Origin of the sequence: Clostridium amylolyticum (genome assembly GCF_900142075.1) — a bacterium.
GTDB lineage: Bacteria > Bacillota > Clostridia > Clostridiales > Clostridiaceae > Clostridium_AA > Clostridium_AA amylolyticum.
In genome coordinates, this window is sequence record NZ_FQZO01000001.1 from 403,700 (window position 1) to 634,385 (window position 230,686).

A 230,686-nucleotide genomic window follows, 5' to 3' on the forward strand; every position below is an offset into this window, starting at 1 on the left:
TTGAGCATAGACCGGTGCTTATGTACACTTATGGAGTAATGGGGGGAAGGATAACTAGTGAGCAAATGTGTGCATTGCTTAGCGAAAATGTGGCGAAGCTCTTTTCCATGTATCCTAAGAAAGGAGCCCTTGAGGTAGGCAGCGATGCAGATATAGTTATATGGGATCCAAAGGCTAATGGGATAATATCTAAGGAAAATCAAAGACAGAATGTAGATTATACCCCTTTTGAAGGCTTTGAAACCTTAGGAAAAGCTAAGGAAGTATTTCTAAGAGGAATCCATGTGGTAAAGGATGGAGAGCTTATTAAGAATAATTGTGGTAAGTTTGTGAAAAGAGGGGGCCATCATGTTTAATTTTGTGGTAAATGGGGAAAAAGTTCAATGTAGAGAGGATAAAAAGCTCATTACTTTTTTAAGAGAAGATTTGAATTTAACGTCCGTTAAAAATGGCTGCAGCGAAGGTGCTTGCGGAACTTGTATGGTTCTAGTGGATGGGGTGGCAAAAAAAGCTTGTGTGCTTAAGACTGGCAAATTAGAAAATAAAAATATCATCACTGTAGAGGGGCTTTCGGAGAGAGAAAAACAGGTATATGCTCATGCTTTTATGGAAGCAGGAGCTGTACAGTGCGGTTTTTGCACACCGGGTATGGTGATAAGCGCCAAGGGACTACTGGATAAAATAGAAAATCCTACAGAAGAAGAAATAAAAAATGCCTTAAAAAACAATATCTGTAGATGCACTGGATATGTAAAGATAATTGAAGGGGTGAAATTAGCCAGTAAGCTTTTAAGAGAAGGTCTACCCATAGCTAAAGAAGCGGGTGAAGCCTTAGTGGGGGAAAATTTTAATAGAATAGATGCGGTAGATAAGGTGATAGGAAGGGCAGAGTATGTAGATGACATACGTATAGAGGAGATGATTTATGGAGGGGCAGTGAGGAGTAAATATCCCAGGGCATTAATAAAAGATATAGATATAAGAGATGCAAAGGAGCTACCAGGGGTTTATGCAGTTATTACAGCAGAAGAGCTGCCAGGAAGCAAGAAGGTAGGACATATCATAAAGGATTGGGATGTGTTAATTGGAAAAGGGGAGATAACCCACTGCATAGGAGATGCCATAGTTTTAATAGCAGCGGAGTCTAAAGAATTACTGGAGAAGGCTAAGGATTTAATAAAAATAAATTTTGAAGAACTACCTCCTTTAACATGCCCTGATGAGGCACTAAAAGATAATGCACCTTATATTCATGGAAATACCAATGTGCTCACAGAGCAATATCTATCCTTTGGTAATGCTGAGGAGGCTATAAAAAACTCGAAATATGTAGTAACCAATAAGTACAGTACTCCTTTTACAGAACATGCTTTTTTAGAAACAGAAACGGCAGTGGCTATGCCTGATGGTAAGGGTGGAATAATTATATACTGTGCAGATCAAGGTATATATCAAACTCAAAAGGAATGCGCAGAAGCCTTAGGATTACCCCAAAGTAAGGTAAGAGTAATAAGCAAAATGGTAGGGGGAGGCTTTGGAGGAAAAGAGGATATGACTGTACAACATCATGCAGCCATATTAGCTTTTACCTGTAACAAACCTGTGAAGTTTGCCTTAAGCCGTAGTGAAAGCATTAGGTTACATCCTAAACGCCATGCCATGGAAATAGAGATCACCACTGCCTGTGATGAAAATGGATATTTAACCGGTATGAAAGCTAGCATAATAGCAGATACAGGAGCTTATGCGTCCTTAGGAGGTCCGGTGCTTCAAAGAGCCTGTACCCATGCAGCAGGACCCTATCACTATAATAATATTAATATTCTAGGAAAAGCGGTATATACCAATAACCCTCCAGCAGGGGCCTTTAGAGGTTTTGGGGTAACCCAAAGCTGCTTTGCCACAGAATGTAATATAAATCAATTGGCAAAAATGGTGGGCATAAACCTCTGGGAAATTAGATATAGAAATGCCATTAGGCCAGGGCAGATATTACCCAATGGTCAAATTGCCGATGACTCCACCTCTCTTGTAGAAACTTTGGAGGCAGTAAAAGAAATATGTGAAGAAAATCCTAAAGCTGGTATAGCTTGTGCCATGAAAAATAGTGGAATAGGGGTTGGACTACCTGACATTGGAAGATGCAAGTTGATGGTAAATAATGGTAAAATATATATTCATAGCAGTGCAGCTTGTATTGGACAAGGACTTGGAACTATATTAACTCAAATAGTTTGTGAAACTCTAAATATAGAATCCGGTAAGGTGATATATGCAGCACCAGACACAGAAAATTGCCCGGATTCAGGGAATACCACCGCTTCCCGTCAAACCTTATTTACCGGAGAAGCAGCCAAAAGAGCATCCTTAAAGCTGTTGGAGGCTTTGCAGCATGAAAGTCTAGAAACCTTGGAAGGAAAGGAGTTTTATGGAGAGTTCCAAGGCATAACCGATAAGATGAATTCACCTAAAGAAAATCCTGTAAGCCATGTAGCCTATGGATATGCTACTCAAGTGGTTATTTTAAATGAAGAGGGAAGGCTTCAAAGGGTTATAGCTGCTCATGATGTGGGGACTGCTGTGAATCCTAAAAATATTCAAGGGCAAATTGAAGGGGGAGTAGTTATGAGCCTTGGCTATGCTCTTACAGAGGATTTTCCTCTAAATTCTGGTGTGCCCAAGGTAAAGTTTGGAACCTTAGGGCTTTTTAAAGCTACAGAAATACCTGAAATAGAATGTTTTATCCTAGGGAAAGGCAATGAAGAACTAGCTTATGGTGCAAAGGGAATAGGAGAGATATGTTCTATACCTACTGCTCCTGCTGTCACTGGAGCATATTATAACTATGACGGTATATTTAGAAACAAGCTTCCTTTAGTGGATACTCCTTACAGCAAGAAAAAATCAAATAAGTAGGTGATTTTACGAAGCTTAAAAGCTATCTAGGGTTAAAGAAAAAAGATGTTGTTTCTTTTGTAGGTGCAGGGGGGAAAACCTCCATGATGTTTAAGCTAGCTGAAGAGCTTAGAGATAGTTATAAAGTATTAGTAACCACCTCAACCAAGATATATACTCCCTTAAAGGAGAAATATGACTTCATTTGTACTGATGAAAGCATGTTCTCAACATATATTTCCATGAAGGAAAAGGGAGTGTATATTTTAGGCTTAGGTGTGAATGAGGAAAATAAGATATTGGGATTAAGTGAAAAACATTTAGCATCTTTAGAGCCTCATTTTGACTATATGCTAATAGAAGCAGACGGAGCAAAGGCAAAAGCACTGAAAGGATGGAATGAATTTGAGCCAGTTATATACAGTAAAACCACAAAGACTGTAGGAATTATAGACATACAGTCCTGGGGGATACCCATTTGTGAGGATAAGGTTCTTAGAAGTGATATATTCTGCGAAATAGCTGGTGCACAACAGGGAGAAACTGTGGAGATTAAGCACCTATGTAAGGTAATTCTCCATCCTGAAGGGCTTTTTAAGGGAGCACAAGGGGAAAAGATATTGTTCATTAATAAAGCAGAAGAACCTAAGGAAGTGATATTAGCTAAGCTTTTAGCTAGACAAGTAACTTTCATGGACAATGTTTTTTTAAATAGGTTAATACTAGGAAGTATAAAAACAAACATTTACATTTAATAAGCAGGTGATGTGATAATGATAAGTGCCATAATATTAGCATCAGGCTATTCTAGGAGAATGGGGAGAAATAAGCTTCTTCTAAAATATAGAGGCAAATCATTAGTTGAGCATACTATTGATACTATTTTACAGTGTAGTTTTTTAGAAGCTATTCTTGTAGCAAGAGAAGAAGAAATAATAAATATAGGTAATAGAAATTCTATAAAGGTTATTAAAAATGAAAATGCTTTTAAAGGAATAAGTGAATCTATTAAACTTGGGGTTAGTGAGTCAGGTGAAACAGAAGGATATATGTTTTTTACAGGGGATCAGCCTTTTCTAGATATGGATACAGTAAAAAAATTAGCTTATACCTTTAAAGAAGATTCAGATTGCATAATAATCCCCAGGTTTAAAGGTAAAAGAGGAAGTCCTGTAATATTTCCCTGGATCTTTAAAGAAGACTTTTTGAATTTAGAGGGAGATGTGGGAGGGAAAATAGTAATAAACAAAAATTTAGATAGAGTTAAATATGTAGAAGTGCAGGATGATATGAGGTTATTTGATGTGGATACTAATGAAAGTTATGAGTATATCCTACAACTAGAGGAGAAGAGTGAATATGTTTAATGATATTGTCATTATACGCGGTGGAGGAGACTTAGCCTCTGGTACGATACAAAAGTTACATAGAAGTGGCTTTAGGGTATTAGTTTTAGAGGTACCAAAGCCTACTTCTATTAGACGGAGTGTTTCCTTTAGCGAAGCCATATATGAAAAACAAATGGAGATAGAAGGAATTACTGCTGTACATGTATGCTCTTTAAGTGAAATAGAAAAGGCATGGAGTAATAAAAAAGTTCCGGTGATTATTGATGAAGAAGGTGAATACATTAAAAAAATAGCACCTAGAATTGTAGTGGATGCTATTATTGCTAAGAAAAATCTAGGGACAACCAGGGATATGGCTGAGATAACCATAGCTCTTGGACCAGGATTTACAGCAGCAAAAGATGTAGACGTTGTCATAGAAACTAGCAGAGGGCATAATCTTGGCAGGTTGATATTTAGTGGACAAGCAATGAAAAATACTGGTACACCAGGAAGCATAATGGGGATTTCTAAAGAAAGAGTTATATATTCACCCTGTGCAGGAGTAATGAAGAATATATTAAATATCGGTGATGTGGTGAAGAAAGATGAAGTTATTGCCTATGTAGGAGAGGAACCTATAAAAGCAACCATAACAGGATTGTTAAGAGGGATTTTACGCAGTGGAAGCTCTGTAACCAAAGGATTTAAGCTTGCAGATATTGATCCTAGGGTGTCAGAAAAAGAAAACTGCTTTACAATTTCAGATAAAGCTAGAAGTATAGCCGGAGGGGTATTAGAAGCGGTGCTTTACCTTAGTGACATTGAAAAAAAGGAAGGTTAATGATATGGAAGAGAAGATTTTAAAATCCATCTGTGAAAGCTTAGGAAAAGGGAAGAAGGTGGCTTTGGTAACCATTACTAATATGCTAGGATCCACTCCGAGGAAAAAAGGCTCCCTCATGGCGGTATGGGAAGATGGAAGCATTGAAGGAAGTGTAGGGGGAGGTAATATAGAATATGCTGTTATAGAAAAAGCTATACAGTGTATTAAAGAAGGGGAAGATAAGGAACTACAATTTCAGTTAAATGATGAAGGTGATTTGCATATGCAGTGCGGAGGAAAAGCTACTTTATACGTTAAAGTATTTAAGCCTAGTACAAAATTGCTTATTATAGGTGCAGGTCATGTGGGAGTGGAGCTTTTTAAACAAGCTAAACTATTAGATTTTTATACTGTAGTATTTGATGACCGTGAGGATTTTGCCAATGATAGAAGATTTCCAGAAGCAGAGGAAATATTGGTGGGAAATATGGGGGAGATGCTTTCAAAGTACCCTATAGATAATAATACCTATATAGTGATAGTAACTAGAGGTCATAAATGTGATGCAGAGGCTCTCAAGGCTGTGGTGCAAAGTGAAGCTGCATATATTGGCATGATTGGAAGCAGAAAAAAAACAGAATTTGTTATGAAAGGTCTCTTAAGTGATGGCATAGATAGGGAGCTTCTTAAAAAGGTATATGCCCCCATAGGAATAAATATAGCTTCGGAGCAGCCCAATGAAATTGCTTTGGGTATTATGAGTGAAGTATTATTGGTTAAGAATAAAGGCACATTAGAGAGTTTAAGGGATATAAAAAAAGTGAGTTTTTAAAATATCCTATGAATAGGGTTTGAATTTTTTATGCTTAGGAGTAGTGAAATGGATGTATGTTGGAGAATTTACTTAAAAGAAGAAGATATAAAAGTATTTGGTAAGGGACCTAAAATGCTGCTTTTAAAGATTGATGAGCTAGGATCCATTAGAAAAGCAGCAGAGTCAATGAATCTTTCCTATACAAAAGCTTGGAATATGATATTAAATTTAGAAAAGGGTTTGGGGATAAAGGTGCTGGAAAAACAAATTGGAGGAAAGCATGGAGGAGGTTCCATACTTACCTCTGAAATCAAAGAGTTTATGGAAAAGTATGCAAAGTTTGAGGCAGAAGTATCCCAATTTGTTACAGAGCTATTTAATAAAAAGTTTAAATAAGCAATGGACATAAAAAATAATCCCTCCTATTGATAAAATTTCCAATAAAAGGTATTATTGTATTAAGCGTTATTCATTTAAAAGTATAACCCCTTGATGGTGAGAAAAATTTTCACTAAGTTCCACAGTTGTGCTTATAGGCAATTAATTACCTTTAGAAAGGAGAGTGGACTTGGTCTGTAAAAATATTTTTTTAACAGGAAAAATTAATGTGGGAAAATCTACTGCTATATCTAAATTTCTTGAAGGATATCTCCATGAATCCGGTATTATAACTGGATTCAAAACGAAACCTTTTTATGAAAGTGGAGCATTGAAAGGATATTATATAGAAAGTCAAATACCTGGCGACAATACCACTATATTAGAAAATGTGGTGGGTATTAATGGCGATTTTGGTAAAGGGCAATGCTGCTATGGCATTCCTGAGGTATTTGAAAAAAGGGGAGTGGAAATATTACGTCATTCTTTAGAAATACCTAATTCCATTATATTGATGGACGAACTTGGTTTTTTTGAGAAGGACACTATAAAGTTTAAGGAGCAGGTGCACAAAGCTCTTTACAGTGATCATAGGATATTAGGGGTACTAAAGGAAAAGAGGAACCCTTTTCTAGATTCCATTGCCACTAGAGCGGATGTAAAGGTTATCGTTGTGACTTTAGAAAATAGAGATAGCATAGTGGATGAGATTAATAAATATTGGGAGTGATTTATTATGAAGATATTTAAAAAAGGTTTAATTCTGTTTGTAGCGTTAATGTTTTTCTTTACTGGGTGCGCTGCAGCAGTAAAAAGTGAAAATAAACAGGAAAATTCTAATATTAAGGTTGTTACTACCTATAAACCAGCTACGGATATTGTACTTGCATTAGGGGGTAAGGATAAATTAGTGGGAGTGAGTGATGGAGGTAAAAAAGATCCTGTGATGGTAAAGCTTGATGAAAGTTGGGCAAGCAAATTAGCAGAGGTTGGTTCCAAAAAAAATGGCGTAAATATCGAACAAATAGTGGCTTTAAAACCAGATGTGGTTATTTTATATCCCACTAAAGAATCCGATGACACAGTGAAAAAATTAGCAGAACATAAAATAAAGGTTATCAGCATTAACCCTGAGAGCATATCTTTGCTGAAGGATGACATTATTAAAGTAGGGGAAGCTATAGGGGAAAGTGAAAATGCAAAAAAGTTAGTGGATTACTATAAAGAAAAAACTGAATATGTGGCAAAAAAACTTCAGGGGGTAAGGGATAAAAAAACCGTGTATTTAGCTGGTGCTAATGGTATTCTTTCCACTACTTCGGGAGATTTTTATCAGCATGAAATGATAGAAGCTGCTGGGGGCATTAATGTTTCTGCCAAATTAAAAGGTGGATGGAATGATGTTTCTGTGGAGCAGTTAATTGCATGGAACCCTGAGGTGATAACTTCAGTTATGTATTGTAAAGACGGAAGTCCAGCTCAGATTATGGAAAAGAAAGAGCTTCAAAGCATAAGGGCTATAAAAGATAAGAAAGTTTATCAAGTACCTTCGAATATTACTCCTTGGGACATGCCTCAGCCTAGCAGCATATTAGCTATATTGTGGATGAGCAAAACTTTATACCCAGAAGATTTTAAGGATTTGGATATGCAACAGGGTGCCAATGATTTTTATAAGAAATTTTATGGCAAGTCCTTTGAGGAGTTAGGAGGAACTTTGGTTGGAGAAAATAATACCAGAAAATAAATTGCTCCATAAGACTCTAAATAATAAATGCCTTATATTTTTTATGATTTTTATTTTAGTGTTTATTTGGTCCATATTTTTAGGTAGATATAAACTTAGCATAGTTGATTATAAAAGTGTACTTGTAAACTTACCTATGCTGATTTTAGGGGGAGAAGTTTCTGATCCAAGCATATTAATAATATGTAAAGTGAGGCTGCCTCGAGTTTTACTGGCATCTTTTGTAGGAGCGGGATTAGCTCTTTCAGGACTGGTTTTTCAACAGGTATTTAAAAATCCTATTGCCTCCCCTGATATACTAGGAGTTACTTCAGGTGCAAGCTTTGGTGCTGCTTTGGGGATCATATTACCTTGGCAATTTCCAGGATTAATTCAAATAAGTGCATTTGTCTTTGGAATACTTGCAGTAAGCATGGCTTATGGATTAAAGAAGGCTTCAAAGGATGATAATATATTGTATTTAGTATTATCAGGAATTATTGTTTCTGCTTTCTTTTCAGCCCTGCTTTCTATGGTAAAGTATTTAGCAGACCCATATCAGCAGCTGCCTTCCATAGTTTTTTGGACAATGGGTGGATTGCACAGAGCAAATTGGGTAAATTCCATTGGTTGTGGCCTCATTGTAATTCCTAGTATTTTTATTATAAATAGCCTAAGGTTTAAATTAAAAATTCTTTTACTTAACGATGATATGGCAAAAACCCTGGGGATGGATGTTTCAAAATTTAGAAATGTTATGCTATGCTTAGTTTCTTTTGTAGTTTGTTATTGTGTCAGCATAGCTGGCACCATTGGATGGATCGCCCTGATAGTACCCCATATTACCAGAATAATACTGGGATATAAGAATAAAAACATTTACTTCATCACCAGCATTATAGGTGCCACAACTTTAGTTTTATTTGATGATATAGCTAGGTGTATAAGTACTACAGAAATCCCAGTAGGAATACTCACCGCTGCTATAGGGGCTCCTATTTTAGGCTATCTACTAATATTTAAGAAAACGGTATAATTAGGAGTTTGTATGGATATAAACATAGAAAATCTATATTTTAGCTATAATGACAAGTATATTTTAAAAGATATTAATTTGCAATTTAAAAGAGGAAATATTTATGCATTGCTGGGTAGAAATGGTTCTGGGAAAACTACCTTAATAAAGTTAATTTTAGGTTTGATTAACTATAATCATGGAATAATTACCATTGAAGGTAAAAGCACTAAAGAAATTCTCCCTAAGGAGTTGTCTAAAGCAATTTCCTATGTTCCACAATATGAGGAAGCCATCTATGGCATAAAAGTCATTGAACTTGTGGTTATGGGGAGAAATCCTTATTTGAATTTATTTGATAAACCTTCTTACAAAGAGTATGAATTAGCAGAGAAAGCTCTTGAAAATCTTGGCGTAGGTCACTTAATGCAAAAGAGCTATTCACAAATTAGCGGAGGTGAAAGGCAGCTGGTTCTAATTGCAAGAGCTCTTGTGCAAAATACAAAATTTATCTTAATGGATGAGCCTATTTCTAATTTAGATATTAAAAATCAACATGAAGTATTAAAAAAAATAAAAAGTATAGCAGAGGGTTTTAACATAGGAGTTGTGATCTCCCTTCATGACCCTAATCTGGCCATGAGATATTGTCATGAAGGAATTTTGCTTAAAGAAGGTAAAGTTGTAAATTTTGGAGAAATACAAGAAGTCTTGAGCCCAAACACCTTGGCGGCCATATACGATATGAACTTCGAAGTTTTAAGTACAAAAAAAGGCATTAAGTTTATTACTTCATAAAATAATAGAGACATAGGGTTAAGGATATGTAGGTTTTAAAAGCATCTTTATTTAGATGCTTTTTTAATGATGTAAATTAGAATGTTAAGAATAGGTAGAAAATTGTCGAAATAAGGAATATAATATAAAAAATATCGTTATATAAAACTGTAAAATATGTGAATGCACTAGAAGAATAAATAAATGGAGGATACAACATATGAAGGATAATTTTTATAAGCAGTTAGTAGAAAAGCTGCCAACTGGATATGCATATCACAGAATTATATGTGATAAAAACAATATTCCTTATGATTATGTATTTCTTGAAACTAACGCTGCTTTTGAAAAGTTCACAGGTTTAAAGGCAGCACAGGTTATTGGTAAAAGAATATCTGAAATATTGCCTAATACTAATATAAAAGAATTTAATTGGATAAAAGTATATGGAGAAATCGCACTTACTGGTAGGGAAAAACAATTTGAACAGTACTCGCAAGAATTAAAACGTTGGTATAGAGTTAAGGTGTATTCTCCTGAAAAAAATTATTTTGTAACAATTTTTATTGATATAACCAAAGAAATGAGGAGCTTAGAAGAAAAGACTACTATTCTCACTACATTGAACGATATAGTATTTGAAATAGATAAAGATTATAGGTTTATAAATATAATTTCTTCTGATGATAATTATTTATTTATAGCTAGAGAAGATATTATTGGCAAGAGTATTAAGGAGCTGTTTTCTAAAGATTTATCAGAGATATTCATTTCCTCTTTTCAGAAGGCATTAGCTTCAGGAAAAAAAGAATCTATTATTTATAAATCTCCATTAAGGAATGATAATAATTGGTATAATGCGGATATTAAGTATGCACAAATTAGTAATAAAAAAAAGTATATTGTGAGTGTAAGTGATATTAGTGAACAAAAGAAACTAGAGTATGAATTATTTAAGAAAACACAGGAATTAGAAAAATACCACCTAATCTTTGAACACTCTCCTCTCGGTATTTACCATTTTGATAGCCAAGGGATTATTACAGATTGTAATGATAGCTTTGTTAAAATTATTGGATCCTCTCGTGATGAGCTTATTGGATTGGATACACTTAAGTTATCAGATAAAAAGGTAGTAAAAGCTATACAAGGTGTCCTTAAAAGTCAGCAAACATCGTATGAGGGAGATTACAAGTCAATTACGGGTCATAAGGTAACATCTGTGAAAGTAATGTTTGCTCCAATACTATCACTGGATAAGGAGATAGAGGGAGGTATTGGTATAGTAGAGGACATTACTCAGCGTAAGCACATGGAGAAGATAATCTTTGAAGAAAAAGAAAGGCTAAAAACCACCTTGTTGTCTATCGGTGATGGGGTCATTTCTACAGATAACCATGGAAACGTGCTTTTCTTAAACAAAGTAGCAGAACAACTTACTGGATGGGCTCAAGAGGAAGCCTTTGGAAGATCCTTGGAAGAAGTATTCCATACTATTAGTGAGTTCACAAGAGAAAAATGTGAGAACCCGGTATTTAATGTGTTAGAAACCGGAAATATTATTGAACTTGCTAATGATACTATTCTAATATCCAAAGATAGAACACAACGTCATATCGAGGATAGTGCAGCGCCCATTATGGATAAGAATAGCAACATAAATGGTGTAGTATTAGTATTTAGAGATGTTACTGAAGAGAAAGAAAGACAAGCGAAAATACAGTATTTGAGTTTTCATGATCAACTAACTGGGCTAAATAACCGTAGATTTTTTGAGGATGAGCTAAGAAGAATAGATACCACAAGCAACCTTCCTATAACTCTTGTAATGATTGATGTAAATGGTTTAAAGTTAACCAATGATGCCTTTGGCCATTTATTGGGAGATAAACTTTTGCAAAGGGTTGCGGAGATTTTAAGAAAAGAGTGTAGAAATGAGGATATTATTGCTAGAATTGGTGGGGATGAGTTTGTAATTTTATTACCTAAAACCAGCTCTGAAGAGGCAGAAAGGTTTTTGAACAGAATAAATGCTGTTATTACCCAGGAAAAGATTAACTCCATGAGTGTATCCGTATCATATGGCTGGGAAACCAAGAGAGAAACTGAGGAAGATTTATCTTCAATATTTAAAAAAGCTGAAGACTATATGTATAGGCGAAAATTATCGGAAAGTACTAGCATGAGATATAAAACTATAGAAGTAATAATAAAAACCTTATATGAAAAAAATGAAAGGGAAGAAAAACACTCTATACGAGTTAGTGAATTGTGCACTCAAATAGCCTTAGCGCTAGATTTAAATACTATTAATATCAATGAACTTAGAACAGTGGGATTAATGCATGATATAGGGAAAATAGCAATTGATGATAAGATATTAGATAAATCGGGTACTCTTAGTGATTCAGAATGGTTGGAAGTTAAGAGGCATCCGGAAATAGGCTACAGGATCTTGAGTTCATTAAATGAATACGCACCCCTAGCGGAATATGTTCTAGCTCATCATGAAAGATGGGATGGAAAAGGCTACCCAAAAGGCTTAAAAGGAGAAGATATACCTTGGCAGTCAAGAATTATTGCGGTTGCTGATGCCTATGATGCTATGACCAGCCATAGGCCATATAGACAAGCGTTAAGCAGGGGGACTGCTATTGAGATAATAAAAACAAATGCTGGAACTTATTTTGACCCTAAAATAACAAAGGTATTTGTTGAAAAAGTTTTGGAAGAAAAATGGTAGTAGGATAACTTACATGTTAGATTACAGGTATGCTCCTAGAGTGTGTTATATGGAATTTGTAATGTTATATAAAATGGATATTGTTTTATCAAAAGTGATAAGACAATATCCATTTTAATTATTTACTTTACAAGGTAAAATATTTATAAAGACTGTAACGAATATCTATACATTTACGACTAATATAATGAAGGGGGTGGGGATTCTTGGAGGTTATGGAAGAGTTATATCATATGTATGGTAAAGAAGTTTTTAAATATTTATGCTGGCTGACGAATGATCCCCACCGTGCTGAAGATATTCTACAAGAGACTTTTATGCGTGCTATCACTGGAATATTGCGGTTTGAAGGCAAGTCCAGTATAAGAACTTGGCTTTTTTCCATTGCAAGGAATTGTTATATTGACGATCTAAGAAAGCATAAGGAAATAAGGTCACTGGAGGATATACCAGAGCTTGTTTCAGTAATACAGTTAGAGGATGAAATTCTTGGACGTGAAGTGAGAGAGAAAATAAAATCAACTTTAGAAACTTTGGATGAGCGCTCACAGAAGGTTATTGCACTGAGAAACCAAGGCTTTAGCTTTTTAGAAATAGGAAAGATTATGGGAATATCTGAAGGTTCAGCTCGGGTTATTAATCACAGAGCTATAAAGAGGCTCAAAGAAATATTAGAAAAGGAGGAGATTATATGAATTTGCCTTGTGAGGTTATTATGGATCTAATACCCCTTTGTAAGGATGGTGTGGCAAGTGCAGAAAGCTGCCGTTTAGTGGAGGAACACATTGCTACCTGCAAATCATGTCTTAAGGAATATGATTCCATAGAAGTCTTGCCTGCTTTAGACACAAATATTCTAGAAGAAAAACAATTTTTAAAGAAACTGCGTAGAAATACCTTTAAGTTACTAGCAGTTCTTCTAATGGGCGGTGCAATTCTAGGTGTTTCCATGACTTTCAGCAGCAATGTATTTTATAATTTTCTTCTTATGCCCATAGTGGGTTTATTAGCATATTTTGTATTTGGGAAAGAATTTTATATCGCTCCATCTATTGTGTTTGTTCTCTCCATAATAAGTAATGTAATTTATGGAGTCTTAGAAGAAAGGCTAGGGCTAACTGCTTTGGTAGCTGCCTTTACATCAATGATAGTATATTCCTTTATTTATGCTTTTTTGGTGTTGCTAGGCTATTGCATAGCGTGGCTTATGCACTATGCTTTTGGAAAGCAAGACAAACAGATAGATTATAAAATAAAGTCTAGAAGTAAATATATCTGGATTACCATTGGATTGTTCATGCTTATTGCATTAGTGGCACTATTTATTAAAAGTTTTATAATTATGTGAGGAGGAATGAGCTGTGAGAAAGAAAAGACCAGTGTATTTGAGGGTTATGGCAGGAATAACAGCAATAATTATAATTGGAGTGATAGCTTTCATAACCAATGCCTTTACAGGAAATCCTATATCTGCACATTTTGCTAAAAAGCACATGATAAGTTATGCTACGAAAAAATACCCTGATATGGATTTAAGCTTTTCAAAGACAGAATATAACTTTAAGACCGGAGGATATACCATAAAAGCTAGTAATGCTAATTCCATAGATACACATTTTATGGTGAACCGTAGAAGCGATGGATATATTTATGATGGCTATGAGAATTATGTTTTGGGTGGATTTAATACACTAGATCGCCTTGGGAAAGAAATGACAAAGGATATGGAACCTTTGCTTAAAGAGCTATTTAAAAATGAGCTTTCAGGACGTTTATTTGCAGATTGTATAGGGGACAAAAAGAATTTAGAAAAAGGAGCACCTCCGTTAAACACTCCCTATAACAGAGTTATGAAGCTGAATGCTACTATATATATGGATTTTGATTTAAAGAACCCAACCATTGAAGAAATATCTGATAGGATTCAAAAGGCAGATAAACTATTAAAGAAAGAAGGCTTTTCTGTGGGAGGTTATGTAGTTGAAGCTCTTAATCGTGATACAAAAAAGGGGTATATGGTAACAGTGTATGCAGACATAATCAATGAAAAATTCCCTGAAGTTATGAAAAATGCTTTTGATAATAACAATAATAGTGAAGGTGTATCAATTACCGCTGTAGGTAAGTAGTAACACTAACAATATAATTCATATTATTATTAATGATGTTATGCAGGAAACTTTATATTTGTAACTTGTCACATGTCTGGCATCTAAAAAATCTGTTTGGCAACCTTCAATAATCTATGATGTATTTACTATGAAAACCAAATAATGAAGGTTTCTACAAGTAAATTAAATATAATTAGTAAAATATTGAATAATGAGACTCATGAAGGGGCTAAGTTTAAAACTTACCTTTATGGGTCATTTTATTTTTTAAAGGAGTGAATCATATGGTATAATTTTCTTAGATTAATATAATGACAATGAAAGGGGTGATATGGCTATGAAAAATAGTGACTTATATTTCCATGTGGGCAGTGAAATTAAAGTGGAGGGAAATCCTTTTGTTGTAGAGGGTTACATTGTTTTTAAACAATATGATGGTTCAAGCTGGACGGAATATATGATTAGATCTAAGGGGAATTATGAGGTTAAATGGCTAAGTGTGGATATTGAATATGACGAATATGCTATTTATACTAAATGTGGTTATGGGGAGGATTTTTCAGCTAAAAGTATTATAGATAATGGGTATAAAAAGGTAGATGATGAGATAGCCAAAGTATTAGATTATAAGGGCCAGGTGGATGTAGAGCTAGGAGAACAAGTATCCTATAGAGATTATGAAGACAATACAGAAGAACTGTTAATATCCATAGAGGAATGGGATGGGGAAAAGGAGTATTCAAGGGGATACTATATAGATAAAGAAGATATAGAGAAGATAAATATTCCAAATAATGCTTTACATATTGGAGCGGAGGATTATTCCTCGGCAGCTAATATTAGAAAAATAATTATAGCATTTATTTTCATAGTTTTAATTGTAATTGTAATTTTAAAAATGGGTTTGCTTAATTTTAGTAAAAAAGAAATTTTATCTAAATATATAAATTCTAATAGTAGTTTTGAATATGTTACTTCAATAACTTCTGATTTAGATGAGAACAAAAAAGCTAATGTATATTCAACTAATAAAACTGTTGAAGATACAGCAAAGCTATTAATTGATGGAGTACAGGGAAATATTGATGATGTTCAAGAAAGTCAACAAGATGGTACAGTGGTAATAACTACCAAGGACGAATTAGCTTTAATATATATAAGCGAAGATGCTGAAACCTTGGTTCAAGTAAGTTTAAGAGAATATGTTTATTCTAGCAGACATATGCCTTATAGAGGTAGTAATATAACAGACGGGTATTATAGAAGATATTATTATACTACTGTTTATCAGAAAGATAAAACTAAGTTCAAGAAATTACCCAATGCTTATAGGGACTATAATGGTGGACAAATTATACCAGATGATAATAATAAATATAGAATATATTCTAGTAGTGTAAGACAAAGCAGCGTAAATTCTAGAACATCTTCTGGTGGTGGGACAAGTTTTGGAAAATAAAAAAAGGGGGTTTTATAAATGCAAGATATAATAAATATCATAATATATTGTGGTGTGGGAATAGTTCTAATGATTTTGGGAGCGTATTTGGTAGACCTAGTAATACCATGCAAGTTTTCTACAGAAATAAAAAATAGAAATTTAGCTGTAGGGTATATAATAGCAGGAATATATATTGGAGTAGGTATAATTTTAAGAAGTGCCATAATGTCACCAGTAATATCAGAGACTGCTGTTACCTTGTTGCAAGGAATAGGCAGTACAGTACTATATTTTTTCTTAGGAATTGTTATATGCATCATAGGATATTTAATAACAAAAGCAGTAAATAAAAAATATAACTTAAACAAGGAAATTGAACAAGGAAACCCTGCAGCGGGATTGATGGTCATGGGCTTATTTATAGGTTTATCTATAGTAATAAGTGGAGTTATCTACTAGATATGAGGGATATAAATGAATGAAAAGAGAAGTTTTAATTATAACTTATTAATGGTAACTACCTTAATAATTTCAGGGTGTTCAATAATCTATGAAGTATTAATCAGTTCTGTAAGCTCATTTTTAGTAGGAGATAGTATAAAGCAATTTTCCATAACTATAGGATTATATATGAGCGCTATGGGCTTGGGTTCTTACTTGTCTAAATATATTAAAACTCAGCTTTTTGACTGGTTTGTGGTAGTAGAAATAGGAGTAGGAGTCTTAGGAGGAATAAGTACTTTGATACTATTCCTCTCAAACATTTATATTGAAAGTTATGAATTAATAATGTATATACAAATAATACTTATAGGGACATTAGTAGGATTAGAGATTCCTTTATTAACAAGAATTATAGAATCCAATACAAAGGATTTAAGAATAACTTTATCTAGGATATTTAGTTTTGATTATATAGGAGGATTAATAGGATCTATAGCTTTCCCATTGATTTTACTCCCTAAGTTCGGATACTTTACTATTGCCTTTTTAGTGGGGAGCTTAAATATAATAGTTTCTATTATAATAATTCATACATACAAAAATTATATAAAAAATGTGTATTTTTTTAAATTATCATCCATAGCATTATTAATATTAATGCTAATGGGAGCAGTTTTCGGAGATAATATAGCAAATTTAATGGAAGGAAAACTTTATAGAGATAAAATAGTTTTATCCAAACAAACACCTTATCAAAATATTGTGGTTACTAAACATAAGGATGATTTGAGATTGTTTATAAATGGTAATATTCAATTTTCTTCTAGTGATGAGTATAGGTATCATGAAGCCTTAGTACACGTACCTATGAATGCATCTAAAAATAGGAAAAGGGTTCTTATATTGGGAGGGGGGGATGGATTAGCTGTTAGGGAAGTGCTTAAATATCTAGATGTACTAAAGATTACATTGGTAGATTTAGATGAAGACATGGTTAAATTAAGCAAAACAAATAGTAATATAGTAAATTTAAATAAAAATTCTCTAAATAATTCTAAATTAGAGATTATATATAATGATGCTTTTAAATTTCTTGAAGAAAGTAATGAAGTTTATGATGTAATAATAGTAGATTTGCCGGATCCTAACAATGAAAGCTTAAATAAATTGTATACCAATGTGTTTTACAGGTTATGCGGAAAAAATTTATCCCATTCAGGTGCCATGTCAGTACAATCTACAAGTCCATATTATGCAAAGGAAGCTTATTGGTGCATAAATAAAACTATAGAGTCAGAAGGACTTAATGTTGTGCCTTATCATGTAGAAGTTCCTACTTTTGGAGATTGGGGATTTCAGCTTGTGACTAAAACACCAATGGATACTAAAGATATTAAAGTAAATGTAGACACAAGATTTTTGAATAAAGAAACCTTGCAAAAGCTTTTTATATTTAGTAAGGATGAATTAATAAATAATAAAGAATCAATAAAATCAAATACATTAACCCATCCAATGTTATTATCATACTATTTAAAAGCAGTGAATAATTGGAGGTAAATTTATTTAAAATACTGTGTTGAAAATTAATTCTAAAATTATATAAAAAATGAAAAAAGCTCATCAAAATGTTTGACAATCTTTAGTAAGCTATGATATATTTACTATGAAAACGAAATCATGAAGATTTCTGCAATAGTTTTTAATGTGTTTAATAGAATAGTAAATAATGAGACCCATGAAGGGGCTAAGTTTAAAACTTCCCTTTATGGGTCATTTTATTTTTTAAAGGAGTGAATATTATGCACATGGTTGATGCATTGATTTCACCCATGGTGGGTGGAACCATGCTAGCTACTACTGCGGGAATTGCAACTTATTCAATTAGAAGGATTCAAAATGATATGGATGAAAAGAAGGTTCCCTTAATGGGGGTTATGGGGGCATTTATTTTTGCTGCCCAGATGATTAACTTTTCCATACCTGGGACAGGTTCTAGTGGACATATTGGAGGAGGATTGCTTTTGGCAATATTACTAGGGCCTTATGCGGGATTCTTAACCATGGCTTCAGTTTTACTAATACAAGCTTTATTCTTTGGAGATGGAGGATTGCTTGCTTATGGCTGCAATGTGTTTAATCTTGGCTTTTACACTTGTTTTATAGCATATCCATTTATTTATAAACGTATTACTCGCAAGAGGCTTAATTCAAAGAGAATCTTTGCAGCATCCATGATCGCCGCTTTAGTGGGACTGCAACTGGGAGCCTTTAGTGTTGTACTTGAGACTTTATTATCTGGAAAGACTGAATTACCTTTTGGAACATTTGTATTGCTTATGCAGCCCATACATCTAGCTATAGGAGTGGGTGAGGGTCTGATAACAGCTGCAGTGGTTACTTTTGTTTGGAGAGCTAGACCAGAAATTTTAGAAAAGGCAGCTACTGGTGAAGCTCTTGGGAATATATCCATGAGAAAAGTATTAACAAGCCTTCTAATAGCAGTATTATTAGTGGGTGGAGGGCTTTCTTGGTTTGCCTCTGCAAATCCTGATGGACTAGAATGGTCCATGGAGAAAACTGCTGGTACAGCTGAATTAGAATCCCCTGATGGAATTCATAAAACTTTATCTAAAATACAAGGTAGTATTGCGTTTTTACCAGATTATAGCTTTAGGGTAAGAGAGGAACAAAGTAAGTCAGAACAAGATGGAGAAGCTGAAGAAAAATGGCCTTCCGTTAGTGCAGAAACTAGTGTTTCAGGTATAGTGGGTGGAATCTTAACCCTGGGTTTGGCTGGGATAACAGGATTGATTATCAGTGTAGCTAAAAAGAAAAAGAAAAAAGTTATCGCTTAAATTATCCTAGGCAAGGAGGTGAACCTTGCCATTACTTTATTAATGAGGATTTGATTTTGTATGTCCAATATAATAAATTCATTATATAATATTAGGTTCTTGGATGACCTTTCAGTAAAAGAAACTCCTATACACAGGCTGCATCCTGTAATAAAGCTTCTAACTACAGTGGTTTATCTAACTGTAGTGATATCCTTTGAAAGATATGAAATAATTGGTCTCTTACCTTTTGTTTTTTATCCTGTACTGACTTTTGTCTTGGCAGAATTACCCTTTACTCCAGTTCTGAAAAGGATTTTGCTTGTGCAGCCTTTTATTATAGGAATTGGAATATTAAATCCATTATTTGATAATAATACTGTAATCCTTGGTGGAATTGCTATGTCAAGGGGATGGATTACGTTTCTTTCAATTTTTATAAAATGTGGTTTAACAGTAACAGCTAGTATTCTACTCATTGCAACTACAGGAATGGATAAATTGGCCGTGGCTTTGCGTAGGCTGAAAGTACCTAAGATATTTGTTTTACAATTATTATTAACCTACAGATATATATCTGTGCTTATTGAGGAGGTTTCTAGGATGATGACAGCCTATTCCTTGAGAGCGCCAGGACAGAAAGGAATACATAGAAGTGTTTGGGGGTCTTTTCTTGGACAATTAATGTTAAGAACCCTAGATAGAGCTGAATCTGTGTATAATTCTATGAGTTTAAGAGGTTTTACAGGCGAGTTTAATATTGGAGATATGGAAAAATTAAAGTTCAAAGACTTTGGGTATCTAATTACTTGGAGCATGGTTTTTATTATGGCCAGGATTTACAATATACCTACGCTTATAGGTTCATTGGTTATAGGGGTGATTAAATAGATGGATAATCATAAACTTGAGGTAAAAAATCTAAAGTTTTCATATCCTGGGGATTATGAAGCAGTAAAGAATATATCATTTACTATAAATGCAGGAGAATCCGTAGGGATTATTGGAGCAAATGGTGCCGGTAAGTCCACACTTCTAATGCTAATAATGGGAATAATCTTTCCAGAAGCAGGTGAAATATTGGTAGGTGATGTTAAAGTAACTAAAAAGACATTGCCAGAGATACGAAAGAGGTTAGGAATGGTACTTCAAAACCCTGATGATCAGTTGTTCATGACCACGGTTTATGATGATGTTGCCTTTGGGCCGAGAAACTACAAGTTGGATGAAAAAGAAGTAAAACACAGAGTAGAAAATTCACTGGAATTGGTGGGCATATCTCATTTGAAAAACAGGGCTCCTTTTAAACTATCCGGGGGAGAAAAGCGTAATGCTGCCATTGCATCTGTTCTATCTATGCAACCGGATATATTGATAATGGACGAGCCAACCTCAGCTCTAGATCCTAAATCAAGGCGAAGAGTTATTAATTTGTTAAATAGCTTTAAGCAAACTAAAATAATTACCAGTCACGATTTGGATATGATATTTGAAACCTGTAATAGAGTTATTGTCATTAAAGAAGGTGAAGTTCCCTGGGACGGACCTTTAGAAGAAATTTTATCCAATGGGGATTTACTGGATAGCTGTGGTTTAGAAATACCTCTTTCACTACAAAATTGCCCTATTTGTGGAACTCCCAAAAGATAATTTGAATACAAAGAAAAACAAAAGGATTTTGCCTATTTTTTGGTATAATATATTTGGTATAATATATTTGTAAGTTTTGATTGGGGGATTAAAATGAGAATTGCGGTTATAGACGGGCAAGGTGGAGGAATAGGTAAAGCCATAGTGGAAAAAGTTAGACAGTGTTTTGGAGGAGAAATTGAGATTATTGCACTGGGAACAAACTCTTTAGCAACCTCCTTAATGTTAAAAGCAGGTGCTAATGAAGGTGCTACAGGTGAAAATGCCATTGTTTATAATGCTTCTAAGGTTGATATGATCTTGGGTTCCATAGGGATAATATGTGCCAATTCATTGCTGGGTGAACTAACACCCCTTATGGCAAGAGCTGTAGCGGAAAGTCCTGCAAAAAAGGTATTAATTCCATTGAATAGATGTAATATAATGATTGCTGGTGTTGAAAATAAGCCACTGCCACATTACATCGATGATGTTATTGAAATATTGAAATCTCAGAGAGGTGAATGATATGTGTGAGGCTAATGTTTATTGTATTGATAAAGAAGGAAATGAGAAACTTATTTTAGAAGCCGTAGACAAGGTAATTCCTATGGAAGAGGGTTTTCTACTTGAAAATATATTTAGTGAGAGAAAAATTATAAAGGCAAAAATAAAGGAAATGGCTCTTGTGGAGCATCGTATTGTTCTCCAAGAAGAATAGATATTTCATTATATGACATTTAGGATTAATTGGGTATTACCCCCAAGGGATTGTATTTAAAAAGAGTATATCTTTGTATATTTTGGTGGGAAAATAGCTCTATAATGTTAAAAAATAGTGACAATTTCTTATCAAAAAATGTTTGACAATAGATTAATGTCAGAATATAATTAGGTTGTAGCGTGTTACTGGTTTGGCAGGCATTAGCTCATTAGATATCGCAATGGCGATATCTAATGAGCTTTTTTTGTTACTTAGGAGGAAAATGATATGTTTAATTTTTTAAAAAGAAAGAATAATAAAACTGAGGTCTTTGCACCAGCAAATGGAACATTAAAACCATTATGTGAGGTGAAAGATGAAGTGTTTTCTAAAGGGCTAGTAGGTAAGGGGTTTGCTATTATGCCTAATGATTCCATGGTTTATTCCCCTGTAGAAGGTGAAGTTGCCATGATATTTCCAACAAAACATGCCATTGGCATAAAAACAAAAGATGGCTTAGAATTTATACTTCATATTGGAGTGGATACCGTTTTATTAAAAGGCGAAGGGTTTGAAGTTTTAGTAAAAGAACAGGATGTGGTAAAACCTGGTACACCACTTTTGAAGGTAGACTATGAATACATAAAAAGTCAAGGATTAGAACAAGATGTAATTTGTGTAGTATCCAATGCTACAAACTTTGATTTAATTGCTGATAATTATAAATTAATTGAAAGTGAAAGGCGGGTTGCTTATTGTGAAATCTAGCACTGAAAAAAAGTATGTGATAAATAGAGTATTAAATCACAATGTAGTACTTTGCTATGATTCCATTCTAAAAAAAGAGTTTATTCTTATTGGGAAAGCTATTGGATTTCAGAAGAAAGCTGGAGATTTAGTAGACCTTAATTTAGTAACTAAAATATATGAAATTAAAGATCCTTCAAATCTATCTGTGTATGAAACATTAATGAGCAATTGTGATGAAGATATCATTAGCGTTTCAGAAGAGATCATATCAAGATTAGAAGTGCGTTTCGGGAAAAACTACAACGAAAATCTTCATGTGTCTTTATTAGATCATTTAAAATTTTCTATCTATAGATATAAGAATAATATTCCAGTACAAAACATATTTATGGAAGAAATAAGCTCTATGTACAGTGAAGAATATGAATTTGCCAGAGAAATGGTTCGATTTGCCAATGAAGCATTAAATATTAACTTACCAGAAGCGGAAGTAGCTTTTATATGTTTGCATGTACATTCTGCATTACATAATGATACACCTAGTAATTCTGCTTTATATGCAAATATGATAGCAAAATGTATAGTTTACATTGAGAATAAAACAAAGGTGAAGCTAGCACCTAAAAGCGTGGAAAGACAAAGGCTGATAACCCACATGAAGTTTGCATTTAAACGTGCCAAGGAACATGTTTTCATTAATAATCCTATAGCGAAATCTATTAAAGAATCATACCCAGAAACCTATAGGGTAGCATCCTCATTGGGAAAAATGTTAAGTGAAGAGTTTGGGATAGAGCTTCCAGAGGGTGAAATAGGATATTTGGCACTACATATACAAAACATTCTTATGTCAGGTCAGCAATAAAGGAGGAAGACATATGTTAAATAAAATTAAAGGAAAATTAATAGTTTCCTGTCAAGCATTAGAAGACGAACCACTGCATAGTAGCTTCATTATGGGAAGAATGGCCTTAGCTGCAAAAGAGGGAGGAGCCTGTGGTATCCGTGCACAAAGCAAAGAAGATATTGTAGAGATAAAAAGAGTAGTGGAACTTCCTATTATTGGAATTGTAAAACGTAATTATGAGGATAGCGATATATACATTACTCCAACTAAAAAGGAAGTAGATGAATTACTAGAAACTAAATGTGAAATGATCGCTTTAGATGCCACTAATAGAAAAAGACCTAATAATGAAAAGTTAGAAGATCTAGTCTCTTATATTCATGAGCATAATATCCTTGCTATGGCGGATTGCTCTACCTACGAAGAGTGCGTTAAAGCTAAAGAACTGGGATTTGATTGTGTATCTACAACATTATGTGGATATACCCCATATTCAAAATCTATAGATGGCCCTAACTTGAAACTAATTGAAAAATTAGTACAAGATTTAAATATACCAGTTATTGCGGAAGGAAAAATTAACACACCGGAAGATTTAAAGTTAGTTTTTGATAAGGGCGCATATTCTGCAGTAGTTGGTGGAGCAATTACAAGGCCACAAAATATTACTGAAAGATTCACTTCTGTATTAAAAGAAAAATAAAGGGGGAAAAGCCATGTTTAAACAACTACAAAAAATTGGTAAGGCATTTATGCTTCCAATTGCTATTTTGCCAGCAGCTGGTTTATTGCTTGGAATAGGTGGAGCATTATCCAATCCAACCACCGTTGCAACTTATCCTGTTTTAAATGTACCATTTTTACAAGGTGTTTTCAGCATTATGAGTGCCGCTGGAAGCGTTATATTTGGGAACTTATCTTTATTATTATGTATTGGTCTATGTATTGGTCTTGCTAAAAAAGACAAAGGTACAGCTGCTTTAGCTGGTGTTGTTGGATACCTTGTTATGAATGCATCTATTCAAGCTATGTTAAAGGTATTCAATCCAGATGGAAAAGCCATTGACACAGGGGTTATCGGTGCATTAGTTATGGGATCTATAGCTGTTTATCTCCATAACAAATACAAGAATATTGAACTTCCTCAGGTACTAGGATTCTTTGGTGGTTCTAGATTCGTTCCTATCGTAACTTCTTTAAGTGCTATTTTTGTGGGAGCTGTATTCTTTATCATATGGCCTCCATTCCAAAACATGTTAATTGCTAGTGGAACTGCAATTTCAAAAGCTGGTCCTATCGGAACTTTCTTCTATGGCTTCTTAATGCGTCTTTGCGGTGCTGTAGGTCTTCATCACATGATTTATCCAATGTTCTGGTATACAGAATTAGGTGGAGTACAAGAAGTTGCTGGTAAAATGGTTTCAGGTGCACAGAACATTTTCTTTGCACAATTAGCAGATCCAAATCATACAGGATTATTTACAGAAGGAACAAGATTCTTTGCAGGACGTTTCTCCACTATGATGTTTGGTCTTCCAGCAGCATGTCTTGCTATGTATCACTGCGTACCTAAAAATAAGAGAAAAGCCTTTGGTGGACTATTCTTAGGAGTAGCATTAACTTCCTTCATTACAGGTATTACTGAACCTATTGAATTTATGTTCTTATTCGTTTCTCCATTATTATATGTATTCCATGCATTTTTAGATGGATTATCCTTCTTAATTGCGGATATATTAAAGATTTCCATAGGTAATACCTTCTCTGGTGGAATTATTGACTTTACACTATTTGGAATATTACAAGGAAATGCAAAAACAAATTGGATTTTAGAAATTCCATTTGGATTAGCTTGGGCTTGTTTATATTATTTCTCTTTCAGATTCTTTATTACAAAATTCAATATTATGACTCCAGGTAGAGGAGAAGAAGAAGTGGATGCGCAAGGAGATGCAACAGCAAGTGTAACTACTAAATCCTCTTTGAAAAACGATGCAATAGAAATAATAAAAGCATTAGGTGGAAAAGAAAACATTGAAGATGTAGATGCTTGTATTACTCGTTTACGTGTATCTGTAAAAGATGTTTCGAAAATTGATAAGGCTACACTAAAGAAAATTGGAGCTACAGATGTGTTAGAAGTAGGTGGCGGTATACAAGCTATCTATGGAGGAAAAGCCATCCTTTACAAAAACCATATCAATGATATATTAGATTTAGACGATTAATAAAATAAATTTCCGGTGTGTAATTTAAATAATTACTTCTTAGATTAAAAAAAGAATATTTTAAGTTATTAATATTAGAAAACTATAAAACAGTCAATGCTTTTTTATAAAAAGTGTTGGCTGTTTTTATTAAATTTGCTATATGCGAATTAATAGTGTAATAAAAAATGCTATAATAAATGTATGAAAAAAGTAATTCACTTAAAGGAAATAATTTAAAAGACAGCATGAGAGGTTGGTACTAATGAATTCAAGTAATATAAAAATATATTTTAAAAACACCTTTGCTTCCCTTACTCATAGGGATTTCCGTATATTTTGGTGGACTCAATGTATTTCTCTTATGGGAACTTTTATGCAAAGAGCTGCTCAGGTATGGCTTATTTATACTATAACAAAGTCACCTTTTAAAGTGGGGATTCTTGGTGTATGTCAATTTGCCCCTTTCCTATTTTTATCCTTATTTGCTGGAGTTATTGTGGACAGGTTTCCTAAAAGAAAAATTATACTTGTTACTCAGATTATATTCATGGTTCAAGCTATAGTTTTATCAATCTTAGTTTTTTATGGCACAGCAAAATATTGGCAAATACTTGCACTTTCTGCATTGTTTGGGGTAGCACAAACTTTTGACATGCCTGCGAGACAATCCTATTTTATAGAACTAGTAGGAAAAGAGCACATAATGAATGCTATATCTCTTAATTCTACCATAGTTAACCTTGCAAAAATTATAGGGCCAGCTATAGCTGGAGTGGCTATGGTAAAACTTGGACCTGGATTTTGTTTCCTAGTAAATGGAATATCATATATTGTAGTAATTATAGGACTATCATTTATCAATACACCGGATAAGGTAATTATAAAGAATTCAAAAAATATAGTATATGAGATAAAACATGGACTTAAGTACGTTGCAAATATTGAAAATTTAAAAACTACTTTAATAATAATGGGAATTGTTTGTACTTTTGCAATGAATGTAGATGTTATAATAACAGTGTTCGTACCAGAAGTACTTCATAAAGGAGCACAAGAATATAGTTTTATGCTATCGGCAATGGGACTGGGATCTTTTATAGGAGCTGTGTTTATGGCTGGTAGAAGCAAAAGAGGAACTAAAAAATATGTGCTTTTTGTGAATGCCATATTGGTATCACTGTTACAAATATTTGCATACTTTTTTGATAATTATTATATAGTACTTATATTAGTATTAGGTATGGGATTTTTAAATTTAACTTTCTTAAATATGGCAAATTCACTGTTACAATTAAATTCTTCCGATGAATATAGAGGAAGAGTAATGAGCCTATATTCTCTTTTAAATGCAGGTAGTACCCCTATTGGAAATTTTTATGCAGGCACTGTAATGGAAAAAATGGGAGCAGCAGCAGGGTTTCTTATGTGTGGAGGAATAACTTTAGTATTGAGTCTTGCCTCTAAATATAGGATGAGATCGAAAAAGTAGGAAGAAGTAAAATGGAGGTAGGAGAATTGGAACCTTTATCTATTGGAGAAATGGCGGAATTAAATCATGTTTCAGTTCAGACTTTAAGGCATTATGATAAGATTGATTTGTTAAAGCCTATATATGTTAATGAAGAGACAAATTATAGATATTATGATATTAAACAAAGTGCAGTACTGGATATGATTCAGTATATGAAGTCCTTAGGGATGCCTTTAATGCAAATTAAGGATCAATTTGAAAAAGAAGATATAAATACCATACTGAATATACTTAAGAAACAAAGCATGAATATAGACAAAGAAATTCAGTTGCTCCATCACATGAAAAATGGTGTGGAAGCTTGTATAAATAATTACAATAGGTATCTAAAAGTTCCAGAGGAAGGGTATATAGAGGTGGAATTTATACCAGAAAGAAAAATATTCTGCTATGATGGTAAGATAAATATCTATGACCATGAGCTGGAAACTTATGAATATATTTTAAGGGAATTAAAAAAGCAGGTTATATTACAGCATCTTCCTATGGTTTATTTTTGTAATGTAGGCTCTATAATGAGAAAAGAAAATTTAGATGCAGGAAATTTCATATCCTCAGAAATATTTGTATTTTTAGATAAAGATTTTAAAGAGCAGGAAGGGATAGAAATTATACCGGCGCATAATTATATTTGTATTTATTTTCACAGCTTTTGGAAGGAAAAGGAATATGCACAAAAGCTATTTAATTATATAAATGAAAAAGGTTATGAAATAGCAGGAGATTACATATGTGAGGTAGTGGCTGAATTACCCGTGTTACATAATAATGAAAGAAATATGTTTATTAAATTACAAATTCCTATAAAATCATAAAATAAATGTTGACTCTATACTTACAATAGACATTACACTTTAATTAAAGGTGAAAGAATTAACAAAGTTCTTTCCGAAAAGTATAAAGGAGGATAATGCTATGAGAGAAAAGATTAGAGTTATTCAGTATGGCTGCGGCAAAATGGGAATTTACTTTTTAAGGTACTTATATGAAAAGGGTGCTGAAATAGTTGGTGCCATAGACTTAAACCCTGCTTTAGAGGGAAAAGATGTGGGTGAAGTGGCCGGATTAGGCTTTAAAATTAATGTGCCTATAAGCTCAAACCCTGAAAAGGTTTTTAACGAATGTGATGCAGATGTGTGTATTATTGCCACTAGAAGCTTAGTTGAAGATGTATATGATGCTTTCGAACTTGCTGCAAAGCATGGTGTAAATGCTATTAGTACTTGTGAAGAGGCTTTTTATCCATGGAATACAGCACCAAGTCTTACAAATAAATTGGACAGACTAGCTAAGGAAAACAACTGTACTTTAGCTGGATCAGGTTATCAGGATGTATATTGGGGAAATCTAATTACCACTTTAGCAGGCTCCAGCCATAATATCCAAAGGATAGAAGGAGTATCTAGCTATAATGTGGAGGATTATGGTATTGCTTTAGCTGAAGTTCATGGAGCAGGACTTAGTATAGAAGAGTTTGAGAAAGAAATAGCTCAAAATGACTCTTTACCATCCTTTATGTGGAATGCTAATGAATGGTTATGCTCACAGTTTGGATGGACTATAAAATCTACTGAACAAAAATTAGTACCTACTACTCATGGTAAAGATATAAAGTCAGAAACATTAGGAAAGGTAATACCAGCTGGACATGCTACTGGAATGTCTGCTATAGTTACCACTATAACCAATCAAGGTCCTGTTATAGTTTCCGAATGCATAGGTAAAGTTTATGGAGAAGGTGAAATAGACAGAAATGACTGGAAAATATTAGGGGAACCTAATACTGAAGTGAAAATAGCACGTCCATCAACTGTGGAATTAACATGTGCTACTATTGTTAACAGGATACCTCAACTAATTGAGGCTCCAGCAGGCTTCTACACCACTGAAAAGATGCCTCCAGCAAGATATAGAACTTATCCACTACACTATTATGTAAGATAAAATTTAGAATTTAGAATTGAGAATGTAGAGAATTAAGGAGGAAACTCGGGGGAGTTCCTTTAAAATATATGGAAAAGAAGTTTCGGATGAAACTTCTTTTTTCTTTTTACTATTTTTCATAGATATTTCACTAACACATAACAATAATCTTAGATGGGGTGGTTTGTGCTGGTATACTCTTTGTGGTAGCGCCATATACAACAATTAGATTCCTGTTTGCAGGACTTTGATTAAATAGTTGATTATTTTCTAATACTATTTTAGTATTCGGGCCAATATTTAATCTTAGACTATTATCACTGCTTATAAGTTCATCATTAAAGAAGTCTACCTTAACATTTTCATATCTAGTATCTCTTGCCATAACAATTGCCCTAAATTGTGGTGGGAAAATCAAAGGAACAGGTGCATTTCCGTCGTAAAAGCCTGTTACCCTATCACCAATGTTAAGTGTTACATGGTCTACAAAGTAAGTATTTGGAGACACCACAAAATTTACTACTGCTCCGTATCCATTGTCTAGAGTTATTAGCTTATAGCATCCTACATTTCCCCCTTTTTCATCTATGAGAAAATCATCAATCATTATAACTACACCACGAAAAGCTTGAAAATTAGCCAATTTATTTCTCCATTCCTTTTTAAATTCTCTTAATTATAAGATATGTAAAATTCTATTTTTAGGTTACATTTACTAAAATATTTTGTATTCTTAAGGTAGTGACTTTTTGTATATTTCTTGTTGAAGTTTTCATGGATGTAAATGTATAATGGTTAAAAGTATAAATATAATATTACACTAAAATGTCACTTGAAGGGAGTATATATAATGAAAAAAACATACATTCTAAAGAAAACCGCAGTTTTCTTACTTTTAACTATGGGAATGCTTTTAGATGGGTGCACAATAAATGGTAAAACTGCTAAAGAAGGTAAGGATTCCAGTAGCAAGGCAGAAAACCAGAGTAAGGTTAAGTCCGAGAAGGGGGCTAAAGATAAAAATCCTGTAGTTACTATAGAAATGGAGGATGGTTCAAAGATAAAAGTTGAATTGTATCCAGAAATTGCTCCTAATACTGTAAGAAATTTTCTTTCTTTAGCTCAAAAGGGATTTTACGATGGGCTAATTTTCCATAGGGTAATACCAAATTTCATGATTCAAGGAGGAGATCCTAAAGGTACAGGTACCGGGGGACCAGATTATACTATTAAAGGAGAGTTTAAAGAAAATAATTTTGAAAATAATTTAAAGCACGAAAGAGGAGTAATATCCATGGCGAGAAGTAAGGATGTAAACTCCGCAGGGTCACAGTTTTTTATAATGGTTAAAGCAACCACTAGTTTAGATGGCAAATACGCAGCTTTTGGCAAGGTCATAGAAGGAATGGAAGTTGTAGATAAGATAGTTTCCACTAAAACCAATACTAGTGATAAGCCATTAATGGATCAAAGGATGAAAAAGGTAACGGTAGATACCTTTGGAGTTAAATATAATGAGGTAGAAAAAGTTAAATAAAAGAGGTGAAGTTTTATGAAAAATTTTGTTAGCCCAGAGTGGCTGTTTGAAAATCTTGATAATAAAGATATAGTACTTGTAGATTGTAGAGCTGACCTTTTTGATAGGGATTATGGCAGAAGAGTATACGAAAAATCTCATATTAAAGGAGCATTTTTTTTAGATGTAAAAAAAGACTTATCCGGTGAGGTCCAAGAACACGGAGGCAGAAGTCCTCTTCCAGATATGAATACCTTTAAAGGAAAACTTGAAGCTATAGGCATCACTAATGATAAAACTATAGTAGCTTACGACGAGGCGAAGCTTGCTGGTGCAGGAAGGCTTTGGTGGATGCTGAAGTATATAGGTATTGAAAGAGCATATATATTAAACGGAGGAATTAACGCCTGGAGTGAGAAGGGTTACCCCATGGATAATGAAGTCCCCAAGGCTGAAAAAGGTATTGTTAACATAAACATAAATGAAAATATTAAGACAGATATTTTTGATGTAAAATCAAAGCTTAATAATAAAGATTTTGTAATTGTAGATTCTAGAGCACCTGAAAGATATAGGGGTGAAATAGAACCTATTGATAAAAAAGCAGGACATATACCTGGAGCGAAAAACTATCATTCCAAGAATGTTTTTGATGAAAAAGGTAAATTAAAATCTATGGAAGAGTTAAAAAGAATATATGATGGTTTAGAAAGGTATAATGAAATTGTGCTGCAGTGTGGATCCGGAATAGATGCCTGTGGAAATTTTGTAGCTATGGATGAGATAGGACTTACACCTAAGCTTTATGTGGGAAGCTGGAGTGACTGGGTAAGCTATGAGGATAGTCCAATAATAGTAGAAAAATAAAATTAACGTGTCACTTGTTAAGTTATCTTTTAGAATATTTTAACATTGTATATAATTAAGCCATGCTAAACATTTAGCATGGCTTAATTAATGAATGAAAAAATTAGCTATATTTGAATCACTTGATTGAAGATATCTTACTTTTCATTTTTAAAGCCTTGACTTTTAAGGGTTGGATAAACTTTTGGATAATATACGTATTGATATATGTTCATAGTTTGATTGCTCCAATCCACCTCTTTTTCTCTACCTATTTCCTTTAGGTAAGCTTTCATATCTTCATCATATTTACTTATTATTTTTGGCAGCTTTTCTTTATTGTATACCTCATCATGCCTATAAGCTTCTTTTGGCATTCTAGGTTTTATCTTTGAATTATCAGCAGGATAGCCTAAGGCTAATCCAACTATTGGATAAGTATATTCAGGTAATTGTAGAAGTTCTATAACTTCATCAGGGCTTCTTCTAACACCGCCGATGGGTACGATACCAAGACCTAGGGATTCAGCTGCGGTGATAACATTTTGCATGGAAAGACCAGCATCCACTGAGGCTACCATAGTAGATTCTATACTATCTGTAATAACTAAGGGTTTATTAACTTTTTCAGAAGCTAACTTTGCTTTGTAATAATCTGCAATGAATACAAAAAATACAGGTGCTTCAGCTATCCAAGTTTGTCCTCCAGCCATTTCAGCTAACTTTGCCTTTTTATTCTTATCTCTAACTACTATGACACTAGTTTGCTGACCATTAATAGAACTTGGTGCAGCTTGTGCCACATTAATTAATTCATTTATTATATCCTCTGAAATCTCTTTATTTTTATAATTTCTTATGGATCTATGATTTTTCATTGTTTCTATCACTTTGTTCATATACATTTCTCCTTTTGTCTGTAAGGGTAATTTATGCTTATTAATAATTAGTTAATTAATAATGATTATCAACTAATTATTGTTAATTATACTACTTATTACTTTTTTGTCAATGAACTTTCAAATACTTATAATTAATAATTTATAAGTATTTTATAAAATAAAATGAATATATTTAGTTTTGAAACAATACTGTATTTATGTTTCAACGTATATTATTATATAAAGTATATATAGCTTAAAGGAGGTTTTAATGTGAACATAACAAAATATATAAGTAACTTAGTAAAGTCAGTATACAAAAGTATTAAACGTTTTCCGGTAACTATTACTCTTTCAACTTTTTTTGTTATAATGATGATTATTATTTCGGAAATCCGTTTAACATCCTCTCTTAGCTTAATAAAAGATTTAAATAGAGCTGCCATGATATTAGCTCTAGGAATACCCATTTCTCTGTGCATAAAGCTATTCTATGAGAAAAAGAAAACTTATAAGCTCTGGCATCTTGTGTGTGCATTTATTGTGGAAGCTTTAATTCTTATATTTTATTATTTTTTTCTTTTAAAAGATTTACAAATGGTGTCAATAACAAGATATATAGGGGTAAATCTTACCTTCTATCTGGCGTTTTTTTATATACCTTATTTTAAAGATAAAGAGAACTTTGAACTTTATGTTATAAAGGTTTTTGGAAAGCTTTTTACTACAATAATCTATTCAATAGTTCTTTATTTAGGCGTTGCTGCAATTTTAGCTACTATAGACAAACTTCTTGGTGTAAAAATTCCTTCGAACTTTTACTATTATTCTTTCCTAATAGTAGCAGGAATATTTGCTCCCACATATTTTCTTGGAAGTCTTCCTATAATTACAGAAATATTTAATAAAGAAAGTTATCCTAATATATTTAAAATTTTGGTTATCTATATAATTATGCCTCTAATATCTGTATACACAACAATACTTTATATTTATTTTGCAAAAATAATTATCACGAGACAATGGCCTGTGGGACTTGTTTCCCACCTAGTATTGTGGTATTCCATAATAAGTGCTGCGGTACTATTCTTTATTTATCCAATATATAAAGATAAACTTTTTGCTAAAACTTTTATGACGTTTTTCCCTAAATTAATTTTACCTCTTATGATGCTAATGTTCTTTTCCATTGGAATTAGGGTTAATGCTTATGGAATAACTGAAAATAGATACTATGTTATACTTCTTAGCCTTTGGGTTTTTGGAGTTATGGTGTATTTTGCCTTTACAAAAAAATATAAAAACATATTTTTACCTATAACTCTCTCGGTTTTAGTAATTATTTCAGTGCTAGGAGGTCCACTATCTAGTTATTCAGTATCTAAATATAGCCAAAACAAGAGGCTTGAAAAAATACTTTTACGAAATAATATGCTTAAGGATAAGAATATTGAAAAAAATTCTTCCGTATCAGAAAAAGATAAAAATGAGATTAGTAGAATTGTAGAATATTTTAATTACAATCATAGTTTAAAGGATATAAAATATTTTCCTGAAGACTTTAAATTAGAAGATATGGATAAGCTATTGGGATTTAAATATTCAAATAATCTTTCACCTTTAGCACAAGAATATTTCTACTTTAATGTATCGCAAACAGGAGAGCCAATAGATATAAGCGCTTATAATTATATGGTTGACTCTAGATACCTTTATGGTGGAATGCAATCAAATGCACAATTTAAAATTAAATATGATTCCAACTCAAATATATTAAAAATATACCAAGATAAAGAAGTGCTTTACACAAAAGATATGAAGGAATTAGGGAAAAACCTAGTGAATAAGTATGGTATAAGAGATAAGGGTGAAGGCATAAACCCTAAGGAAATGTCCTCTGAAGATGAAAATTCAAAGGTAAAAGTACAAATTCAAATGATAAATATAGCAGGAAGCAAGGATTCATCCACAGGAGAAATAAAAATAAATGCCCTTGATTTTTATATCCTTGTAAAAGTTAAATAAAAAGTATTAGTTAAAGATGCAGCCTGTGATACACTGCATCTTTTCTATAGATTTATTTAAAAGCGTCTTCAACGATTTTTACTATATTAGGAACCACATCATCTACGATTATTTTTCCTCTTGCTGCTGAAGAGGATTTAGCTGATGCTAATATACCTGTTTTTGGAACAATGTCCTTTTCTATTGGATATCTATAATATGTTGCTGGAGTAGCATTTTCTGTATCTATTATCTTATCTTCTCTAACAAGTTCTGGGGCAAAATACATCATTAATGAAGTTTCTGTTACAGCGGCGTGTTCTAATGCCCAGCCTGGGAATGAAACTTCATCAAATACTTTGTCAATTACATCAGGGGACATAGGATTCCACCAGTTAGTAAGAAGTATTTTAACCTTATCTCCATATTTTGCAGAGCATAAATCCATAGCTTCCACTATAAATGCTTCATTTTCAAAATGTGCGCTTAAAATAAATATTTTTGTAAATCCGTCACGAACGAACTCATCTATTATATCCATTACTAAAGCTTGTAATGTAGCCCCATTTAAATCTATAGTTCCAGGAAATAATGGGCCACCACCGCTAAGAGGCTTTGATTTATATCCATAGGATAGTGTTGGAGCAACCACTCCGTTTATTTCATTAGCTACACGATAAGCAAACTCCCTAGCTAGTACAGCATCTACAGATAGAGGTAAATGTGGGCCATGCTGTTCTGTAGCACCTATAGGTAATATAATTACGTCATCTTTTTTCTTTGCAAATTCTTGCCATGTCATATTTTCCATTTTTAAATTTTCGTACATATTAGCAACTCCTTTTCTATTTTATAGAATTTTGAGTAACAACTTATTGCACATTGGTGATTATACTCTTAGCTTATATTACAAACAATGTACTAAAAATACAAATATATTCTTGAAAATATGTTATTTTTATTTAAAAAACAACCAGAAATTATCGATACAAGTCTTTCATTGTTAAAATAATAAAATAAATAATAGTAGGAGCTTCTAATGAAGCTTCTTTTTTTACATATAGTTTTATAAAATATAAGATAATGGCAAAAATGTAGAAAATATGGTAATATTTAATATAGAAATGGTTTACATTAAGAACATCAAATCGAAAAGTAATTTGAAAAATGGAAACTGTTTTCTGAATATTATATTTAGGGGAGGAGAAAATGAGAAGTAAAAAAAATCTAAAAAGCATTAGTCTAATGACAGCCATGGTTATGCTATTTTCTATCTTTTCAGGTTTTGTTAGGGTGGGAGCTAATGAAATCAACACAAATTTTGCTGAAGACTTAATAATCTCAGAGTATGTAGAAGGTAGTGGTAATAACAAAGCATTAGAGCTTTATAATGGAACAGGAAAAACTTTGGACTTAGCTGCTTATACTGTAGAAGTATATATGAATGGAGCTACAAGTAAGCCAAATATTATTAGGTTTCAAACTTCAACTTTATTGGAAGATGGAAAAACTTATGTCATTGCAAATAATCAAGCTAATGACATAGTAAAAGGCAAAGCGCAACAACTAGATGGTTATATTAATTTTAATGGTGATGACGTTGTAGTTCTTAAAAAAGGTGATAATGTTGTAGATTCTTTTGGTAAAGTAGGAAATCCAAAAGGAAGCAATTTTGCAGTGGATGTTACTTTAATAAGAAAGAAAAATATAACAAAAGGCGATACTAACCCCAATGATGAATTCGATGTTAGCATAGAGTGGGATAAGTATGATAAAGATTATTTTGATGATTTAGGTAAGCATATTATGGAATTTGCAGGAGAACCAACAGAAGAAATACCTGCTACAGCAATAGAAATAATTGAAGCACAGGATGTACAAGTAGGTAGTTCTGTAAATCTTAGTGCAAAAGTTATTCCACAAAATGCTACGAATAAAGAAATTTTATGGTCATCCAGTGATGAAAGCATAGCCGCCGTAGATAGTAATGGAAAAGTTACAGGCATTAGTGTTGGTACTGCTAATATTACAGCTACCTTAAATAAAAATAATAGTATTAAAGCTACCTGTAAAATGACTATAAAAGAAGCTCCAGCTAATAACGAAATTACTATATCTGAAGCACGAGGGAAGAATATAGGGGATTTAGCTAAGGTAAAAGGTGTTGTAACATTTAATGACAGAAACCAAACACTATATATTCAAGATAGTACAGGCGCCATAGCAATTTCAAATAATAAGAGTAAAATTGATTTATCCAGTGCGTTAAAAGGAAAGGAAATATCCGTTGAAGGTACAAAAGATATTTTTAGAAATTTAGTTCAATTGCAGGCTACAAAAATTGAAGTTTTAGGGGATAAAGCTATTCCAGAACCTAGGATTTTATCTATTAAAGAAGTAAATACAGGAAAGTATCAAAGTCAGATTATAAAGATAGAAAAAGCTATCTTAGATGTGGAGAATAAAACTCTTAAACAAGGTGAGGACACATTAAGTATATACTTTATACCTAGTGGTATAAATGTAAAAACTGCTGATGTTGTGGATACTATAGCTGTGGTTGGAGTGTTTGACAACACCATCCAAATATATGGTTCTTCTGCCACTTTTACTAAAATTGAAGAAGAGGATAATATAGCTCCAGTTATAGACCATAAAGCCATTAGCGAAGAAGGAAATGAAAGTAATTTAAAAGTAACTGCGAAAGTAACAGACAATAGAAAGATTGAAAAAGTAACTCTTTACTACAGGGTTAAGGGTGAAGAACAGTACAAAGTCATAGAAATGACTGAGATTAATGGAGAATATAATGCTGAAATAAGCTATACAGAATTAGATATTAAAGGTATGGAATATTATATTGAAGCTTTTGATGGTAAAAATAAAGCTACACACCCTGAAAATATACAAAAACCTTATTATATAATAATAAAGGATATAGATACTAAGGGGCCAGAAGTATTTAACTTACTTCCAGCAGACGGTTCAAGCGTAGGTATTAATAAGAAGCCAGAAATAAAGGCATATTACAGAGATAAGTCCTTAATTAACCCATTAAGCATAAAATTAACACTGGATGGGCAGGACGTTACAAACTTGTCTACAAAAGATGGACAATCAATTACTTATAAACCAGTGCAAGATTTAGAAGATGGAATTCATATTGCTAAACTAATTGTTGAAGATACAAAAGGTCATAAGACAGAAAAAGAATGGAGATTTTTTGTAGGAAAAGACTCCAACAATTTTTATTTTGGACAACTTCATGCTCATACCAATATATCTGATGGTAAGGGAACTTTAGATGAGGCTTATGAGTGGGCAAGGGATAAAGGAAAGGCCGACTTTATAGCTATTACAGACCATTCAAATTGGTTCGATAATGATAAATCTGCCAATATAAATGATGGTTCTATGAGTAAGAGTTGGGTTAATGCTCATGATATTGCAGATAAATACAATGAAGATGGAAAGTTTACGGCTATTTATGGCTATGAGATGACTTGGTCAGGCTCTACAGGTGGTTGGGGACATATAAATACATTTAACACAAAGGGATTCGAAACAAGAAGCAATAATAAAATGGACCTAAAAAATTATTATGACACTATAGCTAAACAGACTCAATCTATTTCACAATTAAATCACCCAGGTAAAACCTTTGGAGATTTTGGCGACTTTGGATTCTATAGTAAAGAAGCAGATAACGTAGTTAACATGATAGAAGTTGGGAATGGAGAGGGCCCTGTTAGAGGAAGTGGATATTTTCCAAGTTATGAGTATTATACAAGAGCTTTAGACAAAGGGTGGCACTTAGCACCAACTAATAATCAGGACAATCATAAAGGTAATTGGATAACCTCTAACACTGCTAGGACAGTTATATTAGCTAATGAAAAATCAAGAGATGGATTATATGAAGCCATGCGTGAAAAGAAGGTTTATGCAACAGAAGATGAAAACTTAAAGGTAAATTATACAGTTAATAATATGCCTATGGGATCTTTTTTAGGAAATGCAGAAAAACTTAATTTCACTGTAAATGTTAATGATCCAGATTCAACAGATGTAATTACGAAGATATCAATAATAGCTAATGGTGGTGTTGAAGTTCAATCAAAGCAATTTAATTCTAATGTGGCTAATTGGGATTTACAGTTAAACCCAGAATATAGTTATTACTACATTAAAGTGGAACAAAAAGATAAAGATATAGCAGTTACAGCACCAGTTTGGGTGGGAGAAAATGTAGCTGTTGGATTATCAAACGTTGAAACAGATAAAAGTCTAGCTATTTTAGGAGACGAGGTTACACTTACCACAGGAGTTTACAATAATGGGCAGGAAAGTTTGAAAAATGTGAAAGTTGAGTTTTTTGAAAATAAAATAGAAGATAAAGCAAAGATTGGTGAAAAAGTAGTAAATTTATTAGAAGCATCAAAGGCAGAAAGTGTAAGTATTACTTGGAAACCAAGTAAAACAGGTAACTTTACTGTATATGCAAGAACTATTATTAATTTAGGTGAAACTGAGAAAGTGTTTACTCAAAGAACTAAAGTGGAGATAGTAAACAAAGAAGAGGTAAGCAAAGTAGTAATAGATGGTGCTCATCAGAACCAATATGTTACAGGAAATTATGAAAAGAAAGTTGAAGCATTTAAAGAAATGCTAAAGAGCAATAAGAGTGTTGTAGAAATTAATGAAAAAGAAATAACAGATGAAGTATTAAAAGATGTTAAACTTCTTGTATTAACGGATCCTCAAAGTACAGAGGATAGCAAATATGGACTTAAGCCTTTTAAGTATAGTGACAATGAAATAGAGGCAATTAAGAGATTTGTACAAAATGGAGGAAATATTATACTTACCTCAAAGGCAGATTATAAAGATGGTAAAGGAGAGTATAGTAACGGAATCCAAGGAAATAAGGTTCTAGAAGCTATAGGAACAAATTTAAGGATAAACGATGACCAAGTTATTGACAATACTAAAAATGGAGGACAAGCATTTAGGTTAGCCTTTGACAAATTCCAATCACCACTGTATAACTTAACCCATGGAATACCTGAAGGACAGACTTATAGTTTTTATAGTGGATGTTCTGTTATATTAAAAGATGGTGGAAATGCACAGAAAGTAGATTTTCTTGTAAAAGGCCATGAAACTACAGAAAGTTCTGACGCAGATAATGATGGTGATAATATACCAGTTAAAAAAGGAGAACTTTATGTATTAGGAGCAGAAGAACTTTCCAATGGTGCTAAGGTAGTAGTTGGAGGAAGTACCTTCTTCTCAGATTTTGAACTTTCAGGTGATGACCTAAATGCTAATAAGAAAATAAGTGAAAATATACTGGCATGGATGGTTCCAGAAAAACAACCAGAGACTATTTCAATTAAGGAATTCAGAAAAGATGATAATAAGGATGGAATTCCTGATAATTTAGGAAAAAGATTCACCATAGAAGGGATAGTAACAGCTCAATCAGAAGCGGTACTGCCAAAGAATTCTTTCTTTGAAGTTGTATATATACAAGATGAAACAGGCGGTATAACCGTATTTGGTGTTTCTAAAACAGCTGTAAAAATTGGTCAAAAAATTAGAGTTACTGGAATAGTAGACCAGTATGATGGCGATACAGAGATTCAAATAAAAGATGAAACTAAGGACCTGCAAATATTAAATACAAATGTAAATCCTATAGAACCAAAGTTTATGTCCACTAAAGATAGTATGCTGGAAGAAAATGAGGGCTTCCTTGTAAAAATTCAAGGTAAAGTTATAAAGATGGATGAACAAAATCTATATATAGATGATGGAACAGGAATTTCAAGAGCGTATGTTGAGGGATATATTTGGGATGGAGTAGATGCATCTAAAAAAGGAAAGTGGGACTCAAGCATTGATGTAGGTGATATAGTTTCTATAGTAGGACTAGCTTCTGAGGATGCACAAGGCCATAGGTTAAGGGTTAGAAATACTTCTGAAATAGTTCTAGACATGAAGATAGTTCCTCTAGAAAGGGTAGAATTAAATGAAACAATGAAAGAATTATTTGAAGGTGAAAGCTTTAACCTTGAAGCTAAGATGCTTCCAACAAATGCAACAGTAGATAATATTAAGTGGAAGTCTAGTGACGAAAAAGTAGCTATGGTAGATGAAAATGGAAAGGTTACAGCAATTAAAGAAGGCAAAGCAATAATAACTGTAGAGGCTAATGGAAGAGAAATGGCTAATTGCCAAGTTACAGTTAAAAAGAAAGCTGATAATAATTCAGGAAATGACAACGGTAATACTAGTAACAATAACAGCAACAATAATAGTAAAAATGATAATAGCAATAGCAATAATGAAACTTTGGCTAAAACAGGAATTTCTAATGAATTTATGCTTCTTGTTGTTAGTGGGTTATTGTTAATGGCTTTAGGAACTTTAATGTTCTTAAAAAAGAGAAAAAATATTAATGGTTAAATAAGAAAACATAGGCTTAAGGAGTTAATACCTTAAGTCTAGATTTACATACTAATAAAGAAACTATAGATGATAAACTTCATTGAAGAGGGGAATTAAATAAATATGATAAATAAAAAAAAGGATATAATAAGTATTTTATTTGTAATAGTATGCAGTGTTTTAATTATATTCTCTTCTAGATTTATATATGATAAAGGATTTGTAAAGGACAGATTAAACAAAGGGCTAAATTACTATGAAGTTAAAATATTAGATGTGTCTAAGGAAATGCTTAAACAGGATACTTACATTGACAGTGTAGAATTAGGATATCAGGATGTGAAGGTTGAATTTTTAGAAGGACCTTATAAGGGAAAACAATTTAATATAAAAAACAACATAAGCAGGGTATATAACATTAAAGTAAAGAAAGATATGAAAGTAATAGCTGGAGTATACGAAAAAGATGGACAATTAAATGATATCTCTATTTATAGCTATAAGAGAGATAAGGTAATTTATATACTAACTGCAATATTCTTTTTGGTAATCATTTTAGTAGGAAAACTAAAAGGCCTGAAAGCTATAGTTTCACTGGTATTTACTTGTATATCAGTTTTATATCTTATGATACCTATGATGTTTAAAGGAGTTGAACCTATTGTTGCAGCTATTATTATAGCTATAATAACTACAACAGTTACCATGCTTTTAGTAAGTGGAAGAAATAAAAAAACTATTGCAGCTATTGTAGGAACAATCTTTGGAGTAACTGCAGCAGGTCTCATTGCTTTTTTGACAGGAAAATTTGCTCATCTTTCTGGTATAACTATGGACAATGCAGAAAATATAATGTATGTAGCAGAAAATTCCAAACTTAAGGTAAATGGAATAATGTTTGCTGCTATACTGGTAGCAGCTTTAGGTGCAGTTATGGATGTTGCTATGTCTATTTCTTCTGCGGTATTTGAAATCTATGGGGTTAATTCAAAGTTAAGCAAAAAGGATCTTTTTAATAATGGTATGAACATAGGTAAGGATATCATAGGTACCATGTCTAATACTTTAATATTAGCTTTTGCAGGAAGTTCATTAAATATATTAATATTACTCACAGCAGCTAATATGCCGTATATACAACTGATTAATTTAGATTTATTAGGTACGGAAATAATACAAGGGTTATCAGGCAGTATAGGAATAATACTTACAGTTCCAATAACGGCAATTCTATCAGCACATTTATGTAAAAAAATATTATAATTTAATTTTCAGAATACATTCATGAATTTCCTAGTATAAAAAATATGAAAAATAATTAATATTAAATAATGTAAGGGGGAGCAGTACTATATAGCACTCCCCCCCTTACATTATTTATGACTTACTTTAGTGCAGGCTATACTGATGAAGCCACTTATGATATGGAAGAATAACTGGGAGCATAATAACCCAGGAACCATTATGAAAGAATACAGTAAAGGGAAATGTACGCGCATCACAGATTGCTGAAAAGTTTAACATTCATAGGTCTGATGTATCTAGAGAATTAAAGTTGATTATACAGTTTATTTATATTTTACTTTACATTTATAATTTTTTCTTCCTGGGTGGTTTTATTTAATATTTTAAGTTTAAAATATTTACCTTCTATAGGTTTATAAGCAAAGGAACCTTCAACTAAAGAACCGTTGCTAGAAAAACCATAGGATTCATTATTATATTCCTTATCATCTATAAAAATTTTTATATCAAGAATATCTTTTATATTATAAATGTTTGATTGAAAATCTATTGAATAGGAATTTAGAGCCTTATTAAAGGTAAGGATTTTTATATAATTATCATTTTTGAAAGTTACTTTTTCATTCAGTGGTATAGACTCTGTGAGTTTATCTATGCCAGTAGTGTCTTTAATCTCAAAAGTTATATTGTTTCCACTAGAAAGATGAAAGGTTAAATACAGTGGATTTAAGTATTCCTTTGAATTAAAGGAAAAACCCAGTGAGTTATTATCTTTTATAAATCTTTTTCCTACCCAAAGACCCTCCATGGAACTTAGAGGCTTTTCATCCTGTAGATTTTTTTTAAGTTCTACTGCAATTACCTTATATTTACCAGAAACTGAGTAAGTAGCACTAATATTATTTAGATCTAATAAAGCTCGTTTTAATGTGATTTTTGTATCATCAGTAGTTTTTATTTCATTTAAATTCATAATATGATGTTTAAGAACTTTCTTAGGGGCATATCCGAAATTTGGTAGTGAGTTGCTTCCATAGATATTCATGGATAAGTTAAGCAGAAATATAATAGCTATGAAGGATAATAACATTATTGAGATCTTTTTCTTGTTAGTCCTGTTATTATTTATTACTTTAAATATAAAGAATAATGCTATAACCATAATTATAAGTAAAATAAGAGAATTCATAATATCACTCCTTTATGGGTTTTATATAAAAGGAAACATCCCATAATCCATAATTTTTAATTTCTATGGAATTAATTTTGTTTTCTTCATTGTTATAATATCCAAGGTTCATGGCGGTGACTTTTATATCAAGCTTATATGTCCAAGGCTTAAGTGGTGGTATTTCGAAAATGCACTTTGCTTCCCCGTCTTTATTCACACTTTTTACTGTGATACTACCACTATTTAATTGATATTTATAACCAAATTGATCTTCCACCGTAATTGCATTGTGACTAGTGGAGGGATGGGCAAAGTTTATGGAATGGTTTTGATTATCAAGTTTTGTTGTAAAAAGTATAAGAGTTTTATCCTTTTTTCTTATAATAGCATCTACAGTAAAAGTTATGTCTTTCATAGAGTCAGATTTACCAATTAATTGTCCTTTGCCTTCATTAAATTCTGTGACAATATTTTTATCTAAATCGAGATATTTACTTATAGCAGGGATTTGTATTAAATAACCCATGGCTGGAGTTGTAAACAATATAATAAATGCAATGCAAGCAGCGGTAGAAAACTTTACTAAACTAATATTAAATAAAGTATGTTTTCTATGGGGTTTACTACCTAAAACATTATTAATTTTGTTAATGGTATCCTGGGGTATGGAAATTGAATTTGCATAAGTGGTTATATCAGCTGGAAAGTCCATAAGTAAGCTTTTAAGTTCCAAATATTTTTCTCTACAATCTTGGCAGTTTTCTAGATGTTTAGCAATTTCCATTGAGTGATTATGGTCCAGCTCACCATAAATATATTCATATAAAGCGTCCTTTGCGTAAGTGCAGTTCATTGTTCCACCTCCTCTTGATTCACTATTTTTCTAAGAGAATTTAGTCCATAATTTAACCTTGATTTTACTGTACCTTCAGGTATATTAAGAATAATACTTATTTCCTTTATACTTAAGTCTCCAAAGTATTTAAGCTTAATAACTTCTTTGTATTTATCGCTTAGAGTATCTAGTAATGTGATGATAAACATATTGCTCTCTAGCACTTCATACTCATCTACAGGAAATGCTTTATCTAGTCCTTCAGAATACTCAGTAAAAATAATTTTTTTCTCACGTCTTAATATTTCCCTACATCTGTTTACCAGTATAGAGGTTATCCATGATTCAAAGCTTTGGACATCTTTTAAAGCATGAAAATTTTTAAAGGCGGATAGAGTAGAATCCTGCAGTGCATCACTGGCCTTATCTTTATCTTTTAAAAAGGAATAAGCAATTCGATATAGCTTATTAAGTATAGGATTTAAAAGTTTAGTAAATTCTTCTTTTCTTTTACCCATAAAGATTGACAATTTATAACTCACCGCCTCATTGCTTGTCTATATGTTAGATGCATAGATGTTAATATAAGTTCGAAAATGTTGTTAATTTATAGAAATTAAAAATATTATCTAAAAATATTATAGTATATTTATCCATTAGAATTACTTTATGAAATTATCTTTTATTGAAGTATACATAATTGACATAATATGTTATAAGCAATATAATAAATATATAAAATTTATTGTAAGAAATGTTTTTCTTTATGAAAGGAGATGTTTTTAATGAATGTAAAAGTAAAGGTGATGACAGTTTAAAACTAAATATGGGCAAAAATGTGACCTGAAGTTAGTACTTCATGTGAGGGTTGCCTTTTGCAATAATAGATAACCTTTCATAAAACACTAACTATTTAGGATAGTAACGCCACAGAAGGGTGGTGTTTTTTTGTACCCGTAGATAGTAGCCAAATTAAAAGGGTTACTTGTCTACGGTATTTTTATGCCCATTTTTAGTAATTGAAAAAATATTTTGAGAGGAGTGATGTAGTATGAAAAGTTTAAATAAATATTTAAAAAGCTTAAGAGGTAAATTAAAAAATTCTTGTGAAAGTATGGAGGAATTAGATGAATAATATAAAAATTAGAAATTACGGATACTCAGAGTTTTATGAAAGACAAATAGAAGCACTTAACTTAAGGGAGAAAGATTTGATACCAGGCAGAGTTGTGGAGGTGCACAAAGAGCAATATAAAATTGTAACAGAATTTGGAGAGAAGTCTGCTAAATTGAAAGGCTCTATCTTTTACAATGGTGATATTAATAATATTTATCCTGCGGTGGGGGATTTTGTTTTAGTAAAGAATAATCCTTATGGTGAAGATATAATTTATATAGTATTAGATAGGAAAAGTAAATTTTCTAGGATGGATTCATTTTATGGAACAGAACAAGTGGTAGCCACTAATTTTGATTATGTTTTTGTTATCACATCCCTTAATCATGATTTTAATATTAGAAGGATGGAGAGGTATATTACCTCCGCTTGGCAAAGTGGAGCTATTCCTGTAATTGTTCTAACCAAAGCGGATTTATGTGATGACTACAGTGAGTATGTAGAAAGTATTGAGAAAATAGCTTTAGGAATTAAAATAGTTGCTGTAAGCTCCGTTACTAGAGAAGGTATAGAAGATTTAAGTGAATATATAAAACCTAGTAAGACTATTGTATTTCTTGGTTCCTCTGGTGTAGGAAAGTCTTCCCTGGTAAATGCCATGGCTCTTGAGGATGTAATGAAAGTTAATAGCATAAGAGAGGATGATAGTAAAGGAAGACATACCACTACTCATAGACAGCTTATTATGCTTAAAAATGGAGCTATGATAATTGACACACCAGGAATGAGAGAGCTAGGCGTGTGGAATGTAGAGGAGGGGTTAGATGTTAGCTTTTCAGATATTGAGGAGTTTGAAAGCAGGTGTAAGTTCCGAGACTGTAACCACAAATCTGAACCGGGATGTGCAGTAAGAGAGGCCATAGAAAATGGAGAGCTTTCAAAGGAACGATGGGAAAGCTATGTAAAGCTTAAAAAAGAAGCTAAATTTGCAATGTGGAAAGAAAGTGAAAAAAATAGAATTGAGTTAAAAAAAGGATCAAAGAAGAAGTATAAAAAGGAAGAATTAAATGTATCATTAGATTTAGTTGAAAGTGGTTGGTCATACTCTGAGGTTTCAAAGGATACAAAATTAAATAAAAGTATCATTGCAAGAGAAATGAGAAAAAGGCTAAATTTAAAATCAAAAGATCAGATAAAATAAGAAAAAATATTAAGAATACCTGTTGACATTGACGTTACGTAAAGGTGTACAGTTATGTTGTAAGGAGAAATTAAGATATTCTTTAGTGTTTTAAAATCACTATACAAGGAGGGGATGGTATGGAATATACAGTTCAAAAATTAGCTAAAATAGCAGGCATAAGCTCTAGGACCCTTAGGTATTATGATGAGATAGAAATTCTAAAGCCGGCAAGGATTAACTCATCAGGATATAGAGTTTATGGTGAGGCAGAGGTTAATAGGTTACAGCAGATCCTCTTTTATAGAGAGCTAGGTGTAGGCTTAAGCGCTATAAAAGAAATAGTAACATCGTCTTCCTTTGATGGGTTAAAGGCGCTGAGAGAACATCGTGAAAAACTCCTGGAAAAAAGAATGCAAATAGAGTTGTTAATAGCTAATGTAGATAAGACCATAGCTTTAACAGAAGGGAGAATAGAAATGAGTGACAAAGAAAAGTTTGAAGGATTTAAAGAAAAACTTATAGAGGATAACGAGAAAAAGTATGGTGAAGAAATAAGATCAAAATATGGTGATGATGCAGTTAATGCATCAAATAAAAAAATTAAGGGTATGGCAGAAGAACACTATTCTCAGTGGAAGCTTCTTGAAGAGAGCGTGATTGAAGTTCTGAAAGAGGCATATGCTTCCGGTGATCCAGCAGGGGAACTTGGTCAAAAAGCTGCAGACTTGCATAGGCAATGGTTAAGCTATACTTGGAATAAATACTCTAAGGAAGCCCACGCTGGGATTGCTAATATGTATGTAGAGGACCAAAGATTTAAGGCATATTATGATAAGGAACAACCAGGCCTGGCTGAGTTTCTTAGAGATGCTATTTTAATTTATACTCATAAATAGGGTGCCAAGCACGTGACAAGCGACATAAGCGGCCATTCCAAATCTTCTATTTGGAATGGCCGCTTACTTTAGTAGGCAGATTTGTCACTTGTAATATTTAAATTAATTATTCCCAATAATAATGATTAGGTGGTATGATGATAAAGCTAGGCAAATATCTAGTCCTATTTGAAGAGACTATAAAATAAAGGTGGTATAATATGCGAAATATAAAGATGACAATACAATATGATGGAAGCAGATATAGAGGTTGGCAAAAACAAAAGGATTTAGAATTAACTATACAAAGTAAAATAGAAAATGTGTTATCTAAAATGACTGGGGAAGAGGTTCAAGTGGTAGGATGCGGAAGAACTGACTCTGGAGTGCACGCAGAAAATTACATAGCAAATTTCCATACTCATTCCATTATGAGTATAGAAGCAATGTTGGATTATTTATATGAATATTTACCTGAAGACATAGTAGTAAAATCCATGAAGGATACCGGTGAAAGATTCCACGCTAGATATAATGTGAAGTCAAAAACCTATATTTACAGAATAAATAACAATAGTTTTAGAGATGTATTTAACAGAAGATATGTTTATCATTTGAATGAAAAGCTAAACTTAGATGATATGATAAAGGCATCTGAAGTTTTAATTGGAACCCATGATTTTCAGAGCTTTACCAGCTTAAAATCTAATACAAAACCTACTGTTAGAACAATAAACTACATAAATATAACAGAAAATAATGGCATGATAGAAATAGAAGTGAATGGAAATAGCTTTTTATTAAATATGGTAAGGATAATTACAGGTACTCTATTAGAAGTAGGGAAAGGAAATCTTAAACCACTAGATGTAGAAAAGATATTAAATGAAAAGAAGAGATCAGAGGCAGGACCTATAGCACCTGCTAAAGGATTATGTTTGAAAATAGTTAATTATTAAGAGTTGCCAGCCACGTGACAAATCTACTTACGTCACTTGTCACGTGTCTGGCAATCCCTATATTCTGTAGGTGAAAAGCCTGTTTTGCTTTTAAAAATACGACTAAAATAATGCTGGCTGCTATAGCCTACTTTTCTTGCAACTTCATTAATAGAAAGATTAGGATCATTAGAATTTAGAAGTTCCATTGCAGCGGATAGTCTAACTTCTGTGAGATACTCTGAAAAGGACAATCCTAACTTTTGTTGAAGCGCCCTAGTTAAACAAGAGGGACTAACATAGCACTTATCAGCCATGAGCTGTAGATTAATGCCAGTCATATTATAATTTTCCTTTATATAATTTATGACCCAATTTATATTACTAGTAAGTTTACTTTTACAAGTATGCTTATTTAGTAATTTTTTATAGTCTTTATATAAGGAGAAAATACCGTTTTCTAAGACCATGTAGCTACATTCAAGTTCATTTCCGGTATCTCTTATCCAGTTTTTATTTAAGTGATTTAAAACATCCTCTATTTCTCTATTATTCAGCCTAAAGATTAATATTAGATAGGATTCTATATAAAAAGAGTAACCCGAAATATAATCGCTAAGATTATTTAATACTAAACACTCCTTTATTACTTTTGCTTTATCATTTATGATAAATAATGCTATTTTATCAGTACTTTGAAAGTTTAAAACTTTTAATTTATCTTCTATAAAAGAAGGCTCCATTTCATTTTCTAAACATGTTCTTAATATATTTTGCTGAATTAATATTTCATTTTCTTGTAGTTCTTTTTGAGAAAGTGTTATAATTTGCTTTTTGGAAATTATTTTATTATGTTCATGTGCTGCTTTTTCAATACATTGGTAAAGGTTTAATCGATTAATGGGTTTTAATAGATAATCAAAAGCTCCTAGCTGTAAAGCTCGTCTAGCAAATTCAAACTCATCATACCCGGAAATGATTATTGTGATGGTATCTGGTAGAAGATCTTTTACTATTTCTAAAAAATCCAGTCCATTTAAAAAGGGCATATTAATGTCTATAAGCATTATATCGGGTTTATGTTCTTTTATAATTGTTAAAGCCATTTCTCCATCTGAAGCTTCTCCTATAACTTCTAAGCCTAGATCGTAGGATAGGATCATGTTTTTTAAGCCTTTTCTTATGGTAGCTTCGTCATCCGCTATAAGTACTTTTATCATCTAATCCACCTCATTAACTATAGGTATTTTTATAATAACTTCAGTTCCATTACCAAAAATACTGGAGATTTTTACTCCATAACTTGTCCCATAGGCTAATTTAATTCTTTCATTTACATTAAAGAGACCAAAGCCTACATTATTATTTTCTTCTCTTATTTCGTGTAATTGGGAATTAATTATTTTTAATTCTTCTGCATTAATGCCTATACCATCATCTTTAACGGTAATACAAATATCATTATTCTCTTTAAATATACTAATTCCTATAAGTCCTTTTGATCTTTTATTTTTAATGCCATGATAAATAGAATTTTCTACTATGGGTTGGATTAGTAGTTTTAACACCTTACATTTCTTTAAACTTTCATCAAATAGAATAGTATATTCTAATATATCCTCATAACGTATCTTTTGAATTAACAAATAACTTTTTATATGCTCTATTTCTTCACCTAAGGTTATAATTTCTTTTCCTTTGCTAATGGATATCCTAAAGAGATTAGATAAAGCTGTAATCATGTCTGCAACCTCAAAGTCATTAACTTCTATAGCCTTCCATTGGATGGTGTCAAGAGTATTATATAGAAAGTGAGGCTTGATTTGAGACTGGAGGGCTTGAAATTCCGCTTTTCTTTTCTTATTTTGTTCTGTATATACCTTATTTATAAGATCGTTTATTTTAGTAAGCATATTATTAAAACTTTTCCCAAGTTCTGCTATTTCATCATTGCCAGTGATTTTGTAATAGCTGTTTAAGTTTCCATCTTCAACTTTTGCCATTAGTTTTTGAAGTACTCTAATGGGCTTCACCACTGAAGAAGAAAATAGTATAGAAATTAATATGGAGATTATAAGAAGTATAACTCCGAAGATAATAATTAGATGTATCAATCGGTTAGTGTCTTCATACATTCTATTTAAGGAAATAATAATTCCTAAAGACCATCCTTTGGCATAGGGAATGGAAGCGTACTTTAAAGCTGCTTTCCCACCATCAGGCTTTACTATGGTATGAGTCCCTGATTCACCTTTTAACATATTTTCTGAGGCTTCTTTAAAACCTTTATAGCCATAATAATCCATGTTTTTGATGTTAGTTTTGGCACCATTTTTAGAGGTGAAAATGTTTCCATCACCATCCATAATCCATGCTACTCCATCTTGTAAGGTTATACCTGAAGCAATTTCTGATAGCTTAGATAAATTTATTGCACCATCTATAAATCCTACTTTTTTACCTTGAACATTGTAAATTGGATAGGCTATAATCACAATGGGTTCTGAATCAGATTTAGATATTATTGGATTACTAATAATAAATTCTTTATCTGTGCTTAAGGCTTCCTGAAAATATTCTCTATTATTTATATCTATGGTAACATCATCATTAATCCACCCTTTGCCTTCTAGGCTAACAACTGCAAAGGTTTCATTTTCGTTTCCATATTTACTGTTTACTTTTTTATTTAAACTTCTTATATAAGGTCTTATCATATCCATATCCATGGTTTTGAACATTTCATTTTCACTAATAACTCTTAATTCACTGATTCTTTGATACAGCCATGTGCCAACTTCATTTGCTTTAGCATCAATAATTTGTTGGTTTAAGTCCTCGGTTAAAGGTATATTTATATTTTTAATCTGCAGGTTTACTAAGTATAAAAGAATTAAAAAAGTAGCTGTTATTGATAATATAAATCCAGTTAGTATTTTACTTCTAAGGGTTTTCAGAAAACTCACCTACTTCAACCATTACTACAGTTTAAATATTAATCTTTTTTAAAAAATATGTCAATTTATGATGAATTATGTATATACATTAAAATAGCTATCTTCGCCAATGAATATTAAATCAATAGCGAAGATAGCCTCTATAAATATAATTAATTTTTAATTATTTTCCTTTAGCCGCGTTAACACCTGCTATTCTACCAAAGACTGAAATATCTGCCATGGCATTGCTACCTAAACGGTTTGTACCATGTACACCTCCAGTTACTTCTCCTGCAGAGTATAGGCCTTCTATAACTTTTCCTTCTTTAGAAATTACATGAGTCTCATCATCGATTTTAATTCCGCCCATGGTATGATGTACTGCTGGAACTGCCTTCATTAAGTAATATGGACCAGCTCCGAACTCTGTTAACTTACCTCTTTTATTAAAATCGGTATCTTTTCCGCTTTTAGCAAAAGTATTATAACGATTTACTGTATTTTCTAGCTCTTTAGCATCTACACCGAAGAAATCAGCTACTTCTTTTATAGTGTTTGCTTTTACAAGCAATTTATTAGTTATTAAGTATTTCATTTCTTCTGGATGATTTTCAGCTATTTTACTTATTTTTGTAGTATTTTCATCCCAAAACTCATAGGTGCATTGTCCAGTTTGTTGAGTTATTGCATTAGAGATAACATCTCTTCTTTCTAGCTCTTCAACAAATCTTTTACCTTCTTTATTAACAAGTATTGTACCGCCTACAAGTCTTGCATCATCCATGTACAAAAGCATACCTGATAATGGATCGCAAATAGGGTATGTTTGTATATATTCCATTCCTACTAAATCTGCACCTATAGCTTCTGCCATAACTATACCATCACCGGTAGACCCAACACTGTTGGTAGAAAGTATCTTTTCATCAATTTTTGGGTTGTACTTCTTTCTCATTTCTATGTTTCTTCCGAAACCACCTGAAGCCATGACAACTCCATTTTTAGCATTAAACATTATTGTTTTACCGTTTTTCTCAGCTTTTACTCCTGTTACTCGTCCTTTATCATTAGTCACTAATTGTGAGGCTTTAGTGTTTAATTTTACTGGAATTTTAAGCTCATCTACTTTAGCTTTAAGCTTTTTAGTGATTTCTCCACCGGAAGCTCCTTTAGGGACTAAACTTCTTTTTACAGAATGTCCTCCAAAGAACATTAATTCATCTTCAAATTCCACTTTTATATAATCTTTAAGCCAAGTTGCTGCAGCTAGGGCATTGTCAGCAAGTTTTCTTACTAAAGTTTTATCATTTTTATTATCTCCGCCCTTTAAAGTATCATTATAATGAGTATCTGCACTATCTTTAATATTTTCTTTAGCTTGAAGCCAATTTTCTGAAGCAGCAAATTCTCCACCGGAAATCATTGTGTTTCCGCCTACAAAACTCATTTTTTCTAATATTACTACATTTGCACCAGCATTTTTAGCTTCAATGGCTGCTATCATACCAGCACCGCCTCCTCCTATGACTACTACATCATAGTTTTGCTCTGCTGCTTCTTCTTTCTCTTCAACTTTTTTTACTTTAGCCAGATTATTTGCATTGGCACCAGCTTTTGCTAAAGCTGAATTTATGGCTTCCATTAACCCTTTAGTAGTTATGGAAGCACCGCTTACCATATCTACATCTGGACTATTGTTTGCTATAACTTTATCAATCATTTCTTTTATAGCAGCTTCACTAAGACCTTCTGTATCGTGGCTTTCAATAACTTTAATCTCTTTGATTATAGAATCTTTGATAGTTATTTCAGTAACTATTTTACCGCCTTTTCCTTCACCTTCACCAGTGTACACACCATCTTTGATACCTTTTTTATCAGTACCTGCCTTGGTAGAACAACCACCCATTGTAAAGATCATCATTAATGTTAGTAATAATCCTACAACTTTTTTAAAGTTTTTCATGAGTTATACCCCCTTAGTCGTTTACATTGTCAAAATATTAACTATGTCATTATCAGTATAACTCCTATGAATTAATAAGTATTTAGACTATTTTTCAGGTTTTTGCACTTTTATGATATTTTGAAAAGAGGGAGGTGCCAGGCACGTGACAAGTGACATACTGTGAATTTCATAATTTGTCACTTGTCACGTACCTAGCACCTTTGATATTATAAACATATAATAAATAAGAAAAGGAATTGAAAAATGGATAAAAGCATAGAAATGATGAAAAAGCTAATTGAAGAAAAGAAACAAAAGGGATCTAATTCTAGAAATAGTAAGAAAGCTACTAAGAGTATTGGTAAGGGGTCAAAAGGTGCTAGGACTGGTAATGGGGGAGGACTATTTGATAAATAAAGCATAACACCTGAAAATTAGTATAACATAAGCATTTAAAGGAAACCTTTTTACAAAAACGATTTCTCAGTCTAAATAAAAGCTATCAGTATAATTTACTGATAGTTTTTATTTATCACTTGTCACATGCCTTACATCTTTTAAAGAATTATAAATATCTAATGAAAATAATTATTAATTGATAGAAAACTTAGTAAATCATATTGGCAAACCTATAAATTATTGTTAGAATTAAATTAAGAGCAGAGTAGAAATTTGTGCGTTAAGTGCTATGTGAACGGGGAGTTGTCACGTGGACGAAGAGGAAACTTGCGGTACAGATTTCGCATCCCGCTGCTACATATAGAAGATTACTTCTTTATGTAGCAACAAACATAAAGGAGGTAATTTTATGAAAAATTTAATTAATTCAATTAAGTCATCTGCAAAAGAATTAAGTAGTACAGTGACATTAACTGTTACAGCTATGCTGACAGCTTTAAATGTTATACTTCATTCAGTTACTACTATAGTAATTAATAACTTTTTGCAGATAAGATTTTCTTATTTGGCTGTGGCCTCTATTGGATTTTTATATGGACCAGTGGTAGGGGGGCTAGCAGGAGCTCTAGGAGATATAATAAAATATGTAGTTAGACCTACCGGAGCATTTTTTCCAGGGTTTACTCTAAACGAATTTATAGCAGGATTTTTATTTGGAGCAATATTGTACAAGAAACCCATTACCATAAAAAGAGCCTTTTTTGCAAAATTTTCTGTCATGGTAATTGTAAACTTGATACTAACACCACTTTGGCTTTCTATGATGTATGGAAAAGCTTTTATGGTGATTATGGCAGGGCGTATTATTAAAGAGCTCATTATGCTTCCAATAGAAACGGCTTTATTATATCTTTGTATTAAAGCTGTAACCAAAGCTAAACCAGTAAGGGTTAGTTAATATAATTTTAGGAGAGATAAAGGATATCTTACTCTGCCCTTAGAAATTCTAAGATTATATAATAAACTTAAATAGATGAGAATAAAATATTTAATATTATGGTTAGAGGGGTTATTATGAAAAAGTTACTGATTGTAGTGGATTATCAAATGGATTTCGTTAGTGGAAGTCTTGGTTTCCCTAAAGCAGCTAAATTAGAAGAAGGTATTTACCAAAAGATAAAAGATTATAAGGAAAATAACCAAGATGTGATATTTACTTTTGACACTCATGATATTCAATATCTTCAAAGTCAAGAGGGGAGAAAGTTGCCTTTGGAACATTGCATTAAAGGTAGCGAAGGATGGAAGCTATATGGTAAGGTAGCTGAGCTTTGTGATAAGAATACCTTAAGTTATGAGAAACCTACCTTTGGATCTTTAGAATTAGCAGAATACCTTAAAGATAAAGAATATGAGTCCATAGAAATTGTAGGGCTTGTTTCTAATATATGCGTTATTTCTAATGCTGTTTTAGCAAAAACTGCATTACCTGAAGCTGAAATTGTTATAGATGCTTCTTGTACTGCCAGCTTTGATGATTCATTAAATGAAAAAGCCTTAGATGTGATGGAAGGCTTACAGATGAAGGTAATAAACAGATAGTTTCTTTATAAAAAAGTATGATTATAAATACTAAACTTTAATAATAAGAAGTAAAATATTAAACTTATATAAAGCAAAGTAACTAGGGGAAACTCCTAATTACTTTGCTTTTAGTAATTATTAATATATAAAAGTGATTTGTCAGCTATCTATACTACTTATAGATCGGTAACATGTTTCCATGAGCTGCAATAAGGTCATCGCATAAGTTTTTAATATCATCTATAGATAATTCTGATGATGTATGAGGATCTAACATGGCAGCATGGTAAATAGCATCCTTTTTCTTTGTTATGGCTGCTTCAATGGTTAAAAGCTGTACATTTATATTGGTTTGATTTAGAGCTGCCAGTTGAGTAGGAAGTTCTCCTACAAAACAAGGAGTGATACCGCTCCTGTCCACAAGGCAAGGCACTTCTACGCAGGCTTTAGATGGCAGGTTTATAATAAGTCCTGTATTTAAAACGTTACCACCTATTTTATAAGGAATATCTGTTTCCATAGCTTCCATGATATATGAACCATATTCATGAGTACGGCTATGAGTTAGCTCTTTATTTTGTACAAGCTCATCACGCATCTTGTTCCAACTCTCTATTTGATTTATGCAACGCCTTGGATATTCATCAAGAGGGATGTTGAATTTTTTTATAAGTTCTGGATACTTGCCTTTTATAAAGTAAGGCATATATTCAGCATTATGTTCGCTAGATTCTGTAACATAATACCCAAACTGCTTCATAATTTCATATCTCACCATATCATTATGAGGACCTTCTTTTTCTAATGCACGTTTTTTTATTTCAGGATAAAGGTTCTTACCGTCTCTTGTAACTTCAAGGAGCCATGCCATATGGTTTATACCAGCGATTTTCCATTGAATATCCTTATACTCCATGCTTAAGTCTTCAAATAAATTAGGTACACAGGTTTGGACACTATGGCATAAGCCTACAGTTTTAATGGGTGTATATCTGAGCATTGCTCCAGTTAACATGGCCATAGGATTGGTATAGTTTAGGAAAAGAGCATCTGGACAAACCTCTTCCATATCTTTAGCGAAATCTAACATTACTGGTATTGTTCTTAAGGCCCTAAATATTCCACCTATTCCAAGAGTATCTCCTATAGTTTGTTTTAGACCATATTTTTTTGGAATTTCAAAATCTATTACTGTGCTGGGTTCATAACCACCAACTTGAATAGCATTAACTACATACTTAGCTCCACTTAAGGCAGCCTTCCTATCGGTATAGGAAACTATTTTAGCATGGCCGCCTAAATTTTTATTTATATTGTTAAGCATTAATTCAGATTCCTTAAGTCTTTCAAGATTAATGTCGTATAAAGCTATCTCTGATTCCTTGAGAGAGGGTGTAGTCATAACATCTCCCAATATATTTTTTGCAAATACTGTGCTTCCTGCCCCCATAAAAGTAATTTTAAGCATCTAATATTCCTCCTTACCATTTTTCTTAATTATAGTTTGTTTTTCTAGGCTTGCTAATGGTAAAATGTTATTTGTATATAGTAAAATGTTGTTTAATTATATAGGGAGAAAATAATTATGTTTAGTCAAGGTAATGATATTAAAAGGGATGAGGATATACAGATTTATCATTATGGTATGGAGAAATGTGATAAAGGTCATAGTTTTGGACCAGCAGTTAGAGATCATTTTTTAATTCATTTTATTTTAGAGGAAAGGGTGTTTACAAGACTAAAGATAAAACTTATAATTTAGAAAAGAATCAGGCATTTTTAATAGTACCTGAAGAAATAACTTATTATGAATCAGATTTAGAAGACCCTTGGAGTTACTGCTGGATAGGATTTAATGGATTAAAAGCTAACCATATATTAAAGCAAGGTAATCTTACTTCTAAAAATCCTATACTTACCTTTGGAGATATCTCTAATATACCAAAACTAATGGAAGAATTATTAAATGCTGATACAAAAGAAGTAGGTAGTAGCTTAAAATTAAAAGCAATGCTTTATTTGATACTAGCTGAAATACAAAGGGTTAATTATGCTTTTGATAATGAAAGAAATATGAATTGCTATACAGATGAATACATAGAAAAAGCAATAGATTATATTCATAAAAATTACTCTCGCAATATTAAAATAGCAGATGTAGCAAGATATATAGGTTTTAATAGGAGTTATTTTAGTAAGATATTTAAAGGAAATATGAACATTTCTCCTCAAACCTATCTTATACAATATAGAATGAAAAGAGCTGCAGACCTTCTTAACTCAACAAATCTATCGGTGGGCGACATTGCTCGTTCCACTGGATACGGCGATGCCCTTTGTTTTTCAAAGGTATTTAAATCTGTCATTGGAGTAAGCCCTTCCAAATATAGAGAAAAAACTATAAGGGAAAATAATAATATTGATGGATAAAAAAATAATGTGGGGAGAGTGAAGTAATGATGTGTATATTTTTTTATAAAACCGATATAGGAGAAATTGCAATACAGGAGAATGAAGGAAGTATATGTGCTATGTACTTTGAAGGAGAAACACTGCCGTCGGATTTGGACATAATTGAGACTCCAGTTTTAAAGGAAGCTGCCTATGAACTAAATAAATATCTTAAAGGTGAGCTTAAAGAGTTTTCATTGCCACTTAAACTGTTAACAGGTACAGATTTTATGAAAGAAATATGGCAAGTGCTTAAAGAGATACCTTATGGACAAACCTACACCTACAAGCAGGTGGCAGAAAAAATTAACAGGCCTAAAGCGGCTAGAGCTGTGGGCCTTGCTTGTAACCGAAATCCCATACCTATTTTCATTCCTTGTCATAGAGTAATAGGTAGCAATGGAAATCTTACAGGATATCTTGGAGGAGTGCATATTAAAGAAAAGTTATTATCACTAGAGAAGAGTAGCAAGATGCTATAATTAGTAATGAAGCTATGGTTATAATAAAATCATAGCTTCATCATTATTTTCCGTTTATTATTTAAGCTTTTTTTTAAAGAACTGCAAAACAAATAAAGCAATGACTGCTAAGCCTAAAATTACATAGATTACATTAGAATATATTTCCATAAACCTCAATATTTTTTCCCAAGACTCTCCTAGGGCTGCCCCTGCACTTACAAGGATGACATTCCATATTAATGTTCCTGCAGTAGTATACAACAAAAAAGTATTTAACTTCATGTTGGACATGCCAGCGGGAATAGATATAAGGCTACGGATGAGAGGAATCATGCGACAGAAAAAAACGGCTCTGTTACCATAGCGATGAAACCAAGTATCAGCCTTATGGATATCCTCAACTTTTAGGCGAAGTATATGTCCCCAGCGTTTTACTATATTTTCAAGTTTAGCTATGTTAATTATGCGCCCAACTTGATAGAGCATAAAGGCCCCTACTATTGATCCGGCGGTGGCCGATGATACTACACCTAAAATTGTCATATTCGTGTTGGTAGTCATAAAACCTCCAAAGGTGAGTATAACTTCTGAAGGAATAGGTGGAAAAATATTTTCAATAAGTATTAATAAAAAAGTGCCTAAATATCCGAAGTGTTCCATAAAGTTTGTAATCCAAATCTGCATAATATTTATACCTCTCCTAAATAGTAATATATAATTAATAATATGATTTTTTATCTTAAAAAGGAATCTATTATATAAAAATCATAACAGATATATATTAGCAATTAAAGATAGGTAAAGGTTTAGAATTCTTAAATATTCCTTACATTTAATAAAAACATAGATCTATAAATTTTTTAACAAATGAAGAATTGAGATATAAGTTATTAACTTGCCTATGGTTTTTACTTTTCTTTAATTATAGTCTATTTTTATAATCTTGCTAATGGTAAAATGTTAATTGAAGGGTAGTCATCACCTTTGTATTATGATTATTTTTTATTTGGTACGTATTAACAAATAACTAATATATTTACTAGTAGAAAAGCTGATGAATATAGATTATGATAGTTATTGGTGGACAAAACCAAATAGATATAGGATACAAGTAAGTAAGTGAAACTAGCAATATTAATAATATTAATAAGCAGAAATTAAGGTGGAATACATGAAGAATAATAGAAAATATGAATATGGAAATTATGTAGATAAATATAAAGATAAATATGAAAAATTAATATTTATGGATTTGGAAATGAATTATTCTAAAGAGGTTCCACATGGAGAAGTAATAAGTATTGGTGCTTTAAAAACTGATAATCATGGGAAGGTTATAGATACCTTTTATAGCCTTATAAGACCTCAATCCAATACTTCTTTAAGTGAAAGGTGTATGGAAATTACAAAATTGGAACAGAGGGATTTAGATAACTCTAAAGACTTTAATGAGGTTTTTAAGGAGTTTAACCATTGGTGCGGGCAGGGTAAGGGGTTATTTATAACTTGGAGCACTGCAGATGCAAGGGTATTAAAATTTAACGATAAAATGGGCGGCTATAGACTAGAAATTATAAATCAGATTAGAAAAAACTATTGGGATTTTCAAAAAACCTTTTCTTATGAATATATTAAAAGGAATAATGTAATATCCTTAGACAAAGCATTAAAGATGTTTAATATAGGCTTTATTGGAAAAAGGCATAATGCTTTAGATGATGCAGCAAATTTATATAAGGTATTTTGTATGTGGGAGAAAAGTATTGATGCTAAAATGAATGAACAGGTATCCAACTTAAAAGAACGCTTTTTATAGGTTTTAATTCGCATAATTAAATAATATGCAATGTGTAAAAGCATACACAAATTTAATTTAGTTAAATTTGTGTATGTTTTTTAGATTTGTACAAAAAATTCGGGATTTGTGCAAATACAAATGAATGGAACTTTATTAAAATAAAGTTGTTAAAAAATTAACTTACTGAACGGGGGGGATTCATTTTGAAGAAATTTAAAAAGATAATTGCAACATTATTATTAATGACTTTAGTATTTGCTATGTCGGGTTGTGGTGCAGGAAAAAAAGCTAAGGCTTTAACAAATGGAACCTATACTGGTGAAGCAGAAGGAAAAGGCGGTTTAATAAAGGTAGAGCTTGCCGTAGCAGATGGAAAAATATCAAAGATTGATGTTAAGGAACATCATGAAACTGCTGGAATTGGTGATCTTGCCATGAAGGAGATCTCTAAAGCTATTATAGAGAACCAAAGTGTTAATGTAGATACTATTAGTGGAGCGACTATAGCTTGTGAAGGCTTTTTAAAAGCTACAAAAGGAGCTTTAAAGGAAGCGGGAGCTAAGGATGAAGACTTCAACAATCAAAAAAAAGTAAATCTTATTCAACCAGAAAAAGAAACAGAACAAACTTATGATGTGGTTATAATAGGAGCAGGTGGAGCTGGGCTTGCAGCTGCTGTGGAAGCAAAGGAAAGTGGAGCAAAAGTAGCTATAATAGAAAAAATGCCTTTAGTAGGGGGAAATACTTTAGTTTCAGGAGGAGGATTAAATGTTCCAAATAGTCCTCAGCAAAAAGCAAAAAATATTCAAGATAGTGTACAATCCTTCTATGAAGATACATTAAAAGGTGGAGATAACAAGGCTAATCCTAGTCTTGTAAAGATATTAGCGGAGAATGCACTTGATGCATCAAAATGGTTAGTGGACTATGTTAAGGTTGAGTTTATGCCAGACAGGCTTCAACAGTTCGGCGGACATTCTGTTCCAAGAGCTCTAATATCAAAAGGAAATCATGGTACAGAACTTATAGAAAAGCTTACAATTAAGGCAAAAGAGCTTGGTGTAGATTTTAAGATGAATACCACAGCTAAGGAATTAATAGTGGATGAAAAGGGAAAAATAGCAGGAGTAAAAGCTACAAACCCACTAAATCAAAGTCTTACCTTTAAAGCTAATAAAGGTGTAGTTATCGCTTCAGGTGGTTTTGGTTCTAATGCCGAGATGAGAAAGAAGTATAATCCTGAGTTTGATGAAAAATACCTAACTACAGATCAACCTGGTACTACTGGTGATGGTATAATAATGGCTGAAAAAGTAGGAGCTAATCTTACTCAAATGGAATATATTCAAACTTATCCAACATGTAATCCTGACACAGGAATAATATCTTATGTAGCAAATTCAAGATTTGATGGAGCTATCCTTGTAAATAAAGAAGGTAAGCGTTTCGTAGAAGAAATGGAAAGAAGAGACGTTATATCTAAAGGTATATTAAATCAAACTGAAGGTGTAGCATACTTATTATGGGGACAAGAGGTTGAAATTGTAGGTAATATGACACAGGTACATACGGATGAATATAATAAAATGGAAAAAAGCAATGTGCTTTATAAAGTAAACAGTATTGAAGAAGCGGCAAAAGCATTTAAAATAGATGTAGATACTATGAAGGCTACAGTAGAAAGATACAATAAGTTTGTAGCAGAAGGCAAGGATAAGGACTTTAATAGAAGAGGACAAATATTATCCATAGAAAAAGGACCTTTTTACATACAAAAGGTTAAACCATCTATTCACCATACTATGGGGGGAATAGTTATTGATGAAAATGCCAGAGTAATAAATAAAGATGGAAAAGCTATAGAGGGTTTATTTGCAGCAGGAGAAGTTACTGGTGGAATCCACGGAACTAACCGTTTAGGAGGAAATGCAGTAACAGATGTAATAGTATTTGGTAAAATAGCTGGTAAAAACGTATCAAAATAGCAAGAAATATAATAAAGGTCTACAGGATAGAAATTTCCTGTAGACCTTTGTTATGAAAAGATAATTTGATAAAATGAAATGGGTTAAATTTATTAATCTCAGCAATTAAATCATTAGAGGATGTGAATTTTTGAAATCTAAATCTATTTACTGGCAGATACTTAGAAGCTTTTTATCCATTATACTAATATTTATTATATTTTTTATTTTCATGACCAATAATCTTATAAAGAATAGAACTAATAAGATGATAATTAATTTACAACAAGACCTAATTAATGCGAAAGCTAGTGAGATGTCCATGTGGCTAAAGGTGAGAGCAGATGAGTTAATTATTTTAAAGGAAAATGAGCATATTAAGAATTTTGATATAGAAAATTCAGTAAAGTATTTGAAAGCTATCCAAAGTGCAAGAAAGGATATTTATGATTCCTTTAGTATAACAGATTTACAAGGCAACACTTGGGTTTCTGATGGCAGTAAATTTAATATAAGGAATAGAGATTATTTTAATAAAGTGTCCAAACTATATTTAGGATTTAATGTAAGTAAGCCTTTAATATCTAATTCCAACAAAGAAAATATAGTTATATTTACTATACCTATATTAAAGGATAACGGTAATAAATTAGGTTATTTAAATGCTGCGGTGCTTATTGATAAGCTTTCTGAAGTGGTGGCGGATATTAAAATCAAAGATCAAAAGTGTTGGATAGTAGATAACGATTCTAATAAAATTATTGCAAATTATTATAACGGATACAGCATAAGTTCTTTACCTATAGAAAACTTACAAATTAATGCTAAGGATTACATATTTCTAAGTGAAATAGAAAATGCACCTGATTGGAGTTTAGGAATAAATATTCCTAAAGAAGAGGTAAATGGAGATGCTGATAAGCTTATAAAAATAATATTATTTAGTGGAATTACACTATGTATATTGATACTAATTATGTGTATATTTTTCACTAAAAATATAACAAATCCCATCACATCTTTAAGGAACATAATGAAAGAAGTTCAGCATGGTGATTTTAATAATAGATTCAATGACAAAAGTACCTATGTAGAAATACAGGAACTAGGAAGCTCTTTTAATACCATGGTAGATACCATAGATAAACTTCTTAATAAGGTGGAGTTTGAGCAAAAGGTAAAAAGGGAAGCAGAGTTAAAAGCCTTATATTCTCAGATAAAACCTCATTTTTTATATAATACATTAGATACTATACAATATATGGCATTGGATTACGAAGCCTATGATGTTATGAAGGCCATTGAAGCACTTACTAATATATTTAGAATAAGTCTTAGCAACGGAAAAGAAGTTATTAAACTAAAGGATGAAGTTAAGCATATTGAAAGTTATCTATTTATACAAAAGCTTAGATATGAAGAAAAATTAAATTATAAGGTTAATTGTGAAGAAAACTTATTAGAATATAATATATTGAAATTAACCCTTCAGCCCATTGTGGAGAATGCTATATATCACGGTATTAAATTTATAAAAGCAGAAGGAGTTATAGATATAAATATTAAAGAAGAAAATAAGAAACTTATATTACAGGTGGAAGATAACGGGATAGGCATAGGCGAAGAAAGACTAAACAAAATAAATTCATATATTCATGACTTTAAACAAGAAAAACATTGTAATGAATCCTATGGGCTTTTAAATGTAAATGAACGAATTAAATTAGCTTTTGGAGAAGAATACGGAATATATATTGAAAGTAAAAAATTTAAAGGTACAAAGGTAAAAATAGTATACCCTTGCTTAGGTGAACCTCATGAGTAAGATGAAGCTTCTAATGATGAACTTACATAGGAAGGAAAAATATGAGTAAAGTAGATATGTGCAAAATAATGATAGTAGATGATGAACCTAAAATAAGGAGAGGACTTATAAAAAAAATAAAACTATTAAACTTGCCTATTGAAGAATTTATAGAATGTGAAGATGGGAAAAGTGCCTTAGAAAAGTATAGGATTCATAAGGTACCCATCGTAATTGCAGATATTAATATGCCTTATATGAATGGCCTTGAATTTATACACAATATTAACTCCATACAAAAAGAGGCTGCTATAATAATTTTAAGTGGCTATGATAGGTTTGATTATGCACAAAAAGCAATAAGTCTAAATGTAATGGAATACTTATTAAAGCCGGTTTCTCAGGAGGATTTACATAAGACTCTAATAAAGGCATTGGATAATACAAAAGCTCTTTGGACAGATAATAGAGGCTTAACAGATACAGTTGCTAGAATTAAGGGTTATATAGAGAAAAATTATTATAGTGAAAATTTAAATCTAACTTCAGTAGCTGCTTTCTTTGAGTTATCTGAAGCATACATAAGCAGTTTAATGAAAAAGGAACTAGGGTTAAGCTTTAATGAATATGTTACTAATGTAAGAATAGAAAGTGCAAAAAAATTGTTAAAAGAACAAGGTAGAGCTATTAAGATTTACCAAGTAGCAGAGCTGGTAGGCTATAATAGCCAGCACTATTTTTGCAGAGTTTTTAAAAAAATTACTGGGGTGTCACCTATAGAATATATTTCACTAAATTTTCATGTGAAAGACTAAACTTACTAAATGTGCATTTTCAAAAGTAAGTTATATAAAATTATATAATGAAATAAATTAATATAAAGTATACATATACTATGAAAGAAAATGATTTACATAATGCTTTGATTAAATTACATATTAGTAAAGGAAAATAGGGTTTAGTGTAGAATAGTAATTTAATGTGAAGAATTTGTAAAAAGTTAATTGTTATATATTATTTCATAGGATTATATATAAGGAAATGAAAAAAGAGAGGTGCATTGGAATGGCAATAGTAGAAGTAGTAAAGTATAATGGCAGCCCTGATGTATTTGCATGGAAATATCCTAGAGAAGAGCTAGGTACGTGGACACAACTTATAGTAAATGAATCACAAGAAGCAATATTATTTAAAGGTGGCCAAGCCTTGGATTTATTTGGACCTGGTAGACACACATTAGAAACTGCTAATATACCAATTTTAAATAAAATTATAAACCTTCCTTTTGGAGGTAGATCTCCTTTTACAGCAGAGGTATGGTATATAAACAAATTATATTCTTTGGATGTAAAATGGGGTACACCCAGCCCAATACAAATTCAAGATCCAAAATATAAGGTGTTTGTACCACTTCGTTCCTTTGGACAATTTGGAATCCAAATAGAAGATTCCAGAAAGTTCTTATTGAAACTGGTAGGTACAGTTGGTGTATTTGATAAGGATAGTATATTAAAATATTTTAGAGGTCTTTATCTTACTAAGGTTAAGGATTCTATATCCTCTTATCTAGTGCATAATAAAGTTAGTGTATTAGAGATAAATGCTTATCTGGACGAATTGTCAGAACATTTAAAAGAGAAGATGGTTCCTGAAATGGCGGAGTATGGCATTAAGCTGGCTAATTTTTATGTTAATGATATTAATGTTCCAGAAAGTGATCCTGCGGTGATGAAGCTTAAAGAAGCTCTTGCAAAGAGAGCAGAAATGGATATAGTAGGTTATAGTTACGTTCAGCAACGTTCCTTTGATACTTTAGAAGGTGCTGCTACAAACCCAAGTTCTGGTCAAGCCGGGTTTATGGGTGCAGGACTAGGTTTAGGTATGGGGGTTGGAATGGGTACAGCGTTAGGCCCTCAATTTGGAAATTTAGCAGGGAATATTAGCACTAAGGATGAAAGTAAAAACTGCCCAAACTGCCATGGAGAAATGGAAAAAAGTAAAAGATATTGCAGTGAGTGTGGATTTGACACTGAAATTAGCAAGGAAAATGAAGATAAAAAGTTAGTAAATTGCAGTAACTGTGGTTTTAAGTATAATAATAACGTAAAGTTCTGCCCTGAGTGTGGAGATGCTTATAATCCATGCCCTAACTGCATGGCTGACTTAAAGCAAGGAGAAGAAGTGTGCCCTGAGTGTGGGAAATCCCTTCCGAAGCCTTGTCCCAATTGTAACACTGTGATAGATGGAAACTATAAATTCTGTCCTGAATGCGGCACATCACTTATAAAAAGATGCTCAAATTGCAATGTTGAAATAAATGGATCGCCAAAATTCTGTCCTGAGTGCGGAAGTAAGCTATAGCCGCAGCTAGGGAAAGGAGGATTTAAATGGATAGAAGGAATAAAGTGTTTTCCAATATTGCCATAGGTGCAATTGTGATAATAATAACCTTGGTGCTTTTCTTTGTAGGCTTTGAAAAGGTAGAAAAAACCAATTTAGATTATTTGGCTTTAATGTTTATATTGGTTTCTGAAACTGCCTTATTTGGGGGTCTAATTCTTTTGATTATCAATGAAGCTCCCATGAGCGGTATTATAATTAGGTCAGGGATAATATCTACCTTAAGCATTTATTGGTTGCTTACCATAATAACTTATCTTATTTATAAAAATGCTTATAAAGATAGCCTAGGGGGATTTGTAGCAGTACAACTTATACTATTGGCTTTAGCTGCTATAATTTCCATTAGTTTATTTATGGCAGCATCTAATGTACATGCATCTAATACTAAAATAGAAAGTAGCAGGGTATTGCTTCAAGATAGCGAAAATATGGTGTTTAATCTTAAAAATCAAAAAGCTTATGCTTTGCACAAGGATTCCTTGGATAGGCTTTATGAAACTATTAAGTACAGCGATAAGGTTGCATCAGATAGCAGCATAGATGAAAGAATTAAGGAGCATATAGTAAATCTTTCAAATAACTTAAGGGAAAAACATGAGGATAAAGAGGCGATCAATGAATGCATAGAAAATATTATCACTCTTGTTAAGGAGAGAAATATGGCAGTTCATACAGCTAAAAGAGGAGGCCTTTAATGAGAACAAATGAAAACTCTAAATCTGCTATTATGAAAAATACTATCATTGGTAAATTTGCCAGTGTTATTGGTTGGATCATAACCTTATTTACTTTGCCTATAACAATAGTAGGTATAGCTTCTCCTAATGAAGAGGGCAAGGTCTTAGCTTTGGTGTTTTTCTTTATAATTCTAGGTATTGGTATTTGGCTTATTACCTTTGGGGTAAAAACTAAGAGAATAATTAAAAGGTTTAAACAATATGTATCAATAATAGATGGCCAAGGGGATAATTCTATTGAAAATATTGCTAGTGCCACAGCTCATTCTATAGATTTTGTCATGAGGGATATTGACATAATGATAAAGAAAAAATATTTTATCGATGCTTCTATTGATTTTGCATCTAAAGAACTTGTATTTAAGAATAGAGTAGTTCAGTCTGATTCAGAAGTAAAACCCGTGGATTCTAAACCTTTAGAATATGTTAAGGTTAACTGCCAAGGATGTGGTGCAACCAATAAGATAGTAAAAGGTAAAGGTGGAGATTGTGAATTCTGCGGTTCGCCATTGGTTTAAAATATTATTTGGAGGAATTTTTAATGTCAATTAATAGTTCGAATAATTATAATAACTCCAGGAATAGAAGTGGGGTTAATAAGGAAGAATTACCTAAATGGCTGGATTGGCGTATTATAATAATTACTTTTATTTTCTTTTGGCCATTAGGTATATATTTTATATGGAAAAGAATAGACTTAGATAAAAAATCTCAATTAAATCTAGGAAGAAACTTGGTTATTGCAGGTTGGGTGCTAACAGTACTTAGCATTATTTACTTAATTGGTGCGTTGGGTGATTCTACTATAGCTGTAGGAGATATGATTTTCACTGTATTGTTATTTGGTAGTAGCGGTGTAGGTTTAATTGTCCTTGGAAAGAAAAGTAAGAAAAATGCAGAAAAAATAAAAAAATATATAGCATTGGTGGTAAATCAAGAAGTTACCTCTATAGAAGATATAGCTACTGCCGTGGCACTGCCTTATGAAATTACTAAAAAAGATATTCAAAAGATGATAGATAAAGAATATTTTGCAGGTGCATATATTAATGAGAGTACTAAAGAAATTGTTTTGCCTAATAATCGCAAACAAGGTGATGAAAAACAAGATTATATAAATGTTAATAAACCTAATGCCGAAATGCTGGTAGTAACCTGCAAAGGTTGTGGAGCAAACAATAAAGTAACAAAAGGTTCCGTGGTAGAATGTGAATTTTGTGGTTCACCAGTGGGTGGAAATTAGAAGCTGAAAATAAAGTTAGTTATGATTTTCATAATAAACTAAGATTTAAACAAGTAAATAGAATAATATGTTTTTTAAAGTATATAGTATAATAAATCTACTTTACTGCAAAACCTCTACGAAAAATTTTCGTAGAGGTTTATTTATATTACAATAATATATATTAAAACCTATATAAAGCGTAATTATCGCGTATCGGTCACGCTATGATTAAGAAGAGATTGTATTAATAGTTGAATAATATAGAAAAAACTCAAAAATATAGTTTCGAAAACTGTTGACTTATTTTACGAAAATATATACAATGTAAACGTAAGCATTTCGAAAATACAGGAGGTGGAGTTAATGTCCCTTTGGAATATTGAATTAAATGAATACAATAAATATGATAATGAAAAATACGAAACTATTTTTACTTTAGCTAATGGATACAAGGGATTAAGAGGAGCATTAGAGTTCTCCAAAGTGGGTAATAAAGGTAATTTAATTGCTGGAGTGTTTGATAAATCTTATGCTCAGGTTACGGAAATAGTAAACTGCCAAGATCCTCTAGGATTTAATATTTACATAGAAGATGAACTTGTAGACATAGATGAATGTAATATACACAAGTTTAATAGAACTTTAAATATGAAAGAAGGAGTATTATACTCGGAAATTTATATATCAACTAAAAGCGGAAAAACTATGAATATTAAATCAGAGAGATTAGTGAGTAGGAATAATGTTCATAGGTGGGCTAGTAGATATGAAATTTCCCCGGGAAATTTTAGTGGTAAAGTATTTATTGAAAATATTATAGATGGAACAGTAACCAATAGTACCAAAGATCCTATGTCCAGGGCAAAACACTTTCAGGTTGTAGGCTCGTATGACTTAGAGCCAGGAATGGCTTTGTTAACTAAAACTTTTGATAAAAACATACAAATTATAGAAGCCACAAGAATTATTAGTGAGAAGGATAATGGAAATGCTTTTAAGTTTAGAAAGTATAGTGAAATAGGTGAAAAAGTAGTAGAAGTATACGAAACCTTTCTAAAAAAAGACAATCCTATAACCATTTATAAATATGGTACAAGCTATACTTCAAGAGATACGCAAGAAAATCTAATTAGTATAGCCTCGAAGGATTTACAACTTTTTGTTAAAGAAGGTTATTTAAAAGAAAAACAGGACCACATAAAAGTTTGGGAAAACATATGGGAAGATACAGATATAAAAATAGTAGGTGATGATTTAGCACAGTTAGGAATAAGATTTAATTTATATCATTTATCATCCTCCGCTTATGAAGGAGATGATAAAGTCAGCTTAGCTGCTAAAGCACTACATGGAGAAGGATATAAAGGTCACGTGTTCTGGGATACAGAAACATTTATGTTACCATATTTTATATATACAAGGCCACAGGTAGCAAAATGCCTATTGATGTACAGATATAACACTTTAAAAGGTGCTAGAAAAAATGCTGAATTAACCGGTTATAAAGGTGCCAGATTTCCTTGGGAATCAGCGGATGACGGTATGGAAGTTACTCCTAAATGGGGGTTTGACTATGATGGGAATCCAGTAAGAATATGGACTGGAGATGAAGAATACCATATAAATTCTGATATTGTGTTTGCTATAGTAGAGTATTATAGAGCCACAGGGGATAAGGATTTTATAATTAAATATGGCTTAGAAATACTGTTAGACACCACAAAGTTCTGGCAAAGTAGGGTGGAATATAACAAAGAAGAAGATAGATATGAGATTAATTGTGTTATAGGACCAGATGAATTTCATGAGCATGTGAATAATAATGTTTTTACAAATTATTTGGCTAAATGGAGCATTAAAAAGACATTAGAATTTGCAGAATGGGTTAAGACCGAAGATGAAAGTGTGTTAAAAACACTGTGCAACAAGCTGGGTATAACAGAGGAAGATTTTCATGAATGGAATGAGATACAGAAAAAAATATATATACCAACTAGCCAAAATGGCATAATTATAGAACAATTTCAAGGGTATTTTAATCTAGCTGATATACCTATCATACAACATGACGAAAATGGAATGCCTATGTGGCCAAATTTAGGGGAATATAAATTAGGAGAAACTCAACTAGTTAAACAAGCTGATGTAGTACAACTCATGATAATGCTTAGTGAAGAGTTTTCACAAGAAATCATAAAAGCAAATTATGAATATTATGAAGCGAGAACTATGCATAAATCTTCATTAAGCCCATCCATGTATTCAATACTAGGTTTAACTGTTGGTGACACTCATAATGCATATAAATACTTTATAAAGGCTCTTTATACTGATTTAAGAGACAATCAAGGTAATACAGATTTTGGACTGCATGCAGCTTCCACTGGTGGTTCATGGCAAAGTGCTATTTTTGGTTTTGCAGGGTTAAAAGTTAGTAAAGAAGGTGATTTAAGTATTAAGCCATGGATACCGGAGCATTGGAGATGTATGGAGTTTAACATAAATTGGAGAGACGCAAGAATTAACATAAGAATTGAAAAGGAAAACATATTTATAAAATCCGATAAACACACTAGCATAACTGTTTACGAGAAAAAAATTAATGTTTTAGCTAATAATTTCGTGAAAATTCCAAGGTAGGCACTTATCTTTAAATGTACTTATAGATATAATATAGACATAATACTAAAATTTAGTAGTTTATATCTAAAGGAGATAGAATAGATGGAAAATAAAAATATAACTATAAAAGAAGTAGCACAAAAAGCTGGGGTATCTATGAGTACAGTATCCAAAGCCTTTAGAAATTATGCGGATATAAGCCATGAAACAAGACAACATATATTAAAAGTTGCAGAAGAAATAGGCTATAAACCTGACAACGTCTCTATATATAAAGCTAATGTAAATAAAAATTATAGATTAGCACTGTTAGTTGAAGACTATGACGCCGAAAATTATATGATTTATGAGATGCTTATAGCTTTTAAAACAGCTGCATCAACCTATGGCTATGAAACCATAATATTAACTACTTCCTCAGACATGCAAAAGGGACATGATTTAAGTAACTTTATCCAAGAAAAACAAGTAGATGGAGCATTTATCATAGGATTAAAAATGACAGATGATTACTATAATCAACTGGAAAACATCAATTATCCTTGTGTTCTTTATGATGTACCTATAAATAATGACAAAGTTGGATGTGTGGGAGTAGATAATATTAAAGGTTCCTTAATGGCTGTGGAGCATCTTATAAAAAATGGACATAAAAATATAGCTTTTATTAATGGGCATAAATCTGCTGTAGTTAGCTATGAAAGATTAGATGGATATTACTTAGCATTTAATAGAAACAATTTACCTCTTAGAAAAGAACTTATTATACACTCAGACTTCAGCTATGAGGGAGGTAAATTAGCTGCAGAGGAGTTAATAAAAGAAAACAAAGACATAACAGCTATTTTTTGTGCCAGTGATTTGATGGCAGTAGGAGCCATAGAAGCATTAAGTGGGCTAGGATACTCGGTGCCTAAGGATGTATCAGTTATCGGGTTTGATGATATTAATTTATGTCAGTACGTTTCTCCTAAATTAACAACTATTAGACAAGACAGAGAAAAAATAGGTATTACAGCAGCAAATTTATTATTAAGTATTATCGCAGGTCAATATTTTGGCAGAATAGTGATTGAACCAGAATTTATTCTAAGAGAATCTACTATAAGTTTATTAAAATAATTATCAGGGAGGAAGAAAAATGAAAAGAAATGCTTTATTAGCAGTGATTACCTCATTAGTATTAACTACAAGCGTGTTTGCAGGTTGTGGAAAGAAGGAGCAAGCGCCTAATAATAATTCTACAGAAGACAAAGAAGTGGTAATAAAACTAGGTTGCTGGGGATCTTCTCCAGCGGAAACTAAACTTTTAGATGATCAAATTGCAGAGTTTAATAAGGAGTTTCCTAAGATAAAAGTTCAGAAGGAAGTTATTACTAATGATTACAATCAAGCTATGCAAACAAGAATTGCTTCAAAAACAGAGCCAGATGTTTTTTACTTAGATGTTTCTCTAGCACCGGCTTATATGGAAAAAGCTACGGCTCCTATTGATGAGTATTTGGACAAAGAAGATTTAAAAGATTTTAATGAAAACCTTTTAAAAGGGTTCCAGAAGGATGGAAAAACTTACGGATTACCTAAGGATTATAATTCATTAGCAATTTTTTACAACCAAGAGATGCTTGACAAGGCAGGAGTAAAACCTCCATCAACTTGGACTGAGTTAGAAGAAGCTTCAAAGAAACTTACCAAGGACGGAGTTAAAGCATTAGCTTTAGCAGATGATTCAGCAAGGTTTGTTCCTTTTATATTCCAAGCTGGCGGTAAAGTAATGGATGGAGAAAAAATTGCTTTTAACACACTAGAAGCAGCAAAGGCATTAGATTTTTATTATTCCTTTGTTAAGAATGGACAAGCGGCTGATCCAAAAAGCCTAGGTGAGGGATGGAACGGAGATGCTTTAGCTCATAAGAAGGTTGCAATGGTTATAGAAGGTGGCTGGATGATACCCTTCATGAAGGAATCAGCTCCAGATGTTAAGTATGGTATAAGCGCATTACCAAAGGGTGAACAAACAGGCAATCTAGCATTTACGGTAGCTTATGCTATGAGTAAAAACACTAAGAATCCAAAGCAATCTGCTGAACTGATAAAGTTCTTAACAGGAAAAAAAGCACAAGAAATGACCGCTGATAGTGGGTTAGCTATTCCTACTAGAAAGTCTATGGCAGACGTATATACTTCAAAATATCCAGAGAGAGCAGCCTTAGTAGAAGGTGCTAAAGGTGCAGAAGTATTCTGCTACGGTGAAAAACATGCTAAAATTCAAGATGCTTTAGCAAAGGCTGGAGAAAAATTAAGATTAAATAAATTACCAGATGGAAAAGCAGCTTTAGAAGATGCTGAAAAGGCTAGCATGCAATAGTAAAAAGGAAGCGATTTCGCTTCCTTTTTTGAAAACAGGGTGGAGGGATGTGTTTTGATAAATAAAGCAGAAAGTAAAAAGTTTAGCTTTCAAAAAGCATTTACTAATAAAAAAACTAGAGAAAAAGTTGATGGATGGTTATTTGTACTACCCTTTGTAATCTCTGTATTGATGTTTTTAATAGGCCCCATGATAGTGGCATTTATATTAAGTTTTAAAAAATATTCATTTTTAGATGGAATTAGCATATTCCAGGCTAAATCCGTGGGATTAAAAAATTATATTAATGTATTTCAAGATGAAGTCTTTAAAAAGGCCCTATTAAATACCTTTACTTATAGTTTAGCGGTTGTTCCTATTCAATTAGTAATTGCTTTATTATTATCTCTAGTAGTTAATTCAGATATTAAAGGCAAAACCTTTTTTAGAGTGGCTTATTATATACCTACATTAACTTCCACAGTGGCTGTTTCTGTAATGTTCTTATTTATATTTAAAGTAGATGGCATAATGAATAGATTTTTAGCTTTATTTAAAGTACCACCTAATAATTGGTTTAGTGACCCTAAATTTGCATTGCCTGCTATTATATCTATGGCAATATGGTCATCAGTAGGAAATTACATGATAATATTTTTATCTGGACTTCAAGATATACCCGAAAGTCTTTATGAAGCTGCAAGGATTGATGGAGCTAATAAAACACAAGAATTTTTCAAAATAACATTACCTTTAATTAAACCTACTTTCTTTTTTAACTTGATTATATCCATTATAGGTACGTTACAGATATTTGATCAGGCTTATGTTATTTCTGGAGGTACAGGGGGGCCATTAGATGCTACTATGACAGTGGTACTTTATTTGTATAATAAAGGATTTAAACAATTTGAAATGGGATATGCCAGTGCTATTGCCTTTGTATTATTCGTTATTATATTGACCTTAACATTAATACAGAAGAAGTTCTTTAAAGAAGAATCATTTTTCTAAGAAGGGGGAATAAAGATGAAAAAGAAGAAATTTAAGCCGTTAAGAGCGGTGTTTTACCTTTTATTAATATTATATTCAGTTATAACTTTAGGCCCCTTTTTATGGAGTGTAGTAACTTCTTTAAAACCTTCTAACGAAGTTATGAATATGAATATTAATTTTAAAACACTGTCTTTCAAAAACTATATTAATATTTTTAAGAATTTTCCATTCCTTAGATGGACTTTAAACAGCATAGTGGTAGCTTTAATTGTAACCCTTGGAAATTTAATTTTTAATTCTATGGCAGGTTATGCTTTATGTAGGATTAATTTCCCAGGAAAAGATTTTTTGTTTATTGCTATATTGGCACTAATGATGATTCCTGGGCAAGTGGTAATGGTACCAACTTATATGCTTTTAAGTAAATTGGGGTGGGTTAATACCTATAAAGGAATGACCATACCTTTTTTAACTAGCTTGTTTGGTATATTTTTAATGAGACAATTTTACTTTAGCATACCTAAATCTGTAGAAGAGGCTGCAGAATTAGATGGACTAAGTAGATTTGGAATTTTTTTTAGAATAATAATTCCCATGTCTAAGACCGCATTATCCACTCAATTTATTTTAATGTTCACAGGAAATTGGAATAGCTTTTTATGGCCAAGCCTTTTGGCTACATCATCAGATATGTACACCTTACCTGTGGGATTGAACTCTTTTTACGGTCAATATTTTCAATTATGGGATCAAGTACTATCAGGAGTTATGATATTGTCTTTGCCTGCCATTGTTATCTTCTTGATATTCCAGAAAAATTTTGTAAAAGGAATTGCTACTTCAGGTATGAAGGAATAGTATAAGCTAAAAAACAGCTTTGAAAATTTTCTCAAAGCTGTTTTTTTGCATATATAAAAATATTATTCTAATTAATTACTATACTATTTTTTATTTTCATATTCCTTTAACAAGGATGAAGCTACACCACCTAAGGCAAGTAGAGCTAGAAGGTTTGGTATAACCATTAATCCATTAAATAAATCTGCTAACTCCCACACCATTTCTACTTTTAATTTGGAGCCTAAGATTATAAAACCTAAAACTAACAAAGCGTATACTTTAGTGGCTTTTTTACCAAATAAGTATTTGATATTTAGTTCTCCAAAGAAATACCAACCTATTATAGTAGAAAAAGCAAAGAAGAAGAGGCAGATAGGTATAAAGTATTTTCCTATGGAACCAAGCCCTACATTAAAAGCATTTTGAGTAAGGGCAATACCTGTGGTTTTACCGTCTAGAACCCCTGTAGTCAATATTACAAAGGCTGTTAAGTTTAAGATTATTATAGTATCTATAAAAACGCTTATAATGGCCACTATGCCTTGATCGCAAGGGTGATTTACCTTAGCCACAGCATGAGCATGAGGGGTAGAACCCATACCAGCCTCATTAGAGAATAATCCTCTAGAAACTCCGTATCTCACAGCTTCCTTAATAGTTACTCCTACCACTCCGCCAGCTACAGCTTTAGGATTGAAAGCTCCTAAAACTATGGACTTGAAAGCTTCTCCTAAGGAGCCTATATTCATTATTATTATAAATAAGCTTCCTAATATATAAAAAGCTGCCATGATAGGAACAAGTTTTTCCGTAACAGAAGCGATTTTTGATATTCCGCCAAAGAAGATAAATGCAGAAAGGATAGCAACTAGTATTCCAACATATAAAGGATTTATATTAAAGGAATTCTTAAAAGCTTGTCCAATAGAATTAGCTTGTACCATGTTTCCCATAAACCCTAGGGCTAAGATTATAAAAATTGAAAAGAGTACAGATAAAATTTTACCCAGCTTACCTTTAAAGGCAGCCCTAATATAGTATGAAGGTCCACCGGTTACTTCTCCATTAACGGTGGTTTTATATTTTTGAGCAAGAGTTGCTTCTACAAATATGGTTGCCATGCCAAAGAAGGCACTTAACCACATCCAAAAGATTGCACCAGGCCCCCCTGAAGCTATAGCGGTAGCGGCACCAGCAAGGTTTCCAGTACCAACTTGAGCAGCTATAGCAGTAGTTAAAGCTTGGAAGGAAGACATACCATCATTACCTGCTTTAGCACCTCTAAGGGTCAATCCCCCAAAGGTTTTCTTGAAGCTTTCTTTAAATTTTCTAACTTGGACAAACCTCAGTTTAATGGTGAAATAAATTCCAGTACCACAAAGAAGTATTAACAATAAATAATTCCAAAACCAAACATTAATTTTTTGTATTATAGTTAATAAGTCCATTAGATTACCCCTCTTCTTATAATAATAACCATATTATAACATAGAGTTAAATAATTAACAATATTTAGTATAATTTGTAATATTCATAATAACTATGGCATCTAAAGATATTAACTATAAGAATGTGAAAATCTAATATCACATTTCTACATCTTTCATAATATATAGTATAAAAAACATTATTATAGAAATTTATGGCGACTTTAAAACTAAAGTGAAGAAAGTGAGGATGTGGTTTATTTGAATGACCATTTTATAAAAGATAATGATACTCTAAATAACAAAGAATATTCCTATAAAACTGTTGATCCATCAAAGCCTGATACCATACCTAAATTTGTAGATGAAGTTCCTATCCCGCCTAAAGCAATGGCTATGAGAAAAGATGGAGAAAATTTATATTATGAGATAATTATGAAACAAGGGAAACACTATTTTCACAAACTTTTTCCTCCTACTACCATATGGGGTTATGATGGTATTTATCCTGGCCCAAGCTTTGAGGTATTAAGGGATCAAACTATCTATGTGAAGTGGATTAACTCTTTACCTTTAAAGCATTTGCTACCTGTGGATCGCACCATTCATGGAGCCATGGATACACCAGAAGTTAGGTCTGTAGTTCACCTTCATGGAGCTAATGTAGAACCAGATAGTGATGGGAGTCCTGATGCTTGGTATACTAGAAATTATGGTTTAACAGGTAAAAAGTTTAATAACAAGGTATATAAATATACAAATAATCAGCAAGGAACTACCCTTTGGTATCATGACCATAGTTTGGGAAGTACAAGATTAAATGTATATGCAGGATTAGCAGGCTTTTACTTTATTCGAGATTTCCTTGAAGAGAGATTAAACTTACCTAAAGGAGAATATGAAGTTCCGTTGATGATTCAGGATAAATCCTTTAATAAAGATGGGTCATTATTCTATCCTGATACACCTCCATTCCCAGTGCCAGTAAAGCCATCTATAGTACCTGCTTTTATAGGAAATACTATAGTGGTAAATGGAAAAGTGTGGCCTCACCTTAAGGTAGAGCCTAGAAAATATAGATTCAGGATACTAAATGCCTCCAATACTAGAGGTTATACCCTTAGCCTTTCTAATGGACAAGAGTTTATTGAAATTGGAACGGATGGAGGGCTTTTAAATAAGCCAGTAAATATAAAATCTATGTCTTTAGAGCCTGCCGAAAGGATAGACTTGATAATAGACTTTTCTAAAAATAAAGGACAATCTATTACTTTAATGAATGAAGATAATAATCCTAATATGAGAATAATAATGGAATTTAGAGTAGTGCTGCCACTAAAGTGTAAAGATATCAGTGAAGTTCCAAAGGAATTATATCCTGAAACGCACTTAGATGAAGCTTTAGCCAGTGAAACTAGAGATCTGACTTTAAGTGCCTCCACAGATCACTATGGTCGCCCCATGCTATTACTTAATAACCGTATGTGGGATGACCCAGTAACAGAAAAACCTATTCAAGACAGTATTGAAATATGGAATATAATTAACTTAACGGCTTTTCCACATCCCATTCATATTCATTTAGTTCAATTTAAAATACTTTATAGAAGACCTTTTAATGTACAGAAATATTTAAATGAGGGGAAATTGGAATACACTGGAGAAGCTAAAGAGCCTTTTGAATATGAAAGAGGTTGGAAGGACACTGTTAAAGCAGATCCGGGCATGGTAACTAGTTTAATAATGCAATTTAAAGATCATCATGGAGATTTTGTATGGCACTGCCATATTCTTGAGCACGAAGATCATGACATGATGAGGCCTTTAAAGGTGCTTAAAGAAGAATAAAGATTTATTTAAAAACTGTGGCAAAATTAATATAATATTGCTACGGTTTTTTATTTGAAATATTTTTTTGACAATAGCTCAAACTATTGATAAAGTTAAGAAGCACTTAATTTAATAGAAGAGGTATAAACATGGAAATAAACTTTGAAAATCTTAAAATAAGTCAAGAAATTATTAGTGGATTAAATACTATTGGTATAACAGAACCTACAAGTATACAGGAGAAAATTATCCCTTTAGCTTTGGAAGGAAAAAATCTAATTGGACAGTCTGAGACAGGTACCGGAAAGACCTTAGCTTATCTCCTGCCTATAATAGAGAAAATTGATATAAGTAAAAAAGAGATGCAGTGTATAATATTAGCACCTACTCATGAGCTTGCTATACAAATAAACAATACTATTGGGGATTTAAGAAAGGCATCTGGGGTAGAGATCACTTCTGCACCTTTAATTGGAAGTGCTAATATTACAAGGCAGATAGATAGCTTAAAGTCAAAACCTCATATCCTAGCAGGATCTCCTGGGAGAATATTGGATTTAATAAGAAAGAAGAAAATCTCTGCTCATACCATTAAAAGCATTGTAATTGACGAAGTAGATAAGCTTCTAGATAAAAATAATCTTCCATTTATAAAAGACATAATAAAGTCTACACAAAAACAAACTCAAATTATGATGTTCTCTGCTACACTAACAGGAAAAACCTTAGATGTAGCCAACACCTTAGCTAAAGACATCACTATAGTAAGGGTTAAAAATAACAACAAGGTAAATGAAAATATAATTCATGGGTATATAATTAGTGAGAAAAGAAAAAAAGTAGAAACCTTAAGAAAGCTTTTGCACGCATGCCATCCTAAAAGAGCTTTGGTATTTATCAATGATAGTTATGATGCGGATAATGCTCTGGAAAAGCTTAGATATAACAACATAAAGGTGGATTCTATCTCTGGCAGCAATATAATGGAGGATAGGAAAAGAGCCTTAGAAAATTTCAGAAAAGGCAGCATTCAAGTGTTAATTGCTTCAGACATAGCAGCTAGAGGTTTAGATATTAAGGGCATAACCCACGTGATAAATTTAGATGTACCTGAGGATTCTAATGACTATCTTCACAGATGTGGAAGAGTGGGAAGAGCAGGGGAAACAGGAGAAGTATTTTCTATTATAGAAGATAAAGAAGAAGATATAATAAAAATCCATGAAAAAACCTTTAAAATAAGTATTCCTAAAAAAAATCTGTATAAAGGGAAAGTAGAATAATATAGTAATTTATAAGGGTGAAGCGATATTAAGAATTAGCTCCCTTGTGATAAAACAAAAAAGTCACTGAATATTTATAGGATATCCAGTGACTTTTTTATATTATTTAATTTTCACACTATTCTCATAACCTACCTTGAAGGTTTCTCCATTTTTCATAAGTATATGACCAGAGGAATAGGGTTTACCATCTAGGGTTATCATAACTTCAGGTACACCATAGTTATATCCCAAGGTATTTACTATACTTTGAAGAAATAAAGTTTCGGGTCCGCTGCCTAAGTTCATCTCCTTAACAAAGTTACTAGAAAAATCAATGTGGAGAAGGGCTTTATCCTTTATTAATTCTATTTTATTAATCTTTATGGCAGGTTTAATGGCTATAAAGTTTTTAGAGGGTACTTTTCTCAGATTTTCTTCTATATTAGCCTTTAACTTTGATTCTTCTTGCTGAGCAAAAGATACTTCTTTATAGAGGCTTTTATCGTTAACTACATCATAATAAAAATATCTATAACCTATTTTTAAAGGGGAATTTTCTTCAATGGATCTTATTTCTGTAATAAATTCACTACCATTGGTTTGAAACACGGTTTTTATTACTCCAAGATCCTTTGCAAAGTACTCTTTTGATACATAATCCTTACCTTTTTTAGTCACTTCTACAACTTTAAAATTACCTGCTTTAGTATTAAGGTCCATATCTACTGCAGTTATGGTTTTAGTGGTATCATCGTCACTCTTCCAACTAGTACCCACTTTTATTGGAGCCTTAAGTAAGGCTTCATTAAAATTTGATGCTGTAGATAACATGTTTTTCTTATTATAGAGTTCTCCTTCTATATAGACTATAGATATAGAATCTTCCTTAGACTCTATAACTTTTACTAAACTTGTACCGCCATTTACTGTTTTCATTTGAACCCTATTATTATCCACGTATTCTATGTAACTTTGTTCTCCGCCATTTTCAAAACCTCCATCATAAGAAAGTTTTAAATTTAGTTTATTAGGTAAAAAGTCTTTGGGGATATATTTTGGTGTTTCTTCTTTGTTTTCAGATAATTTAGTATCATTTATAGCTTGGGGCGAAGGGGGATTATTTACGGCATTAATATCTTTTTTTCCTACGCATCCAATGAATGAAAAAGCTAATAATACAACCATAGTTAAAGATAGATAAATTTTCTTCATAAATATCACACCTTTCTAATGCTTTTATGTAGGTTAAAATAATAATTACTTATATAGTATACGATAAATTTGTTAGAAAGTGCGAGTTTACTTAATTATAACAATTTTTTAATATTATTTTCCATATCCATTGGTTCTACTGGTGACTCAAACCTTTCCACCACATTACCTTCTCTATCTATTAAGAATTTTGTAAAGTTCCATTTTATAGAATCATCTATTAAAAAGTCAGGAAATTTTTCTTGTAAAAATGTAGAGAGCATCTTTCCACTGGCATTACTTGTATCAAAACCCTTGAAAGGTACCGATTCGGTTAAATATTTAAATAGAGGATGAGCGTTTTTCCCTCTAACCTCAATTTTTTCAAATAAAGGGAAGGTAACTCCATAATTTACTTGGCAAAAATTTTTAACTTCATGGCTATTCCCAGGTTCTTGCTCAGCAAATTGATTACTAGGAAAGCCTAATATCTCTAAACCTTGGTCATTATATTTATTATATAATTTTTGCAAATCCTCATATTGAGGTGTAAATCCACATTTGCTAGCAGTATTTACTATAACGAGAACTTTTCCTTTATACTTCTCTAAAGACACATTATCTCCATCGATAGTGTTTAAATTAAAATCGTAAATTTTCATAACTTTTTATTCCTCCTAATAATATATTAAGTAAAATTAAATTGTATAAAATTAATGTTCAACTTAAATTTATCATAATGCTTTTTATGTGTCAATACATAGTATTTAAAAATTTACGCAATACTATGTAATGCTTTACAAAATCAGCGATTACCCCATTAAAAAAATACAAATATTTTTTTAAAAAACATATTGACTATTAGTCAGTTTTGGTTATAATAGTATTTATGATAAATGACTATTAGTCATAAATTATGTTTTTCTATAATAAATGCATAAAACTGTTTACATGTTAATCTAAGGAGGGATTGAGATAGTGAGTGAAAAAACTAACAAAAACGGTACTAGCACAAAAATGTCCAGTAAGAAAATGATTAAAGAAAATGATTTATATTCTGCTGCTTATGAGCTTTTTATTACTAAAGGAATTCACAATACAGCTATAGATGATATTGTGAAAAAAGCTGGAGTAGCTAAGGGAACTTTTTATTTATATTTTAAAGATAAATACGACATCATTAATAAAATAATACTTCAAAGAAGCTCTATGGTACTTAAAGAAGCCCTTCAAAAAACAGAAGAAAAACAATTTGACAGTTTTATAGATATGCTTTTATTTTATGTGGATTACATAATAGAATACTTTAAAGAAAATAAACTTACACTTAAGCTTATTAATAAAAACTTTTCTTGGGGGGTGTATAGAAGGGCGATAATGCAGCCAAAACAATATGATGAAATGAGCGAACTAGTAGAGACTTTTATCTCTAACATGAAAAAATTAAATATGGATGAACAAGAGGCTGAAAAGACACTTTTTATGATTATCGAACTTACAGGTAATGTTTGCTACAGCAGCATTATATTAGAAGAACCTTATAGTATAGATGAAATGAAGCCCATATTGTTTAAAACTATTGAAAGAATGATTAGACCCTAATATTTGCAAGGAGTGAATAGATTTGAAAAAATTTGGAAGATTTATAGCAGAAAAAAGAGTTTTAGTTTTAATAATCGCTATATTCCTATTGATCCCAGCCACTTTTGGTATGGTAATGACAAAGATTAACTATGATGTGTTAACCTATTTACCTAAAAATTTAGATTCTATGAAAGGGCAAACCTTACTAGATGAAACTTTTAGTAGCGCTGCTACTTCATTTCTTATAATTGATGACATGGAATCAAAGGATATAGTGAAAATAAAAAATAAGATATCCACTATTGATGGAGTGGAAAAAGTACTATGGGTTGACGACCTAGTGGATATAACTGTACCAAAAGAAATATATCCAGATGAGGTTAAAAACTTTTTCTACAGTGGCAATTCCACTATGGTAGTAATTAAGTTCAAAGAAGGTGGAGCCTCAGAAAGAACTCAAACAGCTATAGGAAATATAAAGAAAGAAATGAATAAGCAATGTTTCCTAAGCGGGGTATCAGCTATAGTAAAAGACACAAAGGATTTAGCAGATAAACAAACTCCTTTGTATGTTTTACTAGCGGTGGTTTTATCAACTATAGTGCTAGCACTTACCATGGAGTCAGTTTTAATACCATTTATATTCTTAGCATCTATAGGTTTTGCAATACTATATAACTTTGGAACTAATATATTCTTTGGGGAGATATCCTATGTAACTAAAGCCCTAGCAGCAGTATTACAATTAGGCGTTACCATGGACTATTCCATATTCTTACTCCATAGGTATGAGGAAGAAAAATCTAAGTACGATGATAGGAATGAAGCCATGTCGGAGGCTATTGCAAACACCATAAAAGCAATATCAGGAAGTTCACTAACTACCATAGCAGGTTTTTTAGCATTAATAGTAATGAAGCTTGCTTTAGGAAAAGATATTGGGTTAGTAATGGCAAAGGGTGTTTTTCTAGGGGTAATAAGTACAGTAACCATACTGCCTGCCTTTATATTGTTTTTTGATAAACCAATCCATAAATTCAAACACAAAACAATATTACCTGAATTTAATAAGGTGGCAGATTTAGTAACCCGTAAATACAAATTGTTTGTAGTTATATTTGTTATTGCATTTATACCAGCTATATATGGTTCAAACAATGCCAAAGTATATTATAACCTAGATGAATCACTACCTAGGGATATGGAATCTATTGTGGCTACAAATAAGTTGAAGGATAAGTTCAACATGATGACCACCCATATGATCATAGTTAAAGATGATATTCCATCCTATAAAAAGAAAGAAATGGTAGACAGGATAGAAAAGGTGGATGGCATAGAAAAAGTAGTATCCTATGATAAATTTGTAGGAGGAGGAGTGCCTGAAAGCTTCATTCCTGAAGATATGAAATCCAGTGTAATAAAAGATGGATATAACCTAATTATTGCCAACTCAAAATACAAGGCAGCTCAAGACGCAGAAAATAAGCAAATTGAAGAAGTAGTGGGCATTGTAAAAGAGTATGACAAAGATGGCATGGTGGCTGGTGAAGGTCCACTAACTAAAGATTTAATTGAAATATCTGATATAGATTTTAAAAATGTTAACTATGCATCTATTCTGGCTATATTTGCCATAATACTCTTTGTATTTAAATCAATATCCTTACCAGTAATACTGGTTTTATCTATTGAGTTAGCTATATTTGTAAATCTTGGTATACCATACTATACAGGAAATACCATTCCCTTTATATCCAGCATAGTTATAGGTACCATTCAGCTTGGAGCTACGGTAGACTATGCAATACTTCTTACTTCAAGATTTGAGGAAGAAATACAAAATGGACATGGCAGGATTGAGGCTATGAGGATTGCAGTACAAGGATCAGCCAAATCTATAGTTACCAGTGCACTTACATTTTTCGCTGCAACAGCAGGGGTTGCAATAGTTTCAGATATGGAGCTTATAAAGAGCTTATGTGTGCTTATGGCAAGAGGGGCTTTAATAAGTATGGTAGTAATAATATTCATATTGCCATCTATATTAATTGTCAGTGAAAAATTAATAGCTCATACTACTAAGGGTTGGAGAAAAAATGCTGTTTCTACTAATGATAATAATTCAGCAGCATAAAGTAATAGGAGGAATTGAACATGAATAAAAATGGATATAAATGTATGTCAAAAACTTTAATAAGTTTAGTTTTAGTAGGTTCTATTCTAGGTGGGACTACAGTACAAGCTGCTTCAGGTATAAAGAAAGATGAATCAGTATATGTTACATTAAGTCATGAAGGACAAGTAAAAGAAAGAATAGTTAGCGATTGGGTTTATAATCCCACAGCTTCTGAAATTAAGGATAAATCATCATTAAAGGATATAAAAAATGTTAAGAGTGATGATAAACCAGAGATAAATGGAGAAAACTTAACATGGAAAAGCAAAGATAATAACATTTTTTATCAAGGAAAAACAGATAAGGACCTTCCTTTAGATGTTAAAATTACCTATACATTAGATGGACAAGAGGTAAACCCTAAGGACATAGCAGGGAAATCCGGTAGCTTAAAAATAAAAGTGGATGTAAAAAATAAAGATGCTCATAAAGTTACTATAAATGGGAAAGAAAAAGATATATACACACCTTTTACTGCGGTAACAGTTATGAATTTACCTCTGGAAAACTTTAAGAATGTTAAGGTTAATTCAGGAGAGGTAATATCTGATGGAAATAACTCTATAATTACCTTTATTTCTTTACCAGGTTTAAAGGATAGCTTAAATATAGATAAGGATTTAATTGATTTAGATTTAAATGAAAGTTTAGAAGTTACCACAGAGGTAGAAAACTTTAAGTTAGGACCAATAATGATAACAGCTACTCCTAACTTGCCAGATGTAAAAGCTTTTAAAGAAGCAAAAAATATATCAGAACTTAAGGATGGAATAAATGAACTTAAGGATGCCAGCACACAATTAAAAGATGGGGCTAAAAAGCTATCTGATGGAGGAAGCTTACTTTCTGAAAAAATGGGAGAATTAGTATCTGGAGTGGATAAGCTAAACTCTGGCTCTAATGCCTTGAAAAACGGTTCATCACAATTATATGATGGTATTACCTTAGCTGGGGTAGGAGTAAATCAACTAGTTAAAGAAGTAAATGCCCCAGGCAATAAAAATAAACTTGCTTTAATCACTGATGACAAAAAAGTTCAGCAAGAAAGGACTCTAATTGAAGATGCATTTTTTGCTAAAGACATGCCTACTGAAGATTTAGCAGGACTATTACCTCTTATGAGCAAAGAAAATATAGGTATGGCTGGTAAAACAGTTAAGGATGTACGAGATGCTCAATTTGCTAAACTTATATCAGATCCGTTAGTGCAGCAGCTAAAAGCCCTAGCTACACCTGAGAACGTGAAAAGTATACAGGAGTTAATGAATAATGCAGATGCACTAAACAGTTTAGATATAAATATGGAAAACTTACAACCACTAATGAATCTAATGAATAATATGGATAAACTTGCTGGACTTATGGGAGACATAAATGGACTAGCAAAAATGGACACATCAGCATTAACAAGCATGATGCCATTACTTGATAATGCAGCTACTTTCAAAAGCTTGCTAGATTCTGTAGGACAATTAAGTAAAGTAGATATATCTGGCATGCAAGGATTTATAAAGAGTCAACAGAGTAATGGAGAAAAGTTCATAACTGAAAGCGTACAGTTACTAGATTCTAATAATATAAATGCACTTAATGCTGCTATAGATAAAGCTTATCCATCGGATAATGCTGCTACAAAGGATGTTAATGCACAATTAAAGAAATTATTTGCAGGGTATGTTCAAGCAATTAATGAAACTAAAAATAATGTAGTTAATTCTAAATCAGCTCTAGATGAAGCATCGAAAAATTTGGCTATGTTAGCTGAATTACAAAAAGGACTTGCAGCTAATGCTGGAGTTATAGATGGAGCATCAAAAGCTTTATCACAGGAAAATGTAACTTCTATTAAAACCATGGCTGGTGCATTAAATGGAGCAAAGCAGAAATTAAGTGATCCAGAAACAATAAAGCTACTGCAATCATTAAATGCTGTGATGAATGATGAAAAAGTTAAAGCTGAATTAAATAAGATAAATGCAGTGCTTCCTCAAGTAGGAAATATGAAGCAAAGCCTTAAAAATAATGAAAATAATATCAAAGCTTTAAAAATGGTAATAGCTAAAACTAATGATCCAGAAGTTCAAAAGACTTTAGCTCAAATTAGTGTAATAGAAAAAGATGTAGATAGCTTAAAACCAGTAATAAAAGCTATAGAAACTAATTTAACACCAGAAACAGCAGAAAAACTAGCTAAATCTCCAGAGGATTTAAAGAAGCTTATGGAAATGCAAAACCACTTAAAGGAAAGTGAAGATATACTAAATATAATGAAAGAATCCTTAGAGAAAAATAACGTTGCAAAAGCAAGAGAAGCTTTAGGAAAGATTCCAGAGTTAACAGCAGGATTTAATAAGTTACAAGGCGGTTCCAGCCAGCTTTATAATGGATTAATTGAATTGAACAGTGGAGTAAATTCTCTATCAGATGGATCAAAGCAACTTAAAAATGGTGCCGATGAGCTTTCTAAAGGTGCTTCAGCCTTAAGCGAAGGTATGGATAAGTTTGATGAAGAAGGAATAACCAAGCTTCATGATGAAGTAGGCGGAAAAGTAGATGATGTACAAGAAATATTAGATACAAAAGATGAAATCATAAAACTTTCCGAAGAGTATGGTACCTTCTCAGGGATAGGAGAAGATATGGAAGGTAAGGTTAAATTCATAATGAAAACAGATGAAGTTAAATTACCTGAAGTAAAGAAAGAAGAAACCAAAACTGTAAAAGAAGGAAAAAAAGGATTCATACAATGGATAAAAAGCTTATTTGCATAAGCATATGTTCCAAGTTTTAATTAGTAACGTTCCAAATTTTAATATAAATAGTTATATTAAAAATATATTAGAGATATAGTACTGCAACGGATTATATGATATACTAAATATGTAAAATTTAAAAGCCAATATATCAAGAGTTAGGGTAGAGATTTAGCTCTATGACCCTATACCAACCTGCTAGTGGCAAGGTGGTCCAGCTAAAACTTCGATAAGAGGCGGATAAAATGATGAGTTTATGTCTTCTTATCTTAGGATAGGAAGACTTTTTTTTAAAATAATTTTTACTTTTTACACAAATAAAGTGAAATAAAATTAACTAGGTTACGCATTAATTCTAAAAAATTATGCTTATTTTGGAGGTTAAAGCAATTGATATGAATGAAAAAAATAATGAAATAATTTTTTCTCCACCTAAAAATTCTACAAAATTAGTATCCTATATAAAAAAATATTCTAAACAGTTCATTATTACAGCTATCACCGGTATAGCATTTAATTCAGCCATGGTGTTAGGCCCAATATTTCAAGGAAAACTATTAGATGCTGCTATATCATCTAATGGTATGGAAGGAATACTGAAAGCTGGGATGCAATTCATTGGTATTACTTTGAGCTTTCAAGTTGCTAGGTTTTTTAAAAGATACTATGTTAGGGATATGGCCAATCGCATGAGTGGAGATATGCGTGTGGGTATAATGGAGTCAATATTAAGTACTGACTTAAACACCATTGAAAAACAAAAAGTTGGAGATATGATGTCCACCACTGTGGGTGATGTGGACATCGTGGTAGAAGCCATTAGAAAAACTATAACAGAAATTTTTGATACCGGGGTTCTTATGATTGCTTATTGGGTGGCTCTAATGAGTTATGATATAAAAATCACTTTATTAGCCACTATACCCATTCCTATAGTAATATCTTTAGCTCAATTAATGAGAAAAACTGTTCAAAATAAATCTAAAGAAGCAAGAAAAGCTAACTCTAAAACTACTACCCACATTAGAAAAATCATTTCACAGATTAATATTTTAAGGCTATATGGAAGAGAAGAAGCAGAGTTAAATAGATTAAAAGAAAAATTAGATATTCAAGCTAGTAAAACAGCGGTGGCTACAGTGTTGAAAAATGGATTAGCCCCTGTTTATTCTGCCTTGGCTTCTATTGGAATAATTATTGTAATAGCATTAGGTGGTAATAAAGTTATTGATAAAAGCTGGAGCATAGGACAGTTAACGGCTTATGTTGCAATGTTTATTGCCCTGTCAACTAGGACAACCACTGCAGCTAAATTATTTAATATTCAACAGGGAGCCAAGGCATCTTGGGAAAGGGTAAAAAATTTAATGGTAAAGGATAATGCAATAACCAAATTATCTGAAACCACTCTAAAACCAAAAAAAATGAGTATAAAGAAATTTTCATTTAAATACCCCACAGGAGATAAGTATGTAATCAATAATATATCATTTAATGTATCTTCAGGAATGATAATAGGAATTACTGGCCCTGTAGGATGCGGAAAAAGCGCATTAGGACTAGCTTTAACTGGACTATATGATTATGAAGGAAATATTTTATTAGAGGGTGAAGAGCTTAAAGATATTCCCGATAATAAGAAGTTAGCTACTGTAACTTATATGGGTCATGACCCCTTCCTTTTTTCAGATACTCTGGAAAATAATATTACATGGGGAAATGAGAACCCAGAAAAGTTGGAGAGGGTATTAAATATAGCAAGTTTGAAAACAGATATTAGCAAATTTGAAAAGGGAGTAAAAACTCAAGTGGCAGAAAAGGGCTCAAAAGTTTCTGGAGGTCAAAGGCAGAGGATATCCTTGGCAAGAGCTTTGTATAAAGATGCCAGTATTGTAATACTAGATGATCCTTTTTCAGCGGTGGACATATATACCGAAGGGAAAATTATTGAAGCATTAAGACAAAATGCTAAAGGTAAATTCATCTTTATTTTTTCTCACAGGTTGGAGTCTTTTAAATATACGGACAAAGTCATAGTATTAGATAAGGGCAAAATAGTTCAGATGGGAACTCATGAAGAGCTATCAAATAATGAAGGAATATATAATAAGATAATTGATTCTCAGAAATTCATGGGGGTGAATTAAATGAATAATATCATATTAAGCTCATTAAAGACAACGGCTAAAAAGAAACCTCTAAATATGTTTTTATTATTTGCTGCAATTATATTAGGTATTAGCATGCAATTAGTTCCTCCTCAATTATTAAAAAACATTATAGATAACAATATTTCTTTAGGAGTTTCTAATATTCTATGGAAGCTATCTAGCTACTATATGTTAGCTGTGATTATAAGTGGTATTGCAGACTTTGTACGTGAGTTTATGATGGCAATTATAGGTGAAAATATGCTTTCTAATATTCGATATAACATGGGGGAGAAATTAGCTAAGCTACCTATTTCATATTTTTCAAATAACCCTATTGGAGAAGTAATGAGCAGGTTTACTTCGGATGTAGATGCTGTTGGTACACTTTTCACCACAGGATTAATAGGAATGTTAGCGGATACTTTGAAGGCTTTGGGCATAATTGTGTCCATATATCTATTAAGTCCCACTTTAGCCTTATATTCATTAGTTTTAATTCCTATGATATATTTTATTGCAAAGTATTTTAAGGATGCAACCTTAAAGGCTCAAATGAAGACAAGAAAAGCGGTTGGTCATATAAATGCTTTTATTCAAGAACTGTTTAATGATATTAGAACAGTAAAAATATTTGGCATGGAAAGACATTTTATATCAAACTTCCAGAAGCCATTAAATGATAATATTGATGCAGTGCATAAAACAAGCACCTTTGATTCAATATTTCCTTGCTTGATGCAGGTGTTTAGATCTTTTATTATCACTATTACAGTAATTATTGCTGCCCCTAGTGGTTTGGGGACTTTAGGTATAACCAGTGGTTCCTTGGCAGCAATTATAGATCTTATATCCAGGATACTAGCTCCTGTGGAATCTATAGCTATGGAATTTCAAACTATACAAGAAGCAGTTTCTGGGGTTAAAAGGATAGAAGATTTTTTAAATGAAGCAAATGAAAATAGATATACAGATGCTTATGATGAGTTATCTATGGATTTATCTTTGAAGGATAAATATACTCATTTAAGTATTTCTTTAAAAGAAGTTTCTTTTTGTTATAATGAGGGTAAAAATGTTGTAGAAAACATAAGCCTAGACATTAAAGCAGGAACTAAGGTAGCTTTAGTAGGAAGAACTGGGGCTGGTAAAAGTACAATTTTAAATCTTGTGGCAGGATTATACACACCTAATAAAGGAAGCATTAAAATAGGAGGCTTCAATCCCTTTACCATGTCACCTAATTTAAGAAGGCATATTATAGGAATAGTGCCTCAGTCATTTCCAATTTATAATGGAAGTGTTAAGGATGCAATTACCTTGTTTGACGAAAGCATAACCCTTGAAGAAGTAATAACTGCAGCTAAAAATGTTGGTTTGCATAAGGATATTATTAAATTACCTCAAGGATATGATACCTTAATTGGAGAGGGAGAAAGCAAGCTATCTTATGGACAATATCAATTGTTATCTTTAGCCTGTGCATTGGTATGTAATCCTCCTATTCTGCTATTGGATGAGGTAACCTCAGGGCTAGATGCTATAACAGAGCAAAAGATATTTAAGGTCTTAAGAGAAGTATCTAAGGATAGAACTATTCTTACTATTAGTCACAGGGTTTCTGGAATTATTGATGCAGATGAAGTGGTGATATTAGAAAATGGAGTTATAGTGGAAAGAGGAACCCCTGAGGAGCTAGTAGGGAAAGAAGGATGGTACGCAAAATATAATGAAATTGAAAAGCTAGGGTGGAGGATATAACCCTTAGATTTAAGGTGTATTTATGGAAAATTTAAGGTTAAGGGATGATTTTTATGCTAAAATTGACCATAAGGGAGAAATAGTGACAGTAGGAGGGATTGATAATATGAAACTTATATTAGAAGACATTGAAAAAAATTATGGGGAAAAGCAAGTGTTGAAAAAAGCTTCCTTTACCTTTGAAAAAGGAAAAATATATGGACTTTTAGGGCGAAATGGTGCAGGTAAGACCACATTATTTAATTGTATCAGCGGTGAAGATATTTATGATTCAGGTAAGGTAAAGATTGAAGAAAATGAAAATATTAATAAAGAGTTAGATTTCTCCAAGGTAGGATATGTTTTTTCTGAGCCAGTGTTGCCAGAATTTCTTACGGGATATGAATTCTTAAAATTTTATATTGATATTAATAAGGATAAGATTCAAGATTTATTATCTATTGATGAGTATTTTGATATTATAAAAATCCATGAAGAGGATAGATATCGTCTTATAAAGGGATATTCCCAAGGCATGAAAAATAAAATACAAATGATTTGCTTTTTAATAACAAGACCGCCAGTAATTTTGTTGGACGAGCCTTTGACCTCTTTTGATGTGGTAGTGGCACTGGAGATTAAAAACCTCATTAAAAAGATGAAAAGTAATCATATAATAATATTCTCTACCCATATACTTCAGCTGGCAGTAGATTTATGCGATGAAATTGTAGTGCTCAATAATGGTATTCTAGAGGAATTGGATCATGAGCTATTAAAAAATCCGGAATTTGAAGAGAAGATAATGGAGGTTTTAAAGGAGGACTACCATGATTAGAACATTTTCTAATAGTTTTAAAGTCTCCTTTGCAGAAAATGCTAATACTTTTATTCATTTTCTCAAAAAGCTACCAATTGTAGGTAAAAAGATACCTGATACTTTATATAAAGAGACTAATGTTAAAGTAGCACTAGGGGTGGTAGGGAAAATTATAGGGCTGCTGATAGGATTTTTTAGAAAGGCTTTTTATTTAGGAGTAATAATTCTTCTCCCTTCTTATTTAATAACTAAAGATATACATAAGAGTGTGCCGATTTTTTTGCATATATTCTTCTTTTTAAGTCTAGTATTGGGTCCACTTATTGGAACGATAATTTTAGATAGTACTAATAAAAAGGCATTTAATATGATAAATCTAATGAGATGTGATCCACGGGAATTTTACATAGGTGAAATACTATACATTAATATAGAAAAATTCATACATTTTATTGTCCCAATGATAATAATAGGATTAATAATTGGATTTTCTCCATTTAAGGCCTTTGTGATTATGATAGAGTTTACTTTTTTAAGATTTATAGGAGAATGGTTGAATCTTATAGTATATAGAAAAACAAAAATTATCATGGTAAAAAACAATTATATTATATCAACAGTTATTTTATTAGCTATCGCCTGTGCATATGGTTTACCTATAGCAGGTAAAACTATAGATTTTCAATCAGTAATCTTTAATATCATAACTATAATTTCTATATTATTTTTAGGAGCTTTGGCATTTTTATATTTATGGAATTTTAAAGGGTATACATTAATTTCAAAGAAAATTCTTACTAAAGATAATTTATATGATTTGGAAACAGTAAAGACTAATATTAAATTTGCTGATGTAAAAATAGATGAAAAGAAAATGAATAAAGAGGATTTAAAAAGAGGGTTATTCGAAAATAAGCAAGGTTATGAATATTTAAATGCATTATTTTTTCAGCGCCATAGAAGGATAATGACAGCCCCTGTAAGAATAAGAGTGTTTATGATTTTAGCCGCTTTTATTATCACCAGTGGTATAGTTCTATTTTTCCCTGAGCTAAGAGAATCTTTATTGGGAGTAATTAAAAAAAGTGGTCCAGTAATGGTGTTTATTATGTACACAATGTCTACAGGAGAAAGAATATGTAAGGCTATGTTTTATAATTGTGATATAAGCCTTTTAAGATATGGCTACTATCGCCAAGGTAAAGTGATATTGTCAAATTTTACTTCAAGGCTTAAGAGAACAGTCCTTCTAAATATCATCCCTGCTTTTGCGCTTTGTGTAGCTATGATGGGAATTATTATAATTTCAGGTTATGTTAGTGAGCTTATAACAATGATACCATTATTTCTTTCAATATTATCTTTAGCTTGTTTTTTTGCTATACACCATCTTTTTATGTATTATGTTATACAACCATATACAAAAGAGCTAACAGTAAAAAGCCCGCTGTTCAAAATAGTTAATAGCATAATTTATATTATTAGTTATATCTGCCTTCAAGTAAAAACCTCATCCCTTTATTTTACCTTAGGGGTTATGGCAGTTACTATAATATACATGATAGTGGCACTTGCCTTAACCTATAAATTAGCTCCAAAAACCTTTAGATTAAAGTAAATAAATGTAACTACCCCAGGGGTGATACCATTTTATGGTATCACCCCTGGGGTAGTTACATTTTATGGAATATTTTGACACTTTTTAAATGTATTGCAGTAAATTGCTGAAATAAGGTAATAAACAATGATTGACAAGCATATTAATAATAATTATTATAGATTTTAACTAGATAAATACATTTTTTAGGGAAAATGTATAGTGATTATCATTTTTGTAAGTTACTTAAGATTAGCTCATGGGTTTAACTAAAGAAGGAGGATACTGTATGTAAATATAATTTAAGGAGTGAGGATATTTGATTTGGCAAGGAGTAGGATTCTATAATACTTATGAAGAGGAAATAATATATAATTATCCATTAGAGATTTATACCTTTGACCATTTTGAAGTTAAATATAAGGGAAAACCTATTATTTATAAGTTTAATACTTGCCCGAAAATATTTACTTTGTTCAGATTTTTAATTACCCACAGGAATAGGCTTTTAAGTGTGGAGTCTATAGAAGAAAATTTATGGGACGATAGGGAATATCAAGATTCAAAAAACGCCATAAAAGGACAAATTTTTAGATTAAGAAAGATTCTTAAAGAGATAAGTTTTGAATTATGTCACAGTGAATTAGAAGAATTCATGGAACTGGTATTTAAGAATGGATGCTATATGCTTAAACTAAATGGAAATTATTTTTTAGATCTGGAAGAGTTTCAAAAGAATATAGATGTTCTTAAAAATGATATTAGTGTTGGTGAAGAAAATTTAACACTAAGGATGAATACCCTAGAACTTTATAAAAATCATTTTATTGACAATCTGCCTAGTGATCAATGGATATTACCTATAAGAAATTACTATAAGAGATTATACGTTGATTTAGTGGAAAGCACTGTAATGATATTAAAAAAATTCAATTATACAAAGGAGATTCTTGATATACTAGAAAAGGCTATGCTGATAGAACCTTTAGAAGAAAGCTTTCATGTGGAATTTATTGATGTTTTGGTAAAGCAGGGAAAATATAAAGAAGCTTTGGAGCATTATAAATATGTAGAAGAAAAATCTCATAAGGAACTAGATATTATGCCTTCTAGAGTTATGATGGAATTGCAAGAAATAATACACGAGGCATTAAGGGCAAAATCTAAGACTTTTAATAATATAAATGAAGATATTATAAGCTTTAGCGATATTAGTGCTACTTTAATGAGAGATAATAACATAAAACTGCAGGAAGTTAAAGGATCACCTTCCCATAAGTCAAGAGCTTGTCATAAGGAAGCTTTTAATAAGATGTTTAGGCTTGAAAAAGATCTTAGCATAACTAGCGGTATTAGAAGCGCTTTGATGAAAGTCACTTTGAGTCCTTATTTAGGAAGTGATTTTTTCACAGTGTATGACATTTTAGTGGATACGGTGGATTATACCATTAGAAAAGGCGATGTCTTTTCCATAGATAATGAGGAGAGAAAAGGTGAAATACTAATTCTCTTATATGATATACCTAAAGAAAATTGGGATATAGTAAAAAAACGATTATTGAAGAATTTTATTGATAAGAGCGAAAAAAAATATCTAGAATATTTAACCATAGATTTCACTATAATTTAAATAAAGAAAGGTGCTATTTAGTACCTTTCTTTATTTTTATGGAAAATTCTAAAAATTCATAAAATTTAACCAATATAAAACTAGTATAAAACTAAAATGAAACTATTAGGTGATATATTATATTACATAACATTAATAATTGCTTAGAAGGGGAGGTGAGAAATATTAGAAAGATATCTCTAATTAGATCTCTTTTAGTGCTGGTAACAATTCCTATTCTAATTACTTTAACAGGTATATCCTCTTTGGCTGCAGCACCTGCTGCTGCGGAGGTGGTAGAGGTGGATAAGAAGGCTAAGCTTGTAAGCCCTTGCGAAAGGATTTATGAGGTGGAATTATCCTTAAAAGGAAATCCTACACCTAAACCTCTAGATATCGTTCTTGTAATAGACCGCTCAGGAAGTATGGATAACGATGGAAGAATGACCAGTGCAAAGAATGCTGCTAAAGCATTTGCTCAACAGATAATACAGAGTAGTTCTAATAATCGTATTTCTATAGTGAGTTTTAGTAGTGATGCAACTATAGGTAGAACTCTTACAAACAACTTAAATAATATCAATAGCACTATTAATGGCTTAAATGCAAATGGGAGTACCAATATCTATGACGGACTTGTAAAAGCTAATCAAGTATTAGCGGGTGCAAGAGCAGATGCTGCAAAATCCATAGTATTATTATCTGATGGAATAGCCAATAGACCAACTCAAAATAATAATCCTAATTATCCAATTACCCAGGCAATTAATGAGGCTGCTACATCAAAAAACAGAGGATATTTGGTATTTACTGTAGGGCTATTTAATGGGTTAAACGCTGAAGATAAGCAAACCGCTGTAAACACATTAACTCAAATAGCAAGTCCAGGAAATTATTATGATTCAGCTACATCAGCTCAGCTTACAGAGATTTACCTGAAAATAGCCAACTCTGTTAACTATGCAGCTAAAGAAGCGGTGATAAAAGATATACTCTCTGATGAAATAAGAAACAATTTTACCTTAGATACCAACAGCTTTAAGATAGATGGGGTTCCAGTAGCCTTAGGAGGAGTTGAAAACCGTGTTTTATACGATTCTTCCACAGGAACCATCACTTGGAATTTGGGAACCTTAGGTAATGAATCTAAAAAATTAACCTATAACGTAAAGGCAAAGGATAGCTACGGAGGAAGTAATGGTGAGATGATATTCACCAATAAAAATGCAGAGGTTGGTTATAAAGATATTAATAATGCCTCTCAGAAAAAGATATTCCCAATGCCAAAGATAAAGGTTCCAGCTGCATTAAGGGCAGAAGCGGGATCAGATAGAACGGTAAATGAAGGGGACAGCGTAGTACTTGGAGGTAACCCCACAGCTATAGGTGGTTTTGGTACAAGTATGAATTGGACAACTTTACCGGATGGCACTGTAACATGGATAGATAATAACCTAAATACTACTGGTAGCTACACTTATAAATGGTTCTCTAGAAAGGCAGGGACTGCTAATTGGAATGAATTTTCTTCAGTAAGTAATCCAACTGTAACTCCTGCTGAAGATACAGAATATAAGGTAGAAGTAAGAGATTTCTTTGGTAGATGTGTGGCCACGGATCAAGTAACCTTGAAGGTTCAAAAGTTTGGAGAGTTCAAGGTTAAGATAATAGTTTTAGATGAGAATGGTAATGACATATCTAACAGCATAGAGGATGAATTTTATCTAAAAGCCACAGCAGTTAATGGGCAAAGATGGAATATCATTCAAAGCCCCAGAGAAATTAAGAATTACTCCAGATTACCTTTAGGAAATTATTCCGTATTACCAGATTATATATCTGAGTATTATCAGCTCATAAGCATAAAGAATAAGACTGGTATAGATATTACCTCTACAGGAAGCATTTTGTTATCAGAAAGCAATAGAAATGAAGAAGTTATTATAACCCTTAAGGTAAAAAAACCAGGTGGATTTACTGACAATGAAAAAGTAGACAATATTTTCCCAGTGATTAAATAATAGGAGAGAGTTATATGGAATCAAGTAAGAAGTTATACACAGCTAAAAAGGTAATAAATATTATAGGTAATATTCTAATAGCTCTTCTATTGTTTATTTCATTAGTACTTTTCTATTTTACCTTGGCCAATAGGGGTAAAAATCAACCACCTACCATCGGCGGATATAGCATGTATATAGTGTTAAGCGGCAGCATGAGCCCTACTTTTAATGCTGGCAGCTTAATAATAGATAAGAAGGCAGCTGTGGAAGATATAAAGGTCAATGATGTCATTACCTTTAAAGATAAAGATAGCAAAGATGCTACTACTCATAGAGTAGTGGGTATTAGAGAAGAGTCTTCTAAGGTGCTATATACTACTAAAGGCGATGCTAATGAAGTAAAGGACCCAAGAGAAGTGCCTTATGAACAGGTACTGGGAGTGATGAAAGTTTCAATTCCCATGGTGGGGAGAATAATGGCAAAGCTTAGAGGTAGGAATGGATTGATTATTATGGCAATTCTAATAGGGGGATTCTTAATTGTTTCAGAATCCTCAAAAATAATAAAACTATTAAAAAAGAAAAATTAGGAGGAATTATATATGAAAAAGAAATTAGTTGCTAGCATAGCAGCAGTAACATTATCCTTAGGTTTAGTACTAGGCGGAACATTAGCTTGGTTTACAGGAGAAGCTAAAACCGATGCAACTTTTAAAGCAGGTACAGTAAAAATAGGAATATTAAAAGGTGAAGAAGACGTAAATAATAAGACTTTAGAACTGATAAAGAACTGGAATCCTGGTGATTCTAATGATTTTGATTATTTAGTTCCTAACCTTGGAACTAAGAGAGCTTATGTTAGAGTAGAGCTTAGTGGCATGCAATGGTTAGATACACAACTTGCTAATAGCAATGTAACCATAACCCCAGATGCTAATTGGATTAAATCAACTCATGATGATGGAAATGGTGTTTCTCGTACCTTCTATTACTACAAGAACATTGTAAATCCAGAAACTGCTGCTAATCTAAAATTAAATGTTAGGCTTGACGGTGCTTCAACAGGTAATGAGTATCAAGGAAAAACTTTTACTGTGAAGGTTAAAGCCGATGCTATACAAGCTTCCAATGGTGCTATAAAGAGTGCTTGGAATATTCCAGACCCAGTTTTAAATCAATTAGAAGCATTTACACCTGCTCCTTAATATTATAGTTACTAGACTATGAGCATAAGGAAAGAATTTAGGAAAATAAAGTTATCTAATAAAAAAATATTGAAAAGGAGGGGGATGCTTTGAAAAAGAAAAATTTAATATTAAAGCTTTTGATGCTGGTAGTTACTGTACTGTTAGTAAATATGGGATTTAATACACTAGCTTACTTTACAGATAGTAAGGCAACTGAAGGTGCATTTAAAGCTGGTACAGTAGATATAAAAATCCACGAGAATTTCAACCCCCCCATAAAAGAAATTAAGATAGAAAATACTGGGACGAAAAGATCCTATGTAAGGGTTAAAGTAGTACCTGTATGGCAAGAAGAAGTGAATGGTAAATGGGTTGATACCTCACTAAATCCTGACAATGTAATAATCACTTTGGATAATATTTCAAATGGGAAATGGGTTCTTTCTAATGGGTTCTACTATTATAAAGGTATTTTAAATCCAGGGGAGCTTACGGAGCCTCAGCTTAAGCTAACTGTATCCTATAACCAAGATACAATCAGCCAATATAAGGGTAAAAGATTAAAGTTAAGGGTTTATGGAGAAGCGGTACAGGCATCCAATGATATGTATAAACAAATATGGAATTTAAATTCCCTTCCATGGAATTAAGGAGGAGAATTTATGAAGAAATGTTATAAGAATTTTATTAAAACCTTTGTACTTTCATTTATATTTATACTATCCCTTATAAAAGTCAATGCCTCTGCAGAAGTAATAGAACTTTCAGGAGACCCAGAAGGATTAATAATAACCCAGAAGAATCTCTTTGATATTAAGAATATGAATCCTGGTGATAAGGAAAATTCTAAAATAACCATTAAAAATACCGCTAATAATAAGATAAAGTTATACTTAACCATTAAAAAGACTAGTCCAGTGGATTTAGAAGGAGATTTGTTCGAAAAGCTTCAAATTACAGTCAATTATAAGAATGGACAATTATTCAGTGGTAATATAGGAGGGTTTACTCCAAGTAATCTTTATCTAGGAGAGTTTTCTAAAGGAGATAGCAAAGAAATAGATATAAATGCATATCTTCCAGGAGCAGAAACAGATAATAGATATCAGGGTAAAGATATTAAAATGCAATGGATATTTACTGCAACAGAGGTGGCAAGCCCCGGAGGTAACTTACCAAAAACCGGAGAAACAGCTACTGCAATGATTTATCTATTGGGTCTTATATCCATACTATATGGAGTAAGAAAGCTACTTGCAAGAAGAAATGAAGTAAATAGCTAGGAATTATTCCTAGCTATTTTTTCAAGAATATATGAATATTTTAAATAACTATAATTGAGGTGATAATTTGGCTAATTATAGAAGACTTCAAAGCAGTTTTTGGCAGGATAACTTTGTGTTAGGCTTAAATACTGAAGAAAAGTTGTTTTATATGTATCTACTTACTAACTCTCGCACAAATCAATGTGGGATATATAGTTTCTCATCTTTAGTGGCTTCTATAGAATTAGATTTAACACAGGGAAAAGTAATGGAGCTTCTACATAAATTTATCTATAGAGGTAAAATACTATATGATAAGACCACAGAAGAAATTATGATATTGAACTGGTACAAATATAATATAAACTCCAAGAAGAATATTAGAGCCATTAATTATGAGCTTAAGGAAGTAAAAAACTATAACTTCATAGCAAAATTATATGAACTATGTAATACCAAAGAAATAGATATATATAATATGTTTAAGGATATAATTATGGTAGAAAATAAAGAAAAAAATGAGCTGGAAGTATCTTCTCAAGAGATAAAACACACTATTAATGAAATGAAAAATGGTAATAATGAAGAAGTTTATTTTAAGAGTTCAGTACATAATATAGATAAAAAGATAGAAGCATACAAAAACAAACCTAATAATAACACTATGAATTTAGAAGCTTAAATAGTAGCTTTAGTATAGTATAAAAAAGAATGCCTTCATAATTAAAGGCATTCTTTTTTAACATCTATTAAAAACTTTATGGCTTTACAGATTCTATACCTTCTTGCATGGAAAGAGGTTTATCGATTTTAGAATCTGGTACAAAGGTTAGGATTATTCCACCTATGATAAATAGGATTATTATACTGAATACCCCATAATTTGTTTTTCCGGTGGTCATAGCCACTATACCCACAAGAAATGGTCCCATAATCGCTGCGAATTTACCGAAAATATTATAGAAGCCAAAGAACTCATTAGAGTTTTCCTTAGGTACTAACCTGCCAAAGTAAGAACGGCTCAAGGCTTGTATACCGCCTTGTGAGGTTCCCACCAACATGGCTAAAATCCAGAAATCTAAGGTGGTTTTCATAAAATAAGCATAAATACATATAAAGGTATATATTATTATTCCTACATAGAGCATTTTTTTTGTTCCTATTTTTTCAGCCAGCTTTCCATAAATTAATGCAAATGGAAAGGCAACAAATTGAGTGACTAAAAGGATGATAAGCAAATTAGTGCTGGAAACACCCAGGTCAGAACCGTAGGAAGTAGCCATTTTAATTATGGTATCTACACCATCTATATAAAAGAAATAAGCAAGAAGGAACATAAATAGTGCTTTATGATCCTTAATATTTTTAAAAGTTTTACCTAAACGTTTAAAGCTTTTTGATACAGGATTTGGCTCTACGTCAATTCCGTAAACCTGATTTACGTTTTTAATAATGGGAATAGTGAATACTCCCCACCATATGGCGGTAAGCACAAAAGAAGTTTTACTGGCACCAGCCATAGAAAGGGGTATTATCTTATTTTGAGAAAGAATTACAATAGCCATACATACTATAAAGGGTATGGTGCTGCCTATATATCCCCAGGCAAAACCAGCTGTAGACACTTTGTCCATTCTTTCTTCAGTGGTTACATCTACTAAAAAGGAGTCGTAAAATATATTAGCTCCGGAAAAACCTATGGCAGTAAAAATATAAAATACGAGAAGTAACATCCACATATAGGGTGGAATAAAGGATAAAAATAAGGTAAATACTACACCAATGCTAAAGAAGATAGTAAAGAATCTCTTCTTAAAGCCTTTGTAGTCAGCTATAGTACCTAAAATAGGAGCTAATATAGCTAAAATTAAAGTGTAAAAAGAATTGGCATAGCCCCAATAGGCTGTAGAATTAGCCGCGGACACTCCAGACTGTTCAGCCACAGATTTAAAGTACAGTGGAAGAATAGTAGAGGTAAGAGTAAGGGTATAAGCTGAATTAGCCCAATCGTAAAGCACCCAGCTTTTTTCTGCTTTACTAAATTTGCTCATAAAAATTCCCCCCTAGTTATGATTATTTTATAATGGCAGAGTAATAAAATTTACATTATAAATAATTATATCATTTATCAGTTAAGATTATATTAAGAAAATTATTAAAATATCCATTAAAATAAATATTCAAAAAATTAGCTATATAAGTTGATATAATTATTATATAGGGAATGATAATTATAAAATAAATATATTGTAGTAGAAGGAAGTGATTAAATTGAGGTATGTCATTGTGTCTAAGGTCAATGGTGAAGCAGGGGATTTCAATGATAATTTAAGGAAAGAAGTATTTAAGGCATTTAAGGCAAAGTCTTCGAAACTTCCAGCGCATTTTACTATCAAAGCTCCTTTTGAAAGAGATAATATAGAGGATATAGAGAAGGTTCTATATGATTTTTCTAAAAGGCATAGTGCTTCTAATTATGATATTAAAAATTATTCACATTTTGATAACCGAGTAATATATATGAAGGTTTTAATGAGCGAGGAAGGGTATAAGATCTATGATGAGCTAATAGAGGTTATATCATCCTGCAAGGACATAGAGTTTAAAAAAGGTGAAGGAAAAGATAAAATATTTCATGTCACTGTAACCTCTAAGAAAATACAAGATAAGTTTGATGAAATTTGGAATTATGTTAATGATTATCCCTGTGAATTTCATTGTAAATTTGATAATGTTACCATTTATAAATGGGAAAATGTGACATGGAAAGTACATAAAGAATACAAAATGATATGAATATAAAATAAAGAATAATTACTTGTGCTATGTTATGCACAAGTAATTATTCTTTATTTATAAAAAGTTAAATATAAATTCATACTAAGGTGGCATTAATTTGTTATTATTTATAACAATTGGGAATACTTATATTGGAGAAATACAGATTTAAACGTAAACATATTTGAAAATTCCGTTAATAGTTGTGGGAAATTACTTATATGTTATACTGTTAACCGAAATAACTTAAGATAAATTAGGAGGAACAAATGAAAAATATATTTTATAATATTACAGCTGTATTTCAAATTTTTGTGTTTGTGCTTACAGTATATTATCTTGTAATCTCATTAGTGGGATTATATAAAAAGAAGAAACCTAAATTACATGCACCAGAAAAGAGTTTTGCCCTAATAGCTGCAGCTCATAATGAAGAGTTAGTAATTAAAAATTTAATTGATAGTCTTAATAACCTGGATTATCCTAAAGAATTATATGATATTTTTGTTATTGCAGACAATTGCACTGACAATACTGCAAAAATTGCTACAAAATGTGGAGCAAAGGTTTTTGAAAGGGTTAACAAAGAAAACAGAGGCAAGGGATTTGCTTTAGAATGGATGTTTGCTAAGATATTTAAAATGAACAAAAAATATGATGCTATAGCTATATTTGATGCAGACAATGTAGTATCTACTAATTTTTTAAATGAAATGAATTCTAAAATGTGTGAAGGGTATAAGGTTGTACAAGGATATATCGATAGCAAAAATCCAGATGATTCATGGATAACAGAAGCCTATTCCATAGCTTTTTGGTCAGCTAATAGAATGTTCCAAATGGGAAGAGTTAATTTAGGTTTATCAAATCAATTAGGAGGAACTGGTTTTGTTATGGCTACAGAAATCCTAAAAGAGTTAGGCTGGGGGGCAACTTGTTTAACTGAAGACTTGGAGTTTACCTGTAAATTAGTTTTAAATGGACATAAAGTTGGATGGGCTCATGAAGCTGTAGTATATGATGAAAAGCCATTAACACTAAAACAATCTTGGCATCAAAGAAAAAGATGGATGCAAGGTTTTGCTGATGTAGCTTCACGATTTTTTATGCCTCTAATAAAAAAGGCTTTATCTAAAGGTGATTTTATAGCTTTTGATTGTGCTTTATATGTTATACAGCCTTTCGTAACTTTAATGCTAGCAATATCATTAGTGTTAACCCTAATGAAAGGGACTTTATTTGATGCAGAAAGCATATTTACAGTAAATGCTTTATTCAGCAATACGGGTTGGAAGGTGTTTAGCATAATGCAGTTTTTGCTCACCCCTTTAGTAATGCTTTTAGAGGATAAGATAAATAAAAGGTTTTTTGCCTTCTTAGGAGCATATTCACTTCACATAATATTAATAGGTTATGTTATACAAAAAACACAAAATATTTTTATTATACTATTAGCCAATGGAATTTATTTAATTGTTTCCATAATATTGAGTTATTTGATTTTTGGTAAAAAACAAAGTCTTTTGTTTATTAGATATCTATTATATGGTTTTTACACACTAACATGGATTCCTATAACCATTCAAGGGATTATAAACAAAAACAACAAAGAGTGGAATCATACTAAGCATGTTAGACAAATAGGAATCTACGATGTTTAACCTAGCATAACTGCTAGGTTATTTATTTTTATATAATTATATGTTATAATTTTAAAGTAAAGCTGCAATAAGAACACATGTTTGACAGCCTTTGGTTTAAGTATTATACTAATTAATGTACATTGCCGTTAGAAAAGGTAATAATCTTTCTAACGGATTTTTTAAGTTAATTAGCTTATTATATTAATAAATTGATAAAATCTGCTTAAAAAAGCAAACTACCATGGAGGACCAATGTATAAAACGATAAAATACGAAGAAACTTTAAACTACAATGATTATGTACTAATAGATGTAAGAAGTCCTAAAGAGTTTTCTGAAGCTACTATTCCAGGAGCCGTTAATATACCACTATTTTTAGATAATGAAAGAGAAATAATTGGTACAGTATACGTACAAGAAAGCGTTGAAAAGGCAAGAAGATTAGGGGTTGAGTTTGCTTCTAAAAGGCTTCCAGAGATATATGAAGATATAATGCGCTACAGCAAGAAATATGAAAAAGTTATATTCTTTTGTGCTAGAGGCGGAATGAGAAGTGGAAGTATATATTCCCTCACCAGTGCTTTAGGTTTAAATACCATGAGGTTAAAAGGTGGGTATAAAGGGTATAGAGAATATGTAAATGTTGAACTGCCTAAAGTTAATGATAATATAACATATATAGTGTTACATGGTAAAACTGGAATTGGAAAGTCAAAGCTCCTTTATAAGTTAAAAGATAAAGGGCTTAATATTCTAGATCTTGAAAAGGCAGCAAATCATAGAGGATCTCTTTTAGGAAGCGTAGGCATTGGTAAATGTAATAGTCAAAAGCAATTTGAATCATTAGTTTTTGAGGAGCTGCGAAATAAAAATAGCAATTATGTGTTTGTTGAAGGGGAAAGTAAGAGAATAGGAAAGATAATAATTCCTCCATGCATATGGGACTCTATGGATAGAGGATACCATTTGTTTTTAGATACTTCATTAGAAAATAGAATTAATATTATAGTGGAAGATTATACTAAATGTAATAATGCAGAGGCAGAAATCATTGAAGCCTTAGAAGTAATGAAAAAGCATATAAGTGAAAAAAATATAACTATATACGAAAATATGGTAAGAGAGAAAAGATTTGAGGAAGCTGCTGAGGCACTTATGATAAACTACTATGATCCTATGTATATGAATTCCATGAAAAAACATAAGTTTGAATTTAACTGTTTTTATGATAATTTAGATGAAGGTGCTGAAAAGATTTATAAGTGGTTTAATGAAGAGGTATTAAAGAATAATTAAAGATGAGGCTTTGCTTAGATTAGGAGGTAATTATGGAAAATATAGAATTAACTCAAGAATATGATGTAAATAGTTTAACCTCTCTTGAAAAATTGGAACCAGTTAGGATAAGACCGGGAATGTATATAGGTTCTACAGGTAGTAAGGGGTTACATCATTGTATATGGGAAATATTGGATAACGCTATAGATGAGGTAACTAACGGATATGGTGATAAAGCAACAGTGGTTTTGAATAAAGATAAATCCGTAACCATAATAGATAATGGAAGAGGGATACCTACAGGAATTCATCCTATAAAAAAGAAATCTGGGGTGGAAATGGTATTTGCAGAGCTTCATACTGGAGGTAAGTTTAATAATAAGAATTATAAAACCTCTGGTGGATTACATGGAGTAGGAGCTGCAGTGGTGAATGCTCTCTCTCAATGGTTAGAGGTAGAAGTTTATCAAAGTGGAAATATATATAAGCAAAGATTTGAGTATGCTTATGATAAATCTTTAAAGAAAAACATGCCGGGTACAGCGGTGACTAAGCTAGAAATCGTGGGTAAAACAGATAAAAACGGAACTAAAGTTACTTTTTTACCAGATAAGCTAGTGTTTTCTTCCATTGATTTTAAATATGAAATAATAGACGAAAGGCTTCAAGAGTTAGCTTTTCAAAATAAAGGTATAACATTAGAACTTATTGACAACAGAAAAGAAGAACCCATTATAAAACAATATTACTCTGAAAATGGGCTTTTAGATTTTATTAATTATCTAAATGAGTCAAAAACTGCCCTTCATGAAGAACCTATACTTTTTCAAGGTGAAAAAACTATAGGTGGCATTGACATGTATGGAGAAGTTTGTATTCAATTTACTGACTCCACTACAGATTATATAGCCAGCTATGTAAATAATATACCCACCACTGAATCGGGAACTCACGAAGCAGGGTTTAAGACAGGAATGACTAGAGCTTTTAAAGAGTGGGCTAAAAAGCTAAACTTGCTGAAAGACAAGGACAAGGACTTTGAAGGTGATGATATTAGAGAAGGTATGACAGCCATAGTTAGAATCAAGGTTTCAAACCCTGTATTTGAAGGTCAAACCAAAACTAAGCTAGGTAATAATGAAGCTTATACTATGATGAATGAGCTCTCTTATGTTAAACTCTGCGAATGGATAGAAGATAATAAGGAAATTGCAACTTCTATTATTAACAACGCCTTGGATGCAGCTGCAAGAAGAGAAAAAATAAAAAAAATAAATGAAGCTGAAAAGAAAAAAATAGGTAAAGGGGCAGCACCTCTTGCGGGTAAAATAGCTGTCTGTACCTTAAAAGATGCCACGTTTAATGAATTTATAGTGGTAGAGGGTGACTCTGCTGGAGGAAGTGCTAAACAAGCAAGGGACAGAAGGTTTCAAACCATAATGCCATCCAAGGGTAAAATAATGAATACTGAAAAGCAAAAATTAGAAAATGTCCTTGCTAGTGAAGAGCTTAAGATATTTAACACTGCTATAGGTACAGGAACTTTAGACAACTATAAGGAAGAAGATTTAAAGTATAATAAAATAATAATAATGAGCGATGCTGACGTGGATGGATATCATATTAGGACATTGTGGATGACTTATATATACAGATATATGAGACCGCTAATATCTAATGGGCATCTTTATTTAGCACAACCACCTTTATATAAGGTATACAAGAAAAGTAAAAATGGTGAGATTTCAAAATATGCCTACAGTGATGAAGAACTAAATGCTGTAAAAAAGGAAATTGGCAAAGGCGCTCTTATACAAAGATATAAGGGACTGGGAGAGATGAATCCTGAACAACTTTGGGACACTACATTAAATCCAGAAACCAGGACCCTTTATCAAGTAACCATAGATGATGCATCTAAAGCAGAAAAAATGGTATCACTTTTAATGGGTGATGTGGTAGAGCCAAGAAAAAACTATATGTATAAGTATGCTGAATTTTAAAGGGGAGAAGAATAAATGGCAAAGAAAGTTAACATTCCTAAGGACAATAATATAATTTCTATCCCTCTTGAAGAGGCAATGCCAGACAATTACCTGCCTTATGCAGTGGAAGTAGCTAGGGAAAGGGCACTTCCTGATGTAAGAGATGGATTAAAGCCTGTACACAGAAGGATAATGTATGGAGCATATCTTCTTAAAGCTTTTCCAGATAAACCTTATTTTAAATCTGCCAGGATAGTGGGAGATATACTAGGTAAATTCCATCCTCATGGAGATACTTCAGTATATGATGCTATGACGATCTTAGCTCAGAATTTTACTACCAGATATCCACTGATAGATGGACATGGAAACTGGGGATCTATTGATGGAGATGGAGCAGCTGCTATGCGTTATACAGAAGCGAGACTTGCTCCCATAGCCATGGAGATGATAAGAGATATTGAAAAAGATGTAGTGGAAATGGTGCCTAACTATTCAGATTCTGAAATGGAACCTAAGGTTTTACCTGCAAGATATCCTAATCTTTTAGTAAATGGTGCTTTTGGAATTGCTGTAGGACTTGCTACCAATATTCCTCCTCATAATCTTCAAGAGGTGGTAGATGGCGTAATAGCTTATATGGATAATAGCGAAATAACCACTAAGGAGCTTATGCAACATATTAAGGGACCTGACCTTCCTACAGGTGGAGTTATAATTGGAAAAAATTCATTGTTGTCGGCTTATGAAACCGGTGAAGGAAAAGTAACTTTAAGAGCAAAAGCTAAGGTGGAAGAGCTGGAAAATGGGCGATTAGGCATAGTAATTACCGAGTTCCCTTATAGAAGAAATAAAGCAAAACTTCTTCAGAATATTTCTGAAATGACTGGGGATAAAAGACATTCAAAGGCTTTAGAATCAGTAATTGATATAAGAGATGAATCTGATAGAACGGGAATAAGAGCAGTTATAGAATTTAGAAAATCTACAGATAAGGAAACCGCGGAAAAGGTTTTAAAATATCTATATAAAAGGACTGATCTTCAGTGTAATGTAAGTTTTAACATGGTAGCTTTAGCAGATGGAAAGCCTCAGACTTTAGGGTTAAAATCTATTATTATGCACTATGTAAATCATCAAAAAGATGTAATAATAAGAAGAACAAAAAAAGAGCTTCAGGAAGCAGAAAAAAGGTTTCATATAGTTGAAGGCTTTATAAAAGCCATAGATATTATGGATGAAATCATTGCAGAGATTAGGGCTTCAAAGTCTAAAAAAGATGCTTCAGATAATCTTATTTCAAAATTTAATTTTACAGAAATTCAAGCAGCTGCTATATTAGAACTGATGCTTTATAGATTAACCGGATTAGAAATAAAAGTATTTGAAAAAGAATATAAGGAACTACAAAAGCTTATTACAAAGCTACAAAAGATATTAAAGGATGAAAAAGAATTAATTAAGGTAATAAAAAATGAGCTGTTAGATGTAACAAGCAAGTTTAAAGATAGTAGAAGGACAGAAATTATAGAAGACGAAAGTGAAGCTAAAATTGATATAGAAGAGTTAGTGGTGGTGGAAGACATAGTTATAACCTTGTCCAATGAGGGCTTTATTAAAAGGGTTCCTTTAAAGACTTATAATCGTTCTAATAGTGAACCAGATGCCATTGAATATAGAGAAGGAGATTATGCGAGATTTATCTTCCAATCAAACACAAGGGATTCCCTTATGTTATTTACTAATAAGGGTAATATGTATCAGATAAAGGGCAATATGGTTCCTGAATATAAATGGAAAGACAAAGGAGAAAAAGTAGATACGCTAATTAGAGGATTGGAGCTAGACCAAGAAAAAGTAGTGGCTGCATATCCTATAAGCAATATACACTCTCCTCATAATTTTATTTTTATTACTAGCAAAGGAAATATTAAAAAGACAGCTTTAGATAAGTTTGAAACCAATTATACTAAATTATCTGCTATAAGATTGAAGGATGATGAAGAGCTTATTAAAGCTGTAATGGTGGAAAGTGAAAGGGAAGAACAATTTTTATCTATAACTACTAAAAACTCTCTGGAATTTACCATAGAAGAGCCTGTCATTGAAGCAACAGATAGAAATATAGTGCCAACTAACATCATAATGCTTCCAGCAAAGGATTATATAATAAATGTAGATTTTACCAATGAATATAAATTTGCAACCTTTACTCTAGGAATAAATAAGAAGGGGAATATCAGGATTTATGAGAGAAATAAAAAAGATGAGTATATGAAGCTTTCAGTAAGCTCAAATGATAATATTTTGGTATTTACTGATAGTGGAACTACATATAATCTTCCTGTAGGCATGTTTCAGAATTTAGAGGATAAGGATATTTCTTTATCCGATATTACTGACAATTTTGATAGTTCTAAAGAAACGGTTCTAAATATACTTAAATATGATAATTATAATAATGATACCAGTATATTCTTCTTTACTAAATCGGGATTAGTAAAAAAGACTATGTTTAAAGATTTTCAGGGGAATTATTCAGAAATACAAAGCTATAAGTTTAAGAACGAAGAAGATAAATTAGTGGCCATTGAATTTGGTGCATCAGAGAATGCTGAGCTTATAATGGTAACGGCAAAAGGCATGGCAATAAAATTTCTTGCTACTAATGTAAATCCCATGGGAAGAGTAGCATCTGGGGTTATGGGGATAAGCCTTAAAGAAGAAGATTATGTTGTATTTGGAGCAGTAATTAACAAATCAATACCTGAAACAGGGACCTCAAAGGGCGAAATTGCAATTACTTCTACTAGATACGGTGAAATAACTTTAACCACAAGTAGTAAAGAATCTAAAACATTAAGCATTGAGGATATAAAGCTTCAAAACCGCGCAGGAAGAGGAAATAACGCATTTTTAGTAGTGATGAATGATTATATAAAAAATGTTAAAATCAAATAATAGTTTTTAAAAGCTAAGGAGTGATTAGATGAAGAGTATTATAGTTATGCTGGCTGAAGGTTTCGAAGAAATTGAAACTCTTACTGTGGTTGATGTCATGAGAAGAGCAGGAGTTAACTGCCATATGTGTTCTATAAATGAAGAAGAAGTTACAGGTGCGCATGAAATAAGGGTGTTATCAGATTTAACATTAAACTCTCCTAACCTTAATAGCTATGATGGAATAGTGCTTCCAGGGGGAATGCCAGGAGCTTTAAATTTAAAAAATAGCATTAGGGTTATAGAACTTGTGAAGGAATATTTCGGAAATGGTAAAATAGTTGCGGCTATCTGTGCTGCTCCCATTATATTAGAAGAAGCTGGGATAATAAAAGGCAGGAAAGTTACATCTTATCCTGACTTTAAAGAAAAGTTAGGAAATTCTATATACACTGAAGAAACATTAGTAGAAGATGAAAATGTATTAACTAGCAGAGGTCCAGCTACAGCGCTACCTTTTGCTTTTGCAATTTTAAGGAAACTTGGCTTAAATGAAGAAGCAGAAAATTTATATAATTCAATGCTTTTTTCTATGATAGATAAAGAATAATAAAATCTCTCATCACAGTTTGATTAATTTGAACTTGTGCTGAGAGTTTTTTTCCTCTAGAATCTAATTAGCTGATGTCAATAAAGGTGAAGATTCCTTTGATGAAAATTGAGGTGATATGATGAAAAAAATTGTGTTAAATAATGGTTTGAAGATTATATATGAAAGATCCTTTGGCAGCTTAACCTCTTTTTGTATAGGTTTTGAAGCAGGAGCAAATATGGAACAAGGTTACAGCTTAGGCATAGCCCATGCCTTAGAACATATGGTTTTTAAAGAAACTATAAATAGAAATGAAAAACAAATAAATGAGGCAATAGATAATATTTTTGGCTTTAGTAATGCTATGACTAATTTTCCTTATTCAATATACTATGGAACCTGTAAAAATGATGATTTTGAAATAGCATTAGAAATATATCAGGATATTCTCCTTAATCCTTCATTAAATGAGGAAGGTTTTCATGAGGAAAGAAAGGTTATATTGCAAGAGCTGTTAGAATGGGGAGAAGACCTAGATCAGCATTGTGAGGATAATTTACTATACAACTCATTTAATACTAAGAGAATTAAGAATCTTATTATAGGTACAGAAAAAAGTTTAAAGGAAATGCAAATATCTGAAATAAAAAGATTTTATAATGAATACTATAATCCGGAAAATTGTGTTATTAGCGTTGTAAGCTCACAAGATTTCCAGGAGGTTGTAGCTTTAGTAAAAAAGTATTTTGAGAATTGGCACTGCAAAGATTACAATATTGTTGGAAAAAATGAAATTATACAGGATAGTATTAATTCAGGGATATATATGGAAGATAAAGAGGGCTTTAATGGGGTTAAAGTTAAGTATATTTTTGATATATCCGGTTTAAATGAGCAAGAGATATATGCACTTCATATATTTAATGAATATTTTGGCAGTGGAGTAAGCAGCATTTTGTATGAGGAAATTAGAACTTTAAGATCTCTGGCTTATGAAGTATATAGTGAAGTGAAAGCTGAAAAAGGTATTGGATTTTTTTCAATTTTTATAAGTACTTCAAAGGAATATTATGAAAGTGTACTAAAAGTAGTAGATGATATTATTAAGCATCATATTAATGATAATGTTAATTTTAATATAGAAAAAAGCAAGAAAAGATTTTCTTTAAAGAAAGCATTAGAAGTGGAAAGAACCATAGTTTTAGCAAATAGGATGGCTACTTATGAAATTATGTATGGTAACTCAAATAGGTTATTCAAAGAAATAAATGGAGAGTATTACATAGAGGAAAGATCTATAAAAGATGTACTTAAAAAGGTATTTAATAAAGGTGCTGTGCAGGTAATAAAGTAGAATGTGAGGAAGATGTGTTAATGATAGAAAAATGGATGATTAAAAATCCAGGAGTTAATATAAGAAATTTAAGTGAAGAATGTGATATAAGCAAATTCACAGCCAATCTATGTGCAAATAGAGGACTAAAAGATAAAAAATCTATTGATAAATTTTTAAAAGCTGATATAAAGGATTTATATGATGGGTTTTTAATGAAGGATAGTTTAAAAGGTGTTGAAATTATTAAAAATGCTATAATGTCTAGAAAGAAAATAGTTATTTATGGTGATTACGATTGCGATGGTGTAATTAGCACTTTCATACTGTATAAAGCATTAACAAGATGCGGTGCTTTGGTAAGTTATTATATACCAGATAGAGAGCAAGAAGGCTATGGCATGAATAGTGATAGAATAGTAAAACTAAAAGAACAGGGCTATGATGTTATTTTAACCTGTGATAATGGAATATCAGCTTTTGAACAGGTGAAACTGGCTGTAAAGTTAGGCTTTCAGGTAGTTGTTACAGATCATCATGATATACCTTATGTAGAAGAAGAAGGCGCAAAAGTATTTAAAATTCCTAATGCTCAGGCGGTTATCAACCCAAAACAAAGTCAATGCGAATATCCCTTTAAAAACCTTTGTGGAGCTGGTATAGCATTGAAATTTTCTATTTGCCTTTATGAAAGGTTGGGGATAAATAAAGAAGAGGCTTATGAATTTCTAGAATATGCAGCTATTGGCACAGTGTGTGATGTGGTAGACTTATTGGATGAAAACAGAATTATAGTTAAAAATGGGCTGATGATGCTTAATAACACTAAAAATTTGGGCTTAAAAGCATTAATTAAAGAAACTGGAATAGAAAATAAAAAAATAACTGCATATCATCTTGGATTTATAATAGGTCCTGAGATAAATGCCACGGGTAGACTAGAATCTGCTAATTTGGCTTTAGAGCTGCTGCTATCAGAAACTACGGAAGAAGCTGAAACTTTGGCTAAAAGGTTACATGAACTTAATGTAGAGAGACAGCTTTTAACTACGGAAAGCGTTAATGAGTTAGAAGTAATCATTGAACATGAAAAAATGTATCAAGAAAAAATTATTTTGGTATATAATCCCAATATTCATGAGAGCATAGCAGGAATAGCAGCAGGAAGAATAAAAGAAAAGTATAACCTTCCAACCATAGTTCTGACAAAAGGAAAGGATATGCCTAAAGGATCGGGAAGATCCATAGATGGATATAATATGTTTGAAGAACTTTCAAAGGGAAAGCACCTTATGGTTAAATTTGGAGGACATCCTATGGCTGCGGGGCTTTCCTTACAAGAAGAAAATATACACTTATTAAGAATGCTACTTATTGAAAATTGTAAATTAACCAGTGAAGATTTAATACCAAAAGTGCGCATAGACGCGTCAATACCATTAAATAATATAACTTATGAGCTTATTAATGAAATTGAAAAATTTGAACCTTTTGGAAAGGGAAACCCAACACCCTTATTTGCTGTAAAAGATATAAGATTAAACAGAGTTTGGTTTATAGGAAAAGAAAAGAATATTATAAGGATGAGATGCAAGATTCCTAATTCAGACCTTTTTATAGAGGCGATATCCTTTGATAAAGGAGAAGAGTTTAAAAAATTGATTATAAAAGAATATGGGGAAGATATTTTAAATGAAATTATAGATAAGTCCTTCTGTAATATTAGTTTAGATTTTACCTTTTATCCTTCGATAAACGAGTATAATGGTTTTAAGAACATACAGTTAATAATAAAGAATTTAAGATTAGCTTAGTATATAAAAAAGTATGGGATGTTACATCCCATACCTGTTACTGATTATAAATTTCTTTCATATTGTTCTACCATTCTTTTAACCATTTCTCCACCAACGCTACCATTTTGTCTTGAAGTTAAGTCTCCATTATAATCGCTTAGTGGAACTCCTAGTTCGTTAGCAACTTCTTTTTTGAATTTTGCTAAACCGCTTTTTGCTTCAGGTATTAACTTTCTATTTCTGCTTGTCATTTTGTTTCACCTCCTCTTCCTCTTTATGATATTATGTTGTCCTTAATGAAAGAATATATAATATTAAAATAGAGGAAGGAGAGGAAAGATATTCAATATCAATTATTGACTTTCTTCGTTAAAAACATGAAAATTCTAATAGACGCATATGTATTTAAATATAATATTTAAATTATATAATCCTATGTAGGAGATGATTCTTTGAGTAAATATAAAATTATTATGACTGGTGGCGGCTCTGCTGGTCATGTGACACCAAATTTAGCCTTAATCCCAAAGCTTAAGGAAAATAATTTTGAAATAAAATATATAGGTGGAAAAGACGGTATAGAAAAAAATATTATATCTAATGAAGGTATAGAGTACTATTCAATATCTACTGGAAAATTAAGGAGATATTTTGATATGAAAAATTTTTCTGATCCTTTTAAAGTGGTAGCAGGAGTATTTCAATGTATTAATATAATGAGAAAAGAAAGGCCTAATATAGTTTTTTCTAAAGGAGGGTTTGTCTCTGTACCGGTAGTTATATCCGCATATTTAAATAGAATTCCTGTAATTTCACACGAATCAGATATGACACCAGGGCTTGCCAATAAGCTTAGCACACCTTATAGTAATAAGCTATGTGTAACTTTTCCAGAATCCTTAAAACATATTAAGGGAAATAAAGGAATAGTTACAGGAACACCTATTAGGAGTGAACTTTTTAAAGGCTCTAGAAATCAATGCCTTAAAATAACTGGTTTTAAAGGAATGAAACCAATCCTTTTTATAATTGGAGGAAGTCTAGGCTCACAAATTATTAATTCTAACATAAGAAACAATCTAGAAGAGTTATTAAAAAGTTTTGATGTAATACATCTGTGTGGAAAAGGAAATATAGAAAGTTCCTTAAATAATAAGGTAGGATATAAGCAATATGAATATGTAAATGAAGAGTTACCACATTTTATGGTAGGGAGCGATGTGGTGATTTCTAGGGCTGGAGCAAATTCTATCTTTGAAATTTTAGCACTTAAGAAACCTAACATACTTATACCATTATCAAAAAAAGCTAGTAGAGGAGATCAAGTTCTAAATGCTGAATCCTTTGAAAAAAGAGGCTATAGTATGGTAATACAAGAAGAAATGTTAAGAGATGGGTTTTTGCTAGAATCTATTAAAAAAGTTTATAAAGATAGAGACAAATATATCAAGGCTATGGAAAATAGTAAAACTAAAAATGGAACGGATAATATAATTGAGGTAATTATGAATTATATGAAAAAGTAAAACGAAATTTATATAGTAAAAATTCATGGATAATATTATATAGATGAAATAATTCATTTTATTTATGTAAAGCAAGAAATAATTCACAACTTATAAAATTTGAATAAAAAATGCACATTTTATATACGGATTTTATAATGTAAACCTTTATGAAATGGAATATTAACAAAAGGTTTACTATTAGTTATAAAGTATTCCTGGAATATGCAACTTGCAAAATAATTTCCTTAGTATATAATATTAATGTAGGTTCAAATTGCTAATTTTTATCAAGTAATTTTTTGTTACAACTTTAACATATATGGGAGGGTATTTATGAAAAAAATAACGATTGTTTATTGGAGTAATGGAGGCAACGTTGAAGTGCTTGCAAATTCAATAGCAGAAGGTATTAAAGATGCTGGAGCTGAAATAACTATTAAACATGTTAATGAGGCTCAAGTTGAAGATGTTACTTCTGCAGATGCTGTAGCTTTTGGAAGTCCATCTATGGATAACAATAGAATTGAACAGCAGCAGATGGAACCTTTTATAAATCAATTCAAACTCTTACCAAATGATAACAAGAGAGTACTGCTTTTTGGTTCTTACGGATGGGATGGTGGCAATTTCATTGAAGAATGGGAAACTAAGATGAAAGATTATAACTTCAATGTAATTGGTAAAATTGCAGTTAATGAGGCACCTTCACCAGAAGAATTAAAACGTGCAAAAGAATTAGGTAAAAAATTAGCAACATTTTAGTTAACAATATATTTTCTATCTGAAATATATTCAATAATTTTTCATGTAAGGAAAGTGAGGTCTACGTTATGAGAAAAATGAAAACTATGGATGGAAATACAGCTGCTGCGCATATATCATATGCTTTTACAGAAGTTGCTGCAATTTATCCTATAACACCTTCTTCACCAATGGCAGAACATGTTGATGAGTGGGTTGCACAGGGAAGAAAGAACATATTTGGACAACCAGTTAAGGTAATGGAAATGCAATCAGAAGCTGGTGCAGCAGGTGCTGTTCACGGTTCACTGCAAGCAGGAGCTTTAACAAGTACTTATACTGCTTCACAAGGATTATTATTAATGCTACCAAACATGTATAAAATTGCTGGTGAATTATTACCAGGAGTATTCCATGTTAGTGCAAGAGCACTTGCTGCTAACTCATTAAACATATTTGGTGACCATCAAGACGTAATGGCTGCAAGGCAAACAGGATTTGCTATGCTTGCAGAAGGTAGCGTTCAAGAAGTTATGGACCTTTCTGCTGTTGCTCACTTAGCAGCTATAAAATCAAGAATACCATTTGTTAGCTTCTTTGATGGTTTTAGAACCTCACACGAAATTCAAAAAATAGAAGTTTTAGAATATGATGAATTAAAAGGCTTATTAGACATGGAAGATGTAGAGAGCTTTAGAAGAAGAGCTCTTAATCCAGATCATCCTGTAACTAGAGGTACAGCTCAAAACCCTGATATTTACTTCCAAGAAAGAGAAGTATCTAACAAGTTCTATGATGCTGTTCCAGAAATTGTACAAGGATACATGAATGAAATTACAAAGCTTACAGGAAGACATTATAACTTATTTGATTATTATGGAGATCCTAAAGCTGAGAGAGTAATTATTGCTATGGGTTCAGTAACTGACCTAGTAGAAGAAGTTATAGATCATTTAATGGCTAATGGAGAAAAAGTAGGATTAGTTAAAGTAAGATTATTCAGACCTTTCTGCATTGATAGCCTTATAAAAGCTATTCCTGAAACTGTTAAGAGCATAGCTGTTCTTGATAGAACTAAGGAACCAGGATCAGCTGGAGAACCTTTATACCTAGATGTTAAAAATGCATTCTATGGTAAAGAATGGCAACCAGTTATAGTTGGCGGAAGATATGGATTAGGATCCAAGGATACTGTTCCAGCTCATATAATTGCAGTTTATAATAATTTAGCAAAAGAAGAGCCAAAAGATAGATTCACTATAAGTATAGTAGATGATGTTACTAACACTTCATTAGAAAATGGCGAAGATGTAGACACAACTCCAGAAGGAACTAAAGCTTGTAAGTTTTGGGGATTGGGTTCCGATGGCACTGTTGGTGCAAATAAGAGCGCTATCAAAATCATCGGTGATCATACAGATATGTATGCTCAAGGATACTTTGCTTATGATTCAAAGAAATCTGGTGGTATAACAGTTTCTCACTTAAGATTCGGTAAGAAAGCAATTAAGTCACCATATTTAATAAACAAAGCTGACTTCGTAGCTTGTCACAATCAATCCTATGTATACAAGTACAATGTACTTGATGGATTAAAGAAAAATGGTAAGTTCTTACTTAACACTATCTGGACTCCAGAAGAGTTAAATGAAAAATTACCAGCTCATATAAAGAGATTCATAGCTGAAAACAACATTCAATTCTACACTTTAAATGCAGTAGCTATAGCTCAAGAAATCGGTCTTGGCGGAAGAATTAACATGATAATGCAATCAGCATTCTTCAAATTAGCTCATATAATACCAGTAGAAGATGCAATGAAATATCTAAAAGATGCAGTAGTTTCTTCCTACGGTAAAAAAGGTCAAAAAGTTGTTGATATGAATAACGCTGCTATAGACAAAGGTATTGAATCCTTAGTTGAAATAAAAGTACCAGCAGATTGGAAAAATGCTGCAGATGAAGAAGTTAAAACTAAAGAAGTTCCTTCTTTCATAAAGAACATCGTTGAACCTATGAATAGAACTGAAGGAGATAAGCTTCCAGTAAGTGCATTTATAGGCATGGAAGATGGTACTTTCGAAAATGGTACTGCTGCCTTTGAAAAGAGAGGAATAGCTATTAATGTTCCTGAATGGCAATTAGACAAATGTATCCAATGTAATCAATGTTCATATGTTTGTCCTCATGCAGTTATCAGACCATTCCTTCTTAATGAAGAAGAAAAAACCAATGCTCCAGAAAACTTTAAACTTGCGGATGCTAAAGCTCTTAAGACACCTGAAAAGATGTACTTTACAATGGGTATAAGCGTTCTTGACTGTACTGGATGTGGAAACTGTGCACAAGTATGTCCAGCTCCACAAAAAGCACTTATCATGAAACCACAAGAAAGCCAGCATGTTGAAATACCTAATTGGGAATTTGCTACAGAAAAAGTTGCACCAAAACAAAACCCAATGAATAAATTAACACTTAAAGGAAGCCAATTTGAGCAACCATTACTTGAGTTCTCAGGTGCTTGTGCAGGTTGTGGAGAAACTCCATATGCTAAGCTTGTAACTCAATTATTTGGTGATAGAATGATGGTAGCTAATGCTACAGGTTGTTCATCAATTTGGGGAGGAAGTGCACCTTCAACTCCATACACTAGAAATGCTCAAGGTCGTGGACCAGCATGGGCTAACTCCCTATTCGAAGATAATGCAGAATATGGATTAGGTATGTTCTTAGGAGTTAAAGCAACAAGAGATAGATTAGCAGTAGAAGCTAAAGCTGCTATAGAAAGTGGAGTAAGCGAAGAATTAAAAGCTGCTCTTCAAGATTGGATAGACAATATAGATAATGGTGAAGGAACTAGAGACAGAGCAGAGAGACTAGTTGCATTACTTGAAAGAGAAAATGGAAATGAGCATGTTGCTGCTATGTTAAAAGATAAAGATTTCTTTGTTAAGAGATCACACTGGATATTCGGTGGAGACGGTTGGGCTTATGATATCGGATTTGGCGGATTAGACCACGTTCTTGCTTCTGGTGAAGACGTAAATGTTCTTGTATTTGATACAGAAGTTTACTCAAATACTGGTGGACAGTCTTCAAAAGCAACTCCTACTTCTGCAATAGCTAAATTTGCTGCTAGCGGTAAGAGAACAAAGAAAAAAGATCTTGGTATGATGGCTATGACTTATGGATATGTATATGTAGCTCAAATTGCTATGGGTGCTGATAAGAATCAAACCTTAAAAGCAATAGCAGAAGCAGAAGCTTATCCAGGACCATCCTTAATTATAGCTTATGCTCCATGTATAAACCATGGATTAAAAGCTGGTATGGGATGTACTCAATTAGAAGAAAAGAAAGCTGTAGATTGCGGTTACTGGGGAATGTACAGATACAACCCACAACTTAAAGATCAAGGCAAGAACCCATTCTTAATGGATTCTAAAGAGCCAACTGCAGACTTCAGAGAATTCTTAATGGGTGAAGTAAGATATGCATCCTTAGCTAAAGCATATCCAGAAACTGCAGATTCCTTATTTGCTAAAACTGAAGCAGACGCTAAAGAAAGACTTGAAAACTACAAGAGATTAGCAAAGATGGAGTTCTAAGATAATTTTAAGATATTTGTTTAAATGTATATAATATTTTATATGTTTATTAAGGAATCCGGTTCTCCGGATTCCTTTTTTAAAAAAAACAAAATAACCCTTTTATATTTAGTAAATTAAGGGTAGAATTAATACATAAACTTTAAGGAGGTGAAAATCTGTACCTTAAATCTTAAGGGCAGATACACTTATGAATGATAAAGAATTAAATAAATGCGGTTGTGGAGATAACGAAAATAATTGTGACTGTGGTCATGAGCATGGACATCACCATGAACATGAGCACAATCATGAACACTGCGATTGTGGTCATGACCATGATGAAGAAAGCTTTTTAGTAGAGCTAGAAGATGAGAATGGAGAGATAATTTCTTGTGAAGTTGTAGATGCTTTCGACTATAACAATGAGGAATATGTTTTAGTTCAAAATCCAAATGATGGTTCAGTTTATCTATTTAAATCAGTGGGAGAAGATGGAGAGCTAGTAGTTCCAGAAGACGCTGAATTTGATGAAGTAACAGCTTATTATGAAAATGAACTAAATAACGAAGAAGAATAGAAAAAAGCAGTGCTGAAGGCACTGCTTTTTAATTGTAAATTGTCTAAGTGTATATAAAAGTCACAAAATTTGTTATACTAATTATCAGAAGGAGTGACTATTATGGAGAAATTAGCGATTTTTGATGTGGACTATACTCTTACTAAAAAAGAAACATTAAGGGAACTTTTTAAATTTACAATTAAGAAGAAGCCTTCTAAAATAGTATATTTACCTAGGGCTTTATTTTCAGGACTTATGTACTTAGTTGGAGTATATGATGAAAAGAAGGTTAAGGAAAGTTTTTTGAAATTTATTGATGGTATTCATGAAAAGGAAATGGAGCTATTAGTGAAGGAATTCTATGAAAAAAGGCTAAGCAAGATTATTTATAATGATGCTATAGTGATGATGAGAAAATTAAAATCCGAAGGATATAAGATTTATCTTATTTCTGCTAGTCCGGAATTCTATCTTAAAGAACTTAATAATTTAAGTATTGCTGATAAAATTATTGGCACCAGATTTTTTTGTGTTGATGGGTATCATAGCAGAAGGATGGAAGGAGAAAACTGTAAAGGAGAAGAAAAGGTTAGAAGACTTAAGGAAGAATTAAAAAAGGATAACATTAAAGTAGATTTTAAGAATTCTTATATGTTTTCAGATTCACTATCAGATAAGCCTCTTTTCGATTTAGTGGGAAATGCTTATCTTATTAATTACAGAAAAAAACAGGATAAAATTCAAGTATTAAAATGGAAATAAGGAGTGATAACCTTGGAAAGGTGTTTAAATAATTATTACCTATTTAATGAAAATATAGAACCAGCTGAAAAATTTAAATCCCCAGTGGGAGGAAGACAAATTTATGAGGTTATAAGAATAATAGATAGTGTACCTTTGTTTTTAGAAGACCACATGGAAAGATTAATAAAATCCTTAGAACTAGAAGATTTAAATAGTAAGTATACCGTAAATGTTATTAGTGATAGCATAGTGAAACTTATAGAAGCTAATAACAGTGTACAAGGGAATATAAAACTAATACTTAATTTTCATGAGAACAAAGAAGATTTATATATTTTTTATATACCTCATAGTTATCCTAAGGAGATTATGTATTCCCAAGGAGTAAGTACAATTCTATACCATGGAGAAAGGAATAATCCCAATGCAAAGGTAATTAACTCTTCTTTCAGAGATAATGTTAATAAGAAATTAGAAGAAACTAATACTTATGAAGCTATACTTGTAGATAAACAAGGAAGAATTACCGAGGGTAGCCGTTCTAACATCTTTTTTGTAAAGGGTAAAAAACTAGTAACTTCTCCTATAGAAGCTGTGCTTCCAGGGATTACAAGACAACATATAATAGCATTGTGTTTGAAACATAATATTGAAGCAGAAGAAATTTATGTTAAAGAAGAAGATATACAAAGTTATGACGCAGCTTTTATTTCTGGTACTTCGCCAAAGGTTCTTCCTATAAAAAAAGTAAATTCAATTATTTTTAATTCAAGTTTAAATATAATAGTAAAAGAAATTATGAAACATTACGATAATAGTATAGAGGAATATATTAATAATTATAAATTAAATAAAAACATTTCTAATTAAGTATTTTAATATATGATTGAGTGGTGAGAGGTAGTGGAAAAGTATTCGGGAAATACTTTGGAAAAATGTTTGATGGAAGCATCAAAAGAACTTAATATACCATTGGATAGCCTTGAGTATGAAGTTATAAAAGAAAGCAAAGGTCTATTTAAGAAAAATGTAACCATTAGGGTAAAAAATAAAACCAGCAGCTTAAAGAATGAAATAAATGAAACTAAAAATATAAAAAAAGAAGATGCACAAATTAAGGTGCTACAAGGAAAGATCGTAATTACAGATGGCAAAGAATACGGAAAGTCTGCTAAGATAATTCCTGGTGAAAATGTAGTAATTAAATTAAATGGTGAAGAAATATTTGAAGCTACAGAGGTTTTTTCTAACACAGAGGTTGAAATTAACTTAATGGAACAAGAATCTAAACGATATATAAATATAGAGGTATCAAAAGATAAAATGGAAGCATATTTGACTGTTAAATATGTGCCTCATATTGTATATGCTTTAGAGGATCAAGAACCTGCAAATACTTTAACATTAAAGACAAAGATATTAAAAGAAGAATTTCCACCAAAATTCACGCAAAATGAAATTGTAGCTTACTTAAAAGATGCTAAAGTAATCCAAGGAATAAATTATGAACATATTAATAAACTCACTAAAATGGATGAAGTAAATAACATTATTATAGCGCGGGGTGAAATAGCTATTGATGACCTGCCAGATGTTATTGATATTAGATTTAATTTAAAGAAATCCTTAAGCTTTGACTCTAATAATCAAGATAGAATAGATTATAAAGATGTATGTGCAGTAGAATCGGTGACTCCTGGTGAGGTTTTGGCAGTTTTAACTAAAGGCACTAAGGGGAAAGATGGTTTTGATGTCTATGGAAAGGCTATTAAACGCAAAGAGGCTAAGCAAGTTACATTTAAAGCTGGAAAAGGGACAGAATTTAAAGATGGCAGCACTATAATAGCATCCATGGCAGGAAAACCCACCTTAAAAAGTGGAGTTTTTGAGGTAAACGAAGTATACGAAGTTAAATCTGATGTAGACATAAATACTGGAAGTGTAAAATTTAATGGTAATGTTAAGATATTTGGAGCCGTTAAGGAAGGTATGAAGGTAGAAGCCACAGGGGATATTGAAGTGTTGGGAGGATTGGAATCAGCTCTTCTTTACTCTTATGGAAATATATCTGTAATAGGTAATATTCTTCGTTCCACTATTACAGCAGGGGGTACTGATACAGATAAATTAACATTAGTTAAATTATATGAAGATTTATTATGGTCATTAAATGAATTAATATTAGCAACGGAAGAAGTTAAAAAATTTAATTTGTTAGGAAATAATATAACAGATGGACAAATAATTAAGCTTTTAATAGAAACTAAATTCAAAAGTATTATTAAAACTTGTGAAACTATTTTATTAACCTATAAAGAAAAAAATTCTTCTAATGACACTATTGAAAAATATATTCGCTATAAACTTCTAGGTTTTACTCCTCTTACTATAAAACATTATAGCGAAGTGGTTAATTTAAATGGGATATTAAAAAATGAAATTAAAGAATTAAAATCAAAGACATCAATACCAGTGGATACGGCTTTAAATTATTGTCAAGAAAGTGAAATAAACTGTTCTGGTGATATAATATTTCAAGGTAAAGGATTATATCAATCAAAACTTAAAGCTGGAGGAAGTATATACTTTAAAGCACCCTCAGTGGTACGAGGGGGGACACTGGAAGCTGAAAAAGAAATAAACTGCAAAACAGTGGGAAGTTTAGGAGGGGTAGCTACTAAGTTATGGGTACCTAAGCATGGTCACATATATGCAGAAGTAGCTTATCAAAATACATACTTTAGCGTTGGAGAAAAAGAAGTTATACTGGATGTACCATCTAAAAAAGTTCATGTATATCTTGATCAGGATGAATTTATTATAATGGACAGATTCAATATTTGAGGGAGGAAGAGTATGGCTAGCAGTGAAATTAAAGTATTAATATTTACATTAAACGGTGAGTTTTATGCTACAGACATTATGGAAGTAGAGAGGATTTTAGGGTTTGAAGAGCCAACTGTGCTTCCAGAAGCGCCAGAATTTGTACAAGGCGTTATTAATTACGAAGGTAGTATACTTCCAATAATAAGCCTATCAAAGAAATTTAGTATGATGGACAGTAAAAGAGAAGATGCTAAAATAATTGTTGTAAAACAAGAAGAAGATAAGATTGGAATAGTTGTAGATCAGGTCACTGAAGTTGGAAATATAAATTTAGAAGAAGTAGAAAATCCGCCTCACATATCTACGAGTCTTTCAAAAAGATATATTAAAGGACTTATTAAACTAAAGGAAAAAATAATTATATTTTTAAATTTAGCAGAGATTTTAAGTAGTGAAGAAAAGGAACAATTAAAGTAGGGAGTAAGATATAATATATGGAAGTTAAAGTAGGCATTGCAGATTTAAACACAGTTTTTACTCCAGGCAAAATTATGACTATTGGCTTAGGATCCTGTATTGGTATAGCGCTATATGATAAGAGAACCTGTTTAGCTGGACTTGCTCATATAATGCTACCCGATAGTGAGCAGTTTTCTAACATAACCAATCCTTTAAAATTTGCTGACCTTGCCATTCCCATTCTTATTGAAAAAATGGTGGAGCAGGGAGCTATAAAAAGAAATCTCACAGCAAAAATATCCGGTGGAGCTTCTATGTTTAACTTTAGTGATAAGAGTATGAATATGGATATAGGTGCAAGAAATGGTATAGCAGTAATAAAAACTTTGGACAAGCTAAAAATTCCTATTATAGCTAAGGATATTGGAGGGAATAAAGGGAGAACCATGATAGTAGATGCCTCTAATGGAGTTGTTCAAATAAGAACTGTGGGAATAGGTACAAAAGAAATATAGAAAGGTTGATATTTTGGATAATATTAAGGTACTAGTGGTTGACGATTCGATTTTAATGAGAAGAATGATATCAGATATGATAAATGAAGCTAAAGGAATGGAAGTAATTGATACTGCTAAAAATGGATTAGAACTTATTGAAAAAATTAATATGCTTAACCCTGATGTGGTTACCTTAGATGTGGAAATGCCCAAAATGGATGGCTTAGAAGTATTGAAAGTTTTTAAGGAAAGAAATATTAACACACCTGTGATAATGTTAAGCAGTCTTTCAAAAAAAGGTGCAGAAATAACCATGAAGTGTCTTGAACTTGGAGCTTTGGACTTCCTTTCAAAGCCTTCGGGAAGTATTTCATTAGATATAAATAGACTTCAAGATGAGCTAATACATAAAATAAGATGTGCAGGTGAAAAAAAGAAAATTAACAAAAGTAAATCTTTTGAAGTTATGCATAAACCTAAAGTAGAAAAAAGTAAATTTAGTAATATTGAAAGAAGTTATGGTGAATATAAAGCAATAGTTATAGGGGCTTCTACTGGAGGACCTAAAGCAATACATTCTTTGATAACTTCGCTACCAAAAGAGTTAGGTATTCCTATATTTATAGTTCAGCATATGCCAGCAGGATTTACTAAAGCTTTTGCAGATAGGTTAAACAATAGCAGTAACTTAGAAGTAGTAGAGGCATCTCATATGAGTGAAATAATCAATAATAAAGTATATATAGCACCAGGTGGTTATCATATGGAAATAAATAATGAAAAAAAGATTACTCTTAATGAGGAGCCAACCTTATGGGGGGTAAGACCTGCAGTAGACAAACTTTTCATATCCGCGTCAAAAGTATATGGTAAAGGACTTATAAGTGTAATTCTTACAGGCATGGGACGAGATGGTGCACAAGGAACAGAAATAATTAAAGATGCAGGCGGTTATACTATTTCGGAAGATCAATCTACCTGTACCATATATGGAATGCCAAAGGCAGCTTATGATACAGGCAGAGTAGATGAAGTCTTGCCTCTTCATGATATACCAGCTAAATTGCTAGCATTATTAAAGAGGTAGGGATAAAATATGGATATTTATGAATTTGAAAAATGGGTTTTTAAAAATTTTAAAATAAATTTATCTGCTTATAAATCAAATCAACTGCATAGAAGAATAAATAGTTTAATGTCCAGAGTAGGAGTTGATTCCTTTGAGGAATATACTAAACTTCTACTTAAAGATGAAGAGCAGAGACAAAAGTTTATGGATTTTATAACTATTAATGTAACAGAATTTTTTAGAAATCCAGATTTGTTTGATGAACTTACTAAAAAGATTGAAAAAGAGATTTTACCAAATAATAAAGCACTAAAGGTTTGGAGTGCTGCCTGCTCTAATGGCTCAGAACCATACTCCTTAGCTATGATATTAGACAGTTTAGAACCTTCGGGAAAGTGCAAAATAACAGCAACGGACCTAGATAATACCATTTTAAATAAAGCAAAAACAGGAGAATATCAAGAAGCGGAAATTAAAAATATCAAACCAGAATATATTAAGAAGTATTTTACAAAGCAAAATGATAAATATATAATAAGCTCTAAAATTAAATCTATGGTTAATTTCAAAAAACATGATCTTATATTAGATGATTATGATAAAGGTTTTGACATTATAGTATGCAGAAATGTGGTTATATATTTTAACAATGATATAAAAAATAATATATATAAAAAGTTCCATGATTCTTTAAAGCCTGGTGGACTTCTTTTTGTGGGAGCTACTGAAAGTATATATAATTATAAAGAAATGGGTTTTGAAAAATCATCTACATTTATTTACAGAAAAGCTTAAGGAGGTTAACACAATGGATGTTTCTCAGTACATGTCTATGTTTCTAGAAGAGTCTTTGGATAATTTACAAAACCTTAATGAATCTTTACTACAATTAGAACAAAATCCTGAAGATATTGACAAACTCAATGAAATTTTCAGAGCAGCACACACTATAAAGGGAATGGCTGCTACCATGGGATTTTCAAAAATGGCAGAACTTACACATAAAATGGAAGATGTGCTATCAAGGTTTAGAGAAGGAGAGATCAAGGTAACTGAAAAAGTAGTTACTGTACTTTTTGATTGTCTTGACACCTTAGAAAGGATACTAAGCAGCATAGAAGAAAATAATAGTGAAGATGTTAATATAGCTGAAATTATAAGTGTGTTAGAAAACATTGCAGGTAGTGAAGGCATTTTAGAAGATGAGGAAATTAAAGAAGAGGAAAGGGTTTTGGAAAGTGCTAAGATTGCTTTGAATGAATATGATGTGAATATTATAAAGCAAGCAAAGGATAAAAATTATAATACATATGAAGTTAATGTAGTATTAGATGAAAATACTCTGTTAAAGTCTGCTAGAGCATTTTTAGTATTTAAATCCTTAGAAGAACATGGTGAGATAATAAAATCTCTTCCTGGAGCGGAAGATATTGAAAATGAAAATTTTGAGCAAGAATTCAATTTGGTTTACATAACTAATATATCTCAAGAAGAAATATTGGACATGCTTACCAATATTTCAGAAGTTAATAAAGTTTCTGTAATTTCCATCGAATTAAATAATGATAAGCAAAATGATAATGAAAGAGAAAAAGCACCTAAAATACAAGAATTAAATATTAAAGAAATAGAAGAAAAAAGTAATAATGTAAAAAGAAATAATAGTGTCACCAAAGAAAATAAAAAGCTTCATCAATCTGTGAGGGTAGATCTTGAAAGACTAGATATGCTAATGAATATGGTATCTGAGTTAGTAATACATAGAACAAGATTAGAACAACTTGGATTAAGCTATAAATCCCAAGATATGAATGAGACATTAGAACAGGTAGGGAGAGCAACTTCAGATCTTCAGGATTTAGTTATGAAGATTAGAATGCTTCCTTTAGAAGTGGTATTTAATAGATTTCCAAGGATGATAAGAGATCTTTCTGTAGAACTTGATAAAGAAATGGATTTTGTAATAGAGGGAAAGGATACAGAACTAGATCGTACAGTAATTGATGAGATAGGAGAGCCACTTATACACCTATTAAGAAATGCTGCAGATCATGGTATAGAGTCAAAAGAAAAAAGAATTGCAGCTGGTAAGGATCCAGTGGGCAAAATTAAGCTTATTGCTTATCAGGAAGGTACTAAGGCTGTTATTAGAGTGGAAGATGACGGTGCAGGCATAGATGTTAATAAGGTAAGACAAAAAGCTGAAAAAATAGGAATAAGCACTGAGGGGATGACTAATTCAGATATAAGAAACCTTATCTTCATGGAAGGCTTTAGTACCAATGAGAAGGTTACTGATGTTTCAGGTAGGGGAGTAGGCATGGATGTTGTAAAAACAAAAATTGCTTCCTTGGGTGGAACTGTTGATGTAATAAGTGAGATGGGAAAAGGTTCAGCCTTCATCATTAAGCTTCCTTTAACACTTCAAATAATACAAGCTTTATTGGTTAAAGTAGGAAAGGAAACTTTTGCAATATCCCTAGGTTATATTGATAGAGTTATAGATTTTAAAAAGGAAAATGTTAAAAAATCAAATGGCAAAGAGGTTATTTTATATAGAGATAATATAATCCCGCTTATTAGGGTGAATGAAAAATTAGGCATTGATACTAACGCAGACTCAAAACAATTTGTTATTATAGTAAATGTAGGTGAAAAGACTGTAGGATTATTAGTAGACTCACTACAAGGACAACAGGAAATAGTAATAAAACCTCTTGGAAAAACCCTCCAATCAGTTAAAGAATATATTGGAGCTACCATATTAGGGGATGGACTTGTAACATTAATTTTAGATGCGGCGGCATTAACTCAATAAAACTAAGGAGGATTACATGGACTATAGAGATTTAACATCCTTACAATTGGACGCACTAAGAGAAGTTGGCAATATAGGTGCGGGTAATGCTGCCACAGCTCTTTCACAACTACTAAATAAGAAAATAGATATGACTGTGCCTCATGTGAACATTATAGACTTTCAGCAGATGATAGATGGTTCTGCTGAAGCTGAGGTTGTAGGAATAATGGTTAGAGTATTGGGAGACACACCAGGAAATATTTTATTTGTATTTGAAAAAAGTGTGGCATCTAATATAATAGAATTATTGACTGGGATTAAAGAAGAACAATTTAGTGATATGGGAACATCTGTATTAAGTGAAGTGGCTAACATTGTTTCTTCATCTTACATGAATGCCATATCTAGATTAACTAATCTCACTTTAGTTCCTTCAGTGCCTGCCATGGCATATGATATGCTTGTGGCTATACTTTCTACAATGTTTATTGAGTCATCCCAGTTTGATGATAGTATTTTAGATATTGAGACAAATTTTGTAGGAACTGAGACCAAAAACATTGGGGCACATTTTTACTATGTACCAAGGCCAGGTTCCTTAGAAAAAATATTGAATTCTTTAGGTGTAATTTAAATTTGGAGGTAATAATAATGGCTAAAGTTTTAATTGTTGATGATGCAGCTTTTATGAGAATGATGATAAAAGATATTTTAGAAAAAAATGGATTTGAGGTTGTGGGTGAAGCCAGCAATGGAATTAAAGCGGTGGAACTTTATAAAAAAGAAAGGCCAGATGTAGTAACTATGGATATAACCATGCCAGATATGGATGGTATTGAGGCAGTAAAACAAATAAAAGCCTTTGATCCATCTTCTAGAATTATAATGTGCAGTGCCATGGGACAACAAAGTATGGTAATGGATGCTATAAGAGCAGGCGCCAAAGATTTTATAGTAAAACCTTTCCAAGCAGATAGGGTACTAGAAGCGATAAGAAAAGCGATAAGCTAGGAGGCTTTAAAATGCAAGCAGTTATATTTAAGATAAATGATGAGCAGTTTGCTGTAGAAACTTCAAAAGTTCAAGGTATAAACGATATAATTAATATGACGAAGGTACCAAAGGCTAATTCTTATATTAAAGGATTAATAAATTTAAGGGGAAATATAATATCTGTATTAGATATAAATATGCTTCTTAACATGGAGTCCTGTGAAAAACAGCAGAATAATATAATAATATTAAATATAAGGGATGAGCAAGTTGGAATAACTGTAGATCAAGTGGATGAAGTGTTAGACATAGATGAAAGCATTATTGAACAAATTAGAGAAGAAAACGCTAATTCTTATATAAAAGGAATAATTAATTTTAAAGACAAGATAGCAACTCTTATTGATTTAGATAAGTTGATTGTAAATTAGTAAACGAAATGAGGGGAAAATATGGCAGAGGTCTTATCTCAGAGCGAAATTGATGCATTGCTATCAGCACTTTCTTCAGGAGAAATAGTAGAAGATGATGTTCTAAAGGAAGAAGAAAAGCAAAAAGTGAAGCTCTACGATTTTAGAAGCCCTCAGAAGTTTTCGAAGGATCATATTAGAACATTAGAGCTAATTCACGATAATTTTGCAAGAATTATTGCAAATTTTCTTACTGCTCAAGTAAGAAGTAATGTTAAGGTAAATATTGTATCAGTGCAACAGATTACCTATGAAGAATTCATACACTCTATACCAAATCCTACTATTATGACAATATTTAGGATGAATCCTCTTAATGGTTCTATTTTATTTGAAACTAATCCTCAATTTGTAAATCAGATTCTTGATGTACTATTAGGTGGTAATGGTTCTAGAAAGTTTAAATTAAGGGAATTTACTGATATTGATAAAAATATAATTAAAAAGATAAATACAGGTCTTCTTAATAACTTAAAACTTGCATGGGAAGATATAATGGAGGTATCTATTGAAGTAGACGGAATAGAAACAAACCCCGCCTTAAATCAGACCTTGGCTCCTAATGAACCTGTAGCACTTATAACTTTTTCTGTAGAAATGGGGAAGAGCAGCTCATTTATAAATCTTTGTATTCCTTATTTAAGCATAGAAAAGTTCTTGGATAAATTAGTGGTTCAATACTGGTTCCAAAGCAGTGATGATGAATCTGTGAAGATTTCTAGAGAGCTTATTAAAACTAGACTTAATGTGGTGGATGTATCTTTAAGTGCTGTTTTAGGTTCTGCTAAGATCACGGTGGATGAATTCTTAAAATTATCTGTGCATGATGTTATTACATTAGATAATACATGTACTAGTCCTGTAACAGTAAAAGTTGAAAATGAAAATTGTTATTTAGCAAAACCAGGATTACTTGGAAAGAACTTTGGAATAACAATCTTAGATTTTATAGATAAGGATGTGGAAACTGATGAGTAATGGATTTCTGTCACAGGAGGAGATAGATTCACTGTTAAATGGAGGAATCACCGCTAATAATGAGACTGTTTCTGAAGAAAATATTGAAGATTTAATCACTGACATGGATAAAGATTTGCTTGGAGAAATTGGTAATATATCTATGGGATCAGCATCAACAGCTTTATCTCAGATAATAAATCAACCAGTAAATATAACCACACCAGTGGTGAGCATAACTACTTTAAAAAATTTAAAAAAGGAATTTATTATTCCTAATATGGTACTGGAAGTTGAATATACCTCTGGCATAATAGGAAGAAATGTCCTTGTAATGAAGGTTACTGATTCATCCGTAATAGCTAACCTTATGATGGGTGGAGATGGAAAAGTTAATAGTACTGAACTTACAGAAATTGAAATTAGTGCTGTTCAGGAAGCTATGAATCAAATGATAGGTTCAGCAGCCACTTCTATGGCTACCATGTTTGCTAGAGAAGTTAATATTTCTCCACCGCATTCAAAGATATGGAATGATGATTCTGAGCCATTATCTGATGAGATCACTGAAGATGAACCCATTGTTAAAGTGTGCTTTAGGATGAAGATAGGAACCTTGGTTGATAGCGAGATTATGCAGCTCCTTCCCGTAGCTACAGCAAAGAAAGTCGTATCAATAATGTTGGGTACAGAAGAAAGAGAAGAAAATGTTTCATCCGCAAAACACAGTGTAAAAATCACCAGCAATGAAGAGCAGAAGAATATTAATGAAAGTTTTAATGATAATATAAAACAGAAAGAGATTGAGAGGCCTATGGAAAAAGTAGAAGTACATACTGCTGCTTTTGAACCTTTAGACGTAACACCAATACAATCCACTAGTAAAAATATAGATCTTATACTAGATGTACCACTAGAAATTTCAGTAGTACTTGGAAGAACTAAAAAAAGTATTAAGGAAATACTAAATCTTGGCACAGGTTCTTTAATAGAACTGGATAAACTTGCAGAAGAACCAGTGGAAATACTGGTTAACGGCAAAAAAGTTGCCTATGGAGAAGTAGTAGTGGTAGATGAAAACTTCGGAGTAAGAATTACAAACATTGTAAGTAATGTTGATAGGGTTAAAAGCTTAAAAGAATAAAGGGAGGATTACTTCCTTTATTCTTTTTTATTTAAGAAATATCTAAACTCATTGGAAATATTACCGATAATAAAATAAGATACAAATAGTTTGGAGGTTAAATATGAATATAAAAGGTATAGGTCCTAATAATGTAGTTAACTTTTATGTGAAGCACCAAACAAAAGTTGAAAGCAAAAATACTGAATATAAAAAGGATTCTATTGAAATATCAAAATTAGGAAGAAGCTTAAGTAATTTGGATATAGAAACACCATCATTAGATAATAAGGAAAAGGTTGAAAGATTAAAAAAAGAGATAGCCAATGGAACTTATAACGTGGACGCAAAACTCACAGCTCAGAAGCTTTTAGACATTATGAAAGGAAGAGAAGCTTAATGAGAGAAGAACTTAAGGTTATAATGAAGAATGAATATGAAGCTTTAAGTAATTTGCTATATTTAATGGATAAACAATATGCATTGATAATGAAGAAAGATATATTTGGTTTAGATAAGATAATAGAAGAAATTCAATGGTGCAATAAAAAGGTTGCAGAAACAGAAGTTGCAAGAAGAAAATTATCACAAGGAAAGGCCATGAAAGATATAATTAATGTCTCTTCTGATGAAGAATTAGATAATTTATATAGGAATATAGTAAAGATATTAGAAGAGATAACACTGCAGAAGGATACTAATGAGCTTTTGATAAAGCAGAGCCTTAGTTATACTAACAGAATGCTTTCTTATATAAATCCTAATAGGAATACTGTTACTTACGATTCCTATGGCAAATTCAAGAGATAAGGAGTGTAATAATGTCAGGTTTATTTTCCACCTTTAATGTGGCTAAAAGAGGTATAAATGTTCAACAAAAAGCTATTGATGTAACATCCCATAATATATCCAATGCCAATACCGTAGGTTATTCAAGGCAAAGAGCCAGAATAGAAACCACCAGGCCTTTTGGAATGCCAACTTTAAATACCGCAGCAGAGCCAGGACAACTGGGAACAGGAGCTCAGATTGCAGCTATAGAAAGAATAAGAGATAATTTTCTCGATTATCAAATTAGAACTGAAAATAGTACATTAAGTAAGTATGATGCTAGAGATAAATTTTTAACTGAAGTAGAAAGCATTATAAATGAGCCTACAGATACAGGTATATCTTCTTTAATTGGAAAGTTCTTTGATTCTTGGCAACAGCTTTCAAAGCAGCCTCAAGGATCTAATGCTAGAACTGTAGTTGCTCAGCAATCTGCAGCCTTAGCAGATGCATTAAATCATGCCGCTAACCAATTAAACAAGTTACAGCAAAACTCTCAAGATTTAATAAAGAATAATGTAACGGATATTAATAGTCTTTTAAATCAGCTAGATAACTTAAATAGAGAGATAATTGGTGTACGTTGTGCAGGTAATATGCCTAATGACCTTATGGATAGAAGAGATTTGCTTTTAGATGAATTAAGCAGCAAATTTAACATTAGTATAGACAGAAAGTCTTATGAAGGCATTAATATAAAGCCTGCAGATGATAATGGAATGAAGGTTCCGAACTTAATATCTGCAGACAAGAATGAAGAGGTTTCTAGGTTTTCTTTTGTGAGCTCAGTAGAAAAAGATCCTGAAGATTCTTCTGGATCTACCTACAAGATAACTTACTATAAACTGGGTAATATGAACTCTGAAAGTAATAAGCAAACTATAACCGTAAAAGGCATGGATGATATTACTGCAAGACAGTTAAAGGAAACTAGGGTTCTTTGGAGCAATACTGAAGGAGTGGCAGTAAGAGCAGATGGATCAAAAATAGAAGATGGCTCAGTAATTAACTTTATGGAATTAAAGAGTTTTGTGCCTTATTCCGGTGAACTTAAAGGAAATATGTCCATACACCAAGATATTAATGATTATAAAGAACAGCTTAATAAGCTTGCAAAAGCCATAGCTTTCTCAGTAAATGCTGTGCATAGTGGATTAAGTGATGCGAGTTCTAACACAAATAAAGATTATCTGCCTTTCTTTGTTAACAAAGGTACTGCTCTTTATAGCAAAAACAATGAAATGACGAATCTAGATGCTGTTTTAGATGCTGAAAGTGAAATAACTGCTGAAAATATTAGCATCAATAAAGAAATTCTATACGATGTAATGAAAATAAAAACTAGAACTCATGATAATGAATACTCTTATCCTAACCAAAATGATAAAGACGGTGAAACTGATGGAGCAAGAGCTCTTGCCATAGCTAGAATTAGAGATAGCCTTATTAGAATTCAAGATTTTGGTGAATCAATAAAATCCCGTAAAGATCTTTTTGATGTAACTAGAGGTGGTAGTTCTTTAAAGAATAATGGGATGGAAATTGAAAGCAATATAAATGGAATGAAAATCGATAGCTTTTTTAAAGACACAGTAGATAAACTAGGTGTTCAGGCTCAAGAAGCTAAGAGGATAGTTAGAAATCAATTAGACCTTTTAGATAGCATGGTAGAGATGAAAAATAGTATATCTGGGGTATCTTTAGATGAAGAAATGGCCGATCTTATACAGTTTCAACATGCCTATCAAGCTAATGCTAAGGTAATAGCTACAGTAGATGAGCTTTTAGACGTAATTATTAATGGGTTAAAGAGATAATAGAAAAGAGGTGGTATAATGAGAGTTACAAATAAAATGTTATCAAACAATTTTTTAAGAGATATGAGAAACAACCTTGGAAATATGAAAACACTTCAAGGACAACTTACTTCAGGTAAGGAGATAAGAAGACCTTCGGATAATCCATTTAAAGTGGCACGTGCTATGATGCTGCATACGGATATAAACACAAATAAACAATATAACGAAAATATTAAAGACACCTTAAATTGGCTTGATACAACGGATACAGCAATGAATCAGGCGGGAAATGTACTGCAAAGGGTAAGAGAACTTATAATATCCTCTGGTAACGCCGCTTATGGCTCTAATGAAAGAAAAGCTATAAAGGATGAAATAAATGAAAAAGTAGGAGAATTTGCTCAAATTCTTAACACAAACTTTGATGGGAAATATATTTTTTCAGGATCTAGAGGAACGTCAAAACCCTTAGGAACTGATAAAGTAAAGGGTAATACTGAATTGTTTCTTAGTGATAGAGATGGAAATAGATTAACTTCAGATTTAGAACAGCAAATGTTAGGTCAAAAGCTTTCAGTTGAGATATCTCAAGGGGTAACTATGGAATATAATGTTACTGCTTCAGAAGTTTTAACTTTTACTGATGATAAGGGTAATGCACACGACCTTACAAAGATTTTTAAAAATGTTATAGAACATTTAGATAGCGATGATCCAAGCGTTACGGAAAAACTTACGGGACAAGATTTAGGAGACATAAGTGCTACCATAAATAATATTTTGAAGATAAGGGCAGAAGTAGGTGCAAAGCAGAATAGAATGGAATCCGCTAAGGAAAAAAATGAAGAAGAGAGTTTTAATATGACGGATATACTTTCTAAAACTGAGGATATAGATATAACAGAAAAAGTTATGGAATATAGTACTGCACAAACAGTTTATTTAGCTTCTCTTCAAACTAGTGCTAAGGTTATACAGCCTTCTCTTATTGACTACATAAGATAAAATAAAGCTTACAAAAGATGAAGATATAAGATTACCTAAGTTTAGGAGGATAATTATGCAGCTTAAAACTAAACTACATGGAATGTTGGAGTTTCAGGAAAAGGAAATAATAACTTTTCCTAAAGGGTTACCGGGGTTTCAAGGACTAAACAAGTTTATTCTATTTAAAGTGGAAGAGAATCCTATTTTTAGCATACTTCATTCAGTTGAGGATGAAAACATAGGACTCATAGTGATATCACCTTTTGAAGTTAAAAAAGATTATGAATTCAAATTAGATGATGAGGTTATAAAGCAGTTAAAAATAGAAAACTCTGAGGATGTTTTGGTAGTAAACACAGTGAACTTAAATTCAGATATTAGTAAGATTACTGTTAATCTAAAAGCACCTATTGTAATAAATATTAATAGTGGTGTTGGGGAACAGCTAATACTGGATAATGATGTTTATAAAATAAAGCATCCTTTAATAGAGGAGTGATAAAATGCTGGTTATAACAAGAAAAAAAGGTGAATCCATTTTAATAGGAGATAATATTGAAATTACAGTGACTAAAGTAGAAGATGGCAGTGTTAAGCTTTCCATTGATGCTCCAAGAGAAATTACCATACTTAGAAAAGAACTTTACAAGGAAGTAGAGGAAGAAAATAAAATGGCTGCAGAATTTAACCTGGAGGTTATTAAAAGCTTAAAAAAATAATCGGAGAGGTTGAAGAAACATGAATATAAACGCCATAGGCCAAGGAAGGCCGCAAATGAATTCAAGTATTTCACAAAGTGGTGAGGAGGACTTTATACAAATAAAGCAAACTTCACAGGAAAAACCTATTATTCAAGAAAAAAAGGATGAACTTACTAAAGACAATATAGATAAAGCTCTAGAAAAGTTAAATACTTTTCTTAGAGATGAAGATACTCATGCAGTGTATGAGGTGCACGACAAGCTTAAAGATGTAATGATTAAAATAGTAAATAATAAAACTAATGAAGTAGTTTTAGAAATACCACCAAAAAAAATACTGGACTTAGTAGCAAAAATGTGTGAGATGGTAGGAATACTGGTAGATGAAACAGCTTAAAGAAAAAATATAGTGTAAGGAGGAATTCCTATGGAATTTCGTCTTAATAAGATTGAGCCAGAAGCCAGACAAAAGGTCAATGAAATGACCAGAGAAGGCATAATCCACTCCAAATCAGGACTAAACATAAGCTCCTATTCCAGAAGATTTGATGGTGAAAGAAGAAAAAAATTAAAAAAACCCCCTGAAAAGTTTGAATTTTCTAATTTCCTTAAAAAAGAAAAGATTTATGTGGAAGCGGTTAGAGAAAAAACCATAGAAATAGAGGCGGAATTAGAGGAAAAGGATTCAGACCTTAACTATAAAGGAGTGTTTTTAGATATAAGGAAATAGGAGGATTACTATGTACGGTACTGCAAATGCTTATAATGCTTACAAAAATAATAGTGTAAATTATGCTTCTAAGGAGCAGCTTTTACTTATGCTTTTAGATGGAGCGGTTAAATATGCTAAGATAGGTAGACAAGCTATTCTGGATAAAGATATTCAGAAAGCTCATGAGTATCTTACAAGAACTCAGGATATATTTGTAGAACTTATGGTATCTCTAGATACTAATGCAGGAGAATGGGCTGTGCAGATTTTTAGTGTTTATGAGTTTATTAAAGATAGGGTGGGCTATGCTAATTTAAAAAAGGAAGTTGCTGTGATGGATGAAATTATCCCAATGATTGAAGAGGTTAGGGATACCTGGAATGAAGCTTATAAAATATCTAAAGGTAATAAATAAATTATGCACGATAATATAAAAGTTCTTCACAATAATATAAAAGATCTTCACAACAATAATAATTTGAAAGAACTTTTAGAAATTTATAAAAACCTCACAGAGAAGATAATAACCAGCATAGAACATGAAGAATTAGAAGTCATGGAAGAATTGTTTTTACAAAGAGAAGAAATAATAAATCAAATAGACACCTTAACTTATACAAAACAGCAGTTTATTAATATTGCAGAAGAGTTTAACTTGAAGACTTTAGAAGAAAAATTAAATTCTATGTATATGAAGAAAAAAGATGATACTTATAATGAAATGCAAAGTAATAAAGAGAAGATGAATGCAAATAAAATTTATACAAGAAATGCGTCTAGAAAAATTAGTTTTTTAGACCAAAAAATTTAGCGGGGTGATAGTATGAATATCAATGGAGTAGGCTCTGGCTCTTCAGGTACTGATTACAGCAGAATAACAGGTCTTGCCACTGGTATGGACATAGATGGAATGGTTAAAGGCATGCTGGCTAGAGATAGAGCAAGAATGGATAAAGTAGGACAAGATAGGCAGTATTTGCAGTGGCAGCAAGAAGCATATGTGGACATAATTAAAGACCTAAAAGATTTCAATAACTACTTTGATATTTTAAAAGCAGATAATATGATAGGTTCCTCTAACTATACAGGCACTAAAGTGGTAAGCAGCAAAGAAAATGTTCTCAATGCCACCACATTACCTGGAGCAGTAAAGGGATTATACGAAGTTAAGGTAGCAAACTTAGCAGAAAGTGCTAAGGCTCAAGGAAGCTTTAGTCCATTAAACAGCGGTAAAATTACTAATACCAATGGTGCTGACTGGCAGAACAAAACTATTACTTTTAGTGTAGATGGCAAGGAAATTAAAATAACCTTAGATAACATGGTTAATCCAGATGGATCTGCTGCAGCTACTACCTTAGACGGAATAGTACAAAAAATACAAGAAAAAATAAATACCACTGAGTTAAAGGATAAACTTACTTTGTCTGCAGAAAATGGAACAATACATTTTCAAGGTGCAGGAAGCCAGGATATAGTTTTAAAAGATACTACCTTAAAAAATTTAGCTGCTTTAAAGGATAAGAGCATTACCAGTTTCAACAGAAATTCAAAATTATCAGATTTAGGAATAACTGCAGGAAATTTTAGAGTTACTGTTAAGGGTACTGAATTTACAGTAAATATAGATAATACAAAAAGTATTGATGATATCGTTACTGATATTAAAAATACACAGCTTCCTTCTGGAGAATCTTTAGGAAACTTTATAAATGTAAGCTTTAGTGATCTTACAAAGAAGTTAACCATTGAAAGTAAGTATACAGGAAGCAAAGAGGCGCTGACAATAACTTCTGGTACTAGTAATTTTGCAGATAAGACAGGGTTAACAGGAGAATTTACTGGTATCAATGCTAAAGTTTCAATAAAAGCTCCAGGAGAAAATGCTTTTGTTGAAGTTGAAAAAGAATCAAATAATTTCAATATAGATGGTATGAGTTACAATTTAATTAAACCTACAGGAGATGAAAGTATAGAGTTAACTGTCACCTCTGATGCAACAGCCTCAGTAGATAAATTTAAAAAGTTTATTGAAAAGTATAATGCTTTAGTAGAAAAGATAAATACCAAAGTAAGTGAGAAAAAAGAATATAAATTTAAGCCTCTTACAGAAGAACAAAGGAAATCCATGAAAGAGGATGAAATTAAAAGTTGGGAAGAAAAAGCTAAGCAAGGCATGTTAAAGAGAGATGGGGATTTGAGTCAAATATTAAGCGACTTAAGATCTGCTGTATATAATGCTGTAGAGGGTTCAGGAATTACCATGACTGAGTTAGGCATTACCACTACTTCAAAGTATATGGATGGTGGAAAGCTCGAAATAGATGAGACTAAGCTTAAAGCTGCTTTAGAGAACAAAGGTGATCTAGTGCAAAAATTATTTACTCAAACCGGAGACAAATATGAATCTCAAGGGGTATTTACCAGGTTTAAGAAAATTATAAATGATAATATTGGATTTGACGGAACTTTGATTAAAAAAGCAGGATCTAAAGATACTAGATGGGTGTCAGAAAATGATTTATCTAAAAGGATAACTGAAAAGAATACAGTGCTTAAAGATTTAGAAAGAAAGTTTTTTGTTAAGCAGGAAGCTCTTTATAGGAGGTTTGCTACTCTAGAAAAAAATATGAATTCATTAAATTCACAAAGTAATTGGTTATACTCACAAATGGGTGCTTCATAAATTCAAAAAATATTTAAAAAAATTATAAAATAAAGCTAAAGTTATATAATATCATATCGAAGAATTAATTAGAGTATTTAAGGTGGCCACTTAGATATCATACATCAATAACTTGTTAGTAAGCCAAAAGGCTTAACTATAAATAAACAAACCTAGCACAAGGAAGTGCAGGTGAAAAATCAAGGAGGAATTTATAATGATTATTAATCACAACATGAACGCTATGAACGCTCATAGAAATATGGGTATGAACAACGTTAATTCAGGAAAAGCTATGGAAAAACTAAGCTCAGGTTTAAGAATAAACAGAGCTGGAGATGATGCAGCTGGACTAGCTATATCAGAAAAAATGAGAGGACAAATTAGAGGTCTTGACCAAGCTTCAAGAAACTCTCAAGATGCAATCTCAATGATTCAAACTGCTGAAGGTGGATTAAACGAAACTCACAGCATTCTTCAAAGAATGAGAGAGCTTGCTGTTCAATCTGCTAACGATACAAACGTAAATGCTGATAGAGGCGCAATCCAAGATGAAATGAACCAATTAGTTAGTGAAATAGATAGAATAGCTAACAACACTGAGTTCAACACTCAAAAACTACTAGATGGTTCCTTCTCAGGTAAATTCCAAATCGGTGCTAACAATACACAAGATATGGATTTAGCTATAAATAAAATGGATTCAGCTAGTTTAGGATTAGTAGCTGGAAATACTATGGAAACAGGAACTATAGCAGCAAACTCCTTAAAAGATGGTGTTTATAAATTAGTAGGAACTGATTTAGTAGACGTTAAAGGAAACAAGGTAGCTACATATACTGTTGCAGATGGTAAAATTCAAACAGCTGAAACAACACCTGTATTAGCTGCTACTTTAACTAAAGCTAAATTAGGTGAAGGCGCTACAATAACTATTAAAGACGGTAAATTCTCTGTTAATAACACAATAACTGGAGCTGCTAAAACAGATTTAGCACCAGGAACATACACAATAAGTGGAACAAATGTAATAAAAGATGGAAAGCTTGTTGGAACATTTAATGATGCTGGTAACAGTATAAAAGTTAATGGTAAAGACGTAACAGAAGCTGAATTAGGCTTCATAGCAGATGCATTAGTGGATGGAGGAACATTTACTATTAATGGAGCAGATGTATCAGCTAGAGACAAAGCACAAGGAACTATTGATACAGTAAATAATGCTATAGAATCTGTTTCTAAAGAAAGATCAAAGCTTGGTGCTGTTCAAAACAGATTAGAGCACACAATAGCTAACTTAAATACTTCAAGCGAAAACTTACAAGCATCAGAATCAAGAATTAGAGACGTAGATATGGCTAAAGAAATGATGAACTTCAGCAAGAACAATATACTTGCTCAAGCTGCTCAAGCTATGCTTGCTCAAGCTAACCAACAGCCACAAGGAGTTCTTCAATTATTAAGATAGTAAAATAATAAGTTGAAAAAGCGGAGGGGGAAGGCTTCTCCGCTTTTTTTATGATCTGTAATGGAAATTTATGGGTTGAAATTATCCTTATGAATAGACAAGGAGGTCTATTTATTCCCAACAAGGAGGTAGAAGCCTATGATAATTAATCACAATATGAATGCAATGAATGCACATAGAAACATGACGATGAACACAGTAAAAAGTGGAAAAACCATGGAAAAGTTAAGTTCTGGACTTAGAATAAATAAATCTGGAGATGATGCGGCGGGGCTTGCTATTTCCGAAAAGATGAGAGGGCAGATTAGGGGGTTAGATCAGGCCTCTAGAAATGCTCAAGATGCTATATCCTTAATTCAAACTGCGGAAGGAGCCTTGGGAGAAACACACGCTATTATTCAAAGAATGAGAGAACTATCTGTACAAGCGGTTAATGATACCTATACAACTAAGGATAGGGAAGAAATACAAAAAGAAATAGATCAGCTTGTATCAGAGGTAGACAGAATAGGTAACACTACTGAGTTTAACAATATAAAACTCTTAAATTCAGGTGGAGAAAATAATGAGATAGCTAAGAATATCTTAAAAGGGCTTAAAGAAGGCTGGCTTGAAATGTCAGAAAAAAGGATAGAAACTCAATATGGGTTAGTAGGAAAAGGAACTACAAGCCTTAAGGTTGTTCTAAATTCAGGAACTCCCTATGGTGAGCTTGCTCATGTGGGAGGTACTTCATCAGTTTTGGAGCTTCATATAGATATGTCAGATTTTGCACCTAGTACAGGTGTTGATGGAACTAATAATCTTGGAAAGCTTTATAATGACAGAATTATAGCTCATGAAATGACTCATGCCATTATGGATGATGCACTTGGTGCTAGCAAAATGAATGCTATGCCAACATGGTTTGTAGAAGGTAGTGCAGAATTTATAGCAGGAGCAGATGAAAGAGTTAAAAATTTAATTAGTAATGGAACGGGTGCTGATGCAGGAAAAGTTACTGATCTTATAAATAGAGCTTCTGCTTTATTAAATGGAGTTGCTTGGTCTGGAGATGATAAAGATTATGCAGCAGGTTATATTATAGTGAAATATATGAGTTCAAAGCTAAATGCGGCTAATAACATGGCTGGATTAATGAGCGAAATAAAAAATTATGCAGGGGCAGATGTAGCTAAAGCTCTGAATGCTGCTTTAGGTATACATGGAACTACTAATAATATAAATTCTATAGCAGATTTAAAAACAAAATTTGATGCAGATGCTAATGGATTCATAGGAGGGCTTAATTTTGATTGGCTGGCCATTGATGAAGCGGATGTAGGAGCTATAGGAGGATCAGATGTTGGTGGAGCTCCTATGAAAGCAGAAGATGTTTTAAATGAAGCAGATGCTGCAGACAAAACTGATGGACAACCTATGCAAAAATTTAATGTAATATGGCCAGCAGAAGATAGCTTTTCCCCCTCACAATTAATCATGAGTATAGGTGCTAATTTTGGATAAACTCTAACACTTAGCTTAAAAGATATGAGATCATCAGCACTGGGTATTAGTTCTATAAATGTTTCAGATAGTAACAAGGCTTCTGAAGCAATAAAATTATGTGATAATGGAATAGAAAAAGTTTCAAGTTTCAGATCTGTACTGGGAGCTTACCAAAATAGATTAGAACATACAATAGCTAATTTAAATAATACATCGGAAAACTTAACTGCAGCAGAAAGTAGAATTAAAGATGTGGATATGGCTAAAGAAATGATGAACTTCAGCAAACAAAATATTCTTAGTCAAGCTGCTCAAGCTATGCTTACCCAAGCTAACCAACAGCATCAAGGAGTTCTTCAGTTATTAAGATAAGCAGCGAACCGATTTTAATGCTTTTTAAAATGATTTTCAGAAAGGTAAGTGATTCCATGAGCCAAAAGAAAAGAATAGTATTAATACCTTCTTACATGAAGTCTTTTAGATGTGTAGGTTCTAAATGTGAAGATAGTTGTTGTATTGGATTTAAAGTTGATTTGGATAGGGAAACTTACTTAAAGTATAACAAGATTCAAAATAAAGAAATAAAATCTATAGTAACTAAAAGTGTAACAAGAAAACATAATGATAAAAGTGAAATTTCCTATGGGAATATTCACATGGATGAAGATAAAAGATGTCCATTTTTGAATGAAAAAAATCTTTGTAAAGTATACATAAACTTGGGGGAGGAATATCTTTCAAATACCTGTACAGTATATCCTAGATACCTAAATAAGGTGGATGGAAAGTTTGAAAGAAGTGCCACGATGTCCTGTCCTGAAGCTGCAAGATTAGCAATTCTGAATAAGGATGGAATAATGTTTGAGCAGGTTGAAGAAGAGGAAGATTTAAGAATAGTCATAAATAGTAGATTTGACACAGAAGGACATTTGTTTTTAAATAAGCCTCAAAGATATTTTTGGGAAATTAGGATTTTTAGTCTTTCAATTTTGCAAAACCGGAATTATACATTGTCCGAACGATTAGTGATACTGGGTGTATTCTATGAGAATATAGAAAATTTATATAAGAATGATTTAACAAACGAAATTCCAAATATGATAGAAAAAATGAGCTATATGGTAGAAGAAAAGTCATTAAGAGAAGAATTGAATAATTTGCCTACTAACATGGAATTACAAATGCTATTAATAAAAGAAATTATAGATCATAGAGAGATTGGAGTGGTAGGCAGTGCCAGATATGTACAATGCTTAAAAGAAACTTTATTAGGTATAGGATACATAGAAGGAGAACATCAAGAGAAAATATTAGAAAAATATAATATAAACAGGGAAAAATATCTTTTACCATATTTAGAGGAAAAAGAATATTTATTAGAAAATTATTTAGTAAATGAGTATTTTAGAGAACTTATGCCTTTTGGAAACTTTAAAACTATTTGGGATTCGTATATCTATCTATGTGTGCTTTATAGTATGGTTAAGTTTCATATGATAGGTATGTCAGGAGCCCATGAAGGCTTAACAGATGAATTAATATTAAAGTTAATTCAATCTTTATCAAAAGTATTTACTCATAGCACTAAATATAGTGGAGAGATTATAAGATTGTTAAAAGATAATAATTATGACAACTTAGCATATATGTCTATCTTAGTTAAAAACTAAATGCTTAATTTAAATATAAAAGCATGGAAATGAATAAAAGAGCATCAGGGGCTAATGAAATAGCAGTTGATGCTCTTTATGCGTAAGTATTAATTTATATTTTTATAGCATAGAGTTTAAAATTACAGGTTAATACAAAATCAATATATTTAGAAAATAGCATTAAAACTGTTATTATCACTTAAGTAATCCGAAATTTCATAGATAATTTTTTCCATGGATTCAGTTTTTAGGTTTAGGGTATTTAGGGCAAAGCTTGAGAAATTATAGGATAAACCGTCGTTGCCTAGACCTACACCCAGGAACATGGTTATTGCATCGGCTATATGCACTATTGATACCAGGGTAGGATCTATTTGTGATAGTTCTGGTGTGTGGTGATAATGAATGCTTTCCACTAAAGCTAGGGGGAAATTCCATTTCTTGGCCACCTCAGCACCGATTTCTCCATGATTAAAGCCTAAAATTTCTTCTTCAGCTTGTAGAAAAGTCTTTTTCTCAATTTGCACTTTATTTACTATGGCATCATACTCTTCCCCTACATAGTAATTTAATATAGTTTTACCTATATCCCTTAACAGCCCTGCTATGTAAGCTTGTTCAGCTTTCCCGTACTTTACCTTTTTAGCAATAAATCTTGATATAATAGCACAGCTTTGAGACTGATTCCATAAATCATATTTTTCCAGTCCATAACCTTTAGGTAGCTCTTTAATAAGGTATTGACTCACGGCAGAAGCTAGAGTCAAACTTTTAATGGTTTGATAGCCCAAAAGCACCGCTGCTTCAGAAACTGTTGAAATCCTCCTCGCATAACCATAATAAGTGGAATTGGCTAACTTTAATATCTTTGATGTTAAACTCTGATCTTTTAAAATTTCCTTTTCTAAATCTTTTATAGTAGAATCTGGATCTTCTGTAAGAGCCATTATTCTATTAATTCTATCAGGGAGTACAGGGATATCTTCTACTTTATTAATTAAATTATCTAAGCTCATACTTCTCACATTCACACACCCATTTCATAGTTATATTAATAGATATATATAGTATATCGTTATATTTAGAAAGAAACTTAATTTAATCATAACTTAAATTTAAATATTTATTTATTAAAACTTACCATAAAGATAATCTTAACCCTACCGATAATTTAAGTAATACATTTAATTGGAGTGAAATGCATGAGATTAAATCATAACATGATGTCCTTAGGTATATATAATAATTATACAAAAAAGTTAAGTCTTCAAAGTGATGCCTTAAATAAAATTAGCACTGGGCAGAAACTTGTTTCTGCTAAAGATAACCCTAATGCTATAGGGCAAAGTGAGCTTTTAAGGATACAAATTAGAGGCTTGGATATGGCTCAGAGAAACCTACAGGACTCTGCTGCAATGTTACAAACTGCAGATGGAGGACTTGATAGTATTACTGGTGCTATTCATAGGATTAAAGAACTTTCCGTACAAGCAGGGGGAGCTATATCTTCAGAAGATAGACAGGTTATACAAAATGAAATTCAGGCTATGAAAGACCATATAGATTTTACAGCAAAAAATACTGAGTTTAATGGCGTTAAACTTTTGCATGATGCGAATGTTACAGATAATTCTAACCCTCAATACAAGTATACTGTATCCGGGGCAAACGTAGGAGAAAAAGTGGAAATTCCTATGTATAATTTGACTACTGAAATACTTAAAGACTCTGAAGGAAAGTTATCATTGAAGGATATAGATGTAACTAAGCCTGGTGGAGTAGATGAGGCCCTTAAAGTTACTGAAGGAGCTTTAAATTCTGTGCTTAGCATGAGAAGTAAATATGGAGCTATTCAAAATAAATTAGAAAGCCTGCATGATGCCTTAGGGGAAACCTCAGCATCCATTTCTAAAGCCGAAAGTGGTTTAAGGGATGCGGACATAGCTGAAGAGATGATGAAATATGCTAGTAATGGAATACTTATAGAATCTGCAAATGCTATGATGGCACAATCTAACAATTTTCCACAAGATATATTAAGAGTATTGGAAAGAATGAGATAAAGGAATCTGTAGAGCATTCTACAGATTCCTTTATTATGGATTTTAATCTTCTTTTGCTTTTGGATCATCAAAAACCGCTTTTGCACTTTCTGTCCTAGGATCGTGATTTATGTGCTTTTTCGAAAAATTATTATCTTCTTTTCTGTTATTTTTGCTTTCTTTGCTTTTATTTACCATAAAAGCACCTCCTATGTAATATTTTACAATTTAAAACCATTTTAACTGGATAATTGGAGAAAATTTAGGTTACCTGCCTAAAAATAGAAAAAATTTATAAATATTTGTTAAAAGGTATTTAAAAATCTATTAAAGTGTATTAGAATAGTTATGAGATTAGTATTTAACAATTTGTTTAAAAAATGTATCAAAGTTTATAAATCATTAATAGTTATTTTAGATAATATTTTGGTTTTTTCGATATATTTTACTAAAATACATAAAATAGTCTATTAACTACGAAAAAAAGAGCAAAATTTACAAAAAGATTTAAATTATATAGAAAAATATAGATAAATCTTTTATAATTATTAATATAATTAATTTAAAATACATATTATATAAAATTTATACATATAAAAATTTTTTTTGACTTAAAATTCACATTAATTATTATTAAATGCAAAATTATACTACAATATAACTAAAAAGGGGTTAGGGGTTATGTCAACTATTAAATCCAATAAGTTAAATGATTATGAACTTATAAAAAAATCTTTAGATGCCACAAATATGAGGGGGAAAGTTATCTCTCAAAACATGTCTAATATAAACACTAAAGGATACAAAAAGTATAGTGTATCTTTCGAAGAAACTCTAAAATCTCAATCAGATTTTCAAATGAAAATTACAAATGAAAGACATATTACTGAAAATGGACAAGCTTATGGTGAAATAAAGGTGGAAAGAGATAATTCCAACAGCATGAGGGAAGATGGCAATAATGTGGATTTAGATATGGAAAAAGCAAATCAAGCAGCAAACACATTAATGTATAACGCCTTAATAACTCAAGCGAATAGTAAGCTTTCCAATACTAGATATGTAATCACAAGCGGTGGGAGGTAATAATAAATGAATGCTTTTAACGGAATGAGAATCAGCGCCAGTGGACTATCTGCTGAAAGATTAAGAATGGATACCATAGTTTCAAATATAACTAACGCAAATACCACTAGAGGAAAAGATGGTAAACCTTATGTAAGAAAAATAGCTGTATTTCAAGAAAATTTAAGTAAAGAGATGGGAATGAAAGGTGTTAAGGCTGTGGAGGTTGCAGAAGACAAATCTCCTTTAAGAAGAGTATACAATCCAATGCATCCAGATGCAGATACTGAAGGCTTTGTTATGATGCCTAATGTAAATATTTTAAATGAAATGGCAGACATGATAGCGGCATCTAGGGCTTATGAAGCCAATGTAGATACACTAAATTCACAAAAAAGCATGTTTGCAAAAGCGCTAGAAATAGGTAGATAGGGGAGAAAAAAATGAGGGTTAATAATTTTGTACCTAACAGTAATATCTTTGAAAATATTCAAAATAATAACGAAAGCAAAGAGATTTCTTTTGGAGATACCTTAAAAGAAAAACTTAATGAAGTAAATAATCAGCAAATTACAGCGGAAAAAGCTACAGAAAGTTTTATTAAAGGAGAAGATATAGGCATTCATCAAGTAATGCTAGCTACAGAAGAAGCTAAACTATCTCTACAACTTGCGGTACAGGTTAGAAATAAGCTTGTGGAAGCATATCAGGAAATAAATAGACTACAGTTATAGTCCGGGATAGATAAGGAGTGCATTAGATGAATAAACTGTCTGAAAGCTTTAAAAAGCTTAGGGATAAATTTAAAAACATGAGACGGGGAGCTAAAATTGCTTTAATAATATCCTCTGTAACAGTAGTGATAGCTATTATATCTTTCATTGTATATTCTTACTCTAATAAGTATGGGCTTTTATTTTCAAATCTAGATCCAAAGGATGCTCAAACCGTTACTACTCAACTTAAAGAGAAGAAAGTTACTGCAAAGATAAAGGGGAACTCCATATATGTTCCTACAGATATGGTGGACGAGTTAAGATTAGAATTAGCTACTACCATAACTAATGGAAGTAAAGGTTATGAACTTATGGACCAAAGTAAATCCTTTGGAATGACTGATGAAGAGTTTAAAATAAAAAAGCTTATAATGTTACAAGGTGAGATTGAAAGAACAATTAAAAGCTTTCCTCAAATAGCAAATGCAAGAGTACATATTACACCTAGCAAGGAATCAGTATTTGTAAAGGATAACACCCCTGGAAGAGCTGCTATATATATACAGCTTAAAAATAGTGAAAGCTTAAATAGTGAGCAGGTTAAATCTATCATAGCATTGGTAGCTGGAAGTACAGATAACATACCTAAAGAAAATGTAGAAGTAATAGATCAAAATATGAATTTGATTTCTAGAGGAGTCTTTGATGCAGAAGGAAATGATACTGCAGCAGGCACCAGCGTTGAAAAACAACAGGAAATAGAAAAGGAATTTGAAAAGAAACTTGAAAAGTCTGTTATGGAGATGTTAGAACCAGTAATAGGTAAAGAAAAGGTAAAAGTAAAGGTAAATGCAGACTTAGATTTTGACTCAAAACAAAAGACACAGATAGTAGTAGATCCAAACAAGGTAATTGTTAGCGAATCCTCATCTAAGGAAACCAACAACAATACTGGTGGTCCTACCTCTCAAAGCCCTGTAGACAATCAAATGAGCAATACCATAGGAAACAGTAATACAGGTAACAACAGTACAAAAGAAGAGCAAAAAGTAAACTATGAAGTTGGTAAAACTGAAACTAAGGTTATAAGCGCTCCAGGGGAAGTAAAGAGAATTACTGCTTCTGTTATAGTAGATGGAAATTTAGACCCTCAATCACAGATAGATTTGAAGAATCTTGCTTCCAATGCTTTAGGTTTTAAAGCGGATAGGGGAGATGAAATCACTGTGGTAGGCATGAACTTTGATCCATCGCAAAAGACTATAATAGCAAGAGAACTTGAAGACATGAAGGCACAAGCAGAAAAAGATAAAAAGATGCAGCTTTATAAAACTATAGGTTTAGCAGCTTTAGCAGGATTATCTTTAATAATCTTTATTATTATTTTAACAAAGGCAATGAGAAGAAGAAGAGACGATGATGAGCTGGAAGGTTCTAATTTAGATGTAGTTATAGGAGAACAGTTAACTCCTAAGAATATTGAGAATTTCAAACCTATTTCTTTTGAAGAAGAAAACGAAAAGACTCATCTAGAAAAAGAAATTAAAGGCTATGCCAAAGAAAAACCAGAGCAGGTAGCGGACATAATTAGAGCATGGCTCACAGAGGATGAGAGGTGATATAGATGCCAAGAGATAATAAATTAACAGGAGTTCAAAAAGCAGCAATACTTTTTATTACCCTTGGACCTGATGCATCCTCAGGGATAATCAAAAAGCTTCCTGAAAATGATATACAAAAAATTACCTATGAAATAGCTAATACTACTTCAGTATCATCAGCTCAACGTGAAGATATACTAAAAGAATTTTTAGAGATGAATAAAGCTAAGGATTTTTTAATTGAAGGTGGTATGGAGTATGCTAAAAATCTACTATCTAAGGCCTTAGGTACTCAAAGAGCGCAAGAGATCTTAAGTAAAGTTTCCGAAGCTACTCAACAATACAGACCGTTTTCTATTGCGCGTAAAGCTGATGCATCTCAGCTTTTAAATGTAGTGTCTAACGAACACCCACAAACTATTTCACTTATATTGTGCTATCTTCAGCAGGAGAAAGCAGCTGCTGTTTTGTCTTCCCTTCCAGAGGAAACACAAAGCGAAGTTGCGTATAGAATAGCAACAATGAATAACACTTCACCCATGGTAATAAAAGAAATAGAAAAGGTACTAGAAGGTAAGTTATCCTCAGTGGTAAGGTCTGATATGACAACCCTTGGTGGTGTGGAGACATTGGTTTCAATACTTAATCAAGTGGATAGAACAACTGAGAGAAACATTACAGAAAGTCTAGAAAGGGAAGATGCAGAACTTGCTGAAAAAGTTAAAAGCAGTATGTTCGTATTTGAAGATGTGCTTACCTTGGATGATGTATCCATTCAAAGAATACTTAGAGAAGTGGAAATTAAAGATCTTGCTTTGGCTCTTAAAGGAGCTTCAGAAGAGGTTGGAGAAGCAATATTTAGGAATCAATCAAAGAGAGCTGCTTCTTCATTAAAAGAGGATATGGAATTCTTAGGACCAGTGAGACTTATAGATGTAGAAAAAGCTCAACAAAAGATAGTGGGTATTATAAGAAGGCTGGATGAAACAGGAGAGATTGTTATTTCAAGAGGAGGAGAAGATGCAATAATTGTATAATATGAGCATTATAAAGGCAGATATTGCCATAAAACAAGGGGAAAAGCTTATTAAAACCGACGAGAAAACAGTTCAACTAAAAGCCGCCAGTGAAAACTCCTCTTTTACTGACGAAATACTGCTAAATTATGAAAAACTGGCTGAAACTATTATTTTAAAAGCTAAAAAAGAAAGTGAAGATATAATATCCAAGGCTTTGAGTGAAGCTCATTTAATTGAACAAGAAGCTTATGAAAAAGGGTACCATCAAGGCCAGCAAAATGGATATGAAGATGGCTATAAGGAAAGCTATGAAGTAAATATTGAAAAAGCAAAGGTAGAAGCTGCTCAAATTAACGATGAAGCAATGTATCTATTGAATTCTGCTAAGGAAGTATATGAAGAGTACTTAAAGTCAAAGGAAAAGGAAATTATAGAGCTATCAGTTAAAATGGCTGAATCTATATTGCGTGAAAAGCTTGAAAGGGATCAAGGCTTGAATAAGCTCATTTTTGAAGCTATTGAAATATCTAAAAAGTCAAAAAGTTATATTATAAAATGCCATCCGGTACATATAGACAGCATAAAAGAAAAAGTTGAAACTTGGAAACATATGCTAGCTTTAAATGCAGAGCTTTTTGTAATAGAAGATTTAACTACAGAGCCAGGAAACGTGGTAATAGAAAAAGAAAATGGGAAAATTCAATTAGGTATGGATATTTCCATGGAAAAATTAAAACAAGCTTTTGGTGTATAAGGAAAAGGAGATAAAAATGCTAGATTTTCAAAAACTTTGTGATAAAGCTGAAAAAATTTCTCCTTTCTACTTTGAAGGAATAGTAAAAAAGGTAATAGGATTAACTATAGAGGTAGAGGGCATAAAAGGCTTCGTAGGAGAACTTTGCATTATATATAATGAAAAAAATCACCCTATAAAGTGTGAAGTAGTAGGCTTTAAAGAAGAATGTATAATACTCATGCCTTTAGGAGAACTTTGGGGTGTTGGTCCTGGTTGCAGAGTGGTACCAGAAGGAACACCTCTTAGTGTAAAATGCGGAGATGAACTTTTAGGAAAAGTTGTAGATGGACTAGGAGAGCCCTTAGACCAAAGTGTTTTATATTTGGAGGATGCATATCCTTTAGATACCTCACCACCAGACCCCTTAAAAAGGAGAAGAATAAAAAGTATTTTACCTACTGGAGTAAAAGCTATAGATGGATTTTTAACTTGTGGTGAAGGTCAAAGGATAGGTATTTTTGCCGGAAGCGGTGTGGGTAAAAGCACTACTTTAGGTATGATCGCTAGAGAAGCTAAGGCAGACATAAATGTTATAGCCCTTATTGGTGAAAGAGGAAGAGAAGTTCTAGATTTTATAGAAAAAGACTTAGGTGAAGAAGGTATGAAAAAGTCTGTGGTAGTATGTGCCACCTCAGATAAACCAGCATTGATACGTATTAAGGGCGCTCTAACAGCTACAGCCATAGCAGAGTACTTTAGGGACAAGGGTAAAAAAGTAATACTTATGATGGATTCTGTTACAAGGTTTGCCATGGCTCAAAGAGAAATAGGGCTGGCTATAGGGGAGCCTCCAGCTACAAAAGGATATACCCCTTCAGTTTTTGCTATGCTTCCAAGACTTATGGAAAGATCAGGTATGTCAGATAAAGGCTCTATTACTGCATTTTATACAGTGCTGGTAGACGGTGATGATTTTAATGAACCTATTGCAGATGCAGTGAGAGGGATTCTAGATGGACACATAGTATTATCTAGAGCCTTAGCCCATAAGAATCACTACCCTTCTATAGATATATTAAACAGTGTAAGCAGACTTATGTCAGAAATAGCAGAGGATGAACATAAAAAAGCTGCATCTAAGGCTAGGGATTTGCTTGCCACCTATAAAAATTCAGAAGACTTAATTAATATTGGAGCTTATGTAAGAGGTTCCAATAAAAAGGTAGATATGGCCATAGATTATAACGATGTAATAAATGAATTTTTAAGGCAAGGTATTAAAGAATCAGCAGAATTTCAAGATAGCATAGATAAACTAAAGTACATGTTTAGTTAACGGGGGAAATATGGAAAGTAGATTTAATTTCGGACTTCAAAAACTTCTGGATATAAGAATTGAAAAAGAAGAAGAAAGTAAAAGAACTTTTCAAACTGCACAAAGGGAAAAGATAAAAGCAGAGGAAAGGCTGACAACTCTTCAAAGCAGCTATGATAAATATAATAATATAGAAAAAAATGAAACTGTTATTACTAAAAAGATTAAAAAGAATTATCTTAATGCTCTTACCATAACCATAGATGATGCTGAAAAAGAACTTGAAAATAAAGACGCACATCTTATTAAGTGCAGAGAAGATTTGAAGAATAAACAAATTGATAGAAAGACTGTAGAGATTATTAAAGAAAAAAAATATAACGAGTTTATAAATGAGCAAAACTTAATGGAGCAAAGGCAAAATGATGAGTTTGCTTTATATGCATTTATTAGAAAAAATATGGAAAGGAGGTGAGACAAATAAATACGTTAAAGGGTGCACTTCTTAATGATTTATCTTCTTTAAATAGACCTTCTAGTATAGAAAACAGCAAACCTTCAGCTATAGAAAACAACAAAGAGGTTACAGGAAAAGAACCTTTAGAAGATAAAAAATTTAGTAAGATTTTAACTTCTGTGTATAAAAAGAATACTAAAGAGAATGAGAACCTATCAAAAAATGATATAAAAGATTCACTAGATGAGAATAAAAGTATAACTGATGATAAGGATGTAAGCGATAAATTACTTCATCTTATTCTAGAATTACTTAATATTAATGGCACAGATATAAAGGATGATTTAAATAAGACTCAGGATCTTAATACCCACAGTGATGTTAAAACTTTAGAGTCTTTAATTATGGTTTTAGATAAGGGAGAATCTTTAAATAAGGAAGTAAATATAGAAGTAAATAAAGAAGCAAATATAGAAGGGCAAATAAAAGAACTGGTAAGCTTATTAAATACTCATCCTAAAAACTATGAAAGCATTAAACACTTATTAACACAGTTAAAACCTGAAGTGTTGGAAAGCTTTAATAATAAGCTGCTTAGTATGATAGATAAAAATTCAAGTGCCAGTGAACTTTATAATATCATTACTTCTATGCCTAAGATTACACCAGATAAAAATGCAGAAATCAAAATTAATACTAATGAAAATAAAAAAGATGAAAAAAATATAACACTTGAAAATACTTTTTCTTTTAAGGTAGAAAAAAAGCCAGTTAAAGATACTCTAGAAGTAAAACCAGAAGGTAAAGGTTCTTTAAATGAAGATAAAGCCCATCCCTCTAAGGAAATAAAATTCCTAGAAGAAATAATAAATCAAAAAGATAAAACTATTAAAGAGACAAAACTTGATAATGTTATAAACAGAATGAATATATCTTCTAATAACATAAAGGAATTAGAAAACCTTGAGATTAATGGAGAAACTGCCGTAAAAGATGTGGTAAAAGTAATAAAATATATGGATAAAACTAATATTAAAGAATTGACTATAAAAATAAATCCTAAGGAGCTAGGCAGTATTACTATAAGGCTTACTATGGAAGCAGGGGCAATGAAAGCACATTTAACCCCTACTAATAAGGATACATATAACTTACTAAATAAGAACTTGTCAGAACTTAAATCACTTATGGCAGACTCCAACATAAAGGTTCAAGATGTATCAATAAATATTTATAATGATGACACCACATATTTTTCAAGGAACTTTAGTGAAAGCAGCTTTTCAGAAAGCAATAAAGAAGGAAGTTCTAATGGTTCAAATAAAAACAACACATTAGTTGAAGAGGATATAGAGGAGACAAGTACGGATGTGTTAGCAACGAATAATAGCGTTAATATGCTGGCATAGGAGGTTAAAAATGAAAGGTTTTAAAGTAGACGAAAGTTATGGAAATAGAGCTACAGAAAGAGGAACTCAAATAATTAGTCCGGGTAGTGATATGGATAAAAATGCTTTTTTAAGAATACTAGCTGCAGAATTATCCAATCAAGACCCTATGAATTCTAAAGATTCCACACAATATGTAACTCAAATGGCACAATTTGCATCCATGGAGCAAATGACAAACTTAAATAGTACAATGTCAGGATTTGCAGTAAATTCATTAGTGGGCAAAGGGGTTACTTTAAAGGTGTTAGACCCCAACGGAGTGCCTTATACAGGTGTAGTTAAGGCAGTAACCAGACAAGGGTCAAATGTTTTTCTAAGCGTTGAAATCAATGAAGCGGGTAGTAATAAAATTATGGATTTTAAACAGCAAGATATACAGACTGTATTAGATGTGCCTAATTTTAGTCTAGACAGCGTTAGCGGGAATATGGCTCTTTTAACAGCTGCATCTTTAATTGGTAAGGAAACAGAGTTTGAGGTGCCAAAGGCTAATGGAGAGGGAAAAGAAGATAAGGTTGATAAATTTAGCGGCATAGTTCAAGGGGTATTTAAAGAAAAGGGATTTATTAAGCTTAATGTAAAGCTTAAAGATAGTGATGAAATAAAGACATTTACTTTGGGACAATTGGTAAAAGTAAGTGATGTAGTAAATAAGGATTAATATGTCCTATAGAATTATAAATGGAAAGCCCTATGCCATAGAAAATTTATCTGCATTAAATTCCAATCATAGCCAGAACTTAAATAAAAGTAATAAAAATATACAAGGTAATTTTAAAAATTATCTAGACAATGAAATTAATAAAAATGATTCTTTTACTGTTTCTGCTCATGCGGGAGAAAGAATAAAAAGTTTAAATCTAAATAGCAGGGATTTTGAAAAAATCAATGAGGGCTTTAATATGGCAGAAAAGAAAGGCAGTAAAAATACGGTTATTCTTTATAAGGATATAGCGTTTATAGCTAGCGTAGAAAATAGGACACTTATCACAGCTATAGAAAAGCAAAGATCAAAAGATAATATATTTACTAATATAGATAGTTTAGTAATACTTTAGGCTGGACCTGAAAAGGAGGCCTGCACTCTGTGGAAGGATAGAAGCAGAGAATATAAAAACTCTGGGAGGTCAACAAAATGTTTAGAGGAATGTTTTCCGGTATAAGCGGAATGAAAGCTAACCAAACAAAACTTGATGTTATAGGCAATAATATATCCAATGTAGGTACTACAGCTTTTAAATCATCTAGAGCAAGATTTCAAGATATGCTAAGCCAAAGTTATAGTGATGCTATGGCTCCAGCACAAAACATAGGTGGTATTAACCCAAGTCAAGTAGGGCTTGGAGTACAGCTTGCAGCTATTGATACTGTAATGAAACAAGGTATGATGCAGCCCACAGGAAGGAATTTAGACTTTGCCCTGGATGGAGATGGTTTCTTTATGGTAGCCAAAGGACCAAAGGTTTTTGGTGATGGAACTATTCAAGTAAATCATAGACCAGGTACACATAATGTAATACCTCAAAGCTTACAGACTTCAGGGATGGAATTAAATTATTCAAGAGATGGTTCCTTTACATTAGATGAAGAAGGAAATTTATTAACTGGAGATGGATATAGAATATTAGGATATTCCTTATCCAATGATGTTACCTCAGTACCTGCCACCGCCAAGTCACCTAATGTGGTTTCCACAGGAGGATTTAATTTTAGATTTGGAGCAGGGGCAGCTTTAAATGGTTACAGGGTAGTCGTGGGTGCAGTAGGACCACAAACTCCAGCTTCTGCAGATGTGGATAAGGCCACTAGGACTATAACTGTAAATGGAGACTTTTCTACAGAAGGAGCTCTTACCAGCGATCAGCTAGAATCAGCTGTTAATAGAGCATTAAACTCAGCAGGAATAGGACAAACTATGTATGTTACTGGCAAAGCTTCAGTAATTAATGGAATGTTTTCAGAAAGAGTAAAAGGTGGGTCAGATGCACAGAGACCCGGCAGTGTGAACTTTGCAGGTTTCAACATAAAATTTGGTGAGGGAGATGCCCTTAATCAGTATGTTATAGAATTAGGGAAATTTGATGACACTACATTTAGTGCTGATATTTCAGCTGATAAAAAAATAAAGATTAATGGTAACTTTAAGGGAGGAGCTGCTTTAAGTTCTAATGAGCTTAGAGATATAATTAACAAGGCATTACAGGACAAAGGAATAACACAAAAAGTTACAGAAGTAACTGGAACCCAGTTAACCTTCCCAAAACTTAGTGATAAAGTTGTTCCAAATGCAGATCCTACAAAAGCACCTGGAAATTTAACTGTAGCAGGATTTAGCTTTGAATTTCCAAGCAATAAATATAATGATGTTGAAATAGTTTTTGAAAGCATTAATGAAGAACCATTAGATGTAACTGTAGATCTAGACACCGCAAAGAAAATAACCATAAAAGGGGATTTTGTAAAAGGTGGCATTACTCCAGAAACATTAAAAGCAGCAATAAATGCTAAAATAACAGATGTGGGAAATCAAATATCTAAGATATCCGGTAAATTTTCACTTTCTTCAGGATTGGTATCTAATACCATTGAAGGTGGAACAGCGCTAGCAAAGCCAGGTATAGTAAATGCTGCAGGATTAGAATTTGATTTTGAAAATGGTGCTTCATTAAATGATTATATAATTCAAATCGGTAAAATATCTGCAGGTACTCAAACCTCCTCTGAGATAGATGCTACAAATAAAAGAATAATAATAAATATGGATTTAGTAAGCCCTAATGGAACCACTAATACCGCAATACAAAATGCCATAAACAAAGCATTAGAAAATAAGGGTATCAATCAAAGATTAACAGTTAAAGGAGTGCCAACTCAGGTATATGACACAGAATCTCTTATTACTGACGGTGGTACACCAGTTCAAAGTATTGATAATAATGGAGAATTAAACTATGTAGATGGTACTAAGGATCTTAAGTCCTACGATGGAAATTTAAAATGCCTTAGAATTCCTGAAAAGGTTAGAATACCTGGAACAGATGATTATTTAAGAGTTAAGACTTTTACCATAAGTAAAGAAGGAGTAGTAAATGCTGTATTAGAAGATGGTAGAGTAGCGGCTTTAGGTCAGATAGCTACAGTTTCCTTTAAAAACTCTGTAGGACTTACAAAGCTTGGTAAAAACATTTATCAGCAGTCTGTTAACTCTGGAGATCCGATTTTAAGAAGTGGAGTAGGTACTTTAGGTGAAGATAATAGTAAGGGGTATGGAGATATTCTTCAAGGGATGCTAGAGATGTCCAATGTAGATCTAGCAGAGCAGTTTACAGAAATGATCATTACCAATAGAGCCTTCCAAGCCAGTGGAAAAATGATTACTACTGGTGATGAAATACTTCAGGATATTATAAATCTAAAACGATAAGATAAAGATTTATTAAATTATTTGCAAAAACAGCTTTTAGCTGTTTTTGCAGATAATCTATGGAGGGGAATATGATAAAATTAAGAGCTTTAAATAACAAGGACTTTATTCTTAATTCAGATCAAATTGAAAAAATGGAGCAAGTACCTGAAACTTTAATCACATTAATTAATGGAAAGAAATATATGGTTTTAGAGTCTCCTGAAGAAGTTATTAAAGAAATTATTATATATAAAAAGAAAATTTATGGTGCTGATTTATAGGAGGCGTTTAAAATGAAAAAACACGATGCGTTAACCAGTATAGGTTTATTATTTGGATCTATAATGCTAGTGTGGGGTATGACCATGGGGGCATCTATAAAGATATTTTGGGATGCTGCGTCAGTAGTTATAACAATTGGAGGATCCTTTTGTGCTTTGCTAATAAACTATAGTTTTTCTGAGGTGAAAAATATATTCAAAATTATGGGCAAAACCTTTAAAAACGTTGAAAGTACTAGTTTTGACACCATATCTCAATTTATAAACCTTTCAAGAAAAGCAAGAAGAGAAGGGTTATTATCTTTAGAAGATGATATTTCAGATTTAAAAGATGATTTTTTAAAAAAAGGTCTCCAAATGGTGGTGGATGGAATAGAACCTGAAACTATTAAGGATATTATGGAACTGGAAATTTCAGAAATGGAAAAGAGACATGCTAATGGATCAAACATGTTAAAGGCATGGGGAGGATACGCTCCAGCTTTTGGTATGATAGGAACTTTAATAGGTCTTGTTCAGATGCTAGCAAATCTTTCAGATTCTTCTGCTATAGCATCAGGGATGGCTAAGGCGTTAATTACCACTTACTATGGAGCTATTATGGCAAATCTTTTCTTTAACCCTATGTCTGCAAATTTAAATGTAAAAAGTGAAGCTGAAGCTTCTATTAGAGAAATGATGCTAGAAGGCATATTAGCCATACAATCTGGTGTAAACCCTAGAATAGTAGAAGATAAGCTGGTAAGCTACCTATCCCCTACAGATAGGAAAAAATATATGCAGCAACATGTAGGTGAAGGAGTGGTAGAAGGTGTCTAGGAGAAAAAGTAATATTAAAAAGGAAGAATTAAGAGGAGATGAGTGGCTTGCCACCTTCTCTGATACCATAACTCTCCTTCTTACCTTTTTTATTTTGTTATACTCTTTCTCTACGGTAAATCAGCAAAAGCTACAAGAGATTTCTACAGCTCTACAAATGGTACTTAGCGGAAAAGAAGGTAATACCATTCTAGAATATAACTTAAACAATGGACAACAACCTATAATTGGAGGTAAGGATACAGATATACCTATACCTCAAAATATGGATGAAGAAAAGCTGGGAATGTATGAAACTGTAAAACAATTTATTGACAAGAATAAGTTGGAATCAACTGTAGAGGTAAAGGAAGATGAAAGAGGTATTATAATACAACTAAAAGATAATATACTTTTTGATTCTGGAAGAGCTGATCTCATAGAGGGAAGTAGAGGGGTACTAGAAAAAATAAGCGGTTTAATGAGTACTTTTCCAAATAAAATAATTATCGAGGGACACACGGATAATGTACCTATAAAAAACAGTAAATATGACAGTAACTGGGAACTATCCACCTCTAGAGCTGTAAATGTAGTTAGATATTTTATTGAAGAAAAACATCAAGATCCCACTAGATTTGCAGCAGCGGGTTATGGAGAATACAAACCCATTGCAGATAACAGCGCTCAATCAGGGAGAGATCAAAATAGAAGGGTTAACATACTTATTGTTGCTACTGAAAAGGAGAAAAAGAAATGAGTGAGAATAAAAATAAAAAAGAAGGTAAAAGTTCAAAACCACTTCTTATAACTTTGATAATACTGTTAATTATAGCTTTAGCAGGAGGAGGGATATTTGCCGGGATGTACTTTAGTTCTAAGGGCAGTGCTAAAGCAAATAGTAAAGCTGAGATAGTGATAGAAGAAGCCACCTATGCTCTAGATGATTTCCTTGTAAATCTCACTGATGCAGATAGCAAGAGATATGTTAAAGCAAAGGTATTTATATCCTATAATAAAAATAATCAAGACTTAGAAAAAGAATTATTGTTAGATAGGACAAAACCCATTTTAAGGGATGCTGCTCTTACTATATTAAGAAGTAAAAAAGTTGCAGACTTTGCCACTATTCAAAGCACTGAAGCTGTTAAAAAAGAATTAAAAGAAAAAATGAATTCTAGATTAACCAAAGGAAAAATAATAGAGGTATATTTCCCTGAACTTATAATTCAGTAAGGATGATAAATATGAATACAGTAAGTTTAATACTAAAGATAATTGTATTTTTACCCTTTGTTATAACTTTAATATATTTATCTCTTAAATTTGGAGGTAATAAGCTGCAAAACATGCAAAATGGAAGTTATATGAAGATAATAGAGAGGGTACAAGTATCAAAAGAAAACTCATTAATGTTGGCTAAGATAGGGGAAAAAGCATACATAATGAGCTCCTCCCCTAAAGGAATTGAAATATTAGAGGAGCTTTCTAAAGAAGAACTTTTGCACATAGAGGAAAAAAAAGCAGAAGCTTCAGCACATAGTGCTGAAGAAATGAAAAAGTTATTAAATAAAATAAATATTAAAGGAAGATTTACAAAATGAAGAAAAACTCCCAAAAGATTTTATTATCATTATTTTTTATATGTGCAATAATTGGAATTTCAGCATTAAAGGTTAATGCTGAACCTCAGAATATACCTATTCCAAAATTGAATATTTCTGTGGATGGGGCCAATAACCCTACGGATTATGTATCTAACATAAAGCTTTTAATTCTCCTTACTATCTTAACCTTACTGCCATCCTTCATCATAATGATGACTTCCTTTACTAGAATAATAGTCACATTTTCATTTTTAAAAGGAGCTATGGGAACACAGCAATCTATACCTAATCAAGTGCTTATTGGATTAGCCTTGTTTTTAACAATTTTTATTATGACTCCTGTATATAATGAAATAAATGAAAAGGCATTAAAGCCATTTATGAATAATGAAATAAATCAAGAACAGGCTATGGAGTATGGATCCAAACCTTTAAGAGAGTTTATGCTAAAACAAACTAGACAAAAGGATTTAAAACTTTTTGTAGAACTCTCAAAGCTTGAAGAGGATAAAGTAACCAAAGAAAATATACCTCTTTATGTGGTTGTACCAGCTTTTGCCATCAGCGAGCTTAAAACCGCTTTTCAAATAGGCTTTTTAATATACATACCATTTCTTATTATTGACCTTGTAGTAGCCAGCGTACTTATGTCTATGGGAATGTTTATGTTACCGCCAGTACTTATTTCTCTGCCCTTTAAGCTTTTGCTTTTTGTGATGGTGGATGGGTGGTATATGTTAGTTAAATCATTGATAATGAGTTTTACATAAGGAGATAATAATATGAGTGAAAATATGGTAATTGGAGTTTTAAAGGAAGCGATAACCACAGGGCTTTTAGTGGCAGCTCCTATACTGGGAATCTCGATATTAGTGGGGTTAATAATAAGTATATTTCAAGCAACTACTCAAATCCAGGAACAAACTTTAACTTTTGTTCCTAAATTAATAGCCATCGCATTAGTTGGACTTCTGTTTGGTAATTGGATGCTTCATAATATACTGATATTTACAAATAAAATTTTTGATCTTATAGCTACTATTACTAAATAGGTGTTTAAATTGATAGATACTAATTTTTTTATATTAATAATACTAATATTTTTTAGACTTATTTCATTTTTTATATTGCTACCAGTATTGTTCCCCACTGGAACCCCAAATTATATGAAGATAATATTCTCCATGCTGATAGCCATAGCCCTTAGCCCCTTTCTTCAAACAGGTGCATTACAGCTTCAAAATAACTATATGCTGATTATGTACTTTATTAACGAGGTTATGACAGGGTTGCTTTTAGGCTACGCCACCAGCTTATGCTTTGATGCTATGAGAATAGCAGGAAGCCTCTTAGATATGCAAATGGGTCTATCTATGCTTAACATGTTCGATCCAAATGCAAAGAGTAACTCAAGCTTTTTAGAAAAATTATTTTATTGGACAGCACTTATAATATTTTTAATAATAGATGGCCATCACATGCTTATTAGCTCCATTATAGAAAGCTATAAGTATGTACCAATAGGAGACTCTATTATATTTCAAGAAAGTATAATGTTAACTATTAACGCATTTATGCAATATTTTATTATAGCATTGAAAATAGCAATACCCATTGTATTGATAATTATAATTACAGATATTACTCTAGGCTTGGTAGCCAGGACAGTACCTCAGCTTAACGTAATGATATTAGGTTTGCCTATTAAAATTTTAGTAGGATTGCTGTGCTTTACCATAGCGCTTCCCATGATAGTTAATGGCATGATAAATGCTTTTAACCATATACCGGAAATGATTAGAGGTATATTAAAGGCAGTGCCGGTAATATTTATTTTTGCATCGGAAGAAAAAACAGAAGATGCCACACCTAGAAAAAAAAGTGAAGCAAGAAAAAAAGGACAAGTCGCTAAGAGTAAAGAGGTTAACCTAGCACTAACCCTTTTAGCAAGTACATTAACCTTAGCTGCTATAAGTGGATACTTCAGTGGAAGTTTAAAGGATACTATGACTTATTTTATGAATCAAGATTTTAAAATGATGCTGGATTATAATAGTGTACAAGCTATTTGGATTACGGTGATTTGGAGAATGGCAATGATGTATTTACCAGTGGCTTTGCCAATTATGCTTATAGGTGTTTTGGCCAATTTTCTTCAAACGGGTTTTATACTAACTTCTGAGCCTCTAAAACCACAATTATCTAAAATAAATCCTATAAATGGGTTTAAGAGGATATTTTCTACTAGAAGTTTGGTGGATCTAGTAAAGAATTTAGCTTTAGTTACTATTGTGGGTTACATTGGATATAAGTACATGATGGATAATTACCCTAAGATATTAAATATAGGAAACATGTATATACCCACCATAGGGTATGAAATAAAGTCTCTTATCCTTGGTATATTTACAAAGATAACCCTTGTCATGGTTATTATAGCTTTAGTGGACTTTATATATCAGAGGTATATGTTTAATAAAGATTTAAAGATGACCAAGCAGGAAATTAAAGAAGAATATAAGCAAGATGAAGGAGATCCACAGCTAAAGTCAAAGATAAAGCAAAAGCAAAGAGAAATAGCTACAAGAAGGATGATGCAAGCTATACCAGAAGCTACTGTGGTGGTGACTAATCCTACACATTTAGCAGTGGCTTTAAAATATGAGGATAAGGGTTCAGAAGCTCCAAAAGTAATTGCAAAGGGAGCGGACTTAATTGCATTAAAGATTAAAGAAATAGCTAAAGAAAATAATGTACCTATTATTGAAAATAAGCCTTTAGCTAGAAGATTATACGATGAAGTAGATATAGAGAGAGAAATACCTCAGGAAATGTACCAAGCAGTGGCGGAAATACTTGCAGCGTTATATAAGCTTAATAAAAAGAGATAAAGGATGGGGTAATCTTCATGGGGGAAATAAAAAATTTAAACTTAAAAGGTAAATTAGATGTAATTGTAGCTTTTGGTGTAATAGGTATAGTTTTAATGATAATAATACCTCTTCCTTCACCGGTGTTAGATATACTTTTAGTACTTAATATAACATTTTCTATAGTTATATTGCTTATAACAATGTTTACTACGGAAGTATTGCAGTTCTCTATATTTCCTACATTATTACTTATAACAACACTATTTAGGTTGGGATTAAACATTTCATCTACAAGACTTATACTTAAAGATGCTAATGCAGGAAAAGTAATTGAAGCTTTTGGAAGCTTTGTAACAGGCGATAATTACATAGTTGGAATAATAATATTTTTAATTATAATAATAATTCAATTTATAGTTATAACCAGTGGTGCCGGAAGGGTATCTGAAGTTTCTGCAAGGTTTACCTTGGATGCAATGCCAGGAAAACAGATGAGTATCGATGCAGATTTAAATGCTGGACTTATTGATGAACTTACAGCAAGGCAAAGAAGAAAAAATCTTCAAGCAGAAGCAGATTTTTACGGAGCTATGGATGGTGCTTCTAAGTTTGTAAAAGGAGATGCCATAGCTGGAATAATAATTACCATTATTAATATTATAGGTGGAATAATTATAGGAATCGTAATGCTTAATATGGATGCTAAAAAATCTATGGAGGTATATACTACCTTAACCATAGGCGATGGTTTGGTAAGCCAAATACCAGCTCTTTTAATATCTACAGCTTCAGGTATATTAGTTACAAGATCTGGCAGCGACGAAAATTTTGGTACACTTTTAGGAAAGCAGCTTACAGCATTTCCAAAGGTTATAGCTATAGCCAGCGTAGTTTTATTTGTAATGTCCTTTACTGGACTACCTGCAGTGCCTTTCCTAGTGTTATCTGCAGGTATGGGAGCTAGTGCCTATTTCCTTTATAAGGATGAAAAAGAAAAAATAGAAGTTATGATGGAATCGGAGCAAGCAGAAATAACAGAAATAGAAAAGAAGGAACCAGAAAATGTATCTTCTCTTATATCTGTAGAGCCTATGGAAATAGAAATAGGATATGGGCTTATACCTTTAGCAGATGAAAACTCCGGTGGAGATTTGCTACAGAGAATAGCATCTGTAAGAAGGCAATGTGCTATTGAAATGGGAATTGTAGTGCAACCTATAAGAATAAGAGATAATTTGCAATTAAAGAACAATCAATATGTTATTAAAATAAGGGGAACAGATATTGCAGCGGCAGAGCTTATGCCTAATATGCTGCTATGCATGGATCCTACTGGAGAGAACTCTGACATTCCAGGTATTAAGACTATAGAACCTACCTTTGGATTGCCAGCTATATGGATTAATAAAGATCAGAGGGAAGAAGCTGAAATTAAAGGACTTACAGTAGTTGACCCTACCACAGTTATGGTGACGCATCTTACAGAAACTATAAAGTCACATTCCTATGAGTTATTAGGGAGACAAGAAACTAAGCTTATAGTAGAGACTACTAAAGAAAAATATAGCGCTGTAGTAGAAGAGTTAATACCGGATCTTATGACTATAGGTGAAGTGCAAAAGGTATTACAAAATTTACTTAGAGAAAAAGTGTCTATTAAGGATATGGTAACCATAATGGAATCTTTAGCAGATAACTCTAGAAACACTAAAGACTTGGAGCTTCTAACAGAATATGTAAGGTTTTCTTTAGGAAGAACCATATGTAATGGATTGTTAGATGAAAATAGAGGTATTACTGTGGCAACACTACATCCAGAACTTGAAAATTATATTGCCAATAATTTGCAGAAATCCATTCAAGGCAGCTATGTAGTCATAGACCCTGATACTACCCAAGGAATATTTGAAAATTTAAAATCGGTATTGGATACAGTTTATTTTAATAATAACCAGCCGGTGGTACTAGTTTCTCCTAAGATAAGGCCAGCCTTCAGAAGGCTTATTGAAATGGTATTTCCTCATATAATGGTAATTTCTCTTAATGAAATACCCAATGATGTAGAAATTAGAACTGAAGGGGTGGTGACGCTTTAAATGATAATTAAAAAATACGTTGCTAATACCTCTAATGAAGCTTTAACTAAAATAAAGTATGACCTGGGAAAAGATGCGGTGATTATAAGTCAAAGAAAAGTAAGACAACAAGGGCTTAAGGGCTTTTTCTTACCTAAATTAGTAGAAATAACTGTAGCTGTAGAAAATAATAATAATTTCAAAAAAAGAAATGATGAAGCTAATATATATGAAGGTAGTTTTTCTAGTTTAAAAGAAATAGCGAAAATCCATATGGAAAACAATACCTTAGATTATGTTAACCCTGAAAATAATAAAATAGAATCAATACAAAATAAAACTGAAAATACTATGAAGGATAAAAATGTAGATACTTTAACCATATTTAATGAACTGCAGCAAATGAAAGAAGCCTTTAACAAAATGAATAACCTAAAAGATCCTTTAGAAGAGCTTTTATTGGAAAATGACGTGTCTTATGAAATAGTTGAAGAAATAGTTAAAAAGGCAAAGAATACTGATATTTACGATAAAGACTATAAAGAAGCTGGTTTAAGGGTTATGGGGGATTATATATCCGTAAATAATGATGAATTAAAAGGAAATGTAGTATTAGTGGGGCCTACAGGAGTAGGTAAAACCACTACTATTGCAAAATTAGCAGGAAGAATGTCTCTTATAGAAAAGAAAAAGGTAGGACTTATTACAGTAGATACTTACAGAATTGGTGCAGTAGAACAACTTAGAACTTATGCAGAAATAATGAACCTGCCTTTTGCAGTAGTTATTACTTTAAAAGAAATGGAAGCAGCTGTTAATTCCATGAGTGATTGCGATGTGGTACTTATTGATACCACAGGAAGAAGCAGCAAAAATAAAATGCAAATATCAGAACTGAGAGCCTTTATAGAAAAAACAAATAGCAGCAGTATTAATCTGGTAATAAGCTCAGTTACTAAAAATAAAGATATTAAAAACATAATAGAAGGTTATAAAACCTTGAATTTTAATAATGTAATTATTACAAAACTAGATGAAACTAATTCCTATGGTGCATTACTTTCTATAATGAAGTATTGTAAAACTCCTATAAGGTTTGTAACCACAGGGCAAAATGTACCAGAGGACATAAAGATACCAACTAAGGATAAAGTTTTAAAGCTTATTATAGGAGAGGATAATATATGCTAGATCAGGCTGCAAGGTTAAGAGAGCTGGCCATGGGTAATAGCACAATTAGTAGTCCTTCAGGCACTAAGATAATCACCGTAACATCGGGTAAAGGTGGAGTAGGAAAAAGCAATTTTGTTGTTAACTTAGCTATTACTTTACAAAAGCTGGGAAAGAAAGTTTTAATATTTGATGCTGATTTAGGTATGGGAAATGATGATGTTATAATGGGGATTTTTCCTAAGTATAATATTTTTAATATTATAAATAATAACATGTCTATATCAGAAGTTATGGTAGAAGGCCCTTGTGGTGTAAAGCTTTTGCCAGGAGGTTCAGGCATTAACAAGATAGAGGATCTCACTTCAGAAGAGAGAGAAACCTTTTTAAGCAGATTAAATTCATTAGAAGACTTCGATTATATACTTATTGATACAGGAGCTGGCATTAACAGAAGTGTTCTTGCATTTATTAGCAGTAGTGACGAGCTTTATGTGGTTACCACTCCAGAGCCTACTTCATTAACTGATGCCTATAGCCTTGTAAAAGCAGTAAGTCATTTTCAAATAAAAAATAAAGCGAAAATAATTGTAAATAAAGCTTTAGATTATGGTGAAGCTAAAATCACCTTTATGAAATTTCAAGGAGCTGTGAATAAGTTTTTAAATATGAAAGTAGAGTATCTAGGTCCTATTTTGGAGGATAGAAGGCTTACGCAATCCGTTAGAAATCAAAAACCTTTAGTTATTGGATATCCCAATAGTGACTCCGCTAAAGATATTTTAAACATTGCAAAAGATATAATGGGAGAAAAGAATTCAGAAAGTGGAAAAGGAGTTCAAAACTTATTTAAAAAGATTTTCAACATATTTTCTTAGGGGGAGAGGCTTGTGAAGAAGTTTAAAATCCAATTGAACAACCGATTGGAAATAATATGGGGGGAAAAGATATATAAAAGCATTGTGCAAGATGTATCTGATAATTTTTTTAGTATAAGTATACCCATGATTGAACATGAGTATCTTCCTATAGAGGTAGGGACAACCATTAGTATAGTTCATTACGATGAAAGAGGAAATTTATTTCAGTATGAAAGTACAGTAATTAAAAGAGTCATTGAAAATAATCTGCCTCAGCTTATAATGAGCCAGCCAGTTAATATAAGAAAGATACAAAGAAGAAATTTTGTAAGGGTTAGTATGCTTCAAGTGATAGAATATGGCAAGACAAAGTTCAAGGAAGTAGATAAGTTAAACAAAAAAGCTTTTTTAATGGATCTAAGTGGTGGAGGAATGAGAATTAAGGTTAAAGATGAACTTCAAAAAGGGGACAAAATAGTTGCAAGGATAGTTTATGAGAATGCTGAGTACACAGTTAAAGGTGAAGTGGTTAGGATAGAACTAACTGCAGATAGGCAGAGAGAGTGTGGAATAAATTTTAATCACATTAATGAAAACACAAGAGAAAATATTATAAAAATAGTTTTTGATGTGATGAGAAAACAACGAGAACTGTTATAAGGAGGGGTGATCATGGCCATAGCTTCGGCTATAGAGATTAGAGAAGAGATAGTAAAAAAATACATACCGCTGGTTAAATATATAGCCTCTAGAGTTATTATAGGAAAAAGTAAGTACATAGATTATGAAGACTTAGTTAGTTACGGAATGATTGGACTTATGGACGCTCTTAAGAAGTTTGATGAGTCAAAAGGAATGAAGTTTTCAACTTATGCTTCTATTAGAATAAAAGGTGCCATGATAGACCAAATAAGAAAAGATAGTCCTATTTCTAAGGGAGCTATGGACAAACTTAATAGATACAACTCAGCGGTAGAAAATCTTCAAAGAACATTACTAAGAGAACCTACTAATGCAGAAATATCTAAGGAAATGGGATTATCCTATGCTGAACTTGCGGAAATAGAAAATTTTATAAATTACATATCCATAGTATCTTTGGAGGATCTTATATTTTCTGAAGAGGATGATATACCACTTATAGGAACCATAGAAGATGATAGGAGTCCGTGTCCAGAAAGAACACTGGAAGAAAAAGAAGAATTAGAATTTTTAGCTAAGGCTATAGAGTTATTAAATGAAAAAGATAGACAGGTATTGAACTTATATTATTATGAAAATCTCACTTTAAAAGAGATTGGAAAAATTCTCAGCGTATCTGAATCTAGAGTATGTCAGCTTCATAGCAGAGCAGTTGTCCATTTAAGAGCAGCACTTCAAAAGCTTAAATATTCATAAACATGGAGTGATAGCATGATTATAATTTTAATAGTAATAGCATTAATACTTATAATATTTAATTATAAGGCTGTAAAGAAAGAGAATAGCTCTTTTAAAGATATACTTAGAGTTAATGAAGAGTCACCAGAGGACTATATGTTAGAAATCATAAATTTAAGAAAAGACTTTGGAGAGACTATTACAGAGCTCCAAAAAGAAATAATAGATTTAAAGATACATAATGAAAGCATTATTGCTAATTCATATAAACCTATAAACAAAAATCTTATAAATAATGATAATGATGTACATATTAACATAGATAATGATAAAGATTATTCTAATAATAACGAAACTACTAATATTGAAGTAAAATCCAAGGTGGAAGAAAAAATTACTAATGAAAAAGTTAATAAGGTTAAAACTCTTTCACAGCAAGGGCTTACCATGGATGAAATATGTGCACAGCTAAACCTAGGCAAGGGGGAAGTACTATTAATAAAAGAATTATATCTAAAATAAAAGAATTTATTGATTTAATATGTGATAGAAGAGTTCTTTTTGGCATAGGTATTGGCATTCTTATTGGAACCTTCTGTATGGCTGGGGTGAAACTGGAAGCTTCTGTGAGTAACACTAAAATAGAAGAAAAAGCTAGAAACCTAGGTATGAAATATCCGGATGAATTTAAAGTTTTTGATAAAAAGGACGTGGGTAAATGATAAGAGGTTTATATACTGCTGTTTCTGGACTTATAACCCAAGAAGCAAAGCAGGATGTTATTACAAATAATTTAGCAAATGCCAACACTACAGGATATAAAGCAGACGACATCGCTGTAAAGCAGTTTAGAGAGGTACTTTTACAAAATTATGATGGTGGAAATGGATCAAAACCAGTTAGACAGGAATTAGGGTCAATATCTTTAGGAAGCAGAATTGATGAAACTAAAACTTATTTTACTCAAGGAATGCTTAATCAAACTAATAAAGATATGGATTTTGCCATAGATGGTAGAGGCTTTTTTTCTGTTCAGAGAGGAAACAATACCTATTATACTAGAGATGGACATTTTCATGTAAATGCTCAAGGTTATTTAGTAAATGACTCTGGAGACAGGGTTCTAGGAAGAAACTCAACTACTGGTGCGGTAGAACCTATAATAGTTAATAATGGCAAAATCAAATCTGATGATAACAATAATGTATTTGTAAATGATAGACTAGCTTACACCTTTAACACAGCAGATTTTCAAGACTATAATGCTTTAAAAAAGGTTGGTGATAACCTTTATGAAGGACAGGCTCCTATAAATGGGAATGTTCATGTTAAACAGGGTTTTATTGAAAAGTCTAATGTAAACATAGTAAACGAAATGGTTAATATGATGACTGTAATGAGAAGCTTTGAAACCAATCAAAAAATGGTTCAAATTATAGATGAAACATTAAATAAGGCTGCCAATGAAGTGGGAAGCGTAAGATAAAAGGAGTGAGATAGGGTGAGAATTCTATGGAATGGTAAGAGTACCATGATGGCAAATCAAGAAAAGTTAGATGCCATATCTAACAATCTTTCTAATGTTAACACTAATGGATATAAAAAGGTTAATGTCACTTTTAAAGATCTTATGAGTGAAACTCTCTATAGAACAGGATATCCTACAAACTCCACTGAAGCCTTTACAGGTACAGGGGTTAGAACTAGCGGATGGCTTAGGGATAGAGAGCAGGGAATGCTTAAAGAAACAGGGCTTAGTACGGATTTAGCAATCGATGGAGAAGGCTTATTTAGAGTACAAAAAGCTGATGGAAGTTATGCATACACAAGAGATGGCAGCTTTAGAATAGATAGAGATGGAAAGCTTGTAGATGCAAAGGGGAATACGCTATCTCTAGATTTTCTAAATGGAAATAGCTATGATAATGTTAGGTTTTCTCCGGAGAGTTTATTTATAGATAAAACTGGACAAATATTTATAAAGCAAGGAGATAATTTTAACCTTACAGCTTCCATACCCCTTTATAACGCTGTAGGGGATGATTCACTTATTTCCACAGGAGATAGCCTATATGTACCTGCTGAAAATGTAAATATGATTAGAAGCAACAATGCTGATATTTATCAGGGCTTTATAGAAGGCTCAAACGTGGACATGGGAGAAGAATTCACAGATATGATTATAACCCAAAGGGCCTTCGAATTAGGCTCTAGAAGCATAAAAACCGCCGACGAAATGTGGGGAATGATTAATAATTTAAGATCTAGATAGAAGAGGTTTCCTTAGTAAAAATAGTGTAAATCACTTGGTAAGTGCCAAGCTAGAAGTGACAAGTTAACTTATATAACTTGTCACTATTTATTTGAAAAATATTTCTTTTATTTGTTAAGTTTGATGGACAGATAGTTCATATATATTTTTATTATAATTATTTAGTGTATAATTAATATATATTTTAAGTCTAAAAAATAATATTCAAATTCATCCTATAGAATATATAATTAAAGTAAGGTGATAAATGTGATAGATAAAAATAGTTCAGTTCCTTTATATTCTCAAGTAAAAGAAAAAATATATAATAATATCATTAATGGTTTTTGGAAAGTTGATGAGCAAATTCCTACTGAAAAAGAGTTAATGGAAATTTATCAAGTAGGTAGAGCTACAATTAGAGAAGCAATACTTCAATTAACTCGAGAAGGATACATTTATAAAAGAAGAGGTATTGGTACTTTTGTGGGCAAAAGTAAATCAGTTTTTGGAATAGAACCATTAATAAGTTTAGAGTACTCTCTTAAGTGTCAGGGAATAAATGCAGTTAACAGCATTGAAAGTAATGAGATAGTATGTTTAACTGATAAGCTAAGAGAAGAAACCAGGTTTATAGGTGATGATAACTGCTTATATATTAGAAGATTAAGGTACGCGGATGGAGAGGCTATTGCTATAGAAAATACATATTTTAACGAAAAATATCATGGGGAATTATCAAAGTATGATTTAAACAAATCCATTGCAAAGATACTATTACATGATATGAAGCTAGATATTGTAAGCATAGATCAAAAAGTTATTCTGAGAAAGCCCACAGATCCAGAAGCTGATATCTTAAACCTAAATAAAGAAACTCTTGTTATTGAGATGAAGAGGTGGCTTTATGTGAAAAATGATGATAATCCCTTTCAGTTTTTAATATTTATTATATCCAGTGATGCTATAGCCACCACTGTATAGAACATTAAATATCTATTGCCACAACAAAATAAACCTTTATTTAACCCATATATTTAATATATGGGATTTTTTATTTAAGCTAAAACATATGAAATTTTAATAATGTTGTAGATTATTTAACATATATATAATAAATTTGTGAAAACTATTGCAATGATTTTCAGAATATTATAATATTAATATAGACATCCGAATGTCCGGATATTATAGGCGGGGTGATTTCTTGAAAATAGATAGAATTAAAAAAAGGATATTAAATCAGTGCGGAGTAAATGTAACCTGCAAAGAGTTTAGGAAATCTATTGTCTTAGAAGGTGAAGCAGAAACTTGGGACAAGGCTTTGAAGGCTGGGAAAATAGCAGCTAAATACAAATACAAAGGTGTAGTAAATAAGATAAAAGTTAAAGGTGTTAACCCTAAAGGCATTCGACTTCCGGATATAGTGAATGCAGAACTAGAAGGAAAAGAAGTAGATGTTTTAATTATAGGTGCCGGAATAATAGGGTGCAGCATAGCTAGAGAACTTTCTAAGTGGGATTTAAGCGTACTTGTGATAGATAAAGAAGAAGATGTGGCCATGCATGCTTCCAGTAGAAATGACGGTATGGTACATCCACCTTTAGCCACACTTCCAGGAACTAAAAAAGCAAAATATTGTAGTTTAGGTAATAAGTTGTATGACAAAATATCTAAAGAATTAGATATAGATTTCAAAAGGGTGGGTCAATTAACTTTATGTAAAACTAAGCCCCAATATACTGCATTGAAGCTGTTTTCAAAATATGTTGCACATAAAAATAATATGGGAAAAATAGAATTTTGGAATAAAGAGAAAATTAAAGAAAGAGAACCAAATGTTAAAATGGATGTGGCAGGAGGGGTATTTATTCCCAGTGCGGGAATTGTGTGTCCATACAATGTTACTATAGCCTTTATGGAAAATGCCATAGAAAATGGTGTGGAGTTATCCCTAAATACAGCAGCTTTAGATATGACAAAGAAAGCAGATAGCATTATAGAGGTAAACACCAATAAAGGTAGTATTAAACCTAAAGTTATAGTAAATGCTGCAGGAGTTTTTAGTGATAAAATCGCTGCCATGGCTGATGATGAATTTTTCTCCATACATCCAAGAAAAGGTACCGATGCCATTTTGGATAGTAAAAAAGGAAATATAGTTAACAGTGTAGTGGGTATTGTGGATTTGAAGTCTTCTAAAAAACAATCTAAAGGTGGAGGAATAATTAAAACCATCGATGGCAATATATTAATCGGCCCTAATGCAGTGGAAATAATGGATCTAGAAGATTACTCTACAGATTCAGCTTCTATGGAGGAAATATGTAAAAAACAATTTTCCATAGTTAAGGGCTTAGGTAAGGAGGATATAATCACTTATTTTTCAGGTATTAGAGCAGCCACCTATGAAGAAGATTTTATAGTGGAAGCTAGTGAAACTGTGAGGAATTTAGTACATGCTGCTGGCATTCAATCACCAGGAGTGGCTAGCGCTCCTGCCATTGCTTTGGATATAGAAAAAATGGTGGTGGAAAAACTTAAAAGCATACAGAGGGTTAAGGAAAATAGTAAATATAATCCTTACAGAAAAGGTATAGTAAACGTAAAAAAGTTAGGGGATATGGAAAGAGATAAATTAATAAAAAGCAATCCGGATTATGGGGTTATCATATGTAGATGTGAGGAGATTAGTAAAGGGGAGATAATTGATGCTTTAAATTCACCTATTAAACCCAGGAGTGTAGATGCCATTAAGAGAAGGGTAAGGGCAGGAATGGGCAGATGCCAAGGGGGATTTTGTATGCCTTTAGTTACTGAAATTATCGCAGAGCAAAGTCATATGAATATGTGTGAAATAACTAAAAAAGGAGATCATTCATTTATTTTATCTAATAGTACAAAAGGGGATGAGGGGAATGATTCATTATGATGTAGTGGTAATTGGAGGAGGACCAGCTGGACTAGCTGCTAGCAAAACCCTTATGGACAAAAATAAAAAGGTAATGTTGGTGGAACGGGAAAACAGATTAGGGGGTATATTAAAGCAATGCATTCATGATGGCTTTGGGTTAATTCAATTTAAAAAGATGCTCACAGGACCGGAATATGCTGAAAGATATATTGACTTAATAAGAGAAGGGGATATTGATATAAAATTACTTTCCTTTGTAACAAAAGTAAAAAAGCTAGATAAGGGTTTTGAAATCACCATAGTAAATAAAGAGGGTATAAACACCTATGATACTAAGGCCATTATATTGGCAAATGGATGCAGGGAGAGAACCTCTAGACAAATAAGTATACAAGGCACAAGACCTGCAGGTATATTCACCGCTGGTACAGCTCAATACTTTGTAAACTTATTGGGAGTACTGCCTACTAAGAGATGTGTAATACTGGGAAGTGGAGATATTGGATTAATTATGGCCAGAAGGCTAACCTTAGAAGGAGCAGAGGTAGAGGGGGTATATGAAGCAAAGTCTACACCTTCAGGATTAACAAGGAATATAATTCAATGTTTAGAGGATTATGATATTCCATTACATTTATCCAGTACAGTTACAAAGGTATTTGGAGAGGAACGAGTAACTGGGGTGGAAGTAAGCAATGTAGATGATAAAATGCAACCTATTAAAGGTACACAACGCATGGTCCCTTGTGATGCTCTTATTCTTTCCGTAGGTTTAATCCCCGAAAATGAAATAGCAGAAAGTTTAGGGGTAGAAATGGATGGTAATACAAAAGGTCCAGTGGTTAATAATAGTCTAATGACCAGTGTAAAAGGAGTTTATAGCTGTGGAAATGCCTTGCATGTAAACGATTTAGTGGACTATGTGAGTGAAAGCGGGGTTACCGCAGCCTTAGGTGCTGTAAATTATTTAGAGGGGGAAGAAGAAAGCAAGAAGCAAGAATATATTAAGGTTAATTATGAAAATAAAGACTTTATGTATGTAGTGCCTCAGCTTTTTGATAAATCAAAACCTGAAAATAATATCTTTTATTTAAGAAGCAGAAACAGTGTGAAAAATGTGAAGTTAAAAGTTCTAGTAGAGGGAAAAGAAGTATTTTCTAAAGCCTATGCAGAGTTAAAGCCACCAGAAATGAAGAGGCTGCAAGTGAACTTTAAAGATATACACCTTAAAAATATAGAGATTAAAATGGAGAGTGCGGAAATATGAAAGAGTTGGGATGTATTTTGTGTCCAAACAGTTGCACTTTATATGTAGAAAAAAATGAAAAAGATGAGTATGTGGTAAAGGGGAACATGTGCAAAAGAGGAGAACAGTTTGCTGTGCAAGAGATGACGGAGCCTAAAAGAACACTTTGCAGCACTGTAAAAACCTGCTATAAAAAGTGTCCTGTAGTATCGGTAAAGACAGATGGCTCTATACCTAAAGGTAAAATACTAGAAGTTATGAGTGAAATAAATAAAGTTAATGTAAACCATCCTGTAAAAACTGGAGAGGTACTAATTGAAAATGTTTTGGGGCTTAAGGTTAATATTGTGGTTACTACAGATTTATGGAGGGTATTAATAGATGGATAGGTATGTTTTATCCATAGACTTAGGTACCCAAGGTATTCGCTCTATTATATTTAATCAGTTTGGTAAATTAATTGATAAAGAAAAAGTCCCATTTGATCCACCATATTTTTCCCTAGAGCCTGGATATGCGGAGCAACATCCAGAGTTTTATTTTCAATGTATGGCACAGTCTACCTTAAACTTGAAAAAAAGACAAGAAGAATTATGGAAGAGCATAGAAGCTGTATCAATTACTACTATTAGAGATGTAAATGTTTTTGTTAGTAAAAAAGGTGAAGTCCTTAGGCCGGCTATACTTTGGTTAGACCATAGACTTGCTAATTGCAGAGAAAGCTTGCCTATATATTCAGATATAATATTTAAAGCTGTAGGTATGAATGAAACGATAAAAAATGTTAGAAAAAAAACCACAGTAAATTGGATAAGAGAAAATGAGCCGGAAGTTTGGAAAGATACCTACAAATGCTTAATGATCTCTGGGTATCTTAATTATAGGCTGACAAATAAGTATGTTGACAGTGTAGCTAGTCAGATAGGGCATATGCCCTTTGATTATAAATATCATAAATGGTACAGTGAATACCACTTTAAATGGAGTGTTTTTAATAATGATAGAAGTAAGTTATATGACTTAGTGGATTCAGGAACAGTTATGGGTAATGTAACAAAAGAAGCAAGTAATTTAACAGGAATTGCGGAAGGAACTCCAGTTATTGCATCAGGTTCAGATAAAGGATGCGAAACCTTAGGCACAGGTTGTTTTAACAGTAAAGTTGCTAGCCTTAGTTTTGGCACCACAGCCACTATTCAAACTACCACTAATTTTTACTGTGAGCCCATAAAGTTTATGCCTGCTTATCCTGGTGTGGTAAAGCACAGTTATAATCCTGAACTAGAGGTGTTTAGGGGATATTGGTTAATTAGCTGGTTTAAAAAGGAGTTTGCAGCTAAAGAAGAAATTGAAGCTCTAAAGTTAGGTATTAGCGCTGAAGAAATTCTAAATAGAAGATTGCAGGAAATACCTCCAGGATCTGAAGGGCTGCTCTTACAACCCTTTTGGACTCCTGGGTTAAGACAGCCGGAAGCAAGAGGGTCTATGATAGGATTTAACGATTGTCATACAAGAATTCATATATATAAAGCAATTATAGAAGGAATAAATTATTCATTAATGGATGGCATGAAAAAAATTGAAGCTGCTACAGGGGTTAAAGTTGAAAAATTAACGGTATCTGGTGGTGGCAGTCAAAGTGAAGAAATTTGTCAAATCACATCGGACATGTTTAATCTACCAGTGTACAAGCCAGAGACTTATGAAACCTCAGGCTTAGGAGCAGCTATCAGCTCTTTTGTAGGATTAGGTGTATATAAAGATTATAAAACAGCAGTGGAAGCCATGGTGCACTATAGTAAGGTGTATTATCCAGAAAAGAAACATGCTGAAATTTATAAAGAGCTTTATGAAAAAGCCTATAGAAAAATCTATGGAAGTTTAAAGGATATTTATATAAAGATTCAAGAAATATCATTAAAAAATAGATGAAAAATGACTTTAGTGAAAGCTAAAGGAGATATTAAAGGAGAGATAAAATGTCACATAAATATAAAGATTTTGAACCCAAATGGTTTACAGAAGTAGCACCCACAGATAGTTATCGTTCAATTTTCAAATGGGGAGATCCAAGTGAAAATAAAGTTCCTAAAGAAAACTTATATAAGATGATGAAAAAGAAATTTAACTTAACAGATGAGGATTTTAAAAAATATAAAAGTGAAGAAGAGCTTGGACTAGAAAAAGTAGAATTTAATTGTCCCATTAAGCTAAAAGAGTATCAAATAGATAAAATAAGAGAAATAGTAGGAAAAGAAAATGTTAAAACCGATGACTACACTAGATTACAGGTAGCCTATGGAAAAACAATGATAGATGCGTATCGCCTTAGAAGAAAAATAGTGGAAAATATACCTGATATAGTAGTTTACCCTAGAAGTAGAGAAGATATAGAAAAAATCGTTTATTATTGTAATGAAGAGATAATTCCCATTTATGTGTATGGAGGCGGCTCTTCAGTTACTAGAGGGGTAGAGGCGGTTAAAGGCGGAATAACTCTAGATATGAGACCTCATTTTAACAAGGTTATTAAATTTAATGAGAAGGATCAAACCATAACTGTTGAAGCTGGGATGTCTGGACCAAAGCTAGAAGAAGTATTAAGAAATGCTCAAAAAGAATTTGGGGCTAAAAGAGCCTACACCTGTGGCCATTTTCCACAATCCTTCGAATATTCCAGCGTAGGGGGATGGGTAGTAACAAGAGGTGCTGGGCAAAACTCCACTTATTATGGAAATATTAAAGATATGGTTATGGCCCAGGCTTATGCTACACCGGTGGGGGTCATTGAAACCTTGGGGTATCCAGCAGAGGCCATAGGTCCATCCATTGACGAAATAATGATGGGTAGTGAAGGAACCTATGGAATCCTTACCCATGTAACCCTAAAATTCTTTAGATGGATGCCAGAAAATCACATTAGGTTTAGTTACATCTTTAAAAATTGGCAGGATGCACAAAATGCAGCTAGGGAAATTATGCAAAGTGAATTTGGATTCCCATCGGTATTTAGATTATCAGATCCAGAAGAAACAGATGTTATGCTAAAACTATATGGGGTGGAAGAAACCGTACTGGACAAGGCCATGTCTTTTAAAGGGTATAAACCCATGGAAAGATGCTTATTCTTAGGTTTTACTGATGGAGAAATAGGCTTTTGCAAGAATATTGCTAAGAATTTAAAGAAAATATGTAAGAAGTATGGAGCTATGTATTTAACTGGACTTCCCACCAAGGGTTGGGAAAAGGGGAGGTTTACAGACCCTTACCTGAGAGATAACATGCAGGATTTTGGCGTAATGACAGACACCTTAGAATGTTCCGTTACCTGGGACCAAATGGATAGGGTTCATAGAGAAGTTAGAGAATATTGCAAGTCTAGACCTCATACCATCTGCATGACTCATATGTCCCACGTATATCCTCAAGGAGCAAATCTATACTTTATCTTTATTGCAAAAATGGACATGGAAGAATACATTGAATATCAACAAGGAATCTTAGACAACATACAAAAAGCCGGAGCCGCCATGAGCCACCATCACGGCATCGGAAAAATGACAGCCCCCTGGCTGGAGGCTCAAATTGGTAAAAACTCCATGGATGTATTTAGAGCCTTAAAGAAACACTTCGACCCCAACAATATCTTAAATCCAGGAGGAACCATCGGGCTAGATTTAGAAGAAAGTGAAAAAAGGGATTTTGTAAATATAAGAAAATAAATTAAAACCCCCTTATTTGTTTTATTTTTTCATGTGAAAGAATATATATTAATGAATTAGTATATAAGGGGGATTTTATTTTGGGAGTGGGTTACACATTAGGGTGTCTGGTAAGTATTCTATGGTGGAGCTTTGATAGGAAAAAGGTTTTTGGGTTAGTGGACAAGTTGCTTTGTAAGATTTTTAAATTAAAAGCATTGAGATATGCATTTTATACATGTTTAATGTTTTTCATTATATGGATTATGGTGAAATTTAAAAGCTATGAAATAGCTAATTTTATAACTGCTTTTTTAGTTATTGATATCAGCCGAAGTGAAAAAGAAAATATTGAAAGTAAGGAAATGAAGTTTCATAAAACCATAGCTGTAGTATGTAAAAGCTTAGTGTGTGGATTTACGGCACCTTTATTTTATATTTTAATCTTTGGTAATTATTTCGCTTTAACATATTTCATATTATATAACTTGTGTATGCTATCAGATTATGAAGGCTTTGAAATTATACTAAAGATATTAACCATTATACCGGGGCTTATCCTTCAGTTTGTATTGTATTTAATATATATATTTACCAGTAAAAAATATTCTATGGATTTTAAAGGGGATTATTTAATAAATTGTTTTAAAAGACCTCTTTTAAACATAGAAATTATGGCTGCTCATATAGAATCCGTAGGATTTTATTATCATTTTTATGAAGAGGATACAAGCTATATTAAAATTTACGGACATCAGAAAGGAAGTATTGATGAAAAAGCTGTAAAACATTATCTAGGGGTAATTTATAGTGCAGCCTTTATTATGTTTTTAAGTTTTATATCCATTTACGTAGTTAGTAGATAAAAAATGGTGCCAGTCACATGACTGGCACCTTCTTCATATTTTAATTCTTCCTAGCAATAGTAATTTCAGTGGTTAAAGGAGGTATAACCTGCTTTTTCCTAGAAACTACTCCAGGTAGGAAGGCTGCATCATCTTTAAAGGTTACATTAAAGGCCTTTTCTATGATGTCTTTTTTAGGACCTGCTGCGTATATAAGAGAACCTTCATTTAGGATGTCTGTAAGCATCAGTACCACTAGCTTTAAGTCCACATCCCTAGATTTCTTTTCCATAAAGGCCAGCATTTCGTCTTTAATAGGCATAAATCCTTCTCTATCCATGGTGTATACCTGAGCAACTCCAATTTTCATATCTTCTACATTGAAGGTTTTGAAATCTTGATGGAATATCTGCTCTACGGTTTTTCCTTTTAAGGAAGTACCTGCTTTAAACATCTCTTGAGCAAACTCTTCTGGGTTTATGTCTGCTATTTCAGATAGCCTTTTTAGCATTAGGCTATCTTTAGGGGTAGTAGTTGGAGATTTTAAAAGCAATGTATCAGAAATAATTGCTGAAGCCATAAGGCCAGCTGCCTTTTTAGAAGGTCTTATACCATTTTCAAAGAAGCAGGATGCTACTATGGTAGAGGTACTTCCCACAGGCTCATTTCTGAAATAAATAGGTGTATTGGTTTGTATATCTGCCACTCTATGATGATCTATAATTTCAAGTATTTCTGCATCTTCTAAACCTGGTACAGATTGGCTTCTCTCATTATGATCCACTTGGATAACCTTTTTCTTATGGCTGGAGATAAGATGATATCTAGATATCATACCTATAACTCTATTTCCGCTATCCACCACAGGGTAGCTTCTATATCTAGTTTCTACCATTATGTCTTTAATATCTTCTACTAAGTCATCCACTGAGAAGGCAATTAAATTATCCTTTGCCATAACGTATTGAACAGGAACACTTTGTACTATAAGTCTAGCAGCAGTAAAGGAATCATGTGGTGTAGAAATAACAGTAACGCTATTTTGTTCTGCTTTTTTGTTCATATCTTCACTGAGTTTTTGTGAACAGGTAAGTATCATTAGGGATACTTTTTTATCTAAAAGTACATTCTGTGCTTCTTCACGATCCCCTACTATTACCACATCCCCTTCTTCCACCATGGAAGTTAAGCTAGATGGCTCCATAGCAGCTACCAGGATCTTACCGGAAAACCTTGGCTTCTTTCCATGAATATAAATAGGCTCTGCAGACAGAGTATCTAAAACATTTTCCAAGGTAGTATTACTTTTTGATAATATGGTGTTGTCCCATATATCCATATAATTTGTAGTTAAGCTTGAAACAGATAAAATACCCATTAAATATTCATTTTCATCTACCACTGGCAAGGTTTTTAAGTTATTTGTCTTCATTATATTCCATGCCATTTTTAAGGATATATCTGGTGCTATCGGATGAATAGTATCAATATTTAAATCTCCTACTTGAAGCTTTACAGTTTCTAATAGTGGTGGCTTTTTTGCTCCAAAATAATTAAGAATAAATTGTGTCTCCTGATTCAATTCCCCTAATCTCACTGCTAAGGCAGGAGTAGAGCCAGTTTTATTTTTAAATTCCGCATAGGCAAAAGCTGCACATATAGAATCTGAATCAGGATTTCTATGACCTGTTACGTAAATGAGGTCTTTCAAACTTCATCCCCTCCTTTGTTGTTAACTCTTCATGAATTTAATTTTACTTCTTAAACAATTAAAAATCAAATGATTTTAATTTCTCATTTTTAAATTATTCATATTGTTCCTGTAGATTGACATATATTAATGTATGGAAGTTTGGAATTATCTGCTTAGTAATAAAAAAGGAGTGAACTTAGTGATACAAGAAAAAGAGCTGGTAAAAGGGTTAAGTACTGCAGAAGCTGAAAAAAGACTCAGCACCTATGGGTATAATACACTTATGGATAAAAAGAAAATATCTCCCTTTGTAATATTCTTAGCACAGTTTAATGACTTTATTGTATGGGTGTTAATTGCCGCTACTATTATATCGGGATTTATGGGAGAGATGTCAGATGCTATAACTATACTTATAATAATAGTTATAAATGCTATTTTAGGATTTATTCAGGAATTTAAAACTGAGAAATCATTAGAAGCTCTAAAAAGTATGGCAGCCCCCACTTGTAAGGTTATAAGAGATAATAAAATAAAGGTGGTTAATGCGGAGTGCATTACCATTGGAGATCTTATAGTTTTGGAGGCTGGAGATAGGATACCTGCAGATGCTGTGTTGGTGGAGGCAGGAGGAATATTATTAGATGAATCCTTACTTACTGGTGAATCAGTAGGGGTTATAAAGAGTACACTAAATAAAGAAAACTATGTTTATATGGGGACTACGGTTTTAAAGGGAAAAGCGAAAGCTAAAGTTGCTCAGATTGGCATGAAAACAGAAATGGGAAAAATAGCGGACATGCTCCAATCCATTGAAGAAGAAAAATCCCCACTAAAGGAAAAGCTAGAATCCTTAGGTAAGATAATGGTTATAGTATGTATCATAATATGTTCTATTGTAACTTTATTAGGGATTTTAAGGGGACAACCTATAGGGGATATGTTCTTACTAGGGGTTAGCTTAGCGGTAGCGGCCATTCCAGAAGGATTACCAGCCATAGTAACTGTAGCTTTAGCCCTAGGGGTATCCAGGATGCTTAAGAGAAATGCACTAGTTAGGAAGCTTCCTGCAGTGGAGACCTTAGGATGCACTTCTGTAATATGCAGTGATAAGACAGGTACCCTAACGGAAAATAAAATGACAGTGAAAGCCCTGTACTTTGATAATAATATATACTACTTAGATAAAGAAAACACTGAAGGAAATATCGTGCTTAAAAAAGCTTTTATCTATTGTAATGACTGTAATTATAATTTAAGTGAAAAGGATATTCATAAGGCTTTGCAAGGAGACCCTACTGAAACCGCCTTAATAAAGGTGTTTTTTAAGGATACCTCCAAACTTAAAAGTTTTCTAGATAAATCCATAAGAATGTTTGAGCTTCCATTTGATTCTAGCAGGAAGATGATGTCTGTAATAATTAAAGAAGACAGTAGCGAAACCTGTTATGTGAAAGGAGCTCCAGAAAAATTATTAGATAAATGCAGCTTTATATTAGAAGAAAGCGTTGTTAAGGCTCTTACACCTCAAAAGAAAAAAGAAATACTTAGAAATATCGAAACCATGTCATCTAATGCACTTAGATGCATAAGTGCTGCATATAAAGAAAAGGGTATTACCTATAATTCATTTTTAGAGAAAGAACTAGTTTATATAGGCACTGCAGGCATAATCGATCCACCAAGAAGAGAAGTAAAAGATGCTGTGCTTAAATGTAAAATGGCGGGTATAAGACCTATAATGATAACTGGTGATCATAAGAATACCGCTTTTGCCATAGCCAGAGAATTAGATATGTGCAAGAGTATAGATGAGGTTATCACTGGTGATGAAATAGAAGTATTAACGGATAAAGAACTACAAATAAGAGTAAAAAGTATTAAGGTCTTTGCAAGAGTTACCCCCAGTCATAAACTAAGAATAGTGAGAGCCATTAAAAACAATGATAATATTGTTGCCATGACTGGAGATGGAGTAAATGATGCTCCTGCTATAAAGGAAGCGGATATAGGAGTAGCCATGGGGATATCCGGTACAGACGTTACAAAAGAGGCTTCTTCTATGATACTTTTAGATGATAATTTTACCAGTATAGTATCTGCTGTGGAAGAAGGAAGGGTAATATACGATAATATAAGAAAATTTATAAGATACTTGCTATCTTGTAATTTAGGGGAAGTACTTACCATGTTTTTGGCATCTCTGTTTTATCTTGAAAACCCTCTTAGTCCCATTCAAATATTATTTGTTAACCTTGCAACAGATGGACTTCCTGCCATGGCATTAGGGGTGGATCCTGCGGATTCGGATATTATGTCTCAAAGGCCAAGAGAGAAAAAAGAAGGAATATTTGCTAGGGGGTTAAGCGAAAAGATTATTATAAGAGGAGTATTAATAGGAGTTTGTACACTATTAACATTTATAGTAGGGAAAATATACGGATATCCACTGAAACTATGCAGAACTATGGCGCTAAGTACTTTAGTTTTATCACAGCTTTTCCATGTTTTTGAATGTAGATCAGAAAGACACTCAATATTTGAAGTAAAGATTTTTACCAATTTATATTTAGTAGCAGCGGTGGGAGTTTCTATAACAATGTTACTTTGCATAATATATATTCCAGTATTTAAGAATATTTTCAGCACCGTAGCGTTAAGTGTAGGCCATTGGCTTATAGTAATATTTTTCTCTGGAATTATAGCTTTAATAAATAGTCTCTATTTATGGTTTAAAACAAAAAGATAAAACGAGTGGATTTCCACTCGTTTTATTTCATGCGTTGTATCTTTTGAACCCTTTTAACTTGAGCCCCTTCTACAGGTACAAGATCTTTTTTATTGGTAAGATTTTTAATGTTCATTATTTCAATAATTTCACGGCTCTCTTTTGATTTCTTGCCTTTTTTACCCTTTAGACCTTGAATTATTACCAGGTTACCTTGATTTATTGGAATAAAAGTAGGCTTTTTAAACCATTTATTCTTTTTATATACACACTTAATTATGTTTTTACTTCTTTCAGGCCTAACTATTAATACCGCAGTAATTTTATGAAAAATCCAAAGTATGGTTTTTTCTTCTACTTTAACTGAAACTACATTACCTTGAATTTGTGCAAGTCTATCCCCATACTTTTTTATATATGAGTCCGTATAATATTTTGCTAACTTTTCTTTAAATCCCATCTTTAATAACTCCTTTACTAGTTAATAATAAATAATGCCATAAAAATATATAAATCTGTCATTTTAAACAATGAATGACTAAAAGTATTATATCATAATATACTATGCTGTTAAATACTTTGTTTTTAATATTATTATAGTTAATATTATATTCCAAAAATGAATTTGTAAACCACAAGTAAAGTGGAAATAAAATTTTAAAAATTCATAATATTAACTTACTTTTCAAAATAAATTATGTTATTATTATAACTATGAAATAATAAAATTAAAGGGTGAAATTATGTGTTTAGCAATTCCATTAAGGATAGTTAGTATAGACGGTAAAGAAGCATTAGCAGAGATAAAAGGTGTTAAACGTAGCATTAGAGTGGATTTGATAAAAGATATCAAAGTGGGTGATTATGTACTGGTGCATGCTGGCTTTGCATTAGAAAAGATTGATAAAAATTTATCAGATGAAACTTTAAAGCTTCTAGATGAAATGAGTAAATTGTAATGGGGAGCTTTTTATGAAAGAAAAATTTCGTGAAATAATTTGTATGATAGAAAACAATCTTAGGTGCATAGATAAACCCAATATTATGGAGGTATGTGGAACTCATACCATGGCACTAGCTAAAAGTGGATTAAGAGATTTATTTAAAAACAAAATTAACTTTCTGTCAGGGCCAGGATGTCCGGTATGTGTTACCCATGAAAGTTATTTAGATTATGTATATGAGCTTTCTTTTGAAAAGGATATCATTATAGCTACCTATGGAGACATGATAAGAGTCCCTGGCTCTAATGCAAACATATCTTTAGAGAAAGCTAAAGCTATGGGAGGAAATGTTAAAATAGTTTATTCCTCCATGGATGCATTGGATTTGGCAAAAGTAAATCCAAAAAATAATATTGTGTTTTTAGGAATAGGCTTTGAAACCACAGCGCCTTCTACAGGGGTGGTTATCAATGAAGCTTATGAAAATAATATAAGCAATTTTAAAGTTTTATCTCTCCATAGAAGAATTAAACCCATAATGACCAGTTTATTAAAGGAAGAAGATTTAAAAATAGACGCTTTTTTGTGTCCAGGGCATGTGGCAGCGGTAATTGGAGAAAATGGATTTAAATTTCTAGAAGATTATAAGAAAGTTGGAGTTGTTGCTGGCTTTGAAACAGAAGAATTATTATTAGCACTTTTAAGAATTACTGCAAAGCTTAAAAACCAAGAAAGCTCTTTAGAAAACTGTTATAAAAGTATAGTTAAACCTGAAGGGAATAAAGTCGCTTTAGAAGTTATAGAGAAAACCTTTACTCCAGATACAGATTGCTGGAGGGGTATAGGTGAAGTGCAACAAGGAGCCTTAAAGCTTAAAAGTAAGTTTAAAGAACTTAATATAGAAACATATTATCCCATAGAAAGCTTTGTGAAAAATTATTCTAAACAACCTAAAGGGTGTTCCTGTGGAGAAGTTTTAAAAGGAAAAATAACTCCTAAGGAATGTGCTTTATTTAAAAAGCTCTGCACGCCAGAGAACCCGGTAGGACCATGTATGGTTTCTCAAGAAGGAAGCTGTGCAGCTTATTACAGATACAGTTATGATATTTGAGGAAGTGAAATAATGGATGAGGTTATTACATTGTCCCACGGTAATGGGGGCACTAAAACATCTAAATTGATTAAAGAATTATTTTTAAAAAAGCTGGGAAACAGCTATCTTAATACATTAAAAGATGGTGCTAGATTAAACACCACAGGAGAGGTTTGTTTTACCACAGATAGCTATGTGATTTCACCTTATTTTTTCCCCGGAGGTGATATAGGAAAGCTCTCCATATGCGGAACTGTAAATGACTTAATAATGTGTGGAAGCATACCAAAGTATCTTACTTTATCCCTTATATTAGAAGAAGGCTTAGGCATCCTTGAGCTAGAGAAGATAATCGATTCTATAGCTGAAACCGCAGAAAAAGCTGGGGTTAAGGTGGTAACAGGGGATACAAAAGTTGTAGATAAAGGTCATGGTCACGGAATTTATATAAATACAGCAGGTATAGGTGAGAGTATTCCTGGTGTTTTTTTAGATGAATCCAGGATGGTACCTGGAGATAAGGTTATTTGTACAGGTAATATAGGAGATCATGGAGTATCTATACTTTGTACTAGAGAAAAACTATTGGAATTTGATTTGTGCTCTGATTGTGCTCCTCTGGTAGAGTTAGTAGATGTGGTTACAAAATTTAAACATCACATTAAGATATTAAGAGATCCCACACGAGGTGGAGTGGCTACAACCCTAAATGAGTTTATTGAAGAAAGCCAATATTCCATTGAAATATATGAAGAAGAATTGCCCATAGACCCTAAAGTAAAGTATGCTTGTGAAATTTTGGGGATAGACCCTTTATACTCAGCTAATGAAGGAAAGGCTTTGTTGGTGGTTAGTGATGAAATGGCCCAGGATATATTAAGTGAGTTAAGAAAAATAAATATATTTTCTAGTTCAAAGATAATAGGTGAAGTTACAAATGAATTTGCTTCTAAAGTTTTATTAAGGGGTGAGCTAGGGGGAAGAAGGATATTAGACAAGTTAAGTTATGATATTTTACCACGTATATGCTAAGAACAAGTATTAAATTTTTTATTATTAATAAGGAGGAGTCCTATGCACAACTATGAATGTATAGAAATAACTAAAGATGAGCTTCTTCCACTGACTAAGGATATGCACCATGAAAAAAGAAGACTGGTTATCATGAATGGATATATAGATAAAGAAGGTAAAAATGTTGTACTTTATCATTTTGATGTAGAAGGGGATATTAAATCCTTTTCTGTAAGAGGTTCTGATTCAATACCTTCTATAACCAGCATTTATAAAGGGTCAGCACAGTGGTGTGAAGAAGAAATATGTGAGTTTATGCCTATAGAGTTTCAAGGACTTAATAAATCAGGAAGGCTATTTTTACCTGAAGAATTTGATGGTTCAGGACAGATACTTGTACTGCCATTGTCTGAATTAAAGAAATATAAAGAGCCAGAAGAAATGGGCAAGGAGGAATAACATGGGATATACAATACCTATAGGGCCTTATCATCCATCTTTAGAAGAACCCGTTCACGTTAAGCTTTATACAGAAGGTGAAATGATAACGGATGCTGATGTTTTTATAGGCTACAATCATAGAGGAATAGAAAAGTTAGCTTCTGAAAGAAATTATATACAAACCATTACTTTAGTGGAAAGGGTTTGTGGGATATGTTCACATTCACATACCTTGGCTTATTGTTTGGCTCTAGAAAAAATAGCAGGCATGGAAGTGCCTAAGAGAGCATCTTATATTAGAGTTATATTCTGTGAGCTGGAAAGACTTCATTCACACTTCTTATGGCTTGGACTTGCAGCTCACATCATAGGCTTTGACAGTGCTTTTATGTATAGCTTTGCTGCTAGAGAAAGCGTAATGGATACCCTAGAAATGTTAAGTGGAAACAGAGTAAATTATGCTATGAATATAGTGGGAGGAAGCAGAAGGGATATAACAAAAGAACAGATTAGAAACCTCCTTCAAATAATGATTGAGTTAGAAGAACCTTATAAAAAGATTGTCAATATATTCTCTAATGATAAAACCTTAGCTATGAGAACCAAAGGAGTGGGAAAGTTAAGCTATGAAGATGCTTGGCAATACGGTGCCTGTGGTCCTCATGGAAGAGCTTCCGGTATGCAGGATGATACTAGAAAGAGAGATCCATACTGCTGTTATGAAGACTTCGATTTTAAAGCCATAGTGAGAGAAGATGGAGATGTGTTCTCTAGAGCAGTGGTTAGGCTTTTAGAAATTCAAGAAAGTATAAAAATTATTAAACAAGCTGCTGAAAACCTTCCAGATACACCTATAAATTTAGGCTTTAAAATTCCAAGGATACCTGCTGGGGAATATTTAAGCAGAATAGAAGCACCAAGAGGAGAAGTGAGTTATTTAGTGGTTTCTGATGGTGGACCTAATAACTGGAGAGTAAATATACACGTTCCTACTTTTAAAAATGCTGCCACTGTACCAGTTATGCTAAAAGGTAATTCCATAGCAGATGCAGGATTAATCGTTGCAAGTATAGATCCTTGTTTCTCCTGCCTGGACAGATAATGCTATGCATGAATTATCAGTTACACAAAATATAATTAAAATATGTACCGAAGAAGCAAATAACCATGATGTTAAAGTAGTAAAAAGCATTAATTTGCATATTGGAGAATTATCCGGACTAATACCTCAGTGTATTCAATATTATTTTGATATTGCCAGTAAGGGAACTCCGGTACAAGGGGCAAAGCTTGTAATAGAAAAAATACCAGTGGAAATAAGCTGCTCTAGCTGCGGATATAATGGAAAATTAGAAAAAGGTAAATATAGTTGTCCAGTTTGTAATAGCTTTGAAGTTAAGATTACAAAGGGTAGGGAATTTATGATAAATAGTATGGAGGTGGATTGATATGGAGATAAAAGTTGTAAGACAAATTATGGAGTGGAACCAAAATTGTCATGAAGAGCTTCAAGATAAATTAAATGAAAATAAAGTTCTTATGATAAATATTATGGGATCTCCAGGAGCAGGTAAAACCACATTTATTTTATCTTTAATAGAAAAGTTAAATGAAGTAGGGGTTAAAATAGGCGTTATTGAAGGAGACTTGGCAGGACAAGTAGATGCAGAAATAATGGCAAAGAGAGGAATTCCTGTGGTTCAGCTAAATACTGATGGGGCTTGTCATATTGAAGCCATGTCCATAAAAAACATACTTCCAGAATTTAATCTCCAGGATGTTAAAGTAATTATAATTGAAAACATTGGTAATTTAGTTTGTCCTGCTGAATTTGACATAGGAGAGCACTTGAAAATAGCATTACTAAGCATTCCAGAAGGTGATGATAAGGTAAATAAGTATCCGCTTATGTTTATGAAGTCCAATGCGTTAGTATTAACAAAATATGATTTGGTAGATTATTTTGACTATGATGAAAATAGAGTTATTAATGAATCCTTAAATATTAATAAAGATATAAAAGTATTTAAGGTAAACTCTAGAAAAGCCCAAGGCGTGGATGAATTTGTAAATTGGTTAAAACCATATTTAAATAAGTAAATGGAGGAGATATGATGAAAAAGCTGTATAGTATATTAACTACAGCCCTCTTTTGCATGTTGTTTTGGATAATATTTGTATTACAGGATATAAACCTATTAAAGTTAGATTCTCAAGAAGTAATCACTGGAATTATAGTTTCTTTAATAGTGGCATATTTTACTCATAGATCTTTTATTAAAGAGGATCCATTTTGGATGTTAAATTTTAAAAGATTGGGGAGTCTTATAGCATTTATACCTATTTATGCCTACGAACTTTATAAAGCAAATTGGGATGTAGCAAAAAGAGCACTATCACCAAAGCTAAACATTAATCCGGGTATAGTAAAGATTGAAACAGAAGTAGAATCTGAGTATGGACTTGCTATGCTGGCAAATTGCATAACACTTACCCCTGGTACTATTACTATGGATATCGTAGAAGAAGAGGGTAAGAACTATATGTATATACATTGGATAGATGTAGCAGCTACAGAGATAAAGGAAGCATCTAATACTATAAAGGGTGCTTTTGAACCTTGGGTAAGGAGGATTTTTAAATAATGGATATGAGTATTGATTTTATAGTAGTTTCCATCATACTTATAGTTTTGGCATTATCTTTAATTTATAGACTATATAAAGGTCCTCATGTGATAGATAGAGTGGTAGCAGCAGACTCCATAGATGTAATAGTAGGCTTGGTAATGGTGGTTTTTGGATGCTATGAAGGCAGAGCTCTATATGTGGATTTAGGATTGATAGTAACCCTTCTAGGTTTTATAGGAACGGTTTTAATTTCAAAATATCTGGAGGGTAAAATGTGATGATTACAAGAATTATAATTGATTTATTTTTCGCTGTAGGTATTTTCTTTCTTATAGCTGGTGTGGTGGGTATGATAAGAATGCCGGATACCTTTTGCAGGCTTCAATCTTCTACTAATATAGTTACCATGGGAGGACTTCCTATACTCATAGGCTGTGCCATATACGGCTTTTCCATTGGCAATGCTTCTATAGGTATAAAGTCTATTATTATGGCTATTTTTATACTCCTTACTAATCCTGCGGCATCTCATGCCATGACTAGAGCTGCTTATAAAAGCGGTGCAAGAGATATAAATAATAGTGAGTATGAAAGTGAGGAGGATGAGAATAATGGGTAACATTTCTATATTAAACACTTTAGTAATAATAGGAATTGTTATTGCAGGATTTCTTACGGTGATAATAGATGACATTCTTCCTTGTATTATAGCATATTCTGCTGTAGGAACCTTTATAGCATTAGAATTTCTTCTTTTGAGAGCTCCGGATGTGGCCATTGCAGAAGGGGCGGTGGGAGCAGTACTTACTCCTGTAATATTCTTAATTGCACTTCATAAAGTTAAGGGTAAAAAGGAAAAGAAGGAGGAGAAAAAGTAATGAAAAAGGCTGTAGCTACTTTTTGTATAACTTCTATCAGTATATTTTTATTATATACAGCATTTAAAATGAATGCATTACCTGAATCTTTTCAAGGTATAGCCTCTATTATTGTAAAGGAAACCATGGAAAAAACAGGAGCCATAAACTCTGTAACAGCTATTGTTTTTGACTTTAGAGGCTATGATACTTTAGGTGAATCCTTTGTTCTCTTTACAGCAGTAAGTGGGGCGGCGGTTATTTTGAGAAAGACTGCTAAAAGCAAGGAGGTTACTAAATGATGAAAAGAAACAGAAAATTTAAATCTTCAATAATTACCTCTTGTGCTGATATAGTACTTCCCATTTCCTTGGTATTAGGGGCATATATAATCCTTCACGGACATCTTAGCCCTGGTGGAGGTTTCCAAGGGGGAGTACTTATTGCAGGAGCTATAGCTATATTTTATGTAGCTTATGGCAGGAAAGGCATAAACAATGTATTTAATATGGAAAGATTAAAGATATCAGAAGAAATTGGTGCTTTAGGCTTTGTATTAACAGCTAGTTTAGGGATAATATATGGAGCAAGCTTTTTTGGAAACGTTATATATAAAGGAATTCCAGGAAAGCTATGGAGCTCAGGTACTATATTTTTTATGAACTTTGCAGTGGGATATAAGGTTTTAGCAGGAATAGGCTTTCTTATTCTTGTGATGCTGGGAGCATTAAAAGAAGAGGATGGGGAATGAGGTGTTATTATGGTAATTAATTATATTGGTGCATTTCTACTTATAATTTTTGGATTATTTATAATGCTTTTTAAAAAGAATATGATAAAGATAGTAATAGGTATGGGCCTTTTAGATAGCGGTATAAACTTACTTCTTATTTCCATTGGATTTAGAGCTGGGGGAACTGCACCTATATTTATGTCAGATTTAAAAAGCGATGCTATTTTTGTAGACCCTGTGCCTCAAGCCCTTACACTTACATCCATAGTAATAGGTGCTTGTGTAACTGCATTAGCTCTATCTTTGGTTATAAAGATTAAGGAGCATTACGGCACCATAGAGGCGGATGAGGTTAGGAGGTTAAGAGGATGAATTCTTTTGTTTCCAATTTACCCATAATAGCGATAATTACACCCTTTGCAGTGGCTTTTATAATAGGACTTACCGGGCAAAAGAATATAACTATTAAAAGAGTTCTATCCTTTGTGGCAACATTGGTTTCTCTTATTGCTGTAATACTTTTATTAAAGCCTATTATGGTAGATAAGCTTATTGCTACCTACTGGATGGGAAGCTGGAAGCCTGTGGAAGGATGGGCTATAGGTATAGGCCTGGAAGTGGATGCCTTAAGTTTATTTGTAGGACTTATTATTGCTGTGACTTGTTTTTTATCTTCAATTTATTCCATACGTTATATGGAGAGAGATAGTTCCTTAGAAAAATACTATACATTATTTTTGCTCCTTACCGGTAGTATGCTAGGTTTTGTATTTACCGGGGACTTATTTAACATGTATGTAATGCTGGAGATAATGACCTTTGCTGCAGTTGCATTAACATCATTTAGAAATAATTTATACAAATCTATTGAAGCAGGTTTTAAGTATATAGTCATTGGTTCCTTAGGTTCATCTTTAATACTACTAGGGACAGTGCTTTTATATGCTCAGGTGAACACCCTTAACCTAGCTCAAATTTCTGCGGTATTATATAATAACAAATTTAATCCTGTAACCATAATGGCTCTAGCATTTCTTCTTACTGGATATGCTGTTAAGGCCTTTTTAGTGCCTTGTCACACTTGGCCGCCAGATGCACACATGTCAGCACCTTCATCAATTTCTATGCTACTTTCTGGTGTTATGAGTAAAACTGGGGTGTATGGATTAATTAGGGTTTTGTATATGATATTCCATGCTACTGGAAAGCCATCTTTAGCTACCCTTATAATAATATGGGGAACTATAACCATGCTAGTAGGAGTATCCATGGCTTTAGTTCAAACGGATTTTAAGAGACTCTTAGCTTTTCACTCTGTATCACAACTTGGCTACATCATGGTAGGCTTAGGAATTGGACTAGTAAGTACTAATGAAATTGCAGTGTTAGGATCTTTAGGAGGACTCTATCACATGCTAAATCATGCCAGTTTCAAATGTTTACTGTTTTTAACCGCTGGGGCAGTACTTTATACCACAGGAACTACGGATTTAAATAAATTAGGTGGACTGGGTAAGAAGATGCCTATGACAACTGTACTTTTTATGATTGGAGCTTTTTCCATTAGTGGAATACCACCCTTTAACGGTTTTGTTTCTAAATGGATAATATATCAAGCAACTTACGAAGCAGGTTATTATTGGGTAACCATCATTGCTTTAATAGTTTCTGTTATGACCTTAGCTTCCTTTGTAAAGGTTGGTCAATCAGTATTCTTTGGTCAAAGACATAGGGATTTTGATAATGTTAAGGAAGCACCATGGCTTATGAGAATTCCTATGATGATATTAGCTTTAATCTGTACCATCAGCGGTGTTTTCCCAGGCTTTATATCTAAATATCTTTTAGAGCCAGCAGCATACGCTATGTACAACTTAGGCGGTTATATAGATGTTATGTTTGGTAGTGGTTTTGCAGAAAAGATGTTTAAGGATACTGTAAAAATCCCACAAATAAATTATTCCTATGCAGGTTACTGGAAACCAGAATCTTGGCTAGTACTTTTTGTTGTTATTCTTATAGCATTTTTGATTATAGTAACTATAAATTTATCTTCTATGGGACGAAGAAGTGTAGAACAAAGTATATCTAATACAAAATATGATAATTTTACTGGTGGAGAAGAAGAAGAATATACTCAGGTGGGAGGACATGACCTATTCTGGGGTATGAAGTATCAATTTAGGACATATTTTGATACTCTACAAAAAGCTCATAGTGGAGTAGTTAATGATTATGTATTATGGGTTATTGCTTGTCTCACTGTTGTTATTATCTACTGCTTTATATTGCTTTAAGGGGGGATTACGTTGAAGAGTATATTATTAAACTTATTTTATATATTAATATTTCCAGGCTTCCTTTTTACAATTTTTGCAGGGATAATATTAGCGGGTATAGATAGAAAAATTGTTGCAAGAATGCAAAGAAGAGTAGGACCACCCTTGTTGCAACCTTTGTATGACTTATTAAAACTTGCGGGTAAAGATAGTATAATTCCTAGAGGTGCGGCAAAAAAGGTATTTGTTGTAGCCCCTGTTATTGGATTAATAAGCGTAATAACCATATCTTTATTTATACCGCAATTTGGATTTAGCTTTTTACCAGGAGTAGCTGATATTATAGTAATAATATATTTACTTACTATTCCAGCTGTAGCATTAATACTAGGAGGCTCATCTTCTGGTTCACCTTTTGCAGGAGTGGGGATATCAAGAGAAATGGTAACTATGCTTGCCTATGAACTTCCCTTAGTTATAATCCTTCTTGCCATAGGTGCTAAAGCAGGTTTTGCTTTAGATGGAAAGGTTACCTTTTCCTTAGCTTCCATACAGCAGTATCAAGCTGTCAATGGCTTAATCATCACTAAATTTTCATTATTGCCAGCAGCTATAGCTTTCCTAATGATAATTCCTGCAGAGGTGGGAAGTGTACCCTTTGACGTGGCAGAGGCGGAAACGGAAATATGTGAAGGACCCTTAGTGGAGTATAGTGGTTTCTATTTAGGTGTCTTTAAGCTTACTCAGAATATTAAGATGTTTATAATGTCTAGTTTATTTGTAGCCTTATTTTTGGGAGGTACTGCTTTTGGTAATTTAACTCCAGTGCCAGCTTTTAATATTTTATTAAATGCATTAGTATTAATTATTTTATGCGCGTTAATAGTATTTATATCTATATCACTTATTAAAGGATTAATTGCTAGAGTAAAGATTGAGCAGACATTAAAGTTCTATTGGACAGTACCCACAGGTTTAGCTTTACTTAGTTTAATACTTGTTTATCTTAAGCTATAAAGAAAGAAGGGAATTTATATGTTAGATGTAATTGAAAAAAGTAGAGCAAAGTCCCCTTGGATATATCATCTTAATACAGGTTCCTGTAATGGGTGTGATATAGAACTTATTGCACTTTTAGGGCCTAAGTATGATGTGGAAAGGTTTGGAGTTAAACTTACAGGAACGCCTAGACATGCTGACATAATAATAGTAACAGGACCAGTTACCTCTCAATCCCGTGAAAGGATGTTAAGAGTTATTTCACAGGTGCCAGATCCTAAAGTAATTGTTTCCTTAGGATCCTGTCCCCTTTCTTGTAATGTATTTAAAGGCAGTTACTCAGTAGAAGGCCCCTTAGATAGATGGGTTCCAGTGGATGTATCCGTAGGTGGATGCTCTCCTAAGCCTGAAGCCATTATAAGTGGTATTTTAAAAGCGGTGGAAATACTTAAAAGAAAAAGAGGGGTGGAATAAATGGGAGGAATACCATATTTAAAAGACGGTCTTTTAAATTTATTTAAAAAGCCTATAACCAGTAGGTTCCCTGAGGTTCCCGTAGAGGCACCAGAAGACTATAGGGGGAAAATAGTTTTTCATCCTGAATTGTGCATAGGTTGCGGTTTATGTATGAGGGTATGTTCACCAGCATCTATAACTAAGGATGTTAAAGCTGTAGAAGGTGGCCAAGAGATTACCATGACCTTTGATATGGCTTCTTGCACTTTTTGTTCCATGTGTAGGGATTTTTGTAATAAGAAAGCCATAGAATTTACTAAAGAATACAATATGGTGGTAGAAAATAAAGAAGATTTGGTTATAAGTGGAACATTTATTAAAAAGCTTCCTCCAAAACCATTAGCTACAGCAAAACCGGTGGTGGAAAATACAAAAGAAAAATAGAATTAATGTATAGTACACTTACCTCCTATATAAAATATAATAGACTTATGTTTTTAATTGAGTTAATATAACTATTAGAGTTATATTTATAATGAAAACAGGAGGATTACAAATGGAGAAGAATAAATTAGCAAGAATGATAGACCATACTCTTTTAAAACCTGATGCTTGTGAAGAGGGTGTTAGAAAACTATGTCAGGAGGCATTAGAGTATAAATTTGCTTCAGTTTGTATAAACCCAGGGTATGTTCAATTATGTGCTGACCTACTTAAGGGCAGTGAAGTAAAGGTTTGTACCGTAATAGGATTTCCCTTAGGTGCTACCACTTCTGACACTAAAGCATTTGAGACGAGAGATGCCATTTCCAAGGGTGCACAGGAAGTGGATATGGTAATAAATGTAGGTAAGCTAAAAGATAAAGATCTTGATTATGTTAAGAAAGACATAGAAGCTGTAGTTAATGAAGCAAAAGGAAAAGCACTAACTAAGGTGATTATTGAAACCTGCCTTTTAAATGATGAAGATAAAGTAACTGCGTGTAAGATAGCCAAAGAAGCAGGAGCAGATTTTGTTAAAACCTCTACAGGCTTCTCCACTGGTGGTGCTACTTTTGAAGATATAAAGCTTATGAGAGAAACTGTAGGACCTAACATGGGGGTTAAGGCTTCAGGCGGTGTTAGATCCTATGAAGATACTATGAAAATGATTGAAGCAGGTGCTACAAGAATTGGTGCTTCAGCTTCCATAGCTATTTGTGAAGGTTTAAAAAGCGATTCAACTTACTAGAACTTTTTATTTCTTAAAGAGAATTTTTAATAATTAAAACTAAAAAAGTATTTTATATTGAAAAACCATTCCTAAAATTTGGTTTCCCGAATATTAATATAATAGACGACTTATATGAAGGGGGGAACTGCTGGTAAATAATAGGAATGGTTTTCTTTTTATTTATATAGCAGGTAAACATTGAAAAGAGAGCTTACTCCAAAGGAAGTTATTTATAACATATGTTTAGAAGATTCTAGAACCTCAGAAGATCTCAAAGGATATTCTCAGTATAAAGAAGTACTTGAAAAAATTGAAGCCTCATTAAGTATTAACAAAGAAGGGTTTAATTTATATATAATAGATGATTACTCCAAAGAAAAAATAGATAAAATATCAAACTTTATTGAAGAACTCTATGTAAAGAAAGAAAAGCCAAAAGATATTTGTTACGTGATATTAGAGGATGCAAAAAATCCACAGGTTTTGTATTTATCTAATGGCACAGGTACAAAGCTTAAAGAAAAGTTAGAAGAACTACAAGAATTATATGTGGATAAAGTCTTTAAATTTTATAATAGTTCTATAAACAAAGATAAAGAATCTGTGATGGATTATGTTCAAAAACAAAGGAATTTGTATATTGGTGATCTTATGGATATAGCAAAAGCAGAAGGCTTTGACGTAAAACAAACCAATATAGGTTTTGCATTTATACCTCTTAAAGAAGGTACCGTTATGACAGAAAAAGAATATGACGATCTGGAAATAGTAAACAAGGATGAAATTATAAATAAAGCATCAAAACTTAAAGAAGATGCGGAAGGTGTTATAGATAAACTAAAAGATGTAGAAAATGATTCCATAAAAAAGGTTAAAGAAATATTCTTAAAATATTTAAATGAAGAAATGTCCGATTATAAAAATATAATAGAAAAAGAGTTTTCTGAGGATTTAGGCGCCTTAGATTATCTAAGTTATGTAACTAGCTATATTGAAGAAAATTTAGTGGAAAATTATACTTTTAACTATGATGAGGATGAAGATAAGATAAATGAAATAATCTTTAAGTTTCAGGTTAATGTTATAGTAGACAATAGCTTAAATGAACATCCCTTAGTTATTTTTGAACAAGATCCTACCATTAATAACTTAATTGGCAGTATTGAATATGAGAATCATAATGGCATATACACTACAGATATATCTTTAATTCAAGGAGGCAGCCTATTAAGGGCTAATGAAGGATGCTTAATAATAAGACTTAATGATTTAATAAGTAATGCAGGTGCATATTATTATCTTAAAAAGACATTGCTTATGGGTAAGACTAATTTTGATTATAACAAAGGATATTTGGAGTTCCTTTCTTTAGGAGGCTTAAAACCCAGTGATATAAAAATAAATGTGAAAGTTATTATTATTGGAGATTATGAAAGTTATGATATCTTATATAATTATGATGAGGATTTCAAAAACTTATTTAAACTAAGAACTTACCATACGCCAAATAAGAAGATAGACAGCTCAGTAGTGGCATCCTTAAATACAGTTATTGAAAAAATCATAAAAGAAAATGAAATACTGCCATTAGCCCCAGAGATTTATAGAGAGATATTAAAATATCTATCTAGAAAAGCAGGAAGCAGAGAAAAAGTTTATTTTGACTATAATGAAATTAATAAGCTTTTAACACTGGCAGATTATAAAGCTAGGAAGGAAGGAAAAAAAGAGATTCAACGCAAGGATATAACATACTTGGCCAATGATCGGGATGTGTATGAAGAAGAAATTTTAGAATTATATAAATGCAAGAAAATTTTATTTAATTCCAGCGATAGCAAAGTAGGAGTGATAAATGGACTTTCAGTGGTGGACACAGGATATTTTTCCTTTGGAAAACCAATTAAAATTACCTGTGTATGTGTTAGTGGAGAAGGAAATATAATAGATGCTCAAAAAGAAGGTAACCTTAGCGGAAATATTCATGAAAAGTCCACCAGTATTTTAAAGGGATATATAAATAAGTTTATTTCTAATTATGAAAAAATACCAGTAGACTTTCATATAAGCTTTGAACAGATATATGGTAAGATCGATGGGGATTCAGCTTCCGTTGCGGAGGCCATATGTATGCTTTCCTCCCTTTGTAAAATACCTATAAGGCAAAATATAGCCATAACAGGTTCTATGAATCAATTTGGAGAAGTGCAAGCCATAGGGGGAGTTAATGAGAAAATAGAAGGGTTTTTTAATGTATGTAAGGCTGTGGATAAGATTAAAAATAAAGGCGTGCTTATACCTTCAGCTAATAAGGATGAGATTATATTAAATTGGGAAGTAGAAGAAGCTATTGCACAAGGTAATTTTAAAATAATAACTATGGACAGTATTGAAGATGCTGTAGAGGTATTAATGGTAGATGAAAATCACACTTTAGAGTATATATATAATACCGTAAAAGAAGAATTGAAAAAGTATATTAAACACAAAGCTTGATTGTTTCAAAATACTGAAGCTATAGAATGTTTATCCAATAGCTTCAGTATTTTTCTTTATTTTTATTTTTGTAAGTATATAAAGAGCTAAGGGGATAATAATTTGAAATATTATAGAATAATAGGGCCAGTAACTTGCAGCCCATTTGAACATCTCAAATATATTTGAGTATATCCAAATAGATAAAACTACACTAAAAACGGATACTGCTGTAATAATAGAACTTTTTGAATCTATATTAAATACTTGAACTATTAAAGTAGAAGCAGCAAAAATGCACACAGCTAATTTAATTCCACCACCTATAAAAAGGTTTAAATCTGCTAAAGGTTCTAGACTTATACCAGGTACTAGCTGAGCTATTAAATGGGTAGGAAAATTTATGTTATATAGCAACCCCCCCCCTAGAATCATTAAATTTCTCATTATGGAATATAGAAGTATTAGCCCTAACACCAATGTAGCTATAAAAGAAACCTTTTTTGTTGAATTAGGACTATTATGAAAAGGAAAAATTGTTAAAAATACCACTGTTTCTCCAAAAGGGAAAGAAAGAAATGAAAAACTTGCAGCTAAAATAGGACCTAGTCCTTTACTGAAAACAGGTAATAAGTTTTTAATATCATGAGAGGTAATAAGTGAAAAACTTATGGCAACAACAGTAAAGATAAGTATGGGTACTAAAAGTTCACAGACTCTTCCAATAGCTTCTATACCACTTTTAACTAAATAAATTGTTACTATGGCATTGCTAACTATTATCACAGATATTGGAGTTTCTGGATAGGTAATGGTATCTATAAATTCTCCAAAGTTTCTCATTATTAAAGAAGAAAGATGTATAAAGTACCATGCATACAATAATGAAAGGAAATTTCCTAGGTATTTACCAAAATAATCTGTTAATATTTGTTGAAGTGGTTTTGAAGTATTTTTAACACTAATGCTGGAATACATGTTAATTAATATTAATGAGAATGGAATAGTTATTAATACAGCTATCCATGCATCTGTTTCAGCTTTACCTGCAGGATTTACTACTATGGTACTTCCATAAAGGAAAGCAGAAATCATTAACCCAAGTTGTATACTTGATATTTTATCATTTTTCCAGGTATTCATTATTTTACTCCTAACATATTAAAAATCATTTCAATAAGATCTGCAGGACTTAAGGGTCTTTTGTTCATAGATAATAAAAGGCTAAGGATAAGGCTTATTAATATAAAAAATGAAAATATCCCCGCTACTTTTAATTTATTTTTAGAGGATATAATATTTTTCATTTCTAATAATACAATTATTAGAAAAGCTATTATAATAATAATCATTTCTATCATTCCCTTACTTTAGGAAGAATGGTTTCTTTTAATAATCCGGATCTTCTAATTTTAGCGTCTACTACTACTTGAACCTCAGCTGAGGAATAAAGCTCATTCCATTTATCTTCCATTTTACTCCAAGTTTTAGGATGGAATTTGCTTAAGTAATCTCCAAATCCAAATATATCGGATTTATACTGTTTTTGAGTAATATTTATAGAATTAACCACTTCCTTCTTTATAGTATCCTGTAAAGAGTTCTCTAAGATTTCAATTACTTCCTTGGTAGTTATAGAACCTTTGCCGTGTTGCTCTCCTATATTACCTTCAGTTTCAATTTCTACCATGAGCACTGGTTTATTATCTACAATTAAAGTTTTCAACTTACCTTTAGAACGCATTATCTCTATAGTGATTAGTTCATCTTTATCCATAGGGTTTGAAAGATCAATGGTGGTACTTTTCATTTTGTTTGTAGCAAAGAGAAAGCCACGAGTTTCCATAGGGCTTAACCAACCTACCAGTCTATCACCATTAAAAACTGCAGTTCCTTCTACTAAAGCAGAGTTATCTTCTAATTTGCTAATAGCCCCTATAGTTAAATACTTGCTTTTACTACTAAAATCCTTTGCTATATCTATAAGCATGGTTCTCTTAAGCTTACCACGGCTCTTAGAGCTTTTAATAATGGATTGTATATAGTTACCAGGTAAGCTTTGAGTCTTACTTTTTACTTTCAATATGTCTTCTGCTGAAACATTTTTTGATATTAATATATCGGATTGATAGTTAGTTTCATGATCTCTCAAAAGGAAGTCAATTATATCCCCTATACCATCTCTGGCTTTATCTTCACTTATTATTATCACCCTAGAAGTGCTGTAAAATATCTTTTTGTCTAGTTTACCTACCATGTTTCTTAAACAGTCAAATATAGAATTATCTTCATAAGTAAATATGCTTACTGGATCCATATCGCTAGATTTACCCTGTTTTGAGGATGAGGTCCTAACCGCAGCTGGATTTACTAGTTGTACTGAAAGCCTAATCTTTTTTTCAGGGGCTTTATCTATACCTACAGCTGTAGAAACTCCTAGTTTAGTAATATCTACATTATTCCAACAACCATACAAACTTAAACTTAGCAATAAAAAAATGCATATTATATATTTTTTCTTAACCATTTTTATCAGCCTCATTGTTTTTTTTACTATTACCTGCTCTATAAACGTTATTAGGTGAAAATACCACTGGCCTGGTTACCATAGCCCACATTGGGTAAACTATATAAGAGTCCTTTATATCTTGCTGAATAATGGGGGCTATGGGAGCCAAGTAAGGTACACCATAAGATTGCAGATTACATAGATAAATAAAGACAATTACACCTACTAGGGCTATGCCATAAAGTCCTAAAGTATTAGCAGAAATTATTAATAATATACGTAGTATTGCTACACTTTTCATAAAAGGTGGTACTATAAAGCTGGTAATGGCTGTAATAGCTATGATTATTACCATGATAGGGCTAGTTATACCAGCACCTACTGCGGCATCTCCTAGTACTATGGCACCTACTATACTTATAGTTTGACCTACTGCTCTAGGCATTCTTATACCTGCTTCTTTTAAGATTTCAAAGGTTAGTAACATTAAAAGACATTCTAAAAAGGGTGGAAAAGGTATTCCCTCTCTAGAAGAAGATATTGTGATAAGCAGGTTAAAGGGTATTATAGACTGGTTAAAGGATAATATAGCTACGAATAATGCAGGAAGAAATATAGAAATAAATATTGCTAATAACCTTAAAAACCTTATGATAGTATAATAGAAAAAGTTTTCCGTATAATCATCAGAAGTCTGTATGGCTTCAATAAATAAATAAGGTACTGTTAGTACTACAGGAGAGCCGTTTATTATAATAGCAATTCTTCCCTCTAGTATTTTTGAAGCAACTTTATCAGGTTTTTCTGAATTACCTACAGTGGGAAAAAGTGAATATTTTTTTTCTGATAAAAAGGATTCAAGAACACCGGAATTTATCATACTACCATAGGAAATACTATTTATTTTATTTTTAACTTTCTTAAGTATTTCATCGTTTACTATATTATTCATATAACATATGCAGATTTCTGTATTTGATTGTTTACCCACCTTAACTACTTCAAAAACCAAATTGCTGCTATGTATAAGCTTACGAAGTAAAAAAATATTTGTGTTTAGAGATTCTACAAATCCTTCTTTGGAGCCTCTAAAGCTTATCTCTGTTTCAGGTTGCTCTATACTTCTTCCTTTTTGAGCATATAGTTCAGAGGCTAGAGCGTTAGTTTCTCCCTGAATAAAAACCACAGCATTACCCAATAAAATGTAATTTACGGCATTGTTTAAATTATTTGTTTCTACTAATTCATAACTAGGAAGTATATTATGAAGGCTATCTATAGTTACGTCTACAGGGGGGATGCGGCTGCCGATTTCAGTGAGTGGTTTTAATAAATAATCATATAATAATTCTTTATCTATTAAGTTTTTAAGGTAACATATCAATATTTTTTTATTGGAATTTAATAAATTAATTTCACGCATACGTAAATCTGTAGTAGAAAAAAATGCATTGCTAAGGTCTTGCTTAAGTATATTTAAATCAGAATTAATGGACATAAAAGGAGGGGCAGAAATATTTTGTGGTGAAGAGTTATTATTCAAATAATCACCTCCAGTTTTTATAAAAGCTATTATTAATTACAATATCTATTATTTGCTAAGTTCAAATTATTATGTCAATATTCCATAATAATCTATAGTATAATAAAATTAATTTTAAGTTATATAAAATAGTTAATATAAAGAGGGTGGAAAGTTATGATATATCTTGACTATAATGCTACAACTCCCATAGAGGAGAGGGTAAAAAAAGTAATGAAGCCATACATAGAGGATTATTTTGGTAACCCTTCCAGCAATCATGAACTTGGATATAAAACAAAAACAGCAGTGGAAAATGCTAGAAGGCAAGTGGCAGATCTGATTAATTGTGATTCAGAGGAGATAATCTTTACTAGTGGCGGCAGCGAATCAAATAATATGGTGCTAAAGGGTACTGCTTACATTAAGTCTAAAAAGGGTAAACATATAATCACTTCTAAAATAGAACATCCAGCTATATTAAATCCCTGCAGATTTTTGAGTAAAAGCGGCTATGATGTAACTTATGTATCTGTGGATAAATATGGTATGGTTAATGCAAAAGACATAGAAGATGCTATTAGAGAAGATACCATTTTAATTACTATTATGCATTCAAACAATGAGACTGGAACATTACAACCAATAAAAGAAATAGGAAAAATTGCTGAAAAGTATAATATACTATTTCACACTGATGCATCTCAATCCATAGGTAAGGTTCCTATAAATGTAGAAGACTTAAAAGTGGATTTCCTTACCATAGCAGGCCATAAGGTCTATGCACCAAAAGGTATCGGAGCACTTTATATAAGGAAGGAAATTAATATTGAACCTCTTATTCATGGAGCATCTCATGAAAGCTCAAAAAGAGCAGGAACTGAAAATGTTATTTTTGATGTGGCCTTAGGAGAAGCTTGTGCTATCGCTAAAGAAAAACTTAAAGACAATTCTATAAAAGAGCTTACAGACTATTTTTATAAAGGATTATTAAATATATTCGGACACGGCATAAGACTAAATGGGCACGAGGTAAAAAGACTTCCTAATACCCTAAACATTAGTTTTATTGGAAAAGATGGAATACAGGTTTTAGATAAATTAGAAGGGGTAGCTGCTTCTACAGGCTCTGCCTGCCATTCAGGATTAACTTCTATTTCGCCTGTTTTAAGAGCTATGAAGGTTCCAGATGATGTAGCTACAGGGGCGGTTAGATTTAGTCTTGGTAGATATACAAGTAAAGAAGATATAGACATGGTTTTAGAAAAACTAAAGGATATAAATTTAATTTAAATTCTCAATTAAGGAATAACTCATATGAATGCCATTAGTTTGTACATTTTTTATATTAATCTGGCATCTCCTAATAAAAATCATTAATATCCATTGACAATTTGTAGAAAATAAAATAGTATATATGGTAAAAGAAGGAATAAATTCAATAACATAGGAATATAATATTTGCTTTGACGGGAGGTGAAACTCTTTTTTTAAGAGTTTAATTATGTATTTAAGATTTAGTAAAGAAGGCAATACTTTAATTATAGGACTTAACGGTGATTTAGATCATCATAGTGCAGAAGAAGTAAGAAACAAGATTGACGATAGAATAGATAGAGACAAAATCAACAAACTGATTTTAGACTTTTCTGGAGTTACCTTTATGGATTCCTCTGGCATAGGAGTGGTTATTGGAAGATATAAAAAGCTTAATATGAGAGATGGAGAAGTACGCATTGCTGAAATAAATAATAATGTTAAAAGGGTATTTGAATTATCAGGATTATTTAAAATAATTAAAACATACAATACTGTGGAAGAAGCTTTAAATAGGGCTTAATGGGGGGTTAAAAATGAATGAAAATATGATGAAAATTGAGTTTTTGAGTAAATCTCAAAATGAAAGTTTTGCTAGAGTTGCTGTGGCAGCCTTTGTATCTCAGCTTGATCCAACCATTGAAGAACTTACTGATGTTAAAACAGCTGTTTCTGAAGCAGTAACTAATGCAATAATACATGGATACGAAAATAAAAGTTATGAAATGGTTTATATTGAGGCTTCTATAAAAGATAATGAGGTTACAATAACCGTAGAAGATAAAGGAGCTGGCATAGATGACATAGGTCTTGCCATGCAACCCCTATATACCTCAAGACCAGATTTAGAAAGGTCAGGAATGGGATTTACAGTAATGGAAACATTTATGGACAGCCTTCAGGTTTTTAGCGAAAAAAATAATGGCACAAAAGTAATAATGAAGAAAAAATTCCATTCATTAAACTAGGTGGCTAATATGAATGATGGCATCTTAAAAAAAGATAATTTAAACTATAATGATAATACAGAACTGATAAAGGTAGCCAAAAGTGGAAGTAAGGAAGCCATGAACAAGCTAATTGAAATGAATTTACCTTTGGTGTCTTCTATAAGCAAGAAATTCCTTAACAGGGGATATGAATATGAAGATATATTCCAAATAGGATGTATGGGACTAGTAAAAGCCATAAATAATTTTGATTCAGGTTATAATGTGAAATTTTCTACTTATGCAGTTCCCATGATAATAGGGGAAATAAAACGATTCCTAAGGGACGATGGAATGATAAAAGTAAGTAGAAACACAAAAAATCTCGCTAGGAAACTTCACTATGATAGAGAAGAACTTACTAAAACATTACACAGAGAACCTACTATAGAAGAATTAGCGGAATTCACAGGTATAGACAAGGAAGAAATAATATTTGCAATAGAATCCTCTAATAGTCTTCAGTATCTTTATGATACAATACATCAAGACGATGGGTCTCCAGTGCTTCTCATAGATAAATTAAGTGAAAATGCCGAAGAAGATAAGGATTTAATTGACAAGTTGGCTCTTAAAGAAGCCTTGAATAATCTTGATGCCAAAGCAAGGCAAATCATACTACTAAGATATTTTAAAGATAAAACACAAACTCAAGTAGCAAATATGCTAGGAATAAGTCAAGTTCAGGTTTCTAGAATAGAAAAGAAAGTATTAAAGCATATGAAAGATAGATTGCATGAATAAGACACTTCTTAAAGAAGTGTTTTTTTGTTTAATTTATTGTTATTTGTAAACAATAATATAAACAATAAAAAGACGGTGATAAAATGAGTAAAAAAAAGGGAAAAATCATAAGCGAGCAGCAGGTTATAGATAAATTTAATATTCTTTCAAAACAATCTAAACCTAAACCCAAGCTATTTAAAAACTGTGTATTCGCTTTTTTAGTAGGCGGAGCCTTTTGCACCTTGGGACAATTTATAAATAATATACTTATAAGGTTTTCTGTACATAAGGAACAAGTGTCTATATTTGTGCCTGTGATAATGGTATTTTTAGGAGCTTTACTTACAGGAATAGGCATATATGACAAGATAGCCAATTATGGAGGAGCGGGTACTGTAGTTCCTATTACAGGATTTGCCAATGCAATAGTTTCACCTGCTATTGAATTTAAAAAAGAAGGTTTTATTTTCGGAGTAGCAGCTAAGATGTTCACTATTGCAGGACCAGTTTTAGTCTATGGCATAGGAAGCTCAGTGATAATAGGATTTATTTATTATCTAATTATGATACTAAACAAGTAGGGAGGGTATTATTTTGCAGGAGAATATTAAATCTAAAAGAATGGGAAGGCAAACAGTTAGATTAAGCAGTCCACCTAGAATATTAGCTACCACCAGCATAGTTGGTCCTAAAGAAGGGGATGGACCTTTAAAGGATTATTTTGATATCATATTAAGTGATGATACCAATGGCAAGGACAGTTTCGAAATGGCAGAAAGCTCTATGCTTCAAAGAGCAATTATCGAAACTATTACAAAAGCTGAACTAACCCCGGGAGAAATAGACTATCTTTTTGCAGGAGATCTATTAAATCAGTTAATTTCCTCTAATTTTGCTGCAAGAAATTTGGAAATTCCATTTTATGGACTTTATGGAGCCTGCTCTACTATGACAGAATCATTAAGCTTAGCTGCATTAACCATGGATGGAGGCTTTGCTGATTATATAGTAGCTGCTACATCTTCCCATTTTAGTTCTGCGGAAAGACAATTTAGATTTCCTCTAGAATATGGATCCCAAAGAAATGAATTAGCACAGTGGACAGTTACTGGTGCTGGCTCCATGCTTTTAGCTAAGGAAGGAGATTTTCCATATATTACTTATATAACCACAGGAAAAGTTAAAGATTATGGCATTAAAGATGCAGGAAATATGGGGGCGGCCATGGCTCCGGCAGCGGTAGATACTATAATAAATCATTTCAAAGATACAGGAAGAGGTCCACAGGATTATGATATTATAGCTACAGGAGACTTAGGCAAGGTTGGAAGAGAAATTGCACAGAATTTAATTAAAGAATATGGATATGATATGCAAGATGTTTACATAGATTGCGGTGAAGAAATATTTGAGCATGAAAGGCAAAGTACCAATGCAGGAGGAAGCGGCTGTGGTTGTTCCGCAGTGGTAAGCTGTGGGTATATATATAAAAACATGTTAAAAGGACGCTTTAAGAAATCTCTAATTATTTCTACTGGAGCTCTTATGAGCACCACCTCATCATTACAAGGAGAAAGTATACCTGGTATAGCTCATGCCGTAGCTATAGAAATGGATTAATAAATTCATAGGAGGAGAGATAATATGGATACTTATGTAAAGGCATTTGTTGTGGGAGGATTAATTTGTGTTATTGCTCAAATATTAATGGATAAAACAAAACTTACACCAGGAAGAATACTTGTAGTATTTGTAACCCTGGGAACTATTTTAGGGGCTTTAGGCCTTTACCAGCCTTTAGTAAACTTTGCCGGTGCAGGGGCCACAGTTCCTCTGCCAGGTTTTGGCTACTCTTTGGCTAAAGCCACCATAAAAGAAGTAAATGATAATGGATTTGTAGGCATCTTCACTGGAGGTATAAAGGGAGCTGCAGGTGGGATAACAGCAGCAATTTTCTTTGGATATATAATGGCTCTTATATTTAATCCCAAAACTAAGTCTTAAACTATTAAGGCATATTTCTATCAAAGAAATATTTTAAGTATAGCTTTATATAGTCGATAAATAAATAATAGATTACTTTAAAGGTGTGTGATAACCATTGCAATGGCATAGAGAATCTTGGACTCAGGTAGAGAAATATTTAAATACCGATATATATTCAGGATTAACTGACAATGAAGCAGAGAGAAGACTAAAGGAAAGCTATACAAAAGATAGTCATAAAGATAGTAAATATAGACTTAAAAAAGTTGTTTTTAAAGAAATAGCTCCACTATGGATTTTAAATAGCTCTACAATATTATATATTTTATTTTATTTTAACTATTTTACTGAAGCTCTTTTTCTATCTTTCATAATAGGTTCATCTTTTATTATAAAGGTTTATTATATATTTTTGTCCCAAGGTGGCTTTGTTAGCCTTTATAAAATAGATAAATCTTTTACTCACGTAATTAGACAAAACGCGCATAAGCAAATTAAAATCAAGGACCTAGTAGTGGGAGATATAGTTTTTCTTGGAAAAGGAAACATTGTGCCAGCAGATATAAGGATATGTGAATCAACGGATTTAAAGATAAATGAAAAGCAAATTACAGGACAAGAAGTTCCTTCAGAAAAGTATGAAACAAAAATTCCCAATGAAATTAATAGCCTTAGTGAAGTAACTAACATGGCATTTAAGGGGACTGTGGTTACAGAAGGGGAAGGAATAGGGATAGTAGTAGAAAAAGGAAAGCATACAGAGCTTGGAAAAATAATAGAGTCCTTTAATAATACACCAAACAGAAATTATACTCTTATTAATAATGTTGAAGGTATATTTAACTATATAGGCTTTTTTATGATTTTAATATTAGTCGTATTAATTATATTATTTTATAATAAAGGTAGTTTAAATGAATATATTCATATGATAAATAGCTTTCTTATTATTTACGCATCTATTCCTGTAACTATCAGTTTACATGTGTTTTCATATTTTATGAAAAGAGAGTTTAAATCCAAAGGTATTGAAATCAAAGACATGGCTCTTTTGGATAGGATTAAGAATGTAGATGCTATATTAATAGATAAGGTTGGTTCCCTATCGGAAAAAGATATGTTTGTAAAGGAAATATATATAGATGAAGAGTTAACTCCCATATTTAAAGTGAATTCCAACGATTATACTTTTACAAGATTAATGGAAATTGCATTATTATGCAATGATGCAAGTTATGATATACAAAGTAATAAAGGAAAAGGTAACATACAAGAGGTAGCACTTTTAAGGCTTGCAGCAGGAAAATTCATTTATAAAGGTATAATAGATTCAAAGTTTAAAAGAATCATGGAATTGCCTTATGAACCAGATAAAAGGATTAAGACTACAGTGAATATGGTAGAAGAAAAGTACAGGGTAAATATTAAAGGAGCTGTAGATTACATTTTAGATAATTGTACTCACTTTATGAAAGATGGAGTAGAAAAGGAATTAACTTTAGAGGATATTGAAAATATAAAAAATGCTGATTATGAAATGTCTTCTAGAGGCTTATCTACTATGGGATTTGCTTATAGAAATTTTAATTATGAACCGAGTATTATGGAAAATTTAGGAAGCAACTTAGTATTTGTAGGGGTGATTGGATTAGATAACCCTATTATGCAGGATTCCACTAATTATATTAATGCCTTAAGAGAAAATAATATTGAAACTCGATTTATAACTGAAGATAATAAGATAACGGCATATTCTACCGCAACCCAATTAGGTATGGTAAAAGATATGTCTGAAGTTACTTCTGGAGTAGAAATTAACTTTCTAGATGACAAGGAATTGTTGCAAGTAGTGAAGAATATAAAGGTGTACTCACGGATTAGCTCAGAGCATAGAGAGAAAATTGTACACTCTTTTAAAGAAGAAAACCTAAATTTAGCTGTTACAGGTGAAAAAATTAGTGATCTTCCTGCTTTAGGCAGTGCATATTTAGGCATTTCCATAGGAAAAAGTTGTTCCTTTAACTTGAAAAAGTTATCCGACGTATATATTGATAGCAATTATCTTTCAAATTTTGTTTATTTAATTCGTAATGGTAAAAGGAACTTTAATTCTTTAGTTAAGGTACTTAACCTATTTATGTTTACATTATTAATGGAAATGCTTTTATATTATTTTTATAATATAAATACTACATATGTAGTTAATGCTTTTATAATTCCTCTTTGTGCTATAAATGCCTTGATAAATAATAAAAGTATAGAGAGTAAAGTAGAAAGTATTAATATTAGAAATATTATATCGATTTTAGAAGTCTTTAAAGTTTTTTTGTATTTTGGATTATGTAGTACAAGCTATTATTATAGTCTTAAGATATTAGGATTTTTATATAAAGAAAGTGCCTTATTTATTTTAATCACTATTATATTAATGAGGTCTTTTGATTATTCTGTATTTTATGAAAAAAAGTTAGCTGAAAAGCTTTTGTATATTGCCTTGGGTGCAATAATAGTTTTAATAATTTTCAGCTATTACCATGGCCTTATAGGTATTAGCGCAATATTATTAAATATAGGTATTATTATGTTTATAATCATTGTTGAATTAATAAGTTTAAAATGGACAAAATAACACATGGAGGTGTTATTATGTTCAATAATGTATATGAAACCATATTAAAAGGCAGTGATACTATTTTTTTACAGGTACCACAAGAGGATTTTAACTTTAGTTATAATCACATAAGTTTAAATAATTCTCAAGATTTTGCAGATAATTATTTCACTGTAAAGTCTAAAGATGGAATACCTTATGTGGAAAATGTATATCTAAATGAATCTACTAATATGGTTACTATGGCAGTAAAGGTAAACTATAGTATATCAGGAAGCAGAAATAATTATGAAATACCTGATACTATACCTAATGTAAATTTATCACATCAGGTGGATAGCTTTTGAGCAGACCTCTGATATATTATGCCATAGCACTTTTAATTGGTTTAATATCCTCCGTTTTATTCTTAAATGATTATTTTATACTAGGTGCAGTGATGACTGCATCTTTTTTATGGATATTTTTTATTACTATAAAAAGTAAGTTGTTTTATATTATGGTCTTTGTGTATATTATCGGATTTGTTAATATGAATTTGTATTACAAAATTCCAAAGGATATTAAAGGAGAAGTCAGAATTATAGAAAAAAGGAACCTATATTCCATAGGAGAATATAAAAATAAAAAGTATTGTATCACTGGTAATTTGGAAAAGATAAAGGAAGGACAGCTTATTAATTCTGATTTTGTCATTGATAAAAACCCTGTATATTCTAGAGGGTTTGTAGGAGAGATTAAGGTAACAAATATAATTAATACAAAGGATGATGTAATAACAAAAGTATATGAGTACAGAGAAGGATTATTTAAGAGTTTCCAAAAAGAATTAGGTACTAAATACGCAGCTATAGTGTCAGGTATCTGTTTTGGTGATGATAAATATATTTCAGATGAAGATAAGGAAGAATTTAATACATTAGGAATAATTCATGTAATATCCGTTTCAGGATTTCATATAATGCTAATTTATAAACTTTTTCAAGGAATGTTTTCTAGTAAATTTTCACTTTTACTAACCTTGTTATTTGTTTGTTTTACTGGAGGAAAAGCTCCAACTTTAAGAGCTTTTATAATGATTATGGTAATAAGTTTATCTAAAAGAGTGTATAAAAAATATGACGCCTTATCTTCCTTAAGCTTTGCTATAATTATTATACTTTCATTTAAGCCTTTTTATATAACGGATTTGGGCTTTAATTTGTCATGGATTTCTACTTTAGGTATAGTGCTGTTTAACAATAAACTCAGCAGATACTTATATAAATTACCTACCTTAATAAATAAATCTGTAAGTTTGACTTTAAGCGCTCAAAGCCTATCCTTTCCTTATGTAGCTTTGACCTTAAAAGTCTTTAGTCCAGGGTTTTTGTTAGGAAATTTTTTTATTATTCCACTTTATTCTTTTATAATATATATATCTTTTGCAGCTTTAATTTTTATTAAAGTAAATTATATCTTTAGTTTAATAAATAGATTACTACTTCTAATTTTCAAATTGGTGGATATATGGACGTATATACTTATAAGCATTGCACCTGAAAAGTTGTATGCTAATGCGGGCATAACATTAATGTATACCATAATGTTTATTACAATTTTATTGTATAAGAAAGGCTTTAATAAAGCTAAATATTTACCTCTGTTTATATTAATTTCAGCTGTTTTATGGGACTATCATTTCATACCCGTTATTTCTGTATGTGATTATGGTAGTAATAGGTTTATTAAAGTTAGCTATAAGGATAAAAATTATTTGTTTACTGCTGGAAGTGGCGATAAATTTAGAGAAAGAATAGGGAACTATGTAATGGACCCTATGGTAATAAATATTAGAGAAGATGAATATACTATTTATCTTCATAAAAAACAAATTATTACCATTAATTCTTTAAATAATAGCAAAAGCTCCAAGGAAGTAGAATTATCTATAAAATCTAACTACCTTGGTAAGTATAGTGAAGTTTATGATATAATCAATATGCGCAAAGAGGGTATTAGCTTTGATTATTCTATAAAAGAAATTCAAACCTATATACCTTTATCCAAGCATATTTTTATATCTGGTAGTGAAAGAGGGACGTTAAGTGATAGATATTGATATTTTAGAAGCTAATATTAATAAAAAGAAAATTGATAATTGCTATATTTTAGCTGGAATTGATGAAATGCTTATTAAGGAACAAATAAATAATTTAATAAACACATCTATATCTGAAGTAGCAAGGGATTTAAATATCATTAAGATAGATGGTATGAAGCTTTCTTCTGATGTTTTTATGGATGCCTGTGAAACATTACCCTTTATCAGTGAAAAAAAGGTAGTTTTAGTATATAGAGCTAATTTTTTAAAAGACTCTCTAGATAATGAAAACAAAAAAAGATTTGAAACTTGTGAAAGCTATATAAAGTCCACTCCAGACCATTGTATTTTAATATTTTATTATATATTTCAAGATAAAAGAGAAAAGCTTAGCGAAAGGGTTAAAAAGTTAGATAAAAGCTGTACTGTAGTAAAGGTTGACAAGTTAAAGGGCGAAAAATTATACAAAAAAGTTTCTATGCTGTTTTTACATAGAGAAAAAGAAATTGGTAAAGTGGAGCTTAAATATTTTTGTGATAATGTAGAAAATAATATGGAGATTATTGCTAACGAAGTAGATAAGCTGATAAATTATACTGAAGGCAGAAATATTTCTAGAAAAGACATAGATGACATGTTACCCTATAAAAGTGAGGAAGATATATTTGATTTAGTAGACTTTATTTCTCAAAAAAGACCTGAAAAAGCAATAGAGCTTATGAATGAACTGATTTTTAAAGGTGAAAATATAATGGTAGTGCTATCAATGATAGAAAGACAATTTAAGCTCTTATTCAATATTAAATTAGGCATGTCTCAAAATAAAACTAAAGAGATATTTTCCAGAGAACTTAGATTACCACCCTTTATATGCGAAAGATTAATGGGACAAAGCCGAAAGTTTACCCTTAAACAGCTAAAAAACTGCATAGAACTTTGTTCAAATACTGAAAGAGTATTGAAGAGTTCTTCTCTTGATAAAAAGACTGAAATGGAACTCATGATTATTAAAACCGTAATTTAGAATTTAAAATGAAGGAAATTTTTTCTGATAAAAAAATCAAAAAAATAAAACTTATAAAAGCATAAAAATAAAATTCCTAAAGGAATTTTATTCACACCGTAAAAAAGAAATCCATTCAGGGATTTCTTTTTTACTTCCAATTATAAAGTTTTTCTGATGCTTTTTCAGAAAAACTATCATTCATTCTACGTTCTAAATTCTCAATTCTAAATTTAAAAAAACCGGAATCCCGGTTTTTTTATTATGCCATTGCATTTAATTTTGCGGATAATCTTGACTTCTTTCTAGCAGCCATATTCTTATGTATAACTCCTTTGGAAACAGCCATATCTAAAGATTTTACTGCATTAGTAAATGCAACCTTTGCTTCCTCAGCGCTGTTAGCTGTAACAGCAACCTCGAACTTCTTTATCGCAGTCTTAAGAGCGGATTTAACCATTCTATTTCTAAGAGTTTTAGCTTCAGTTACTTTTATTCTTTTTTGTGCTGATTTAATATTTGCCATTGTAATTTCACCCCCTTTAATTTATTAGGGTATTAGCAGTTTTTGGGGAAAATCTGCATACGAGTCGAATTTCAACAAGTGATATTATAGCATTATTACATGAACTCTTCAAGTATATTTTAACAGTTCTTCATTATAAGTAATATAGCTATTAAAGTATTTCTAAAAATTAATAATATTTCTTAATTAGATACACAATATAGATAATAGTAAAATTATCAGTTATCCATGATGAATTGTCAATAGCTGACATAGACAATATATAACTAAAATTAAAAAAAGGAGTGTTAGGTGTGTTTGATGTAAGAACTGACTTAGCTGTGGAAGCAAAGGAGTTATATAAACAGCGTTATAAAAAAGAAATTGATGGAGTTATTGCAGAAGAAGATATTTTAGAGGATGTTAAAGTAACAAAAGTTGATGTGGTTAATGAAAATGGAGCTAGGGCTATGGGAAAACCTGTGGGAACCTATATTACTATAGACCTTCCAGAATATACTCATTATGATGGAGATCTTATGGATAAAGTGTCTCATATACTATCTAAAAACCTAAGAGAGCTTATTAAACAGGAGAAGGAAGGAACTACGCTGGTAGTAGGCCTGGGAAACTCAGATGTCACTCCTGACGCGTTAGGACCTATGGTTATATCTAGGCTTATGATAACCAGGCATTTAAAGGCTATGATGCCTGAATCCATAGATGATGAGGTAAGAGCAGTATGCGCTATAGCACCAGGGGTTTTAGGGACTACAGGAATAGAAACAGGAGAGATAGTTAGATCATTGGTAGAAAAGATAAAGCCATCTCTAGTTATATGTATAGATGCTTTAGCTTCAAGAAAACTGGAAAGGGTTAACAGGACCATACAGATTGGAAATACAGGTATTGCTCCAGGAGCAGGAGTGGGTAACAATCGTATGGAGATTAACGAAAAAAGCTTAGGAGTCCCTGTAATAGCCATTGGTGTTCCTACAGTGGTAGACGCTGCTACAATAGCCAATGATACCATGGATTTATTTATTGATGAAATGATAAAACAAGCTACTTCTGGAGGAGAGTTTTATAACATGCTAAAGTCTATAGATAGAAAAGAAAAGCAGTACATGATACGAGAAATATTAGCACCTTATGTAGGTGATCTTATGGTTACACCTAAAGATGTGGATGCTATAATAAATGCGGTATCCAAAGTGATTTCTACAGGTATAAATTTAGCTCTGCAGCCAGCTTTTGAAATTGAAGATATTAATAAATTTTTGAATTAATAATAATTTCACTTCCCCCATCATATAATTTTTTAGTATGAGGGGGGATTTATATGCCATATTCAACTAAAGTTAATAAAGAGCTCCACTTTAAATTAATTGGATACATAATTATATCATCTATAATTGTTATATTTACCATAATGGGCATATTAAACGGGGTTATGAAAAGTCAGGTTAAGAATAATATGTTTTATATACAGGTTTTGAATTATACTCTTCCTGTGGTTAAGGATTTAGCTTATGATGAATCGGATATGGCAGAGAGCCAAATGAATATAAAAACTGCTATATTAGATTATATTGGAATGGATATATTTAATCCTCTTACCATACTCTCCAAGGAGAGCTCTTACTTTGCAGTAAGCAGGAAGTATGTAAAACCTGAAGTGAAAAATCAATTTTCATTGAACTCATTTAAATTAGAAGATATATCTATCTTTAGAGAAGAAAAAAAAGAAGGGGAGTTAAAACCTGAGGGAAAAGTGGACAATAAGGTAGATATTTATAATCCTTCTATAAAGAAAAATCTTAATGAATCTAAGCCAGAGGTTTTAATATACCATACCCATACTACGGAGTATTATGCTCCTGCTACCGGTAAAAGCGCTTTTGATGAAAACTTAAGCGTAGTGGCTGTAGGAAGAGAGTTATCCAAGGAGCTGCAGCAAAATTATGGAATTTCAGTAATACACGATAGGACTATTCATAATAGCGCTTACAACAATTCATATACAAGATCCGGTGAAACATTAGATAAGTATCTTAAAAAGTATAATAATGATTTTAAAATTATTATTGATCTTCATAGGGATTCAGGACCTGCTAAAAAGGATGTTACCTATAAAATAAATGGACAAGATGCTGCTAAACTTATGTTTGTTTTATCTAAAAGCAGCAAATACATTAAAGATAATGAAGCGTTAACTAATAATTTAAAAGGTTTTTTAGATAAAGAGTTCTCAGGTTTGACAAAGGAGACTAAAGATTACAATCACGGTAAGGGAAACTTCAATCAAAGTAGGCATCCTAACGTGGTTCTTATAGAGGTAGGAGCTGATGTTAACAAAATAGAAGAAGCCTTAGTATCTGCTAAGATTATAGCCAGAGCAGTGGCAGAGCAAATAAATGGTAAAAGATAATGTATAAAACTTGAAAATAAAGAGCATCCTTATAGATAGTAATTTATAGAGTAGGTAAGAGCTACTAAGTAAGAGCTAAGAGGTAAGAAAATAGGTAAGAAGTAAGAAGTAAGAGGTAAGAGTTTTGAAAAAATTCAGCAGGGCTGAATTTTAACCACAACTATTACTTCTCAGCTCTTACCTCTTACTTAACTACAAACTAATTATAAAAAACTCCCCCGAGTTTTATCCATAACTCTTCACTCTTAGCTCTTACCTCTTACTTAACTACAAATTTCAATTTAAGGGGGTGCTCTTTTTGAAGGCGAGGAAACTTATTTTTTCAATATTAGTATTTTTAGTGATAATATTTTATGGAGTTATTAAAATTAATATACAGTGGACTAAAGACATGATAGAAAGCCAGACGCCATATAAGGAACAAGCGGTACAAGTTCTAGCTAAAGATAATATTAATGCAAATAAATATGCTATAGATAGAACAACATTCAAAATATATTATACTAAAGGCAGTGATAAGAATATTAGAATTGATTTTTGGGACTATGTTTTTATTTGGAGTGAAGAGGCATTAATAGAATTAAAATCAAATATTAGCCAGGGGTTTCAACAAGCAAACTCTAATATAAAGGGGAGAATTGAAGATTCCATGAATAAGTTAAAAAGGATTTTGCCATAATAAAAATGCTTTAAATTCATTTTTATTGACAATAGCTCATAATTGTATGTTATAATTTATCATGATTTAGTTAACATGGGGGTGAATTCTATTCTAGGAATCGATTTCTGTAGAATGGGTAAATAATATGCAGAGCAATAGACAAAAACACATAAGAAACTTTTCCATAGTAGCTCATATTGACCACGGTAAGTCTACTCTTGCAGATAGACTCCTTGAGACTACAGGAACTCTCACCCGAAGAGAAATGGAAGCACAAGTGCTAGATAACATGGACTTGGAGAGAGAAAGAGGAATTACCATAAAGTCTCAAGCAGCTAGACTTATTTATAAAAGTAAAAACGGTGAAGAATACATATTAAATCTTATAGATACTCCAGGACATGTGGATTTTAACTATGAGGTTTCAAGAAGCCTTGCTGCCTGTGAAGGTGCTATTTTAGTAGTAGATGCTACCCAAGGCATACAAGCGCAAACCTTAGCTAACTGTTATCTTGCCTTAGATAACAATCTTGAGATTGTGCCTGTAGTTAATAAAATAGATCTTCCCAGCGCTAGACCAGAGGAAGTTAAACAGGAAATAGAAGATGTTATTGGAATTGATGCTTTTGATGCTCCTTTAATATCTGCAAAAGCAGGATTAAACATTGAAGATGTACTAGAAGCAGTAGTTCAAAAAGTACCAGCTCCTACAGGAGATGAAGATGCTCCTTTAAAGGCTTTGATCTTTGATTCTTATTATGATAGTTATAAAGGTGTTGTATGTTATGTAAGGGTTAAAGAGGGCAAGCTAAAGGTAGGTACAGAAATTAAGCTTATGGCCACAGGTAAGGTTTATGAAATTACTGAATGTGGAGTATTTACTCCTAACTTTCTCCCTATAGGGGAACTAATAGCAGGAGATGTAGGCTACGTTACAGCGTCTATAAAGAATGTAGGGGATGCTAGAGTTGGAGACACCATAACAGAAGCTAAGAACCCTGCAAAGGAAGCGTTGTCAGGTTACAAGCCAGCGGTACCTATGGTGTTTTCAGGTATATATCCTGTAGATGGTGCAAAATATGAAGAACTTAAGGAAGCCATAGAAAAGCTTCAAATAAATGATGCAGCTCTTTCTTTTGAACCGGAAACCTCTATAGCTTTAGGATTTGGATTCAGATGTGGTTTCTTAGGTCTTTTACATATGGAGATTATACAAGAAAGAATTGAAAGAGAATTTAATTTAGATATTATCACCACCGCGCCATCGGTAATTTACAAGATTGTTAAAACTGATGGAGAGCTGATAGAATTAACCAATCCTACAAATATGCCGCCTATGACTGAAATTGACTATATGGAAGAGCCAGTGGTAAAGGCTTCCATCATAACTCCTACGGACTATGTAGGTGCTGTTATGGATCTTTGTCAAGGTAGAAGAGGCGTGTTTAAAGATATGCAATACATTGAGCAAACTAGAGCAGTACTTAACTATGAAATACCACTAAACGAAATTATATATGATTTCTTCGATGCATTAAAATCTAGGACTAGAGGCTATGCTTCTTTAGACTACGAGCTTAAAGGGTACGTAACCAGTAAGTTGGTTAAACTTGATCTTCTATTAAATGGAGATGTAGTGGATGCCCTGTCTATGATAGTGCCAGAAGAAAGGGCATATAGTAGAGGAAGGGGTATTGCTGAAAAACTTAAGGAAATAATTCCAAGGCAGCTTTTTGAAATACCTATACAGGCTGCTGTAGGCTCCAAAGTCATAGCTAGGGAAACGGTAAAAGCTCTTAGAAAAGATGTTTTGGCAAAATGCTATGGAGGAGATATTTCCCGTAAGAGAAAACTTCTTGAAAAGCAAAAAGAAGGTAAGAAGAGAATGAGACAGATAGGTTCTGTGGAAATACCTCAAGAAGCATTTATGACGGTTTTAAAAGTGGATTAATATAAGGGGAAATTAATTCAATTATAGGAGGATTTAAAATGGAAAGCAAAGCTCTTTACATACACATACCTTTTTGTAAGAAAAAGTGCTATTATTGTGATTTCCCATCCTTCTGCGGTAAAGATCACCTTACTAAAAACTATATAGAAGCTTTAAGTGAAGAAATTATTTCTAGAGCCTCAAAATTTAATATATCGACTATATTCATAGGTGGGGGTACTCCCACCTTTTTAAATTATGAAGAAATATTAACTTTAGGAAAGACTATAGAAAAGCTTAATATAGTACAAGACTGTGAATTTACAGTGGAATGTAACCCGGGAACGCTTACTAAAGAAAAGTTAAAAGCTTTAAAACAAATAGGAGTGAATAGGCTAAGTATAGGACTTCAATCCACTCATAATAATCATTTAAAAGCTATAGGAAGAATTCATACCTATGAAGAATTTAAAAGTAATTATTATTTAGCTAGAGAGTTAGGTTTTAATAATATTAGCATCGATTTAATATTTGCCTTGCCTGATGAAACGTTAGAAGAGTGGAGAAGTGATATTTTAGAAGTTATTAAAATGGAACCTGAACATATATCCTGTTACAGTCTTATCATAGAAGAAGGTACACCTTTCCATAAGCTTTATAATATGGGAAAATTAAATTTGCCTGATGAAGAAGTAGAAAGAGAAATGTATAGAAGTACTTTAGAACTTCTAACTAAGGCTGGTTATGAGCAGTATGAAATATCAAATTTCTCTAAGAAAAATAAAGAAAGTAAACATAATTTAGTCTATTGGACCTTGAAAGATTATATAGGATGTGGAACAGGTGCACATTCTTATATACAGGGCATGAGATATAGAAATGTTGAAACCATAGAAGAATATATTAATTTAATGAATACCAGAGAAAATGCTATGGTAGAAAGCCATAAGAACAGCATAGAAGATGATATAGAAGAATTTATTTTTATGGGAATGAGAAAGATAAAAGGAATAGACGAAAAAGAATTTAAAAATAGATTTGGAAGAGAAATAGATGAATTATATAGGGATGTAATAATAAAATATGAAAGTGAGAAACTATTAGAAAGAAAAAATGGTAGGATTTTTTTTACTGAAAGAGGAGTAGAACTTTCTAATAGGGTGCTTACAGATTTTATTTTAGATAAATAACCTAGTATTTATAAGTTTTATAGAGATTACAGAAGTAATTTAAAGAAAAACTTAATTATAAGTGAAAATAAGTAATTTTTGACCCTTAATGTTAATATCAGTGAATTGACAAAGGTTTTTATTCAAGTTATATTTAAATCGTAGTCATTAGCACTCAATAATAGTGAGTGCTAATAAATGAGGTGATGATGTGGAAATCGATGAAAGAAAAATAAGAATCCTTCATGCAATTATTAATGACTATATCTATACTGGAGAACCGGTAGGCTCAAGAACTATAGCTAAAAAATATGACTTGGGCATTAGTTCTGCCACTATTAGAAACGAGATGGCAGATCTAGAAGATATGGGATATATAGAGCAGCTTCACACCTCTTCAGGAAGAAAGCCTTCTGATAAAGGCTATAGATTGTATGTTGATAAACTTATGCAGATAAGGCACCTTTCAAAAGAAGAAGAACTATTGATTAAAGAATATTTAATAAATGCAGCACTATTTGAAGTAGATAAGATTGTCAAACAGACCAGTGCCTTATTATCAGAACTTACAAAGCTTACTTGTGTTGTAAAGTCTCCTTCCGTTAAGAAGAGTTGTGTTAAGGCTTTACAGCTTATTGGTATTGACAAAAATTCAGTGCTTATGGTTTTAGTTACAGATTCTGGCTTAATAAAAAATAATGTAATTAAGGTGGATAAGATACCATCCTCTTCAGAATTGTTGATGCTTAGTAATGTACTTAATGACAAACTAAGAGATCTTTCAGTAGAAGAGATTAATCTTGTGGTAATAAACAATCTAAAGAAATATACCCAAGGTTTTGAGGAGCTTTTTAACTCAATTTTATCGGCGCTTTATGAAACATTAAGTGAGGAAAATTATTCTGATATTCATATGGAAGGTACTACAAATATTTTTAATTATCCAGAGTATAACGATATATCCAAAGCAAGAGAATTTCTTTCTCTAATTTACAATAAAGATAATATGATTTCACTTCTTGATGAAGGGGAGGATATCTCCATTAAAATAGGGGAAGAGAATTTTGTTAAAGAAGCTAAGGACATTAGTTTTATATCTGCAGTTTATAGAGTTGGTAATAGACCTTTAGGTACTATAGGTGTTATAGGACCTACTCGTATGGATTACTCTAATGTTACCAGTATAATGGTAGAAGTGGTAAATAAACTGAATACCTTGCTAAAAAACAGCCTTAATGACTAAAGGCGTATCACATAATAAAGAGATGAGGTGTTATAAAAGCGATGGAGGAAATGAAGGAAAAGATAAACTCCGAAGATGTGAAAAATAACAATGTAAAAGAAGAAAATGTAAATAATCAGGAAAACATTGAAGAAAAGAATATTAATGAAGAATCATGGCAGCAGGAGGAAGTACTTGAGGATTCTGAATTTGAAGAAGTTAATGATGACTTTGAAAACATAAAATCAGAAAACAGAAGCCTTAAGGACGAAAATGAAAAGTTGAATAGTGAAATCAATGCTTTAAAAGACAGACTTTTGAGGATCAATGCAGAATATGACAATTACAGAAAGAGAACCACCAAAGAAAAGGAAGGCATCTATACAGATGCTGTAGAAGATGTTTTAAAGCAATTACTTCCTGTTTTGGATAACTTGGAAAGAGCTATTTCAGTAGAAGGTAATGTAGATGATTTGAAAAAAGGCGTTGACTTGACTATAAGACAATTTCAAGATTCCCTAGAGAAGCTTGGAGTTGTAGAAATAGATACTAATAGCAACTTTGACCCAAACTTTCACGAAGCGGTAATGCATGTGGAAGATAATTCTTTTGACGAAAACTCTATAGCAGAGGTATTCCAAAAGGGATATAAAAGAGGGGCAAAAGTAATAAGACATAGTATTGTTAAAGTGGCAAATTAATTTATTGAGGAGGAAATTTAAATGGCAAAAGTTATAGGAATTGACTTAGGAACAACAAACTCTTGTGTTGCAGTTATGGAAGGTGGAGATGCAGTAGTTATAACAAACTCAGAAGGAGCTAGAACAACTCCATCCGTTGTATCTTTCCAAGCAAATGGAGAAAGACTTGTAGGGCAGGTTGCTAAAAGACAAGCAATAACTAACCCTGATAGAACTATACTTTCAACTAAAAGACATATGGGAACTAGCCATAAAGAAGTTATTGATGGAAAAGAATATACACCACAAGAAATATCAGCAATGATACTTCAAAAAATAAAGGCTGATGCAGAAGCATACTTAGGGGAAAAGGTTACTCAAGCAGTAATAACTGTACCTGCATATTTTAATGATAGCCAAAGACAAGCAACAAAAGATGCTGGTAAAATAGCAGGACTAGAAGTACTTAGAATAATCAATGAACCTACAGCAGCCTCCTTGGCTTATGGTATAGATAAAACAGATAAAAATCAAAAGATATTAGTATACGACCTTGGTGGGGGTACTTTTGACGTATCCATACTTGAATTAGGTGATGGAGTATTTGAAGTTAAATCCACTAATGGAGATACAAAGTTAGGTGGAGACGACTTTGATGAAAAGATAATGAACTATATTGCAGAAGATTTTAAAGCACAAAATGGAATTGATTTAAGAAATGATAAAATGGCTCTTCAAAGATTAAAAGAAGCTGCAGAAAAAGCCAAAATTGAGTTGTCATCCTCCACTCAAACTATGATAAACTTACCATTTATCACAGCGGATGCTACTGGCCCTAAACACGTAGATATGACTCTTACAAGAGCTAAATTTAATGAGCTTACCCATGATTTAGTTCAAAGGACTATTGAACCAATGAGCAAGGCTTTAAGAGATGCTGGACTTTCCCTAAACGAAATCGACAAGGTGGTTTTAGTGGGAGGATCTACAAGAACACCAGCTGTAGTTGAGGCTGTTAAAAACTTTACAGGTAAAGAACCTTCAAAAGGAGTTAACCCTGATGAGTGCGTTGCTTTAGGTGCAGCAATTCAAGCAGGAGTTTTAACTGGAGAAGTTAAAGATATTCTACTTCTTGACGTTTCACCATTAACATTAGGAATAGAAACTTTAGGAGGAATCGCTACTCCATTAATTCAAAGAAACACTACAATACCAACTAGAAAGAGTCAAGTGTTCTCCACTGCAGCAGATGGTCAAACTTCCGTAGAAATACACGTAGTACAGGGAGAAAGACAAATGGCAGCTGACAATAAGACTTTAGGAAGATTTACACTTTCAGGTATTGCACCAGCTCCTAGAGGAATCCCTCAGATAGAGGTTACTTTTGATATAGATGCTAATGGTATAGTTAATGTTTCAGCTAAAGATAAAGGAACTGGTAAAGAGGCAAACATAACTATTACAGCCTCCACAAACTTATCTGATGATGAAATTGATAAGGCAGTTAAAGAAGCAGAGAGATTTGCTGAAGAAGATAAAAAGAGAAAGGAATCCATAGAGATTAAAAATAATGCTGAGCAAACAGTTTATCAAACTGAAAAGACATTAAAAGATCTTGGAGATAAGGTTTCAGCAGAGGATAAAGCTAAGCTTGAAGAGAAAATTCAAGAAGTTAATAAAATTAAAGATAGTGATGACCTAGAAGCTATTAAAAAAGCTACTGAGGACTTAACTCAAGAATTCTACGCTATCTCATCAAAGATTTATCAAGCAGCAAACCCAGAAGGTCAGGGCTTTGATCCAAACAACATGAATATGGGCGGAAACCCTGGTGAAAATCAAGCACCACACGATGATAATGTGGTAGATGCTGATTTTAAAGTAGATGATGATAAATAAATAATTGTGGCATTAAATTACTTCTGATATAATATTGCAGGGGAAGGCTAAAGTCGTCTTCCCCTTTTTACAGTAAAATTATAGGTGGTGAAATGGATGGCAAAGAAGGATTATTATGAGGTTCTTGGACTTGAAAAAGGTGCCAGTGATGATGAAATTAAAAAAGCCTTTAGAAAACTAGCAATAAAATACCATCCGGATAAAAATCCTGGAGATAAAAAGGCAGAAGAGTCTTTTAAAGAAATTAATGAAGCTTACCAGGTATTAAGTGATCCTCAGAAAAAAGCACAGTATGACCAATTTGGAACAGCAGATTTTAATGGAAATGGTTTTGGTGGTTTTGATGGTGGATTTGACTTTTCCGAGATGGGTGGATTTGGAGATATATTTGAATCCTTTTTTGGAGGTTTTGGTGGAGGAAGAAAGAAAGGCGGTCCTGAAAGAGGTGCTGATTTAGAGTATAACCTTAACTTAACCTTTGAAGAAGCTGTTTTTGGGGTGGAAAAAGAAATAAGCGTTACAAAGAGTGAAAACTGTGAAACCTGTAGAGGCACAGGAGCAAAGCCAGGCACAAGCCCAAGAACTTGTGATAAATGTAATGGTTCAGGACAAATTAGAGTACAAAGAAATACTCCTTTAGGAAGCTTCGTATCCACTACAACTTGTGATAAGTGTGGTGGAAAGGGCAAAATTATAGATACTCCATGTAATGATTGTCATGGAAGAGGAAAACAAAGAAAAAATAGAAAGATAAAAGTAAGCGTACCAGCTGGAGTTGATAGTGGGAACATTATCCCTTTAAGAGGACAGGGAGAGCATGGAAACAATGGCGGCCCTCCAGGAGACCTTTATATAAGGATTAGCGTGGCACCTTCTAAAGTGTTTAAGAGGAAGGGCTTTGACATTTATATAGACAGTAACATCAGTATGGCTAAAGCGGCCTTAGGTACTGAAATTACCGTTCCTACAGTAGATGGAGATGTTAAGTATTCTGTACCTGCTGGAACACAGTCTGGAACTTTATTTAGATTAAGAGGAAAAGGGGTACCTAGGGTAAATTCCACAGGTAGGGGAGATCAATATGTAAATATAGTTGTGGATATACCTAAGTCTCTTAATGAAAAACAAAAAGAAGCTTTAAAGCTATTTATGGAGGCTTCAGGAGAAGAATTTGAAGACCATAAGGATGGAAAAGACAAAAAAGGCTTTATGGATAAAATCTTTGGTAACAAATAGAGGCAATTATTTTGCCTCTTTTTTTTAAGGACTCAAACATCACATTGGTAGACATATTAATGTTAAAAGTGTAAAATATACTATTAGTTAAATTATTAGGGAAGGAATGAACTTAATGCAGGGAAAGTGGATAGAGATTAAAGTAATTACGACTAGTGAAGCCCTAGAGCCTGTATCAGGAATATTTTATAGCATGGATTGTAAGGGAGTAGCTATTGAAGATCCTGAGGATATATTAAGCAGGGAACAAGGACCTCTTACTTGGGATTTTGCCGATATAAACATATTAGAGTATGGTGGAAAAGCTGCGTCTATAAAGGCTTATTTCAGTGAAGATGATAACCCATCAACCATTGTAGACTACATAGAGGAAAAACTTAAAATTATAAAGGAATCTGGAATAAATATAGGAGAAGGTAAAGTTTTATATGCTGTAGTTAAGGAAGAGGATTGGGCAAACAATTGGAAAAAATATTATAAGCCTACCAAAATAGGTAAGCACATAGTGGTTAAGCCCATATGGGAGAATTATAGCAATAAAGATAATGAACTAGTTATTGAGCTTGATCCAGGAATGGCTTTTGGAACAGGCACTCATGAGACTACTAGAATGTGCGTAGAAGCTTTAGAAAAAAATGTTGAAGCAAATTCTGTGATTTATGATATAGGCACTGGATCTGGAATTCTTGCTATAGCAGCAGCCAAGTTAGGTGCCAAAGAAGTTTTAGGGGTAGACTTAGATCCAGTAGCGGTAGATTCTGCTGCGCAAAATGTTCAGCATAATAAACTTAATAATATAAAAATCATTGAAGGAAATTTAGTAGAAGTGGTAGAAGGCAAGGCAGATATCGTGGTAGCTAATATCATAGCAGAAATTATATGCATTCTTATAGGTGATGTTAAAAAAGTGCTTAAAACTGGAGGATTATTTATTTCTTCAGGAATAATTCATGAAAGAAGAGAAATGGTAATAGATAAATTAGAAAATAGCGGTTTTCAGGTTCTTGAGGTTAATAAAGATGGCGAATGGAACTGTATAACTGCAATACTTAAATAGTATCTAAAGGAGATAGCTATGCATAAGTTTTTTACTCCTCAAAGTCTTTTTCAAGGTGAATATGCTTATATTGAAGGAGATGATGTGAAACATATCTATAAGGTTTTAAGACTGGAAGAGGGAAATGAAGTTATAATAAATAACCAGCTAGGAGAAGAGTTTCTAGGCTGCATTCATAGCATAAATAAGCAGAGTGTAAGTATTAAGATAGTAAGAAAGCTAGAAATCAATAATGAGAGCAACATAAATATTTACTTATATCAAGGGTTACCTAAAGCCGGTAAGATGGATATCATAGTGCAAAAAGCCACTGAGCTTGGTGTTAAAGAGGTTATTCCAGTGATTACTTCTAGAGTGGATGTTATATTAAAGGGAGAGTTTAAAAAGCTGGATAGGCTTCAGAGGATAGCTTTAGAAGCCTGTAAACAGAGTAAGAGGACAATTATACCCAAAGTTAATGAACCTATTAATTTTAAAGATATGTTAAGTGATATAAGTGAAAAAGACCTTATAGTGGTACCTTATGAAAATGCAGAAAATTATGGTATTAAAGCTTTGGTAAAAGGTGTAAATTTTACTAAGGTTACTGATATTGCAATAATAATTGGACCTGAAGGCGGCTTTGATGAAGAAGAAATCCAAGCTTTAAAAAACATAAATGCCCACATAGTAACTTTAGGTCCAAGAATTTTAAGAACAGAAACTGCAGGATTTACAGCTGCAGCACTGCTTCAATATGAACTAGGAGATTTAGGAGGAATAATTTAATGAAGGTTGCCTTTGCCACATTAGGCTGTAGAGTTAATGTGTATGAGTCAGAAGCTATGGCGGAAAAATTTATTAGAGAAGATTATGAGGTGGTAGATTTTTCAGAAGTAGCAGATGTTTATGTAATAAATACCTGTACTGTAACCAATATGGGAGATAAGAAATCACGACAGATCATTGGAAGAGCTAGAAGGTTAAACCCTGATGCAATAATTGCAGTAGTGGGATGTTACTCACAAATAGCACCAAAAGAAGTAGGTGATATTCCAGGGGTAGATGTAGTGCTAGGAACAAGAAATAAGGGTGAAATAGTATATTGGGTTAATAGAGCAAGAGAAGAAGAGAATCAGATAGTTAAAGTAGGGGAAGTTCTTAAAAATAAAGTCTTTGAAGATTTAAATATTGAAGAGTATCAAGATAAAACCAGAGCTTTTTTAAAGATTCAAGATGGTTGCAATAGATTTTGTGCTTATTGTCTTATACCTTATGCTAGAGGTGGTGTATGTTCTAAACCAAAAGATAAAGTAATAGCTGAGGTGAAAAAGCTTTCAGAACATGGATTTAAAGAGGTTATACTATCTGGAATTCATACGGCTTCTTATGGCGTGGATTTAGAAGAAAAAGTGACCCTTGTAGATATATTAGAAGAAATTGAAAATATAGATGGAGTGGAAAGGGTTAGAATAGGCTCTATAGATCCAACTTTCTTTACAGAAGATGTGGTAGATAGGATAACCCATCTAAAGAAATTATGTCCTCATTTTCACCTTTCTCTTCAAAGCGGCTGCAGCGAAACTTTAAAGAGGATGAATAGAAAATATACCGCTAAGGAATATGAGGATATAGTAAATATATTAAGAAAAAGAATCCCGGATGTAAGTATTACCACGGATGTAATCGTAGGTTTTCCAGGAGAAACAGCAGAAGAATTTAATGAAACTTATGCATTTTTAAACAGGATAAAACTTAGTAAAATGCATATATTCAAATTCAGTCCCAGAAAAGGAACTAAAGCTGCATTAATGAAGGATCAATTACATGGGGACATAAAAGATGAGAGAAGTAGTAAACTTTTAGAATTGAACAAAATAAATGAAAAAACCTTTGGAGAAGGGTTTATAGGAAGAATAATGCCGGTGCTTATAGAGCAAAAAGTTAATAATAATGAAGAATTATATGAAGGATATACTCCAAATTATATTAAAATAGTGGTAAAATGTAATAATGATAATATTATAGGTAAAATACTTCCTATTAAGATCATAGCTTGGCAAAAAGATCATGGCCAAGGTATTATAGATATTTAAGGGGGTGAAGGTATGAATGAATGCATCTTTTGTAAAATAGTGCAGGGAGAAATCCCTAGCAAAAAGATTTATGAAGATGATAAGGTTATTGCTTTTCACGATATTAATCCAGAAGCTCCAGTGCATGTGCTCATTATTCCAAAGCAGCATATTGAAAGTGCAAATGAGTTAAATGAGGAAAACAGCTATTTAGTAGCCCATATATTTATGGTAATAAAAAAATTAGCTAAAGAACATGGAATAGACAAAGAAGGTTATAGAATAGTAAATAACTGTGGAGAATATGGCGGTCAAACTGTCCCACATCTTCATTTCCATCTATTTGGTGGTAAAAGCTTTGGATGGCCTCCACTATAATGATACTGGAATATTTAGATGTTAAAATGAATAAAAATTAAGTAATGAAATTCTTGACAGAAAATTAATGTCTATTGTATAATAAAGCGTGTGCTATTTAACCCGAAGGCTGTTATATTGTTATATAATATGAGCTAGCGGAGGGAGGGATAATAGATGTCAGAAATAAAAGTTGGAGAAAACGAAACACTTGAAAGTGCGTTAAGAAGATTTAAAAGAAAATGCGCTAGAGCTGGTGTTCTTTCAGAAGTAAGGAAGAGAGAACATTATGAAAAACCAAGCGTAAAGAGAAAGAAAAAATCAGAAGCTGCTAGAAAGAGAAAGTTTAAATAGAACTTTTTTTGAAAGAAGGTACTATAATGTCCATTAAAGAAAGACTTCAAGAAGACTGGAAACAGGCTATGAAGGCCAGAGATAAATTCAAGGCTGAGACACTTAGTACTGCCAGATCTGCAATACTATTTGTTGAAAAGACAGATGGGGTTAAACTTGAGGATGAACAAGTTATAGAGATATTAGCAAGAGAAGTCAAGCAAAGAAAAGAAGCTTCCCTTGAATTCGAAAAAGGAAACAGACAAGATCTTGTAGACAAATCTAATGCAGAAATTGAGATTTTGTTGGGTTACCTTCCTCAGCAGTTAAGTGAACAAGAAATTATTGATATTATTCAACAGGCAGCTGTTGAAATGGGTGCAAATAGCATTAAAGACATGGGAAAAGTTATGTCAATAGTTCGTCCTAAAACAGTAGGTAGAGCAGATGGCAAGCTGGTAAGTACATTAGTAAAAGAACACTTAAGTAATAAATAATTAACGGAACTCACATTTTAAATGTGAGTTCTTTTTATTTATAATTTTAAAATAAAATTATATTAGCCTGTAGTAATGAAGTTCCCATATAAAATAGTCATTATTCCATATAAAAACTCATAATTTAGTATAGAGAATGGTATGAGGTGTAAATATGGAAGAAAAAATAGACAAAGCCAAAGGGAGGCTGGCTTCTAAGCTGGACCTACCAAGAGATATTATCTTAGATTTGCCAAGGATAACTATTTTAGGCGACAATGAAATTACAATAGAAAATCATAAGGGTATTATTACCTTTGAAAATTACCTCATAAAAATAAATTCAAAAGTAGGAAGTATATGTATAAAGGGTGAAAACTTTGAAATTGTATTTATAGGAGGAAACACCATAACCTTAAGTGGTAAATTTACAAATATAATTTATGAGGGGAAATAGTGATTATGGAAA

At 32.3% G+C, this 230,686-nt stretch carries 223 protein-coding genes, 3 pseudogenes and 1 riboswitch (2 of these 227 cut by a window edge); of the genes and pseudogenes, 201 read left to right on the top strand and 25 right to left on the bottom strand.

From position 1 onward, the window contains the following. From hydA to BUA82_RS02110, 30 genes and pseudogenes are all read left to right on the top strand, one after another. Positions 1 to 356, top strand: partial view of a dihydropyrimidinase gene (hydA, locus tag BUA82_RS01960; protein ID WP_073004141.1) — the final stretch only. The gene continues 1,018 nt to the left of window position 1, outside the view; 356 of the gene's 1,374 nt are visible here — the last part of the coding sequence; its start codon lies beyond the left edge, outside the window; its stop codon occupies positions 354 to 356. Continuing rightward, the gene (xdh, locus tag BUA82_RS01965) at positions 349 to 2,916 is read left to right on the top strand and encodes a selenium-dependent xanthine dehydrogenase (protein WP_073004142.1); all 2,568 of its coding nucleotides are present in this window, start codon (positions 349 to 351) and stop codon (positions 2,914 to 2,916) included. Before hydA ends, xdh begins: the two co-directional genes overlap by 8 nt. Before the next feature lie 59 nt (positions 2,917 to 2,975). Beyond that, a pseudogene (gene yqeC, locus BUA82_RS01970) lies at positions 2,976 to 3,650 on the top strand (selenium cofactor biosynthesis protein YqeC); the annotation flags it as partial. Positions 3,651 to 3,668: 18 nt separating this feature from the next. Beyond that, complete coding sequence (gene mocA / locus BUA82_RS01975; RefSeq protein ID WP_073004143.1) at positions 3,669 to 4,262, top strand: molybdenum cofactor cytidylyltransferase; 594 nt, start codon at positions 3,669 to 3,671, stop codon at positions 4,260 to 4,262. Then, complete coding sequence (yqeB, locus tag BUA82_RS01980; RefSeq protein WP_073004144.1) at positions 4,255 to 5,067, top strand: selenium-dependent molybdenum cofactor biosynthesis protein YqeB; 813 nt, start codon at positions 4,255 to 4,257, stop codon at positions 5,065 to 5,067. The genes mocA and yqeB overlap by 8 nt, the downstream gene beginning before the upstream one ends. 4 nt (positions 5,068 to 5,071) lie before the next feature. Continuing rightward, on the top strand, positions 5,072 to 5,881 hold the full coding sequence (locus tag BUA82_RS01985; protein WP_073005095.1) for an XdhC family protein: 810 nt from the start codon (positions 5,072 to 5,074) through the stop codon (positions 5,879 to 5,881). A gap of 48 nt (positions 5,882 to 5,929) precedes the next feature. Next, positions 5,930 to 6,259 (top strand): winged helix-turn-helix domain-containing protein, encoded by a 330-nt coding sequence (locus BUA82_RS01990; RefSeq protein WP_073004145.1) that lies wholly within the window; start codon positions 5,930 to 5,932, stop codon positions 6,257 to 6,259. Between the two features lie 172 nt (positions 6,260 to 6,431). Then, positions 6,432 to 6,971 carry a nucleoside-triphosphatase gene (locus BUA82_RS01995; protein ID WP_073004146.1) on the top strand — a complete coding sequence of 180 codons (540 nt, stop codon included), beginning with the start codon at positions 6,432 to 6,434 and terminating at the stop codon, positions 6,969 to 6,971. Between the two features lie 6 nt (positions 6,972 to 6,977). Beyond that, a complete protein-coding gene (locus BUA82_RS02000) occupies positions 6,978 to 7,988 on the top strand; it encodes an ABC transporter substrate-binding protein (protein WP_073004147.1) in 1,011 nt (336 codons plus the stop codon). Continuing rightward, positions 7,963 to 9,003, top strand: a complete 1,041-nt coding sequence (locus BUA82_RS02005; RefSeq protein ID WP_207650269.1) for a FecCD family ABC transporter permease — start codon at positions 7,963 to 7,965, stop codon at positions 9,001 to 9,003. Before BUA82_RS02000 ends, BUA82_RS02005 begins: the two co-directional genes overlap by 26 nt. 12 nt (positions 9,004 to 9,015) lie before the next feature. Continuing rightward, the gene (locus BUA82_RS02010; RefSeq protein WP_073004150.1) at positions 9,016 to 9,780 is read left to right on the top strand and encodes an ABC transporter ATP-binding protein; all 765 of its coding nucleotides are present in this window, start codon (positions 9,016 to 9,018) and stop codon (positions 9,778 to 9,780) included. Between the two features lie 199 nt (positions 9,781 to 9,979). Continuing rightward, on the top strand, positions 9,980 to 12,502 hold the full coding sequence (locus BUA82_RS02020) for a PAS domain S-box protein (protein WP_083599736.1): 2,523 nt from the start codon (positions 9,980 to 9,982) through the stop codon (positions 12,500 to 12,502). Between the two features lie 215 nt (positions 12,503 to 12,717). Further along, complete coding sequence (locus BUA82_RS02025) at positions 12,718 to 13,197, top strand: RNA polymerase sigma factor (protein WP_073005102.1); 480 nt, start codon at positions 12,718 to 12,720, stop codon at positions 13,195 to 13,197. Beyond that, positions 13,194 to 13,850, top strand: a complete 657-nt coding sequence (locus BUA82_RS02030) for a zf-HC2 domain-containing protein (protein ID WP_073004152.1) — start codon at positions 13,194 to 13,196, stop codon at positions 13,848 to 13,850. Before BUA82_RS02025 ends, BUA82_RS02030 begins: the two co-directional genes overlap by 4 nt. A gap of 13 nt (positions 13,851 to 13,863) precedes the next feature. Next, positions 13,864 to 14,631, top strand: coding sequence for a YfjL-like protein (locus BUA82_RS02035; RefSeq protein ID WP_073004154.1), 768 nt, complete (start codon positions 13,864 to 13,866; stop codon positions 14,629 to 14,631). A gap of 319 nt (positions 14,632 to 14,950) precedes the next feature. After that, positions 14,951 to 16,072, top strand: a complete 1,122-nt coding sequence (locus tag BUA82_RS02040; protein ID WP_073004157.1) for a DUF4178 domain-containing protein — start codon at positions 14,951 to 14,953, stop codon at positions 16,070 to 16,072. An 18-nt stretch (positions 16,073 to 16,090) separates the two neighbouring features. Further along, on the top strand, positions 16,091 to 16,513 hold the full coding sequence (locus tag BUA82_RS02045; RefSeq protein ID WP_073004159.1) for a DUF350 domain-containing protein: 423 nt from the start codon (positions 16,091 to 16,093) through the stop codon (positions 16,511 to 16,513). 15 nt (positions 16,514 to 16,528) lie between these two features. Next, a complete protein-coding gene (locus BUA82_RS02050; RefSeq protein ID WP_073004161.1) occupies positions 16,529 to 18,058 on the top strand; it encodes a polyamine aminopropyltransferase in 1,530 nt (509 codons plus the stop codon). Between the two features lie 242 nt (positions 18,059 to 18,300). Beyond that, positions 18,301 to 19,356: an energy-coupling factor ABC transporter permease gene (locus BUA82_RS02055; protein WP_073004163.1), complete on the top strand. Its 1,056-nt coding sequence runs from the start codon at positions 18,301 to 18,303 to the stop codon at positions 19,354 to 19,356. A 60-nt stretch (positions 19,357 to 19,416) separates the two neighbouring features. Then, positions 19,417 to 20,226 (top strand): cobalt ECF transporter T component CbiQ, encoded by an 810-nt coding sequence (gene cbiQ / locus BUA82_RS02060; RefSeq protein WP_073004166.1) that lies wholly within the window; start codon positions 19,417 to 19,419, stop codon positions 20,224 to 20,226. Beyond that, complete coding sequence (locus tag BUA82_RS02065; protein ID WP_073004169.1) at positions 20,227 to 20,985, top strand: energy-coupling factor ABC transporter ATP-binding protein; 759 nt, start codon at positions 20,227 to 20,229, stop codon at positions 20,983 to 20,985. A 93-nt stretch (positions 20,986 to 21,078) separates the two neighbouring features. Next, entirely contained in the window at positions 21,079 to 21,492 is a 414-nt protein-coding gene (locus BUA82_RS02070) for a DUF3842 family protein (RefSeq protein WP_073004172.1), read from the top strand. Position 21,493: 1 nt separating this feature from the next. Continuing rightward, positions 21,494 to 21,685 (top strand): CooT family nickel-binding protein, encoded by a 192-nt coding sequence (locus tag BUA82_RS02075; RefSeq protein ID WP_073004175.1) that lies wholly within the window; start codon positions 21,494 to 21,496, stop codon positions 21,683 to 21,685. A 270-nt stretch (positions 21,686 to 21,955) separates the two neighbouring features. After that, complete coding sequence (locus tag BUA82_RS02080; RefSeq protein ID WP_073004178.1) at positions 21,956 to 22,435, top strand: PTS sugar transporter subunit IIA; 480 nt, start codon at positions 21,956 to 21,958, stop codon at positions 22,433 to 22,435. Beyond that, positions 22,425 to 23,282, top strand: coding sequence for a PRD domain-containing protein (locus BUA82_RS02085; protein ID WP_073004180.1), 858 nt, complete (start codon positions 22,425 to 22,427; stop codon positions 23,280 to 23,282). The genes BUA82_RS02080 and BUA82_RS02085 overlap by 11 nt, the downstream gene beginning before the upstream one ends. Before the next feature lie 13 nt (positions 23,283 to 23,295). Next, a complete protein-coding gene (locus BUA82_RS02090) occupies positions 23,296 to 23,967 on the top strand; it encodes an N-acetylmannosamine-6-phosphate 2-epimerase (RefSeq protein WP_073004183.1) in 672 nt (223 codons plus the stop codon). A gap of 13 nt (positions 23,968 to 23,980) precedes the next feature. After that, positions 23,981 to 25,492, top strand: a complete 1,512-nt coding sequence (locus BUA82_RS02095; RefSeq protein ID WP_073004185.1) for a PTS transporter subunit EIIC — start codon at positions 23,981 to 23,983, stop codon at positions 25,490 to 25,492. 244 nt (positions 25,493 to 25,736) lie between these two features. Continuing rightward, entirely contained in the window at positions 25,737 to 26,963 is a 1,227-nt protein-coding gene (locus BUA82_RS02100; RefSeq protein ID WP_073004187.1) for an MFS transporter, read from the top strand. Positions 26,964 to 26,974: 11 nt separating this feature from the next. Further along, positions 26,975 to 27,820, top strand: coding sequence for a MerR family transcriptional regulator (locus BUA82_RS02105; protein ID WP_207650270.1), 846 nt, complete (start codon positions 26,975 to 26,977; stop codon positions 27,818 to 27,820). 100 nt (positions 27,821 to 27,920) lie between these two features. Further along, positions 27,921 to 28,949, top strand: a complete 1,029-nt coding sequence (locus BUA82_RS02110) for an NAD(P)H-dependent amine dehydrogenase family protein (protein ID WP_073004189.1) — start codon at positions 27,921 to 27,923, stop codon at positions 28,947 to 28,949. Between the two features lie 130 nt (positions 28,950 to 29,079). Here BUA82_RS02110 and BUA82_RS02115 read toward each other — a convergent pair whose 3' ends face one another. Beyond that, positions 29,080 to 29,571: a hypothetical protein gene (locus BUA82_RS02115; protein WP_143148553.1), complete on the bottom strand. Its 492-nt coding sequence runs from the start codon at positions 29,569 to 29,571 to the stop codon at positions 29,080 to 29,082. Between the two features lie 399 nt (positions 29,572 to 29,970). Here BUA82_RS02115 and BUA82_RS02120 point away from each other — a divergent pair, with 399 nt between their 5' ends. Further along, a complete protein-coding gene (locus tag BUA82_RS02120) occupies positions 29,971 to 30,465 on the top strand; it encodes a peptidylprolyl isomerase (RefSeq protein WP_242948919.1) in 495 nt (164 codons plus the stop codon). 15 nt (positions 30,466 to 30,480) lie between these two features. Further along, the gene (locus BUA82_RS02125; protein ID WP_073004193.1) at positions 30,481 to 31,311 is read left to right on the top strand and encodes a sulfurtransferase; all 831 of its coding nucleotides are present in this window, start codon (positions 30,481 to 30,483) and stop codon (positions 31,309 to 31,311) included. A gap of 137 nt (positions 31,312 to 31,448) precedes the next feature. On the opposite strand, the gene BUA82_RS02130 is transcribed toward BUA82_RS02125, so the two are convergent. Further along, positions 31,449 to 32,189, bottom strand: coding sequence for an NADPH-dependent oxidoreductase (locus BUA82_RS02130; RefSeq protein ID WP_073004195.1), 741 nt, complete (start codon positions 32,187 to 32,189; stop codon positions 31,449 to 31,451). A 255-nt stretch (positions 32,190 to 32,444) separates the two neighbouring features. Here BUA82_RS02130 and BUA82_RS02135 point away from each other — a divergent pair, with 255 nt between their 5' ends. Beyond that, the gene (locus BUA82_RS02135; protein ID WP_073004197.1) at positions 32,445 to 34,196 is read left to right on the top strand and encodes a DUF4153 domain-containing protein; all 1,752 of its coding nucleotides are present in this window, start codon (positions 32,445 to 32,447) and stop codon (positions 34,194 to 34,196) included. 52 nt (positions 34,197 to 34,248) lie between these two features. On the opposite strand, the gene BUA82_RS02140 is transcribed toward BUA82_RS02135, so the two are convergent. Beyond that, complete coding sequence (locus BUA82_RS02140) at positions 34,249 to 35,004, bottom strand: creatininase (protein WP_073004199.1); 756 nt, start codon at positions 35,002 to 35,004, stop codon at positions 34,249 to 34,251. 380 nt (positions 35,005 to 35,384) lie between these two features. Here BUA82_RS02140 and BUA82_RS02145 point away from each other — a divergent pair, with 380 nt between their 5' ends. Together BUA82_RS02145 and BUA82_RS02150 are read left to right on the top strand one after the other, a co-directional pair. After that, positions 35,385 to 40,646 (top strand): CehA/McbA family metallohydrolase, encoded by a 5,262-nt coding sequence (locus BUA82_RS02145; protein ID WP_073004201.1) that lies wholly within the window; start codon positions 35,385 to 35,387, stop codon positions 40,644 to 40,646. A 105-nt stretch (positions 40,647 to 40,751) separates the two neighbouring features. After that, positions 40,752 to 41,891: a YibE/F family protein gene (locus tag BUA82_RS02150; RefSeq protein WP_073004203.1), complete on the top strand. Its 1,140-nt coding sequence runs from the start codon at positions 40,752 to 40,754 to the stop codon at positions 41,889 to 41,891. Between the two features lie 316 nt (positions 41,892 to 42,207). On the opposite strand, the gene BUA82_RS02155 is transcribed toward BUA82_RS02150, so the two are convergent. From BUA82_RS02155 to BUA82_RS02165, 3 genes are read right to left on the bottom strand one after another with little or no spacing between them, the layout of a single operon-like run. Beyond that, positions 42,208 to 43,062, bottom strand: coding sequence for a hypothetical protein (locus BUA82_RS02155; RefSeq protein WP_073004206.1), 855 nt, complete (start codon positions 43,060 to 43,062; stop codon positions 42,208 to 42,210). Between the two features lie 4 nt (positions 43,063 to 43,066). Beyond that, positions 43,067 to 43,897, bottom strand: coding sequence for a DUF4179 domain-containing protein (locus tag BUA82_RS02160; RefSeq protein WP_073004208.1), 831 nt, complete (start codon positions 43,895 to 43,897; stop codon positions 43,067 to 43,069). After that, a complete protein-coding gene (locus BUA82_RS02165) occupies positions 43,894 to 44,409 on the bottom strand; it encodes an RNA polymerase sigma factor (RefSeq protein ID WP_073004210.1) in 516 nt (171 codons plus the stop codon). Before BUA82_RS02165 ends, BUA82_RS02160 begins: the two co-directional genes overlap by 4 nt. Before the next feature lie 597 nt (positions 44,410 to 45,006). Here BUA82_RS02165 and rsgA point away from each other — a divergent pair. The 3 genes from rsgA (at position 45,007) to truA (ending at position 48,013) form a co-directional block, all read left to right on the top strand. Next, a complete protein-coding gene (gene rsgA, locus BUA82_RS02170; RefSeq protein ID WP_073004212.1) occupies positions 45,007 to 46,197 on the top strand; it encodes a ribosome small subunit-dependent GTPase A in 1,191 nt (396 codons plus the stop codon). Positions 46,198 to 46,316: 119 nt separating this feature from the next. After that, complete coding sequence (locus BUA82_RS02175) at positions 46,317 to 47,075, top strand: MerR family transcriptional regulator (protein ID WP_083599740.1); 759 nt, start codon at positions 46,317 to 46,319, stop codon at positions 47,073 to 47,075. A gap of 200 nt (positions 47,076 to 47,275) precedes the next feature. Then, positions 47,276 to 48,013 (top strand): tRNA pseudouridine(38-40) synthase TruA, encoded by a 738-nt coding sequence (gene truA / locus BUA82_RS02180; RefSeq protein ID WP_178140672.1) that lies wholly within the window; start codon positions 47,276 to 47,278, stop codon positions 48,011 to 48,013. 32 nt (positions 48,014 to 48,045) lie between these two features. On the opposite strand, the gene BUA82_RS02185 is transcribed toward truA, so the two are convergent. The 3 genes from BUA82_RS02185 to BUA82_RS02195 all read right to left on the bottom strand — a co-directional run bounded on the left by BUA82_RS02185 (position 48,046) and on the right by BUA82_RS02195 (position 52,897). Continuing rightward, positions 48,046 to 49,212 carry a response regulator transcription factor gene (locus BUA82_RS02185; RefSeq protein WP_073004215.1) on the bottom strand — a complete coding sequence of 389 codons (1,167 nt, stop codon included), beginning with the start codon at positions 49,210 to 49,212 and terminating at the stop codon, positions 48,046 to 48,048. Further along, on the bottom strand, positions 49,213 to 50,958 hold the full coding sequence (locus BUA82_RS02190; protein WP_073004216.1) for a cache domain-containing sensor histidine kinase: 1,746 nt from the start codon (positions 50,956 to 50,958) through the stop codon (positions 49,213 to 49,215). Between the two features lie 154 nt (positions 50,959 to 51,112). Beyond that, positions 51,113 to 52,897, bottom strand: a complete 1,785-nt coding sequence (locus BUA82_RS02195) for a flavocytochrome c (RefSeq protein ID WP_073004217.1) — start codon at positions 52,895 to 52,897, stop codon at positions 51,113 to 51,115. A 246-nt stretch (positions 52,898 to 53,143) separates the two neighbouring features. Between BUA82_RS02195 and BUA82_RS20570 the strand changes: the two genes are divergently transcribed. The 3 genes from BUA82_RS20570 to BUA82_RS02205 all read left to right on the top strand — a co-directional run bounded on the left by BUA82_RS20570 (position 53,144) and on the right by BUA82_RS02205 (position 54,880). Next, positions 53,144 to 53,296, top strand: coding sequence for a hypothetical protein (locus tag BUA82_RS20570; RefSeq protein ID WP_178140673.1), 153 nt, complete (start codon positions 53,144 to 53,146; stop codon positions 53,294 to 53,296). A gap of 241 nt (positions 53,297 to 53,537) precedes the next feature. Next, positions 53,538 to 53,634: riboswitch (THF riboswitch) on the top strand. A 53-nt stretch (positions 53,635 to 53,687) separates the two neighbouring features. Continuing rightward, entirely contained in the window at positions 53,688 to 54,236 is a 549-nt protein-coding gene (locus BUA82_RS02200; RefSeq protein WP_073004218.1) for a folate family ECF transporter S component, read from the top strand. Between the two features lie 116 nt (positions 54,237 to 54,352). Further along, the gene (locus BUA82_RS02205) at positions 54,353 to 54,880 is read left to right on the top strand and encodes a cysteine hydrolase family protein (RefSeq protein ID WP_073004219.1); all 528 of its coding nucleotides are present in this window, start codon (positions 54,353 to 54,355) and stop codon (positions 54,878 to 54,880) included. 154 nt (positions 54,881 to 55,034) lie between these two features. Here BUA82_RS02205 and melA read toward each other — a convergent pair whose 3' ends face one another. Further along, positions 55,035 to 56,330, bottom strand: coding sequence for an alpha-glucosidase/alpha-galactosidase (gene melA / locus BUA82_RS02210; protein ID WP_073004220.1), 1,296 nt, complete (start codon positions 56,328 to 56,330; stop codon positions 55,035 to 55,037). Between the two features lie 117 nt (positions 56,331 to 56,447). Here melA and BUA82_RS20575 point away from each other — a divergent pair, with 117 nt between their 5' ends. The 4 genes and pseudogenes from BUA82_RS20575 (at position 56,448) to BUA82_RS02220 (ending at position 57,795) form a co-directional block, all read left to right on the top strand. After that, positions 56,448 to 56,624, top strand: a complete 177-nt coding sequence (locus tag BUA82_RS20575) for a cupin domain-containing protein (RefSeq protein ID WP_178140674.1) — start codon at positions 56,448 to 56,450, stop codon at positions 56,622 to 56,624. A 14-nt stretch (positions 56,625 to 56,638) separates the two neighbouring features. Next, positions 56,639 to 56,827 (top strand): annotated as a pseudogene (locus BUA82_RS21080) (AraC family ligand binding domain-containing protein); the annotation flags it as partial. Beyond that, entirely contained in the window at positions 56,813 to 57,292 is a 480-nt protein-coding gene (locus BUA82_RS21085) for an AraC family transcriptional regulator (protein WP_083599771.1), read from the top strand. The pseudogene BUA82_RS21080 and the gene BUA82_RS21085, both read left to right, overlap by 15 nt. A gap of 26 nt (positions 57,293 to 57,318) precedes the next feature. Continuing rightward, positions 57,319 to 57,795 (top strand): methylated-DNA--[protein]-cysteine S-methyltransferase, encoded by a 477-nt coding sequence (locus BUA82_RS02220; RefSeq protein ID WP_073004221.1) that lies wholly within the window; start codon positions 57,319 to 57,321, stop codon positions 57,793 to 57,795. A gap of 57 nt (positions 57,796 to 57,852) precedes the next feature. Here the strand turns inward: BUA82_RS02220 and BUA82_RS02225 are convergent, their stop codons facing one another. After that, positions 57,853 to 58,461 carry a DedA family protein gene (locus BUA82_RS02225; RefSeq protein WP_073004222.1) on the bottom strand — a complete coding sequence of 203 codons (609 nt, stop codon included), beginning with the start codon at positions 58,459 to 58,461 and terminating at the stop codon, positions 57,853 to 57,855. A gap of 487 nt (positions 58,462 to 58,948) precedes the next feature. Here BUA82_RS02225 and BUA82_RS02230 point away from each other — a divergent pair, with 487 nt between their 5' ends. The 13 genes from BUA82_RS02230 to BUA82_RS02290 all read left to right on the top strand — a co-directional run bounded on the left by BUA82_RS02230 (position 58,949) and on the right by BUA82_RS02290 (position 74,531). After that, on the top strand, positions 58,949 to 59,593 hold the full coding sequence (locus BUA82_RS02230) for a 3'-5' exonuclease (protein WP_073004225.1): 645 nt from the start codon (positions 58,949 to 58,951) through the stop codon (positions 59,591 to 59,593). Positions 59,594 to 59,778: 185 nt separating this feature from the next. After that, positions 59,779 to 61,560, top strand: coding sequence for a flavocytochrome c (locus BUA82_RS02235; protein WP_242948909.1), 1,782 nt, complete (start codon positions 59,779 to 59,781; stop codon positions 61,558 to 61,560). 130 nt (positions 61,561 to 61,690) lie between these two features. Further along, positions 61,691 to 63,364: a sensor histidine kinase gene (locus tag BUA82_RS02240; RefSeq protein WP_073004227.1), complete on the top strand. Its 1,674-nt coding sequence runs from the start codon at positions 61,691 to 61,693 to the stop codon at positions 63,362 to 63,364. A 41-nt stretch (positions 63,365 to 63,405) separates the two neighbouring features. After that, positions 63,406 to 64,158, top strand: a complete 753-nt coding sequence (locus BUA82_RS02245; protein ID WP_073004230.1) for a response regulator transcription factor — start codon at positions 63,406 to 63,408, stop codon at positions 64,156 to 64,158. A 250-nt stretch (positions 64,159 to 64,408) separates the two neighbouring features. Then, positions 64,409 to 65,704 carry an SPFH domain-containing protein gene (locus BUA82_RS02250; protein ID WP_073004233.1) on the top strand — a complete coding sequence of 432 codons (1,296 nt, stop codon included), beginning with the start codon at positions 64,409 to 64,411 and terminating at the stop codon, positions 65,702 to 65,704. A gap of 26 nt (positions 65,705 to 65,730) precedes the next feature. Continuing rightward, the gene (locus tag BUA82_RS02255) at positions 65,731 to 66,441 is read left to right on the top strand and encodes a hypothetical protein (RefSeq protein ID WP_073004235.1); all 711 of its coding nucleotides are present in this window, start codon (positions 65,731 to 65,733) and stop codon (positions 66,439 to 66,441) included. Continuing rightward, positions 66,441 to 67,001, top strand: coding sequence for a hypothetical protein (locus tag BUA82_RS02260; protein WP_073004237.1), 561 nt, complete (start codon positions 66,441 to 66,443; stop codon positions 66,999 to 67,001). The genes BUA82_RS02255 and BUA82_RS02260 overlap by 1 nt, the downstream gene beginning before the upstream one ends. A gap of 23 nt (positions 67,002 to 67,024) precedes the next feature. Continuing rightward, complete coding sequence (locus tag BUA82_RS02265) at positions 67,025 to 67,726, top strand: hypothetical protein (RefSeq protein WP_083599741.1); 702 nt, start codon at positions 67,025 to 67,027, stop codon at positions 67,724 to 67,726. A 345-nt stretch (positions 67,727 to 68,071) separates the two neighbouring features. Beyond that, on the top strand, positions 68,072 to 70,348 hold the full coding sequence (locus tag BUA82_RS02270; protein WP_083599742.1) for a glycoside hydrolase family 65 protein: 2,277 nt from the start codon (positions 68,072 to 68,074) through the stop codon (positions 70,346 to 70,348). 84 nt (positions 70,349 to 70,432) lie between these two features. After that, complete coding sequence (locus BUA82_RS02275) at positions 70,433 to 71,452, top strand: LacI family DNA-binding transcriptional regulator (protein ID WP_073004242.1); 1,020 nt, start codon at positions 70,433 to 70,435, stop codon at positions 71,450 to 71,452. Positions 71,453 to 71,471: 19 nt separating this feature from the next. After that, complete coding sequence (locus tag BUA82_RS02280) at positions 71,472 to 72,698, top strand: ABC transporter substrate-binding protein (protein WP_073004244.1); 1,227 nt, start codon at positions 71,472 to 71,474, stop codon at positions 72,696 to 72,698. Between the two features lie 54 nt (positions 72,699 to 72,752). After that, a complete protein-coding gene (locus BUA82_RS02285) occupies positions 72,753 to 73,691 on the top strand; it encodes a carbohydrate ABC transporter permease (protein ID WP_242948910.1) in 939 nt (312 codons plus the stop codon). 15 nt (positions 73,692 to 73,706) lie between these two features. Next, positions 73,707 to 74,531, top strand: coding sequence for a carbohydrate ABC transporter permease (locus tag BUA82_RS02290; RefSeq protein WP_073004246.1), 825 nt, complete (start codon positions 73,707 to 73,709; stop codon positions 74,529 to 74,531). A gap of 83 nt (positions 74,532 to 74,614) precedes the next feature. On the opposite strand, the gene BUA82_RS02295 is transcribed toward BUA82_RS02290, so the two are convergent. After that, on the bottom strand, positions 74,615 to 75,961 hold the full coding sequence (locus BUA82_RS02295; protein WP_073004249.1) for an alanine/glycine:cation symporter family protein: 1,347 nt from the start codon (positions 75,959 to 75,961) through the stop codon (positions 74,615 to 74,617). A gap of 240 nt (positions 75,962 to 76,201) precedes the next feature. On the opposite strand from BUA82_RS02295, the gene BUA82_RS02300 reads away from it, so the two are divergent. Both BUA82_RS02300 and BUA82_RS02305 read left to right on the top strand, forming a co-directional pair. After that, positions 76,202 to 77,788, top strand: a complete 1,587-nt coding sequence (locus BUA82_RS02300; protein ID WP_423230436.1) for a multicopper oxidase family protein — start codon at positions 76,202 to 76,204, stop codon at positions 77,786 to 77,788. 131 nt (positions 77,789 to 77,919) lie between these two features. Continuing rightward, the gene (locus BUA82_RS02305; protein ID WP_073004251.1) at positions 77,920 to 79,053 is read left to right on the top strand and encodes a DEAD/DEAH box helicase; all 1,134 of its coding nucleotides are present in this window, start codon (positions 77,920 to 77,922) and stop codon (positions 79,051 to 79,053) included. A 102-nt stretch (positions 79,054 to 79,155) separates the two neighbouring features. Here the strand turns inward: BUA82_RS02305 and BUA82_RS02310 are convergent, their stop codons facing one another. Together BUA82_RS02310 and BUA82_RS02315 are read right to left on the bottom strand one after the other, a co-directional pair. Further along, the gene (locus BUA82_RS02310) at positions 79,156 to 80,247 is read right to left on the bottom strand and encodes a GerMN domain-containing protein (RefSeq protein ID WP_073004253.1); all 1,092 of its coding nucleotides are present in this window, start codon (positions 80,245 to 80,247) and stop codon (positions 79,156 to 79,158) included. 95 nt (positions 80,248 to 80,342) lie between these two features. Next, positions 80,343 to 80,888, bottom strand: coding sequence for a glutathione peroxidase (locus BUA82_RS02315; RefSeq protein WP_073004256.1), 546 nt, complete (start codon positions 80,886 to 80,888; stop codon positions 80,343 to 80,345). A 313-nt stretch (positions 80,889 to 81,201) separates the two neighbouring features. Between BUA82_RS02315 and BUA82_RS02320 the strand changes: the two genes are divergently transcribed. The 14 genes from BUA82_RS02320 (at position 81,202) to BUA82_RS02385 (ending at position 99,795) form a co-directional block, all read left to right on the top strand. Then, on the top strand, positions 81,202 to 81,828 hold the full coding sequence (locus BUA82_RS02320) for a TetR/AcrR family transcriptional regulator (protein WP_423230440.1): 627 nt from the start codon (positions 81,202 to 81,204) through the stop codon (positions 81,826 to 81,828). A 22-nt stretch (positions 81,829 to 81,850) separates the two neighbouring features. Further along, positions 81,851 to 83,947 (top strand): efflux RND transporter permease subunit, encoded by a 2,097-nt coding sequence (locus tag BUA82_RS02325; protein WP_073004258.1) that lies wholly within the window; start codon positions 81,851 to 81,853, stop codon positions 83,945 to 83,947. 20 nt (positions 83,948 to 83,967) lie between these two features. Beyond that, on the top strand, positions 83,968 to 86,760 hold the full coding sequence (locus BUA82_RS02330) for a hypothetical protein (protein WP_073004261.1): 2,793 nt from the start codon (positions 83,968 to 83,970) through the stop codon (positions 86,758 to 86,760). Positions 86,761 to 87,137: 377 nt separating this feature from the next. Next, positions 87,138 to 88,889 (top strand): ABC transporter ATP-binding protein, encoded by a 1,752-nt coding sequence (locus BUA82_RS02335; protein WP_073004263.1) that lies wholly within the window; start codon positions 87,138 to 87,140, stop codon positions 88,887 to 88,889. Continuing rightward, positions 88,890 to 90,653, top strand: a complete 1,764-nt coding sequence (locus BUA82_RS02340) for an ABC transporter ATP-binding protein (protein WP_073004265.1) — start codon at positions 88,890 to 88,892, stop codon at positions 90,651 to 90,653. Positions 90,654 to 90,759: 106 nt separating this feature from the next. Continuing rightward, positions 90,760 to 91,470 (top strand): ABC transporter ATP-binding protein, encoded by a 711-nt coding sequence (locus BUA82_RS02345; protein WP_073005121.1) that lies wholly within the window; start codon positions 90,760 to 90,762, stop codon positions 91,468 to 91,470. Next, positions 91,463 to 93,070 (top strand): hypothetical protein, encoded by a 1,608-nt coding sequence (locus tag BUA82_RS02350; RefSeq protein ID WP_073004268.1) that lies wholly within the window; start codon positions 91,463 to 91,465, stop codon positions 93,068 to 93,070. Before BUA82_RS02345 ends, BUA82_RS02350 begins: the two co-directional genes overlap by 8 nt. A 298-nt stretch (positions 93,071 to 93,368) precedes the next feature. Next, positions 93,369 to 94,679, top strand: a complete 1,311-nt coding sequence (locus BUA82_RS02355) for an AfsR/SARP family transcriptional regulator (RefSeq protein ID WP_073004269.1) — start codon at positions 93,369 to 93,371, stop codon at positions 94,677 to 94,679. Positions 94,680 to 94,834: 155 nt separating this feature from the next. Next, the gene (locus BUA82_RS02360; protein WP_073004272.1) at positions 94,835 to 96,679 is read left to right on the top strand and encodes a vWA domain-containing protein; all 1,845 of its coding nucleotides are present in this window, start codon (positions 94,835 to 94,837) and stop codon (positions 96,677 to 96,679) included. A gap of 14 nt (positions 96,680 to 96,693) precedes the next feature. Then, on the top strand, positions 96,694 to 97,251 hold the full coding sequence (locus BUA82_RS02365) for a signal peptidase I (protein WP_073004274.1): 558 nt from the start codon (positions 96,694 to 96,696) through the stop codon (positions 97,249 to 97,251). A gap of 12 nt (positions 97,252 to 97,263) precedes the next feature. Next, entirely contained in the window at positions 97,264 to 97,866 is a 603-nt protein-coding gene (locus BUA82_RS02370) for a TasA family protein (protein ID WP_073004276.1), read from the top strand. An 89-nt stretch (positions 97,867 to 97,955) separates the two neighbouring features. Beyond that, entirely contained in the window at positions 97,956 to 98,498 is a 543-nt protein-coding gene (locus BUA82_RS02375) for a TasA family protein (protein ID WP_073004279.1), read from the top strand. Between the two features lie 12 nt (positions 98,499 to 98,510). Next, complete coding sequence (locus tag BUA82_RS02380) at positions 98,511 to 99,131, top strand: LPXTG cell wall anchor domain-containing protein (protein ID WP_073004281.1); 621 nt, start codon at positions 98,511 to 98,513, stop codon at positions 99,129 to 99,131. Positions 99,132 to 99,198: 67 nt separating this feature from the next. Further along, positions 99,199 to 99,795: a hypothetical protein gene (locus BUA82_RS02385; RefSeq protein WP_073004284.1), complete on the top strand. Its 597-nt coding sequence runs from the start codon at positions 99,199 to 99,201 to the stop codon at positions 99,793 to 99,795. Between the two features lie 76 nt (positions 99,796 to 99,871). On the opposite strand, the gene BUA82_RS02390 is transcribed toward BUA82_RS02385, so the two are convergent. Next, positions 99,872 to 101,164 (bottom strand): MFS transporter, encoded by a 1,293-nt coding sequence (locus tag BUA82_RS02390; RefSeq protein ID WP_073004286.1) that lies wholly within the window; start codon positions 101,162 to 101,164, stop codon positions 99,872 to 99,874. Between the two features lie 220 nt (positions 101,165 to 101,384). Here BUA82_RS02390 and BUA82_RS02395 point away from each other — a divergent pair, with 220 nt between their 5' ends. From BUA82_RS02395 to recJ, 8 genes are all read left to right on the top strand, one after another. Further along, positions 101,385 to 101,909 (top strand): 2'-5' RNA ligase family protein, encoded by a 525-nt coding sequence (locus BUA82_RS02395; protein ID WP_073004289.1) that lies wholly within the window; start codon positions 101,385 to 101,387, stop codon positions 101,907 to 101,909. 251 nt (positions 101,910 to 102,160) lie between these two features. Beyond that, positions 102,161 to 103,552: a glycosyltransferase family 2 protein gene (locus BUA82_RS02400; protein WP_073004291.1), complete on the top strand. Its 1,392-nt coding sequence runs from the start codon at positions 102,161 to 102,163 to the stop codon at positions 103,550 to 103,552. A gap of 234 nt (positions 103,553 to 103,786) precedes the next feature. Then, entirely contained in the window at positions 103,787 to 104,830 is a 1,044-nt protein-coding gene (mnmH, locus tag BUA82_RS02405) for a tRNA 2-selenouridine(34) synthase MnmH (protein ID WP_073004293.1), read from the top strand. 32 nt (positions 104,831 to 104,862) lie between these two features. Then, complete coding sequence (locus BUA82_RS02410) at positions 104,863 to 106,815, top strand: DNA gyrase/topoisomerase IV subunit B (RefSeq protein ID WP_073004296.1); 1,953 nt, start codon at positions 104,863 to 104,865, stop codon at positions 106,813 to 106,815. Positions 106,816 to 106,830: 15 nt separating this feature from the next. Next, positions 106,831 to 109,758, top strand: coding sequence for a DNA topoisomerase IV subunit A (locus BUA82_RS02415; RefSeq protein ID WP_073004298.1), 2,928 nt, complete (start codon positions 106,831 to 106,833; stop codon positions 109,756 to 109,758). Between the two features lie 28 nt (positions 109,759 to 109,786). Beyond that, positions 109,787 to 110,347, top strand: coding sequence for a DJ-1 family glyoxalase III (locus BUA82_RS02420; protein WP_073004301.1), 561 nt, complete (start codon positions 109,787 to 109,789; stop codon positions 110,345 to 110,347). A gap of 121 nt (positions 110,348 to 110,468) precedes the next feature. Further along, on the top strand, positions 110,469 to 111,683 hold the full coding sequence (locus BUA82_RS02425; RefSeq protein WP_073004303.1) for a M16 family metallopeptidase: 1,215 nt from the start codon (positions 110,469 to 110,471) through the stop codon (positions 111,681 to 111,683). A 20-nt stretch (positions 111,684 to 111,703) separates the two neighbouring features. Beyond that, positions 111,704 to 113,476: a single-stranded-DNA-specific exonuclease RecJ gene (recJ, locus tag BUA82_RS02430; RefSeq protein WP_073004305.1), complete on the top strand. Its 1,773-nt coding sequence runs from the start codon at positions 111,704 to 111,706 to the stop codon at positions 113,474 to 113,476. Between the two features lie 44 nt (positions 113,477 to 113,520). Here recJ and BUA82_RS02435 read toward each other — a convergent pair whose 3' ends face one another. Then, complete coding sequence (locus BUA82_RS02435) at positions 113,521 to 113,709, bottom strand: alpha/beta-type small acid-soluble spore protein (RefSeq protein ID WP_073004307.1); 189 nt, start codon at positions 113,707 to 113,709, stop codon at positions 113,521 to 113,523. Positions 113,710 to 113,910: 201 nt separating this feature from the next. Here BUA82_RS02435 and BUA82_RS02440 point away from each other — a divergent pair, with 201 nt between their 5' ends. The 32 genes from BUA82_RS02440 (at position 113,911) to fliB (ending at position 144,115) form a co-directional block, all read left to right on the top strand. Continuing rightward, positions 113,911 to 114,984, top strand: coding sequence for an undecaprenyldiphospho-muramoylpentapeptide beta-N-acetylglucosaminyltransferase (locus BUA82_RS02440; RefSeq protein ID WP_178140675.1), 1,074 nt, complete (start codon positions 113,911 to 113,913; stop codon positions 114,982 to 114,984). A 315-nt stretch (positions 114,985 to 115,299) separates the two neighbouring features. After that, positions 115,300 to 115,728, top strand: a complete 429-nt coding sequence (locus BUA82_RS02445) for a flavodoxin (protein ID WP_073004309.1) — start codon at positions 115,300 to 115,302, stop codon at positions 115,726 to 115,728. A gap of 68 nt (positions 115,729 to 115,796) precedes the next feature. Next, positions 115,797 to 119,315 carry a pyruvate:ferredoxin (flavodoxin) oxidoreductase gene (gene nifJ / locus BUA82_RS02450; protein WP_073004312.1) on the top strand — a complete coding sequence of 1,173 codons (3,519 nt, stop codon included), beginning with the start codon at positions 115,797 to 115,799 and terminating at the stop codon, positions 119,313 to 119,315. A 190-nt stretch (positions 119,316 to 119,505) separates the two neighbouring features. Then, positions 119,506 to 119,874 carry a DUF1292 domain-containing protein gene (locus BUA82_RS02455; RefSeq protein WP_073004314.1) on the top strand — a complete coding sequence of 123 codons (369 nt, stop codon included), beginning with the start codon at positions 119,506 to 119,508 and terminating at the stop codon, positions 119,872 to 119,874. Positions 119,875 to 119,976: 102 nt separating this feature from the next. Beyond that, positions 119,977 to 120,618 carry an HAD-IB family hydrolase gene (locus BUA82_RS02460; protein ID WP_073004317.1) on the top strand — a complete coding sequence of 214 codons (642 nt, stop codon included), beginning with the start codon at positions 119,977 to 119,979 and terminating at the stop codon, positions 120,616 to 120,618. Between the two features lie 12 nt (positions 120,619 to 120,630). After that, on the top strand, positions 120,631 to 121,470 hold the full coding sequence (locus BUA82_RS02465; RefSeq protein WP_073004319.1) for an aminotransferase class IV: 840 nt from the start codon (positions 120,631 to 120,633) through the stop codon (positions 121,468 to 121,470). 33 nt (positions 121,471 to 121,503) lie between these two features. Beyond that, positions 121,504 to 123,444, top strand: coding sequence for a flagellar assembly protein A (locus tag BUA82_RS02470; protein WP_083599745.1), 1,941 nt, complete (start codon positions 121,504 to 121,506; stop codon positions 123,442 to 123,444). Between the two features lie 12 nt (positions 123,445 to 123,456). After that, the gene (locus BUA82_RS02475) at positions 123,457 to 123,903 is read left to right on the top strand and encodes a chemotaxis protein CheW (protein ID WP_073004321.1); all 447 of its coding nucleotides are present in this window, start codon (positions 123,457 to 123,459) and stop codon (positions 123,901 to 123,903) included. Positions 123,904 to 123,920: 17 nt separating this feature from the next. Further along, a complete protein-coding gene (locus BUA82_RS02480) occupies positions 123,921 to 124,400 on the top strand; it encodes a chemotaxis protein CheD (protein WP_073004324.1) in 480 nt (159 codons plus the stop codon). A 13-nt stretch (positions 124,401 to 124,413) separates the two neighbouring features. After that, positions 124,414 to 125,469 (top strand): protein-glutamate methylesterase/protein-glutamine glutaminase, encoded by a 1,056-nt coding sequence (locus BUA82_RS02485; protein WP_073004326.1) that lies wholly within the window; start codon positions 124,414 to 124,416, stop codon positions 125,467 to 125,469. 9 nt (positions 125,470 to 125,478) lie between these two features. After that, complete coding sequence (locus BUA82_RS02490) at positions 125,479 to 126,246, top strand: CheR family methyltransferase (protein ID WP_073004328.1); 768 nt, start codon at positions 125,479 to 125,481, stop codon at positions 126,244 to 126,246. A 13-nt stretch (positions 126,247 to 126,259) separates the two neighbouring features. Then, positions 126,260 to 128,269, top strand: a complete 2,010-nt coding sequence (locus BUA82_RS02495; protein WP_073004331.1) for a chemotaxis protein CheA — start codon at positions 126,260 to 126,262, stop codon at positions 128,267 to 128,269. 16 nt (positions 128,270 to 128,285) lie between these two features. Beyond that, the gene (locus BUA82_RS02500; RefSeq protein WP_073004333.1) at positions 128,286 to 128,885 is read left to right on the top strand and encodes a chemotaxis protein CheC; all 600 of its coding nucleotides are present in this window, start codon (positions 128,286 to 128,288) and stop codon (positions 128,883 to 128,885) included. A gap of 17 nt (positions 128,886 to 128,902) precedes the next feature. Further along, the gene (locus BUA82_RS02505; protein ID WP_073004336.1) at positions 128,903 to 129,262 is read left to right on the top strand and encodes a response regulator; all 360 of its coding nucleotides are present in this window, start codon (positions 128,903 to 128,905) and stop codon (positions 129,260 to 129,262) included. An 11-nt stretch (positions 129,263 to 129,273) separates the two neighbouring features. Continuing rightward, positions 129,274 to 129,675, top strand: coding sequence for a chemotaxis protein CheW (locus BUA82_RS02510; RefSeq protein ID WP_073004338.1), 402 nt, complete (start codon positions 129,274 to 129,276; stop codon positions 129,673 to 129,675). A gap of 21 nt (positions 129,676 to 129,696) precedes the next feature. Beyond that, on the top strand, positions 129,697 to 130,692 hold the full coding sequence (gene fliM, locus BUA82_RS02515) for a flagellar motor switch protein FliM (RefSeq protein WP_073004341.1): 996 nt from the start codon (positions 129,697 to 129,699) through the stop codon (positions 130,690 to 130,692). Further along, positions 130,685 to 131,815: a flagellar motor switch phosphatase FliY gene (gene fliY / locus BUA82_RS02520; protein WP_073004344.1), complete on the top strand. Its 1,131-nt coding sequence runs from the start codon at positions 130,685 to 130,687 to the stop codon at positions 131,813 to 131,815. Before fliM ends, fliY begins: the two co-directional genes overlap by 8 nt. A 103-nt stretch (positions 131,816 to 131,918) precedes the next feature. Then, the gene (gene flgM / locus BUA82_RS02525; protein WP_073004346.1) at positions 131,919 to 132,194 is read left to right on the top strand and encodes a flagellar biosynthesis anti-sigma factor FlgM; all 276 of its coding nucleotides are present in this window, start codon (positions 131,919 to 131,921) and stop codon (positions 132,192 to 132,194) included. After that, on the top strand, positions 132,194 to 132,604 hold the full coding sequence (locus BUA82_RS02530; RefSeq protein ID WP_073004349.1) for a flagellar protein FlgN: 411 nt from the start codon (positions 132,194 to 132,196) through the stop codon (positions 132,602 to 132,604). Before flgM ends, BUA82_RS02530 begins: the two co-directional genes overlap by 1 nt. 11 nt (positions 132,605 to 132,615) lie before the next feature. Further along, positions 132,616 to 134,442, top strand: a complete 1,827-nt coding sequence (gene flgK / locus BUA82_RS02535; protein WP_073004350.1) for a flagellar hook-associated protein FlgK — start codon at positions 132,616 to 132,618, stop codon at positions 134,440 to 134,442. A gap of 18 nt (positions 134,443 to 134,460) precedes the next feature. After that, positions 134,461 to 135,429 (top strand): flagellar hook-associated protein FlgL, encoded by a 969-nt coding sequence (gene flgL, locus BUA82_RS02540; protein ID WP_073004351.1) that lies wholly within the window; start codon positions 134,461 to 134,463, stop codon positions 135,427 to 135,429. Positions 135,430 to 135,484: 55 nt separating this feature from the next. Next, positions 135,485 to 135,910, top strand: coding sequence for a flagellar assembly protein FliW (gene fliW / locus BUA82_RS02545; protein WP_073004352.1), 426 nt, complete (start codon positions 135,485 to 135,487; stop codon positions 135,908 to 135,910). A gap of 4 nt (positions 135,911 to 135,914) precedes the next feature. Further along, positions 135,915 to 136,130: a carbon storage regulator CsrA gene (gene csrA, locus BUA82_RS02550; protein WP_073004353.1), complete on the top strand. Its 216-nt coding sequence runs from the start codon at positions 135,915 to 135,917 to the stop codon at positions 136,128 to 136,130. A 55-nt stretch (positions 136,131 to 136,185) separates the two neighbouring features. Further along, positions 136,186 to 136,509: a flagellar protein FlaG gene (locus BUA82_RS02555; RefSeq protein WP_207650271.1), complete on the top strand. Its 324-nt coding sequence runs from the start codon at positions 136,186 to 136,188 to the stop codon at positions 136,507 to 136,509. Between the two features lie 30 nt (positions 136,510 to 136,539). Further along, positions 136,540 to 136,842 carry a hypothetical protein gene (locus tag BUA82_RS02560; RefSeq protein WP_073004355.1) on the top strand — a complete coding sequence of 101 codons (303 nt, stop codon included), beginning with the start codon at positions 136,540 to 136,542 and terminating at the stop codon, positions 136,840 to 136,842. Between the two features lie 10 nt (positions 136,843 to 136,852). Beyond that, entirely contained in the window at positions 136,853 to 137,239 is a 387-nt protein-coding gene (gene fliS, locus BUA82_RS02565; RefSeq protein ID WP_073004357.1) for a flagellar export chaperone FliS, read from the top strand. A gap of 3 nt (positions 137,240 to 137,242) precedes the next feature. Then, positions 137,243 to 137,635 carry a hypothetical protein gene (locus BUA82_RS02570; protein WP_073004359.1) on the top strand — a complete coding sequence of 131 codons (393 nt, stop codon included), beginning with the start codon at positions 137,243 to 137,245 and terminating at the stop codon, positions 137,633 to 137,635. Positions 137,636 to 137,647: 12 nt separating this feature from the next. After that, positions 137,648 to 139,510 carry a flagellar filament capping protein FliD gene (gene fliD, locus BUA82_RS20265; RefSeq protein ID WP_083599746.1) on the top strand — a complete coding sequence of 621 codons (1,863 nt, stop codon included), beginning with the start codon at positions 137,648 to 137,650 and terminating at the stop codon, positions 139,508 to 139,510. A 196-nt stretch (positions 139,511 to 139,706) separates the two neighbouring features. Next, positions 139,707 to 140,957: a flagellin N-terminal helical domain-containing protein gene (locus BUA82_RS02585; RefSeq protein WP_073004361.1), complete on the top strand. Its 1,251-nt coding sequence runs from the start codon at positions 139,707 to 139,709 to the stop codon at positions 140,955 to 140,957. Between the two features lie 138 nt (positions 140,958 to 141,095). Continuing rightward, entirely contained in the window at positions 141,096 to 142,463 is a 1,368-nt protein-coding gene (locus BUA82_RS20580; RefSeq protein WP_178140676.1) for a flagellinolysin, read from the top strand. Between the two features lie 24 nt (positions 142,464 to 142,487). Beyond that, on the top strand, positions 142,488 to 142,817 hold the full coding sequence (locus tag BUA82_RS20585; protein ID WP_073004363.1) for a flagellin: 330 nt from the start codon (positions 142,488 to 142,490) through the stop codon (positions 142,815 to 142,817). A gap of 56 nt (positions 142,818 to 142,873) precedes the next feature. Continuing rightward, a complete protein-coding gene (fliB, locus tag BUA82_RS02600) occupies positions 142,874 to 144,115 on the top strand; it encodes a flagellin lysine-N-methylase (protein WP_073004365.1) in 1,242 nt (413 codons plus the stop codon). 149 nt (positions 144,116 to 144,264) lie between these two features. On the opposite strand, the gene BUA82_RS02605 is transcribed toward fliB, so the two are convergent. Next, positions 144,265 to 145,113, bottom strand: coding sequence for an HDOD domain-containing protein (locus tag BUA82_RS02605; protein WP_073005125.1), 849 nt, complete (start codon positions 145,111 to 145,113; stop codon positions 144,265 to 144,267). Between the two features lie 186 nt (positions 145,114 to 145,299). Here BUA82_RS02605 and BUA82_RS02610 point away from each other — a divergent pair, with 186 nt between their 5' ends. Next, positions 145,300 to 146,160, top strand: coding sequence for a flagellin N-terminal helical domain-containing protein (locus BUA82_RS02610; protein ID WP_073004367.1), 861 nt, complete (start codon positions 145,300 to 145,302; stop codon positions 146,158 to 146,160). A 42-nt stretch (positions 146,161 to 146,202) separates the two neighbouring features. Here the strand turns inward: BUA82_RS02610 and BUA82_RS21090 are convergent, their stop codons facing one another. Beyond that, positions 146,203 to 146,337 carry a CPC_1213 family protein gene (locus tag BUA82_RS21090; RefSeq protein WP_278321553.1) on the bottom strand — a complete coding sequence of 45 codons (135 nt, stop codon included), beginning with the start codon at positions 146,335 to 146,337 and terminating at the stop codon, positions 146,203 to 146,205. A gap of 483 nt (positions 146,338 to 146,820) precedes the next feature. On the opposite strand from BUA82_RS21090, the gene flgB reads away from it, so the two are divergent. From flgB to BUA82_RS02790, 37 genes and pseudogenes are all read left to right on the top strand, one after another. Continuing rightward, positions 146,821 to 147,225, top strand: coding sequence for a flagellar basal body rod protein FlgB (gene flgB, locus BUA82_RS02615; RefSeq protein WP_073004369.1), 405 nt, complete (start codon positions 146,821 to 146,823; stop codon positions 147,223 to 147,225). A gap of 6 nt (positions 147,226 to 147,231) precedes the next feature. Further along, positions 147,232 to 147,636: a flagellar basal body rod protein FlgC gene (flgC, locus tag BUA82_RS02620; RefSeq protein ID WP_073004371.1), complete on the top strand. Its 405-nt coding sequence runs from the start codon at positions 147,232 to 147,234 to the stop codon at positions 147,634 to 147,636. An 11-nt stretch (positions 147,637 to 147,647) separates the two neighbouring features. Then, entirely contained in the window at positions 147,648 to 147,938 is a 291-nt protein-coding gene (gene fliE, locus BUA82_RS02625; protein WP_073004373.1) for a flagellar hook-basal body complex protein FliE, read from the top strand. A gap of 26 nt (positions 147,939 to 147,964) precedes the next feature. Further along, the gene (gene fliF / locus BUA82_RS02630) at positions 147,965 to 149,539 is read left to right on the top strand and encodes a flagellar basal-body MS-ring/collar protein FliF (RefSeq protein WP_073004375.1); all 1,575 of its coding nucleotides are present in this window, start codon (positions 147,965 to 147,967) and stop codon (positions 149,537 to 149,539) included. Positions 149,540 to 149,544: 5 nt separating this feature from the next. Then, positions 149,545 to 150,558: a flagellar motor switch protein FliG gene (fliG, locus tag BUA82_RS02635; protein ID WP_073004378.1), complete on the top strand. Its 1,014-nt coding sequence runs from the start codon at positions 149,545 to 149,547 to the stop codon at positions 150,556 to 150,558. A 1-nt stretch (position 150,559) separates the two neighbouring features. Further along, a complete protein-coding gene (locus tag BUA82_RS02640; protein ID WP_073005126.1) occupies positions 150,560 to 151,294 on the top strand; it encodes a FliH/SctL family protein in 735 nt (244 codons plus the stop codon). 16 nt (positions 151,295 to 151,310) lie between these two features. Next, positions 151,311 to 152,612 carry a flagellar protein export ATPase FliI gene (gene fliI, locus BUA82_RS02645; RefSeq protein ID WP_073004380.1) on the top strand — a complete coding sequence of 434 codons (1,302 nt, stop codon included), beginning with the start codon at positions 151,311 to 151,313 and terminating at the stop codon, positions 152,610 to 152,612. Between the two features lie 10 nt (positions 152,613 to 152,622). Next, positions 152,623 to 153,066, top strand: a complete 444-nt coding sequence (fliJ, locus tag BUA82_RS02650) for a flagellar export protein FliJ (protein ID WP_073004382.1) — start codon at positions 152,623 to 152,625, stop codon at positions 153,064 to 153,066. Then, on the top strand, positions 153,063 to 154,457 hold the full coding sequence (locus BUA82_RS02655; RefSeq protein ID WP_073004385.1) for a flagellar hook-length control protein FliK: 1,395 nt from the start codon (positions 153,063 to 153,065) through the stop codon (positions 154,455 to 154,457). The genes fliJ and BUA82_RS02655 overlap by 4 nt, the downstream gene beginning before the upstream one ends. 10 nt (positions 154,458 to 154,467) lie before the next feature. Further along, positions 154,468 to 155,160: a flagellar hook assembly protein FlgD gene (locus BUA82_RS02660; RefSeq protein ID WP_073004387.1), complete on the top strand. Its 693-nt coding sequence runs from the start codon at positions 154,468 to 154,470 to the stop codon at positions 155,158 to 155,160. 1 nt (position 155,161) lies between these two features. Beyond that, a complete protein-coding gene (locus BUA82_RS02665; protein WP_073004390.1) occupies positions 155,162 to 155,557 on the top strand; it encodes a TIGR02530 family flagellar biosynthesis protein in 396 nt (131 codons plus the stop codon). A 110-nt stretch (positions 155,558 to 155,667) separates the two neighbouring features. Beyond that, positions 155,668 to 156,138 (top strand): annotated as a pseudogene (locus tag BUA82_RS21200) (flagellar hook-basal body complex protein); the annotation flags it as partial. 276 nt (positions 156,139 to 156,414) lie between these two features. After that, positions 156,415 to 157,923, top strand: a complete 1,509-nt coding sequence (locus tag BUA82_RS02670) for a flagellar hook-basal body complex protein (protein ID WP_423230441.1) — start codon at positions 156,415 to 156,417, stop codon at positions 157,921 to 157,923. Positions 157,924 to 157,994: 71 nt separating this feature from the next. Then, the gene (locus BUA82_RS02675) at positions 157,995 to 158,186 is read left to right on the top strand and encodes a flagellar FlbD family protein (protein ID WP_073004395.1); all 192 of its coding nucleotides are present in this window, start codon (positions 157,995 to 157,997) and stop codon (positions 158,184 to 158,186) included. Positions 158,187 to 158,198: 12 nt separating this feature from the next. Further along, positions 158,199 to 159,005 (top strand): motility protein A, encoded by an 807-nt coding sequence (locus BUA82_RS02680; protein ID WP_073004398.1) that lies wholly within the window; start codon positions 158,199 to 158,201, stop codon positions 159,003 to 159,005. Continuing rightward, a complete protein-coding gene (locus BUA82_RS02685; protein ID WP_073004400.1) occupies positions 158,998 to 159,744 on the top strand; it encodes a flagellar motor protein MotB in 747 nt (248 codons plus the stop codon). The genes BUA82_RS02680 and BUA82_RS02685 overlap by 8 nt, the downstream gene beginning before the upstream one ends. After that, entirely contained in the window at positions 159,741 to 160,220 is a 480-nt protein-coding gene (locus BUA82_RS02690) for a flagellar basal body-associated FliL family protein (RefSeq protein WP_073004402.1), read from the top strand. Before BUA82_RS02685 ends, BUA82_RS02690 begins: the two co-directional genes overlap by 4 nt. Positions 160,221 to 160,231: 11 nt before the next feature. Continuing rightward, a complete protein-coding gene (gene fliO / locus BUA82_RS02695) occupies positions 160,232 to 160,588 on the top strand; it encodes a flagellar biosynthetic protein FliO (protein WP_083599748.1) in 357 nt (118 codons plus the stop codon). Continuing rightward, positions 160,585 to 161,361, top strand: a complete 777-nt coding sequence (fliP, locus tag BUA82_RS02700) for a flagellar type III secretion system pore protein FliP (RefSeq protein WP_073004407.1) — start codon at positions 160,585 to 160,587, stop codon at positions 161,359 to 161,361. Before fliO ends, fliP begins: the two co-directional genes overlap by 4 nt. A gap of 12 nt (positions 161,362 to 161,373) precedes the next feature. Next, on the top strand, positions 161,374 to 161,643 hold the full coding sequence (fliQ, locus tag BUA82_RS02705) for a flagellar biosynthesis protein FliQ (protein WP_073004409.1): 270 nt from the start codon (positions 161,374 to 161,376) through the stop codon (positions 161,641 to 161,643). 9 nt (positions 161,644 to 161,652) lie between these two features. Beyond that, positions 161,653 to 163,482, top strand: coding sequence for a fused FliR family export protein/FlhB family type III secretion system protein (locus BUA82_RS02710; protein ID WP_073004411.1), 1,830 nt, complete (start codon positions 161,653 to 161,655; stop codon positions 163,480 to 163,482). A gap of 17 nt (positions 163,483 to 163,499) precedes the next feature. Beyond that, on the top strand, positions 163,500 to 165,560 hold the full coding sequence (gene flhA, locus BUA82_RS02715; protein WP_073004414.1) for a flagellar biosynthesis protein FlhA: 2,061 nt from the start codon (positions 163,500 to 163,502) through the stop codon (positions 165,558 to 165,560). Continuing rightward, a complete protein-coding gene (gene flhF / locus BUA82_RS02720; RefSeq protein ID WP_073004416.1) occupies positions 165,561 to 166,730 on the top strand; it encodes a flagellar biosynthesis GTPase FlhF in 1,170 nt (389 codons plus the stop codon). After that, positions 166,724 to 167,587, top strand: a complete 864-nt coding sequence (locus BUA82_RS02725) for a MinD/ParA family protein (protein WP_073004418.1) — start codon at positions 166,724 to 166,726, stop codon at positions 167,585 to 167,587. Before flhF ends, BUA82_RS02725 begins: the two co-directional genes overlap by 7 nt. Before the next feature lie 12 nt (positions 167,588 to 167,599). Beyond that, complete coding sequence (locus tag BUA82_RS02730) at positions 167,600 to 168,229, top strand: flagellar brake protein (protein ID WP_073004421.1); 630 nt, start codon at positions 167,600 to 167,602, stop codon at positions 168,227 to 168,229. Between the two features lie 12 nt (positions 168,230 to 168,241). Further along, positions 168,242 to 168,967, top strand: a complete 726-nt coding sequence (locus BUA82_RS02735) for a FliA/WhiG family RNA polymerase sigma factor (RefSeq protein WP_073004423.1) — start codon at positions 168,242 to 168,244, stop codon at positions 168,965 to 168,967. A gap of 15 nt (positions 168,968 to 168,982) precedes the next feature. Then, on the top strand, positions 168,983 to 169,471 hold the full coding sequence (locus BUA82_RS02740) for a DUF6115 domain-containing protein (protein ID WP_073004425.1): 489 nt from the start codon (positions 168,983 to 168,985) through the stop codon (positions 169,469 to 169,471). Next, positions 169,408 to 169,671: a hypothetical protein gene (locus BUA82_RS02745; RefSeq protein WP_073004426.1), complete on the top strand. Its 264-nt coding sequence runs from the start codon at positions 169,408 to 169,410 to the stop codon at positions 169,669 to 169,671. Before BUA82_RS02740 ends, BUA82_RS02745 begins: the two co-directional genes overlap by 64 nt. Further along, positions 169,668 to 170,435, top strand: coding sequence for a flagellar hook-basal body complex protein (locus BUA82_RS02750; protein ID WP_073004427.1), 768 nt, complete (start codon positions 169,668 to 169,670; stop codon positions 170,433 to 170,435). Before BUA82_RS02745 ends, BUA82_RS02750 begins: the two co-directional genes overlap by 4 nt. A gap of 15 nt (positions 170,436 to 170,450) precedes the next feature. After that, on the top strand, positions 170,451 to 171,221 hold the full coding sequence (locus tag BUA82_RS02755) for a flagellar hook-basal body complex protein (RefSeq protein ID WP_278321554.1): 771 nt from the start codon (positions 170,451 to 170,453) through the stop codon (positions 171,219 to 171,221). Between the two features lie 249 nt (positions 171,222 to 171,470). After that, positions 171,471 to 172,184, top strand: coding sequence for a GntR family transcriptional regulator (locus BUA82_RS02760; protein ID WP_073004428.1), 714 nt, complete (start codon positions 171,471 to 171,473; stop codon positions 172,182 to 172,184). Between the two features lie 223 nt (positions 172,185 to 172,407). Next, positions 172,408 to 174,132: an NAD(P)/FAD-dependent oxidoreductase gene (locus tag BUA82_RS02765; RefSeq protein ID WP_073004429.1), complete on the top strand. Its 1,725-nt coding sequence runs from the start codon at positions 172,408 to 172,410 to the stop codon at positions 174,130 to 174,132. Beyond that, complete coding sequence (locus BUA82_RS02770) at positions 174,119 to 175,381, top strand: NAD(P)/FAD-dependent oxidoreductase (protein WP_073004430.1); 1,263 nt, start codon at positions 174,119 to 174,121, stop codon at positions 175,379 to 175,381. The genes BUA82_RS02765 and BUA82_RS02770 overlap by 14 nt, the downstream gene beginning before the upstream one ends. After that, positions 175,378 to 175,749, top strand: coding sequence for a DUF1667 domain-containing protein (locus BUA82_RS02775; RefSeq protein ID WP_073004431.1), 372 nt, complete (start codon positions 175,378 to 175,380; stop codon positions 175,747 to 175,749). The genes BUA82_RS02770 and BUA82_RS02775 overlap by 4 nt, the downstream gene beginning before the upstream one ends. Then, positions 175,742 to 177,292, top strand: coding sequence for an FGGY-family carbohydrate kinase (locus BUA82_RS02780; RefSeq protein WP_073004432.1), 1,551 nt, complete (start codon positions 175,742 to 175,744; stop codon positions 177,290 to 177,292). Before BUA82_RS02775 ends, BUA82_RS02780 begins: the two co-directional genes overlap by 8 nt. Positions 177,293 to 177,339: 47 nt before the next feature. Next, positions 177,340 to 179,082 carry an FAD-binding oxidoreductase gene (locus BUA82_RS02785; protein WP_073004433.1) on the top strand — a complete coding sequence of 581 codons (1,743 nt, stop codon included), beginning with the start codon at positions 177,340 to 177,342 and terminating at the stop codon, positions 179,080 to 179,082. Positions 179,083 to 179,162: 80 nt separating this feature from the next. Next, the gene (locus tag BUA82_RS02790) at positions 179,163 to 179,927 is read left to right on the top strand and encodes a hypothetical protein (RefSeq protein WP_073004435.1); all 765 of its coding nucleotides are present in this window, start codon (positions 179,163 to 179,165) and stop codon (positions 179,925 to 179,927) included. A 40-nt stretch (positions 179,928 to 179,967) separates the two neighbouring features. Here BUA82_RS02790 and BUA82_RS02795 read toward each other — a convergent pair whose 3' ends face one another. Further along, complete coding sequence (locus BUA82_RS02795; RefSeq protein WP_073004437.1) at positions 179,968 to 181,617, bottom strand: putative manganese-dependent inorganic diphosphatase; 1,650 nt, start codon at positions 181,615 to 181,617, stop codon at positions 179,968 to 179,970. A gap of 181 nt (positions 181,618 to 181,798) precedes the next feature. Here BUA82_RS02795 and BUA82_RS02800 point away from each other — a divergent pair, with 181 nt between their 5' ends. Further along, complete coding sequence (locus tag BUA82_RS02800; protein WP_073004439.1) at positions 181,799 to 184,348, top strand: calcium-translocating P-type ATPase, PMCA-type; 2,550 nt, start codon at positions 181,799 to 181,801, stop codon at positions 184,346 to 184,348. Positions 184,349 to 184,370: 22 nt separating this feature from the next. Here the strand turns inward: BUA82_RS02800 and BUA82_RS02805 are convergent, their stop codons facing one another. Then, positions 184,371 to 184,787, bottom strand: coding sequence for a hypothetical protein (locus BUA82_RS02805; protein WP_073004441.1), 417 nt, complete (start codon positions 184,785 to 184,787; stop codon positions 184,371 to 184,373). A 283-nt stretch (positions 184,788 to 185,070) separates the two neighbouring features. On the opposite strand from BUA82_RS02805, the gene BUA82_RS02810 reads away from it, so the two are divergent. The 20 genes from BUA82_RS02810 (at position 185,071) to BUA82_RS02905 (ending at position 199,482) form a co-directional block, all read left to right on the top strand. Beyond that, complete coding sequence (locus BUA82_RS02810) at positions 185,071 to 185,286, top strand: HypC/HybG/HupF family hydrogenase formation chaperone (protein ID WP_073004444.1); 216 nt, start codon at positions 185,071 to 185,073, stop codon at positions 185,284 to 185,286. A 13-nt stretch (positions 185,287 to 185,299) separates the two neighbouring features. Beyond that, the gene (gene hypD, locus BUA82_RS02815; RefSeq protein WP_073004446.1) at positions 185,300 to 186,382 is read left to right on the top strand and encodes a hydrogenase formation protein HypD; all 1,083 of its coding nucleotides are present in this window, start codon (positions 185,300 to 185,302) and stop codon (positions 186,380 to 186,382) included. A 12-nt stretch (positions 186,383 to 186,394) separates the two neighbouring features. After that, entirely contained in the window at positions 186,395 to 187,396 is a 1,002-nt protein-coding gene (gene hypE / locus BUA82_RS02820; RefSeq protein ID WP_073004448.1) for a hydrogenase expression/formation protein HypE, read from the top strand. 42 nt (positions 187,397 to 187,438) lie between these two features. Further along, positions 187,439 to 187,837: an NADH-quinone oxidoreductase subunit C gene (locus BUA82_RS02825; RefSeq protein WP_073004450.1), complete on the top strand. Its 399-nt coding sequence runs from the start codon at positions 187,439 to 187,441 to the stop codon at positions 187,835 to 187,837. A 1-nt stretch (position 187,838) separates the two neighbouring features. Next, positions 187,839 to 188,921 carry a hydrogenase large subunit gene (locus tag BUA82_RS02830; protein WP_073004453.1) on the top strand — a complete coding sequence of 361 codons (1,083 nt, stop codon included), beginning with the start codon at positions 187,839 to 187,841 and terminating at the stop codon, positions 188,919 to 188,921. Between the two features lie 4 nt (positions 188,922 to 188,925). Further along, a complete protein-coding gene (gene hypA, locus BUA82_RS02835; RefSeq protein WP_073004456.1) occupies positions 188,926 to 189,267 on the top strand; it encodes a hydrogenase maturation nickel metallochaperone HypA in 342 nt (113 codons plus the stop codon). 1 nt (position 189,268) lies between these two features. Beyond that, positions 189,269 to 189,919 (top strand): hydrogenase nickel incorporation protein HypB, encoded by a 651-nt coding sequence (gene hypB / locus BUA82_RS02840; RefSeq protein ID WP_073004458.1) that lies wholly within the window; start codon positions 189,269 to 189,271, stop codon positions 189,917 to 189,919. Between the two features lie 14 nt (positions 189,920 to 189,933). Then, entirely contained in the window at positions 189,934 to 190,464 is a 531-nt protein-coding gene (locus BUA82_RS02845; protein ID WP_242948912.1) for a Na+/H+ antiporter subunit E, read from the top strand. Beyond that, positions 190,464 to 190,727 (top strand): MrpF/PhaF family protein, encoded by a 264-nt coding sequence (locus tag BUA82_RS02850; protein ID WP_073004462.1) that lies wholly within the window; start codon positions 190,464 to 190,466, stop codon positions 190,725 to 190,727. Before BUA82_RS02845 ends, BUA82_RS02850 begins: the two co-directional genes overlap by 1 nt. Continuing rightward, on the top strand, positions 190,727 to 191,068 hold the full coding sequence (gene mnhG / locus BUA82_RS02855; protein WP_073004464.1) for a monovalent cation/H(+) antiporter subunit G: 342 nt from the start codon (positions 190,727 to 190,729) through the stop codon (positions 191,066 to 191,068). The genes BUA82_RS02850 and mnhG overlap by 1 nt, the downstream gene beginning before the upstream one ends. Next, on the top strand, positions 191,061 to 191,327 hold the full coding sequence (locus BUA82_RS02860; protein WP_073004467.1) for a hydrogenase subunit MbhD domain-containing protein: 267 nt from the start codon (positions 191,061 to 191,063) through the stop codon (positions 191,325 to 191,327). Before mnhG ends, BUA82_RS02860 begins: the two co-directional genes overlap by 8 nt. Next, positions 191,327 to 191,608 carry a hydrogen gas-evolving membrane-bound hydrogenase subunit E gene (gene mbhE, locus BUA82_RS02865; RefSeq protein ID WP_073004469.1) on the top strand — a complete coding sequence of 94 codons (282 nt, stop codon included), beginning with the start codon at positions 191,327 to 191,329 and terminating at the stop codon, positions 191,606 to 191,608. Before BUA82_RS02860 ends, mbhE begins: the two co-directional genes overlap by 1 nt. Beyond that, entirely contained in the window at positions 191,605 to 192,057 is a 453-nt protein-coding gene (locus BUA82_RS02870; RefSeq protein WP_207650272.1) for an MnhB domain-containing protein, read from the top strand. Before mbhE ends, BUA82_RS02870 begins: the two co-directional genes overlap by 4 nt. Positions 192,058 to 192,066: 9 nt before the next feature. Continuing rightward, positions 192,067 to 192,411: a sodium:proton antiporter gene (locus tag BUA82_RS02875; protein WP_083599751.1), complete on the top strand. Its 345-nt coding sequence runs from the start codon at positions 192,067 to 192,069 to the stop codon at positions 192,409 to 192,411. Next, complete coding sequence (locus BUA82_RS02880; RefSeq protein WP_073004474.1) at positions 192,408 to 194,336, top strand: proton-conducting transporter transmembrane domain-containing protein; 1,929 nt, start codon at positions 192,408 to 192,410, stop codon at positions 194,334 to 194,336. The genes BUA82_RS02875 and BUA82_RS02880 overlap by 4 nt, the downstream gene beginning before the upstream one ends. A gap of 12 nt (positions 194,337 to 194,348) precedes the next feature. Continuing rightward, the gene (locus BUA82_RS02885) at positions 194,349 to 195,335 is read left to right on the top strand and encodes a respiratory chain complex I subunit 1 family protein (protein WP_073004477.1); all 987 of its coding nucleotides are present in this window, start codon (positions 194,349 to 194,351) and stop codon (positions 195,333 to 195,335) included. Positions 195,336 to 195,353: 18 nt separating this feature from the next. Further along, positions 195,354 to 195,791 (top strand): NADH-quinone oxidoreductase subunit B family protein, encoded by a 438-nt coding sequence (locus BUA82_RS02890; RefSeq protein WP_073004479.1) that lies wholly within the window; start codon positions 195,354 to 195,356, stop codon positions 195,789 to 195,791. Further along, positions 195,792 to 196,217: a 4Fe-4S binding protein gene (locus BUA82_RS02895; protein WP_073004481.1), complete on the top strand. Its 426-nt coding sequence runs from the start codon at positions 195,792 to 195,794 to the stop codon at positions 196,215 to 196,217. It abuts the gene before it with no gap. Between the two features lie 112 nt (positions 196,218 to 196,329). Then, positions 196,330 to 197,004: a deoxyribose-phosphate aldolase gene (gene deoC / locus BUA82_RS02900; protein WP_073004483.1), complete on the top strand. Its 675-nt coding sequence runs from the start codon at positions 196,330 to 196,332 to the stop codon at positions 197,002 to 197,004. Between the two features lie 180 nt (positions 197,005 to 197,184). Next, positions 197,185 to 199,482, top strand: a complete 2,298-nt coding sequence (locus tag BUA82_RS02905) for an AAA family ATPase (protein ID WP_073004486.1) — start codon at positions 197,185 to 197,187, stop codon at positions 199,480 to 199,482. Between the two features lie 30 nt (positions 199,483 to 199,512). Here BUA82_RS02905 and BUA82_RS02910 read toward each other — a convergent pair whose 3' ends face one another. The 4 genes from BUA82_RS02910 to BUA82_RS02925 are packed head-to-tail and all read right to left on the bottom strand — an operon-like array spanning position 199,513 to position 203,513. Continuing rightward, positions 199,513 to 200,604 carry a GerAB/ArcD/ProY family transporter gene (locus BUA82_RS02910; RefSeq protein ID WP_073004489.1) on the bottom strand — a complete coding sequence of 364 codons (1,092 nt, stop codon included), beginning with the start codon at positions 200,602 to 200,604 and terminating at the stop codon, positions 199,513 to 199,515. After that, positions 200,604 to 200,813 (bottom strand): hypothetical protein, encoded by a 210-nt coding sequence (locus tag BUA82_RS02915; RefSeq protein WP_073004491.1) that lies wholly within the window; start codon positions 200,811 to 200,813, stop codon positions 200,604 to 200,606. The genes BUA82_RS02910 and BUA82_RS02915 overlap by 1 nt, the downstream gene beginning before the upstream one ends. A gap of 5 nt (positions 200,814 to 200,818) precedes the next feature. Further along, on the bottom strand, positions 200,819 to 201,988 hold the full coding sequence (locus BUA82_RS02920) for a Ger(x)C family spore germination protein (RefSeq protein ID WP_073004494.1): 1,170 nt from the start codon (positions 201,986 to 201,988) through the stop codon (positions 200,819 to 200,821). Then, a complete protein-coding gene (locus BUA82_RS02925; protein ID WP_083599753.1) occupies positions 201,981 to 203,513 on the bottom strand; it encodes a spore germination protein in 1,533 nt (510 codons plus the stop codon). Before BUA82_RS02925 ends, BUA82_RS02920 begins: the two co-directional genes overlap by 8 nt. A gap of 156 nt (positions 203,514 to 203,669) precedes the next feature. Here BUA82_RS02925 and BUA82_RS02930 point away from each other — a divergent pair, with 156 nt between their 5' ends. From BUA82_RS02930 to holA, 11 genes are all read left to right on the top strand, one after another. Next, positions 203,670 to 204,785 (top strand): cysteine desulfurase family protein, encoded by a 1,116-nt coding sequence (locus tag BUA82_RS02930; RefSeq protein WP_073004497.1) that lies wholly within the window; start codon positions 203,670 to 203,672, stop codon positions 204,783 to 204,785. Between the two features lie 211 nt (positions 204,786 to 204,996). Then, positions 204,997 to 205,332: an anti-sigma F factor antagonist gene (gene spoIIAA / locus BUA82_RS02935; protein ID WP_073004499.1), complete on the top strand. Its 336-nt coding sequence runs from the start codon at positions 204,997 to 204,999 to the stop codon at positions 205,330 to 205,332. Positions 205,333 to 205,345: 13 nt separating this feature from the next. Next, positions 205,346 to 205,777: an anti-sigma F factor gene (gene spoIIAB / locus BUA82_RS02940; RefSeq protein WP_073004500.1), complete on the top strand. Its 432-nt coding sequence runs from the start codon at positions 205,346 to 205,348 to the stop codon at positions 205,775 to 205,777. Positions 205,778 to 205,786: 9 nt separating this feature from the next. Continuing rightward, on the top strand, positions 205,787 to 206,542 hold the full coding sequence (sigF, locus tag BUA82_RS02945; RefSeq protein WP_073004501.1) for an RNA polymerase sporulation sigma factor SigF: 756 nt from the start codon (positions 205,787 to 205,789) through the stop codon (positions 206,540 to 206,542). 83 nt (positions 206,543 to 206,625) lie between these two features. Next, positions 206,626 to 207,105 carry a stage V sporulation protein AC gene (gene spoVAC / locus BUA82_RS02950; RefSeq protein ID WP_073004502.1) on the top strand — a complete coding sequence of 160 codons (480 nt, stop codon included), beginning with the start codon at positions 206,626 to 206,628 and terminating at the stop codon, positions 207,103 to 207,105. Between the two features lie 40 nt (positions 207,106 to 207,145). Further along, positions 207,146 to 208,144 carry a stage V sporulation protein AD gene (spoVAD, locus tag BUA82_RS02955; protein ID WP_073005130.1) on the top strand — a complete coding sequence of 333 codons (999 nt, stop codon included), beginning with the start codon at positions 207,146 to 207,148 and terminating at the stop codon, positions 208,142 to 208,144. Positions 208,145 to 208,168: 24 nt separating this feature from the next. Continuing rightward, positions 208,169 to 208,528: a stage V sporulation protein AE gene (gene spoVAE, locus BUA82_RS02960; RefSeq protein ID WP_073004503.1), complete on the top strand. Its 360-nt coding sequence runs from the start codon at positions 208,169 to 208,171 to the stop codon at positions 208,526 to 208,528. Positions 208,529 to 208,625: 97 nt separating this feature from the next. Next, positions 208,626 to 211,139 (top strand): HAD-IC family P-type ATPase, encoded by a 2,514-nt coding sequence (locus BUA82_RS02965; protein ID WP_073004504.1) that lies wholly within the window; start codon positions 208,626 to 208,628, stop codon positions 211,137 to 211,139. A 17-nt stretch (positions 211,140 to 211,156) separates the two neighbouring features. Continuing rightward, positions 211,157 to 211,468, top strand: coding sequence for a hypothetical protein (locus tag BUA82_RS02970; RefSeq protein WP_073004505.1), 312 nt, complete (start codon positions 211,157 to 211,159; stop codon positions 211,466 to 211,468). Further along, on the top strand, positions 211,465 to 213,222 hold the full coding sequence (locus tag BUA82_RS02975; RefSeq protein WP_073004506.1) for a ComEC/Rec2 family competence protein: 1,758 nt from the start codon (positions 211,465 to 211,467) through the stop codon (positions 213,220 to 213,222). The genes BUA82_RS02970 and BUA82_RS02975 overlap by 4 nt, the downstream gene beginning before the upstream one ends. Then, the gene (gene holA / locus BUA82_RS02980; RefSeq protein WP_073004508.1) at positions 213,209 to 214,228 is read left to right on the top strand and encodes a DNA polymerase III subunit delta; all 1,020 of its coding nucleotides are present in this window, start codon (positions 213,209 to 213,211) and stop codon (positions 214,226 to 214,228) included. The genes BUA82_RS02975 and holA overlap by 14 nt, the downstream gene beginning before the upstream one ends. 241 nt (positions 214,229 to 214,469) lie before the next feature. Here the strand turns inward: holA and rpsT are convergent, their stop codons facing one another. Further along, the gene (gene rpsT, locus BUA82_RS02985; protein ID WP_073004510.1) at positions 214,470 to 214,733 is read right to left on the bottom strand and encodes a 30S ribosomal protein S20; all 264 of its coding nucleotides are present in this window, start codon (positions 214,731 to 214,733) and stop codon (positions 214,470 to 214,472) included. A gap of 293 nt (positions 214,734 to 215,026) precedes the next feature. Between rpsT and gpr the strand changes: the two genes are divergently transcribed. From gpr to yqfD, 17 genes are all read left to right on the top strand, one after another. Continuing rightward, positions 215,027 to 216,001, top strand: a complete 975-nt coding sequence (gpr, locus tag BUA82_RS02990; RefSeq protein WP_073004512.1) for a GPR endopeptidase — start codon at positions 215,027 to 215,029, stop codon at positions 215,999 to 216,001. A 53-nt stretch (positions 216,002 to 216,054) separates the two neighbouring features. Then, a complete protein-coding gene (locus BUA82_RS02995) occupies positions 216,055 to 217,143 on the top strand; it encodes a stage II sporulation protein P (RefSeq protein ID WP_073004514.1) in 1,089 nt (362 codons plus the stop codon). A 298-nt stretch (positions 217,144 to 217,441) separates the two neighbouring features. Next, positions 217,442 to 217,822: a hypothetical protein gene (locus tag BUA82_RS03000; protein WP_073004517.1), complete on the top strand. Its 381-nt coding sequence runs from the start codon at positions 217,442 to 217,444 to the stop codon at positions 217,820 to 217,822. A gap of 127 nt (positions 217,823 to 217,949) precedes the next feature. After that, entirely contained in the window at positions 217,950 to 219,755 is a 1,806-nt protein-coding gene (gene lepA / locus BUA82_RS03005) for a translation elongation factor 4 (RefSeq protein WP_073004519.1), read from the top strand. A 38-nt stretch (positions 219,756 to 219,793) separates the two neighbouring features. Further along, complete coding sequence (gene hemW / locus BUA82_RS03010; RefSeq protein ID WP_073004522.1) at positions 219,794 to 220,924, top strand: radical SAM family heme chaperone HemW; 1,131 nt, start codon at positions 219,794 to 219,796, stop codon at positions 220,922 to 220,924. A gap of 190 nt (positions 220,925 to 221,114) precedes the next feature. Continuing rightward, positions 221,115 to 222,146 carry a heat-inducible transcriptional repressor HrcA gene (gene hrcA, locus BUA82_RS03015; RefSeq protein ID WP_073004525.1) on the top strand — a complete coding sequence of 344 codons (1,032 nt, stop codon included), beginning with the start codon at positions 221,115 to 221,117 and terminating at the stop codon, positions 222,144 to 222,146. A gap of 50 nt (positions 222,147 to 222,196) precedes the next feature. Further along, positions 222,197 to 222,826, top strand: a complete 630-nt coding sequence (gene grpE, locus BUA82_RS03020; RefSeq protein ID WP_073005132.1) for a nucleotide exchange factor GrpE — start codon at positions 222,197 to 222,199, stop codon at positions 222,824 to 222,826. Between the two features lie 21 nt (positions 222,827 to 222,847). After that, on the top strand, positions 222,848 to 224,704 hold the full coding sequence (gene dnaK, locus BUA82_RS03025) for a molecular chaperone DnaK (protein ID WP_073004527.1): 1,857 nt from the start codon (positions 222,848 to 222,850) through the stop codon (positions 224,702 to 224,704). 96 nt (positions 224,705 to 224,800) lie between these two features. Further along, a complete protein-coding gene (gene dnaJ / locus BUA82_RS03030) occupies positions 224,801 to 225,940 on the top strand; it encodes a molecular chaperone DnaJ (RefSeq protein ID WP_073004530.1) in 1,140 nt (379 codons plus the stop codon). 115 nt (positions 225,941 to 226,055) lie between these two features. Next, positions 226,056 to 226,997: a 50S ribosomal protein L11 methyltransferase gene (prmA, locus tag BUA82_RS03035; protein WP_073004532.1), complete on the top strand. Its 942-nt coding sequence runs from the start codon at positions 226,056 to 226,058 to the stop codon at positions 226,995 to 226,997. Between the two features lie 18 nt (positions 226,998 to 227,015). Then, entirely contained in the window at positions 227,016 to 227,765 is a 750-nt protein-coding gene (locus BUA82_RS03040) for a 16S rRNA (uracil(1498)-N(3))-methyltransferase (RefSeq protein ID WP_073004534.1), read from the top strand. After that, positions 227,765 to 229,072, top strand: coding sequence for a tRNA (N(6)-L-threonylcarbamoyladenosine(37)-C(2))-methylthiotransferase MtaB (gene mtaB, locus BUA82_RS03045; protein WP_073004537.1), 1,308 nt, complete (start codon positions 227,765 to 227,767; stop codon positions 229,070 to 229,072). Before BUA82_RS03040 ends, mtaB begins: the two co-directional genes overlap by 1 nt. A 12-nt stretch (positions 229,073 to 229,084) precedes the next feature. Continuing rightward, a complete protein-coding gene (locus BUA82_RS03050) occupies positions 229,085 to 229,429 on the top strand; it encodes a histidine triad nucleotide-binding protein (protein ID WP_073004539.1) in 345 nt (114 codons plus the stop codon). Positions 229,430 to 229,585: 156 nt separating this feature from the next. Then, a complete protein-coding gene (gene rpsU, locus BUA82_RS03055) occupies positions 229,586 to 229,762 on the top strand; it encodes a 30S ribosomal protein S21 (RefSeq protein ID WP_003441547.1) in 177 nt (58 codons plus the stop codon). A 23-nt stretch (positions 229,763 to 229,785) separates the two neighbouring features. Further along, on the top strand, positions 229,786 to 230,238 hold the full coding sequence (locus BUA82_RS03060; protein ID WP_083599777.1) for a GatB/YqeY domain-containing protein: 453 nt from the start codon (positions 229,786 to 229,788) through the stop codon (positions 230,236 to 230,238). A 154-nt stretch (positions 230,239 to 230,392) separates the two neighbouring features. Continuing rightward, positions 230,393 to 230,674, top strand: coding sequence for a sporulation protein YqfC (gene yqfC, locus BUA82_RS03065; protein ID WP_073004544.1), 282 nt, complete (start codon positions 230,393 to 230,395; stop codon positions 230,672 to 230,674). A 5-nt stretch (positions 230,675 to 230,679) separates the two neighbouring features. Next, positions 230,680 to 230,686 carry the 5' portion of a sporulation protein YqfD gene (yqfD, locus tag BUA82_RS03070; protein WP_073004546.1) on the top strand. It continues 1,127 nt past the right edge of the window, so only the first 7 of its 1,134 coding nucleotides appear in the window; its start codon is at positions 230,680 to 230,682; its stop codon lies beyond the right edge, outside the window.

Bases quoted from the DNA above. Each gene is read 5' to 3' on its own strand.
- xdh (WP_073004142.1), top strand. From the start codon at position 349: ATGTTTAATTTTGTGGTAAATGGGGAAAAAGTTCAATGTAGAGAGGAT.
- mocA (WP_073004143.1), top strand. From the start codon at position 3,669: ATGATAAGTGCCATAATATTAGCATCAGGCTATTCTAGGAGAATGGGG.
- yqeB (WP_073004144.1), top strand. From the start codon at position 4,255: ATGTTTAATGATATTGTCATTATACGCGGTGGAGGAGACTTAGCCTCT.
- BUA82_RS01985 (WP_073005095.1), top strand. From the start codon at position 5,072: ATGGAAGAGAAGATTTTAAAATCCATCTGTGAAAGCTTAGGAAAAGGG.
- BUA82_RS01990 (WP_073004145.1), top strand. From the start codon at position 5,930: ATGGATGTATGTTGGAGAATTTACTTAAAAGAAGAAGATATAAAAGTA.
- BUA82_RS02000 (WP_073004147.1), top strand. From the start codon at position 6,978: ATGAAGATATTTAAAAAAGGTTTAATTCTGTTTGTAGCGTTAATGTTT.
- BUA82_RS02010 (WP_073004150.1), top strand. From the start codon at position 9,016: ATGGATATAAACATAGAAAATCTATATTTTAGCTATAATGACAAGTAT.
- BUA82_RS02020 (WP_083599736.1), top strand. From the start codon at position 9,980: ATGAAGGATAATTTTTATAAGCAGTTAGTAGAAAAGCTGCCAACTGGA.
- BUA82_RS02025 (WP_073005102.1), top strand. From the start codon at position 12,718: ATGGAAGAGTTATATCATATGTATGGTAAAGAAGTTTTTAAATATTTA.
- BUA82_RS02030 (WP_073004152.1), top strand. From the start codon at position 13,194: ATGAATTTGCCTTGTGAGGTTATTATGGATCTAATACCCCTTTGTAAG.
- BUA82_RS02040 (WP_073004157.1), top strand. From the start codon at position 14,951: ATGAAAAATAGTGACTTATATTTCCATGTGGGCAGTGAAATTAAAGTG.
- BUA82_RS02045 (WP_073004159.1), top strand. From the start codon at position 16,091: ATGCAAGATATAATAAATATCATAATATATTGTGGTGTGGGAATAGTT.
- BUA82_RS02050 (WP_073004161.1), top strand. From the start codon at position 16,529: ATGAATGAAAAGAGAAGTTTTAATTATAACTTATTAATGGTAACTACC.
- BUA82_RS02055 (WP_073004163.1), top strand. From the start codon at position 18,301: ATGCACATGGTTGATGCATTGATTTCACCCATGGTGGGTGGAACCATG.
- cbiQ (WP_073004166.1), top strand. From the start codon at position 19,417: ATGTCCAATATAATAAATTCATTATATAATATTAGGTTCTTGGATGAC.
- BUA82_RS02065 (WP_073004169.1), top strand. From the start codon at position 20,227: ATGGATAATCATAAACTTGAGGTAAAAAATCTAAAGTTTTCATATCCT.
- BUA82_RS02070 (WP_073004172.1), top strand. From the start codon at position 21,079: ATGAGAATTGCGGTTATAGACGGGCAAGGTGGAGGAATAGGTAAAGCC.
- BUA82_RS02075 (WP_073004175.1), top strand. From the start codon at position 21,494: ATGTGTGAGGCTAATGTTTATTGTATTGATAAAGAAGGAAATGAGAAA.
- BUA82_RS02080 (WP_073004178.1), top strand. From the start codon at position 21,956: ATGTTTAATTTTTTAAAAAGAAAGAATAATAAAACTGAGGTCTTTGCA.
- BUA82_RS02090 (WP_073004183.1), top strand. From the start codon at position 23,296: ATGTTAAATAAAATTAAAGGAAAATTAATAGTTTCCTGTCAAGCATTA.
- BUA82_RS02095 (WP_073004185.1), top strand. From the start codon at position 23,981: ATGTTTAAACAACTACAAAAAATTGGTAAGGCATTTATGCTTCCAATT.
- BUA82_RS02100 (WP_073004187.1), top strand. From the start codon at position 25,737: ATGAATTCAAGTAATATAAAAATATATTTTAAAAACACCTTTGCTTCC.
- BUA82_RS02105 (WP_207650270.1), top strand. From the start codon at position 26,975: ATGGAGGTAGGAGAATTGGAACCTTTATCTATTGGAGAAATGGCGGAA.
- BUA82_RS02110 (WP_073004189.1), top strand. From the start codon at position 27,921: ATGAGAGAAAAGATTAGAGTTATTCAGTATGGCTGCGGCAAAATGGGA.
- BUA82_RS02120 (WP_242948919.1), top strand. From the start codon at position 29,971: ATGGAGGATGGTTCAAAGATAAAAGTTGAATTGTATCCAGAAATTGCT.
- BUA82_RS02125 (WP_073004193.1), top strand. From the start codon at position 30,481: ATGAAAAATTTTGTTAGCCCAGAGTGGCTGTTTGAAAATCTTGATAAT.
- BUA82_RS02130 (WP_073004195.1), bottom strand. From the start codon at position 32,189: ATGAACAAAGTGATAGAAACAATGAAAAATCATAGATCCATAAGAAAT.
- BUA82_RS02140 (WP_073004199.1), bottom strand. From the start codon at position 35,004: ATGTACGAAAATTTAAAAATGGAAAATATGACATGGCAAGAATTTGCA.
- BUA82_RS02145 (WP_073004201.1), top strand. From the start codon at position 35,385: ATGAGAAGTAAAAAAAATCTAAAAAGCATTAGTCTAATGACAGCCATG.
- BUA82_RS02150 (WP_073004203.1), top strand. From the start codon at position 40,752: ATGATAAATAAAAAAAAGGATATAATAAGTATTTTATTTGTAATAGTA.
- BUA82_RS02155 (WP_073004206.1), bottom strand. From the start codon at position 43,062: ATGAATTCTCTTATTTTACTTATAATTATGGTTATAGCATTATTCTTT.
- BUA82_RS02160 (WP_073004208.1), bottom strand. From the start codon at position 43,897: ATGAACTGCACTTACGCAAAGGACGCTTTATATGAATATATTTATGGT.
- rsgA (WP_073004212.1), top strand. From the start codon at position 45,007: ATGAATAATATAAAAATTAGAAATTACGGATACTCAGAGTTTTATGAA.
- BUA82_RS02175 (WP_083599740.1), top strand. From the start codon at position 46,317: ATGGAATATACAGTTCAAAAATTAGCTAAAATAGCAGGCATAAGCTCT.
- truA (WP_178140672.1), top strand. From the start codon at position 47,276: ATGCGAAATATAAAGATGACAATACAATATGATGGAAGCAGATATAGA.
- BUA82_RS02185 (WP_073004215.1), bottom strand. From the start codon at position 49,212: ATGATAAAAGTACTTATAGCGGATGACGAAGCTACCATAAGAAAAGGC.
- BUA82_RS02195 (WP_073004217.1), bottom strand. From the start codon at position 52,897: ATGAAAAACTTTAAAAAAGTTGTAGGATTATTACTAACATTAATGATG.
- BUA82_RS20570 (WP_178140673.1), top strand. From the start codon at position 53,144: ATGGATAAAAGCATAGAAATGATGAAAAAGCTAATTGAAGAAAAGAAA.
- BUA82_RS02200 (WP_073004218.1), top strand. From the start codon at position 53,688: ATGAAAAATTTAATTAATTCAATTAAGTCATCTGCAAAAGAATTAAGT.
- BUA82_RS02205 (WP_073004219.1), top strand. From the start codon at position 54,353: ATGAAAAAGTTACTGATTGTAGTGGATTATCAAATGGATTTCGTTAGT.
- melA (WP_073004220.1), bottom strand. From the start codon at position 56,330: ATGCTTAAAATTACTTTTATGGGGGCAGGAAGCACAGTATTTGCAAAA.
- BUA82_RS20575 (WP_178140674.1), top strand. From the start codon at position 56,448: ATGTTTAGTCAAGGTAATGATATTAAAAGGGATGAGGATATACAGATT.
- BUA82_RS21085 (WP_083599771.1), top strand. From the start codon at position 56,813: ATGGAAGAATTATTAAATGCTGATACAAAAGAAGTAGGTAGTAGCTTA.
- BUA82_RS02220 (WP_073004221.1), top strand. From the start codon at position 57,319: ATGATGTGTATATTTTTTTATAAAACCGATATAGGAGAAATTGCAATA.
- BUA82_RS02225 (WP_073004222.1), bottom strand. From the start codon at position 58,461: ATGCAGATTTGGATTACAAACTTTATGGAACACTTCGGATATTTAGGC.
- BUA82_RS02230 (WP_073004225.1), top strand. From the start codon at position 58,949: ATGAAGAATAATAGAAAATATGAATATGGAAATTATGTAGATAAATAT.
- BUA82_RS02245 (WP_073004230.1), top strand. From the start codon at position 63,406: ATGAGTAAAGTAGATATGTGCAAAATAATGATAGTAGATGATGAACCT.
- BUA82_RS02250 (WP_073004233.1), top strand. From the start codon at position 64,409: ATGGCAATAGTAGAAGTAGTAAAGTATAATGGCAGCCCTGATGTATTT.
- BUA82_RS02255 (WP_073004235.1), top strand. From the start codon at position 65,731: ATGGATAGAAGGAATAAAGTGTTTTCCAATATTGCCATAGGTGCAATT.
- BUA82_RS02260 (WP_073004237.1), top strand. From the start codon at position 66,441: ATGAGAACAAATGAAAACTCTAAATCTGCTATTATGAAAAATACTATC.
- BUA82_RS02265 (WP_083599741.1), top strand. From the start codon at position 67,025: ATGTCAATTAATAGTTCGAATAATTATAATAACTCCAGGAATAGAAGT.
- BUA82_RS02270 (WP_083599742.1), top strand. From the start codon at position 68,072: ATGTCCCTTTGGAATATTGAATTAAATGAATACAATAAATATGATAAT.
- BUA82_RS02275 (WP_073004242.1), top strand. From the start codon at position 70,433: ATGGAAAATAAAAATATAACTATAAAAGAAGTAGCACAAAAAGCTGGG.
- BUA82_RS02280 (WP_073004244.1), top strand. From the start codon at position 71,472: ATGAAAAGAAATGCTTTATTAGCAGTGATTACCTCATTAGTATTAACT.
- BUA82_RS02290 (WP_073004246.1), top strand. From the start codon at position 73,707: ATGAAAAAGAAGAAATTTAAGCCGTTAAGAGCGGTGTTTTACCTTTTA.
- BUA82_RS02295 (WP_073004249.1), bottom strand. From the start codon at position 75,961: ATGGACTTATTAACTATAATACAAAAAATTAATGTTTGGTTTTGGAAT.
- BUA82_RS02305 (WP_073004251.1), top strand. From the start codon at position 77,920: ATGGAAATAAACTTTGAAAATCTTAAAATAAGTCAAGAAATTATTAGT.
- BUA82_RS02310 (WP_073004253.1), bottom strand. From the start codon at position 80,247: ATGAAGAAAATTTATCTATCTTTAACTATGGTTGTATTATTAGCTTTT.
- BUA82_RS02315 (WP_073004256.1), bottom strand. From the start codon at position 80,888: ATGAAAATTTACGATTTTAATTTAAACACTATCGATGGAGATAATGTG.
- BUA82_RS02330 (WP_073004261.1), top strand. From the start codon at position 83,968: ATGAATAAAAATGGATATAAATGTATGTCAAAAACTTTAATAAGTTTA.
- BUA82_RS02335 (WP_073004263.1), top strand. From the start codon at position 87,138: ATGAATGAAAAAAATAATGAAATAATTTTTTCTCCACCTAAAAATTCT.
- BUA82_RS02340 (WP_073004265.1), top strand. From the start codon at position 88,890: ATGAATAATATCATATTAAGCTCATTAAAGACAACGGCTAAAAAGAAA.
- BUA82_RS02345 (WP_073005121.1), top strand. From the start codon at position 90,760: ATGAAACTTATATTAGAAGACATTGAAAAAAATTATGGGGAAAAGCAA.
- BUA82_RS02350 (WP_073004268.1), top strand. From the start codon at position 91,463: ATGATTAGAACATTTTCTAATAGTTTTAAAGTCTCCTTTGCAGAAAAT.
- BUA82_RS02365 (WP_073004274.1), top strand. From the start codon at position 96,694: ATGGAATCAAGTAAGAAGTTATACACAGCTAAAAAGGTAATAAATATT.
- BUA82_RS02370 (WP_073004276.1), top strand. From the start codon at position 97,264: ATGAAAAAGAAATTAGTTGCTAGCATAGCAGCAGTAACATTATCCTTA.
- BUA82_RS02380 (WP_073004281.1), top strand. From the start codon at position 98,511: ATGAAGAAATGTTATAAGAATTTTATTAAAACCTTTGTACTTTCATTT.
- BUA82_RS02390 (WP_073004286.1), bottom strand. From the start codon at position 101,164: ATGAGCAAATTTAGTAAAGCAGAAAAAAGCTGGGTGCTTTACGATTGG.
- BUA82_RS02400 (WP_073004291.1), top strand. From the start codon at position 102,161: ATGAAAAATATATTTTATAATATTACAGCTGTATTTCAAATTTTTGTG.
- mnmH (WP_073004293.1), top strand. From the start codon at position 103,787: ATGTATAAAACGATAAAATACGAAGAAACTTTAAACTACAATGATTAT.
- BUA82_RS02410 (WP_073004296.1), top strand. From the start codon at position 104,863: ATGGAAAATATAGAATTAACTCAAGAATATGATGTAAATAGTTTAACC.
- BUA82_RS02415 (WP_073004298.1), top strand. From the start codon at position 106,831: ATGGCAAAGAAAGTTAACATTCCTAAGGACAATAATATAATTTCTATC.
- BUA82_RS02420 (WP_073004301.1), top strand. From the start codon at position 109,787: ATGAAGAGTATTATAGTTATGCTGGCTGAAGGTTTCGAAGAAATTGAA.
- BUA82_RS02425 (WP_073004303.1), top strand. From the start codon at position 110,469: ATGAAAAAAATTGTGTTAAATAATGGTTTGAAGATTATATATGAAAGA.
- recJ (WP_073004305.1), top strand. From the start codon at position 111,704: ATGATAGAAAAATGGATGATTAAAAATCCAGGAGTTAATATAAGAAAT.
- BUA82_RS02435 (WP_073004307.1), bottom strand. From the start codon at position 113,709: ATGACAAGCAGAAATAGAAAGTTAATACCTGAAGCAAAAAGCGGTTTA.
- BUA82_RS02445 (WP_073004309.1), top strand. From the start codon at position 115,300: ATGAAAAAAATAACGATTGTTTATTGGAGTAATGGAGGCAACGTTGAA.
- nifJ (WP_073004312.1), top strand. From the start codon at position 115,797: ATGAGAAAAATGAAAACTATGGATGGAAATACAGCTGCTGCGCATATA.
- BUA82_RS02455 (WP_073004314.1), top strand. From the start codon at position 119,506: ATGAATGATAAAGAATTAAATAAATGCGGTTGTGGAGATAACGAAAAT.
- BUA82_RS02460 (WP_073004317.1), top strand. From the start codon at position 119,977: ATGGAGAAATTAGCGATTTTTGATGTGGACTATACTCTTACTAAAAAA.
- BUA82_RS02475 (WP_073004321.1), top strand. From the start codon at position 123,457: ATGGCTAGCAGTGAAATTAAAGTATTAATATTTACATTAAACGGTGAG.
- BUA82_RS02480 (WP_073004324.1), top strand. From the start codon at position 123,921: ATGGAAGTTAAAGTAGGCATTGCAGATTTAAACACAGTTTTTACTCCA.
- BUA82_RS02490 (WP_073004328.1), top strand. From the start codon at position 125,479: ATGGATATTTATGAATTTGAAAAATGGGTTTTTAAAAATTTTAAAATA.
- BUA82_RS02495 (WP_073004331.1), top strand. From the start codon at position 126,260: ATGGATGTTTCTCAGTACATGTCTATGTTTCTAGAAGAGTCTTTGGAT.
- BUA82_RS02500 (WP_073004333.1), top strand. From the start codon at position 128,286: ATGGACTATAGAGATTTAACATCCTTACAATTGGACGCACTAAGAGAA.
- BUA82_RS02505 (WP_073004336.1), top strand. From the start codon at position 128,903: ATGGCTAAAGTTTTAATTGTTGATGATGCAGCTTTTATGAGAATGATG.
- BUA82_RS02510 (WP_073004338.1), top strand. From the start codon at position 129,274: ATGCAAGCAGTTATATTTAAGATAAATGATGAGCAGTTTGCTGTAGAA.
- fliM (WP_073004341.1), top strand. From the start codon at position 129,697: ATGGCAGAGGTCTTATCTCAGAGCGAAATTGATGCATTGCTATCAGCA.
- fliY (WP_073004344.1), top strand. From the start codon at position 130,685: ATGAGTAATGGATTTCTGTCACAGGAGGAGATAGATTCACTGTTAAAT.
- flgM (WP_073004346.1), top strand. From the start codon at position 131,919: ATGAATATAAAAGGTATAGGTCCTAATAATGTAGTTAACTTTTATGTG.
- BUA82_RS02530 (WP_073004349.1), top strand. From the start codon at position 132,194: ATGAGAGAAGAACTTAAGGTTATAATGAAGAATGAATATGAAGCTTTA.
- flgK (WP_073004350.1), top strand. From the start codon at position 132,616: ATGTCAGGTTTATTTTCCACCTTTAATGTGGCTAAAAGAGGTATAAAT.
- flgL (WP_073004351.1), top strand. From the start codon at position 134,461: ATGAGAGTTACAAATAAAATGTTATCAAACAATTTTTTAAGAGATATG.
- fliW (WP_073004352.1), top strand. From the start codon at position 135,485: ATGCAGCTTAAAACTAAACTACATGGAATGTTGGAGTTTCAGGAAAAG.
- csrA (WP_073004353.1), top strand. From the start codon at position 135,915: ATGCTGGTTATAACAAGAAAAAAAGGTGAATCCATTTTAATAGGAGAT.
- BUA82_RS02555 (WP_207650271.1), top strand. From the start codon at position 136,186: ATGAATTCAAGTATTTCACAAAGTGGTGAGGAGGACTTTATACAAATA.
- BUA82_RS02560 (WP_073004355.1), top strand. From the start codon at position 136,540: ATGGAATTTCGTCTTAATAAGATTGAGCCAGAAGCCAGACAAAAGGTC.
- fliS (WP_073004357.1), top strand. From the start codon at position 136,853: ATGTACGGTACTGCAAATGCTTATAATGCTTACAAAAATAATAGTGTA.
- BUA82_RS02570 (WP_073004359.1), top strand. From the start codon at position 137,243: ATGCACGATAATATAAAAGTTCTTCACAATAATATAAAAGATCTTCAC.
- fliD (WP_083599746.1), top strand. From the start codon at position 137,648: ATGAATATCAATGGAGTAGGCTCTGGCTCTTCAGGTACTGATTACAGC.
- BUA82_RS02585 (WP_073004361.1), top strand. From the start codon at position 139,707: ATGATTATTAATCACAACATGAACGCTATGAACGCTCATAGAAATATG.
- BUA82_RS20580 (WP_178140676.1), top strand. From the start codon at position 141,096: ATGATAATTAATCACAATATGAATGCAATGAATGCACATAGAAACATG.
- BUA82_RS20585 (WP_073004363.1), top strand. From the start codon at position 142,488: ATGAGATCATCAGCACTGGGTATTAGTTCTATAAATGTTTCAGATAGT.
- fliB (WP_073004365.1), top strand. From the start codon at position 142,874: ATGAGCCAAAAGAAAAGAATAGTATTAATACCTTCTTACATGAAGTCT.
- BUA82_RS02605 (WP_073005125.1), bottom strand. From the start codon at position 145,113: ATGAGCTTAGATAATTTAATTAATAAAGTAGAAGATATCCCTGTACTC.
- BUA82_RS02610 (WP_073004367.1), top strand. From the start codon at position 145,300: ATGAGATTAAATCATAACATGATGTCCTTAGGTATATATAATAATTAT.
- BUA82_RS21090 (WP_278321553.1), bottom strand. From the start codon at position 146,337: ATGGTAAATAAAAGCAAAGAAAGCAAAAATAACAGAAAAGAAGATAAT.
- flgB (WP_073004369.1), top strand. From the start codon at position 146,821: ATGTCAACTATTAAATCCAATAAGTTAAATGATTATGAACTTATAAAA.
- flgC (WP_073004371.1), top strand. From the start codon at position 147,232: ATGAATGCTTTTAACGGAATGAGAATCAGCGCCAGTGGACTATCTGCT.
- fliE (WP_073004373.1), top strand. From the start codon at position 147,648: ATGAGGGTTAATAATTTTGTACCTAACAGTAATATCTTTGAAAATATT.
- fliF (WP_073004375.1), top strand. From the start codon at position 147,965: ATGAATAAACTGTCTGAAAGCTTTAAAAAGCTTAGGGATAAATTTAAA.
- fliG (WP_073004378.1), top strand. From the start codon at position 149,545: ATGCCAAGAGATAATAAATTAACAGGAGTTCAAAAAGCAGCAATACTT.
- BUA82_RS02640 (WP_073005126.1), top strand. From the start codon at position 150,560: ATGAGCATTATAAAGGCAGATATTGCCATAAAACAAGGGGAAAAGCTT.
- fliI (WP_073004380.1), top strand. From the start codon at position 151,311: ATGCTAGATTTTCAAAAACTTTGTGATAAAGCTGAAAAAATTTCTCCT.
- fliJ (WP_073004382.1), top strand. From the start codon at position 152,623: ATGGAAAGTAGATTTAATTTCGGACTTCAAAAACTTCTGGATATAAGA.
- BUA82_RS02660 (WP_073004387.1), top strand. From the start codon at position 154,468: ATGAAAGGTTTTAAAGTAGACGAAAGTTATGGAAATAGAGCTACAGAA.
- BUA82_RS02665 (WP_073004390.1), top strand. From the start codon at position 155,162: ATGTCCTATAGAATTATAAATGGAAAGCCCTATGCCATAGAAAATTTA.
- BUA82_RS02670 (WP_423230441.1), top strand. From the start codon at position 156,415: ATGTATGTTACTGGCAAAGCTTCAGTAATTAATGGAATGTTTTCAGAA.
- BUA82_RS02675 (WP_073004395.1), top strand. From the start codon at position 157,995: ATGATAAAATTAAGAGCTTTAAATAACAAGGACTTTATTCTTAATTCA.
- BUA82_RS02680 (WP_073004398.1), top strand. From the start codon at position 158,199: ATGAAAAAACACGATGCGTTAACCAGTATAGGTTTATTATTTGGATCT.
- BUA82_RS02690 (WP_073004402.1), top strand. From the start codon at position 159,741: ATGAGTGAGAATAAAAATAAAAAAGAAGGTAAAAGTTCAAAACCACTT.
- fliO (WP_083599748.1), top strand. From the start codon at position 160,232: ATGAATACAGTAAGTTTAATACTAAAGATAATTGTATTTTTACCCTTT.
- fliP (WP_073004407.1), top strand. From the start codon at position 160,585: ATGAAGAAAAACTCCCAAAAGATTTTATTATCATTATTTTTTATATGT.
- fliQ (WP_073004409.1), top strand. From the start codon at position 161,374: ATGAGTGAAAATATGGTAATTGGAGTTTTAAAGGAAGCGATAACCACA.
- flhA (WP_073004414.1), top strand. From the start codon at position 163,500: ATGGGGGAAATAAAAAATTTAAACTTAAAAGGTAAATTAGATGTAATT.
- flhF (WP_073004416.1), top strand. From the start codon at position 165,561: ATGATAATTAAAAAATACGTTGCTAATACCTCTAATGAAGCTTTAACT.
- BUA82_RS02725 (WP_073004418.1), top strand. From the start codon at position 166,724: ATGCTAGATCAGGCTGCAAGGTTAAGAGAGCTGGCCATGGGTAATAGC.
- BUA82_RS02735 (WP_073004423.1), top strand. From the start codon at position 168,242: ATGGCCATAGCTTCGGCTATAGAGATTAGAGAAGAGATAGTAAAAAAA.
- BUA82_RS02740 (WP_073004425.1), top strand. From the start codon at position 168,983: ATGATTATAATTTTAATAGTAATAGCATTAATACTTATAATATTTAAT.
- BUA82_RS02745 (WP_073004426.1), top strand. From the start codon at position 169,408: ATGTGCACAGCTAAACCTAGGCAAGGGGGAAGTACTATTAATAAAAGA.
- BUA82_RS02750 (WP_073004427.1), top strand. From the start codon at position 169,668: ATGATAAGAGGTTTATATACTGCTGTTTCTGGACTTATAACCCAAGAA.
- BUA82_RS02770 (WP_073004430.1), top strand. From the start codon at position 174,119: ATGATTCATTATGATGTAGTGGTAATTGGAGGAGGACCAGCTGGACTA.
- BUA82_RS02775 (WP_073004431.1), top strand. From the start codon at position 175,378: ATGAAAGAGTTGGGATGTATTTTGTGTCCAAACAGTTGCACTTTATAT.
- BUA82_RS02780 (WP_073004432.1), top strand. From the start codon at position 175,742: ATGGATAGGTATGTTTTATCCATAGACTTAGGTACCCAAGGTATTCGC.
- BUA82_RS02785 (WP_073004433.1), top strand. From the start codon at position 177,340: ATGTCACATAAATATAAAGATTTTGAACCCAAATGGTTTACAGAAGTA.
- BUA82_RS02805 (WP_073004441.1), bottom strand. From the start codon at position 184,787: ATGGGATTTAAAGAAAAGTTAGCAAAATATTATACGGACTCATATATA.
- BUA82_RS02810 (WP_073004444.1), top strand. From the start codon at position 185,071: ATGTGTTTAGCAATTCCATTAAGGATAGTTAGTATAGACGGTAAAGAA.
- hypD (WP_073004446.1), top strand. From the start codon at position 185,300: ATGAAAGAAAAATTTCGTGAAATAATTTGTATGATAGAAAACAATCTT.
- hypE (WP_073004448.1), top strand. From the start codon at position 186,395: ATGGATGAGGTTATTACATTGTCCCACGGTAATGGGGGCACTAAAACA.
- BUA82_RS02825 (WP_073004450.1), top strand. From the start codon at position 187,439: ATGCACAACTATGAATGTATAGAAATAACTAAAGATGAGCTTCTTCCA.
- BUA82_RS02830 (WP_073004453.1), top strand. From the start codon at position 187,839: ATGGGATATACAATACCTATAGGGCCTTATCATCCATCTTTAGAAGAA.
- hypA (WP_073004456.1), top strand. From the start codon at position 188,926: ATGCATGAATTATCAGTTACACAAAATATAATTAAAATATGTACCGAA.
- hypB (WP_073004458.1), top strand. From the start codon at position 189,269: ATGGAGATAAAAGTTGTAAGACAAATTATGGAGTGGAACCAAAATTGT.
- BUA82_RS02845 (WP_242948912.1), top strand. From the start codon at position 189,934: ATGAAAAAGCTGTATAGTATATTAACTACAGCCCTCTTTTGCATGTTG.
- BUA82_RS02850 (WP_073004462.1), top strand. From the start codon at position 190,464: ATGGATATGAGTATTGATTTTATAGTAGTTTCCATCATACTTATAGTT.
- mnhG (WP_073004464.1), top strand. From the start codon at position 190,727: ATGATTACAAGAATTATAATTGATTTATTTTTCGCTGTAGGTATTTTC.
- BUA82_RS02860 (WP_073004467.1), top strand. From the start codon at position 191,061: ATGGGTAACATTTCTATATTAAACACTTTAGTAATAATAGGAATTGTT.
- mbhE (WP_073004469.1), top strand. From the start codon at position 191,327: ATGAAAAAGGCTGTAGCTACTTTTTGTATAACTTCTATCAGTATATTT.
- BUA82_RS02870 (WP_207650272.1), top strand. From the start codon at position 191,605: ATGATGAAAAGAAACAGAAAATTTAAATCTTCAATAATTACCTCTTGT.
- BUA82_RS02875 (WP_083599751.1), top strand. From the start codon at position 192,067: ATGGTAATTAATTATATTGGTGCATTTCTACTTATAATTTTTGGATTA.
- BUA82_RS02880 (WP_073004474.1), top strand. From the start codon at position 192,408: ATGAATTCTTTTGTTTCCAATTTACCCATAATAGCGATAATTACACCC.
- BUA82_RS02890 (WP_073004479.1), top strand. From the start codon at position 195,354: ATGTTAGATGTAATTGAAAAAAGTAGAGCAAAGTCCCCTTGGATATAT.
- BUA82_RS02895 (WP_073004481.1), top strand. From the start codon at position 195,792: ATGGGAGGAATACCATATTTAAAAGACGGTCTTTTAAATTTATTTAAA.
- deoC (WP_073004483.1), top strand. From the start codon at position 196,330: ATGGAGAAGAATAAATTAGCAAGAATGATAGACCATACTCTTTTAAAA.
- BUA82_RS02910 (WP_073004489.1), bottom strand. From the start codon at position 200,604: ATGAATACCTGGAAAAATGATAAAATATCAAGTATACAACTTGGGTTA.
- BUA82_RS02915 (WP_073004491.1), bottom strand. From the start codon at position 200,813: ATGATTATTATTATAATAGCTTTTCTAATAATTGTATTATTAGAAATG.
- BUA82_RS02920 (WP_073004494.1), bottom strand. From the start codon at position 201,988: ATGGTTAAGAAAAAATATATAATATGCATTTTTTTATTGCTAAGTTTA.
- BUA82_RS02930 (WP_073004497.1), top strand. From the start codon at position 203,670: ATGATATATCTTGACTATAATGCTACAACTCCCATAGAGGAGAGGGTA.
- spoIIAA (WP_073004499.1), top strand. From the start codon at position 204,997: ATGTATTTAAGATTTAGTAAAGAAGGCAATACTTTAATTATAGGACTT.
- spoIIAB (WP_073004500.1), top strand. From the start codon at position 205,346: ATGAATGAAAATATGATGAAAATTGAGTTTTTGAGTAAATCTCAAAAT.
- sigF (WP_073004501.1), top strand. From the start codon at position 205,787: ATGAATGATGGCATCTTAAAAAAAGATAATTTAAACTATAATGATAAT.
- spoVAC (WP_073004502.1), top strand. From the start codon at position 206,626: ATGAGTAAAAAAAAGGGAAAAATCATAAGCGAGCAGCAGGTTATAGAT.
- spoVAD (WP_073005130.1), top strand. From the start codon at position 207,146: ATGGGAAGGCAAACAGTTAGATTAAGCAGTCCACCTAGAATATTAGCT.
- spoVAE (WP_073004503.1), top strand. From the start codon at position 208,169: ATGGATACTTATGTAAAGGCATTTGTTGTGGGAGGATTAATTTGTGTT.
- BUA82_RS02970 (WP_073004505.1), top strand. From the start codon at position 211,157: ATGTTCAATAATGTATATGAAACCATATTAAAAGGCAGTGATACTATT.
- rpsT (WP_073004510.1), bottom strand. From the start codon at position 214,733: ATGGCAAATATTAAATCAGCACAAAAAAGAATAAAAGTAACTGAAGCT.
- BUA82_RS02995 (WP_073004514.1), top strand. From the start codon at position 216,055: ATGCCATATTCAACTAAAGTTAATAAAGAGCTCCACTTTAAATTAATT.
- lepA (WP_073004519.1), top strand. From the start codon at position 217,950: ATGCAGAGCAATAGACAAAAACACATAAGAAACTTTTCCATAGTAGCT.
- hemW (WP_073004522.1), top strand. From the start codon at position 219,794: ATGGAAAGCAAAGCTCTTTACATACACATACCTTTTTGTAAGAAAAAG.
- grpE (WP_073005132.1), top strand. From the start codon at position 222,197: ATGAAGGAAAAGATAAACTCCGAAGATGTGAAAAATAACAATGTAAAA.
- dnaK (WP_073004527.1), top strand. From the start codon at position 222,848: ATGGCAAAAGTTATAGGAATTGACTTAGGAACAACAAACTCTTGTGTT.
- dnaJ (WP_073004530.1), top strand. From the start codon at position 224,801: ATGGCAAAGAAGGATTATTATGAGGTTCTTGGACTTGAAAAAGGTGCC.
- prmA (WP_073004532.1), top strand. From the start codon at position 226,056: ATGCAGGGAAAGTGGATAGAGATTAAAGTAATTACGACTAGTGAAGCC.
- BUA82_RS03040 (WP_073004534.1), top strand. From the start codon at position 227,016: ATGCATAAGTTTTTTACTCCTCAAAGTCTTTTTCAAGGTGAATATGCT.
- mtaB (WP_073004537.1), top strand. From the start codon at position 227,765: ATGAAGGTTGCCTTTGCCACATTAGGCTGTAGAGTTAATGTGTATGAG.
- BUA82_RS03050 (WP_073004539.1), top strand. From the start codon at position 229,085: ATGAATGAATGCATCTTTTGTAAAATAGTGCAGGGAGAAATCCCTAGC.
- rpsU (WP_003441547.1), top strand. From the start codon at position 229,586: ATGTCAGAAATAAAAGTTGGAGAAAACGAAACACTTGAAAGTGCGTTA.
- yqfC (WP_073004544.1), top strand. From the start codon at position 230,393: ATGGAAGAAAAAATAGACAAAGCCAAAGGGAGGCTGGCTTCTAAGCTG.